Origin of the sequence: Plantactinospora sp. BC1 (assembly GCF_003030345.1) — a bacterium.
GTDB lineage: Bacteria > Actinomycetota > Actinomycetes > Mycobacteriales > Micromonosporaceae > Plantactinospora.
The window spans coordinates 4,937,989-5,168,674 of the sequence record NZ_CP028158.1; the positions used below are offsets into that span (position 1 = coordinate 4,937,989).

The 230,686-nt window shown below is 72.5% G+C and carries 187 protein-coding genes and 2 pseudogenes; 105 read left to right on the forward strand and 84 right to left on the reverse strand.

What is annotated here, in order from left to right; genetic code table 11:
• Nucleotides 1–684: 684 nt before the first annotated feature.
• The 4 genes from C6361_RS21620 to C6361_RS21630 all read left to right on the forward strand — a co-directional run bounded on the left by C6361_RS21620 (nt 685) and on the right by C6361_RS21630 (nt 2,631).
• Nucleotides 685–951 carry a hypothetical protein gene (locus tag C6361_RS21620; RefSeq protein WP_107268810.1) on the forward strand — a complete coding sequence of 89 codons (267 nt, stop codon included), beginning with the start codon at nt 685–687 and terminating at the stop codon, nt 949–951.
• Between the two features lie 96 nt (nt 952–1,047).
• Complete coding sequence (locus tag C6361_RS37105; protein WP_159079414.1) at nt 1,048–1,227, forward strand: hypothetical protein; 180 nt, start codon at nt 1,048–1,050, stop codon at nt 1,225–1,227.
• Between the two features lie 111 nt (nt 1,228–1,338).
• The gene (locus tag C6361_RS21625; RefSeq protein WP_107268811.1) at nt 1,339–2,196 is read left to right on the forward strand and encodes a rod shape-determining protein; all 858 of its coding nucleotides are present in this window, start codon (nt 1,339–1,341) and stop codon (nt 2,194–2,196) included.
• Nucleotides 2,197–2,310: 114 nt separating this feature from the next.
• On the forward strand, nt 2,311–2,631 hold the full coding sequence (locus tag C6361_RS21630; protein ID WP_107258859.1) for a TraR/DksA C4-type zinc finger protein: 321 nt from the start codon (nt 2,311–2,313) through the stop codon (nt 2,629–2,631).
• Between the two features lie 143 nt (nt 2,632–2,774).
• Here the strand turns inward: C6361_RS21630 and pfkB are convergent, their stop codons facing one another.
• Entirely contained in the window at nt 2,775–3,752 is a 978-nt protein-coding gene (gene pfkB, locus C6361_RS21635) for a 1-phosphofructokinase (protein WP_107268812.1), read from the reverse strand.
• Nucleotides 3,753–3,819: 67 nt separating this feature from the next.
• Entirely contained in the window at nt 3,820–5,208 is a 1,389-nt protein-coding gene (locus tag C6361_RS21640; RefSeq protein ID WP_199853038.1) for an L-fuculokinase, read from the reverse strand.
• A 144-nt stretch (nt 5,209–5,352) separates the two neighbouring features.
• On the opposite strand from C6361_RS21640, the gene C6361_RS21645 reads away from it, so the two are divergent.
• Nucleotides 5,353–6,183: a class II fructose-bisphosphate aldolase gene (locus C6361_RS21645; protein ID WP_107268813.1), complete on the forward strand. Its 831-nt coding sequence runs from the start codon at nt 5,353–5,355 to the stop codon at nt 6,181–6,183.
• Nucleotides 6,184–6,326: 143 nt separating this feature from the next.
• Here the strand turns inward: C6361_RS21645 and C6361_RS21650 are convergent, their stop codons facing one another.
• A complete protein-coding gene (locus C6361_RS21650) occupies nt 6,327–7,793 on the reverse strand; it encodes a beta-1,6-galactanase (RefSeq protein WP_107268814.1) in 1,467 nt (488 codons plus the stop codon).
• A 402-nt stretch (nt 7,794–8,195) separates the two neighbouring features.
• Between C6361_RS21650 and C6361_RS21655 the strand changes: the two genes are divergently transcribed.
• Nucleotides 8,196–9,446 (forward strand): CdaR family transcriptional regulator, encoded by a 1,251-nt coding sequence (locus tag C6361_RS21655; RefSeq protein ID WP_107268815.1) that lies wholly within the window; start codon nt 8,196–8,198, stop codon nt 9,444–9,446.
• A gap of 167 nt (nt 9,447–9,613) precedes the next feature.
• Here C6361_RS21655 and C6361_RS21660 read toward each other — a convergent pair whose 3' ends face one another.
• From C6361_RS21660 to C6361_RS37675, 3 genes are all read right to left on the reverse strand, one after another.
• On the reverse strand, nt 9,614–9,871 hold the full coding sequence (locus C6361_RS21660; RefSeq protein WP_107258864.1) for a DUF3040 domain-containing protein: 258 nt from the start codon (nt 9,869–9,871) through the stop codon (nt 9,614–9,616).
• A 120-nt stretch (nt 9,872–9,991) separates the two neighbouring features.
• Nucleotides 9,992–10,468 carry an STAS domain-containing protein gene (locus C6361_RS21665; protein WP_107268816.1) on the reverse strand — a complete coding sequence of 159 codons (477 nt, stop codon included), beginning with the start codon at nt 10,466–10,468 and terminating at the stop codon, nt 9,992–9,994.
• A gap of 342 nt (nt 10,469–10,810) precedes the next feature.
• Nucleotides 10,811–10,963 carry a hypothetical protein gene (locus tag C6361_RS37675; protein ID WP_199853039.1) on the reverse strand — a complete coding sequence of 51 codons (153 nt, stop codon included), beginning with the start codon at nt 10,961–10,963 and terminating at the stop codon, nt 10,811–10,813.
• Between the two features lie 67 nt (nt 10,964–11,030).
• Between C6361_RS37675 and C6361_RS21670 the strand changes: the two genes are divergently transcribed.
• The gene (locus tag C6361_RS21670) at nt 11,031–11,942 is read left to right on the forward strand and encodes an alpha/beta fold hydrolase (RefSeq protein WP_234358934.1); all 912 of its coding nucleotides are present in this window, start codon (nt 11,031–11,033) and stop codon (nt 11,940–11,942) included.
• Nucleotides 11,943–12,016: 74 nt separating this feature from the next.
• On the forward strand, nt 12,017–12,727 hold the full coding sequence (locus tag C6361_RS21675; RefSeq protein ID WP_107268817.1) for a DNA alkylation repair protein: 711 nt from the start codon (nt 12,017–12,019) through the stop codon (nt 12,725–12,727).
• On the opposite strand, the gene C6361_RS21680 is transcribed toward C6361_RS21675, so the two are convergent.
• On the reverse strand, nt 12,724–14,109 hold the full coding sequence (locus tag C6361_RS21680; protein ID WP_107268818.1) for an APC family permease: 1,386 nt from the start codon (nt 14,107–14,109) through the stop codon (nt 12,724–12,726). The genes C6361_RS21675 and C6361_RS21680 overlap by 4 nt on opposite strands.
• A 210-nt stretch (nt 14,110–14,319) precedes the next feature.
• Here C6361_RS21680 and C6361_RS21685 point away from each other — a divergent pair, with 210 nt between their 5' ends.
• Both C6361_RS21685 and C6361_RS21690 read left to right on the forward strand, forming a co-directional pair.
• Nucleotides 14,320–14,739, forward strand: a complete 420-nt coding sequence (locus C6361_RS21685; protein ID WP_107258868.1) for a universal stress protein — start codon at nt 14,320–14,322, stop codon at nt 14,737–14,739.
• Nucleotides 14,740–14,833: 94 nt separating this feature from the next.
• Entirely contained in the window at nt 14,834–15,613 is a 780-nt protein-coding gene (locus C6361_RS21690; RefSeq protein WP_234358935.1) for a protein phosphatase 2C domain-containing protein, read from the forward strand.
• Between the two features lie 67 nt (nt 15,614–15,680).
• Here C6361_RS21690 and C6361_RS21695 read toward each other — a convergent pair whose 3' ends face one another.
• Entirely contained in the window at nt 15,681–16,229 is a 549-nt protein-coding gene (locus C6361_RS21695; RefSeq protein ID WP_107268820.1) for a hypothetical protein, read from the reverse strand.
• A 200-nt stretch (nt 16,230–16,429) separates the two neighbouring features.
• Nucleotides 16,430–17,104 carry a TOPRIM nucleotidyl transferase/hydrolase domain-containing protein gene (locus C6361_RS21700; RefSeq protein WP_234358936.1) on the reverse strand — a complete coding sequence of 225 codons (675 nt, stop codon included), beginning with the start codon at nt 17,102–17,104 and terminating at the stop codon, nt 16,430–16,432.
• A 799-nt stretch (nt 17,105–17,903) separates the two neighbouring features.
• Here C6361_RS21700 and C6361_RS21705 point away from each other — a divergent pair.
• Together C6361_RS21705 and C6361_RS21710 are read left to right on the forward strand one after the other, a co-directional pair.
• Nucleotides 17,904–18,575 carry a YeeE/YedE family protein gene (locus C6361_RS21705; protein WP_107268821.1) on the forward strand — a complete coding sequence of 224 codons (672 nt, stop codon included), beginning with the start codon at nt 17,904–17,906 and terminating at the stop codon, nt 18,573–18,575.
• Entirely contained in the window at nt 18,575–18,991 is a 417-nt protein-coding gene (locus tag C6361_RS21710) for a YeeE/YedE thiosulfate transporter family protein (RefSeq protein ID WP_107258872.1), read from the forward strand. Before C6361_RS21705 ends, C6361_RS21710 begins: the two co-directional genes overlap by 1 nt.
• Nucleotides 18,992–19,015: 24 nt before the next feature.
• Here the strand turns inward: C6361_RS21710 and C6361_RS21715 are convergent, their stop codons facing one another.
• Complete coding sequence (locus C6361_RS21715) at nt 19,016–19,468, reverse strand: STAS domain-containing protein (RefSeq protein ID WP_159079415.1); 453 nt, start codon at nt 19,466–19,468, stop codon at nt 19,016–19,018.
• Nucleotides 19,469–19,674: 206 nt separating this feature from the next.
• On the opposite strand from C6361_RS21715, the gene C6361_RS21720 reads away from it, so the two are divergent.
• A complete protein-coding gene (locus C6361_RS21720) occupies nt 19,675–20,415 on the forward strand; it encodes an ATP-binding protein (RefSeq protein ID WP_107268823.1) in 741 nt (246 codons plus the stop codon).
• A gap of 146 nt (nt 20,416–20,561) precedes the next feature.
• Here the strand turns inward: C6361_RS21720 and C6361_RS21725 are convergent, their stop codons facing one another.
• Complete coding sequence (locus C6361_RS21725; RefSeq protein ID WP_107268824.1) at nt 20,562–22,277, reverse strand: cellulase family glycosylhydrolase; 1,716 nt, start codon at nt 22,275–22,277, stop codon at nt 20,562–20,564.
• An 84-nt stretch (nt 22,278–22,361) separates the two neighbouring features.
• Nucleotides 22,362–23,414, reverse strand: a complete 1,053-nt coding sequence (locus C6361_RS21730; protein WP_107268825.1) for a lytic polysaccharide monooxygenase — start codon at nt 23,412–23,414, stop codon at nt 22,362–22,364.
• Between the two features lie 466 nt (nt 23,415–23,880).
• Here C6361_RS21730 and C6361_RS21735 point away from each other — a divergent pair, with 466 nt between their 5' ends.
• The 5 genes from C6361_RS21735 to C6361_RS21755 all read left to right on the forward strand — a co-directional run bounded on the left by C6361_RS21735 (nt 23,881) and on the right by C6361_RS21755 (nt 27,344).
• Complete coding sequence (locus tag C6361_RS21735; protein ID WP_234358937.1) at nt 23,881–25,014, forward strand: LacI family DNA-binding transcriptional regulator; 1,134 nt, start codon at nt 23,881–23,883, stop codon at nt 25,012–25,014.
• A gap of 98 nt (nt 25,015–25,112) precedes the next feature.
• Nucleotides 25,113–25,295 carry a family 1 glycosylhydrolase gene (locus C6361_RS21740; protein WP_369931447.1) on the forward strand — a complete coding sequence of 61 codons (183 nt, stop codon included), beginning with the start codon at nt 25,113–25,115 and terminating at the stop codon, nt 25,293–25,295.
• Between the two features lie 111 nt (nt 25,296–25,406).
• A complete protein-coding gene (locus C6361_RS21745; protein WP_107268826.1) occupies nt 25,407–26,240 on the forward strand; it encodes an SDR family NAD(P)-dependent oxidoreductase in 834 nt (277 codons plus the stop codon).
• Between the two features lie 50 nt (nt 26,241–26,290).
• Nucleotides 26,291–26,725, forward strand: a complete 435-nt coding sequence (locus C6361_RS21750; protein WP_199853040.1) for a RidA family protein — start codon at nt 26,291–26,293, stop codon at nt 26,723–26,725.
• A 52-nt stretch (nt 26,726–26,777) separates the two neighbouring features.
• The gene (locus C6361_RS21755) at nt 26,778–27,344 is read left to right on the forward strand and encodes a hemerythrin domain-containing protein (protein WP_107258879.1); all 567 of its coding nucleotides are present in this window, start codon (nt 26,778–26,780) and stop codon (nt 27,342–27,344) included.
• A gap of 44 nt (nt 27,345–27,388) precedes the next feature.
• On the opposite strand, the gene rox is transcribed toward C6361_RS21755, so the two are convergent.
• Nucleotides 27,389–28,813, reverse strand: a complete 1,425-nt coding sequence (gene rox, locus C6361_RS21760; RefSeq protein ID WP_107268828.1) for a rifampin monooxygenase — start codon at nt 28,811–28,813, stop codon at nt 27,389–27,391.
• 603 nt (nt 28,814–29,416) lie between these two features.
• Between rox and C6361_RS21765 the strand changes: the two genes are divergently transcribed.
• Nucleotides 29,417–30,526 carry a cellulose binding domain-containing protein gene (locus C6361_RS21765; protein WP_107268829.1) on the forward strand — a complete coding sequence of 370 codons (1,110 nt, stop codon included), beginning with the start codon at nt 29,417–29,419 and terminating at the stop codon, nt 30,524–30,526.
• Between the two features lie 116 nt (nt 30,527–30,642).
• On the opposite strand, the gene C6361_RS21770 is transcribed toward C6361_RS21765, so the two are convergent.
• A complete protein-coding gene (locus tag C6361_RS21770; RefSeq protein ID WP_107258881.1) occupies nt 30,643–31,170 on the reverse strand; it encodes a DinB family protein in 528 nt (175 codons plus the stop codon).
• A 320-nt stretch (nt 31,171–31,490) separates the two neighbouring features.
• Here C6361_RS21770 and C6361_RS21775 point away from each other — a divergent pair, with 320 nt between their 5' ends.
• Nucleotides 31,491–32,072 (forward strand): dihydrofolate reductase family protein, encoded by a 582-nt coding sequence (locus tag C6361_RS21775; RefSeq protein WP_107268830.1) that lies wholly within the window; start codon nt 31,491–31,493, stop codon nt 32,070–32,072.
• Between the two features lie 200 nt (nt 32,073–32,272).
• The gene (locus C6361_RS21780) at nt 32,273–34,015 is read left to right on the forward strand and encodes a substrate-binding domain-containing protein (RefSeq protein ID WP_234358938.1); all 1,743 of its coding nucleotides are present in this window, start codon (nt 32,273–32,275) and stop codon (nt 34,013–34,015) included.
• Nucleotides 34,016–34,051: 36 nt separating this feature from the next.
• On the opposite strand, the gene cphA is transcribed toward C6361_RS21780, so the two are convergent.
• The 3 genes from cphA to C6361_RS21795 form a co-directional block, all read right to left on the reverse strand.
• Nucleotides 34,052–36,757: a cyanophycin synthetase gene (gene cphA / locus C6361_RS21785; RefSeq protein WP_234358939.1), complete on the reverse strand. Its 2,706-nt coding sequence runs from the start codon at nt 36,755–36,757 to the stop codon at nt 34,052–34,054.
• A gap of 24 nt (nt 36,758–36,781) precedes the next feature.
• Complete coding sequence (locus C6361_RS21790; protein ID WP_107268832.1) at nt 36,782–37,621, reverse strand: cyanophycinase; 840 nt, start codon at nt 37,619–37,621, stop codon at nt 36,782–36,784.
• Between the two features lie 279 nt (nt 37,622–37,900).
• Complete coding sequence (locus C6361_RS21795) at nt 37,901–38,521, reverse strand: ABATE domain-containing protein (RefSeq protein WP_159079416.1); 621 nt, start codon at nt 38,519–38,521, stop codon at nt 37,901–37,903.
• A 91-nt stretch (nt 38,522–38,612) separates the two neighbouring features.
• Between C6361_RS21795 and C6361_RS21800 the strand changes: the two genes are divergently transcribed.
• The 3 genes from C6361_RS21800 to C6361_RS21810 all read left to right on the forward strand — a co-directional run bounded on the left by C6361_RS21800 (nt 38,613) and on the right by C6361_RS21810 (nt 41,789).
• A complete protein-coding gene (locus tag C6361_RS21800; RefSeq protein WP_107268834.1) occupies nt 38,613–39,845 on the forward strand; it encodes an MFS transporter in 1,233 nt (410 codons plus the stop codon).
• A gap of 158 nt (nt 39,846–40,003) precedes the next feature.
• Complete coding sequence (locus C6361_RS21805; protein WP_107268835.1) at nt 40,004–41,116, forward strand: serine hydrolase; 1,113 nt, start codon at nt 40,004–40,006, stop codon at nt 41,114–41,116.
• A gap of 115 nt (nt 41,117–41,231) precedes the next feature.
• Nucleotides 41,232–41,789, forward strand: a complete 558-nt coding sequence (locus C6361_RS21810; protein ID WP_199853041.1) for an N-acetyltransferase — start codon at nt 41,232–41,234, stop codon at nt 41,787–41,789.
• Here the strand turns inward: C6361_RS21810 and C6361_RS38275 are convergent.
• Nucleotides 41,777–42,076, reverse strand: a pseudogene (locus C6361_RS38275) (DUF6010 family protein); the annotation flags it as partial. The gene C6361_RS21810 and the pseudogene C6361_RS38275 sit on opposite strands and share 13 nt — an antisense overlap.
• Before the next feature lie 83 nt (nt 42,077–42,159).
• Here C6361_RS38275 and C6361_RS21820 point away from each other — a divergent pair.
• On the forward strand, nt 42,160–43,113 hold the full coding sequence (locus tag C6361_RS21820; RefSeq protein ID WP_107268836.1) for a GlxA family transcriptional regulator: 954 nt from the start codon (nt 42,160–42,162) through the stop codon (nt 43,111–43,113).
• 33 nt (nt 43,114–43,146) lie between these two features.
• Here C6361_RS21820 and C6361_RS21825 read toward each other — a convergent pair whose 3' ends face one another.
• Nucleotides 43,147–44,376 (reverse strand): MFS transporter, encoded by a 1,230-nt coding sequence (locus tag C6361_RS21825; protein WP_107268837.1) that lies wholly within the window; start codon nt 44,374–44,376, stop codon nt 43,147–43,149.
• Between the two features lie 30 nt (nt 44,377–44,406).
• Between C6361_RS21825 and C6361_RS21830 the strand changes: the two genes are divergently transcribed.
• On the forward strand, nt 44,407–45,438 hold the full coding sequence (locus C6361_RS21830; RefSeq protein WP_199853042.1) for a LacI family DNA-binding transcriptional regulator: 1,032 nt from the start codon (nt 44,407–44,409) through the stop codon (nt 45,436–45,438).
• Nucleotides 45,439–45,460: 22 nt separating this feature from the next.
• On the opposite strand, the gene C6361_RS37110 is transcribed toward C6361_RS21830, so the two are convergent.
• Both C6361_RS37110 and C6361_RS21835 read right to left on the reverse strand, forming a co-directional pair.
• Nucleotides 45,461–45,631 (reverse strand): hypothetical protein, encoded by a 171-nt coding sequence (locus C6361_RS37110; protein ID WP_159079417.1) that lies wholly within the window; start codon nt 45,629–45,631, stop codon nt 45,461–45,463.
• A gap of 31 nt (nt 45,632–45,662) precedes the next feature.
• Nucleotides 45,663–45,896 (reverse strand): hypothetical protein, encoded by a 234-nt coding sequence (locus C6361_RS21835; protein ID WP_199853043.1) that lies wholly within the window; start codon nt 45,894–45,896, stop codon nt 45,663–45,665.
• Between the two features lie 167 nt (nt 45,897–46,063).
• On the opposite strand from C6361_RS21835, the gene C6361_RS21840 reads away from it, so the two are divergent.
• From C6361_RS21840 to C6361_RS21860, 5 genes are read left to right on the forward strand one after another with little or no spacing between them, the layout of a single operon-like run.
• Complete coding sequence (locus C6361_RS21840; RefSeq protein ID WP_107268838.1) at nt 46,064–47,335, forward strand: sensor histidine kinase; 1,272 nt, start codon at nt 46,064–46,066, stop codon at nt 47,333–47,335.
• On the forward strand, nt 47,323–47,976 hold the full coding sequence (locus tag C6361_RS21845) for a response regulator transcription factor (protein ID WP_107258892.1): 654 nt from the start codon (nt 47,323–47,325) through the stop codon (nt 47,974–47,976). Before C6361_RS21840 ends, C6361_RS21845 begins: the two co-directional genes overlap by 13 nt.
• Nucleotides 47,977–48,027: 51 nt before the next feature.
• Nucleotides 48,028–48,546, forward strand: a complete 519-nt coding sequence (locus C6361_RS21850) for a MarR family transcriptional regulator (RefSeq protein ID WP_199853044.1) — start codon at nt 48,028–48,030, stop codon at nt 48,544–48,546.
• Entirely contained in the window at nt 48,543–49,796 is a 1,254-nt protein-coding gene (locus C6361_RS21855; protein WP_107268839.1) for an MFS transporter, read from the forward strand. The genes C6361_RS21850 and C6361_RS21855 overlap by 4 nt, the downstream gene beginning before the upstream one ends.
• Nucleotides 49,797–49,836: 40 nt before the next feature.
• Complete coding sequence (locus C6361_RS21860) at nt 49,837–50,337, forward strand: hypothetical protein (RefSeq protein WP_159079418.1); 501 nt, start codon at nt 49,837–49,839, stop codon at nt 50,335–50,337.
• Nucleotides 50,338–50,362: 25 nt separating this feature from the next.
• On the opposite strand, the gene C6361_RS21865 is transcribed toward C6361_RS21860, so the two are convergent.
• From C6361_RS21865 to C6361_RS21885, 5 genes are all read right to left on the reverse strand, one after another.
• Complete coding sequence (locus tag C6361_RS21865) at nt 50,363–51,097, reverse strand: TetR/AcrR family transcriptional regulator (RefSeq protein WP_107268841.1); 735 nt, start codon at nt 51,095–51,097, stop codon at nt 50,363–50,365.
• 217 nt (nt 51,098–51,314) lie between these two features.
• A complete protein-coding gene (locus C6361_RS21870; RefSeq protein ID WP_107268842.1) occupies nt 51,315–55,391 on the reverse strand; it encodes a ThuA domain-containing protein in 4,077 nt (1,358 codons plus the stop codon).
• Between the two features lie 35 nt (nt 55,392–55,426).
• On the reverse strand, nt 55,427–56,662 hold the full coding sequence (locus C6361_RS21875) for a multicopper oxidase domain-containing protein (protein WP_199853045.1): 1,236 nt from the start codon (nt 56,660–56,662) through the stop codon (nt 55,427–55,429).
• A gap of 50 nt (nt 56,663–56,712) precedes the next feature.
• Nucleotides 56,713–59,763 (reverse strand): family 16 glycoside hydrolase, encoded by a 3,051-nt coding sequence (locus C6361_RS21880; RefSeq protein WP_159079419.1) that lies wholly within the window; start codon nt 59,761–59,763, stop codon nt 56,713–56,715.
• A 636-nt stretch (nt 59,764–60,399) separates the two neighbouring features.
• On the reverse strand, nt 60,400–61,086 hold the full coding sequence (locus tag C6361_RS21885; RefSeq protein WP_107268844.1) for an alpha/beta fold hydrolase: 687 nt from the start codon (nt 61,084–61,086) through the stop codon (nt 60,400–60,402).
• A 130-nt stretch (nt 61,087–61,216) separates the two neighbouring features.
• Between C6361_RS21885 and C6361_RS21890 the strand changes: the two genes are divergently transcribed.
• From C6361_RS21890 to C6361_RS21905, 4 genes are read left to right on the forward strand one after another with little or no spacing between them, the layout of a single operon-like run.
• Nucleotides 61,217–62,179, forward strand: coding sequence for a YafY family protein (locus C6361_RS21890; protein WP_107268845.1), 963 nt, complete (start codon nt 61,217–61,219; stop codon nt 62,177–62,179).
• A gap of 45 nt (nt 62,180–62,224) precedes the next feature.
• Nucleotides 62,225–62,665: a roadblock/LC7 domain-containing protein gene (locus tag C6361_RS21895; protein WP_369930291.1), complete on the forward strand. Its 441-nt coding sequence runs from the start codon at nt 62,225–62,227 to the stop codon at nt 62,663–62,665.
• On the forward strand, nt 62,655–63,017 hold the full coding sequence (locus tag C6361_RS21900; protein ID WP_107258900.1) for a DUF742 domain-containing protein: 363 nt from the start codon (nt 62,655–62,657) through the stop codon (nt 63,015–63,017). Before C6361_RS21895 ends, C6361_RS21900 begins: the two co-directional genes overlap by 11 nt.
• A gap of 18 nt (nt 63,018–63,035) precedes the next feature.
• The gene (locus C6361_RS21905) at nt 63,036–63,590 is read left to right on the forward strand and encodes an ATP/GTP-binding protein (RefSeq protein ID WP_107268846.1); all 555 of its coding nucleotides are present in this window, start codon (nt 63,036–63,038) and stop codon (nt 63,588–63,590) included.
• A gap of 60 nt (nt 63,591–63,650) precedes the next feature.
• Here the strand turns inward: C6361_RS21905 and C6361_RS21910 are convergent, their stop codons facing one another.
• Complete coding sequence (locus tag C6361_RS21910) at nt 63,651–65,222, reverse strand: polysaccharide lyase family 1 protein (protein WP_107258902.1); 1,572 nt, start codon at nt 65,220–65,222, stop codon at nt 63,651–63,653.
• 535 nt (nt 65,223–65,757) lie between these two features.
• Nucleotides 65,758–67,992 carry a penicillin acylase family protein gene (locus C6361_RS21915; protein ID WP_107271095.1) on the reverse strand — a complete coding sequence of 745 codons (2,235 nt, stop codon included), beginning with the start codon at nt 67,990–67,992 and terminating at the stop codon, nt 65,758–65,760.
• A 564-nt stretch (nt 67,993–68,556) separates the two neighbouring features.
• On the opposite strand from C6361_RS21915, the gene C6361_RS21920 reads away from it, so the two are divergent.
• On the forward strand, nt 68,557–69,468 hold the full coding sequence (locus C6361_RS21920) for a hypothetical protein (protein ID WP_107268847.1): 912 nt from the start codon (nt 68,557–68,559) through the stop codon (nt 69,466–69,468).
• 292 nt (nt 69,469–69,760) lie between these two features.
• The gene (locus C6361_RS21925; protein WP_234358940.1) at nt 69,761–70,579 is read left to right on the forward strand and encodes a CPBP family intramembrane glutamic endopeptidase; all 819 of its coding nucleotides are present in this window, start codon (nt 69,761–69,763) and stop codon (nt 70,577–70,579) included.
• A 79-nt stretch (nt 70,580–70,658) separates the two neighbouring features.
• On the opposite strand, the gene C6361_RS21930 is transcribed toward C6361_RS21925, so the two are convergent.
• Both C6361_RS21930 and C6361_RS21935 read right to left on the reverse strand, forming a co-directional pair.
• On the reverse strand, nt 70,659–71,969 hold the full coding sequence (locus C6361_RS21930; RefSeq protein ID WP_107268848.1) for a M20 family metallopeptidase: 1,311 nt from the start codon (nt 71,967–71,969) through the stop codon (nt 70,659–70,661).
• A 173-nt stretch (nt 71,970–72,142) separates the two neighbouring features.
• On the reverse strand, nt 72,143–73,177 hold the full coding sequence (locus C6361_RS21935) for a tetratricopeptide repeat protein (protein WP_159079420.1): 1,035 nt from the start codon (nt 73,175–73,177) through the stop codon (nt 72,143–72,145).
• Nucleotides 73,178–73,817: 640 nt separating this feature from the next.
• Here C6361_RS21935 and araA point away from each other — a divergent pair.
• The 10 genes from araA (at nt 73,818) to C6361_RS21985 (ending at nt 91,782) form a co-directional block, all read left to right on the forward strand.
• Nucleotides 73,818–75,320, forward strand: coding sequence for an L-arabinose isomerase (gene araA / locus C6361_RS21940; protein WP_107271097.1), 1,503 nt, complete (start codon nt 73,818–73,820; stop codon nt 75,318–75,320).
• A gap of 62 nt (nt 75,321–75,382) precedes the next feature.
• Nucleotides 75,383–76,684 carry a sugar ABC transporter substrate-binding protein gene (locus tag C6361_RS21945; protein ID WP_107268850.1) on the forward strand — a complete coding sequence of 434 codons (1,302 nt, stop codon included), beginning with the start codon at nt 75,383–75,385 and terminating at the stop codon, nt 76,682–76,684.
• A 118-nt stretch (nt 76,685–76,802) separates the two neighbouring features.
• Nucleotides 76,803–77,720 carry a carbohydrate ABC transporter permease gene (locus C6361_RS21950; RefSeq protein WP_107268851.1) on the forward strand — a complete coding sequence of 306 codons (918 nt, stop codon included), beginning with the start codon at nt 76,803–76,805 and terminating at the stop codon, nt 77,718–77,720.
• Nucleotides 77,721–77,724: 4 nt separating this feature from the next.
• Complete coding sequence (locus C6361_RS21955) at nt 77,725–78,639, forward strand: carbohydrate ABC transporter permease (RefSeq protein WP_107258908.1); 915 nt, start codon at nt 77,725–77,727, stop codon at nt 78,637–78,639.
• On the forward strand, nt 78,636–80,567 hold the full coding sequence (locus C6361_RS21960) for a glycoside hydrolase family 127 protein (protein WP_234358941.1): 1,932 nt from the start codon (nt 78,636–78,638) through the stop codon (nt 80,565–80,567). The genes C6361_RS21955 and C6361_RS21960 overlap by 4 nt, the downstream gene beginning before the upstream one ends.
• Before the next feature lie 28 nt (nt 80,568–80,595).
• On the forward strand, nt 80,596–85,335 hold the full coding sequence (locus C6361_RS21965) for an Ig-like domain-containing protein (RefSeq protein ID WP_234358942.1): 4,740 nt from the start codon (nt 80,596–80,598) through the stop codon (nt 85,333–85,335).
• A gap of 66 nt (nt 85,336–85,401) precedes the next feature.
• Nucleotides 85,402–88,587 carry a family 43 glycosylhydrolase gene (locus tag C6361_RS21970; protein ID WP_369930296.1) on the forward strand — a complete coding sequence of 1,062 codons (3,186 nt, stop codon included), beginning with the start codon at nt 85,402–85,404 and terminating at the stop codon, nt 88,585–88,587.
• Between the two features lie 42 nt (nt 88,588–88,629).
• Nucleotides 88,630–89,262: a hypothetical protein gene (locus C6361_RS21975; protein WP_107268853.1), complete on the forward strand. Its 633-nt coding sequence runs from the start codon at nt 88,630–88,632 to the stop codon at nt 89,260–89,262.
• A gap of 61 nt (nt 89,263–89,323) precedes the next feature.
• The gene (locus C6361_RS21980) at nt 89,324–90,385 is read left to right on the forward strand and encodes a hypothetical protein (RefSeq protein WP_107271100.1); all 1,062 of its coding nucleotides are present in this window, start codon (nt 89,324–89,326) and stop codon (nt 90,383–90,385) included.
• Between the two features lie 173 nt (nt 90,386–90,558).
• Nucleotides 90,559–91,782: a hypothetical protein gene (locus C6361_RS21985; protein ID WP_159079421.1), complete on the forward strand. Its 1,224-nt coding sequence runs from the start codon at nt 90,559–90,561 to the stop codon at nt 91,780–91,782.
• Between the two features lie 53 nt (nt 91,783–91,835).
• Here C6361_RS21985 and C6361_RS21990 read toward each other — a convergent pair whose 3' ends face one another.
• The 3 genes from C6361_RS21990 to C6361_RS22000 form a co-directional block, all read right to left on the reverse strand.
• A complete protein-coding gene (locus tag C6361_RS21990) occupies nt 91,836–93,944 on the reverse strand; it encodes a cellulase family glycosylhydrolase (protein ID WP_369930299.1) in 2,109 nt (702 codons plus the stop codon).
• A 332-nt stretch (nt 93,945–94,276) separates the two neighbouring features.
• Entirely contained in the window at nt 94,277–94,996 is a 720-nt protein-coding gene (locus C6361_RS21995; protein WP_159079422.1) for a fibronectin type III domain-containing protein, read from the reverse strand.
• A 167-nt stretch (nt 94,997–95,163) separates the two neighbouring features.
• On the reverse strand, nt 95,164–95,556 hold the full coding sequence (locus C6361_RS22000; RefSeq protein WP_159079423.1) for an STAS domain-containing protein: 393 nt from the start codon (nt 95,554–95,556) through the stop codon (nt 95,164–95,166).
• Between the two features lie 150 nt (nt 95,557–95,706).
• Between C6361_RS22000 and C6361_RS22005 the strand changes: the two genes are divergently transcribed.
• From C6361_RS22005 to C6361_RS22025, 5 genes are all read left to right on the forward strand, one after another.
• Nucleotides 95,707–97,389, forward strand: coding sequence for a PP2C family protein-serine/threonine phosphatase (locus tag C6361_RS22005; protein WP_107268856.1), 1,683 nt, complete (start codon nt 95,707–95,709; stop codon nt 97,387–97,389).
• Entirely contained in the window at nt 97,386–98,399 is a 1,014-nt protein-coding gene (locus tag C6361_RS22010) for a B12-binding domain-containing protein (RefSeq protein ID WP_107268857.1), read from the forward strand. The genes C6361_RS22005 and C6361_RS22010 overlap by 4 nt, the downstream gene beginning before the upstream one ends.
• 85 nt (nt 98,400–98,484) lie before the next feature.
• Nucleotides 98,485–99,027 (forward strand): helix-hairpin-helix domain-containing protein, encoded by a 543-nt coding sequence (locus C6361_RS22015; RefSeq protein WP_107268858.1) that lies wholly within the window; start codon nt 98,485–98,487, stop codon nt 99,025–99,027.
• Nucleotides 99,028–99,195: 168 nt separating this feature from the next.
• A complete protein-coding gene (locus C6361_RS22020) occupies nt 99,196–99,906 on the forward strand; it encodes a ThuA domain-containing protein (protein WP_107271102.1) in 711 nt (236 codons plus the stop codon).
• On the forward strand, nt 99,876–100,994 hold the full coding sequence (locus C6361_RS22025; protein ID WP_107258916.1) for a Gfo/Idh/MocA family protein: 1,119 nt from the start codon (nt 99,876–99,878) through the stop codon (nt 100,992–100,994). The genes C6361_RS22020 and C6361_RS22025 overlap by 31 nt, the downstream gene beginning before the upstream one ends.
• Nucleotides 100,995–101,014: 20 nt before the next feature.
• Here C6361_RS22025 and C6361_RS22030 read toward each other — a convergent pair whose 3' ends face one another.
• On the reverse strand, nt 101,015–102,151 hold the full coding sequence (locus C6361_RS22030) for a phosphatidylserine/phosphatidylglycerophosphate/cardiolipin synthase family protein (protein ID WP_107268859.1): 1,137 nt from the start codon (nt 102,149–102,151) through the stop codon (nt 101,015–101,017).
• 312 nt (nt 102,152–102,463) lie between these two features.
• Here C6361_RS22030 and C6361_RS22035 point away from each other — a divergent pair, with 312 nt between their 5' ends.
• Nucleotides 102,464–103,663 (forward strand): RNA ligase RtcB family protein, encoded by a 1,200-nt coding sequence (locus C6361_RS22035; protein ID WP_107268860.1) that lies wholly within the window; start codon nt 102,464–102,466, stop codon nt 103,661–103,663.
• Nucleotides 103,660–104,298 carry a peptide chain release factor H gene (prfH, locus tag C6361_RS22040; RefSeq protein ID WP_107268861.1) on the forward strand — a complete coding sequence of 213 codons (639 nt, stop codon included), beginning with the start codon at nt 103,660–103,662 and terminating at the stop codon, nt 104,296–104,298. Before C6361_RS22035 ends, prfH begins: the two co-directional genes overlap by 4 nt.
• 5 nt (nt 104,299–104,303) lie before the next feature.
• On the opposite strand, the gene C6361_RS22045 is transcribed toward prfH, so the two are convergent.
• Nucleotides 104,304–104,672, reverse strand: coding sequence for an MmcQ/YjbR family DNA-binding protein (locus C6361_RS22045; RefSeq protein WP_234358943.1), 369 nt, complete (start codon nt 104,670–104,672; stop codon nt 104,304–104,306).
• 181 nt (nt 104,673–104,853) lie between these two features.
• On the opposite strand from C6361_RS22045, the gene C6361_RS22050 reads away from it, so the two are divergent.
• The 5 genes from C6361_RS22050 (at nt 104,854) to C6361_RS22070 (ending at nt 110,155) form a co-directional block, all read left to right on the forward strand.
• On the forward strand, nt 104,854–105,708 hold the full coding sequence (locus C6361_RS22050; RefSeq protein WP_107258920.1) for a helix-turn-helix transcriptional regulator: 855 nt from the start codon (nt 104,854–104,856) through the stop codon (nt 105,706–105,708).
• 67 nt (nt 105,709–105,775) lie between these two features.
• Nucleotides 105,776–106,603: an SAM-dependent methyltransferase gene (locus C6361_RS22055; RefSeq protein ID WP_107271103.1), complete on the forward strand. Its 828-nt coding sequence runs from the start codon at nt 105,776–105,778 to the stop codon at nt 106,601–106,603.
• A 117-nt stretch (nt 106,604–106,720) separates the two neighbouring features.
• Nucleotides 106,721–107,923 carry an acyltransferase family protein gene (locus C6361_RS22060; RefSeq protein ID WP_107268863.1) on the forward strand — a complete coding sequence of 401 codons (1,203 nt, stop codon included), beginning with the start codon at nt 106,721–106,723 and terminating at the stop codon, nt 107,921–107,923.
• Nucleotides 107,920–109,062: an alanine racemase gene (gene alr / locus C6361_RS22065; protein ID WP_107271104.1), complete on the forward strand. Its 1,143-nt coding sequence runs from the start codon at nt 107,920–107,922 to the stop codon at nt 109,060–109,062. The genes C6361_RS22060 and alr overlap by 4 nt, the downstream gene beginning before the upstream one ends.
• Nucleotides 109,063–109,129: 67 nt before the next feature.
• Nucleotides 109,130–110,155: a D-alanine--D-alanine ligase family protein gene (locus C6361_RS22070; protein ID WP_107268864.1), complete on the forward strand. Its 1,026-nt coding sequence runs from the start codon at nt 109,130–109,132 to the stop codon at nt 110,153–110,155.
• A 30-nt stretch (nt 110,156–110,185) separates the two neighbouring features.
• On the opposite strand, the gene C6361_RS22075 is transcribed toward C6361_RS22070, so the two are convergent.
• The 6 genes from C6361_RS22075 to C6361_RS38280 form a co-directional block, all read right to left on the reverse strand.
• Nucleotides 110,186–110,779: a hypothetical protein gene (locus C6361_RS22075; RefSeq protein ID WP_107268865.1), complete on the reverse strand. Its 594-nt coding sequence runs from the start codon at nt 110,777–110,779 to the stop codon at nt 110,186–110,188.
• Nucleotides 110,776–112,257, reverse strand: a complete 1,482-nt coding sequence (locus C6361_RS22080; protein WP_234358944.1) for a HAMP domain-containing sensor histidine kinase — start codon at nt 112,255–112,257, stop codon at nt 110,776–110,778. Before C6361_RS22080 ends, C6361_RS22075 begins: the two co-directional genes overlap by 4 nt.
• A gap of 61 nt (nt 112,258–112,318) precedes the next feature.
• Nucleotides 112,319–113,011: a response regulator transcription factor gene (locus C6361_RS22085; RefSeq protein WP_107268867.1), complete on the reverse strand. Its 693-nt coding sequence runs from the start codon at nt 113,009–113,011 to the stop codon at nt 112,319–112,321.
• Nucleotides 113,012–113,019: 8 nt separating this feature from the next.
• Nucleotides 113,020–114,072: a phosphatase PAP2 family protein gene (locus C6361_RS22090; RefSeq protein ID WP_107268868.1), complete on the reverse strand. Its 1,053-nt coding sequence runs from the start codon at nt 114,070–114,072 to the stop codon at nt 113,020–113,022.
• Nucleotides 114,073–114,162: 90 nt separating this feature from the next.
• Nucleotides 114,163–114,678, reverse strand: a complete 516-nt coding sequence (locus C6361_RS22095) for a hypothetical protein (protein WP_107268869.1) — start codon at nt 114,676–114,678, stop codon at nt 114,163–114,165.
• Nucleotides 114,675–115,724 carry a helix-turn-helix transcriptional regulator gene (locus C6361_RS38280; RefSeq protein WP_234358945.1) on the reverse strand — a complete coding sequence of 350 codons (1,050 nt, stop codon included), beginning with the start codon at nt 115,722–115,724 and terminating at the stop codon, nt 114,675–114,677. The genes C6361_RS22095 and C6361_RS38280 overlap by 4 nt, the downstream gene beginning before the upstream one ends.
• A 230-nt stretch (nt 115,725–115,954) precedes the next feature.
• On the opposite strand from C6361_RS38280, the gene C6361_RS22105 reads away from it, so the two are divergent.
• Nucleotides 115,955–117,829, forward strand: a complete 1,875-nt coding sequence (locus C6361_RS22105) for a sulfatase (protein WP_234358946.1) — start codon at nt 115,955–115,957, stop codon at nt 117,827–117,829.
• Between the two features lie 12 nt (nt 117,830–117,841).
• On the opposite strand, the gene C6361_RS22110 is transcribed toward C6361_RS22105, so the two are convergent.
• The 4 genes from C6361_RS22110 to C6361_RS37115 form a co-directional block, all read right to left on the reverse strand.
• A complete protein-coding gene (locus tag C6361_RS22110) occupies nt 117,842–118,651 on the reverse strand; it encodes an SAM-dependent methyltransferase (RefSeq protein WP_107268870.1) in 810 nt (269 codons plus the stop codon).
• A 91-nt stretch (nt 118,652–118,742) separates the two neighbouring features.
• The gene (locus tag C6361_RS22115; RefSeq protein WP_107258929.1) at nt 118,743–120,068 is read right to left on the reverse strand and encodes a hemolysin family protein; all 1,326 of its coding nucleotides are present in this window, start codon (nt 120,066–120,068) and stop codon (nt 118,743–118,745) included.
• A 72-nt stretch (nt 120,069–120,140) separates the two neighbouring features.
• Complete coding sequence (locus C6361_RS22120) at nt 120,141–121,184, reverse strand: sodium:calcium antiporter (protein ID WP_107268871.1); 1,044 nt, start codon at nt 121,182–121,184, stop codon at nt 120,141–120,143.
• Nucleotides 121,185–121,318: 134 nt separating this feature from the next.
• Nucleotides 121,319–122,056, reverse strand: a complete 738-nt coding sequence (locus C6361_RS37115; RefSeq protein WP_159079424.1) for a TetR/AcrR family transcriptional regulator — start codon at nt 122,054–122,056, stop codon at nt 121,319–121,321.
• A 125-nt stretch (nt 122,057–122,181) separates the two neighbouring features.
• Here C6361_RS37115 and C6361_RS22135 point away from each other — a divergent pair, with 125 nt between their 5' ends.
• Complete coding sequence (locus C6361_RS22135) at nt 122,182–123,711, forward strand: MFS transporter (protein WP_107268873.1); 1,530 nt, start codon at nt 122,182–122,184, stop codon at nt 123,709–123,711.
• A 22-nt stretch (nt 123,712–123,733) separates the two neighbouring features.
• Here the strand turns inward: C6361_RS22135 and C6361_RS22140 are convergent, their stop codons facing one another.
• Entirely contained in the window at nt 123,734–124,852 is a 1,119-nt protein-coding gene (locus C6361_RS22140) for an NAD(P)-dependent alcohol dehydrogenase (protein WP_107258933.1), read from the reverse strand.
• 92 nt (nt 124,853–124,944) lie between these two features.
• On the reverse strand, nt 124,945–125,796 hold the full coding sequence (locus tag C6361_RS22145) for an N-formylglutamate amidohydrolase (RefSeq protein WP_107268874.1): 852 nt from the start codon (nt 125,794–125,796) through the stop codon (nt 124,945–124,947).
• A gap of 164 nt (nt 125,797–125,960) precedes the next feature.
• On the opposite strand from C6361_RS22145, the gene C6361_RS22150 reads away from it, so the two are divergent.
• On the forward strand, nt 125,961–127,853 hold the full coding sequence (locus C6361_RS22150) for a CocE/NonD family hydrolase (RefSeq protein ID WP_234358947.1): 1,893 nt from the start codon (nt 125,961–125,963) through the stop codon (nt 127,851–127,853).
• A gap of 179 nt (nt 127,854–128,032) precedes the next feature.
• Nucleotides 128,033–129,406 carry a hypothetical protein gene (locus C6361_RS22155; RefSeq protein ID WP_107258935.1) on the forward strand — a complete coding sequence of 458 codons (1,374 nt, stop codon included), beginning with the start codon at nt 128,033–128,035 and terminating at the stop codon, nt 129,404–129,406.
• Between the two features lie 52 nt (nt 129,407–129,458).
• On the opposite strand, the gene C6361_RS22160 is transcribed toward C6361_RS22155, so the two are convergent.
• Nucleotides 129,459–130,475, reverse strand: coding sequence for an NAD(+)/NADH kinase (locus C6361_RS22160; protein WP_107258936.1), 1,017 nt, complete (start codon nt 130,473–130,475; stop codon nt 129,459–129,461).
• A gap of 287 nt (nt 130,476–130,762) precedes the next feature.
• Between C6361_RS22160 and C6361_RS22165 the strand changes: the two genes are divergently transcribed.
• Nucleotides 130,763–131,332 carry an amphi-Trp domain-containing protein gene (locus C6361_RS22165; RefSeq protein ID WP_107268875.1) on the forward strand — a complete coding sequence of 190 codons (570 nt, stop codon included), beginning with the start codon at nt 130,763–130,765 and terminating at the stop codon, nt 131,330–131,332.
• 131 nt (nt 131,333–131,463) lie between these two features.
• A pseudogene (locus C6361_RS22170) lies at nt 131,464–132,695 on the forward strand (epoxide hydrolase family protein).
• 28 nt (nt 132,696–132,723) lie between these two features.
• Here the strand turns inward: C6361_RS22170 and C6361_RS22175 are convergent.
• The 7 genes from C6361_RS22175 to C6361_RS22205 all read right to left on the reverse strand — a co-directional run bounded on the left by C6361_RS22175 (nt 132,724) and on the right by C6361_RS22205 (nt 140,811).
• Complete coding sequence (locus C6361_RS22175; RefSeq protein WP_107268876.1) at nt 132,724–135,519, reverse strand: BTAD domain-containing putative transcriptional regulator; 2,796 nt, start codon at nt 135,517–135,519, stop codon at nt 132,724–132,726.
• A gap of 188 nt (nt 135,520–135,707) precedes the next feature.
• Nucleotides 135,708–136,385, reverse strand: coding sequence for an MBL fold metallo-hydrolase (locus C6361_RS22180; RefSeq protein ID WP_107268877.1), 678 nt, complete (start codon nt 136,383–136,385; stop codon nt 135,708–135,710).
• A gap of 83 nt (nt 136,386–136,468) precedes the next feature.
• Nucleotides 136,469–137,125, reverse strand: a complete 657-nt coding sequence (locus C6361_RS22185; RefSeq protein ID WP_107268878.1) for a response regulator transcription factor — start codon at nt 137,123–137,125, stop codon at nt 136,469–136,471.
• Nucleotides 137,122–138,279 carry a sensor histidine kinase gene (locus C6361_RS22190; protein WP_234358948.1) on the reverse strand — a complete coding sequence of 386 codons (1,158 nt, stop codon included), beginning with the start codon at nt 138,277–138,279 and terminating at the stop codon, nt 137,122–137,124. The genes C6361_RS22185 and C6361_RS22190 overlap by 4 nt, the downstream gene beginning before the upstream one ends.
• 69 nt (nt 138,280–138,348) lie before the next feature.
• On the reverse strand, nt 138,349–139,146 hold the full coding sequence (locus tag C6361_RS22195) for an SAM-dependent methyltransferase (protein ID WP_159079425.1): 798 nt from the start codon (nt 139,144–139,146) through the stop codon (nt 138,349–138,351).
• 118 nt (nt 139,147–139,264) lie between these two features.
• A complete protein-coding gene (gene yaaA, locus C6361_RS22200; protein ID WP_107271108.1) occupies nt 139,265–140,062 on the reverse strand; it encodes a peroxide stress protein YaaA in 798 nt (265 codons plus the stop codon).
• A gap of 89 nt (nt 140,063–140,151) precedes the next feature.
• The gene (locus C6361_RS22205) at nt 140,152–140,811 is read right to left on the reverse strand and encodes an FMN-dependent NADH-azoreductase (protein WP_107268880.1); all 660 of its coding nucleotides are present in this window, start codon (nt 140,809–140,811) and stop codon (nt 140,152–140,154) included.
• Nucleotides 140,812–140,964: 153 nt separating this feature from the next.
• On the opposite strand from C6361_RS22205, the gene C6361_RS22210 reads away from it, so the two are divergent.
• The 5 genes from C6361_RS22210 (at nt 140,965) to C6361_RS22230 (ending at nt 146,826) form a co-directional block, all read left to right on the forward strand.
• Complete coding sequence (locus C6361_RS22210) at nt 140,965–141,528, forward strand: MarR family winged helix-turn-helix transcriptional regulator (protein WP_234358949.1); 564 nt, start codon at nt 140,965–140,967, stop codon at nt 141,526–141,528.
• Nucleotides 141,529–141,662: 134 nt separating this feature from the next.
• Nucleotides 141,663–143,363, forward strand: coding sequence for a CocE/NonD family hydrolase (locus C6361_RS22215; RefSeq protein ID WP_107268881.1), 1,701 nt, complete (start codon nt 141,663–141,665; stop codon nt 143,361–143,363).
• A 198-nt stretch (nt 143,364–143,561) separates the two neighbouring features.
• Nucleotides 143,562–145,145: a phospholipase D-like domain-containing protein gene (locus C6361_RS22220; protein WP_107268882.1), complete on the forward strand. Its 1,584-nt coding sequence runs from the start codon at nt 143,562–143,564 to the stop codon at nt 145,143–145,145.
• Between the two features lie 29 nt (nt 145,146–145,174).
• On the forward strand, nt 145,175–146,221 hold the full coding sequence (locus tag C6361_RS22225) for a sigma-70 family RNA polymerase sigma factor (RefSeq protein ID WP_107268883.1): 1,047 nt from the start codon (nt 145,175–145,177) through the stop codon (nt 146,219–146,221).
• Between the two features lie 62 nt (nt 146,222–146,283).
• Nucleotides 146,284–146,826: a dihydrofolate reductase family protein gene (locus tag C6361_RS22230; RefSeq protein WP_107258946.1), complete on the forward strand. Its 543-nt coding sequence runs from the start codon at nt 146,284–146,286 to the stop codon at nt 146,824–146,826.
• Nucleotides 146,827–146,893: 67 nt separating this feature from the next.
• On the opposite strand, the gene C6361_RS22235 is transcribed toward C6361_RS22230, so the two are convergent.
• Together C6361_RS22235 and C6361_RS22240 are read right to left on the reverse strand one after the other, a co-directional pair.
• Complete coding sequence (locus tag C6361_RS22235; protein WP_107258947.1) at nt 146,894–148,591, reverse strand: heme peroxidase family protein; 1,698 nt, start codon at nt 148,589–148,591, stop codon at nt 146,894–146,896.
• A gap of 327 nt (nt 148,592–148,918) precedes the next feature.
• Nucleotides 148,919–150,316: a short-chain fatty acyl-CoA regulator family protein gene (locus C6361_RS22240; protein WP_107268884.1), complete on the reverse strand. Its 1,398-nt coding sequence runs from the start codon at nt 150,314–150,316 to the stop codon at nt 148,919–148,921.
• A 203-nt stretch (nt 150,317–150,519) separates the two neighbouring features.
• Between C6361_RS22240 and aceA the strand changes: the two genes are divergently transcribed.
• Both aceA and aceB read left to right on the forward strand, forming a co-directional pair.
• Complete coding sequence (gene aceA, locus C6361_RS22245; RefSeq protein ID WP_107258949.1) at nt 150,520–151,806, forward strand: isocitrate lyase; 1,287 nt, start codon at nt 150,520–150,522, stop codon at nt 151,804–151,806.
• On the forward strand, nt 151,803–153,434 hold the full coding sequence (gene aceB / locus C6361_RS22250; protein ID WP_107268885.1) for a malate synthase A: 1,632 nt from the start codon (nt 151,803–151,805) through the stop codon (nt 153,432–153,434). Before aceA ends, aceB begins: the two co-directional genes overlap by 4 nt.
• Nucleotides 153,435–153,545: 111 nt before the next feature.
• Here the strand turns inward: aceB and C6361_RS22255 are convergent, their stop codons facing one another.
• The 8 genes from C6361_RS22255 to C6361_RS22295 form a co-directional block, all read right to left on the reverse strand.
• A complete protein-coding gene (locus C6361_RS22255; RefSeq protein WP_159079426.1) occupies nt 153,546–154,082 on the reverse strand; it encodes a hypothetical protein in 537 nt (178 codons plus the stop codon).
• A 387-nt stretch (nt 154,083–154,469) separates the two neighbouring features.
• Nucleotides 154,470–156,197, reverse strand: coding sequence for a beta-N-acetylhexosaminidase (locus C6361_RS22265; protein WP_107268888.1), 1,728 nt, complete (start codon nt 156,195–156,197; stop codon nt 154,470–154,472).
• Entirely contained in the window at nt 156,197–157,030 is an 834-nt protein-coding gene (locus C6361_RS22270; RefSeq protein ID WP_107268889.1) for a carbohydrate ABC transporter permease, read from the reverse strand. Before C6361_RS22270 ends, C6361_RS22265 begins: the two co-directional genes overlap by 1 nt.
• A 59-nt stretch (nt 157,031–157,089) precedes the next feature.
• On the reverse strand, nt 157,090–157,989 hold the full coding sequence (locus C6361_RS22275; protein WP_234358950.1) for a carbohydrate ABC transporter permease: 900 nt from the start codon (nt 157,987–157,989) through the stop codon (nt 157,090–157,092).
• Nucleotides 157,990–157,995: 6 nt separating this feature from the next.
• Nucleotides 157,996–159,282: an extracellular solute-binding protein gene (locus tag C6361_RS22280; protein WP_107268890.1), complete on the reverse strand. Its 1,287-nt coding sequence runs from the start codon at nt 159,280–159,282 to the stop codon at nt 157,996–157,998.
• A 172-nt stretch (nt 159,283–159,454) separates the two neighbouring features.
• On the reverse strand, nt 159,455–159,835 hold the full coding sequence (locus tag C6361_RS22285) for a RidA family protein (RefSeq protein WP_107268891.1): 381 nt from the start codon (nt 159,833–159,835) through the stop codon (nt 159,455–159,457).
• 3 nt (nt 159,836–159,838) lie between these two features.
• The gene (locus C6361_RS22290) at nt 159,839–161,152 is read right to left on the reverse strand and encodes an amidohydrolase/deacetylase family metallohydrolase (protein WP_234358951.1); all 1,314 of its coding nucleotides are present in this window, start codon (nt 161,150–161,152) and stop codon (nt 159,839–159,841) included.
• Nucleotides 161,149–162,477: a helix-turn-helix domain-containing protein gene (locus tag C6361_RS22295; RefSeq protein WP_199853046.1), complete on the reverse strand. Its 1,329-nt coding sequence runs from the start codon at nt 162,475–162,477 to the stop codon at nt 161,149–161,151. The genes C6361_RS22290 and C6361_RS22295 overlap by 4 nt, the downstream gene beginning before the upstream one ends.
• A gap of 154 nt (nt 162,478–162,631) precedes the next feature.
• Between C6361_RS22295 and C6361_RS22300 the strand changes: the two genes are divergently transcribed.
• The 3 genes from C6361_RS22300 (at nt 162,632) to C6361_RS22310 (ending at nt 168,646) form a co-directional block, all read left to right on the forward strand.
• A complete protein-coding gene (locus tag C6361_RS22300; protein ID WP_234358952.1) occupies nt 162,632–163,870 on the forward strand; it encodes an alanine racemase in 1,239 nt (412 codons plus the stop codon).
• A gap of 295 nt (nt 163,871–164,165) precedes the next feature.
• Nucleotides 164,166–165,272, forward strand: a complete 1,107-nt coding sequence (locus C6361_RS22305) for a sugar phosphate isomerase/epimerase (protein ID WP_234358953.1) — start codon at nt 164,166–164,168, stop codon at nt 165,270–165,272.
• Nucleotides 165,273–165,316: 44 nt separating this feature from the next.
• A complete protein-coding gene (locus tag C6361_RS22310) occupies nt 165,317–168,646 on the forward strand; it encodes a ThuA domain-containing protein (protein WP_107268892.1) in 3,330 nt (1,109 codons plus the stop codon).
• Between the two features lie 62 nt (nt 168,647–168,708).
• Here C6361_RS22310 and C6361_RS22315 read toward each other — a convergent pair whose 3' ends face one another.
• A complete protein-coding gene (locus C6361_RS22315; RefSeq protein WP_107268893.1) occupies nt 168,709–169,725 on the reverse strand; it encodes an N-acetylglucosamine kinase in 1,017 nt (338 codons plus the stop codon).
• A gap of 100 nt (nt 169,726–169,825) precedes the next feature.
• On the opposite strand from C6361_RS22315, the gene C6361_RS22320 reads away from it, so the two are divergent.
• The 7 genes from C6361_RS22320 to C6361_RS22350 all read left to right on the forward strand — a co-directional run bounded on the left by C6361_RS22320 (nt 169,826) and on the right by C6361_RS22350 (nt 177,353).
• Entirely contained in the window at nt 169,826–170,749 is a 924-nt protein-coding gene (locus C6361_RS22320; protein WP_107258960.1) for a MurR/RpiR family transcriptional regulator, read from the forward strand.
• Nucleotides 170,746–171,504 (forward strand): sugar isomerase domain-containing protein, encoded by a 759-nt coding sequence (locus C6361_RS22325; protein ID WP_107268894.1) that lies wholly within the window; start codon nt 170,746–170,748, stop codon nt 171,502–171,504. Before C6361_RS22320 ends, C6361_RS22325 begins: the two co-directional genes overlap by 4 nt.
• Before the next feature lie 19 nt (nt 171,505–171,523).
• Complete coding sequence (ngcE, locus tag C6361_RS22330) at nt 171,524–172,960, forward strand: N-acetylglucosamine/diacetylchitobiose ABC transporter substrate-binding protein (protein WP_107268895.1); 1,437 nt, start codon at nt 171,524–171,526, stop codon at nt 172,958–172,960.
• 6 nt (nt 172,961–172,966) lie between these two features.
• The gene (locus tag C6361_RS22335; protein ID WP_331209224.1) at nt 172,967–173,893 is read left to right on the forward strand and encodes a sugar ABC transporter permease; all 927 of its coding nucleotides are present in this window, start codon (nt 172,967–172,969) and stop codon (nt 173,891–173,893) included.
• Nucleotides 173,890–174,786, forward strand: coding sequence for a carbohydrate ABC transporter permease (locus tag C6361_RS22340; RefSeq protein ID WP_107268896.1), 897 nt, complete (start codon nt 173,890–173,892; stop codon nt 174,784–174,786). Before C6361_RS22335 ends, C6361_RS22340 begins: the two co-directional genes overlap by 4 nt.
• A gap of 105 nt (nt 174,787–174,891) precedes the next feature.
• Nucleotides 174,892–176,076, forward strand: a complete 1,185-nt coding sequence (locus tag C6361_RS22345) for a carbohydrate-binding protein (RefSeq protein WP_234358955.1) — start codon at nt 174,892–174,894, stop codon at nt 176,074–176,076.
• 239 nt (nt 176,077–176,315) lie between these two features.
• Complete coding sequence (locus C6361_RS22350; protein ID WP_234358956.1) at nt 176,316–177,353, forward strand: polysaccharide lyase family 1 protein; 1,038 nt, start codon at nt 176,316–176,318, stop codon at nt 177,351–177,353.
• Between the two features lie 4 nt (nt 177,354–177,357).
• Here the strand turns inward: C6361_RS22350 and C6361_RS22355 are convergent, their stop codons facing one another.
• The 3 genes from C6361_RS22355 to C6361_RS22365 are packed head-to-tail and all read right to left on the reverse strand — an operon-like array spanning nt 177,358 to nt 180,458.
• Nucleotides 177,358–178,914 (reverse strand): tripartite tricarboxylate transporter permease, encoded by a 1,557-nt coding sequence (locus C6361_RS22355; protein ID WP_107268898.1) that lies wholly within the window; start codon nt 178,912–178,914, stop codon nt 177,358–177,360.
• Nucleotides 178,915–179,436 carry a tripartite tricarboxylate transporter TctB family protein gene (locus tag C6361_RS22360; protein ID WP_107258966.1) on the reverse strand — a complete coding sequence of 174 codons (522 nt, stop codon included), beginning with the start codon at nt 179,434–179,436 and terminating at the stop codon, nt 178,915–178,917.
• Nucleotides 179,433–180,458 (reverse strand): tripartite tricarboxylate transporter substrate binding protein, encoded by a 1,026-nt coding sequence (locus tag C6361_RS22365; protein WP_159079427.1) that lies wholly within the window; start codon nt 180,456–180,458, stop codon nt 179,433–179,435. The genes C6361_RS22360 and C6361_RS22365 overlap by 4 nt, the downstream gene beginning before the upstream one ends.
• 271 nt (nt 180,459–180,729) lie before the next feature.
• Here C6361_RS22365 and C6361_RS22370 point away from each other — a divergent pair, with 271 nt between their 5' ends.
• Complete coding sequence (locus C6361_RS22370) at nt 180,730–181,497, forward strand: hypothetical protein (RefSeq protein ID WP_107268900.1); 768 nt, start codon at nt 180,730–180,732, stop codon at nt 181,495–181,497.
• 18 nt (nt 181,498–181,515) lie between these two features.
• On the opposite strand, the gene C6361_RS22375 is transcribed toward C6361_RS22370, so the two are convergent.
• Nucleotides 181,516–182,400, reverse strand: a complete 885-nt coding sequence (locus C6361_RS22375; protein WP_107268901.1) for an ABC transporter substrate-binding protein — start codon at nt 182,398–182,400, stop codon at nt 181,516–181,518.
• Between the two features lie 60 nt (nt 182,401–182,460).
• Nucleotides 182,461–182,757: a hypothetical protein gene (locus C6361_RS22380; protein WP_107258970.1), complete on the reverse strand. Its 297-nt coding sequence runs from the start codon at nt 182,755–182,757 to the stop codon at nt 182,461–182,463.
• A gap of 228 nt (nt 182,758–182,985) precedes the next feature.
• Here C6361_RS22380 and C6361_RS22385 point away from each other — a divergent pair, with 228 nt between their 5' ends.
• Entirely contained in the window at nt 182,986–184,269 is a 1,284-nt protein-coding gene (locus C6361_RS22385) for an endo-1,4-beta-xylanase (RefSeq protein ID WP_107268902.1), read from the forward strand.
• A 93-nt stretch (nt 184,270–184,362) separates the two neighbouring features.
• On the opposite strand, the gene C6361_RS22390 is transcribed toward C6361_RS22385, so the two are convergent.
• Both C6361_RS22390 and C6361_RS22395 read right to left on the reverse strand, forming a co-directional pair.
• Nucleotides 184,363–185,880, reverse strand: coding sequence for a family 43 glycosylhydrolase (locus C6361_RS22390; RefSeq protein WP_234358957.1), 1,518 nt, complete (start codon nt 185,878–185,880; stop codon nt 184,363–184,365).
• 29 nt (nt 185,881–185,909) lie between these two features.
• Nucleotides 185,910–187,415 carry a family 43 glycosylhydrolase gene (locus C6361_RS22395; protein ID WP_199853047.1) on the reverse strand — a complete coding sequence of 502 codons (1,506 nt, stop codon included), beginning with the start codon at nt 187,413–187,415 and terminating at the stop codon, nt 185,910–185,912.
• 390 nt (nt 187,416–187,805) lie between these two features.
• Here C6361_RS22395 and C6361_RS22400 point away from each other — a divergent pair, with 390 nt between their 5' ends.
• Entirely contained in the window at nt 187,806–189,320 is a 1,515-nt protein-coding gene (locus C6361_RS22400) for a family 43 glycosylhydrolase (protein ID WP_107271115.1), read from the forward strand.
• A gap of 100 nt (nt 189,321–189,420) precedes the next feature.
• On the forward strand, nt 189,421–190,809 hold the full coding sequence (locus tag C6361_RS22405; RefSeq protein WP_107268903.1) for an NAD(P)/FAD-dependent oxidoreductase: 1,389 nt from the start codon (nt 189,421–189,423) through the stop codon (nt 190,807–190,809).
• Here C6361_RS22405 and C6361_RS22410 read toward each other — a convergent pair.
• Nucleotides 190,775–191,368: a TetR/AcrR family transcriptional regulator C-terminal domain-containing protein gene (locus C6361_RS22410; protein ID WP_107268904.1), complete on the reverse strand. Its 594-nt coding sequence runs from the start codon at nt 191,366–191,368 to the stop codon at nt 190,775–190,777. The two genes, C6361_RS22405 and C6361_RS22410, sit on opposite strands and share 35 nt — an antisense overlap.
• A gap of 69 nt (nt 191,369–191,437) precedes the next feature.
• Between C6361_RS22410 and C6361_RS22415 the strand changes: the two genes are divergently transcribed.
• Together C6361_RS22415 and C6361_RS22420 are read left to right on the forward strand one after the other, a co-directional pair.
• Entirely contained in the window at nt 191,438–192,673 is a 1,236-nt protein-coding gene (locus tag C6361_RS22415; RefSeq protein ID WP_107258974.1) for a beta-ketoacyl synthase, read from the forward strand.
• Between the two features lie 106 nt (nt 192,674–192,779).
• Nucleotides 192,780–195,326, forward strand: coding sequence for a polysaccharide lyase family 8 super-sandwich domain-containing protein (locus tag C6361_RS22420; RefSeq protein ID WP_107268905.1), 2,547 nt, complete (start codon nt 192,780–192,782; stop codon nt 195,324–195,326).
• Nucleotides 195,327–195,362: 36 nt separating this feature from the next.
• Here C6361_RS22420 and C6361_RS22425 read toward each other — a convergent pair whose 3' ends face one another.
• The 3 genes from C6361_RS22425 to C6361_RS22435 form a co-directional block, all read right to left on the reverse strand.
• Nucleotides 195,363–195,827 carry an SRPBCC family protein gene (locus C6361_RS22425; RefSeq protein WP_107258976.1) on the reverse strand — a complete coding sequence of 155 codons (465 nt, stop codon included), beginning with the start codon at nt 195,825–195,827 and terminating at the stop codon, nt 195,363–195,365.
• Between the two features lies 1 nt (nt 195,828).
• Nucleotides 195,829–196,167, reverse strand: coding sequence for a helix-turn-helix transcriptional regulator (locus C6361_RS22430; protein ID WP_107258977.1), 339 nt, complete (start codon nt 196,165–196,167; stop codon nt 195,829–195,831).
• Between the two features lie 124 nt (nt 196,168–196,291).
• A complete protein-coding gene (locus C6361_RS22435) occupies nt 196,292–197,221 on the reverse strand; it encodes an alpha/beta fold hydrolase (RefSeq protein ID WP_107268906.1) in 930 nt (309 codons plus the stop codon).
• A 172-nt stretch (nt 197,222–197,393) separates the two neighbouring features.
• On the opposite strand from C6361_RS22435, the gene C6361_RS22440 reads away from it, so the two are divergent.
• On the forward strand, nt 197,394–197,972 hold the full coding sequence (locus tag C6361_RS22440) for a TetR/AcrR family transcriptional regulator (protein ID WP_107271116.1): 579 nt from the start codon (nt 197,394–197,396) through the stop codon (nt 197,970–197,972).
• Nucleotides 197,973–198,001: 29 nt separating this feature from the next.
• Here C6361_RS22440 and C6361_RS22445 read toward each other — a convergent pair whose 3' ends face one another.
• Nucleotides 198,002–199,060: an SEC-C domain-containing protein gene (locus C6361_RS22445; RefSeq protein WP_107268907.1), complete on the reverse strand. Its 1,059-nt coding sequence runs from the start codon at nt 199,058–199,060 to the stop codon at nt 198,002–198,004.
• A 178-nt stretch (nt 199,061–199,238) separates the two neighbouring features.
• Here C6361_RS22445 and C6361_RS39030 point away from each other — a divergent pair, with 178 nt between their 5' ends.
• On the forward strand, nt 199,239–202,550 hold the full coding sequence (locus tag C6361_RS39030) for a family 78 glycoside hydrolase catalytic domain (protein ID WP_107268908.1): 3,312 nt from the start codon (nt 199,239–199,241) through the stop codon (nt 202,548–202,550).
• An 84-nt stretch (nt 202,551–202,634) separates the two neighbouring features.
• Complete coding sequence (locus C6361_RS22455; RefSeq protein WP_107268909.1) at nt 202,635–205,421, forward strand: family 78 glycoside hydrolase catalytic domain; 2,787 nt, start codon at nt 202,635–202,637, stop codon at nt 205,419–205,421.
• Nucleotides 205,422–205,524: 103 nt separating this feature from the next.
• On the opposite strand, the gene C6361_RS22460 is transcribed toward C6361_RS22455, so the two are convergent.
• Entirely contained in the window at nt 205,525–206,322 is a 798-nt protein-coding gene (locus tag C6361_RS22460) for an aminoglycoside N(3)-acetyltransferase (protein ID WP_107268910.1), read from the reverse strand.
• 125 nt (nt 206,323–206,447) lie between these two features.
• Here C6361_RS22460 and C6361_RS22465 point away from each other — a divergent pair, with 125 nt between their 5' ends.
• Nucleotides 206,448–207,935, forward strand: coding sequence for an MFS transporter (locus C6361_RS22465; protein WP_107264037.1), 1,488 nt, complete (start codon nt 206,448–206,450; stop codon nt 207,933–207,935).
• Nucleotides 207,936–208,008: 73 nt separating this feature from the next.
• Here the strand turns inward: C6361_RS22465 and C6361_RS22470 are convergent, their stop codons facing one another.
• Nucleotides 208,009–209,076 (reverse strand): TetR/AcrR family transcriptional regulator, encoded by a 1,068-nt coding sequence (locus C6361_RS22470; protein WP_107268911.1) that lies wholly within the window; start codon nt 209,074–209,076, stop codon nt 208,009–208,011.
• A 122-nt stretch (nt 209,077–209,198) separates the two neighbouring features.
• Here C6361_RS22470 and C6361_RS22475 point away from each other — a divergent pair, with 122 nt between their 5' ends.
• Together C6361_RS22475 and C6361_RS22480 are read left to right on the forward strand one after the other, a co-directional pair.
• A complete protein-coding gene (locus C6361_RS22475; protein ID WP_107271117.1) occupies nt 209,199–210,392 on the forward strand; it encodes a cytochrome P450 in 1,194 nt (397 codons plus the stop codon).
• Between the two features lie 168 nt (nt 210,393–210,560).
• Complete coding sequence (locus C6361_RS22480) at nt 210,561–215,255, forward strand: alpha-L-rhamnosidase (RefSeq protein WP_107268912.1); 4,695 nt, start codon at nt 210,561–210,563, stop codon at nt 215,253–215,255.
• Between the two features lie 94 nt (nt 215,256–215,349).
• Here the strand turns inward: C6361_RS22480 and C6361_RS22485 are convergent, their stop codons facing one another.
• Complete coding sequence (locus tag C6361_RS22485; protein WP_234358958.1) at nt 215,350–216,393, reverse strand: LacI family DNA-binding transcriptional regulator; 1,044 nt, start codon at nt 216,391–216,393, stop codon at nt 215,350–215,352.
• Nucleotides 216,394–216,690: 297 nt separating this feature from the next.
• Between C6361_RS22485 and C6361_RS22490 the strand changes: the two genes are divergently transcribed.
• From C6361_RS22490 to C6361_RS22510, 5 genes are all read left to right on the forward strand, one after another.
• Nucleotides 216,691–218,208 (forward strand): sugar ABC transporter ATP-binding protein, encoded by a 1,518-nt coding sequence (locus C6361_RS22490; RefSeq protein ID WP_107258986.1) that lies wholly within the window; start codon nt 216,691–216,693, stop codon nt 218,206–218,208.
• Between the two features lie 58 nt (nt 218,209–218,266).
• Nucleotides 218,267–219,328 carry an ABC transporter permease gene (locus C6361_RS22495; protein WP_234358959.1) on the forward strand — a complete coding sequence of 354 codons (1,062 nt, stop codon included), beginning with the start codon at nt 218,267–218,269 and terminating at the stop codon, nt 219,326–219,328.
• The gene (locus C6361_RS22500) at nt 219,318–220,346 is read left to right on the forward strand and encodes an ABC transporter permease (RefSeq protein ID WP_107258987.1); all 1,029 of its coding nucleotides are present in this window, start codon (nt 219,318–219,320) and stop codon (nt 220,344–220,346) included. The genes C6361_RS22495 and C6361_RS22500 overlap by 11 nt, the downstream gene beginning before the upstream one ends.
• Before the next feature lie 32 nt (nt 220,347–220,378).
• Nucleotides 220,379–221,440 (forward strand): rhamnose ABC transporter substrate-binding protein, encoded by a 1,062-nt coding sequence (rhaS, locus tag C6361_RS22505; protein WP_199853048.1) that lies wholly within the window; start codon nt 220,379–220,381, stop codon nt 221,438–221,440.
• A 198-nt stretch (nt 221,441–221,638) separates the two neighbouring features.
• On the forward strand, nt 221,639–221,854 hold the full coding sequence (locus tag C6361_RS22510) for a LuxR C-terminal-related transcriptional regulator (RefSeq protein WP_199853049.1): 216 nt from the start codon (nt 221,639–221,641) through the stop codon (nt 221,852–221,854).
• Between the two features lie 65 nt (nt 221,855–221,919).
• Here the strand turns inward: C6361_RS22510 and C6361_RS22515 are convergent, their stop codons facing one another.
• Nucleotides 221,920–223,215, reverse strand: a complete 1,296-nt coding sequence (locus C6361_RS22515) for an aldehyde dehydrogenase family protein (RefSeq protein WP_107271118.1) — start codon at nt 223,213–223,215, stop codon at nt 221,920–221,922.
• Nucleotides 223,216–223,426: 211 nt separating this feature from the next.
• Between C6361_RS22515 and C6361_RS22520 the strand changes: the two genes are divergently transcribed.
• From C6361_RS22520 to C6361_RS22530, 3 genes are all read left to right on the forward strand, one after another.
• The gene (locus C6361_RS22520; protein WP_107268913.1) at nt 223,427–224,266 is read left to right on the forward strand and encodes a hypothetical protein; all 840 of its coding nucleotides are present in this window, start codon (nt 223,427–223,429) and stop codon (nt 224,264–224,266) included.
• Nucleotides 224,267–224,313: 47 nt separating this feature from the next.
• A complete protein-coding gene (locus tag C6361_RS22525; RefSeq protein WP_107258989.1) occupies nt 224,314–224,862 on the forward strand; it encodes an RNA polymerase sigma factor in 549 nt (182 codons plus the stop codon).
• A 157-nt stretch (nt 224,863–225,019) separates the two neighbouring features.
• A complete protein-coding gene (locus C6361_RS22530; protein WP_107268914.1) occupies nt 225,020–225,529 on the forward strand; it encodes a hypothetical protein in 510 nt (169 codons plus the stop codon).
• A 123-nt stretch (nt 225,530–225,652) separates the two neighbouring features.
• Here C6361_RS22530 and C6361_RS22535 read toward each other — a convergent pair whose 3' ends face one another.
• Entirely contained in the window at nt 225,653–227,107 is a 1,455-nt protein-coding gene (locus C6361_RS22535; protein WP_107268915.1) for a serine/threonine-protein kinase, read from the reverse strand.
• A gap of 328 nt (nt 227,108–227,435) precedes the next feature.
• Nucleotides 227,436–228,101, reverse strand: coding sequence for a hypothetical protein (locus tag C6361_RS22545; RefSeq protein WP_107268916.1), 666 nt, complete (start codon nt 228,099–228,101; stop codon nt 227,436–227,438).
• A gap of 190 nt (nt 228,102–228,291) precedes the next feature.
• Here C6361_RS22545 and C6361_RS22550 point away from each other — a divergent pair, with 190 nt between their 5' ends.
• Genes C6361_RS22550 through C6361_RS22560 form a run of 3 tightly spaced genes read left to right on the forward strand, consistent with a single transcriptional unit; the run spans nt 228,292 to nt 230,640 of the window.
• Nucleotides 228,292–229,131, forward strand: a complete 840-nt coding sequence (locus C6361_RS22550; protein WP_107264043.1) for an ABC transporter ATP-binding protein — start codon at nt 228,292–228,294, stop codon at nt 229,129–229,131.
• Nucleotides 229,128–229,967 (forward strand): ABC transporter permease, encoded by an 840-nt coding sequence (locus C6361_RS22555; RefSeq protein WP_107268917.1) that lies wholly within the window; start codon nt 229,128–229,130, stop codon nt 229,965–229,967. Before C6361_RS22550 ends, C6361_RS22555 begins: the two co-directional genes overlap by 4 nt.
• 40 nt (nt 229,968–230,007) lie before the next feature.
• A complete protein-coding gene (locus C6361_RS22560; RefSeq protein WP_107268918.1) occupies nt 230,008–230,640 on the forward strand; it encodes a response regulator transcription factor in 633 nt (210 codons plus the stop codon).
• Nucleotides 230,641–230,686 lie beyond the last annotated feature (46 nt).

Consider the following 230,686-nt stretch of genomic DNA (forward strand, 5'->3'; position numbering starts at 1 on the left):
CACCGCCACCGCGAGTAGTAGCCAGCCGGAACGGCGGATCCGGGCGGATCGTGCCGCGCTGTGCGGATCCGACGGCCGACGGCCGGCCCGGCCGGTACGGGGTCGCTGACGATGGCTGTGCATGACTCCAGCGTCGCCGTGCGGCGGCCGTACGGCGAGGTGCGGCACCAGACGAGATCGGCCGTGCGTGATGCCGACCGTCGGCAAGCTGACCGGGCCCTCGGCGCGACGAACCCAGCGGCGGAGCGGCCGTCACCGTACGGTTCACCAGCCCAATTGCTGACGACCGGCAACGAACAGCGGAACTAGACTTCCGGCGCCGTCCGATGGTGCCGTCGGGGGGCCCGCTTAGGCTCGATCTGCGCCGGTAGAACGGGATTCGCCAGCGGTGCGATCGTGGTCGGCTCCGAGCCGCCCGAGACGCTCGCCGGGCCGCTGCCACTCTTCCCGCCCGACCAAGAGATCCGCGCCTGAAGCCGTTCCCGAACCAGCGCGTCGCCCGAGAGACCCGGTTGGACGTATTCCGCACGGGGAACCACCGCCACCGAGCACGATGCGGTCCGGTCCGCAGGTCCACCGCATCCGATCCTGAACAGGAGTGCCCATGACGATGGAACGCATTGGCCTGCCCGGCGTGGGGATCTCTCACGTGCTGACCACGTGGGAGGGTAACCGGTTGGCATCGTGACGCACCTCGACGGTCGACACGTCCTGGTCCTCTACGACCAGGCCGAGCCGGAGGCGGCGCTCGGCACCGTCGCGTTGCTGCCGGCCGAAGCCCGTTCGGTGGCGGATGTGCTGCACGCCACGGTCGCCATGGACCAACTGCCTGCCTGGGCCGTGATCGGCCGGGTGGCCTTCGCGGCGCTGCTGGTCGCCGTGACCCCGCCTTCTCTGTCAGCGGCCCCTGTTCCGGGTAGTCGAGGCTACCTTGCCGGCCGTCGGCAGTAAGAAGACGAAGACGTTACCGACAGCGACCGGTGTTCCGGCGGCACGAGCGGCGGATGCTCGAGGTTCTATCTGGTCGCGAACGTGCGAGGAGGTGTGATGACGACCGGCAGGGTCACCGATCATCTGGGCGTCGCCAACCTGCGCGCGCATGCCGTCGATGCGCCGGCCGACAGTGCACCGCTCGCGCCACCAGGTCTTGACGATCCGGCGCAGGCCAGGCCGGCGGCCCGAGTGCGTGTAGTGGCCCGCACCGCGCCCAGGGGCACCACCCGCTAAGCAACAGCGCCCTGACGCACCTGCCATGACCTGGCAGGCGACCGGCGCTACCCGCATTTTCCCCGGTCAACTCCGGCGACCGATCGCACTCGACGTGGAAGGGGCTTGACGATGAGCATCGTCGATCAACGCGGCGCCCTGGAATCGGCGTCCGACGCGGCCGCCTTCCGCACCGAGCCTTCGACCACCCTGGCGAGCACCGAGCCTTCGACCTCCAGCGCCACCCACACCGAGCCGGCCGCGGTCGGGATCGACCTGGGCAGCGGCTACACCCGGATCTGGGCCTCGGGACGTCCACTGGTCCAGTTGCCCAGCCTCAACGACAGCCTGAGCAACCCCAGACCCTTGATGCGGCGCGGTCGCATCGTCGACTCGACCGGCCTGCGGGCGCTGCTCGCGCGGATCCTCTCCCGCTACCAGCGACCGCTGCCCGCCGGCGCGGTCGTGGTCGCCTGCCGACCGGTCCTGAGCAAGGCGGCCGACGACGAGGCGATGCGGGAGCTGCTCAGTACGGTCTTCGACCCGTCCCGGCTGCTGGTCACGCCCACCATCCGGGCCGCCGCGATCGGGGCAGGCGCGGCACCGGGTCCACTGCTCATAGCGGACATCGGCGCGCAGCTCATCGAGGTCGCACTCCTGGCCGACGGTGGCCTGATAGCGGCGCGCCAGGCCAACATCGGGATCCGGGACCTCACCGGCCCCACCGCCGACGACATCATCGTGCACACCGTCACCGACCTGGTCCAGGACCTACGTCGCGACACACACGCGCGCGACGTCGACAGGGCCGCCGTACACCGTGGCCTGGTCCTTGTCGGCGGCGGCGCGATCGCGCCGGAACTGGTGGCCCGCACCACCGCCGCCCTGCGGCTACCGGTCCGGTCGGCCAGGCGGCCTCGCATCGCCGCCGTGCACGGCGCCGGTCTGTCCGCCCTCGCGGCGATACGCCGAGGGCCGCACCGACGCTGACCGGCCCGCACCCACGCTGACCGGCTCGCACCGACGTTGACCGGTCCGCCTCGACCCATCCACGCCGCACTCCGCGGCCCCACCAGCCTTGGTATTCCAGAGAAAGGGAGCGCCATGACCACCGTTGGCAACAGCCGTCTAGAGAACTTCCAGCAGGTCCTGCAAGCCCAGCTCGACCAGCAGACCGCGGAACTGACCAAGCTCAGGGCGCACCGTACGAACCCCGAGCAGATCGGCCTGGACCCGCAGACCGTCACCGCTCTGATCAACTCCACTCAGCGGGCCGTGGCCGACAGCACTGAAGCGTTGAAGCGGATGACCGACGGCAGCTACGGAACGTGCGAGCAGTGCCAGCGGGAGATCCCCACCGAGCGGCTGGAGATCCTGCCGCACGCCCGCTTCTGCATGCCGTGCCAGCAGGCCCGCAACAGCTGACCCGGTGTGCCCCGTGGCGCACCCCTCGGGCTGCGCGGCGCCGAACGAGCCGAGGCGTTCGGCGCCGCGCCCGTCCGGCACCGGGTCGCGACGACCGCACCCGACCGCCTGCGCGGCGCGGCGCCCGGTGCGGCCGGCACCGGTCAGGTCGGCCGGGTGACGGGTTCGGCCCGGTGCGGGACGACGTCGGGGTCCCGTAGCGGCCGGCTCGGGTCGACGTCGGTGCTGACCAGTACCGTCTGATCCGGGTCGGCGGCGGAGAAGAGCGTTCCCTCGTGCTGGACGGCCGCCGCGCCCCAGGCAACCGCGGTACGCAGTGCGGCCGTCCCGGCCCCGTCGCCGTGCAGGAAACCGGCCAGGGCGGCGTCACCGGCGCCGACGGCGCTGACCACCCGGCTCACCCGCGCCTCGGCGTGCCGTACCCCGGTGGCGTCGACCAGCAGCGCGCCGTCCGCGCCGAGGCTGGCCAGCACCGTGTCGGCGCCGAGCCGGCGCACCTGGAGCGCCGCGTCGACCACGTCGCCGAAGGTCCGCAGCGGTCGGCCGACCAGGTCGGCGAGTTCGGCGGAGTTCGGCTTGACCAGGTCGGGTCGGCCGGCGAGGCTGGCCCGCAGCGGTTCGCCGGAGGTGTCGACCGCGACCCGGACACCTCGGGACCGGGCCGCCTCGGCCAGCCCGGCGTACAGGTTCGGCGGTACGCCGTCGGGCAGGCTGCCGCAGCAGGCCAGCCAGGTGACGCCGGTGAGGTTGTCCAGCACGGCACGTACCAGCGCGGTGGTCTCCCCGGCGTCGAGTGCCGGACCGGGCTCGTTCACCTTGGTGACGGTGCCGTCCGGCTCGACCAGACTGATGTTGCTGCGGATCTCGCCCCGCACCGGTACCTCCCGGACGGGCAGCCCGGCCAGCCGGAGCATCCGGGAGAGCTGGGCGCCGACCGAACCGCCCACCGGCAGGACGGCGGTGGCCGACCGGCCGTGACGTTGCAGGGCCAGCGCCACGTTCACGCCCTTGCCGCTGGGTTCGCTCCAACCACGACGGCTGCGGATCACCGCCCCCCGGGGTAGCGCGTCGACGAAGACGGTGCGGTCGACACTCGGGTTGGGGGTCAGGGTGAGGATCACGGGTACTCCACTCGCGACGTCCGAGGGATGTGCTGACTGCGCTCGCCCGCGTACGGCGGTCGGCCCTTCACCACCGGCCCGCCACGGCGGTGTCACCGGAGTCGGCTCCCGCCGTGCTGCCAACGGCGTCCGGAAACTCGTGCACGCCGCCGTAGACCCCGGCCGCGAGCCCGGCGAGCAGAGCGGCGCCGCGCGCCCCGGCCTCGACGACCGGGGACCGGCGTACCGGGCCGAGCCGGCGGGCCTTCACCGCCATCAGCGTCTCGCTGCGCGACCAGCCGCCGACGGCGACGATCTCGCGGTGGTCGCCGCTGTACCCGGTCATCGCGTCGTGGATGGCGCCGATCTCGTCGGTGACCGTCTCCAGCGCCGCCCGCCAGATCTGCGCCGGCTCGACGGGCTGCCCCGCCGGTACGACCACCGACCGCCCCTCGTCGGTGATCCGCACCTCGACCCGGCCCGGCTCGACCCGCGCGGCGAGGGTGTCGAGCCGGGTCAGGTCGGCCCGGTCCAGGCCGAGCCCGGCGAGTACCCGTTGCAGCACGAGTCCTCCGGTGGTGGCGCCGAGCAGGCACCAGCGACCGGCCAGGGCGTGCCATCCGACGGTGACCCCGGCGGTGACCAGCCCGGCGACGGTCTCCGGGGGCAGGCCCGGCGGGACCGACCGGACCAGTGCCTCCGCCGTACCGCAGGAGTCCAGTTCGTCGCCGGGGCGCACCGCTCCGGCGCCGATCGCGGCCACCTGGTGGTCGTGGCCGCAGACGGTGAGGGTGGCTCCGGTGAGCCGGTCGGGTCCGGTGCCCGCCTCGACGGTGCCGAGCGCCGTTCCGGCGGTCACCACCTCGGGCATCAGCGAGGCGTGCGCCCCGGACCACTCCAGCGCCTCGGGCCACCAGTCCCGGCGGTCGAGCCGCAGCCAGCCGGTCCGGGAGGCGAGGGACTGTTCGGTGGCCTCCGCCCCGCCGAGCCTGCGTACCACCCACTCGGCGATGTTGAGCCGGCGTACGGCGTTCCGGGTCTCCGGGTGGTGGGTGCGCAGCCAGCGGTGCTTGGTGAGCGCCCACTGGTGCCGCAGCGGCAGCCCGGTGGTGCGGGCGAACGTCTCCGACCCGATCCGGGCGTGCAGGTCGGTCAGCTCCGTCCCGTCCCGGGTGTCGTGCCAGGCGACGACGGGGCCGACCGGCTCGCCGGAGCGATCCAGCAGTACCCCGGATTCGCCCATGCTGGCGACGCCGAGGCCGGCGACCGGGCCGGGCGGGGCGGCGGCCAGCGCCCCGGCCAGGGCCTCGACGGCGGCGCCGAACAGGGCGGTCGCGTCGAGTTCGGCGCCGGTGCGGGTGGTTGTCCAGGGCGTGGGCACCGAGGCCTGGGACAGCGGCTCGCCCGCCTCGGTGAAGACCACGGCCTTGCTGGCCGTGGTGCCGACGTCGAGGCCGACGAGCAGGGGAGCTGCCACCTGGTCACCCTCTTGTGCTGCGGTGCCACCCGCTTGTGCGGTGCTGCGGATACTTGCTTTTCGTCGCGGCGCTGTCAAGAGTCGGCACGTCGACCGCCCGGACGACAACCTTCGGACCGGGAGACCCCGGGAAACGGAGCACCGATGCCCCTCACCGCCACCGGCCAACTGGTCGACGGCGCGCGTGCCGCCGACACCGCGATCGTCGCCTTCAACGTGATCACCCTGGAGCACGCCGAGGCGATCGTCGCCGGGGCCGAGCAGGCCGGCCGGGCGGTGATCCTCCAGATCAGCGAGAACGCGGTCCGCTTCCACCACGGCCGGCTGGCCCCGATCGCCGCCGCGGTCACCGCGCTGGCCGAACTCGCCGCCGTGCCGGTCGCGGTCCACCTCGACCACGTGCAGAGCCCGGAGCTGCTGCACGCCGTCGAGGGCACCGGGATCAGCTCCGCGATGTTCGACGCGTCGACGCTCGACTACGCCGACAACGTCAGCGCCACCGCGCAGGCGGTCGACTGGGCGCACGCCCGCGGACTGTGGCTGGAGGCGGAGCTGGGGGAGGTCGGCGGCAAGGACGGGGCACACGCCCCGGGGGTACGCACCGATCCGGTCGAGGCGGCCGAGTTCGTCGCCGCGACCGGGGTCGACGCGCTGGCGGTGGCGGTGGGCAGCTCGCACGCGATGACCGACCGGACCGCCGCGCTCGACTTCGCGCTCATCGGCCGGCTCCGGGAGACGCTGCCGGTGCCGCTGGTGCTGCACGGCTCCTCGGGCGTCCCCGACGACGACCTGGTCCGGGCCGTGCGGGCCGGGATCGTGAAGATCAACGTCGGCACCATTCTGAACGTCGCCTTCACCGGGGCCGTCCGGGCCGAGCTGGCCGCCGCGCCGGTCGTCGATCCACGGAGGTACCTGGCGCCGGCGCGGGACGCGGTCGCCCGGACCGTCGCCCACCTGGTCACCACGATCTCCTAGCGGCCACCCGTGGCATGCTCCGCCCGGCGGGTGCCGGAACCGTTTGCTGCCGTGCACGCCCGCCCGTACGTCGTGCCGGCCCACCGCCGCCGGAAGTCGGCGCCGCGGATGCTCCATTCGCCGCCGACGGGCGGCGGCACGGGTCAGGGGCTCACCCCGTCGATCTCCAGAGTCTGCACGGAGGCGGCGGGGAAGGCGAGGCTGACCGACTTGCCGCTGAGCCGGACGTCGGTGCGACGGGTGTAGCGGTCGGCACCGGCCGGGACGGTGGTCCACCGGGTCACGCCGCCGGTGACCGTGCCGAAGGCGGAGAGGTCGAACGTGAGGGTCTGTGCGGCGCCGGTGTTGACCGCGACGACGACCAGTCGTCGGGCGGCCGCGTCGTACGCCGCCACCGCGCTGCCGTTGCCGGTGTTCAGGATCCGCATACCGGGGCGGATGTGCCGGGTGAACTGCGCCAGGACGTGGTACTTCGGCTGGACCGCTCCGGGGGTATGCGTGGTCGGGTCGTACGCGATGGCTGCCCATCCCGCGCTCGGGTCCATCACCTGCCAGTAGACCCAGGCGGTGGGGTGCAACCAGGTCCAGTCGAGGCAGAGGTTCTTGGCCATGGTGATGCCGGTGCCGTCGCTGTCGCCGGTCTCCGAGTTCCAGAGCACCTTGCCGGCCGCCCTGACGTCGTTGTAGAGCAGGTCCCGCCGGCCGCCGCTGCCCTGGTAGCCGTGCACGTTCACCTGGCGGACCACCGCCCTGGTGGCGGCGTCGAAGCTGTTCCAGGTGGTCCGGGCGAGGTCGTAGCTGGTCTCGTCGGAGGCCGAGATCGCGACGCCGGTGAGGCCCTGGTCGTCGAGGGCCGTCCGCAGGTGGGCCAGGACCGTCCGCTGAATGCTCGCGTCGATGTGGCACCCCTCCTGGGTGCCCGTCGCGGTCCACCAGCTCGACGACGGCTCGTTGAAGGGGTCGACCGTCCGGAAGGTCACCCCCCAGCTGTCCCGCGCACGGCGGGCGGTGACCGCCAGATGGTAGGCGTGCTGCGCGTAGTTCCAGGACTGGAGGTTGTTGCCGCCGCCCGCCGCGCCCGACGGGTTGTGGTTGAGGCACATCCACCACATGGGGGAGTTGGCGAAGAGTTCGCTGACCGCGCCCCGCTGGGTCGCCTTCGTCAGGGCGGCTCGCTGGTTGGCGTCGGCGTTCCAGTTCCAGGCCGAGGAGGCCGGGTCGGTGTTGCGCCAGTCCTGCCAGAAGCCCTCGATCTGCTTGAACGAGGGGATGTTGGGCGAGGCCACCATGCTCGCGTCGTCGACCGAGTTCCAACTGCACGCGCCCAGGTTGTAGCGGGCGATGGTGAGCCCGAGGCCGGGCAGCGTGACCCCGTTGTACGCCACCGACCTGGTGGTGAAGAAGATGTCGGCGAAGTCGTCCCGGTTGCCGAAGACGTTGGCCCACCAGGCGAGCGAGGTGCCCCAGCCCTCCCAGGCGCCGAAGTCGGCGCCGGGTGTGACGCTGATGGTGGCATCCGCCCGGGCGGTGCCCGCGCCGAGCAGGCCGCCCGTCGCGGCGGCGCCCGCCGCCGCGCCGGCCCCGCCGAGCACGGCTCTCCGTGTGACCATGACGCTCTCCCATCGATTCGCGGTCGGGCGTCGCAGGTGGGATGGGGACTCCGACTCGTGCCTTCGGTGCTAGCGAGCTTCGGTGCTGGCAAGCCAGCCTGCCATAGAGCAGGTTCGATGTCGAGAGGTTATGTGAAGGGTTATCCGAAGTCTGTTCGAAAGGATCACCGTGTTGTCGGATCCTCCTGGTGACCGTCCGAGGGTCGCTTCGGGGCCCGCCGTCGGGGAGCCGCACCCGGCACAGCGGCTCGGGCCGGGACGGTGTCGGGCGTAACCTGCCGACGCCCGGCAAAGTATGGTCGAACAGTCAGCTCATGAGCGCGACCGAAGGTGTTCCGTCCGGGTAGGCGGTCGCCCCGTTACGGGCGTCGACGCTTCGATGCCGGTGGAGGTGAGTCGGGCGTGACCGAACGCAGCAGGCAACGCCCTGGCAGACCTGCGGCGCCGTCCGCGTCGTCGGCCCGGGACGAGTGGCTGGTCGACGTGGCCAATGCCGCCGCCAGCGACGCCGGTGGCGTCCCGGTCGCCCTGCTCGGCGACTATCTCTCGCTGCTGGCCGACGCCGCGGTCAGTGGACGCCGCCCCAGACGTGCCGAGCTCGACGCGGTGGGCCGGCTCGGTCGGCAAGCCGCCGAGCAGGGGATCTCGGCCGGCCGGGTGGTGCAGTTGTACCTGTCGGCGGCGCGACGGCTCTGGACCGACCTGCCGATGGTCGTCCGGTCCCGGGACCGTGAGGCGGTACGGGCCGCTGCCGCGGCCGTACTCCAGGTCATCGACGAAGCGGTGGCGACGCTCGCCGAGGGCTACGCGGTGGCGCGGCGCGACCTGGTCCGGCGCGAGGAGACGCTGCGCCGGGAGCTGATCGACGACCTGCTGCGCGGCGACTCCGACCTCGGTGCCCTTGTCGAGCGCTCCGAGCCGTTCGGGCTCGACCTGGCGCGGGCGCACCAGGTGGCGCTCGCCGCGCCGAGCCGGCGCCTGCCCGACACCGAGGCCGCGATCAGCACCCTGGAAGCGGTGATCTTCGACCGGCTCGGCGACCGGGACGTCCTGGTGGCCACCAAGGACGGGCTGCTGGTCGTGCTCGCCCCGGCCGAGGCGGCCTCGGCCGGCCGGGCGGCCCCCGTCGACGATCCGCGCAACGATCTCGGGCGACTGATGCACGGCGAGCTGAACCGCCTTCGGCACGGCCGTCCCTGGCGGATCGCCGTCGGCCGGCCGCACCCCGGGCTCTACGGGATCGCCCGCTCGTACGAGGAGGCACGCGAGGCGTTGACCATGGCCGAGCGACTACACGTCACCAACCCGGTCGTCAACGCCCATGACCTCCTGGTGTACCGGGTGCTGCTCCGCGACCAGCCTGCCATCGTCGACCTCGTCTCCGCCGTCCTCAGCCCGCTGACCCTGGCCCGGGGTGGTGCCCAGCCGCTGCTGGACACCATGGACGCCTACTTCGGCACCGGCGCGGTGGCCACGGAGACGGCGAAACGGCTACACGTCTCGGTACGGACCGTGACCTACCGGCTGGAGCGGATCAAGAGGTTGATCGGCTACGACCCGACCGACCCGCAGCACCGGTTCACCCTGCACGCCGCGGTACTGGGCGCCCGGGCGCTCAACTGGCCGGCCAGCCCGCTGCCCACCGCCGGCTGAGCGTTCCGCGACGGATTCGCGCGAGCCGCGCCGCCGCCGTCGCGTCGACCTCCTGGAGCAGTGCGATCGCCACCCGGTGCTTGTCGGCACCACCGGCGGTCTGGTCGGTCCAGGGTCCCGCCTTTCTCGCGACGTCCCAGCCCAGCGCCGACGCGCCGTCAGGTGCATCATCGACGCCGGTACAGGCTCCAGAGTCGCACCGTGACGATCGCCGAGACGACGGCGCCGATCGCGCTCAGGATGTACAGGCCGGCGCCCGCCGCCGTCACCGCGACCAGGAACGCGATGATCGCGGTCAGTTCACGCCATCCATCCGTCTGCCGGCTCCGTGGCTCGGCGGTGAACCGGTAGACGAACTCCGGGTCGTCGAGCCGGAGCCCGGCCTCGATCGCGGCGAGGCGCCGCTGTTCCGCTTCGGAGAGCATGATTTCTCCTCACATCGATACGGCCCTGTCGGGACGGGACCCGGCGCGGGCACAGGAACCGTCGCCACCTCGGGTGCGGCGGGGCGCCCGGCGGATCCACGACGCCGACGGGGAGAGGGGTCATCGCCGCAGCCCCGGTACCTGCCGGGCCGTTCCTCGGCGGTGTGCCGCGGCGTGGGCGGTCTCGGCGCGCGACAACCGGGTGGACCCGACGAGACCGTGCGGCGTGGTGGTGATCGCCAATCGCGGTGGCTGACTCGGGGGACCGGTGCGCGGCGTCGGATCCGGGCTGTGGGCGAGGACCGGGAGCACGCCGGTGACCTCCAGGATCCGCCGTACCGGCCGCTGCGGGTTGGTCACCAGGTACCGCAGTCGCAGCCGGACGGCGGTGTTGTGGCCGGCGACCAGCGCGCCGATCCCCGTACAGTCGAGAAACGTCACGCCGTCGAGGTCGACCGTGACCCCGGCCGCGTGCGGCGTGCCGAGCGCGTCCTGGATCGCGGCGCGCAGCAGACCACTGGTACCGAGATCCACCTCGCCGGCCACCCCCAGGGTGACCGTCGTGTCGTGGCTGGTGCGGCTCAGTGCGAAACGCATCGTGGCCTCCGTGCCTGCGGTGGGTAGGGCTTCTGTCGGGTGCGGCGGGGGATCGGCGAGGGCTCCGGGGTCGCCGCCCGGTCGCCGAGGCGTCGACGGCGATGGCGGTGGCGGTCGCGAAAGGCCGGCCGGTACTGTCGCCTGTGCTCGGTGCCCTGGTGGCCGGCATCGGCCGCCCGCGTTCGGCTGCTCATCACGGCCCCCTCACGGATCCGGCGCAACCGCCGAGACTTAGCGTCTCTCCGCTGCGGCGCGGACGGCACGGGATGCCACCGGCCAACAACCGCAGTCGGTCATTGCCGACCAACAGCAACCATTTCGGCGTCACCGACGCCCGGGTGGTCACGAGACGACGTCGATCGACCGCGTCCCGTCCTCGATGGACAGCGCCACGGCACCCTCGATGGACAGCGCCACGGCACCCTCGGCGGCCGGTGACTCGTCCGGCGGCCCGCCGAACCCGTCCGCCGTCACCGCAGCGCGGGACCCGGGCACCGACCCTGCTATCGTCGTTTGCGAACAGCGTTCTCGAACGTATCCGGGGTGCGTCAGGGAGGTCGACGTGATCAGGACGCCGCGCAGCGCGCGCAACGGCGACGTGGTCCTCGCGGTCGACGAACTCGGCGGCGCCGGTGGTGAGCCGCTGCTGCTCGTCATGGGGCTCGGCGTCTCCCGGTACTGGTGGCCCGACGGACTGGTCGACGGACTGGTCGAGGCCGGGTTCCACGTGGCCGCCTTCGACGGCCGCGACGCCGGAGGCTCGACCCGCTTCGACGACGTCCCCGCCGACAACCCCCTCGCCGCGCTGCTGCGACGCCGGCCCCCCGCCTACACCGGCGAGGACATGGCCGACGACACCGTCGCCGTGCTCGACGCCCTCGGCTGGTCGAGCGCCCACCTCTTCGGCATCTCCCAGGGCGGTCTGGTGGCGCAGCGCACCGCGCTCCGGCATCCGCGGCGGGTACGCACGCTGACCTCCTACGCCGCCGTACCCAGCGACGCCCGAGGGGTGGCCGTGCTCAGGTATGTCCGGCTGCCCTTCCTGGCCCGCCTGACCCGCTTCCGCTTCCCCGCCGGCCGCGAGGGCGACGTGGCGGCGGGTCTGGCCCTGGCGCGGGCGATCGCCTCCCCGGGGTACGCCTTCGACGAACCGGAGGCCCGGACCCGGGTGGAGCGCGAACTCGACGCCGGGCTGCCCAGCGGGGTTCGCGACACCCGCGCCCAGGCACGGCAGACCGGCGCGTCCTGGCACGGCCCCCGACTGCGGGAGCTACGGGTACCCACCCTCGTGCTGCACGGCGAGCGGGACCCGCTGCTGCGCCCGTCCGCGGGTCGGCGCATCGCGGCGAAGGTGCCGGGCGCACGGTACGTGGAGCTGCCGGGCACCGGTCACGACCTGCCGCGCGCCGTGTGGCCGACGGTGGTACGGGAGATCCGCGCCCTGACGGAGACCGCCGTACGCCCGACAGGCTGATCCCGCATCCCCGGCCCGGCCCGGCGCCGAGGGCATCGGGGGAGGCGCCGGCGGTCGCGGTAGGTTGCACAATCATGGCCTCGACCGAGGATGTCCGGCACGACCTCGCCCGGCTCGCCGACCCGCTCCGGGCGGAGGGCGTCAGCCGCTTCCTCCAGATGGTCCCCGGCGGTTACGGCGAGGGCGACCGGGCCATCGGTGTCTCCGTCCCGGACCAGCGCCGGGTGGCCGGCAGGTACTGGCGCGATCTCTCCCTGGCCGAGACGGCGGAGCTGCTGGCGAGCGGCGTGCACGAGGAGCGACTGACCTCGCTCTTCGTCCTGGTCCGCAAGTTCGCCAAGGGGGACGAGGAGGAACGGGGCCGGATCTTCGACATCGTCCTGGCCAACACCGGCCGGATCAACAACTGGGACCTGGTGGACTCGTCCGCGCCGTACATCGTCGGCCCCTGGCTGATCGACAAGGACCGCAGCGTACTGGATCGGCTGGCCGGGTCGAGCCTGGTCTGGGACCGGCGGATCGCCGTCATGGCGACCTTCGCCTTCATCCGGGCCGGCGACTTCCGCTGGACGTTCCGGCTCGGTGAGCGGCTGCTGCACGACCCGCACGACCTCGTGCACAAGGCGGTGGGCTGGATGCTGCGCGAGGTGGGCAACCGGGACCGGGCGGCGGCGGAGGAGTTCCTGGCCCGACACTATCGGGTGATGCCCCGGGTGATGCTGCGGTACGCGATCGAGAAGTTCGAACCGCAGCGGCGTCGGGAGTACCTCTCCGGCCTGGTCTAGGCATCCGAGGTGGCGCGTCGGCGCAGCAGGAACCGGTTGGTCAGGTAGGTGACCGCCCACAGGACGACCCCGATGACGAGCAGTATCCCGGCCACCCGGTAGTCGTCGGCCGCCCGCCCGGAGAGCGGACTGGCCAGGTACGCGCAGGTGATCGCACCGGCCACCGGAATGAGGGTGGGCGCCCGGAAGTGCCGGTGCTCCACCGGGTCGCGCCGGAGCACCAGTACGGCGATGTTGACCACGGTGAAGACGGTGAGCAGCAGCAGCGACGTCGTACCGCCCAGCGCGGTCAGGTCGGCGAACCAGATCAGCCCGAAGGCGACCAGGGTGGTGAAGACGATGCCCACCCAGGGCGTACGCCTGGTGCGGTGGATCAGGCCGAGGACGCGCGGCAGTACCCCCTCGTGGGCCATGCCGTAGAGCAACCGGCTGGCCATCAGCATGTTGATCAGGGCGGAGTTCGCCACCGCGAACATCGTGATGAAGGCGAAGACGGTGAGCGGGAAGGCCGGCGCCCCGGCCGCGACGACCTTGAGCAGCGGGGCGTCGCCCTCGCTGAGATCCTCGGGGGAGACCAGGGCGACCGACGAGATCGACACCAGTACGTAGATCAGCCCGGTCACGCAGAGCCCGATCAGCATGATCTTCGGGAAGATCCGGACCGGGTCCTTGGTCTCCTCGGCCATGTTCACCGAGTCCTCGAATCCGACCATGGCGAAGAACGCCAGCGCGGTGGCCGCGGTGACCGAGAAGAACGCGTGCTCGCCCGGCGGCGACTCGAACTCCAGCAGCCGGGACATGTCGCCGTCGCCGCCGCCGAGCGCCCAGGCGCCGATGAAGATGACGATGAGCAGACCGGTCAGCTCGACGCAGGTCAGTACCACGTTCAGCTTGACGCTCTCGGCGACGCCCCGGAAGTTGACCAGGGCGATGAGCGTCATGAAGGCGACCGCGACCGCGGTGAGCCCGAGCCCCTCGCCGATCGACAGGTCGAAGGCCTCCGCGAAGTTGCCGGCGAAGGCCTTGGACGCGCTGGACGCGGAGGTGAGGCCCGAGCACATCACCGCGAAGGTGACGATGAAGGTGAGGAAGTGGATTCCGAACGCCTTGTGCGTGTAGAGCGCGGCACCCGCCGCCCTCGGGTACTTCGTCACCAGCTCCAGGTAGCTGAAGGCGGTCAGCATCGCCACCAGGAACGCCACCAGGAAGGGGAGCCACACCGCCCCGCCCACCTCGGCGGCGACCTTGCCGGTGAGCGCGTAGACGCCGGTGCCGAGAATGTCCCCGACCACGAAGAGCAGCAACAGGCCGGGGCCGATCACCCGCTTGAGGGTCGGCTCGTCACGCTCGATGCTGTCGCCGGGTGCCGGTGCGTCCGCCACAGCCCCTCCCCTCCATCTCCGCCTCCGAGGTGTGACTCGGCGCGAAGCGTGCTAAACCTCATCGATGTGCAGAGCCACACGGTATTCGATCCACCGCCCGGGCGCGCTCCGAGAGTGCCCTTGTTCCGGATACCCGACCCGGCCCAGCATTGACCCGGACGTCATGAGCGGGCGGAACCCCCGAAGCCGAGCCCGTGATCGGAGGACGACATGCACATCGTGCTAGCTGCCAACCCCGAGGCCGACCAGCCGTGGGTCGCGGACGCGGTCGCGGATCTCGTCCGGCAGAGCGGCGGGTCGGTCGCGGTGCTCGCCGTCGACGAGGTGGAACTCGAACGACTGGCCCCGGCGCCGCGCAGCGTCTTCACCGAGCGGGCGCAACAGGCCGCTTCGGCGGCGGTCCGGCGGTTGGCCGAGGCCGGGATCGAGGCGAGCGTGACGGTACGCTCCGGCCGTCCTCTGCAACAGATCCTGGAATTCGCCGACGAGCAGCGGGCCGACCTGATCGTGGTGGGGTCCAGCACCCGCCCGGCGGTGGCCGAACGCCTGCTCGGCAGCCTGCCGCTGGCACTGATCGGAAAGTCGCCCCGGCCGGTGCTGGTGGTCACCCATCCGCATCATTCCCGCTGACCGGGCGCCGTCGTCCGGGTGACCGCGCCCGGCCCACTGCTACGGTCGAGGCCCTGGGCGGCGGGAAGGACGGCGACGCGACATGCGGGTGGCGATGACGAGCGTCGCGGCGCCGGGCCACCCGAACGAGGACTTCACCGGCGCCGTACCCGACGCGGCCGTGCTGATCGACGGCGCCGGCATCCCCGGCGCGGAGTCGGTCTGCCGGCACGGCGTTGTCTGGTACGCCCACCGGCTGGGCGGCGCCCTGCTCAGCCGCCTGTCAGACGGGCGGGAGCAGAGCCTTGCGGCGCTGCTGGCCGACGCCATCGAGCAGGTGACGGATAGTCATCGGGGCAGCTGTGACGTCGCCGACCCGATAAGTCCGTCGGCGACCGTCGCCCTGCTGCGCTGCCGCGACGGTCTCGTCGAGCACCTGGTCCTCGGTGATTCGGTCGTCGTGCTCGACAGGGTGGCCGGTGCACCCCTGGTCTCCGCCGACCGCCGTGAGGTGATCATCAGCGGGGCGTACCAGTCCATTCTGGAGGGCATCACTCCGGGCAGCGACGAGTACCACCGGGTCCTCGCGGAACTGCGTGCCAACCGCAACCAGCCGGGCGGGTTCTGGCTCGCCAAGGACGACCCGCGCGCCGCGTACGAGGCGGTCACCGGAGGCCTGCCCGTAACCGAGCTGACCGGTGCCGTCCTGCTCAGCAACGGGGCCAGCCGCATCGTGGACCGGTTCGGGCTCACCGACTGGCCGGGACTGGTCGCCCTGCTGGGATCGAGCGGGGCCGCCGGAGTCATCCAGCGGGTCCGGCAGGCGGAGGCGCGCCACGAGGTGCCGGCGGACGATGCGACCATCACGTACTGTACCGAGCTCGACCGCTGCTGACCGTTGCCGACGAGCCCGCCGCTCTGTGCTTCGTCGCGGGTCTCCGGGGCGTCGTGACGCGTGGGAGTCAGTCGCCGCTCCAGCCGAAGAAGTAGATGCTCTCCGGGCGGTCACCGTCGTACCCGACCACGTACGCGCCATGCCACCGCTCGAATCCGCTCAGCCCCTCCCCGAGCGCGCGTTCGACGGCGGCGACGTCCGGGCGGCGGGTGCCGAACCACCTGTCGAGTTCGTCGTCGGGCAGCGGTGCCACCCGGCCGCCCTCGGGCCGGTCCGCCACCCCGGTCATGTCGATCACCGAGTGGGTGCCGGAGAACGGCTGCGACGCGAGGAGCGTGTCCGGATCGACGACGTCGATCTGCGCCGCATGCCATTCCTCGCGAGCCAGCCCGTCGTCCGGGTCGCCCGCGTCCTCGCCGAACGCGGCGAGGAATCCCTCCCGCATCTCGGCGACCGAGGCGGCGGCGTACTCCTGCTCGCTCATCTGCCGGGCGCGCAGGTTCGGCTCGGCGCGATAGCAGTCGCCCTCCTGGTACGCCTCCTCGCGGGCCTGCTGAAGCGCCGCCGCGATGTCCGCCTGGTATGGAACCTTGCGGCTCCACGACGATGCCCCCACGCTTCCCCCGATCTTGGTCGGGCGAGTGTATCGGCCCAGCCGGTCGCCGCTTCCGGGCGGCAGCCCCGACCCCCTCCCTCCCCAGCAGGACGGGATGCGCGGCGCGCAGCCGGCACGGCAACCGGCCGGTGCGGGTGGCGCGGCGGCGGGTCAACGCACCCTGCGCGGCGACAGGTCAGTGCATCCGGCGCGGCGACGGATCAGGGCACCCGAACGGCGGTGAGCAACGCGTCGAGCGGCCGTGGCAGGGCGTCCCGGCCGGCCGCCGCCTCGACGAGCAACCGGGCGTACCGCAGCTTTCGACGTGAGCCGCTGCCGAAGAAGCGTCGCAGCTGCGCCCCGGGTTCCCGGCCCCGCCAGGCGGGCTGGCTCTGCAACGAGCGGAACGACCCGAGGTCGCCCTGCGAGTCGAGCAGGGTTTCGACGCCTTCGGTGCCCAGGGCGCGGATCAACTCGTCCTCCAGGTCGTCCACGCAGACGAAGAACCCGAGATCCTCCAGTTCGGCGCGGGTACCGGGTGCGCCGACGTCGGCGGCGGCGAGCCCGCGCCGGAATACCTCCGCCTCGGCCAGGTCGCAGAGGCCGGCAAGTCGGGCCCGGATCCGCAGCGCCCGGAAGCTGGTCAGGGTACGGCCGATCGCGTGTGCACCGCCGATCGGCACGACCACCACCCGCTCCGCCCCGAGATCCCGGCCACGGCACACCGCGGCGGTCTCCACGGCGATCTGGTCGCTGATGCCCTCGACGAGTACCACGACCAGGGCGCTGCCGACCTTCGTCAGGGCGTGCGCCGTTGCCGAGGTGGGCGCGGTGGGGCCACTCAGATAGCCATCGAGCGCCCGGCGGGCAAGCTCGCGGCGCTGGGCGACATCCATGTCGTTCCCCGGTCCAGGTGGCTGTGCGGCGAGGTCACCCGACGTCGCGTCGGCCCCACCCCGGTCGTCGGTGCACCGGGGAGCCGCCGGCCCGTCGGGTGGTGGGCATGGGCGCCATCATCGTCCCGCCGTACGACGGCCGACAAGCGATTAACAGCGACCGGGTACGGCGGTCCGAAGCGGGTCGGAGAGGTCGGCACCGACGGGCGTACGGGGCCACCCCCTAATGCCACCCCCCACGATCCTCCATCGAATGTGATCACACTGTGGATGGTCTATGCTTGCCCGCGATCAGCAGACAGGGACCGCGCTCGACCGCCAGGTCCGCCGGGTGGCGCAGCGGGTGAGACTGGAGTGATATGGGCTGCCCACACAGTGAACGATGCCCGCTGTTTCCACTCCTCAACGCCAGTTTACGAAGCTGGCGGGACTACTACTGTGACACCGCGGACGGTTGGCAGGAGTGTGCCAGATACCGGCTGTCACTGACCGGCGCGGTCGTGCCGATCATATTGCTGCCGAACGGAGTCAACGCCCAGCACCTGAAGTCGGCCGCTGCGGGAGTCGACCGGGCCGGACCGGCCCAGCCGGCCCGGCCACACTGGTCCGGTCCTGATCCCCGACGCCCGGTGGAGCGGCCGACGGCCTTCTTCGAGCAGGCCGCGACGCGACCCCAACCGCCGACGCACCCGCTGTTTCCACACGTCGCACAGAGTCCACGGAACACCCCAGCGGGGCCGCCGCAACCCCGGCGCCGCCGTTGGTGGACCCGCCTTCTCGATTGGATCTCAGGCCCCGCATGAGCAACTACTGGCCCTGGTGGGCAGGCGCCGTCGGCCTTGCCGTCGTCACCATCAACTACACCGTCAGCACCGATCGGTCCTTCGGGGTCTCCTCGGCCTGGGAACGCGTCCTGCACTGGCGGGAGGAGCGCCGGGCCGAGCGGATGGAGGCCCAGTTCGCCGACGAGCGTGCGCTCACCGAGGCGCTCGCGGCAGCCACCGCCGCGCACTTCGGGACCCGGGCCGGGGCGCCCACGCCGCCGTACGCCGGGGGCGTCGAGCCGGAGACGGCCGCCCGGGGGGTCGAACCGACCACGGGTACGCCGAGCGCGACCGCGCCCGACGCGACCACCAGCCCGCGCCCGGCGCCGCTGGTCAGCCAGGCGGCCCTGCTCCTGTCGATCTTCGTCGGTGGCTGGGTGGCGGCGGTGACGGCGGGACGGTTCGAGTTCCGCCTCGACATGGGCGACGGCTTCCGCGAGATCGTCACCGGCTCTCCGCCGCAGATGATCGGGGTCCTCTTCGTCGGCGGCGTACTCGTCGGCTTCGGTACCCGTCTCGCCGGAGGCTGTTCCTCGGGTCACGGACTCAACGGCTGCGGACGGCTGCATCCGGACAGCATCGTCGCGACGGCCGTCTTCTTCGGTACCGCCGTCCTGGTCTCGTTCCTGCTCTGGAAGGTGGTGTGATGCGTACCCGGGGCGGACTTCTGATCGCCAACATCATCGCCGGGCTCGCCCTCGGTTTCACCGTCACCAACATCGGGTTCGGTGACTACGCCGAACTGAACCGCATGTTCACGTTCCAGGACCTGCGCATGCTCTTCGCCTTCGGTGGCGGTGTCGCGCTGATCGTCGCGGTCTTCGCCCTGCTCCGGGTCCGCCGCACACCGGGACGCATCCACCCGGGCGTGATACCCGGCGCGCTGCTCTTCGGCGGCGGCTGGGCGCTCTCCGGCGGATGCCCGGCGATCCCGATCATCCAGGTCGCCAGCGGATACCTGCCGGCCCTGGTCACCATCGTGGGCATCGTGGTCGGTACCCGGCTCTGTCGCTGGGTCAACGCCAGATACCTGCACCTCGACGTCGGATCCTGCGGTCGGTGACCACCGCGACCGACTCTGGCGGTTTCAGGTGTCGGTGGCCGGCGGGAGGCCGAACAGTTCGGCGACCCGGGTGACCTCGAAGATCAGCCGTACGAACGGACTGGGTGAGACGACCAGCAGCGTGCCGCCGAGCGCGTTGGTCCAGGCCCGGCATTCGAGCAGCGCCCTGATCCCGGCCGCGTCGCAGAAGGTCAACCGGGAGAGGTCGACGGTGAGGCTGGCGAGTTCTCGGTCGAGCAGTTGTCCGAAGACACGGCGCAGCGTCTCCACCGTGTCCATGTCCAGATATCCGTCCAGCCGGAGCGTCACGTCGCCGTCGGGACGAGGGTCGACGGCGACGTCGAGCGTCTGCTCCTCGCGGGTACCCGGGTCAGCGGAGAGCGGGTCCAGCCGAGGAACCGCTTCCGGGGTACCGGTCGGGGGTTGCCCCGTCGTCGAGCTGGCGGCCGGGTCGACGAAGGGTCGCTCGGTCGCCATCACGCCTCCCCGAGGATCGCGGCGATCGGTTCGGACGGCTCGGGGTCGGCACGACGAGTCCAATCTGCCCGGACCTGCCGGGGCGTTACCCTGCGGACAGGTAGCCAAACGTCGATGTCGCGGTGGCCGTGTCGGATCCGCGACCGGCGCACGGTTCCGCAACCCGGACAGGAGTGGACGGGCCCGCATCGGGGAATGATGCCGGGATGGCTCCAGTGATCCGGTGTGACGTCGAGGTAGCGGGCAGTTACCTGCTGGCTCGGCTCACGGGTGACCTCGCCCTGGTGACCACCGCGACGGTGCGGGCCGGCCTGTTGCAGTGTCTCGCCGAGCAGCCGGACGGGCTGCTGGTCGACCTCTCCGAGATGCTGGTCCGGGAAGCGACGGCGCTGTCGGTGTTCGGGACGGTGGCGCGGCAGGCGGCCCTGTGGCCCGGAACTCCGGTACTCCTCTGCGCCCCCGACCCGGGGACCGCGAGGTTGCTGGCCGGCGGCGCCTTCGGCCGGCTGGCGGTGTTCGGCTCCACCAGGGAGGCGGTGGCGGCCGAGCCGGGCCGGCGACTGCCCTCGGCCGGCGAACTGCTGCTGCCGCTCGCGGGTTCGGCGAGCCGGGCCCGCGACGTCGTGACGGAGGCCCTCACCCGATGGGAGCTGCCCAATCTGGTCGCCCCGGTCAGCATCGTGGCCACCGAGCTGGTGGCGAATGCGGTGCTGCACGCGCGGACGATGATGGACCTGCGGATCTCCCGGTGTCCTTCCCAGGTGATGCTCTCGGTCTGTGACGGCAGCACCGTCGGGCCCCGGCTCTGCCGCCCGTCGCCCGAGTCGGCGGCTGGTCGCGGGCTGATGCTCGTCGACGCGACGGCCCGGCGGTGGGGAAGCCTGCCCACCGACGGCGGCAAGGTGGTGTGGGCGGTCTTCCACACCGACGCCCGGTCGCCGTACTGAGCGGGCGCCCGTCGGGCCCACCTGTCCACCATGACGCGTGCTCGGGGCTACCCGGGATCGGGCGGCTCCGGGGCGCCGCCGGATCTGACCCGCCCTCGGCCGTCGACGGGGCCGCGGGCGTACCGATGCCGCGGCCCCGTCGACGTTCAGCTGGTGCTGCCGGTCAACGAGTCGCCGGATCTGGTCAGGTGGTACGTGATCCGGGTGCCGCTCCAGAAGTGGAACGTGAGGGTCACGGTGCCGTCGTCGACCTCGGCGAAGAACGCGGGTTTCAGGATGATGGTGTCGGCGTCGTAGTCCGGCTGGAAGTGCTGCCAGAACTCCTTGAACGAGGTCCAGTTCGCCGGTCCGGCGGGGGTTCCGTCGGCGTACCTGGCCTCCATGGTGGCGAGCTGGTCGCCGCGGAACCGGGTGGGGATGGCGAACGAGGCGGTGGTGCCGGTGGTGGCCGCCTGGGTCGGCGGGTCGGAGCTGATGATGCTGATCTGCCACGGCACGCCCTGGGAGAACCGGGCCTCGATGGTGGCGTTGACGCCGTAGGCGCGGTCGCCGGCCAGCCGGGTGAGGGCGGCCGGGGTGAGGGTGAGCGTGGTGCCGGAGACGGTGTAGTCGCTGCCCCGGGCGAGGCTGCGCCCGCCCTGCCACAGGCCCTGGAACGACGTGCCGTTGGGGTTCAGCGTGAGCGTCCTGCCGGTGATGGTGCCGCTGCGGGGCACGTACACCTGGTCGGAGGAGGCGGTGCCGGAGCGGGTGGTCCAGCCTGCCCTCATCATGGCGAAGACGCCCGGGTCACGCCAGCGCAGCTCGGTACGCTCCAGGAACTGGCCCGCGTCCCAGACCATGGTGGTGAGGTTGCGGATCCGGGCGTGGTAACCGACCGCCTCCAGGAACTTGAGGAACTCGCCCCGTTCGATGACGCCCGGCCGGTTGTGGTCCCAGTTGAGCAGGGCCCACTCGCCGATGATGACCGGGATGCCTCGGGCCACGAACGAGTCGCGGACCCGGTCGAACGTACCGGTCAGGTCCTGTTCGACGTTGGCGTCGTAGCGGGTACCGCCGGCGATGTTGACGCTGAACGGCCACCAGCCGTAGAAGTGGACGGTGGCGGCGAGGTGGGGGTCGCGGAGCTGGTCGAACGTGGCGTTCAACGCATCGAGCCGCCCCTGGTCGGCGTTGGTGAACAGGGTCGGCAGCACCAGCAGCCGGGTCGTGTTGTTACCGCCGGACCGGCGGACGATCCGCACGAACTCGGTGTTGAGTTCGTGCAGCAGGGCGTAGCTCTGCTCGTCGGTACTGTCGGCGAACTGCGGTTCGTTGATGCTCTCGAAGACGAGCCGGGGTGAGTGGTCGCGGAACGCGGCGCTGATCTGGGTCCAGAGCGCGTCGTACCGGGCGAGCACGCCGGCGCGGTCACCGGGGTAGGTGTTGATCCACTGCCAGGAGTCGTGGTGCAGGTTGATCATTACGTACAGGCCCTCGGCCAGTGACCAGTCGACGATCTGGCGGACCCGGTTCAGCCAGGCGGCGTCGATGGCGTATTCCGGTGCGGGGCCGTGATGGTTGCTCCAGGTGATCGGGAGCCGGATGCTGCGGTAACCCTGCGACCGCACGTGGCGCAGCAGGGTCCGGGTGGTGAGCGGGTTGCCCCAGGCGGTCTCGTCCGGGATGGCGTCCAACGTGTTTCCCAGGTTCCAGCCCGGCTGCATGGCGGCCACCGTCGCCATCGGGTTGCCCGGCGGGGGAGGGGTCGCCGCCGCCGGGGCGCCGACCGCCACCATCAGTCCGGCGACCAGCAGGGCGGCGGCGCCACCGGCGACCAGGCCGACTCGCAGCCGCGCCCGTCGTCTGTTCAGCAGATTCATCGGTACTCTTCCTTGCCGTAGTTTCGTCCTCGTCCGGGCGCGCCGGGTCGCCCCACCGCTGCGGGGCGGGCCCGACGCGGTGGGTCAACGGGTGGCCACGCAGCCGAGGCTGGGGGCCCGGTTCGCGCCGAGCCAGGCGCCGAGCACCCCGAAGGTGGTGCTGGCCCCGGCGGCGAGGTTGCCGTTCTGGGTGGTGTTGCCGGCGGTGACCGTCGAGCCGTTCGAGCTGACCGAGGCGTTCCACGACTGGCCGACCGTCTGCCCGTCCGGGAAGACCATGCTCACCGTCCAGCCCCGGATCGCGGCGCTGCCGGCGGTCACCTTCACCTCGGCCTGGAAGCCACCGTTCCACTGGCTCGTGACGGCGTACGTGGCCGTGCAGCCGTCGTTCCCCGGCGGCGGGGAGGGCGGCGGGGTGGTCGGGTCCGGCGTACCGCCGGGGAAGCGTACGTCCGAGCACATGTAGTAGTTCTGGTCGGCGTGCCCGGCCCGCCAGACCGCGTACACGATGTGCCGGCCGGTCCGCCCGGGTGCGCTGACCTGGAAGGAGTAGTCGACGCCGTTGAGCAGCGGGTCGTCCGGTCTGGTCGGCCATCCCGTGTCGGGGAACGGGCCGGTGTCCCTGACCAGTTCCAGGTCGCTCCAGCGCAGGCGTTGGGTGACGGGGTCGAAGCCCTGTCTGGTGACGTAGATGCGGATGTAGGCGGCGCCGTGCCGGGCCTGGTCGTGCATGGTCCAGGTGAACGTGTTGGGCACGACCTGGGCGCGCCACAGGCCGGGGTTGTCCAGCGCGGAGTACGTGGCGTCCCCGCCGCCGCAGAGCTGACCGTCCGGTACGCGTGCCCGGTGGTCGTTGTGCACGTTGTCCTGGATGAGGCCGTTCCAGGTCCACATCGCGGCCGGGTTCGCCTGGTACGCCTGCCAGCACATCGGGTCCTGGGTGCGCATGACGGGATTCAGCCAGTCCACCCAGCGGGTGGCGCAGCCGTAGTGGCGCGACGCCGGGTCGACGGCCGAGCCGTGCGCCTCGGCGGGTTGCGGGTCGACCAGGAAGACGGTGAGCATGAGCAGGGCCGTCGCGGCGACGGCGAGCGGGCGCGGCACCGACGGCCGGCGTGCCCGGGCGGACGAGGACATGGAGCCTCCAGCGCTCGTAGCGGGTGGATGATGCGCGGCGTTGCCGCGACGACCGATCGGGTCACCCGGCCTGCCCACGCGCGAGCGACGGATCGGAGTGCTCCGCGGAGGCTGCCCGATGCCTCCGCGAGACGCTGCCTGCTCCCACAGCGACGGAAACCTGCGGTACTCAACGCCGAAAGTTTCTGCCCGAAGACGCTACGCCTTTCTATGATAGGCGTCAATGTATGTGATAGAGCGCGGCCCGAGCCTGGCGCTTGCCGAGGTTGTCGCCGAGATCGGTAAGCGTCACTACGCTCCGCTTCGGAAACTATCGGGACCGCATCCAGAAAGTTTCTAGGCTCGGTGCTCGGCCCCGGGGCGCCGGGCGGGCTTGGCGGGGCATCGATCGGCACGCCGGTCCGGCTCCACATCGGACCGCTGCGCGGCCACGCCCGGACACGGCCGAACCGGCTATCCTTGCGCCGTGAACGGCGCCCGTGGCCGGCCGTACGGTCGGCGTGGCGGTGCCGCCAGCACGGGACGGGCGACGGAGGGGGCCACCTTGTCGAGCGCCGAGTCGGGCGGACCGGTCACCGACCGGGAGTACCCGCGGGGCGACCCGACCACGCCGGTGACGATCTCCTACATCGCCGAGTCGGCCGGCGTCTCGATCCCGACCGTGTCCAAGGTGATCAACGGTCGTTCCGGTGTCGCCGCGAACACCCGGGCCCGGGTCGAGGCCGTGATCCACCAGTACGGCTACCGCAAGCCGGCGCCGGTCAGCCGCAGCAACATGATGGAGCTGGTCTTCGACGAGCTGGAGCACCTGTGGGGGCTCGAAATCATCCGTGGGGTCGAGCGGGTGGCCCGCCGGCAGCGGGTGGGTGTGGTGCTCACGGAGTTCGGGCCGCAGCGCAACGCGATCCGGTACTGGATCGACGACACCCTCGCCCGCCGTCCGGCCTGCATCGTGACGGTCGCCCAACTGTCGCAGGAGCAACGCGACCAGCTCCGCGCCAGAGGCATCCCCTTCGTGGTCTTCGACCCCACCGCCGAGCTCCCCGACGACGTGCCGTTCGTCGGGGCCACGAACTGGGCCGGGGGCCGGTCGGCCACCCGCCACCTCGTCGAGCTGGGGCACCGGCGCATCGCGATGATCGGTGGACCGGACCAGATCCTCTGCTGCCGGGCCAGGCTGGACGGCTACCGCTCGGCGATGGAGGGGGCCGGGCTGGCGGTGGAGAGCGAGCTTCTCGTGCGTACCGCGCTGACCCAGCAGGGCGGCTACCAGGCCGCCGCCGACCTGCTGGCCCGCCCCCAGCGGCCCACGGCGATCTTCGCCTGCAACGACCTTCAGGCGCTCGGCGTCTACCAGGCCGCGCGCGCGGCCGGGCTCCGCATCCCCGCGGACCTGAGCGTGGTGGGCTTCGACGACCTGCCGGTCACCGCGCTGGTCGACCCGGCGCTGACCACCGTCCACCAGCCACTGATCGAGATGGCCATGGCCGCCACCGAACTGGCGCTCGCGCTCGGACGTGGCGAGAAGGCGCCGCAGGCCGGGCTCGAACTGGCGACGACGCTCACCGTCCGGCAGAGCACCGCACCACCGCCGTGCTGACGGCTGAGCGGCCCGGATAGCGTTACCCACGATCGTCGGCGGACCGTGCCGAGCCCGTCCCGGGCGGGGCGTCGGACGAGGCTGACGACCTCGGCGAGCTGATGCCGTACGTCTGCACCGTCGACGAGCCGCAGAGGGTGGCCCTGCACGGCTACCTGGAGGGGTACCACCCGCCCGGGATCACCGACCCGACCCTGTGGCAGCGGGTCGGTCGTACCCTGCTGGCCGCACACCACGCCGCGGTCCGCGCGGCCACCGGACGCCTGGCGGCGCCGGGCTAGGCAGTCCCGCCCGCGCGGGTCCGGAGGAATCTCGGTTCGGCGAGGTCACGAAGCGGTACGGTCGGCTTCGCGCATCGGCGCCAGCCGGTGCTGATCGGAGAATGATCGGCGATGACCGGCCAGACGTCCGGCACGGTGCTGCTCACCGGTGGGACCAGCGGGATCGGCGCGGCGGCGGCGCACCGCCTCGCCGGGTCGGCCCGGCGCCTGTTGCTGCACGGGCCGGAGCCGGAGTCGGCGGTACGGCCGTTGATCGAGCGGATCCGCTCGGCCGGCCGGGCCGAGGTCGACTACCTGCGGGCCGACTTCGACCGACTCGACGACGTCGTCGCGCTCGCCGGAGAGGTGGCGAACGCCACCGACCGGGTCGACGTGCTCGTCAACAACGCCGGCCGGCCGGGTGCGGATCGCCGCCGGTGCAGCGCGGACGGCTACGAGGCGACGTTGCAGACCAACTATCTGGCGGCCGTCCTGCTCACCGAACGGCTGGTGCCGCTGATGCCCGCCACCGGCCGGGTGGTGCACGTGTCGTCCGCGACCCACCTCTCCGCCCGCCTCGATCTCGACGACCTACAGTTCCAGCACGGCTACCAGCCCGCTGCGGCGTACGCGCGCTCCAAGCTCGCCCTGGTCGCCCACGCCGTACGCCAGGCCGGGCACTACCGGCCGGCGATCGTCAGCGTCCACCCGGGGGTCGTCGACACCCGCCTGCTGCACGCGATGTTCGCGGTCCGGGGCGAGAGCACGTCGTACGGGGCCGGGAACCTGATCCACGCCGCCTGCGACCCGGATGTGCCGAGCGGGGCGTACCTGGACGAGCGGCGGGTCGCCGAACCGGCCGGCCAGGTCCGCCTGGCGAGCTTCCGGGACGAGCTCCACCGGCGCACCATGGCGCTGCTCGCCCCCTGGCTCGACGGCTCCGCGATCCCGCCGGAGCCCCGGTAGGCGCTGACTCCGTCCGGCGCCGGCCCGAGCCTCTGCGATGCTCTTGTGCCGTGACTTCCTTTCGCCGCCTGGTGACATCAGGATCCCCGCTGGAACCGGAGATCGGCTTCTCCCGTGCCGTACGGATCGGGCCGTACGTCTGCGTGGCCGGCACCGCGCCGCTCACCGACGACGGCGCCACGGCCGCTCCGGGGGACGTCTACGCACAGTCCGTCCGTTGCCTCGACATCGCCGAGCAGGCGCTGCGCGCGGCCGGAGCGACGCTGGCGGACGTGATCAGGACCAGGGTGATGCTGGTCGACATCGCCCGTTGGCGAGAGGCGGCGCGCGCCCACGGCGAGCGCTTCTCCGGGGTACGCCCGGCGTGCACCTTCGTGCAGGTGTCGGGATTCATCGACCCGGAGTGGCTGGTGGAATTCGAGGTCGACGCGGTACTCGGCACCGAGCCGGGCTCGCCGGCACCGGGCGGGAACCCGGAGGAGTAGCCGGCCGTTTCCGGGGTACGGGTGGGGACACGGCCAGACAGACGGAGGAATCATGAGCAGTGACAAGTCCGGCGGCGACGTGATCGACATCCTGATCAGCGATCATCGGGACGTCACCGCTCTGATCGGGGAGATCTGGTCGGTCAAGGACCCGATGATCCGGCGTGATCTGACGGACACCGCCATCAGCGAGTTGGTCCGGCACGCCGTCGCCGAGGAGATGTACGTCTACCCGGCCATGCGCAAGTACCTCGCCGACGGTGACAAGGCCGTCGCACACGACGTGGAGGAGCACAAGCAGCTCGAGCGGGCCATGAAGGCACTGGAATCGGCCGACGTCTCCAGCGCCGAGTTCGACACCGCGCTGCGCGAACTGGAGACGTTGCTCGCCGACCACGTGCAGGACGAGGAATCCGAGCAGTTTCCCGAGCTGCGCCGTCGCATCCCGCCGGACGAGCTGGCGGCGTTGGGCGGCAAGGTGCAGACCGCGAAGAAGCTGGCTCCGACCCGGCCGCATCCCGGGGCGCCCAACAGCGAGTTGTTCCACAAGCTCGTCGGCCCGGGTGTCGGACTGGTCGACCGGCTCCGGGACAAGCTGACCGAGCGGGCCACCCGCTGAGCGTGCCGCCGCCGGTCCAGGTTGGACCGGCGGCGACACGGTGACTACCCGGCGGCGCCGAACCAGCGGGGCAGCGCCCGGTCCAGCTCCTGCTGATCCTCGCCGGCCCACGCCACGTGGCCGTCCGGGCGCAGCAGCACGGCGGGTACGTCCAGCTCCTCGCTGACGTCGACGACGTGGTCGACCCGGTCCGCCCAGCCCGCCACCGAGAGCCGGCCGGTCTGGTCGAGCAGCAGGCCACGGCCGCCGTGCATCAGCTCGTAGAGGCGCCGGTGCTTCAGCCGTACGTCCCGGATCCGCCGGCCGAGCAGCTCGTGCCCCGCGCCGAAGTCGTAGCGGACCGCGATCGCGGTGACCTTCTCGATCAGGTACCGGTTCACCTCCTCGAAGTCCATCAGCTCCGACAGCAACCCGCGTACCGCCTGCGGGCCCGGCTCGGTGCGGAGCAGCTGCATCTGGGCGCGGGTGTTCTGTAGGACGTCGGCCGCCACCGGGTGCCGCTCGGTGTGGTAGCTCTCCAGCAGCCCCTCCGGTGCCCAGCCGTGCACCTCGGCGGCGAGTTTCCAGCCGAGGTTGAAGGCGTCCTGGATGCCGAGGTTGAGCCCCTGCCCGCCCAACGGCGGGTGGATGTGCGCCGCGTCGCCGGCCAGCAGCACCCGGCCCACCCGGTAGCGCTCGGCCAGCCGGGTGGCGTCGCCGAAGCGGGAGAGCCAGCGCGGTGAGTGCACGCCGAAGTCGGTTCCGGCGGTGGCTCGCAGCTGTCGCCGGAAGTCGTCGAGGGTCGGCGGGATCGACCGGTCCTCGGCCACCGCCGCGGCGGGCACGACGACCCGGTACACCCCGTTCTCCAGCGGTCCGGCGCCGAACCGCAACTCGGTCCTGCGGACCTCGGCCACCACGGCGGCCACCGTCTCCGGCGGCGCGGTCACCTCCATCTCGCCGAGCAGCGTGTCGACCCGGGAAGGTTCGCCGGGGAAGCCGACGCCGAGCAGCTTGCGTACGGTGCTGCGGCCGCCGTCGCAGCCGACGAGGTACCGCGCGCGCAGCCGGCTGCCGTCGGCCAGCTCGGCGGTCACCCCGTCCGCGTCCTGGCTCAGCCCGACCAGTTCGCAGCCGCGCCGGATCTCGGCGCCGACCTCGGCGGCATGCTCGGCCAGCAGGCGATCGGTGATGGTCTGTGGGATACCGAGGACGTAGGGATGCGTGGTCTCCAGCCGCTCCGGCGAGGGCTTGGCGATCCCGGCGAAGAAGCCGCCGAGCGGGTGCTGCCGGCCGTGCGCGAGGAACCGGTCCAGCAGTCCGCGCTGGCCCAGCACCTCGATGCTGCGCACGTGCAGGCCGAGCGCCCGGACGTACCCGGCCGGTTCCGCCTCCTTCTCCAGCACGAGCGTCCGCACGCCGGGTAGCCGCAACTCGCTGGCCAGCATCATGCCGGTCGGACCACCGCCGGCAACGATCACGTCAATCATGAACCCCCCATTGTTCTTCGGTCGGTCCGCGCGGTCGGCGAAACGGTTCGGCGTCCGCGCGCCGTCGACAGAAGACATCTCCAGGCCGATTCCGCTGATTCTTCGCAGGATCGGGTTTCGGCTGAAGATTCTGCGGTACGACCCGGGTCTTGCCGCAAGGCCCCCGGTGCGGTATATGTTAGGAGTGGCAGGGAGTTGGGCTCCCTGCCTTTTGTGTTTCTCGGCCTTTTGTCGTTTCTCGGTCGCTGAAGAATCGCGTCGATCGCGGTGGTCCCGAAATGGTCGACCGTCGCGATGCGCTGACGAAAATGCGATGTGCTGCCGGAAACGGCGCCGGGCGGCGGGCCAACCCGTCACCCGTCCGGTCGGATGACGGTGCGCGGAATGAACCGGCCACCGCCGGGCTGGCTGGCCCGGCGGTGGCCGAACGGGTCCGGGAGCAGCTACCCGCGCGGCGGTCGCCCCTGCCTGGCCGGTCGCGGGAGACATCGACGACTGTCGTAATCGCGACCGGGGTGGCAGGATGAGTTAGTTGGGGTGTCCAACTAAAACTCGCGGTACGTGTCGCCGGTCCGGGCGACCCGGGACGACCAGGAGGTGCGTATGAGATCCACCCGCCTGCGCGGGAACCTGCGACGACGGCTGCGCGCCGGCCTCGCGGTGGCCGCCACCCTGCTGCTGGGCGTCGGCCTCACGGCGGTGCTGACCGCGCCGGCCAGTGCCGCCGTCGGCTGCCGGGTGAACTACACCGTCAACCAGTGGCAGGGCGGTTTCAGCGCCAACGTCGCCCTGACCAACCTCGGCGACCCGGTCAACGGGTGGACGCTGGCCTGGAGCTTCGCGAACGGCCAGACGGTCACCCAGGGCTGGGGCGGCCAGTTCAGCCAGAGCGGCGCCCGGGTGACGGTGACGAACACGTCGTGGAACGCCGAACTGGGCACCAACGCGACCGTCACGCCGGGCTTCAACGGCACCTGGAACGGAACGAACACCACGCCCACCTCGTTCACCCTCAACGGGGTGGCCTGCACCGGCTCGCCCGGCACCGGACAGCCGCCCACCAGCGCCGCCCCCACCCCCACCCCGACCCGCCCCGGGAGCGCCGCCTGGACGTCGTCCGACCAGTGGGGAACGTGGACCAACGGCGGGTACACGCTCTACAACAACATCTGGGGCAGCGGCGCCGGCACCCAGACCATCTGGGCGAACTCGTACAGCAACTGGGGCGTCACCGCCAACCACCCGAACACCGGCGGGGTGAAGTCCTACCCCAACGCCACCCGGAACGTGAACCGGAACCTCAGCGCGATCGGCAGCCTCACCAGCAGCTTCAACGTAACCGTGCCGAGCGGCGGGGCGTACGCGAGCACGTACGACATCTGGGCCAACAACCACGCGTACGAGATCATGCTGTGGATGAACAAGACCGGGCCGGTCGGTCCACTGGGGTCGCTCCAGACCACCGCCTCGGTCGGCGGACACACCTGGCAGATCTACCGAGGCTCCAACGGTGCCAACGAGGTCTTCTCGTTCATCCGCACCAGCAACACCAACTCGGGGACCGTCGACATCCGCGCCGTGCTCAACTGGATTCGCAACGCCGGCTGGTACGGCGACGTCCTGATCGGTGACGTCCAGTTCGGCTACGAGATCACCTCGTCGGCGGGCGGGCTGAACTTCACCACGAACAGTTTCTCGGTGTCGTACAGCTGATTCCGCCAGCCGGTCCGGCGCGCCGCCCGGGAGACGGGCGGCGCGCCACCCCCGGAGTTGTCCTGACGTGGACGGCCTCCGGGGAGCCGGGCGGCTGGCGGGCGGCCTCGGCCCGGTTAGCCCATCGACCTCGCCCCGTCGAGCGACTCCCGAATGATGTCGGCGTGGCCGGCGTGCTGTGCCGTCTCGGCGATGACGTGCTGGAGCACCCGACGGGCACTCCACCGGGCGCCCGGCTCGAACCAGGGCGCGGACGGCAGCTCGTGCGCCGCGTCGAGGTCGGGCAGGCTACGCGCCAGCTCGTCGGTGTGCCGGGCGACCTCCTCGTACTCGGCCAGCAGCCCGGCCAGGGTCTCCCCGGGCAGCATCCGGAACCCGGCGGCGTGCGCCTCGTAGGCGGCCGGATCGTCACCGGTCGGCATCGCCGAGCCACCCTCGACGATGAACCGGGCCCACTGCCGCTCCACCGCCGTGACGTGCTTGATCAGGCCGCCGACGCAGAGTTCGCTGGCCGTGCTGCGGGTGGCCGCCTGCTCGTCGGTGAGCTCGCGGGCGGTGAAGCGCAGGAAAAATCGCGCCTTGCCCAGCGACTCCAGCAGGTCGGCCCGCTCGCCGGTCACGCTCTTCTCCAACGTCGTCGTCATCTCGTCATCCCTCGTCTCGAAGTCGCCCTCGCCGTATTGGCACCCCTGACGTTACGGGCCATAGCGGCCAGTTTTTGACCGCTATTCGGGGCCGGGTCGGAAGTTCCTCCGCGTGGTCCGGTCGGTCGCGCGATCGCGGCGGCGACAGTCGCGCCCGGACGCGACGGGGACCCGGCGGCGGCGCGTACCCGGGTAGGGTCGGGTGCCGTGCGGCAGGTGGAGCACGCGCCCGGGCGCCGGGTCGGCGTCCCACCGCGGCCGGGTCGGTGACAGCACCGAAGACCGAGGACATCCACGCAGCGCAGAGACAGGACTCGAAGATGCGTACGTTGATCTACACCGCCTTCGTCTCGCTCGACGGCGTCGTCGACTCGCCCGGCGGCGGCAGCCAGCACGAGGCCCACCGCAGCGGGGGATGGACCTACCAGGACATCGAGTTCCGGCCCGAGGCGTACGAACTCAAGGGCCGGGAGACCGAGGAGGCGACCGCGCTGATGTTCGGCCGAGCCAGCTACCAGGCGTTCTCGCCGGTGTGGCCGGAGATGGAGGACTTCGCCGCCCTCAGGCAACTGCCGAAGTACGTCGTCTCGACCACGCTCGGCCAGGACGCCCTGGTCGACAACTGGGGCGACATCACGATCCTGCGCTCGCTGGCGGAGGTCGCGAAGGTGAAGGAGACCGAGGGCGGCCCGATCATCATCCACGGCAGTGCCACCCTCGCCCGCAACCTCTCCGACGCCGGCCTGATCGACCGCTATCACCTGCTGGTCTTCCCGGTGCTGCTCGGCGCCGGCAAGCGGATGTTCAGCGACACCGACAAGGAGAAGCAGATGCTGAAGCTGCTCGAGTCGGAGAGCTATGCCAACGGCATCACCAAGCTGGTTTACGACGTCCTGCACTGAGCCGGCCGCACACCGCGCGGGTCGAGACGGGAACCGCCGGCATGGGTACGGCCGGGCGCATCGGACCCCTTTTCGGTACGGTCCGAGGCCGCTTGGCGACACAGGGCGACGGAGCTATTTGAGATCGTATTTTTCCGGCGTTTGGACTGGCGCCACGGGGGCGGATTGTTCAGTATTGGCCAGTGTCTGGCCGCCATCGCATGCGTCGACGTTCTCCGAGGGTTGGTGCCATCGCGGTGGCGGTGGCGGTGGTAGCCGTGATGTCGGGGGTGTCGGTCGGATACCAGCAACTGGCCCGCTCCGGCTGCACCGGACAGGTCACGCTCACGGTCGCGGCCACCCCCGAGATCGCCGGGGCCGTGCGCTCCGCCGTCTCGGCCTGGGACCAGCGGGACACCGATGCCGGCGCCCCCTGCGTGAGGGTCGCGGTCAGCGAGGCCGAGCCGGCCGACGTGGCGGCGGCGCTCGCCGGGACGTACGGGGTCGGGCTGGCCGGGGTGGGCCAGAGCGGTGCCGTGACCGCCGTACCGGACGTCTGGGTGCCCGACTCCTCCACCTGGCTGCTGCGGCTGAGCAGCGCCGCCCCCGGCTTCAGGCCGACCGACGGCGCCTCGATCGCCCGCAGCCCGGTGGTCGTGGCGATGCCCGAGCCGGTCGCCTCGGGCCTTGGCTGGCCCCATGAAACGCCCACCCTGGCCGAGCTGGTGCAGCGGATCACGACCGGCGTCGGGCTGCGCTCCGGCATCGTCGAGCCCACCCGCGACGCCGCGGGACTGTCCGGGCTGATGGCGTTCGGCGCCACGGCGGGCACGGGTGGGGCCGCTGCCCGACGAGCGAGCACCGCGGTGGTGCGGTCGCTGGCGACCAGGCCCTCCGTGCTCCGCGACGACCTGCTGGCCCAGTTTCCCCGGTCGACCGTTGCCGGGGAGGTCAGCTCGGGGCTGAGCCTGGCGGTGCTCTCCGAGGAAGACGTGATCGCCTACAACGCGGACCGCCCGCCGGTGCCACTCGCCGCGCTCTACGTCGATCCGGCGCCGATGCCGCTCGACTACCCGTTCGCGGTGCTGGCCGGCACCGACCCGGCCAAGGCCGCCGCCGCCGACGGGCTCCGGCAGGCCCTGGCCACGGCCCGCTTTCGCAACGACCTCGCCCGCCAGGGCCTGCGCGCCGCCGACGGCACCTGGGGGGCGGGCTTTCCGGCACCGGCCGGCGCGCCGAGCCCGTCGGCCGCACCGGCGTCGGCCGCACCGGGCACCGGGGCGGCGCCGGGCGCCCCGGCCGATCCGGCGGTGGTCGACCGGGCGCTGGCAGCCTGGTCGGCGATCACCGCCCCGGGGCGGATGCTCGCCGCGATCGACGTCTCCGGTTCGATGCGCGATCCGGTGCCGACCGCCGGCGACATCTCCCGGATGCAGGTCACGCTGCTGGCCGCCGAGAACGGTCTGGCACTGTTCAACGACGACTGGGCCGTCGGCCTGTGGACCTTCTCCCGGCAACTGGACGGGGCCCGGGACTACCGCGAACTCGTACCCGTCGGGCCGCTCTCGGCGCAGCGCGGCGCGTTGCGCGACGCGCTGGCGGAGATCACGCCGAAGCGCAACGGCGGCACCGGCCTCTACGACACCGTCCTCGCCGCCTACCGGCAGATGCGAAACGGCTGGCAACCGGGCCGGGTCAACTCGGTGGTCATCCTCACCGACGGCGTCGGCAACGACGACCGGGACGGACTGTCGCTGGAGGCCCTGCTCGGTCAACTGGAGCGGCTCAAGGACGAGAACCGGCCGGTCCAGGTCATCGTCGTGGGCATCGGGGACGCGGTCGACCGGGCCTCGCTCGAACGGATCACCAAGACCACCGGCGGTGGGGTACTGGTCACCGAGGACCCGGCGAAGATCGGTGACGTCTTCCTCAAGGCGATCGCGCTGCGCTCGGCCCCGGGCTGACCCAGCCGCGCTGCGGCCGGCCGTGCCGTCCCGGCGTCAGGTGCCGGCGGTTCGACCCGCCACCGGCGTGAGTTCGGTGAGCCCGTCGGCGGTGACGTCGGGGTCGACCGCCAGCACCGGCGGCGCCGGTACGGCCCCCATCGACCGCAGCAGCGCGAGTACCGGTTCGAGCTTCTCGTAGACGACCAGCACCACGTCACCGGGACGGGCCAGGTCGACCGCCACCTGCAACGCCTCGGCGACGTCGCCCGCCTGCTCGCAGCGCACGCCCGGATTGCGCAGCACGAGTTCCCGGCAGAGCAGTCGCGAGACCTCGCCGGGCGCCCGCCCCCGCAGGTCGGCGTCGGGATAGACCACCACCCGGTCGTAGCCGTCCGCGACCACTCCGGCCGACTCGATCAGCAGGTCGTCGCGGCGGTCCCCGGGCAGGGTCAGCGCGGCGACGCACCGTCGGCGTCCCCACAGCCGGTGCAGGGTCCGGGTGACGGCGGCGATGGCGACCGGATTGTGCGCGTAGTCGACGAACAGGTGTACGTCGCCCAGCCGCAGCAGCAGGCCCCGGCCCGGGTTCACGGTCGCCGGATCGAGGGCGCGCAGTTGCCGGGCCAGTACGGTCGACGGCAGGTCGAGGGCCCGGACCGCCGCGCTCGCCGCCAGAGCGTTCGCGATCACGTGCTCGGCTGCCCCGTCGAACGCGCCGGGCAGGGCCGCGACCGGAATCAGCGGGAGCCGCCGGGCACCGGTCAGCTCGACCAGCCAGCCGTCGTCGGCGACGTAGGCGGTCCCGCCGGCCGCGACATGCCTGCGGACCAGTGGATTGTCGCGGCCCAGGCTGAACCAGAGCAGCCGCTTGTGCGGGGCGCGTACCCGGGCCCGCCCGAGCAGCCCGACCACGAGCGGGTCGTCGGCGTTGAGCACCAGTGCGCCGCCGTCGCGTACCCGCTCGGCGACCAGCGCCTTCACGTGCAGGATGTCCTCGACACTGGTCAGCCCGTCCTGCCCGAGGTGGTCGGCGGTGACGTTGGTGAGCACGCCGACGTCGGTCCAGTCGTACCCGAGGCCCTGCCGGAGGATGCCGCCCCGGGCCGTCTCCAGCACCGCCGCCTCCACCGTCGGGTCCCCGAGCACCGACTGTGCCGAACGCGGGCCGGAGGCGTCCGCGCGCTGCACCAGTCGACCGTCGAGATAGACGCCGTCGGTACAGGTCAGTCCCACCCGCAGCCCGGCACCGGCGAGCAGATGCGCGGCCAGCCGGCTGACCGTGGTCTTGCCGTTGGTGCCGGTGACCGCGATCGTCGGGATGCGTCCGTCGGACCCGTCGGGAAAGAGCGCGTCCACAATGGCCCCGCCGACGTCACGGGGCTGCCCCCGTACCGGTGCCAGGTGCATCCGCAGCCCCGGTACCGCGTTCACCTCGATCACCGCGCCGGTGCCGCCGTCGCCGAGCGGCGGTACCGGCGCCGAGATGTCCGCGAGCCGCAGGTCGACCCCGGCGATGTCGAGACCGACGATCGCCGCGACGCGTTCGCAGAGCCGGACCACGTCCGGATGCAGCCGATCGGTCACGTCGACGCTGCTGCCCCCGGTGGAGAGGTTCGCGGTCTGCCGCAGCCACACCCGGCGCCCGGCCTCCGGTACCGACTCCAGATGCCAGCCCTGCCGCTCCAGCAACCCGGTCACCAGGTCGTCGATCCGCAGCCGGGTCAGCACGTTGTTGTGGCCGTTGCCCCGGTCGGGGTGGGCGTTGCACAGGTCGATCAGTTCCCGCACGCTGTGCCGGCCGTCGCCGACGACGTGCGCCGGGACCCGTTCCGCCGCGGCGACGACCCGCCCGGCGACCACCAGCACCCGGTAGTCCTCCCCGTCGACCTGTCGCTCGACCACGACGTCGCCATCGGCGGCGGCGAAGGCCGCCCGCACGTCCTCGGGCGTCCAGAGTCCGAGGTGGACGTGCTCGCCCTGGTGGCCGTTTCGGGACTTCAGCACCACCGGACCGCCGAGATCGGCGAGGAGTTCCAGCGCCTCGTCCGGCGTGCTCGCCGCGCCGCCGGCCGGAACCGGGATGCCGGAGCGGGCCAGCAGACGTCGGCTCAGCTCCTTGTCACCGGCGATCTCGACACCGGTCGCGCTGGTCCGGTCGCTCATCGCCGCCCAGGCGTGCCTGCGGTGCCGGCCGTGTCCGAGTTGCAGCAGGCTGAGCCGGTCCACCCGCTCCACCGGGATGCCGCGCCGGACCGCCGCCGCGATGATCGACGCCGTACTCGGGCCCGGCATCTCGTCGGCGTGGCGGTCCCGCAGTGCGCTCAGCCGCCGCCCGGGGCGTACCGGCGACCCGGCCAGCAGCTCTTCGACCATGGTGGCGGCGAGTTCGACGAGTTCGCGGGGGACGGTGGAGTCGACCGGTTCGAAGGCGGGACACTCCGTCACGATGTCGTACTGCCCGGCGCTGCCGGCGTAGACGGTACGGCCGAACGGCGCCGACCGGCCGATCAGCTCGGAGAACTCGATCGCGACATGCTCGGTGACGTGACCGAAGTACGTCCCGTCCCGCAGCCGGTCGACGAAACCGCCCGGCGTGCCGGCCGCGCAGTGGTGTTCGGCCAGTCCCGGCAGGGCGTCGAGCAGCCGGTCGACGAAACCGGGGAACTCCCGGCTCTCCCGCTCGGTGAGCCGTCCGAGCCGTACCCGGGCGACCTGGACCGGCCGGTCCAGGTAGACGTTCGGTCCCCGCAAACGGCGCACGCTGACGATCTCCACCCTCGCCCCCTACCGTCCGTGGGCGCCGCCGGCCATGGCGACGATCTGCGGACGCCGGTCGACCAACTCGAACGTGTAGCCGGCCGGCAGTACGTGCAGGCGCGCGCCGGTGAGTGCGATCCGCCGGTCGGGTCCGGTCGGTACCCGGATGTCGTCGGCCGGTCCGGCGTCGATCACCGTCACCGAACCGGCACCGACGACCTCGAACCGGTTCCCCTCGACGATGATGGCGGTGTTCTCGTCGATGCCGAGGCCGAGTTCGTGCGGAAACTGCGCGACCGCGCTGAGCAGGCGGTTGAGTCGGCCGCGTTGCGCGAAGTGCATGTCGATGAGCACCCTGGGCAGGAACTCCATGCCGGGGCCGGTGCGGATGCTGTCGGTGCGGACCTCCACGCCGTCGCCGCCGAGCACCATCGTGCTGGACATCATCGCCGCTCCCGCACTGGTGCCGCCCAGCACCAGGCCGTCCTCGATCCGGGCGTGCAGCAGCGAATCGACGAGTGTTCCACCCAGCAGCGCGGCGATCCGCCACTGGTCGCCACCGGTGAAGAAGACACTCGTCGCGTCGGTGAGCAACTCCACGACCCGGCCGTCGTTGGCCTGTTCCCGGCTCTCCAGCCGGAGCCCGCGAACATCGTCGACGCCGAGGGTCTGGAAGATCTCGCCGTACTCCGCCTCCAGCGGCCCGCCCTCGGTGCTCGCCGTCGCGATCACCGCGATCCTGGCCCGGTCGCCTCCGGACATGTCGACGAAGCGCTCCAGGATGCCGCTGCCCGGCTCACCCGCGCGCTCCCCGCCACCGACGATGACCAGGCGCCGCTCCCGGTGCGCCGGCTCGCAGTCCCGCATCACCGCTCCCTCCGCCGAACGTGCCTACCCTGGTCCGGCTCGTGTCGCGCCCGCACGGGTTACCCGGGACGGCCACCAGGGGCGCCAGGAGGGACGACGGGCCCTCGGTCCGCGGTTACCCGCTGGCAGCAGCGGTAGTCGTGAGCGGGTTGCGGCCCCGGCCGTCCGGCGCTGACCCGGGTCCGGCGGTACGGTCTGGACAGGCGGGCGCATTCGGGACGGTCGTCACCGCGCCGGCCGCCGCGTCGTGGTGCCGGGCCCTCTGGTGCCGGTCGGCGCTCAGCGGGTCGCGCGGGTGCGTCGGGCGGTGACGTAGCGTCGGATCTTCTCGGCGGTTCCGCAGTCGTCCATGCTGCACCAGCGGCGGCTGCGGTTCTTGCTCTCGTCGGTGAAGAGGAAGCGACAGCCGCCGCATCCCTTGATCCGGTCCAGCGTTCCGGTGGTGAGGAGTTGGACCGCCGCGTGCACCACCGGCCGGAGGGGTCGGGCGAGGGTGTTGTCGTCCCGCCAGCTCCAGGTGTAACCGCTGGCGCGTTCGAGTCGTGCGTGGCCGAGCGCGTCCGCCTCGTCGTCGCGGAGCAGGGTCAGCGCGGAACTGCTCGGGCTCCGGTCGGCGGCCAGCGCCCGGAAGATCTCGTCGAGGCAACCGCGGCTGCGCAGTGCGCGCGTGTGGGCGGCCCGGGCGCCGTCCGGATCGGCGCGGGACAGCCGGCCCAGCGCTGCCGCCTCCGCCTCGGTGAGGGCGCCGGCGTACACGCCCCAGGCGACCAGCTCGGGATAGCCCGTGAGTACGTCGTCGTCCGGTGGTCCGTCGGGTGGCCCGGTGCGGGTGTTGACGAAGTCCAGGGCGAGGTTGCCGCCCACCAGGCGTACCCGCCTGACGTCCTCGACTGTTTCCATCGAAACCCACTTTACCAGTTGACCCACCCCGGGAGCGCCACTAGCCTGTTGCCATCGTAATCGATTTAGCTGGTAACAATCGGAGGGTCGGATGGGGAACGGGCGAGCGGTGGGGGCGCTGATCGGCATGTCCGGCGGGACGTTCCTCTACACCACGGCCGAGGCGCTGCCGATCGGGCTGCTCCTCCCGATGGCCGCCGACCTGGCGATCCCACCGGCGCGGGTGGGTGCGCTCGTCACCGCGTACGGCGCGGTGGTGATGGTCGCCTCGGTCCCGTTGACGGCGCTGGTCCGCAGGGTCCCACGCCGATGGCTGCTGTCGGCGCTGCTGGCCGGCTTCGTGGCCAGCAACGCGATCACCGTCTTCGCCGGCACGTTCGCGCTGCTGCTGACGGCCAGGATGGCGACCGCGCTCACCCATGCGCTGTTCTGGGCGGTGGTCGTGCCGGCCGCCGCCGAGCTGTTCCGACCCGGACTGCGCGGGCGGGTCGTCGCGGTCGTCTTTGCCGGCGGCACCGTCGCGCTGGTCCTGGGCGTACCCGCCGGCACCTGGCTGGGCGAACGCGCCGGCTGGCGGGCCTCGTTCCTGGCGGTGTCCGGACTCGGCGCGGTCGTGCTCGTCGTGGTCGCCGCGCTGCTCCCCTCGACGCCGCCCGAAGCGGGCCACGCCGCCCGTGGCGCGACACCCGACGCCCGCCGCTTCTGGCTGCTGGTGGCGGTGGCCGTCCTGGCGACCGCCGGTGCCATCGCCGGCTACACCTACGTCGCCCTCTTCGTCACCGAGGTCAGCGGGTTCTCCGCCTCGGCGGTCGGGGCAGTCCTGCTGGCGCGCGGCGTCGCCAGCGTCTTCGGCATCCTGGTTATCGGAGCGGTGGTGGACCACAGCCCGTGGCTCGCCCTGGTCGCCACCGTGGCGCTGCAATCGGTGGCACTGTTCGGGCTCCACACGTCCGGCCATCGCCCGACGGTCGCCGTCGGCCTGCTCGCGCTGGCCGGCCTCGCCTTCGCCGCCTTCACCGCGGCGCTCGGCGGCCTCGTCCTCCAGGTGGCACCCGGGCGCTCCGACCTCGCCGCCGCCACGGTCTCCGCCGCCGTCAACGTCGGCATCACCGGCGGTGCCTTCCTCGGCGGCCTCGTGCTGCCGAGCCACGGCGTGCGGAGCACCATGCTGCTCGGCGCCCTGCTCGGCGTCGTCGCCCTGCTGCTGGTGCTCGGCGAACGGCTCAGCCGGCCCGGGGCCGACCCCGGTCGCCCCGCGCCAGTGCCGCACCGGTCGCGGCCCGACCAGGCGCCCGCGTCGTCGATCGGCCGTCGCGCCTCCTGACGGCCGGTCCACGGGTGTTCGGCGCCGGGCGGGCCTCGTCCTGGCCGCGCCGCGCGGAGCGGTCACCCCGGCTCGGCTCCGGGGGAGAACCAGGGGCTTCCCGGATGTCTCCGGAGACCCCGCCTCGGCAGGCTCGTCGGTGACGAAGAGGGGGGCGGATGAGTCGAGTGCTTCGGTCGCTGGTGACCGCGACAACCGTACTGGTGGCGGTCGCGGTCGCGCCCGCCGCCACCGCCGCACCGGCGGCGGGGGAGCGCGGCGGGTTGCAGAGACGGCTGGACGACGTGGTGGCCGCGGGCGCGGTGGGCGCGCTGGCGGAGGTACGGGCCGGACACCGCGTGTGGCGGGGCGGCAGCGGCCTCGCCGCACTGGGTACGACCCGGACGGTCCCGGTCGACGGCCGGTTCCGGGCGGGCAGCATCACCAAGACCCTCCTCGCCACCGTCGTCCTGCAACTCGTCGACGAGGGTTGGCTGCGGCTGGACGACACGGTGCGGCAGTGGCTGCCCGGAGTCGTCCCGGAGGATCACGCCGGCACCGTGCGCCAGCTGCTCGACCACACCAGCGGGCTGTACGACTACCTGCGTACGCTGCCGTTGCCGCCGGACCCGGAGTTCGGGCAGAACCGGTGGCGGAGCTGGGATCCGGCCGAGCTCGTCGCCCGGGCGATGGTGCACCCGCCGACCTTCGAGCCGCCGGGTTCGGCTTTCGGATACTCGAACACCGGCTACCTCCTGCTCGGCCAGATCGTCGAGGCGGTGACCGGGCAGTCGTACGGTACGGAGATCGAACGCCGGATCATCGAACCGTTGCGGTTGCGCGGTACGGAGATGCCGGGGACGTCGCCGTGGATCCGCGGGCCGCACCCACGCGGTTACGTGCCGCTGGAGCGCGACGGGATCGAACTGCTCGACTACACCGAGATGAACCCGTCGGTGATGGGCGCCGGAGGCGAACTGATCTCCACGACCAGGGACCTCAACCGGTTCTTCGCCGCCCTGTTCGACGGTCGACTCCTGCCGGACCACCTGCTCGACGAGATGATGACCCCGGGTACCGACGGCAGGATGTACGGGCTCGGGCTGGCCTGGCGGGACACCTCCTGCGGGGTACGTGTCTACGGCAACGACGGCGACGCCCTGGCCTACCAGTCCTGGTCGTTCTCCACATTGGACCTGCGCCGTCAGGTCACGATCGCGCTGACGCCCGAGTTCCCCGGTGACGTCGACGACGCCGTCGACGCGTTCCTGGACCAGGCCGTCTGCGCCTGACCGGTCGGCGTCGGCCTCGGCGCGGCTACCCTGCCGTGCTGCCGTTGGGCCGGCTTCCCGGAAAGATCGGCTCGACACCGGATGCTCCGCTGCCAGGATGACGCAGGATGTGAGGATGACCCTGATCTCCGTCGGGCGCGACGACCCCGAGCTGGCGACGCTCCTCTCCGCCGAGCTGGAGGCGCTCAACCGGGCCGCCATCGTCTCGGACGACGAGCTGCCGTTCGCCGTCCGGCTCACCGACGACGCCGGTGCCCTGCTCGGCGGAATCACCGGCTGGACCTGGGGCGGCTGCGGCGGGATCACCTCGCTCTGGCTGGCGGTGGAAGAGCGCGGAAAGGGGCTCGGCGGACGACTGCTGGCCGCCGCCGAGGACGAGATCCGGCGGCGTGGCTGCGACCGCGTCGTGGTCGCCACCATGTCCTTCCAGGCACCCGACTTCTACCGCCGGCACGGCTACCGGGAGGTCGGCCGTACGCCGGAGATGCCGGACGGGACCGCGAAGCACCACTTTCACAAGCGGCTGGACGCCGACTCCCCGGATTCCCGCCGACCGGGCCGGAGCGTGCCGGAGAGCCACGCCCGGCCGTACCCCCAGAGGGAAGGGCCGCCCGCGAGGCACCAGATCGCGATCACCGGGTCGCAGATCGCACAGCCGAACGAGGAGTCGTGAGCCGACGGGATGATCGGCTCGCCGCGCAGGTGGTGCACGATGTCCCAGCCGGTGTGCAGTAGCCAGGCGGCGCCGATGAACCTCCACGACTCCAGCCCGCGATAGGCCAGGTAGGTGAGCACGGCGGTGAAGGCGAACTCCCCGATCCCCAGTCCGCCGCCGCTGAGGTAGGCCGCGCCCGCTCCGGCGACGACGACCGCGTTGAAACGGCGGCGCTGCGGCTCGGCGATCAGGGAGTTCAGCAGGACGTAGAGAACACCGATGCACAGCGGTACGACGACGGTCATGGGCACCGAACGTAGCCGGGCCGGTCGGCTGGCGGCAGTGGCTGCCGAGACAGCCACCGACGGGTTCGCGCCAGAATGGGCGGATGCATCGCGTCGTGATCCTCGCCTTCGACGGCGTGGTTCCGTTCGACCTCTCCGTGCCGATCGAGGTCTTCGGCCGGGCCCGGTTGGCCGACGGCGGCCCGGCGTACCAGGTGCGGGTCTGCGCGGACGCCGCCGAGGTCCGGGCCGGACCGGTCGCCATCCGCGTGCCGGACGGGTTGGCCGCGCTGGCCGAGGCCGACACGGTCGTCGTCCCCGGTGTCGCCGACGTGGACGCCCCGATCCCGCCCGGACTGGTCGCGGCGCTCACCGCCGCGACCGGCCGGGTGGTCTCGATCTGTACCGGCGCCTTCCTGCTGGCCGCCGCCGGCCTGCTCGACGGCCGTCGCGCCACCACGCACTGGGCCGCCGCCACCGAACTGGCTCGCCGGTACCCCGCCGTGGAGGTCGACCCGGAGGTGCTCTTCGTCGACGACGGGTCGGTGCTGACCTCGGCGGGTGCCGCCGCCGGACTGGACCTCTGCCTGCACCTGGTACGCCGGGATCACGGCGCCGCGGTGGCCGCGCAGACCGCCCGAAGCTCGGTCATGCCGCTCGAACGGGCCGGTGGCCAGGCGCAGTTCATCGCACACGAGCCACCCGCCCCGACCGGCATCTCCCTCCAGCCCCTGCTCGGCTGGCTGACCGACAACCTGCACGCCCCGCTGACCCTGGCCGCCATCGCCGAGCGGGCGTCGATGAGTACCCGCTCGTTGAGCCGGCACTTCCGCGACCAGACCGGCACCACCCCGATGCAGTGGCTCAACCGGCAGCGGGTCCGGCACGCGCAGCTTCTGCTGGAGACCGGCGACCAGCCGGTGGAACGGGTCGGCGAGCTGGCCGGGTTCGCCTCGGCGACGGCGTTCCGGGAACGGTTCCGGCAGGTCGTCGGGGTGAGTCCGGGCCAGTACCGCCGGTCGTTCACCTCGGCGGCGCGGCCCGCCGGCACGCCCTGACCGTGGCCGGGCGGCCCGGTGCCCTCCGGCGGATCACGGGGAGTGGGTCGACGGCACGGCGACGCTCTCGGCGTGCCGCACAGATGGCCGGGGCGTCACCGCGTAACGGCTCAGCGCCAGCAGCGGAAGGGTGAGTGCGGCCAGGGCGAGGCCGAGCGCCGCCACCGCCACCATGGCGCCGCGCAGGCCGGTCCCGGACGCCCACAGGCCGACGTAGACCGGCCCCAGTAGGAAGCCGAGGTAGGAGACGACCGTCACGATCGAGGTCGCGCGGCCGCGCGCGGATTCGACGACGTTGCGCGAGACGATGCTCAGCAGCGTCGGGAAGAGCGCGGCGGTCCCGGCGGCGGCGAGGACCAGCCCGGCCAGCGCGACGGGCACGGTCGGGGCGTGCGCGAGGAGTGCCGCGCCGCCGGCCGCGACGACGGCGCCGAGGACGAGGACCGGCCGGGCGTACGTCGGTGGCAGCGTGCTGACCGCGAAGCGGGTCGCCGCCACGACGGCGGCGAACGCGGCCGGGGCGGTCGCGCTCAGTCCGGGTCCGGCGGCCAGGACGTCGGCCATGAAGACCGCACCCCAGCTCTGGTGCGCGTTCTCGCTGGCGAAGGCGAGCGCGCCGAGCACGCCGACGAGGAGCAGCGGTACGACCGGCAGCCGGCTGCCGGTGCCACCGGCCGGCACGCCCGGCTCCGGGGCCGACACGTGGCGGGGCAGGGCGCGGTGGATGCCGGCGCCGGCCAGCACCGACAGCAGCAGTACGCCCGCGAAGGGGACCCAGGTGGGCGCCCCGTGGGCGAATGCCGCGCCGGTGCCGAGGCTGGATGCGACGACGGCGGTGGAGAAGACCGCGCCGGCCCGGGTGATGATCGGCCTCCCGGAGCGTTGCTCGGCGCGCCCGCCGACCGAGTTCATCGCCACGTCGGCCGCGCCGCTGGCGATGCCCACGGCGACGAGCCCGGCGCAGAGGCTCGGGAACCCGTGCGCGGTGACGCCGGCCGCGACTCCCGCCCCGCCCAGGGCGACGACCAGGAGGGCGGTGGGACGCAGCCCCCAGCGGTCCAGTGCCCGGCCGGTCAGCAGCATCGCGGGCAGCGCACCGGCGCTGATGAACAGCAGCGCGGTGCCGAGTTGGCCGGCGTCGAGGCCGGCCTGGTCGCGTACGCGTGGCACGGCCGAACCCCAGGTGCCCCAGAAGGCGCCGAAGGCGGTCGAGCTGAGGTAGGTGGCGGTGACGAGCTGCCGGTGGGGGGAGACGACAGGCATTGTGTAACGCTACACAGGTATCATTCGGGGGTGCAACCGCGCCAGCCCACCACCCGCCGGGTGACGATGACCGACGTGGCCCGGGCGGCAGGCGTGTCGCCGATGACGGTGTCGTACACCTACAACCGCCCCGAGCGGGTCTCCGAGGAGAGTCGGAGCAGGGTGCTGCGCACCGCCGCCGCCCTCGGGTACCCGGGACCGGACCCCAGCGCGCGGTCGCTGCGCTACGGCGTCACCCGTACCCTCGGCGTCGTGCTCGGCGAGCACCTCAGCTACGCCTTCGACGACCCGCAGGCGGTCGCCTTCCTCGCCGGCATCGCCGAGGTGTGCGCCGAGCGCGGCTACGGGCTGCTTATTGTGCCGACCGGAACGGGCGACGAGGACGCCGGCCGGGTGGTCGCCGCCCCGGTGGACGCCTACGTCGTCTGGACGACCACCGACGACGACCCGGCGCTCGCCGCCGCGTGCGGCACCCGCCGCCCGGTCGTCGTGCACGGCGGTCCCCGGCGGGACGGCACGACGCTGGTGGGCATCGACAACCGCGGCGCCGCCCGTGCGGTGGGTGCCGAGGTGTTCGCGACCGCCCGACGGCCGGCCGTGCTGAGTTTCCCGGTCGACCGGCAGCGCGACACCTTCGTCCGCCGTGGCGTCGAGCCGGACACCGTCGGATACCCGGTCACCCGCGACCGGCTGGCCGGATACCGTGACGCCGCCGAGGAACTCGGCATCGACTGGTCGGAGGTGCCGGTCGGCGTGTGTCGCACCAACGACGAGGCCGAAGCCCGGTCGGTGATGCGCCACCTGCTCGCGGCCGCGCCCGACCTCGACGCCGTCGCCGCGATGAGCGACCGGCTGGCGCTCGCCGCGCTGCGCGAGGCGGCCGACCCGGTCCGGATCAGCGGCTGGGACGACTCGGCCGTGGCCCGGGAACACGGGCTCACCACGGTGGCCCAGTCGTTGCGCGCGCAGGGGACCGCCTGTGCCACCGCCGCGCTCGGCGACCCGGCACCGGATCACCGCGACGACTGGCGGCTGGTCCGGCGGGCATCCACCGGCGGCTGACCGGTGCGACGACCCGCTCGGTTCAGTCCCGTGGCCTGCGCCAGGTCTGGATGTCGGTCGGCGGAAGGTGCTCGGCGAAACGGTCGTCCGGTGCCGCCTCCCGGAGCAGGGCGCGCAGGTCCCGCGCGAAGTCCCGCAGCCGCTCGCCGAAGAGGTGCGGGGCGGAACCGGACCGGGAGAACGTCCACGCCACGACTGCGGGGGTCCGAGCGGTGACGTGCCGGTCAGCGGCGGTGTCGGTAGTGGTGCACGACCAGGGCGGCGACGCAGCCGAGGGTGACGACGCCGAAGCCGATCCCCACGAGCGCGGGTAGACCGGTGATCGAGGAGACCCCGTTGGCGGCGGCGCTGACGATCAGCACCGTCCAGAGCAGTGGGCGGAGCACCCTCCGGCCGGCGGCGTGGTCGGGCTGGACGGTCGGGTCGGGCGTCTGCGGGATTCGGTACGGGTCGGCCATCGGGTACCTCCGGTGCGGTCGGTTCGGCGGTACGTCCCACGCTAGGAACACCGCCGGCCGCCGACGATCCCGCCAGCGCGTCGACCGGAGTACAGCAGGCTGTACTTCCCGGCTCGGCACCTCGCGGCGACGACCTCGGGTGTCCTAGGGTCTGGCCGGGAGGTGGGATGAGGACGACCGACGACCCGGCCGGCGCCCGGTGGCGCTCCGCCCGGCGCTATCTGCGGGACCGGGCACGGGACTCGGTCGACGCCCTGGAGCACCTGGTCGGCGGGCTCGGCACGGCGTTGCTGGCGCTGGGCGGGTTGAGCTACCTGGTCGCGGTCGTGCTGGCCGTTCCGGTCGGCGTCGGACTGCTGCTGGTGCCGTCGGCCCTGCGCGTGGTGCGGGCGGTGGCCGATCGGGAGCGGGCCCGGCTGTCCCGGTGGGGCCCCGAGATCATCGGTCCGGGGCCGGTACCGGCCGGAGCGCGGGCCGCCCTGCGGGATGGCGCCGTACGGCGTGATCTCGCCTGGCTGCTGGTGCACGCCACCGGCGGGTTCGTGATCGGTCTGGTCGGCCTGGGCCTGCCGCTGTACGCGGTGCAGAGCCTGACCTTCCCGTTGTGGTTCTGGCTGCTGCCGGCCGAGGCCGGTGGCCCCGGGCTGGTGTACTGGCGGATCGAGGGGCTGCTGGACGCGCTGGCCGTCGGGTTGACCGGGGTCGGCTGGCTGGCCGTCGTCGTCGGCCTCGGCCCCGGTATGGCGCGGCTCCAGGCGTGGCCCGGACGTCGCCTGCTGGCGCCGCCCGCCGACACCGACCTGTCGCTGCGGGTGGCGGAGTTGACCGCGACCCGCGCGGCGGCGCTGGACGCGCACGCGGTCGAGCTGCGCCGGATCGAGCGGTCGCTGCACGACGGTGCGCAGAACCGGCTGGTCGCGGTCACCGTCCTGCTGGGTGCCGCCCGGCGGGCGGTGGCCCGGGATCCGGTCTTCGCCGGTGACGTGCTGGAGCGGGCGCAGGACGCCGCCGAGCAGGCACTGGCCGAGTTGCGTGGCGTGGTGCGCGGCATCCTCCCGCCGGTCCTGGCCGATCGCGGGCTGGCCGGTGCCCTCGGTGGACTCGCCGCGAGCTGCGGGGTGCCCTGCCGGGTCGACGTCGAGGTGCCCGGCCGCTGTGCCGCCTCGGTCGAGGCCACCGCCTACTTCGTGGTGGCCGAGGCGCTGACCAACGTGACCCGGCACAGCGGAGCGGCCAGCGCCACCGTCACGGTGCGTCGGGCCGGCGCCCGGCTGCTGCTGCGGGTGGCGGACGACGGCCACGGCGGTGCCGAGGAGCGCGACGGGTCCGGCCTCGTCGGCATCCGTCGGCGGGTGGAGGCGTACGACGGGCGGTTCCGGCTCACCAGCCCGGTCGGTGGGCCCACGACGATGGAGGTGGAGCTGCCGTGCGGATCGTGATCGCCGAGGACGACCCCCTGCTGCGGGAGGGTCTGGCGCTGCTGCTGCGGGCGGAGTCGCTCGACGTGGTCGCGACCACCGACACGCCGGGCGCGTTCCTGGCGGCCGTCGACGCGTACGCCCCGGACGTCGCCATCGTCGACGTCCGGATGCCGCCGACGCACACCGACGAGGGGATCGTCGCCGCGGTCGAGGCCCGTCGCCGTCAGCCGGGTCTCGCCGTGCTGGTCCTGTCGGCGTACGTCGAGCAGACCTTCGCCACCGAGTTGCTCGCCGGGGGCACGGTGCGGTTGGGGTACCTGTTGAAGGAACGCGTCGGCCGGGTCGACGAGTTCCTGGCCGCGCTGCACCGGGTCGCCGACGGCGGTACGGCGGTCGACCCGGAGGTGGTCGGCCAGTTGCTGGCGCGCAGCCGTCCCGACAGCACGCTGAGCCGGCTGAGCCTGCGCGAGCGTGACGTGCTCGGGTTGATGGCCGAGGGGCTGGGCAACGGCGCCATCGCCGAGCGCCTGTTCGTCACCGAGGGTGCCGTGCACAAGCACATCCGCAGCATTTTCGCCAAGCTGGACCTGCCGCCGGACGACCGGGCGGACCGGCGGGTGACCGCGGTCCTGCGCTATCTGGAGGACACCCAGCGATGAGCGCCGCAATTGGTTTGACAGCACTTATATAAGTGCTGTTACGTTGGCTGCGTGACCGAAGCCGAGAAGAGGGAAGAGAGCCGGGACCTGCTCGACAGCAGCCACTGGCGCCCGCTGTGGCAGATGCTGAACGCGATGGACCAGGAGATCGCCTCGCTCTACGACGAGGCGGGGATATCCGGGCTGCGCACCCGGTTCGTCGGTCCCCTGATCCAGTTGTCCCGGCACGAGTCGATGACGATCCAGGAACTGGCCACCGCCGTCGAGGTGACCCACTCGGCGATGAGCCAGACCGCCGCCGCGATGCGCGCGGCGGGGTTCGTCGACAGCGCGGAGGGCGGTGACGGTCGGACCCGCCGGATCCGGCTGAGCAGCCGGGGCCGGGAGGTGCTGCCGCTGCTGGAGGCGGAGTGGCGGGCGACCGAGGCCACGGTGCGGGAACTGGAGGCGGAACTGCCGTATCCGCTGAGTCGGGTCGTCGAGGACATCAACGCCGCGCTGGCGACCCGCTCGTTCCGCCAGCGCCTCGCCGACAACCTCGCCCAGGCCCTCGACGGGCGTCTGCGATGAGCCTTCCCGGCGCACTGGTCGACACCGGCCCGCTGCGCGAGTACCCCACCTTCCGTCGTCTCTGGCTGGGCACCACAGCCTCCGGACTCGGCGGCCAGCTGGGGGTCTTCGCCGTCACCTTCTATGTCTGGGAGCACACCCGCAACCCGGTGACGGTCGGGCTGATCGGCCTCTTCACCGCCGCTCCGCTCATCGTCTTCGCCCTGCTCGGCAGCGCCTTCGTCGACCACGTCGACCGGCGGCGGCTGGCCCTGGCCACCACCTGGGGCCAGATCGTGACCAGCCTCCTGATGGCGGCCGTGGCCGCCGGGCCGGCCGACGGGACCTGGGCCATGCTGGTACTGGTTGCCGTCGCGGCGGCCTTCTCCGCACTGGGAACCCCGGCCCGCCGTACCTTCGTCGCACGGCTGCTCCCCGCCGACCGGCTGGCCGCCGGACTGGCCCTCAACCACCTCTCCTTCCAGTTGGCGGTGCTCCTCGGCCCGGCCCTGGCGGGTCTGCTCACCGCCCGGTGGGGGACGACGGTCTGCTTCGTGATCAACGGGATCGCCGCCGTCGCCGCCCTGATCGGGATCACCGGGCTGCCTGCGACCGCCCCGACCGAGGGGACCGGGCGGGCCGGTGCCGCCGCCGTCTGGGAGGGGATCCGCTACGCCGCCCGCACTCCGGTGGTCCGGGCCGCCTTCCTCGTCGACCTCGCCGCGACGGTACTGGCCATGCCGATGGCCCTCTTCCCGGTCATCAACCAGGAGAAGTTCGGCGGGTCGCCGGAGGTGCTCGGCCTGCTCACCTCGGCGGTGGCGGTCGGCGGCGTACTCGCCTCCGCGCTCTCCGGAACGATCACCCGGCGGGACCGCCCCGGCCTCGTGCTGCTGTGCTGCGCCGGGGTGTGGGGGGCGGCACTGGCCGGTGTCGGTCTGAGCGGTCAGCTTCCGGTGGTGCTCGCCCTGCTGGCGCTGGCCGGTGCCGCCGACACCTGGTCCGTCGTGTCACGCGGAACGATCGTGCAGTCGGGTACGCCGGAGTCCCACCGTGGCCGGGTCGCCGCGCTGGAACACATCGTCGGCACGGCCGGACCACACCTCGGCGGCCTCCGCGCGGGGCTGGTCGCGGCCGGGAGCACGGCCGGCACCGCCCTGGTGGTCGGCGGGCTCACCTGTCTGGCCGGACTGGGCCTGATCAGCGCCCTCGTCCCGCAACTCCAGCGGTTGCGCAGCACCCGGGAATCTCCCGCCCCCGCACACACCTGAGGGACACCCCTCGACGGGGATGATCACTACCCTGGTCGCCGTGACGGAATTCGACTGGGCCGGGTTGTCGGCGGCGAGGAACGCGACGCAGGAAGCGGTCCCGGAGATGGTCAACCGTGCGCTCCGGGTCCTGGAGGACCTGCTGGAGGAGACCGACCACGCCTGCACGTTCACCCTGGTGGACGGCCCGCTGACCGGCGACGACGTGGGCGCGGCGGTGGACGCGCTGCTACCGGCGAACTGCCGGGTCTCGGGCCTGGAGCCGGTGGACTCCTGGTCCGCGACGGCCCGGGCGGCACTTCCCGGAATGTTCGTCCCGGGGCGCCAGCCGCACGCCTGGGCCGAGCAGGGGGCCGCGCGGATGCTGGCCGAAGCGCTCGCGGACTGGGCCGTGGCCCTGATGGGGCGGCTCTGGCCCGCCTCCGCCGAGTCCTGGACCCTCACCGTGCACGCCCGGGACTGGTACGAGGGGGCCTACGTCGACCTCGTGGTCCGGGTGCGCGACCGGGTGTGGCTGCTGCACCTCGGAGTCAGCGACTGAGCGGCCCGAGTGGACGGCGCGACGGCTACCGGCCGGCGTCCGCCGACGGGGCGGGAGTCGCCGGCCCGAGGATGCCGGCCATGGTGCGCGAGACGATGAGGTCGAACGGATCCTCCTCGGCCGTGGCCTCGGTCGATCCCCGCGCGATGGCCTCGGCAAGACGCGGATGCCGACCCTGCGCGGCGACGTGGCGCAGGTAGGCCGCCTGTGCCTGCTGCCACTGCTCGGTGCTCCGGCCCCCGCGTTGACGGGCGCCGGCCAGTTCCGCCTGCACGAAGAGTGCGACGATGCCGTTGAGCATGGCGAAGGCCTGCAACTTGACGCCGACGGCGGCGGGGTGGTCGGCGAGTACGGCGAGGACGTGTTCGACCAGGTCGAGGCCGTTCGGGCCGATGCCCGGCTGACCGGTCACCAGGGGTGCCAGCCACGGATGACGGCGCATGATCGTACGGGTCTGCCGGGCGAACTCGACGAGATCGGCGAGCCAGTCGTCGCCGGGCGGGGCGAGGTCGTACTCCGCGGCCACGGCGTCCACCATCAGGTCGACGAGTTCGTCCCGGGCGGCCACGTAGCGGTAGAGCGACGCGGGGCCGGTCCCGAGGCTCGCGGCCACCCGGCGCATGGTGACCGCCTCCAGCCCGTCCCGGTCGGCGAGGGCGATCGCCGCCGAGGTGACCTCGGCGCGGCTGCGTTCCGCCGGACGACCCGCCGGCAGCGACTCCGGCCGCAGCCAGATCGGCTGGTCCGCTCGGCTCACCATCGCGGCAGTACCCCCTCCCGCTGTCGAACGACGCCTCCGGCCGCTGCCAATGTAGTTCGCGACCGTCGTTCGCCAACCGCGACCCGCGACGGGGAGCCGGCCGTACGCGCTGCCGCCGGCCGGGGCGACGCCGGGCCGCCGGCAGCTCGCACCTGCTCGGCTGGAAAGACAGCGGTGCCGGATACGGGCCGCTCGACCCGTATCCGGCACCGTTCGCTCAGAGCTGCCGCACCCGGATGTTGCGGAACTCGATCACGTCGTTGTTGCCGTGGTTCTGCAATCCGACGAAGCCGCTGAGGAACTGCCGCAGGTCGGTCGGCGGGTCGCCCTGGCGGGACGACTGCTTGCCGGGGGCGTTCTCGAACTCACTGATCACCACACCGTTGCGGACGATCGTGTAGTGCTGGCCGGTCACCCGGACCTCGTAGTCGTTCCACTGGTTCTTCGGGGTCGCACCGGCCCGGTCCAGGGTGTTCGGCGCGAAGTTGTAGACCGAGCCGGTCTTCTGCGGCTCGCCGGTCTCGCCGTCGTAGATCTGGATCTCGTGGCCGCAGTAGATGGCGACCCATGCCTGGGAGGTACGGGCCGACCCGACGGTGCCACAACTGCCCGCCGGCCGCTGCTCCAGCGGAGTCCTCGGATCCGGGAACCGGACGAAGATGCCGCTGTTGGCCCGGACGTTCTCCGGGGAGATGTCGCGGAACTGCACCCTGATCGAATAGTCCGCGAGCTGCTGGTCGGCGTACCAGAGCATGCCGAGGCCACCGGAGCTGCGGATCGACCCGTCGGGGCGCAGCGAGAACGACCCGCCGGGTGCCTGGCGCCAGCCGGCCAGCGACTTCGCCGAACCGTCGAAGATCGGCTGGTAGCCGTCGGTGGCACCGATCGGGGACTGGGTACCGGCCCGGCGCAGCGCCCTGGACTCGCGGTTGTCGATGACGTGCGCGGCGGTCAGTTCGGCGAGCACGGCGTCGAGGTGGGTGACGAACGAGGCCCGGTTCGGCCAGGTGGTCTCGTCGTCGATCAGGTCGTTGATCGTGCAGCCGCCGCCGACCTTCCGGTTCTCCACCCCGGTGTCGGTGTCCAGCATCCAGACCGTCGGCCGGGCGTCGGCGGCGGCGCAGCCGGCGTTCACGTCGATCTTCCCGGTGACCACCTCACCGTCGGCGTAGGTCACCTTCAGCGTCGCGGTGAAGGTCCCGTACCGCTTGTAGGTGTGCGTCGGGTGGGCCTGGTGCGACGGCTTGCTGCCGTCGCCGAAGTCCCACTCCCAGGCCACCCCGCCGGCCCGCGCGGCGGAGAACCCGATGGTCCGGGGCTGGCTCGGCGTCACCGACCGGGCCGTGGCCAGGCTCGGGTTCGGGGTGGCCTGGCCACCCTGGTAGGTGATCCGGACCAGCTTCTGGTTCGGGTGCAGGCTGAAGAAGCCCCGGCCGTAGTCGAGCATGTAGAGCGCGCCGTCGGGCCCGAACTTCGCGTCCATCCAGGAGTCGAGCTGGTTCGGGCCGGTGCCACCCTGGATGATGCTGCGCAGGTCCTCGGCGAAGGCCGGCGCCCCGGCGTGCGCGACCGTCTCCGGGTCGACGGTGACGGCGATCCGGTTGTTGGCGTTGGACTGGTCACCGATGAACCACTTGTCGTCCCAGTACTCCGGCCAGGCGACGCCGCTGTTCACGTCGACCTTTTCGCGCTGGTAGGTCGGGCCGTCCATGATGGCCTGACCGCCGCCGCTCAGGTACGGCTGGGTGTAGGTGGCGTCCTCGGCCTTGTACGTCGGCAGCCCGCTGCCGTCGGTGCGCTTCGGGAAGACCGGGCCACCACCCTGCGGCGAGTACCAGATCATGTTGTCCCGTACCGGCGGGAGGTTGACCAGACCGGTGTTGCGCGGCGACTCGTTCTTCGGGTTGTCGCAGTCGTACCAGCCGGTCAGCACGGTGGCGTCGGTGTTGCTGCGGTCCCGGTACGGCTGCCGGTTGCCCATGCAGTACGGCCAGCCGTGGTTGCCCGCCGAGGTGATGATGGTGGCGGTCTCGTACTTCGCCGGGCCGAGTTCCGGGCTCGGGGCACCGGCGTCCGGGCCGACCCACGCGGCGGTGAGCCAGTCGTTGACCGGGTCCCAGGCGATCCGGGCGATGTTGCGGACACCCATCACGTAGATCTCCGGTCGGGTCTTGCCGCCGCCCTGCTCCTGGCCGGTGAAGAGGTTGCCGTCCGGGATCGTGTAGGTGCCGTCCGGCTCCGGGTGGATGCGCAGGATCTTGCCGTTCAGGTCGTTGGTGTTCCCGGAGGTACGCCGGGCGTCCTGGAACGAGATCCCGGCGTACTCCTGGGTCCAGTTGTTTCCGGAGTAGCCGTTCGACCCGCCGGAGGAGTTGCTGTCGCCGCTGCCGATGTAGAGGTTGCCGGACTCGTCGAAGGTCATCCCGCCACCGGCGTGGCAGCAGCTGTGGATCTGGGTGTCCCAGTGCAGCAGGTCCTTGCGGGTGCCCTGGTCGACCGACTGCTCTGCGTGGTCGTAGGTGAACCGGGAGACCGTACGCTGGCCGACCCGGCGCTCCCGGTCGATCGACTCGTGCGGCATCCAGTAGACGTAGAACCAGCCGTTCTCGGCGAACTTCGGGTCGAGGGTGATGCCGACCAGGCCCTCCTCGTTCTTCACCAGCTCGCTGCCGCTGCCCCGGTTGCCCATCACCTCCAGCGTGGTCAGCAGCTTGACCTGCTTGCTCTTCGGGTCCCACTGGTGGATGGTGCCGCAGCCCAGCCCGACGTCCGGGTTGGCCCAGTCGGCGATCGGCCCGCTCGGGCAGGCGGCCTTGCCGATGTAGAAGACCTTGCCGTCGGGGGCGATGGTCAGGCCGTGCGGCTCACCGATCTGGTCGAGCTGGCCGGACTGGTTGGCGGCGGTCAGCCGCTCGATCCTGTAGTTCGCCCCGATGGTCGCCTGGCAGTCGCCCCGGACCAGACCGGTCGTCCACTGCAACGCGCCGAGCAGGTGGCTGCGGAATTTCGTGTCGGTGGTGTAGCTCGCCTCGGTGCGCCCCATCCCGGTGTAGAACGACCGGCCGCCGTCGTAGTCCCGGCACCAGGAGATCGGGTGGAAGGCGCCGTTGCCGCCCAGCCCCGGCTGGTAGCTGCGCTCCCGGACCTGGGCGACGGTGTGCACCCGACCCACCGGGCTGGGGTCCCAGTTCATCCACTGGTCGGCGCGGGTCCAGTTGAGCGGCAGGCCCTTGTTCGCCGGGTGCTGCCGGTCGACCACCTCGACCACGGCCTCCTGCACCCGGGACTCCGGCGCCGGTCCGGCGTCCGGGCCGATCAGCCACAGCTCGGCGAGCTGGATCAGCGGCTCACCGCTGTTCGCGGTGATGTTCAGCCGGTAGTACTGGTACGGCTGGGTGTTGGTGAACGTGTACTGCTTGGTCTGGAACCGCCCCGAGAAGGTCTCCCCGGTCCGGCGGTCCAGGTCCGTCCAGGTCTCGCCGTCGGCCGACCCCTGTAGGGTCCAGTCCCTCGGGTCCCGGCCGGTGAAGTCGTTCGCCGAGGTGAGTGCGTAGTGCGCGATCGCCTTCGGCGCGCCGAGCTTGGCGACGACCCAGCCGGTCGGGGTACGCGTCAGCCACTTCGTACCGGTCGATCCGTCGATCAGGTTCTCGACGATCTCGTTCGGCGGGTTGTTGCCGCTGGCCGTGACGCTCTCGATCTTCTCCGCGTTGGGCAGGCTCGCCGCCGGGCGGGTACCGATCAGACCGGTGAACCACTCCGAGCCGGGCTGCGCGCGGGCGGCGTCGTGGATGCCGACGAAGCCGCCACCACCCTTGACGTACGCCTGGAACGCCGCCTCCTGGGCGTCGTTCAGCGTCACCCCGTTCGCCGACAGGAAGACGACGCTGCGGTAGCGGTCCAGGTTGTCCGCGGTGAAGACCGCCGGGTCGGCGGAGGCGTGCACGGTGAAGCCGTTCTCGGTGCCGAGCTTGCGGATCGTGCTGACGGCCCGGGCGACCGGGTCGTCCTGGGACGCCGCCGGCCCGTGGAAGACCAGTACGTTCACCGCCTGGCCGCTCCAGGCCGGCGCGACCCCGCCGACGCTCCCGTCCGGGGCGGCGGTGGCCGGCGCCCCCAGCAGGCCGAGCGTGAGCACGGCGGCCGAGGCCAGGGCGACCGCCCGGCGCAGCGGTCCGGCGCCACGCCACCGGGCCCGGAAAACCGGGTCGAGCGCGGCGGGCGGCGGGTCGACGGGGCCGGGGCGGTGTCGCCCGACCGATCGGGACAGCCGGAAATGGCGGTGGTGAGCCATTTCTCCTCCTCCAGAGGGGGTACGAAGAGTTCTACTCATCGGTGGTTCCCGTGCGCGCCGGCCGGTGCGGCGGCGCCCTGTGCCGGCGCGGCCGGCCGGTGGCCACCGGCGTGCGGCGGCATCTGTCCGTTCTCGTCGAGCACGTGCAGCGTCGTCGACATGCCCAGGTCGGAGTGGAACTGCATGTGGCAGTGCAGCATCCAGTGCCCCGGTCCCACGGAGTCGCCCGCGACGATCTGCACGCCGAAGGTGTCACCGGGGCCGAGGGTCTTGTTGTCGATCACCGGGATCGAGTCGATGAGCGCCTTGTTGCCGCCGGGGACCAGGCCGGTCCGGGTGTCCGCCCAGGAGTGTCCGTGCACGTGGAAGGTGTGCATGTCGTCGCCGATGCCGATCACGATGAACTCGACCCGTTCGCCGAGCTTGGCGACCAGGCAGGTCGGGCCCGGCTGCGGGTTCACCGGGTCGCAGGTGTCGGCCTCCGCGCTGCGCCGCAGGTTGATGGTCTGCCGGTCGCCGAAGGCCGTCACGTAGGTCCGGTCCGGCCTCGGGTCGCCCTGCCGGCGTACCACCAGGCCGCCGAAGAGCCCGGAGCGGAGGCCCTGGGTGCCGTGCGGCCCGCCGACCACGTGGTCGTGGTACCACCAGTAGCCGGCGGTGCCCTGCGAGGTCGCGGTGCGCGGCTTGGCGTACCAGATGTAGGTCCGCGACCCGCCCGGCGGCACGAAGGAGTTGCTGTGCACCGTGCCGTCGGACATCTGGGTGTACTTGACCCCGTGCACGTGCAGCGAGACGCCGACCGGGTGCGCCGGGTCGGTGCGCAACTGCTCCAGGGTGGCGGCCGGCACCTGGTTGTGCAGGGTGATCGCCAGGCATTCCCCCTCGATCATCTCCATCGTCGGCCCCGGGTAGGAGGCCGTCTGCGGGGTGAGGCCGTAGCCGAGCCGGACCTGGTTGGTCACCGGGTCCTTGGGCAGCTCGACCGCGTACATCTGTAGCCGGCGGTCCGGGGTGACACAGCCGGCCGGCCGTTCCGCCGAGGCCGCGGCGGCCTCGACCGCCCGCTCGGCCGGCGGGGCGGCCGTGGTGGCGCCGCCGGCCACGGCCAGCCCGCCCGCGCCGACGAGCGTCACCAGCATGATGGCCGCCACCATCAGGGCCCGGCCGCCGCTCGTGCCGAGCAGCCGGACCGGCGACGCCGGCTGCGACGCCGGCCCGGCGGCGGGCGCCGAGAGTACGACCTCGCCGATGTCCTTCGTTTCCTTGTCCAACGTTTCGATCCAATCGCTCGGCTAGGCGGGGGAGAGGACGGCGTGCGACGTCACGGGGTCAGCGGGGCGATCCTGACGTTGCGGAAGGTGACGATGTCGCCGGCCCCGTGGTTCTGTAGGCCGATGTAGCCGGTCGCGTTCTGCCGGCCGGCGCCGCCGGGATCGTCCGCCCGGGGCGGGCTGAAGACGGCGTCGGGGACGTTCAGGTACTCGTTGATCAACTCGCCGTTCCGGAACACCGAGTAGTGCTGGCCGACGACGCGGATCTCGTAGTCGTTCCAGGTGCCCTTCGGGGTGACCCGGGCGCCGTCGAGGTCGACCCGGTCGAAGCCGTACACCGAGCCGCTCTTGTACTGGTCGCCGTCGGTCCGGTCGAAGATCTGCAACTCGTGGCCGTACTTGATGGCCACCCACTCGGGGCGGGACTCCTGCGGGTGCTGGTGCACCTGCGGGAAGCGGACGAAGACCGCGCTGTTGGCCCGGCCGTCACCGGGGGCGTCGTCGCGCCACTGGAGCTTGAGCGAGAAGTCGCCGTAGCTGCGGACCGGGAACCAGAGCATGCCGAGACCGTCGACCGCCCTACTGGTGATCGACCCGTCGGCGTTGCGCGTGAAGCCGCCGGCGCCGACCTGCTCCCAGAGCTTGAACGAGGCGGCGGTGCGGTCCAGCAGCGGCTGGTAGCCCTGCTTCGCCTCGGACCGGCCGACCTCGGAGTCGCGGGCCGTGCGTACCAGCGCGTTCTGCTCCCTCAGCAGGATCCTGCCCCGGTGGTGCAGGTGCTCGGCGACCGCCCTGACGTGCTCGACGAACTCGGCGTGGCTGGGCCAGGCCCGCTCGTCGAAGATCAGGTCGTTGATCGAGCAGCGCCCCTCGACCACCCGGTTCGGCACACCGCTGTTCGAGGTGCCGAGCCAGACCGTCGGCCGGGTGTCGGTCACCCGGCAGCTCGGTGCCGGCGGTGCGCTCGGCACCACCGTGAAGGTGGCCGACGCGGTCCCCGAGACGTTGCCGGCCCGGTCGGTGGCCCGGTAGCTGACCGTGTGCGCGCCCGGGGTGTTCACGGTGAGCGGGCCGGAGTAGACGACGTAGCCCCGGCCGTCGAGGGCGTACTCGACCCGGTGGACCCCGGACCCGGTGTCGGCGGCGGTGAGCACGATGGTGGCGCTGCCGACGTACGCCCAGCTGCCGTCCTGCTGACCGGTGATCGCGGCGGTCACCGTGGGGGCGGTGTTGTCGGGGTCGGGCGGGGCGACCACGGTGAACGAGACCGATCCGGGCGTGGAGGTGTTGCCGGCCACGTCGGTGGCCCGGTACGAGACGGTGTGCTGGCCGGGCTGGTTGACGGTGACCGGGGCGGTGTACTCGGCGTACGGCTGCCCGTCGAGCGAGTACTCGATCCGGTCCACCCCCGATCCGGCGTCGGTGGCCGAGACGGTCACGGTGGCCGCGCCGACGTACGCCCCGGTGCCGTCCCGGTTGCCGGCGACGGTGGCGGTCGCGGTCGGCGGGGTGGAGTCGTCCGGCAGCTCGACCACCGTGAACGTGACGGACTGCGCCGCCGAGGTGTTGCCCGCCCTGTCGGTGGCCCGGTACGAGACGGTGTGCTCGCCGGGCGTGTTGACGGTGACCGGGGCGGTGTACGCCGCGTACGGCTGCCCGTCGACCGCGTACTCGATCCGGTCCACGCCCGACTCGGTGTCGGTGGCCGTGACGGTCACCGTGGCGGCACCGAGGTAGCCGCCCTCGTCGTCGCGGTCCCCGGTGACCCCGCCGGTGACGGTCGGCGGCGTGGTGTCCGGAGTGGACGTGTCGGCCACCTCGAAGGTGACGGACTGGGCTGCGGAGGTGTTGCCCGCCCTGTCGGTGGCCCGGTAGCTGACGGTGTGTCGGCCCGGCTGGTGCACCATCACCGGGGCGGTGTAGGCGGCGTAGCTGCCGCCGTCGAGGGAGTACTCGGTGCGTTCGACGCCGGATTCGGTGTCGGTGGCGGTGAGGGTGACGGTGGCCATGCCGATGTAGGCGCCCTCGTCGTCTTGTTCGCCGGTGACGGCGGCGGTGACGGTGGGTGCGGTGGTGTCGGGGTCGGCCGGTTCGACGACCTGGAAGGTGGTCGACTGTACGGCGGAGGTGTTGCCGGCGACGTCGGTGGCCCGGTAGGTCACCGTGTGCTGCCCGGGAGTGTTCACCGTGACCGGGGCGGTGTAGGCGGTGTAGCTGCCGCCGTCGAGGGAGTATTCGGTGCGTTCGACGCCGGATTCGGTGTCGGTGGCGGTGAGGGTGACGGTGGCCGTGCCGATGTAGGCGCCCTCGTCGTCTTGTTCGCCGGTGACGGCGGCGGTGACGGTGGGTGCGGTGGTGTCGGGGTCGGCCGGTTCGACGACCTGGAAGGTGGTCGACTGTACGGCGGAGGTGTTGCCGGCGACGTCGGTGGCCCGGTAGGTCACCGTGTGCTGCCCGGGGGCGTTCACCGTGACCGGGCTGGAGTAGGTGCCGTACGCGCCACCGTCCAACGAGTACTCCACCCGCCCGACGCCGGATCCGGTGTCGGTGGCGGAGAGGGTGACCGTGGCGGCGCCGACGTACCCGCCGTTCTCGTCCCGTTCCCCGGTGACCTCGGCGGTCACCGTCGGCGGGGTCGTGTCCGCGCCGCCGCCGGTGACGACGAGCAGCCCGGTCATCGCGCCGTGCCCGGGGATCGCGCAGAAGTAGCGGTAGGTGCCCTCCGTGAGCACCACGTCGACGGTCCACCGGCCCTGGTTGGCGTCGAACGGGTCGGCCAGGATGTTCACGTCGACATCGCGGTTGTACTCGGGATTCCCGGTGTCGAAGGTGAGGGTGTGCTGCATCCCGCTGGTGTTGCCGGTCGCGACGCTGTTCTCGAAGACCAGGGTGGCCGGTCCGGCGACGGCGGTGGTGGGTGCGGAGACGTACGCCTCGGTGCTGTTGCCGCCCGTCCAGGTGAGCACCTGGGCCTGTAGCTCGCCGGCCGAGGTGGGATCGCTGGCTCTGCTCCGCTCGGTGTCCACCGGGCGGGCGCTGGCCGGGACGGCGAGGAGCGCCGAGCCGGTGATCAGGACGACTATCGCCGCGAGCATCCTCATCGGTCGTCCGGAGCGGCCGGTGCCGAGCCGGGGGAGCGGCCGCGAACGCCTCGGCGGGCCGCATCGCACAGGGAAGGCTGGCATGTCGAACACACCTTTCGCGAGTCTTGGGGCAACGTCGACGACCCGTCGGGGCTTCGCGTGGATCGACGGACGACATGGCGGCAGACCGCACACCGCTGGATCCGCGACGGTGGGTCCGGCGCTGCGGCTGCCGGCCTGTCACGGCTGGTGTGGACGGAGTGTCTCGGTGGGGGAGGGTGGACTAGGGCGAGGTCGGACCGGTGGGCCAGGTGACGCGGGCCGTGTTGCCGAGCCGACGCGGAGCGACGCCGTTCCGGGCATGGCGCGACGGCCGCGCCGGGTCTGCGGGCACGGTGACCTGGAGAGTTGGCGCCCCCGGTCGAGCCGTGACTCTCAGACGACGAGCTGACCGCGCCGCCGGTTAGCTCGTTTAAATATGTTGATGTTGTCCGACACTAAGTTCTTGCCGTCGAGATGTCCAGATCTTTCGGCAGGATCGTCTCCACTTTTGTCCGTGGTGACAAAAGAGTGTGGACGGTGAACGTCCGGCGGTGCTGGGGCGGGTGACGGGTGGCGAGCCCGCCCCGACCGGCGAGGCGGGCCCACCGTCGGTCAGGAGCCGTCGGCGACCGAGGCGAGCAGCCGGGCGAACTCGGCCGGCTTGCTGATCATCGGCCAGTGACCCGAATCGATGTCGACCAGGTCGAGACGCGTGACCCGGGCGAGTTCGGGTCCCTCCCCGGCGGCGATCCACTGCTGCGCCTGATCCGGCGTGAACTCCGGGCAGACGAGGACCACCGGGACGTCGAACCGTCGCTCGTCCACCAGCCGTACCACCCCCCGGGCCACCCCCTCCGGGACCGGGATCGCGCCGGCCGCGAAGGACCGCCGGGCCTCCTCGTCGAGGTCGGCGGAGTCCGGGCCATCGAAGGGCTCCCAGCCGGGGAAGGGCATCAGGCCCTCCCTCAGCTCGAAGAACTCGGCGTAGGAACCGCCGTCCGCGACGGGAAAGCCGCCGACGAGGACGACCTTGGCCACCTTCTCCGGGCGGGCGTCGGCGGCCAACCAGGCCAGCGTGCAGGCGGCGGAGTGCCCGACCACCATCGGCTTCCCCGGCGCCGCGTCCACGGCGGCGAGCACCGTCGCCACCTGGTCGTCGAGGGTGGCGGAGGTGGATCCGTCACCCTGTCCGGGAAGGGTGATCGGTACGGGTCGGTGGCCGAATGCCCGGAGTGCGGGCACGACGTCGTCCCAGGCGGATCCGTCGAGCCAGAGGCCGGCGATGAGCAGTACGTCCATGATCAGTCTTCCTCTCTGCGCGGTCAGGTCGCGTCCGGCCCTGGAACCGGTGCGCCCCGGGGCACGACGCTAGGCCCTGATCCGGACGATCTACTTCCGGTACGTCTCGGCTGGCGTCTAGGCTGCTCGGGTGCCGACCGAAACGAGCCCCACCGCACGCGCCCTCCGTACCCTGGAGATCCTCCAGGCCCGTCCCGGCACGACGGCCGGTGAACTCGCCGGTCGGCTGGGCGTCACCGAGCGGGCCGCGCGGCGGTACGTCGGAATCCTCCGTGAGGCCGGCATCCCCGTCGAGTCGATCCGGGGCCCGTACGGCGGGTACCGGCTGCGCCGCGGGACGAGGCTGCCTCCGGTCGTCTTCACCGAGGCGGAGGCGCTCGGTCTGGTCATGGCGGTGCTCGACGGTCAGCCGGCAGCCGCCGAGGCCGACGCCGACGACCTGGTCGGCTCCGCCCTGGGCAAGGTCATCCAGGTACTCCCCGAGAGCGTCGGCCGGCAGGCGGCGGCGCTGCGCCGGCACGCCTCGGCCGCGCCGGACCGGCATTCGTCCCGCCCCGATCCCGCCACCACCAGTGCGCTGGTCACCGCCGTCGCGGCCCGACGCCGGGTGCTGGTCACCTACCGGACGGAGTCCGGCAACGAGTGGGACGCCGAGGTGGACCCCTGGGCGGTCGTGGTCCGGTACGGCCGCTGGTATCTGCTCTGCCACTCGCACCGCGCGGACGCCGTCCGCACCTACCGGCTCGACCGGGTCAGCGCGGTCCGACAGACCGGGTACCCGTTCGAGCCGCCCGACGGCCTCGACCCGGTCGCGGCGCTGGAGGAGAACCTGGGAACCGGGTGGGAGTTCCGCACCCGGGTCGCCTTCGACGCCCCGGCGGCCGAGGTGGCCCCGTGGATCAGGCCCCCGATGGGACGGCTCGAACCCGCCGGTGCCGGCTGCGTGCTGGTCGGCAGCACCAGCAACCCCGCGATGTACGCCGAGGAGTGGCTGCCGAGCGTACCGTTCGCCTTCCGGGTCGAGGGTGGGCCGGAACTGCGAGCGGCGGTCGCGGCCGTCGCGGCCCGACTCGGCGCCGCCGTCACCCCCTGAGCCGGTGGCGCCGTCCCCCGTACCCGGGACTTCTACAATGGACTGGTGCAGACCAACTCGACCTCGGGTAACGACCTCACCTGGATGCTGGACCAGTTGGTGGAGGTTCCCGACGTCGTCCACGCCGTCGTCCTGTCGACCGACGGGCTGATCGTCCAGAAGTCCACCGGGCTGGCCCAGGACGCGGCGGAGCTCCTGGCCGCCGGCGCCTCCTCCCTGCACAGCGTCGCCGCCGGCACGGGCCGACGGTTCGACAGCGGGCAGGTGCAGCAGGTCATCGTCGAGTACGACGGTCACACCCTGTTCGTCGCCGCCGCGGGCCGCAACGCCCGGCTGGCCGTACTCTGTGAGCAGACCGTCGACATGGGAACGGTCGCGTACGAGATGAGCCGGCTGGTGATCCGGATCGGTGAGCACCTCGGCGCCGAGGTACGCCGGACCGCGACGGTCGCCAACGGCCAGCAGGGCAGGGGTTATGGCGTATGACGTGTGGGACGGCGACGACGCGGCGCAGGCCGGGTTGGTGCCGTTGTACATCCTCGTCAAGGGGCGGACGAGTCCGCGCAACAGCAACCTCGACCTGGCCACCCAGGTCATCGCCCTGCCGGTCGACCCGGGTCGGCTGGAGCTGGAGTACCGCGAGATCGTCGACCGCTGCACCCGCTGGGTGTCGATCGCCGAGATCGGCGCCTACCTGCACCGCCCGCTCACCATCACCAAGGTCATGGTGGACGTGCTGATCGAGCAGGGATACCTCCGCGTCGGCGCACCGGCACAGCAGAAGATCGCCGATCGGCGGCTTCTGGAAACGGTCCTCGCCGGGCTGGAAAGACTCTAGGCAAGAAGGAAATCGAACGTGGATCGCAGGTCGGTCAAGGTCGTCGTGGCGGGCGGCTTCGGTACGGGCAAGACCACCCTGGTCGGCTCGGTCAGCGAGATTCCGCCGCTGACCACCGAGGAGGTGCTGACCGAGGCCGGCGTCGGCGTCGACGACCTCATGGGGGTCGAGGGCAAGACCCGGACCACCGTCGCACTCGACTTCGGGCGGATCACCATCGGCCCGGACGTGGTGCTCTATCTCTTCGGTACGCCCGGCCAGGACCGGTTCTGGTTCATCTGGGACGAACTCGCACAGGGCGCGGTCGGCGCGGTCGTGCTGATCGACACCCGCCGGCTGGACACGAGTTTTCCCGCCGTCGACTATTTCGAGAGGCGCGGAATTCCCTTCGTCGCCGCCGTGAACCGGTTCTTCGGCGAGTGCCTGTACACCGAGGCGGAGATCCGGTCGGCGCTGAAGCTCGACGATTCGGTGCCGCTCCTCTGGTGCGATGCCCGGGAGCGGGAGTCCAGCAAGCGGGCGCTGATCGGACTGGTCCGGCACGCGTTGGCCCGTATGCCGGTCGCCGGCTGACGTCACCGGCCACCCTCGGGGTCCGGGAAGCCGGACCCCGAGGGTGGCGGGACCGCGCCGCTACCCGGCGTAGGTCTCGAATTCGGCGACTCTCGGCGTGCTGGTCGAACTGGTGATGTCAAAAGTGATCTTGCGTAGTGAGGTCGCGGGGAAGGTGATGACGCCCGCTCCGCTGCCGGAGGTCAGGACCGCACCGGTGTCGTGGTTGACCACCCGCCAGGACCCGATGTTGCCGACGGCGCCCGACGCCTCGCGGATGTTGATCCTGGAGACGGTGGTGGCGGAACCCCACTTGATCGAGATGGACCCGGTCGAGCCGGCCGGCGACCAGTAGGTGTTCATGTCACCGTCCCGCACGTTGCCGTAGCCCGTGCCGTCGGCCTTGCTGGAGCCGTCCGAGCCGGCCCCGATGCTGAGGTTGGTCCCGCTGGGCGGCTGGGTCGGGGTCGGCGTGGGGGTCGTCGGCGTGGGTGTGGGCCGCGTCGGCGTCGGCGTGGGGCGGGTCGGGGTCGGCGTCGGTCCCTGCGGCGAGCAGCTGCCGTCCGAGACCCGCAGGCCCGTGTTCGCGCCCGCCGTCTGCCGGACGACGTCCGGCACGCAGCCGGCCCCGTCGAGGCGGTAGGAGTACGGGATGCTGACGGTGGTGTTGGACTGCGGGTTGGGGCCGGCCGGGTTGGTGTCGCTGCCCGGGCTGGACCAGGTCACGTTGTCGAAGACGTTGCCGCTGACCTGCCAGTAGCCGGCCTCGCTGGTGTAGAAGGTGCCCAGCACGTCCTTCGAGTTCCTGAAGTAGTTGTTCTCCACCTTGGCCCGGGCTCCGGCCCGGGAGTTGATGCCGGACTCGTGCAGGCTCACGTAGTGGTTGTTGTAGATGTGTGCGATGCCGCCACGGAGCAGCGGCGTACGGGAGTCGATGTTCTCGTACAGGTTGTGGTGGTACGTGATGAAGCCGTTCGAGCGGTCGCTCTCGCTGGATCCGACCAGGCCACCACGGCCGGAGTTGCGCAGGATGCTGTACGAGAGGGTGACGTACTGGGTGTTGTCCTTCATGTCGAAGAGGCCGTCGAAGCCCTCCGACTCCCCGCCCGAGGCCTCCAGGGTGACGTGATCGACCCAGACGTTGCGGACGGTGCTCTCCATCCCGATCGCGTCGCCGCCGTTGGAGGTCGGCGATCCCGACTTCTTGACGTTCCGGATGGTCACGTTCTGGATGATGATGTTGCTGGAGTCGCGGATGTGGATGCCGAGCTGGTCGAAGACGGCTCCGCCGACCCCGATGATCGTGACGTTGCTGATCTCCTTGAGCTCGATCTTGTCGGCGGCGGTGTTGCAGCTGTCGCCGGAGACCTTGCTGGTGTTGCCGTGGTTGATGGTCCCGGAGACCTCGATGGTGATCGGGGTACTGCTACTGGCCCGGTTGCAGAGGGCCGTGTGGATAGCGGTCCCGGTGCTGGCCCGGACCGTCTGTCCGCCCGCACCGCCGGTGGTTCCACCGTTCTGCGTCGCATAGCCGGTGGCGCTGCCGACCGCGGCCGACGCCTGGGGCATCGGTAGCGCGACACCGACCGCGACCGCGACGGCCGCCGTTGCCAGCGCCGCCTGAAGCCGCAATGCGGTTGGTCGTCGTCTCATCTTCGCCTCACCTTCGTCTCCGGAGTGCTGGTGTGCCGGTACCTGCCGCGCTCATGTCGGCGGGTCGCCGAGGCTGCCGATCCGGCCCCCGGCGCCGGTGCGCTCGCACCGCTGGTGCACAGGGCTGGACCCGCCCTTCCGCGCGTGGATCGGGTCGCGGCTCCGCCGTGGCCCGGCCCGCACCGAGGTCCGCGAGATCGCTGGCGCTGGTCGATTGGCAGCCAGCGTCAGAGCGGAAGGGAAAGCGCTTTCTCCAGCGAGGATAGGGAAGTGTCTATAGAGAAGGCAAGATCGTGCCCGGAATGCGGGTGGATGATCAGGTTCGGGAACTCTGAGTTCTTCGACCCGTAGCGCCGCCGGAGCGGGCGCGGCTGTGGCCCGGAACGCGGCAGGCGCGGCTGCGGCCCGGAACGCGGGCGCGGAGAGGTGGTCGCCGCCGTCCGGTGTGGTCCCCTGGTGTCGTGCTGCCGGGTGTGGTGGGGGTCAGCGCTGCCCGGCAGGGCCCGGCGTGACGGAGCACGCCGGGCCCGGTCCGTCAGGTGCCCGGCCGGTAGCGCCGCTCGACATGGCCCTCAAGGTCCTCCGGATAGAAGTAGACGGGCCGGAGGTTGCCGCTCGCGTAGCGCTCGGCCTGGTCGTTGAAGTGCGGCGAGTCGGGATGCCCGCTGGCGCCGCCGGCCGTCACCGCCCAGGCCCGCAGCCTCGGCCCGAACTCCACCACCGCCACGAAGCTGTTGCCGCTGGTGCCGTAGTAGCGCTTCGTGCCGGGCCAGCGCCGTGCGCCGAACGAGGCGAGCGAACCCCACTGCGCGGAGGTGAAGGGTACCGGGATGCTCGGCTTGGCATCGTCGAAGGTCTGGGTGATCGCACCGTCGTTGCGCTGGAAGCGGTTGATCTCGCCCCAGGGCACCTGCCAACTGCCGAAGTCCTGGGTCAACCGCTGGGTCGCCGCGTCGAGCGCCTCAAGTCGTTGCGCGTCGGTGGCCCGCTCGGCCAGATAGTCCCACATGGACATTCCCGCGTCCCGGGCCGCCTGCGCCAGCGGTGCCCAGAGCGCCTCGCCCCAGAACACCGCCAGGGACGTCGCGGTCGATTCGGCGCCCCAGCGGTAGTCCCACCCGCGCAGCAGGTCGACCTGGCCGGCGAGGCCCGCCTTTCGCGGGTCGCCCTCGGGCAGCCGGTCCCACGCCGCCACCAGCCCCGGTACCAGCCGGGCGAAGGCGGTGAGGTAGCGGTCGAAGGCGGCCTGGATCAGGGTCTGCGGGGTGAACTTGCGGCGTGCGGTCAATACCCGGATCGCCTGCGGCCCACGCGGGTTCTCCCCGGCCTGATCGAAGTAGCGCGGATAGTCGGCGGCGTCCGGGCTGTCCGGGCCGGCCGCGGTCCAGGGCCAGTTGTTGGTGTTGAACGCCCAGCCGTTCCTCGGGTTCACCGCCTGCGGAAGGCTCCGGAGACTGTGCAGCCCCCGCCAGTCGGTCGCCGGGTCGCTGCCGTCGACGGGCCTGCGGTAGTCGAAGCGATCGTCGCGGATCGGCATGAACTGCGGCACCAGGAAGGCGATCTCGCCCTTCGAGTCCGCGAAGAGCGTGTTGTTCGAGCTGTTGGCCTTGAGCCCCGCCACCCGGATGAAGTCCGAGTAGTCACGCGTCTTGGTGCGCAGGAAACTCTGCTGGAGCGCCTCGACCGGCCGGTTCATCAGCGCGAACGCGATCCACTTGCCGTCGGCCTCGCGTACGACCGGGCCGTGGTGGGTGGCGAAGGTGGTGAAGGTGCGCTCTGCCCGCCCACCGTCCGCCGTACGGTAGGAGAGCGTGATCGTCTTCGTCGCCACCCGCCGCAGCGCGTCCCCGTAGCGGTAGTAGCGCTGACCGTCCGCCCTGGTCACGATCGTCTCGGCGAACTCGTCGACGTTGTCGACGCCGCTGGAGGTGTGCATCCAGCCGGTCTTCGCGTTGAAGCCCTGGTAGATGAAGAACTGGCCCCAGGTGGCCGCGCCGTACGCGTTCAGTCCCTCGCCGCTCGTCACGTGCTGCTCCGAGCGGAAGAAGAAGCTGGTGTGCGGGTTGATCAGCAGCAGTGCGTTGCCGTCCCTGGTGTGGCTCGGCGCGATCGCGATGCCGTTCGAGCCGCTCGGCTCCCGGAACAGCAGTCCGCGTTCCTCGTCCGTCATCGGCAGCGTCCTGCCGCCGTAGAAGGCTTCGAGCTGGCTCAGGGGCACCCGCTCGATGTCACCGCCGATGCTGCCCTCGGAGAAGCTCAGCGGCATCCACGGCTCGAACCGGTCCAGCACGCGCGGGCGTACCTCCGGATGGGTGGCGAGGTAGTAGTTGAGCCCGTCCGCCCAGGCCCGCATCAGCTCGCGCAACCAGCCGGGTGTCTTCGCGTACTCCCGCTTCAGGGCCTCGGGGTCGACGAAGAGCCGCTGGCGCAGATCCTGCCAGATCGCGGTCTCGCCCTCGGCCTCGGCGAGGCGGCCGAGACTGACCAGATAGTTCCGCTCGATCCGGTTGAAGTCGTCCTCGGCCTGCGCGTACATCATGCCGAACACCGCATCGGCGTCGGTGTGACCGCGTACGTGTGGAATGCCCCAGTCGTCGCGGACGATCGTCACCCGGGTCGCCTGCTTGCGCCAGCGGGCGAGATCGGGCCCGGCCTGCGTCGGAGCGGCGGCCGCGGCACCGGACGGAAGCCCCGCCGCGACGGCCGCGGCTCCGGCGGCCAGTCCGACCGCCTCACCGAGAACTCGGCGCCTGCTCAGCCCTTGGTTCATGAGTCGTCCACCCTTCTCGAAGGCCCAGGGATCGCCTGGTTCGGTGGCGGGATCCGCGTGCCGGCGGACACGGTCGTCCCGGCCGGGCATTGGCGGTGGTCATCGCCGGCCCCGGGGCTGTCCGGCCGGTCCAGCCGGGGTGAACAGCCGGAGCGTCATGATCATCACCATAGGTCAAACCGGCCCGATCCGGAACCGCGTCGACCGCGCCGATTTCGACCGGTACCTATGCGTGCCAACTCGCCGGGCACGATTCCCGGCACGCCCAGGCGCCGGAACGGCTCGGCTGGCCGTCACCGCGCGGGGCGCGTCCCGGGGTGCCAGCACACCACCGTTAGCCTGTGCGGACCGGCGGCCGAGCGGATCCGGCGGCCGCTGTCGCAGGCGTCTTCGGCACGGCCGGTTCGTCCGTGCCTGCGCGAGCAGGGGCCGGGCGTCGGCCCGGGCCTCGGCTTCGGCGCCCTGCTCGGCAGCGGTTGCGGTCGGGCCGGTGGCGGTGCTCGCGGCGGCCGGCGCGGACGGGCGGCCGGTGAACCGTCGAGTCGGTCGAAAGGGGGCGGTGGTGTGACGGGACGGTTCGGTCGGCTCACCGACGCGGTGCTGGGCGGCGTACGGGCAGCCCGGGCCAGGGTGCGTGAGCTGCGTGAGGAGCTCCGTACCAGCGACGAGCCCGAACGGCTCCTCGTCGCCCCGCTGCTCCCCGGCGAGCGGCTCCGCTACGTCGGGCTCGCCTCCCTTCGTACCTCGCAGACGCACCGCGCCGGCAGCCAGCTCGCGGAGCTGATGGCCGACGAGATCGCCGAGGCGCTCGATCCCCGGGCGCTCTTCGGCCTGCTGCACATCGTCAACCCGGGTGCCTGGCTGGACGCGGTGATGACACCGGTGCGGTTCGCCTCGGGTGTGCTGCTGCACCCGGCCAAGGCCGCCGCGGTTGCCGCCGGCCTGGCGGAGCAGGCGGCGCCGGAGCAGGCGGCGCCGGAATCCGCGCCGGGGCACCGGCCGGCGCACCGGGAGCCGCTGCCGCTGACCGAGGAGCAGGAGGCGTTCCGGACCCTGTTCCGGTTGAGCCGGTACCGCCCGCTGGCCGACCAGCTCGCCGAGATCGCCTACCGGCGTCGGTACGTCTTCAGCGGTGATCTCGCCACTCTCGCCGGCAGCCTGCTGCTCTTCCTCGACCGCTACACCGGTACGCCGCTGGCGGTGACCGACTCGCACCTGCACCTGCTGCGGATGGGTCGCCGGCCCGACGAGGGCCGGCCGGACCGGCGCCAGCCGAGACTGCTCTGGAGCGTGCCTCGTGACCGGGTGGCCCGGATCGACTCCGAGGGCGGCCCCACCCGACTGCTGCGGTTCCCGTCCACCGTCGTCTTCGACGACGGCTCGTGGATTCGGATCGTCAACCCGACGACCCACGACGACCAGTCCCGGTTTCTCGCGGCGGTCGAGGGCATCCCGGGACAGCGCCCCGCGCCCTGAGCCGTCGGTCGGTGGACGGTCGGCGGCCGGCGGATCGACGGGTCGTGCCGTGCACCTCGCTCCGGTAGTGTTGCGGTCGCAAGGGGAGTAGCTCCCAACGCGATGGTCGACATGCTGACCTGCCCGAGCGGGTCCGGCCATCCGACCTCCGCCTGTCGGAGGTGAGCGAGACCTTCGACTTCGGCACCCTGGTGCCGGGTGGAGGTGCTCGCCTGACTCTCCACCCGGTGCGGCTGTCCCGGGAGGACTCTGTGCGTGATTCTTCGGCGGCTCTGCCGCTACGCCGTGCGCCGTGGACCGTACCGCCGCCTTCGGCGGGTGCGGCTCCGGCACCGACCGGCGAGCCCCGGGGGTGTACCCGGGCATGCTGACCGACCTCCTCGGCTATCTGCTGCGGATAGCACCCGGCCTCACGCTGGTCACCGGCTGCCTGCTGCTGACCCGCCGGCAACGTGATCCACTGCTGTCGATCGTCCTGCTCATCCTCGGTTTCGTCCTGATCCGCGACGCCATGACACCCCTCGGGCTGTGGCGGCTCGGCACCGTCGGCGGCCTGGCGCCCTGGCTGCGGTTCAGCACCGACACCGCACTGCTGGCCGCGCTCGGCGTCGCCACCCTGGCCCTCACCGCGACGGTGCTGGCCGGCGACCGACGGCTCCGCGCGCTCGTCCCTCGACAACGCCCCGACCTCGCCGGGGTCGGTCTGGGCATCGCCGGGGCCGCCCTGGCCGCGGGCCCGGTTCTGGCCATCGCCAGCCGCTGGCCACCGGTGGAGCGGGGCGGCACCGTCGCGCTCTCCGCGATCCCGGTGATCCTGTTCTTCTGCCTCGCCGGCAACCTCTTCGAGGAGGTGCTCTTCCGGGGCCTGTTGCAGTCCCGGCTGGCCCAGCTGACCAGCCCGGTACGCGCCGCGTTGCTGTCCGGGCTCTTCTTCGGGGCCTGCCACAGCTTCCTCGCCTCCACCGTCACCGACCTCGGCTGGCCGCTCCTGGCGTTCACCGCGTGGGAGGGGCTCGTCTGCGCCTTCCTGCGCCTGCGTCACGGCCTCACTCCGGCCGTGCTGGCGCATGGCCTCGCCATCGCGGCCCTGGCGACCGGTCTGCCGTGGTGACGCCGCCCGCCGGGGTCGACCGGTGGGCGGCGCGGAGCCGTCGACCCGGCCCGTACCCGACGGGACGGGGTGGGGTGCGCTAACCGTGGGTACGCCGGGCCAGCCAGCCGGCCATCGCGCGGACGCCGTACCCGATGGCCCGCTCGTCCGGGTCGAAGGTGCCGAAGTGTGGAGCGCTGGTCTCGATGCCGGCCCCCGGGGCGCGGACGCCGAGGAAGGTGTAGGTGCCGGGCAGCCGGTCGAGGAAGAGGGCGAAGTCCTCGCCGTTGAACGGCACCGGGGCGTGCAGCCTCGCCACCCGGGCAGCGCCGAGGTTCTGCCGCAGATGGCGCTGCAGGGCCAGGCCCTCCCGCTCCGGGCAGAGCATGGCCGGGAACGGGGTGTCCCGGAAGCTCACCGACGCCCCGCCGGACGAGTTCGCGAGTCGGCGGATCTCCTCGCGGATCCCGGTGTACCGCTGTTCCGGCCAGCAGCGGTAGGAGATCCGGACCTCCGGCGGGCCGGCGGCGTCCGGTGCCTCCGCCCGCATGAAGACGAACTCGGCCAACGGCCCGTCCGGGGTCTGGATGTCCGTGACCAGCCGTTCGAGGTCCGCGGGCGTGGCGGGCGGGGAGACGGTGCCGAGGGCGTTGATCGCGGCGGCGAGCTGCTGCGCCCGGGCGGTCGCGTCCGGACCCGTCAGGGTCACCACGCCCCGGTCCTGGCCGGGGAGCCCGGACCCGGGCGTGACGACGAACTGGCCGACCGGGAAGGGACCGCAGTGCAGGGCGTGGATCTCCGCCGGCCGGGCCCGGCCGAACAGGTCGTCGTCGAGCATCGCGGCGGCACCGGCGAGCGCCTCCTCGGCGGGCTGGAAGACGAACACCACCGAGCCGGTGAGCCGGTCGCGCAGCAGTGCCAGTACCTGTGCCACCCCCACCCCCACGGCGGTGTGCAGGTCGTGCCCGCACAGGTGGGCCGGTCGCGTGCCGCCGCCGAACTGGTCGCCCGGCGGCACCGCGTCCATGTCGGCCCGGTAGGCGACCGTCCGGCCGGGCCGGGCGCCGGTGAGGACCGCGACGACCCCGTGACCGCCGACCCCCGTCCTGACCTCCAGGCCGGCCGCGCGAAGTCGCCGCGCCACCACGGCGGAGGTGCGCCGCTCCTCGCCCGCCGTCTCGGGGTGCCGGTGGAGGTCGCGGCGCAGCTCGACGAGGTCGCGGTCCAGCCGGGACGCCACGGCGTGCACCGCCCGCCCGTCGACCGGCCCGGATGCCGGAGCACCGGGGCGGGGCGGCGCACCGGCGGCCGGTGCGCCCACCGCGGCCGTCAGCCCGCCGCCGAGTACGGCGACGGCGGCGCCACCGAGCAGCGTGCGCCGGCTGACGACCGGGCTGTCCGAGTGCGACATGCTTCCTCCCGTGAGACTGCGACTGCCGTCCGAGCAAGTCGGTGGACCGAGTCTGTGGCACGGGACCGGGGGAGCGCATTGCAGCTGCCCCCTCCATTCGACCGAGGGCTACCCCTACCACCCGCCTCGGCGTCCATCCAGGACGGTCGGATCCGACCCGGGCGACGATCCGGCTAGCCGGTCGGCAGGTCCTCGACGGCACGGGTCGCCTCGTCGAGCAGTCGGCGCGCCTCGGCCGAGTCCGGGGCGACCCGTACGGCGGTGCGGGCGGCGCTCAGTGCCTCGGCGGCCCGGCCGAGCCGGAGCGCGTAGTAGGCGTAGCCGGTGAGCGCCGACTCCTGCTCGGGGTTGTCGCGGTGTACCGCCTCCAGCAGCCTCCAGGCGGTGTCGCGGGCGCCGCGCTCCCAGAGCCGGTCGACGTAGTGCAGCCGGTGGTCGATGGTGTGCGGGTCGGTGGGGTCGACGGTGCCGGGGTCGCCGACGGCCGTACGTAGCCGGGTGTACAACTCGACGAACGGCTCCGGTACGCCGTGGCTCTCCAGCAACCGGAAGATGTTGGCGATCGACGTCGCGTCCGGTGACAGTGCGGCGGCCCGTTGGAAGGTGCCGAGCGCCTCGTCCAGCCCGCCGCGTTCCAGTTGGATCATCCCGAGCGCGTTGTGGTAGGCCACGTGGTCGGGGTCCAGGGCGAGCGCCCTGGCCATCGACCGTTCCGCCCGGTCGAGGTCGCCGTGGTTGAACTCCGTCATCGACAGCACGGAGTGCGCCCGTGGCCATTCCGGGGCGTGCCGTACCGCTTCGCGCGCCGCGTGCAGCGCCTCCTCGCCGTGTTCCGCACCGAGTTTGCCCAGTACGGTGGCCAGGGCGAGCCAGCCCGCCGCGTTCTCCGGGTCGAGTTGCACCACCCGGCGGGCGTACGGTTCGGCCTCGGCCGGTTCGTTCCGCTGGCAGAGCAGGTCGCTCAGCCCGGTGAGCGCGGTCGGCCAGTCCGGCTCGACCGCCACCAGCCGGCGGGCGACCTCGTACGCCTCGTCCTGGCGGCCGGTGTTGCGCAGGATCCACGCCAGGTCGGCCAGTGCGGTCGGATGGTCCGGGCGGGTGGCGAGCACCGGGCGGAGCAGCGCCTCGGCCTGCGCCCAGCGGCCCAACTGGATCAGCGCGTCCGAGCGGCTGACCGCTGCCGCGTGCGGATCCGGTTCTCCGGCCACCACCCTCCTCGACGTGCGCTCTGCGCCGGAGGCAACGGCGTGGCGCCACGGCGGACTTCCGGTAGGCCCGGGGGGAACGGGCGTCGGCCCAGAGGATACCGACGAGGGGAGCCGGCGTCGGCGGACCCTCGGCGGCCGCCAGGCGAGTGCCCAGATCGGTGCCGAAAAGGCTTTCAACCCCGGACCGCGCCGGGGGTGGCCTGCGGACGGCTCCGGCAGCGGCTCGTCGCGGCGGTGTCGGCCGGTTGGGCCGGAGCCGGGTCACGCACCGGCCGGGAGCGCGGCGCACGGCTCGGCGGAGCTGCTCTGCGGGGTCGGCCGGTCGTCCCGAAAGCATTTCGGCGGGTACCGGCGGCCGGGCGGGGCGCTGTCGATCCTGGTCGATGATCCGCAGGCAGGCGTCGAAATCCACTGTTGACATGACCGTAACCGGGCCACCAGAATCCTCCGAAAAGGTTTTCGGCGCAGTGAGGGGGCCGGTGACCGTGACGACCACTCGGCGCCTCGGCGCGCTCCGGCGCGGAGCACCGCGCCCGGTTGACCCGCGGCTGTGGCTGGCCGCCAGCGACCTTGACCGGAACCGTCGCCGCTTTCGATGCGGATCCGGCCGGTCGGGTGGAACGGAGTGACGCAGGTGGGCATGGCGAACGAGCCGGCGGAGATCTGGTTCCTGACGGGAAGCCAGTCGCTCTACGGCGAAGAGGTGCTCGAACAGGTCGCCGCACAGTCCCGCGAGGTGTGCCAGCGGCTCGCCGACGGTCTGCGGGCGCAGCCTCGCCTCGTCTGGAAGCCGGTGCTGACCACCGCCGACGCGATCCGCCGGACGTGTCTGGACGCCACCGCCGAAGACCGGGTGGTCGGCGTCGTCGCCTGGATGCACACGTTCTCACCGGCGAAGATGTGGATCGCCGGCCTCTCCGCGCTCGGCAAGCCGCTGCTGCACCTGCACACCCAGGCCAACCGGTCGCTGCCCTGGACCGAGCTGGACATGGACTTCATGAACCTCAACCAGGCGGCACACGGCGACCGCGAGTTCGGGTACGTCCAGTCGCGGTTGGGGGTGGCCCGCAAGACCGTCGCGGGCTTCGCCGGCGATCCGGCGGTACACGAACGGGTCAGCGACTGGGCCCGCGCCGCGACCGGCGCCCGCGCCGCGCGGTCGCTGCGGATGGCCCGCTTCGGCGACAACATGCGGGACGTCGCCGTCACCGACGGCGACAAGGTCGGCGCCCAGGCGACGCTGGGGATCTCGGTCAACGCCTACGGGGTCAACGCACTCGTCGCGGCGGTCGACGAGGTCGCCGACGCGGACGTCACCCGGCTGGTCGCCGACTACCAGGAGCGCTACGACGTCGTACCGGAACTGCGGCGCGGCGGCGAGCGGCACGCCGCCCTGCGCTACGGCGCCCGGATCGAACTCGGGCTCCGCCAGTTTCTCGTCGACGGCGGTTTCGACGCCTTCACCACCAACTTCGAGGACCTGGGCGGCCTGCGGCAACTTCCCGGCCTGGCCGTGCAGAACCTGATGGCCGACGGCTACGGCTTCGGCGGGGAGGGCGACTGGAAGACCGCCGCCCTGCTGCGCATCCTCAAGGTGGTCGCCGGGGACCGGCCGGGCGGGACCTCCTTCATGGAGGACTACACCTACCACTGGGGTCCGGGCGAGCCGAAGATCCTCGGCGCGCACATGCTGGAGGTCTGCCCCAGCATCGCCGCCACCCGACCGAGCCTGGAGATCCACCCGCTGTCGATCGGTGACCGGGAGGACCCGGTGCGGCTGGTCTTCACCGCCGCACCCGGCCCGGGACTCGTCGTCGGCCTCGCCGACCTGGGCGGGCGGCTGCGGCTGACCGCCAACGAGATCGACCTGGTCGAGCCGGACGAGCCGCTGCCCCGGCTGCCGGTCGCCCGCGCGGTCTGGATCCCGCGTCCCGACCTCGCCACCTCCGCCGAGTGCTGGCTCCTCGCCGGCGGCCCGCACCACACCGTACTCAGTACGGCGGTCGGTGCGGGGGCGCTCGTCGACTTCGCCGACATGTCCGGCGTCGAACTGCTCATGATCGACGCCCGGACCGACCACCGCTCGTTCGCCAACCACCTGCGCTGGAACAGCGGCTACCACCGCCTGGCGCAGCGGCTCTAGCCGCACCTCTACCGCACCAACAAGGAGAACGGCGCACATCCCACACGAATCCGAGGAGAATCATGAAAAGAAGATCGGGCGGGCGGACCGTCCGGCGGTCCCTGGCCGGAGTCCTCGCGGCGACGCTGATCCTCAGCGCGACGGCGTGCGGTGACGACGGCCCGGGCGACCAGGGCGGCGTGGCCGAGGCCGGTCCCACCGGCGTCGACGACGGCAGCGAACTGACGCTCTGGACCCGGGCACCGCTGGAGAAGCAGGCGAAGCTGCTCGTCGAGGCGTACAACGCCGGTCACCAGAACAAGGTCAAGCTGACCGTCGTCCCGAACGACGACTACGTCGCGAAGGTGGGCGCGGCGGCCGGCTCCGGCGGGCTGCCGGACCTCTTCGCCGCCGACATCGTCTACGTGCCGAACTGGGTCAACCAGGGACTCTTCCAGGATCTCAGCAGCAACATCGACGGTCTCGGCTTCAAGGACGCCATCAACAAGGGCCACCTCTCGGCCGGTACCCAGGACGGCAAGGCGCACGTGCTGCCCTTCGTACTCGACCTGTCGATGCTGTTCTGGAACAAGCAGCTCTTCAAGGACGCCGGGCTGGACCCGGAGAAGGCCCCGGCGAACCTGGCGGAGTACGCCGCCGCCGCGAAGGCCGTCCAGGCCACCAGGAAGGCCGGCGTCTACGGCACGGCGGCCGGGCTGAACTGCGGCGGCTGCCTCGTCTTCACCTGGTTCCCGTCCATCTGGGCCAGCGGCGGCGAGGTGCTCAGCGAGGACGGCACCGAGGCGAGGCTGGCCGACCCGACCGCGCAGAAGGTGTACAGCACCTGGGCCGACCTGTGGAAGTCCGGCGCGGTCCTGCCCGCCTCGGCCGGCGAGACCGGGCCGACCTGGACGGCGGCGTTCACCGAGGGCAAGGTCGGGCTGATGTTCTACCCGGCGACGCTGCTGTCGTCGACGCCGTTCGACGTCGGTGTCGCCGGCATCCCGGGCCCGGACGGCGGCGCCTCGACCTTCGTCGGCGGGGACGGCATCGGCGTCTCCAAGGACTCGAAGAAGGCCGCGCAGGCCTGGAACTTCCTGAGCTGGATGATGTCCGAGGAAGCCCAGGTGGAGGTGCTGGCCAAGAACAAGGACGTGGTGTCCCGCTCCGACCTGGCGAACAACAGGTACGCCGCCCAGGACCCCCGCCTCGTCACCATCAACGAGGTCGCCGGCAAGGGCGACACCCCGGTCGCACTCAACTTCCAGCAGGCGTTCAACGCACCGGGCAGCCCCTGGCTGACCCTGGTCCGCAACCAGGTGCTCAACGGCAGCGGGGACCTGGCGAAGGACAACAAGGAAATCACGGCGGTACTCCAGCAGTAGGCGGCGTCGCCGCGGGCGTGTGCCGGTCCGCCGCTGTGCGGACCCGGCATACGTCGGCCGCGCCGCACTCGCCAACCGTCGCCGGTCCGGCCCGTCGCCGATCGAACGAGGAGTTGTGATGAACGTCAGCGCACCGGCCCGGCCACCCAGTGCGGCGAGGCCGGGCCCGGTCCGGCCCAGCCGACGGCAGGCCCTGCTCGGCTGGATCTACGCCACGCCGACCGCGGCATTCGTGGTGGCGCTGTTCGTGGTGCCACTGCTGCTCGTGATCAAGATGTCGCTGTCCCGCTGGCCGTTGCTCAGCGGCGACCAGGGGATCAACGCGCCGGAGAACTTCACCAAGGCGGTCAACCACCGCTTCTTCACCGACTCGGTGGTCTTCACCCTCAAGTACACGGTGATCGCGACCGTACTGCTGCTCGCGCTCGGCCTGGGGATGGCCCTGCTGGTGCAGGAGTCCAGCCGGTGGAACAACCTGCTCCGGGCGTCCTTCCTGGTACCGAGCGCGCTCGGGCTGGCGTCGGCGTCCCTGCTGTTCTACGTGCTCTACTCGCCGTACGCGAGCCCGCTGGCGCCGGTGGTGGAGCGGCTCGGCATCACGTTCCTGGGCTCGCCGAACGCGGCGCTCTTCTCCACGGTGTTCCTCATCGTCTGGCGCTACGCCGGCTTCTACATGGTGCTGATGCTGGTCGGGTTGCAGAGCATCCCGGCGGACGTCTTCGAGGCGGCGCGGTCGGACGGGGCGACCCGCTGGCAGACGTTCCGGAGCGTCACCCTGCCGCTGCTCCGCCCGACGCTGGCGCTGACCACCGTGCTCTGCGTGACCGGCTCGCTGCTCGCCTTCGAGCAGTTCTACATCCTCACCAAGGGTGGCCCGGACAACAGCACCATCACGGTGGTCCAGCTCATCTACATGATCGCGTTCCAGGGGCAGAACGACCTCGGCGTCGCGGCGGCGCTCTCGGTCGTCGTGCTGGCGGCCCTGGTCCTCATCAACGCGCTGCAACTGCGCGCCTTCCGGTCCGAGGAGAACTGACGCCATGACCGTCGATTCCAGGCCCACCCGGGCCGCGGTGGCGGGGCCGCCCCGGCCGCCGGAGCGGGTGCCGAGCAGGCCGAGGCCGCGCGGCCTCACCATCGCCGGTGTCGCCTTCCGGACGCCCTACTGGGTCTTCACCGGAGCGGTGGCGGTGATCTTCCTCTTTCCGCTGGTCTGGACCGCCGTCGCCTCGGTCTCCCCGCAGGCGGGCACCAACCAGGTGACCGGATGGGGCTTCGGCAACTACACGACCCTCGCCGACTACCAGGCCGGGGTGTGGCGCTACCTCGCCAACTCGGCGTTCGTCTCGCTGCTGACGGTCGCGCTCACGCTGCTGGTCTCACTGCTCGGCGGGTACGCCTTCGCCCGGTTCCGCTTCCCCGGCCGGAACCTCCTCTTCCTGCTCACCCTGGCCATCCTGATGGTGCCGTACGCGACCCTGCTCATCCCGCTCTACGTCCTGCTCAACGAGGTCGGGCTGGCGAACTCGCTGGTCGGTGTCGCCCTGGTGCTCACCATGTTCCAGTTGCCGTTCTCCACCTTCCTGATGCGCATCTCCTTCGAGGCGGTGCCGCGCGAACTCGACGAGGCGGCGAAGGTCGACGGCTGCTCGTCGTTCAGCGCGCTGTGGCGGGTACTGATCCCGGCGGTCAAGCCGGGCCTGATCACCGTGGGACTCTTCGCGTTCCTCGCCGCCTGGAACGACTTCATGGCGCCGCTGATCCTGATCAACGACTCCGAGCGGATGACGCTGCCGCTCGCCGTCTCCAACCTTCGCGGCCAGGTGCAGGGCGTCGTCGACTACGGCGCGACGGAAGCCGGCGTCGTCGTGCTGGCGCTTCCGTGCGTCGTGCTGTTCCTGCTGCTCCAACGACACTACGTGCGCGGATTCATGTCCGGCGCACTGAAGGGATGACCATGGCACCCAGCGCCTCCACGGCGGCCCCCGTCCTGCCGAGCCGAGGGCGGCTCCGGCCGCTCGGACTGGACGAGGTCCGCATCACCGGCGGCTTCTGGGCCGAACGTCAGTCCGTCAACGCGGCGGCCAGTCTCGACCACATCGGGCACTGGCTCGAACGGGAGGGCTGGATCCGCAACTTCGACCTGGTGGCCGACGGCGGCGACCTGGCCGGGGGGCGCCGGGGGCGGGAGTTCTCCGACTCGGAGGTCTACAAGTTCCTGGAGGCGATGGCCTGGGAGATCGGTCGCAGCGACGACCCGGGACTGGAGGCGAGGTTCCGCGCCGTGGTGCGCCGGGTGGGTCGGGCCCAGGACGCCGACGGCTACCTGAACACCAAGTTCGGTCACCCCGGCCAGCCGCCGCGCTGGTCGGACCTGCGCTGGGGCCACGAGCTCTACTGCGTCGGCCACCTGCTCCAGGCCGCCGTCGCGCGGGCGCGTACCCGCCCGGACGCGGACGACGGGCTGGTGGCGATCGCCCGGCGGGCCGCCGACAACGTCTGCCGGACCTTCGGGCCGGACGGCATCGACGGCCTCTGCGGGCACCCGGAGATCGAGCCCGCGCTGGCGGAGTTCGGCCGGGTCACCGGGGACGACCGCTACCTCGACCAGGCGGCGCTCTTCGTCGAGCGGCGCGGCCACGGCCGGCTCGGCGACGTGGAGTGGCGCCGGGAGTACTTCCAGGACGAGACCCCGGTACGCCAGGCGACGGCGCTGCGCGGGCATGCGGTCCGGGCGAACTACCTCGCCGCCGGTGCGGTCGACGTCGCCACCGAGACCGACGACCCCGGCCTGCTCAAGGCGGTACGCGACCAGTGGCGGACTGCGGTGGCCCGGCGCACGTACGTCACCGGTGGACAGGGCTCCCGGCACCAGGACGAGGCGTTCGGTGAGGACTGGGTGCTGCCACCCGACCGCGCCTACTCGGAGACCTGTGCCGGGGTCGGGTCGGTGATGCTGGCCTGGCGGCTGCTGCTCGCCTGCGGCGACTCCGGGTACGCCGACCTGATCGAGCGGACGCTCTTCAACGTGGTGTCGACGTCACCGGCGGCCGACGGGCGGAGCTTCTTCTACACCAACACGCTGCACCGGCGGGAGCCCGGGACGGTCCCGGACGACGACCGGCCGAGCATCCGGGCCGCCGCCGCGCAGCGGGCCCCCTGGTACGAGGTGTCGTGCTGCCCGACGAACGTGGCCCGCACCCTGGCCAGCCTGGCGGCGTACGTCGCGACCACCGACGACGAGGGCCTCCAACTGCACCAGTACGCCTCCGGTACGGTCGTGCACCGCCCGGTGGACGGGGCGGAGCGGCGGATCACCGTCAGCACCGGTTACCCGGCGGACGGGGAGATCCGGGTGCGGGTCGACGACGGTGGCGACGGCCGTCCGTGGACGCTGGCGCTGCGGGTGCCGGGCTGGGCGGAGCAGGGCGCGACGCTGACCATCGACGGCGAGACCCGGCCGGTACGCCCCGGCTACGCCACCGAGCGGCGGGTCTGGCGGGCCGGCGACGAGGTGGTGTTGCGGCTGCCCATGGCGCCCCGGTTCAGCCACCCGGACCCGCGCATCGACGCGGTCCGGGGCTGCGTCGCCGTGGAACGCGGCCCGCTGGTGTACGCGGTGGAGTCGGTGGACCTGCCGGGGGGCGGGAGCGTCGACGAACTCCGGGTCGACCTGAGCCGGCCACCCGGCATGGCGGGCAGCCGGGTGGTGGTGAACTGCCGGCGCCTCGACCCGCCCGACCGGGACTGGCCCTACGGCGGCGTCGGGGCCGGGCCGGTGCACGGGGCGGCGGGGAACCTCGTCGAGGTTCCGCTGGTCCCGTACCACGCCTGGGCCAACCGTGGACCGTCCACCATGCGGGTCTGGATCCCGACGAGCTGACCGCGCCAACCCCCACCAGGAGGACGAGATGAGCAACAGACGTACCAGGAGGGCGCCCACCTGGGCCGCGCTCGCCGCGCTCGTCGTGGCGGGGGTGGTCGGCCCGCCCTCGCCCGCGCACGCCGCACCCCCGGTCCTGCCGGGCAACGAGGGCGACGTGGGTGTCTACACCGACGGGCAGCACCACGCGATGGAGATCGGTGACCCCGTCTACACGAACGTCGCGGAGGTGGCCGAGCAGCTCAAGCCGGGCGTGCCGTTCACCGCGTCCAGCATGTACCAGTCGATCTTCGACAGGGATCTCGCGGCCGGCGGCACGGACTACTACCTCGACCGGGTGCTGGGGGTGCGCGGCACGCTCGGCTCGGCGGTGTTGATGACCCGGGGCCGTTCGCTCTACCTGCGCGGGGCCAGCAACAGCAACTTCTCCGTGATGGGCTTCGCCGGCAACACCTTCGTCGGCGGCCCCAACAACCTCGGCAACCTCTACACCGTCACCGTGCCGGGGCAGACGGTCACCGAGGTCGGCGCCGACCGGTTCAACGCGCCCAGCCACGCCAGGGGTCGCTACACGATCGGCAGCACCGGGGTCACCGCCGAGCTGACCAAGTTCATCACCTACGACAACGTCGCGGTCACCGCGATCAACCTCGGCAACCCGGGTGCGGAGGCGGCGACCTTCACCGTCCGCGCCGCGTCGCCGCTGGCCACCCAGGCCGGCGAGGGGGCCGCCGAACTCACCGGCACCCGCACCATCACCAGCGGCGCCAACAACGGCCTCGTCGACACCGCCTGGAACACCGTCCGGGTCGACCTCACCGGCGCCGGCTTCACCCGCAGCGGCAGCAACCTGGACCGGGAGGTCACCGTGCCGGCCGGCGGCACGGTCTCGCTCTCCGTCGTCGGCGCCGTCTCCTCGGCGACCCTGCCGGAGACGGTGCCGAGCTACCGGCGGTACGCCGCGATGCCCGCGGGCGAGGCGGTCCGGACCGGGATCACCGACTTCAACCGCCGCTGGGCGCAGGACGTGCCGTACGTCGACGTCCCCGACCCGGCCCTGGAAAAGGCGATCGTCTACCGGTGGTGGGGCGAGCGCTACAACAGCCTGGACGCGAACGCGCCCGGCCACGTCTACCAGTACCCGACGACGATCGAGGGGGTGAACCTCTACCAGAACTCGGTGGCGCTGACCCAGCCGATGCACCTCCAGGACACCAAGTGGCTGCGTACCCCCTACCTGCCGTACGGGCAGATCCTCAACATCGGTGAACTCTCCGGCTCCTCGGCGTTCCTGGACAGCCCCGGGCACACGAGCTGGAACAACCACTACTCGCAGTACCTCGGCACCGCCGGGCTGGAGGCGTACAACGTGCACGGCGGCGGGGCGGAGATCGCCCGGAAGTTCGCCGGCTACTTCGAGGGCGACGGTGTCGGGCAGCTCGAACACTACGACGGCAACGACGACAAGCTGATCGCCTACGACACCAACTACATGCCGGGCAACGACGCCGACGCGATCTCGTTCGGCTTCCCGAAGGCGAACGCCGGGGCACCCGGAGCGCGGACGATCGAGCGCCCGGAGTCGGCGTACGTCTGGGGTGCCTTCGACGCGGCCCGGCAACTGCACCAGATCGCCGGCAGCGACCAGGCCAAGGTCGACCAGATGGCGGCCAGCGCCAACGCGATCCGGGACGCGATCCTCGGCCGACTGTGGAGCCCGGACATGCGGATGTTCCTGGCCGGCACGTCGCACGGCGCCACCAGCGCGGCCAGCTCCAACGGCCGGCCGAACCCGTTGCCGGAGTCGGCCCGCACGCTGATCCCGGCGAAGGAGTCGAACCTCTACGACGTCTACGCCGAGAACCTGATCCCGTTCGACCAGTGGCAGTCCTACGTCGACGGGTTCCGCTTCCTCACCTACGGCGACAACTTCCCGATCTTCCCGTTCTACACCGCCAACCAGTACGACCGGGCGGCGTACGGGATCGGCGGTTCCAACAACTTCTCGAACATCAACTTCACGGTGCAGTATCGCGGGGTCCGCTCGGCGCTACGGCACTACGACCCGGAGCAGAAGTACATCACCCCGGAGTACGCCAAGCGGCTGCTGGACTGGATGGCCTGGAGCATCTACCCGAACGCGGACGTGCGGGCGCCGAACCAGGCCGAGTACTACTCCAACTGGAACCCGACGACGAAGACCTACAACCGGAACAACCCCAACCACGTGATGCTCGGCAACATGAGCTACATCTTCGTCGAGGACATGGCGGGGCTCCAGCCGCGCTCCGACGACAAGATCGAGCTGTGGCCGATCAACTTCGGCTACGACCACTTCATGGTCAACAACCTGCGCTACCACGGGCAGGACGTCACCGTCGTCTGGGACCCGGACGGCACGAAGTACGGCCTCGGCGCCGGCTACAGCCTCTTCCTCAACGGCGAGCGGAAGGTCAGCACCGACCGGCTCGGCAAGCTCAGCTACGACCCGAACACCAACCAGGTGCAGGCCGAGCCGGGCGTGACCGTCACCTTCACCGCCGCCACCGGGACCGACTTCCCGAGCGCGGTGGAGACCCCGGTGCAGGACGACCGCGTCGTCGGATATCTCAAGACGGCCGGCATCGACCTCACCGAGGACGCGCCGAATCTGGCGACCGGTGCCGAGCTGCGCTCCTCCTACACCCAGCAGGGCGTCCGGCCGACGCCGTGGCGGCAGTTCCACACGCCCGGCTGGAGCAGCACCTCGATGAACCACACACCGGGTGCGATCAAGGAGACCGAGCGGCCGGTCTCGCTGGCCGCGGTGACCGACGGCGTCACCGCGAACGAACCGTACTGGGGCAACTACGGCACCACCGACCGGAACGGCTACGTCGAACTCGACCTCGGGGCGGCGAGGTCCTTCGACAACGTGAAGGTCTTCTTCGTCAGTGACCGGCAGGCCGGCGGCTATCGCGAGCCGGCACGCTGGTGGATCCAGGTGCCCGACGGCGACGGCGGCTGGCGGGAGGTGCCGGGCCAGTTCAAGAACCCGACCGTACCGTCGGCGAAGTTCAACGAGGCGCTCTTCGAGACCGTGACGACGCAGCGGGTACGGATCGCCTTCACCAACAACCCGACCTTCTTCACCGCGATCTCCGAGATCCAGGTCTTCGACTCCGGCCGGGACGTGCCGGACGTGGCCAACCAGGCCCCGACGGTCACCGCCGTCCGGGACGGTTCGGCGGACGGAAACCTCTCCACCCGGCTGGTCGGCACCGCCGCCGACGACGGCGTCCCGTACGACAAGGAGCTGCGCTTCGGCTGGGAGACCGTCTCGAAGCCGGCCGGCGCGGGCGTCATCTTCGCCGACCCGTCGGCGACGGCGACCCGGGTGACCGGCACGGTCGCCGGGGAGTACGTCTTCCGGTTCTTCGCCGACGACGGCGAGAAGCGGTCGGAGGCGACCGTGCCGGTGACCCTCGCCGAGCGGGAGGTGGTGGCGGAGTTCGGTGCCACGGCGGCGATCACCACCAGCGGCACCGCCTCCTGGGAGAACCACCAGCGGGTCAACGAGGCGAGCACGCCGGCCAACTCGAACCCGGGCGCCGGAAACGGCTGGGGCAACTGGAACCTGCCGCAGAACGGCACCAGCCCGGAGCGGGAGGCGTGGCTCGAATACCGCTGGACCTCGCCGGTGCGGCTCTCGTCGACCGACATCTACTGGTACGACGACAACGGCGGGACCCGTCGGCCGACGGCCACCACGTACGCCGTCGAGTCCTCCACCGACGGCACCACCTGGACCCCGGTCACCCTGACCAACGGGTCCGCGTACGCCGACGCGCTCGCCACCAACACCTACAACCACCTCGACTTCACCCCGATCACCACCAGCCGGCTGCGGATCCGGATCTGGGGTGTGCAGGGCAGCGGGGCGGGTACCGGCGTGCTGCGCTGGCGCGCCAACGGCGAGACCGTCGAGTCGGTGCGGTCCCCGGTGCTGATCCGGACCACCGTGGGCCAGGTGCCGACCCTGCCGGCCGAACTCGACGGGATCTACGCCAGCGGTGCCCGGGGCAGGGTCGGGTTCGACTGGCAGGAGATCACCCCGGAGATGGTCGCGGAGACAAACGTCGAGCCGTTCGTGGTCTACGGCACGAACGACGCGTACGGGCTGATCGCCGAGGCCCGGGTCTACGTGCGGCCGGAGACCGCCCCGGGCGGCATCTCGATCCAGGGTGCCGAGACGTTCCAGCAGGACGTCGAGGTCGGCGAGCTGCCGTACCTGCCGGAGCGGGTGGAGGTCTCCTACAACGACGGGTCCCGGGACAACCAGGCGATCGGGGTCGACTGGGACTTCGACGAGAGCGTCGTCGACACCCCCGGCCGGTACACCGTGATCGGCAACCTGGTCCTGCCCGACTACGTCAGCGAGGCGGGTACCACCCGGACCACCCTGACCCTGACCGTGGGCGACCCGCCGGAGGAGCCGGCCTGGGACGTCCGGGTGCAGACCCGCACCCAGTGCATCGGCGGCAACGCCTACGTCTCGGTGAACGCGGTCAACGCCGAGGCGGTGCCGCTGGCGATCGAGCTGGTCACGCCGTACGGGACGCGTACGGTCGCGGCGGTGGCTCCGGGGAAGGCCGCCTACCAGGCGTTCAACGCCCGTACCAGCGCGGTGCCGGCCGGTAGCGCGACGGTGAAGGCCACCGGAACCGTCGACGGCCAGCCGGTGACGGCGCAGCTCGGCACCCCCTACGGCGCACTCGACTGCGGCTGACCCCCCGGGGTGGCGGCGCCGCACCGGCGCCGCCACCCCGCCCGCGACAGCGAGGAGATCGACACCGTGAACAGCACCGTGCGGCGCGGCGCCGCTGCGGCACCCCACCGGCCGGCGCGCCGGCTTCCCGGCCGGGCCGCCACCGTGCTGGTCGCCGGGCTCCTCGCCGGCGGCCTGGTCGCGGCCGGCACGCCGGCCCGGGCCGCCGAGCCCCCGGACTCCCACACCTTCACCAACACCGTCAACCCGATCCTCGGCGACGGCAGCTACTACTCGGCCGACCCGGCCCCGCTGGTGGTGCCGGCCGGTGCCCCCGGCAACTCCAGCGGCCGGGACGAGCTGTACATCTACACCGGACACGACGAGGCCGGACCCTCCACGAACGACTTCGTCATGAACGAGTGGGGCGCGTTCCGGACCACCGACGTCGAGGCGGGCCGGTGGACCCACTACCCGTCGCTGATGCGGCCGGAGCAGGTCTTCGGCTGGGCCACACCGGGCCGGGCGTACGCCGGCCAGGTGGTCCGGGGCGTCGACGGCCGCTACTACTGGTACGTCCCGATCCACGAGCGGGACAGCCCGGCCGCCGACAAGTTCGCCATCGGCGTCGCCGTCTCGACGAGCCCGACCGGCCCGTGGACCGACCACGCGGGCGGCCCGATCATCTCCCAGCGGGTGCCCACGGCGAACACCATCCACAACATCGACCCGACGGTCCTGATCGACGGCCAGGCCCCCGACCAGCGGGTGTACGTCTACTGGGGCTCGTTCGGCCAGCTCCGGACGCTGGAACTCCAGCCGGACATGAAGACCCCGGTCGGCACCCCGCGTGCCGTCACCGGGCTGACCGGCTTCTTCGAGGCGCCCTGGATCTTCCGGCGCGGCGACACCTACTACTTCGCGTACGCCGGGAACAACGCCGGCCCGACCTCGCCGTGCACCCCGGCGAACTACCACGCCTGCATCGGCTACGCGACGGCGTCGTCGCCGGCCGGACCGTGGACCTATCGGGGCACGATCCTCCGCCCGGTCTCCTCGACGACGAGTCACCCGGGCATCGTGGAGTTCGACGGCCGGTGGTATCTGGCGTACCACACCGCCGACGCGACCGGCGGCGGCCACTTCCGCCGATCGGTGGCGATCGACCCGCTGGAGTGGGACGACACCCAGAGCCCGCCCCGGATGAGGCCGGTGACGCCGACCCCGGTCCGGGGACGCGACCTGACGCCCCGGGCGAACATCGCCCAGGAGGCGACGGTCGGCGTCTCCAACGAGCCGGTGCCCACCCAGTACTGGGTGAAGGCGCTCAACGACGAGATCGTCCGGTCGAACCCGCTGCCGCCGGACATGTGGGGGACCTGGACCGGCAACAACCCGGCCCAGCAGTGGGTGCAGTACACCTGGGACCAGCCGATGCGGATCGCCGGTTCGCAGATCGACTTCTGGAACGACCAGCCGCAGGGCAGCGGGGTGGGCGTCGCCGCGCCGGCCCGCTGGCGGATCGAGTACTGGGACCTCGACGCCGGGCAGTGGGTCGAGGTGCCGAACCCGAGCGGCTATCCGACCGGCACCCAGGGCTTCCAGCACACCACCTTCGACCCGGTGACCAGCACGCAGCTCCGGGCGACCTTCGACGCCTCGACCAACGGCAGCAGCTACTCGGCGGTGGCGGTCGAGGAGTGGAAGGTCCTCGCCGCGCAGCCGGAGACCGTCACCGCGCCACCGATCACGGTCGAGGTCGGCGAGACGGAGCTGCCCGGCACGCTGCCGGTGTCGTTCGGCGCCGAGACGCTGCGGGTGCCGGTCTTCTGGGACCCGGTCGGCCCGGAGCAGGTCGCCCGGCCCGGCACGTTCGACACCCGGGGCACCGTGCTCGGCTACGCCGCCGGGCGGGTCGCCGCGCGGGTCACCGTCATCTCACCGGACGACACCGAGGGGGACGAGACCGCCCCGACGGTGACGCTCACCCCGAGCGGCAGCGCCGGCACCGCCGGCTGGTACCGCTCGGCGGTGCGGGTCCGGGCCGCCGGGGTCGACGACCGGGGCGGCCGGCTGACCATCGCCGCCCGGGTCGACGACGCCGAGCCGAGCGTCGCCACCGGGGTACGCCAGCTCGACGTCACCGTCGCAGGCGACGGCGAGCACACCGTCACCGCGACCGCGACCGACCGGGCCGGCAACGTCTCCACCCGGGCGGACCTCGCCGTACGCATCGACGCGACGCCGCCGGCCAGCACCGCCACAGTGGACGGAGGCACCCGGCGGGTCACGCTGGGCGCGAGCGACGCCACCTCCGGGGTCGCCCGGATCGAGTACGCCGTCGACACCGGCGCCTGGACCCCATACACCGGCCCGATCGCGGCTCCGGACCCGAACCGGCACACCGTCTCGTTCCGGGCCCTCGACGCGGCCGGAAACCTGGAGACCGCCCGGACCGTCACCATCCCGGCCGACCTCTCCGGCCCGCTCACCGGCAACATCGGCCCGGTCGGCACCCCGACCGCCTCCTACACCGCCGGCTGGAACAGCGTCGCCGCGCTCAACGACGGTGCCGACCCGCCGAACCCGGCCCAGGCACAGCTCTGGGGCACCTGGTCCGGCAGCCGTCCGGCGACCCAGTGGGTCCAGTACGACTGGGCCCGCCCCATCCGGATCACCGGTACCGAGCTGAAGTTCTGGCGGGACGCCGACCAGGGCACCGGGGACGGCGTCGCCGAGCCCGACGGCTGGGTGTTGCAGTACTGGGACGAGTCGACCTCGGCCTGGCGGGACGTCACCGGCGCCTCCGGGTACGGCACCAGCAGCACCGCCTTCAACACCGTCACCTTCGACCCGGTCAGCACGCCCCGGGTCCGGGCCACGATCCGGGCCAACGGCAACGGCAGCACCTACTCGGCGGTCGCGATCACCGAGTGGCGGGTGAACGCCGACGACCCGGGCGTACGGGCCGAGCTGCCGGCCACCGTCACCGCCGTGCCGCGCTGCCTCGCCGGCCGGGCGTACCTCGCCGTGCAGGCCCGCAACGACCACGACGCACCGGTCCGGATCGTGCTGGAGACCGCGTACGGCGAGCGCTCCGTGCCGGCGGTCGCGCCCGGGGCCAACGCCTACCAGTCGTTCGCCACCCGGGCGGCCTCGGTGCCGGCGGGCGGGCTGACCTGGGTGACGGTGCGGGTCACCGGGACGGTGCGCGGCGAAGAGGTGACCACCGTGCACTCCGCCGGACACCCCGCCGTCGGCTGCACCGACTGATCTCCGCCATCCCCACCAACCACGAAGACAACGGAGAATCGAATGAGGACATCGAATCGCGGTCGGCTGGTCGCGGCCGGCGCGGCCAGTGTGGTATTGGCCGGCACCATGGCGTTGCCGGCACCGGCGGCGGCCGAGCCGGGCGACAGCGCCGACGTCGAGGTGACGGTCGAAATCGAGCCGATCGAGGAACCGGGGGTACTCGCCCTGTCGATCGCCGCCGACTCGGTCGCGCTCGCCGAGGACGGCTCGACCCTGCTGGTCCGGCAGTTCGTCGGTACCCTGCCGACGGTGACGGTCTCCGACACCCGTACCCCGGCGGAGGTGCCCGAGGGCGCCGCCTGGGCGGTACTCGGCAGCGCCACCGACTTCGTCGGCAGCGCCGGCCAGGCACCGATCGGCGCCGACCACCTCGGCTGGAAGCCGCGGCTGCTCGACGGCGGCGACACCGGCCAGGTGAGCGAGGGCGAGGAGGTGGTGACCGTCCTCGACGAGCCGACCCAGCCGGGCAACAACGTCGGCCTGGTCGACCAGGAGCTGCTGGTCTCCACCTTCGACTCCGGTGCGGTCGCCGGTGACTCGTACTCGGTCGACGCCGACCTCTACCTGCGTACCCCGGTGGATGTCGCGGCCGGCGAGTACGCCTCGACGTTGACGCTGTCCCTGTTCGAGTGAGGCGCGGTGGGGGCCGCGTCCCGGCGGCTCCCACCACATCCCCGCGGTGGAGGATCCCGTGATGGTCCGTGCGTTGCCTCGGCTGCTCGCCGTACTGGCCGTGCTGCTCGGCACCGTGCCGTTCGCCCCGGCCGCCGCCGGGGCGGAGCCGGGCGGGCCGGCGCTCACCTGGGCGGTGCAGCCCGCCGACCGGCACGGTCCGGACGGCCGGCGGTGGATCGAGCACACGCTCGACCCCGGCGAGGTGCTGACCGAGCACCTGGCGGTACGGAACTTCAGCGACGCCGCCGTGGTCTTCTCGCTGAAGGCGGCCGACGGCTACCTCACCGACCGGGGGCGCTTCAACATGCTCCCCTCCGACCGCCCGTCGGTGGACGGCGGCACCTGGATCGGCGTACAGCCGCAGGTGAGGGTCGGGGCCGGGGCGACGAAGGTGGTGCCGTTCACCGTCACCGTGCCGCGCGACGCCACGCCCGGCGACCATCCGGCCGGGATCGCGGCGACGGTCACCAGCGCCGGGGGCACGGTGGCGGTGGAGAGCCGGGTCGGGTTCCGGGTGATGACCCGGGTCAGCGGCACGGTCGCGGCGAGCCTGGCGGTCGACGGCCTCACCGTCGGCTACCGGTACTCCTGGAATCCCTTCGCGGCCGGGACCGTCCGGGTCAGGTACACCGGCACGAACGACGGCAACGTCGCGGTGACCGGCACCGGCACGGTGGCCACCGCCGGACTGTTCGGCCTGGGCGAGCGGGCTGCCCGGGCCGATGCCGGCGAGCTGCTGCCCGGCGGCGGCCGGGAGGTCGAGGTCCGGGTCGGCGGAGTCTGGGCGCTCGGACCACTGCGCACGAGCGTCCGGCTGACCCCGGCCGTGCTCGGCGGCGACCCGGCCGGTGCCGAGATCCGGCCCGGCTCGGCTACCGTGACGGCCTGGGCCCTGCCCTGGCCGCAACTGGCCCTCGCCGCCCTCCTCGCGGCCGTGCTCCTCGCCTTCCGGACCCTGCTCCGGCGGCGTCGGCGGCGGCTGGCGGAGCTGCTCGACCGGGCCCGGGCGGAGGGCCGGGCATCCGCCCTGGTCGGCGGCTCCGGCGCGGCGACCGGAAAGGGTGCCTCGGCCGCCGGCTGACCGCCGCCGCCTGCACGCCCGCCGGCGAGCCCGGAGTCCGGCATCGGCACCGGTGAGCGTGTCCAACCCTGTCCAACGCTGTCCAGCCGGACCCCTCGGCGGGTGGTCCGCGGCCCTACCGTGACCGATCGAGGTTGCCGCATGTGCCGCACCCAGTCAGGGAGGATCCGACGATGACATCGAGAGCCGGGATGGCAGTGGTCGCCGCGGTGGTGCTCGGGTTGGTCTCGACGTCCGGGCAACCGGTGCCGGCCTTCGCCCTGCCCGGCACCGCTTCGGTGGAGCCGGTCGGGCCGACCCGGCAGACCGAGGCCCAGGCGCTGGCGGCCGACCTGGCGACGCTGGCGAAGGAACAGGGCTGGACGCTGGCCCAGGCGCGCGCCCGGCACGAGCTGGCCGAGCGGGTACGCCCACTGCACCGGGCGCTCGCGGCGCGGCTGCCCGACACGTACGTCGGTGCGGTCCTCTCCGAGACCCCGGGGGAGGCGCCCACGTTCCTGGTCAAGGGCGCGGCGCCGGAGTTCGTCCGTACGATGGTGGCCGCCTCCGGAGTCCCGATCCGGATCGTGGACGGCCAGCCGTACTCGGCCGGGGAGTTGGCCGACCGGTCCAGGGCGGTGCACCGGCACCTCAAGGCGATGGGGTACACCTCGATCACCACGGCCGCCGACATCACCGCCGGGCAGGTGCGGGCGACGGTCACCGCCGAGCCGGGCAACGGGCTGCGGGCCGCCACGGTCGCCACGGCGCTGCCTGCGGCACTGCGGCCCGGGCTCGACCTCGACGTCGTCGAGGGCCCGGCCAACATCCGGCACACCAGCCTGTTCGGCGGGATGCCCACCACCCGGCCCGGTGCGGGACTGCTCTGCACCACCGGATTCTCGGTGAGTCCCGGCGGATTCGTCGGCGTGACGACCGCCGCGCACTGCAACAACAGCCAGGCCGCGCACAACGGTGCCCGCCACCCGCTCGATCTCTTCGACGAGCATCTCGGAGACTTCGGCGACGTCGAATGGTCGACGACCTCCGGGGTACCCGTGACCGACGACTTCGTCGCCGGCTCGACCGAGATTCGGAACGTGACCGGCGTCCGGGCCCTGGCCGACATGATGATCGGGGACCAGGCGTGCGTCTTCGGCCAGAGCACCGGCCTGCGCCGCTGTTCGTTCATCGCCGACCTGGACGTCTCGATCACCGATCAGCGGGGCACCTCGCACCGGCAGGTGGCGGTACGGGACAACATCACCCAGGTCGGTGACAGCGGCGGCCCCTGGTTCGTCGGCACCGTGGCGTACGGCACGCACGTGGGCAACGCCCAGGTGAACCGGGCGACGGTCTCCGCCTTCAGCGTCGCCGATCTCTTCGACGAGGCCCTCGGTGTGCGGGTGATGCGGTAGGGGGCAGTGCGAACCGGGGTGCCGGGGCCGGAGCCCCGGCACCCCGGCGTGGTTCACGACGTCGTACCGGTGACGTTCCCGCCGGACTCGGTGACGTAGTAGGTGACGGTGGTGCCGCTCCAGAAGTGGAAGGTGAGGGTGACCCGCTGCCCGTCGTTCACCTCGGCGAAGAACTCCGGCTTCAGCGTGATGGAGTTCGCGCTGTAGTTCGGGGCGAAGGCGACGTCGAACTCCTTGAACGAGGTCCAGTTGTGCGGGCCCGCGTTGCTGCCGTCGGCGTACTTCGCCTCCATGGTGGCGAGTTGGTCACCCCGGAACTGGGTGGGTATCGCGAACGAGGCGGCCGGTCCGGTCGCGTTCGTCAGCACCGGCGGGTCGTACGTGATGATGCTGATCCGCCAGGGCACGCCCTGGGAGAACCGCGCCTGGATGTTCGCGTTGACGCCGTACGCCCGGGAGCCGACCAGCCGGGTGACGGCGGCGGCGGTGAGCGTGAGGGTGTTGCCGGAGACCGTGTAGTCGGTGCCGTTGACCAGGTCGGTGTTGCCCTGGCGCAGGCCGGCGAAGGTGGTGCCGTTCAGGTTCAGCGTCAGGCTCTTGCTGGTGATCGCGCCGGTCCTCGGCACGTACACCTGGTCGCTGGACGCGGTGCCGGAACGGGTGGTCCAGCTCGACCTGATCTGCGCGAAGAGTTCCGGGTCGCTCCACTGGAACGAGGTACGGCCGAAGTGCTGCCCGTTGTCCCACAGCTGGGTGGTGATCCGGCGGTTGCGGGCGTAGTAGCCGAGGTACTCGAAGAACTTCAGTTTCTCGCCCTGCTCGACCGTGCCGGTGTGCCGGTCGAAGCCGAGCAGCCCGTACTCGCCGATGATGACCGGGATGTTGCGGGCGACGAAGGCGTTGTAGACGCGGTCGAAGACGCCGGTCAGGTCCTGCTGCACGGTGGCGTCGAAGCGGGTGCCACCGGCGACGTTCACGCTGAACGGCCAGTACCCGTAGAAGTGGACGGTGGCGATCAGGTTGGGGTCGTTCAGCGTGTTGAAGGTGCTGACCAGCTCGTCGACCCGGGGCTGGTCGGCCGAGGTGTGCAGGGTGGGCAGCACCAGCAGCCGGGTGGCGTTGCCGCCGCCGGACTGCCGGACGATGCGGTGGAACGACGTGTTCAGCTCGTGCAGCAGGGTCGCGTTCTGGGCGTCGCCGGAGCTGCCGGTGAACTGCGGCTCGTTGACGCTCTCGAAGGTCAGCCGGGGTGAGGCGTCCCGGAACGCGGCGGCGATCTGGGTCCAGAGCGCGTTGTAGCGGTTGAGGACGTTCGTACGGTCGGTCGGCATCGTGTTGATCCACTGCCACGAGTCGTGGTGGATGTTGATCATCACGTAGAAGCCGTCGGCGAGCGCCCAGTTGACCACCTCGCGTACCCGGTTGAGCCAGGCCGCGTCGATCGTGTAACTCGGCGCCGCGCCGTGGTGGTTGCTCCAGGTGACCGGGATCCGGATGCTGTTGAACCCCTGCGCCCGGATGTTGTCCAGCAGCGCCTCCGTCACCCGGGGGTTGCCCCAGGCGGTCTCGTCGGCGCCGACCGCGTCGAACGAGTTGCCGAGGTTCCAGCCCGGCTGCATCGCGGCGACCGCCGCCATCGCGTTGCCGGCCGGGGGCGGGGTGGTCGGCGGCCGGGTCGTCGGCGGCGCGCTGGTCGGCGGCCGGGTGCTCGGCTGGCCCGTCGGCCCGCCGACCTCGCCGGTGCAGGCGACACCGTTGAGCGCGAACGACGTCGGCACGGTGTTCGTACCGGTCCAGGAGCCGTTGAAGCCGAACGACACCGTCGCGTTGGTCGCGATCGCGCCGTTGTGGCTGACGTTGGTCGCGGTCACCTGGCTGCCCGAGGAGGTGACGTTCGCGTTCCACGCCTGGGTGACCCGCTGACCGGACGGGAACGTCCAGACCAGGCTCCAACCGCTGACCGGGTCACCGAGGTTGGTGATGCCGACGTTGGCGGTGAAGCCGCCCGACCACTGCGCCGAGGTCGAGTACGCCACCCGGCAGCCCGCGGCCGCCTGGGCGCTGACCGCCACCGTCACCCCCGAGACCAGCAGTACGGCGGCGCTCGCCGCGACCAGACCGACCCGCCATCGGGCTCTTCGCACCGTGCTCTGCAGACTCACAATGGGACTCCTTGCCTGGGTTCCGGCGCCGGAAGGTGATGGGGCACGCCGCAGGGGAGGGCGTCGCGGTGCCCCCGGAGAGCCGAGATTAAGTTTGGTTACCAAACTTTGTCAATCGGCGTCCGGCTATGCCTCGATCACCCGGCCCAGGTGCGTCGGCGCCTCCCGCTCGCGGGGCGTCGGCGTCGCCAACTGGGCGACGCGGCCGCTGCCGGGCAACCGGGAAGACCGCGGGCCTCCGGCGCCCGCTCCCGACTCCGGCCGCGGATCGCCGGCCCACCGGCGGCAGGTGGACCCGGCGGCAGCGTCGACCGGTCGCGGATGCCGGCGGGTTACGGCGCCGGAGTCGTCGGCGGGGTCGGCGGCGGTGGGTCGACGGCGATCCCGATCCGCGCCGGGGCGGAGTAGTTGCCCGAGCTGTCGAAGGCCCGCACCTCGAACAGGTACTCGCCGAACCCGCGCGAGACGCCGTAGGCGAAGGTGTCGCCGACCAGGGTGGTCGCGGTGGCGGTGCCGGTCTGCCGCACCTGGTAACCCGCGATGAAGGCGTTGTCCCGGGAGGGGTCCCAGCTGAGCCGGTAGTAGCCGTCGCGCGGGCCGGTGAGCCGCAGGTTGGCCGGGGCATCCGGGGGAACGCTGTCCGGCAGCGAGCCCAGCTTGATGATGGCGAACGGCGACGAGTTGCCGGCGGCGTCGAGCGCCCGGATGCCGAAGGTGAAGAGCATCGGCGGCGGGACCGGCATGCTGAGGCTGGTCCCGGTGGTGGTGGCGAACCTTCTGCCGTTGGAGAAGAGCTCGTAGCCGGTGACGCCCCGGTCGTCGGAGGAGGCGTCCCAGAGCAGCGTCAGGGTGTAGCCCTCGAACAGCGTCCGGGGGTTGGCCGGGACGAGCGGCGGGCTGACGTCCGGCCCGCTGCCCTGCCCCGGGGTGCCCGCCACGGCCGACCCGCCCGACTGGGCGGCGACGGGCAGCGGCACTGCCGTCGCGCCGCCGAGGATCAGGGCCGCGGAAAGGGCCGCCGTCATTGCCCGGTGGCGCGTCGGGACCGTCATGGTGATCAGATTAATCACCTTCGATGTGTCTGGGCAATCGTCCGGCGCCGCTCCCGCCGTACCTGCCGAATCCGGCGTATCTGGTCCGGGCGGCCGTCTGCGGGCGAACCGGCCCGGTAGCCGACATCGGGGGGCGTCGCGCGGCGGTGTCGACCGGCGGGCGGTGCTCAGGCGGTGGCCGCCTCCGCCGAGGGCCCCGGGCTTTCCGTCGCGCGGTCCAGCAGCTCGGTGAGGCCGGTGATCTCCAGGGTCGCCGAGAGGAACGGCGGGATCGGGCGTACCGTGACCGGAATGCCCGACTCGCGGCCGCGACTCCAGGCGTAAACCAGGACGGCCAGGCCGGTGCTGTCGACGAAGGTCAGCCGTTCGAGGTCGACGGTCAGCGCCCGCGGCGCGGAGTCCAGCGCGGAGGCCAGTGCCGTCCGCAGCAGCTCGGCGCAGGGGAAGTCGAGGTCGCCGCTGACCGTGACGACGGTGTGCTCGCCCTGGCGGACGTCGATGGTCAGCGGTATCGGTGTCGGTATCGCCTGATCCAACCGGTCACCTCCGAGCTCTTCCACGCCGTTCAACTCTAGGGCACCGGCACCCGTGCTGCCCGACGGGACGACGGCGGCGATCGCCGAGGTCAGGGCCGCCGTCGCCGATACATGCCGGGTGACAAGTAACCGCGTAGGGTGGGGCGCAGGCATGAGGACAGGAGTACGACTCGCGTGAACACCGCCAATCTCGCCGGCTGGGAGTCGGGCCGTCGCCCGGTTCCCAGGGCGGCGTCGAACGGCGCGAGTGCGGTCGAGTCGTCGACACCTTCCGTGATCAGCCCATCAACACTTGGTGACGAGGTCGTCGACAACTTCCGCGAGGGTGTGGTGGTGTGCGACTCCTCCGGAACCGTCCTCGGGTTCAGCCAGCCCGCCGGTCACCTGCTGCCCGGGCTTGCCGTCGGCCGGACCCTCGCCGGCTCCGGCGTGCCTGCGCTCGTCCCGGGCGAACTGACCCTGGCCGACCGCCGGGTGCGGTGCCGCCAGGTGAACCTGAGCATCGGCGGCGTGGCCAGCACCGTCTGGTACGTCGAGGACGTGACCGACGCGATCGCCCGCTCCGACGCGCTGCTCGCCGAACGGGGGCGGGCGCGGTTCCTGGAGACCGCGAGCCAACTGCTGGGCAACCCGCTGCACGAGGACCGGACGGCCCGGGCCGCCGCCCGGCTCGCCGTACCCAGGCTCGGCGACGTCGCCGTGATCGTGCTGATGCCGCGTCGCGGCCGGGTCCGGTGGTGGCGGGCGTCGCTGGACGACGGCGAACGGCACGTGGTCGACGGCGGCCTGCTGACCGCCGACCAGGTACCGCCGGCGGTGGTCGAGGCGTGGCAGGGCGGCGAGCCGTCCGAGGTCGACTGGCTGGCCGACCAGTGCGCCGACGTCGGCTGGCTCGACGGCCGCGACGCCGCCTCGGTCTCGGTACGGGTGGTCCCGCTGCCGGGCCGGGCCGCACCGACCGGCGCACTGCTGGTGGTACGCGAGGGCGGCGAACTCGACGGGGACGACCTGGAGCTGCTGCGCGGCTACGCGGCGCGGGCCGGTGGGGCGCTCGACGCGGCGGTGCTCTACCGCGACCAGGCCGAGGTCGCCGACACCCTCCAGGCCAGCCTCGCGCCGACGGACCCGCCGCCCGTCCCGGGCGTGCAGTGGGGCGCCGCCTACCGGCCCGCGCAGAGTTCGCTGCGGATCGGCGGAGACTTCTACGGCGCGCACGCGCAGCCCGACGGCAGCACGCTCTTCTTCCTGGGTGACGTCTCCGGCAAGGGGGTCGACGCGGCGGTGTTCACCGGCCAGATCCGCCAGGGCATCCAGGCGCTGCGCCGCATCGAGTCCGATCCCGCTCGGCTGATCTCGCTGCTCAACGGCTCGCTGCTGGAGACCACCCGGGCGCACGGGCACGGCCGCTTCGCCACCATGGTGCTCGGCCGGGCGCATCCGGCACCGTCCGGCGGGCTGTCGCTGACGCTGGCCAGCGGCGGGCACCTGCCGCCGCTGGTGCTGCGCGCCGACGGCGGGGTCGAGTCGGTCGAGCTGCGCGGCATGCTCGTCGGAGTGGTGCCCGACCCCCGGATCGCCTCGGTCACCGTGCAACTCGGCCAGGGCGAGACGTGCCTGTTGTTCAGCGACGGGGTGACCGAGGCGCGCGGCGGGATCCGCGGCGAGCAGTTCGGCACCACCCGACTGGTCGAGGCGCTGCAAGGCTGTGCCCGCATGCCGGCGCCCGCGCTGGCCGAGCGGGTCGAGCAGGTCTGCGGCGACTGGCTCGGCGGGCGCGACCACGACGACATCGCCGTCTTCGCGATCCGGGCCGTACCGCCCGGCGCGGCGGCGCGGCACCTGCGGGTGGTCTCGTGACCGCCGTGCTGAGCGGGGCGGTGCAGGAGGCCTATCCCGACTATCTGCGCCGGCTGGACGAGGCCGACGAGAGCGGGGCGATCGACCTGGCGCTGGAGCTGCTGGAGCGCGGCGTCGCCCCGGAGGACGTACTCCTTTCCCTGGTCGCACCGGCGCAGGCGCAGGTCGGCGAGTGGTGGCAGCGCAACGAGTGGAGCGTGGCCCAGGAACACGCCGCGACCCACGTCAGCGAGCGGGTGGTCGCGGCGGTCGCCTCCGCCGTACGCCCACGGCCGTACCGGGACCGGGTGGTGGTCGCCTGCATGGACGGCGAGTGGCACGCGCTGCCGGCCCGGCTCGTCGCCGAGGTGCTCCGGCTGGACGGCTGGGACGTGACCTTCCTCGGCGCGAGCGTGCCGGCCGCCCATCTCGTCTCCTACCTGCACCGACACGATCCCCGGGCGGTGGCGCTCGGCTGCTCGCTGCCGATGCGGCTGCCGCACGCGGCCCGGTTCGTCGAGGCGTGCCGGCGTAGCGACGTGCCGGTGCTGGTCGGCGGCCGGGGGTTCGGGCCGGACGGCCGGTGGGCGGCGCGGCTCGGCGTACCGTGGGTCCCGGACGCCCGGGCCGCCTCCACGGCGTTGACCGGGATGTCCCTGCCGGCCTGGCACACGTCCGCCGCCGTCGACGTGGACGACGCAGAGTACGCCGGCCTGGTCGCCGCCCGGGTCGAGCTGATCGACCTCTGCGTGGCCCGGATCCCCGACGTCGCGCGGTACACCCCGGCGCAGCTCGACGCCACCGTCGCCGATCTCGGTCACATCGTCGACACGCTCGCCGCCGCGGTCTACGTGGACGACGGCACCCTCTTCGCCGACTTCGCCGTCTGGCTCGGTGAGGTGCTCGCCAGTCGGAAGGTGCCGCTGCGTACCGTGGACAACGCCTTCGACCTGATGGCGGAGCGGCTGCGCGACTTCCCGCGCGCCCTGCACTTCCTGCGTTCCACCCGGCTGACCCCGGGCGGCTCCTGACCCGGGCGGGCAGCCGGTCGACGCCGGGAGTCGGGCGTCCCGGGCCGGCGGGCCACCGGACCGGTCGGCGTGCGAGGGTGAACCGATGACGACCATGGCGCAGCTTCGCAGGACGGCGCTCTCGCTGCCCGAAACCGTCGAGCGGGGCACCCGGGCCGGCACGGTCGAGTTCACCGTGCACGACAGGTGGTTCGCCTCGACGGACGGCGACGACCACGTCCGGCTCCACCTGCCCGGTCCGGAGGTGGACGAACTCCTCGCGGCCCATCCGACCGGTACCCGGCTGACCCGTGGCGGGACGCAGGTCGGCGTACGCCTGCCGCTGCGGGACGTCGACGGTCAGCAGCTCAACCACTGGGTACGCCGGGCCTGGCTCGCCCGGGCACCGAAGCGGCTCGCCGCACGGGCGGCCGCCGCGCAGATCGCCGTCCCGGGTGAGGTCGGTGACCTGCCGAGGGGCATCGGACGACCGGCCACCCAGGCACTGCTCGACGCCGGCATCCGCACCCTCGACCAGGTCGCCCGACTGACCGAGGCCGAACTGCTGGCGATGCACGGGATCGGACCGAAGGCGGTGCGGATCCTCGGCGAGGCGCTGGCCGGCTCCGGACGCTCCGGCAGGACCTGACCCACCGCGAACCCCGACAGCGGGACGTCGACAAAGGGCGTAGATCACCGTGACCGCCGCAGGCTGGGCGGCTACGGTTTCAGTGATCGACAAGCCTGGGCGTCGGCGGCACACCGCCGCGCCGGCGGCGCGAGCCTGCCCGGACGACGGGCGGAAGAGGGAGTGAGCGTGGCGCAGCGCAGGGCACTGGTGGTTCGCGGCGGATGGGAGGGACACCAGCCGGTCAGGGCGACCGAGTTGTTCATTCCGTTCCTCGAACGTAACGACTACGCCGTACGGGTCGAGGAGTCGACGGAGGTCTACGCCGACGCCGCCGAACTGGCCGACACCGACCTCGTCGTGCAGTGCGTGACGATGTCGCAGATCACCCCGGAGCAGTTGGCGGGCCTCTCCGCCGCCGTCGTCGCCGGCACCGGCTTCACCGGCTGGCACGGCGGTATCGCGGACTCGTTCCGGGCCTCCTCCGACTATCTGCACCTGGTGGGCGGTCAGTTCGCCACCCATCCGGGCAAGGAGCCGTGCGAGCGGCACGGCGGCGAGCAGGACAACTTCCTGCCGCACACGGTGAACATCACCGAGCTGGGCCGGGAGCATCCGATCACCGCGGGGATCGAGGACTTCGACCTGGTCACCGAGCAGTACTGGGTGCTGCACGACGACCTGATCGACGTGCTGGCCACCACGACGCACCCGACGCGGCAGTGGCACCCGTGGCACCGGCCGGTCACCTCGCCGGCGATCTGGACCCGGCAGTGGGGTGCCGGGCGGATCGTCGTGACCACCCCGGGACACAGCCTCGACGTGCTGGAGCACCCGAGCGTGCGTACCGTCATCGAGAGGGGGATGGTGTGGGCGACCCGCACGGCGTCGGCATCGTAGGTCTCGGGGTCATCTCCCGGGCGTACCTGGAGACGCTGGCGGACCACGCCGAGTTGCGCATCGCGGCGGTGGCGGACCTCGACGCCGCCCGGTCGGCGGCGGTCGCCGCCGACCTGCCCGGCACCGAGGCGTGCGGCGTCGAGCGCCTGCTCGACCACCCCGACGTGCGGACCGTGCTCAACCTGACGATCCCGGCCGCGCACGCCGAACTCTCGCTCGCCGCGATCGACGCGGGCAAGAACGTCTACGTCGAGAAGCCGCTCGCCGTCACGTTCCCGGACGGCCGCGCGATCGTCGAGCGGGCCACGTCGGCCGGTGTCCGGCTGGGCTGCGCCCCGGACACCGTCCTCGGCACGGGTACCCAGACCGCCCGGGCGGCCATCGACGGCGGCCTCATCGGGCGCCCCTTCTCCGCCTCGGCCGTGATGGTCACCCCCGGGCACGAGCGGTGGCACCCCCACCCCGACTTCTACTACGCCCCGGGCGGCGGCCCGCTGCTGGACATGGGGCCGTACTACATCTCGGCCCTGGTTCACCTGCTCGGGCCGGTACGCGCGGTGGTCGGTGCCGGCAGCCGGCTGCGTACCGAGCGGGTGATCGGTTCCGGCCCGCGTACCGGAGAGCGGGTCCCGGTCGAGGTGGACAGTCACGTGACCGGGGTGCTCGAACACGCCGACGGTGCCCTCTCCACCATCACGACGAGCTTCGACGGCGTGGCGACGACGGCCGCACCGATCGAGGTGCACGGCGAGACGGGCAGCCTCGCCGTACCCGACCCGAACCGCTTCGACGGCGAGGTCCGGCTCTTCCCGCTCGGCGGTACCGGCTGGCGGGCGCTGGAACCACGGGCGGGCTACGCCCACGGCTCCCGGGGGCTGGGCCTGATCGACCTGGTCCGGGCGGACGGCCGACGACCGCCCCGGGCCGGCGGCGGGTTCGCCCTGCATGTGCTGGAGACGATGACCGCGCTGCTCCGGTCGGCCGCCGAGGGCCGGCGGATCGAGCTGACGACCGTGGCGGAGCGGCCGGTGCCGGTCCCGCACACCCCGGCCGAGGAGTGGCGGGGAGGCCCGGCGGCCACAAGCTGAGCCCTGCCGCGTCGGTAAGGTCAGGAGGCCGCCGCGCGCAGGGCCCAGAAGTTCGACCGGTACTGGTCGTGGATCGTCGCGGACTCGATCCGGAGCAGCGCCTCGTCGTTCTCCCGCAGCGCCGCGTTCGTGTAGTTGTGGCTGCCGGTCATCACCCACTTGCTGTTCCGGGTACCGGCATAGGTGCCCTCGATCAGCATGTACTTGGAGTGCACGATGTAGTCGCCACTGATCCGGTAGAGGACGATCCGGGAGTGGCCGCTCAGGATGCGGAGCACGTCGGCGTCCATGCTGGTGTAGACGACCTCGATCCAGCACTTCCGGTCGGCCAGCGAGCGGAGTTCCTCGGCGATGCCGTTCCGGCTGAAATACCACATCCCGATCCGGATGATCGTCCGACCGGTCTCGGTACCGACCGTGGTGTTGCCCTCGCAGGTCACGTTCTCGTTGAGCATGTTGTAGATGGTGTCGGTGGTCCGGTCCGACCCCGCCCGAGGGAAGAAGTACGCCTTGGCGTTGCCGCTGCCGACCGTGCGGTAGTAGTCGCTGTTCTTGGCCTTCGCCGCCAGGTCGCCGAAGTAGTCGAGGTAGGCGTCGTAGAGGCCGGCGTTTCCGACCAGGGTCACGGCGTTGTTCCAGTACGCCGTGGCGTTGCTGACCGTCAGGTTCGCCGAACTCTGCACCAGTACGTTGTTCGAGCCGGAGGTGCTGGAGAAGAGGAAGAACTTGTTGTGCATGATCGGCGAGCCGGAGTTGCCGATGCACGCCGCGCCCTGGGTGCAGAAGACCAGCCACGACCGGTTGGCCCGGTTGCTGCCCAGCGTCGCCCGCATGGTGTCCACCGCCGGGTACTGCTCCGACAGGTAGTCCAGGACGAGCCGTACGTTCACCCCGCGGTTGTGGGCCGCCACGATGTCGTCGGCGACCGAGGTGGAGGTCCAGTGGTACATCGCGATGGAGATGGTCGAACCCGCCGGGGCGCCCTGCACCAGCCCTCGGATGTGGTCGACGATCCGGTACTGCTCGGCGGTCGCGGTCGGGTTGTTGAAGATCGCGCCGCTGGCCACGGCGCCCACCGCCGGGGTGGACGGCAGCACCGTCCCGGCGACCACCAGGGCGGCCGCCACCAGCGCTGCGACCGTACGACGTAGGGACATGCTCGCCTCCGGACAGCCCGTCACACCGACGTGAACAATCGACGATCATGCCAGGCCGGTCCGCCACGCGGGGGGTCGACGGCGATCGGCGCACCGGACGGAGCGGTCGGAACCGGAGCCCGGGACCGCCCCGGCTCCGGGCGCCGGGCGCCGAAAACCGGTTGCTCGACCGGCCGGGTCCGACCAGGGTGGGGGCATGACGTTCTGACGGGCCCTACCCAGGTGAGCCGAAGCCCCGTGCCGCGCCGTCGCGCGCGCCCGGGGTGCGCCGTAGCGCCGTCCGTCCCCACCCTTCTTTGGAAGAGAGCGTCCTTGTCGCTGCAGAAGTCCCGGCCGGAGTCCGCTCCGGGCGCCGGGTCCGCCACCGTCACCGTCTTCGCCTCGGCCCGCAGTTGGATCGAGTCCGACGCCGTCGACCAGTGCCACCAGGTGGCCGCCCTCGACGGCATGCTCTCCGTCGCCGGCATGCCCGACCTGCACCCCGGCAAGGGTGCCCCGATCGGCGCCGCCATGACCTCGACCGTGCTGTACCCGTTCCTGGTCGGCTCCGACATCGGCTGCGGCATCGCCGTCTTCCCGGTCGACCTGAAGCGGGTCGTACCCGAGCAGATCGCCCGCCGGTTCCCCGACCTCGACGTCGCCCTGGACCCGGAGCGGGACGCCGACGACCCGGCCTGGGCCGCCGTGGACGCCGAGATCCCGGCCGGTCACCTGGAGGGCCTGGGTACGGTGGGCCGGGGCAACCACTTCGTGGAACTGGCGCGGATCCAGACCGTCCTCGACCCGGGTCACGTGGCCCGGCTCGGGCTCGCCGTCGACGACCTCGTGCTCATCGTGCACAGCGGTTCCCGGGGGCTGGGCGAGCGCATCCTGCGGGCACACACCGAGCGGCACGGCGCGGGCCCCGCCGCCGATCCGGCCGGCTACCTCGCACTGCACGACGCCGCCGTACGCTGGGGCTCGGTCAACCGCCGGCTGCTCGCCGCCCGGGTCCTGCACGCCCTCGGCGCCGAGCCGACCGAGCCGATCGTGGACGAGTGCCACAACCTGGTCGAGGTCCGCGACGGGACGTACCTGCACCGCAAGGGAGCCGCACCGGGCGACGGCCGGGACGTGCTGATCGCCGGTACCCGGGGCACCTGCTCCTATCTGGTCGCCGCCCATGCGGGGGCGCACGCCAACTTCTCGGTGGCGCACGGCGCCGGCCGGAAGATGTCCCGGGCCGACGCGATGCGCCGGGGCCGGGTCAAGCACACCGTCGAGGAACTCCGGCGTACCCCGGTGGGATCACTGGTGGTCTGCGGCGACCGGCAACTGCTCTTCGAGGAGGCGCCGACGGCGTACAAGCGGATCGAGCAGGTGATCGCGGACCTGGTCGAGCACGGCCTCGCCACCCCGGCGGCGACGACGGTGCCGCTGGTCACGTACAAGACGATCGACCGGGGTGGCAACACCCGGCCGGCCGGGCGACGGGACCGGTCGGAGCACCGCCGCGGCCGGGGCCGGTCGTGACCGCGGCGCCGGCCCCGCAACATCTGCTGATCTCGGCCGGGCGCGGCCCGCAGGAGTGCGCCTGGGCCGTCGCCCAGCTCGTACGCCGGCTGGAGGCGAAGGCCCTGCGGCGGGGCCTGAGCACGTCCCGGGCCGAGACCGTTCCCGGCGACCGGCCCGGCACCTACCGGTCGGTCCTGGTGCGGATCTCCGGAGCGGGCGCCGAGGAGTTCGCGGCCTCGTGGACCGGCACCCTCTGCTGGCAGGCGCCGAGCCCCTACCGGGCGCGCGCCGGCCGGAAGAACTGGTACGTCGTCGCCGGCCCCTGCCAGCTCGACGCCCCGCAGACGTCGTTCGCCGAGGCGGACGTCGAGATCGTCGGCTGCCGCACCGGCGGCCCGGGCGGACAGCACCGGAACAAGGCCAGCACCGCCGTGCGGGCCACCCACCGTCCCTCCGGGATCGTGGTGGTGGTCGACACCGAGCGGCAGTTCAGCCAGAACCGCCGCATCGCCCTGGAGCTGATCCGGCGGCGCATCGCGGACGGCGACCGGGCGGCGGGCCGGGCCGTCGCCACCGCCCGCTGGCGCATCCACGACGACCTCGTGCGCGGCGACCCGGTCCGGGTCGAACGACCGGACCCCCGGGGGCCGTGAGCCGGCTACCGACCCGGTGCGGGTGACGGGGCCGGGACGAGCGGGTGTCCGTCGACGAGGTCTCCGGGCGCGGAGAGGGACCAGGCCTCGTAGACCAGTTCGGCCAGCTCGTCGGCGTCGATCCTGGGCAGGTGGACGACGACCCAGCCGAAGCCGCCGGAGGTGAACTGCACCTCGAAGACGTCCGGCCGCTCGGCGACCAGCGCCGCCTGCTCGGACAGGGTCTGCTTCAGCCCCACCGTCCTGGTGCGTGGCCAGTGGTAGCCGAAGCGCGTGCCCCGGACACTGAACGAGGTGTAGTCCCGCGCCTGGGCCCGCTCGACCTCGGCGAGCGTCTCCACCATCCGTAGGAACTGCGCATCCGGTACCGCCACGTCGACCATTCTGGCGTACCCGCCGTCCGGTGTTGACCCGGCTACCGTCCGTTTGATGATCGCAAACCGTGGCCGATCGGTAGCTCTGGCCGACTCTCGATGGCATGCTTGGCGTCGGGAAGCAACCCGGAGGTGTGGGGTGAGCGGATCAGCACAGCCGGACGGACCCGGCGACGGCGCGATGGCCGTACGGATCCTGGTCGGGGCCCAACTACGACGACTGCGCGAGGAGCGGGGACTGACCAGGGCGGAAGCGGCGGAGCCGATCCGCGCCTCCGAGTCGAAGATCAGCCGGATGGAGCTGGGCCGGGTCGGCTTCAAGGAGCGCGACGTACTCGACCTGCTCTCGCTCTACGGCGTGCACGACGAGCAGGAGCGGGCCACGCTGCTGGCCCGGGTACGCGAGGCGAACACGTCGAGCTGGTGGCACCCGTACAGCGACGTCACGCCGAACTGGTTCCAGCGCTACCTGGGGCTGGAGGCGACGGCGACACTGATCCGCAGCTACGAGGTCCAGTTCGTCCCGGGGCTGCTCCAGACCGAGGAGTACGCCCGGGCGGTGGTGCGCCTCGGCCACGGCGCGGCCCGGGAGGACGAACTCGCCCGCCGGGTGCGGCTGCGGATGGAGCGGCAGCAGGTGCTGACCCGTCCGGATCCGCCGATGTTCTGGGCGGTGGTGGACGAGGCCGCGCTGCGCCGCCCGGTCGGCGGGCCGCAGGTGATGCGCGACCAGCTCGAGGCGCTGATCAGCATCGTCACGAAGATGCCGAACGTGAAGCTACAGGTGATCCCGCTCGCCGCCGGTGGGCACGCCGCGGCCGGCGGCGCCTTCACCATCCTGCGTTTCCCGCAGCAGGAACTGGCCGACCTGGTCTACATCGAACAGTTGACCAGCGCGCTCTATCTCGACAAGCGGGAGGACGTCGACTGCTACTTCGAGGCGGTGAACCGGCTCTTCGTCGAGGCCGCGCCGCTCAAGGACACCTTCCAGATCCTGGACCGGATCATCCGCGACCTCGACGAGGCGCCGCGATGACGGTGGATATCCTTGACCTCCGCCAGATCGATCGACCGACCGGAGGGTTCTGCCCGTGACCCAGGAGATTTCCACGTCCGGCGAGGAAGGCAGCTCCGGCGCGGCGGAGTCGTCCAGGCCGAAGATCGACTCCGAGGTTCCGCAGACGGCCCGGGTCTGGAACTACTGGCTCGGCGGCAAGGACAACTACCCCGTCGACCGGGCGCTCGGCGACGAGATCGCCGAGGCGTTCCCGATCATCGTCGAGATCGCGCGTGCCGACCGCGCCGTGCTGAACCGGGTGGTCCGCTACCTCGCCGGTGAGGCCGGGGTCCGGCAGTTCCTGGACGTCGGCACCGGTCTGCCCACCGCCAACAACACGCACGAGGTGGCCCAGGCGGTGGCCCCGCAGGCCCGGATCGTCTACGTCGACTACGACCCGCTCGTGCTCGTGCACGCCCGGGCCCTGCTGACCAGCGGGCCGGAGGGCGCCACGGACTACATCGACGCCGACATCCGGGACACCGAGACGATCCTGCGGGAGGCGGGTCGCACCCTCGACCTCAGCCAGCCGGTCGCGGTCATCCTCTCCGGGATCCTGGCCCACCTGCCCAGCGTCGAGGAGGCGCGTGCGGTCGTACGCCGGCTGATGGACGCCCTGCCCGCCGGGAGCTATCTGGTGGCCGTGGACGGTGCCGACACCAACCCGGAACTCAACGACGTGATGAATATCTGGAACCAGTCGGCCAACCCGCCCTACGCGATGCGTACCCCGGAGGAGATCGCCAGCTACTTCGAGGGGCTGGAGCTGGTCGAGCCGGGGCTGGTCGACGTCACCCGGTGGCGGCCCGAGCCCAGCCCGGCCGGCCCACCGCGCCCGCTGGACAACCTCGTCGGGGTCGGCCGCAAGCCCTGACCGTCCGTCGGCCGCAGGCTATGACCGCCCGTCCCGACCCGGAGAGCCGGACGGCTATTACCCGGTCGTGACAATGCGCGGACCGGCTCCGGACATGGCGATGGCACCTTCGCTCGGGTGAGTTCCGAGCCCTACCCGCCAGCCGCCCGTCCGGGCGCCGTCCCGTCGCGGCCCCGGCAGCGCTGGGCCGACGTCGCCAAGGGCGCCTGCATCGCCCTCGTGGTGCTCTGGCACGTCATCGTCAAGCACTACCTGCGGATCGAGTGGCATCTCGGCGTACCGCTGCCCGGGGTGTGGGGGACGCTGGGCGAGCAGTTGCTGCCGTTGCGGATGCCGCTCTTCTTCACCATCTCCGGACTCTTCGCGGCGAACGCCGTCGACCGGCCGTGGCGCCGGGTCGGCCGGTCCCGGATCGCCCGGTTCCTCTACCTGTACGCCGGATGGCTGCTGATCCACACCCTGCTGCTCGCCGCCGCGCCGGACTTCCCGACCGACCGGGCCGGCTCGGTCACCGGCCTGCTGGCGCAACTCACCGTCAGCCCGTCCAACCTCTGGTACCTCTACGCCCTCGCGCTCTACTTCGCGGTTGCCAAGCTGGCCCGCCGGGTCCCCGTGCCGGTGCTGCTGGCGGCCGCCGCCGGCCTCTCCGCCGCCAGTACGGCGGGACTGCTCGCCACCGCCGGCAACCGGGGCGGCGTCTACCAGAACCTGGTCTTCTTCCTCGGCGGGCTGCACCTGCGGCCGTACCTGTCACGCTGGGTGGCGACCGCGACCCGGCGCCGCCTGCTGCTCACCGCTGCCGGCTACCTGGCCGCACTGGCCGGGATGGCCTGGACCGGCGCGCAGGGCTGGCCGGGGGTGTGGCTGCTGGTCTCGGTCGCGGCGGTGGCCTTCGGCCTCACCGCCGCCGCCCGGCTGGCCCGGTGGCGCCGGCTCGGCGACCCGCTCGCCGCCCTCGGCCGGCGGACCCTCCCGGTGTACGTCCTGCACCTGCCGCTGCTGGCGCTCGCCGACCGGGTACTGCACGGCCCGCTCTCCGGGCTGGGACGGTCCGGACAGTTCGCGCTGGCGCTCGGCTATCCGATCCTGCTCACCTCGGCCCTGCTCGCCCTGACCCTGGCACTGCACCGGGGACTGCTGCTCCTGCGGGCCGGCTGGATGTTCGACCTGCCGGCGCCCCGCCCCGCCGGCCGTCGGCGTCGCCCCCGGTCACTGTGGCGGGACGGCGAGGTGCCGCGCGATCGCAGCGGCCCCGACGGTGGCCAGGTGGAGCCGGAGAGGCGGCTCGCGGACGCCGTACCGCCGGGGTGGCGCGGATGAGCGCGCTGGCCGAGGCCGAGGTCGACCTCGCGGCCGTCGCGGCCAACCTGGGTACGGTCGCGGCGCACGCCGGTACCGCGCTGATGGCGGTGGTCAAGGCCGACGGGTTCGGGCACGGTGCCGTACCGGTGGCCCGGGCCGCGCTGGCGGCCGGCGCGAGCTGGCTCGGGGTGACCTCGGCCGGCGAGGCGCTGGCGCTGCGCGCGGCGGGTCTCACCGCGCCCGTGCTGAGCTGGCTGCACCGTCCGGACGACGACTTCGGCCGGCTGATCGGCGCCGACGTCGACCTCGGGGTCTCGACCGTGCCGCACCTGCACTCGATCGCCGAGGCGGCGCGCCGGTCGGGCCGGCCCGCGACGGTCCAGCTCAAGGCCGACACCGGACTGTCCCGCAACGGCGCCAACCGCGACGACTGGCCGGAGCTGGTCGACTGGGCCCGCAAGTACGAGGTCGAGGGGACCGTCCGGGTCCGGGGGGTCTGGTCGCACCTGGCCGGCGCGGAGACGCCGGAGGGTCGGGGCGTCGGCCGGCAGGTGGCGGCCTTCGAGGAGGCACTGCGGATCGCCCGGGCGGCGGGACTGCGACCGGATCTGGCCCACCTGGCGAACTCGGCGGCGGCGCTGGCCGCCCCGGCGACCCGGTACGACCTCTGCCGGATCGGACTGGCGCTCTACGGCGTCGACCCGTTCGGCGCCCCCGGCGCCGGGGTGTACCGGCTGCGGGCCGCGATGACCCTGCGTTCCACGGTGGTGAACGTCAAGCGGGTGCCGGCCGGTACCGGCGTCTCCTACGGGCCGGACCGGGTGACCGAGCGGGCGACGACGCTGGCGCTGCTGCCGCTCGGCTACGCGGACGGGCTGCCCCGGACCGCCGAGGGGCGTGCCGAGGTGTGGCTGGCCGGCACCCGGCGACCGATCGTCGGGCGGATCGCGATGGACCAGTGCGTGGTCGACGCCGGGGAGCTGCCGGTGGCGCTCGGCGACCCGGTGGTGCTCTTCGGCCCGGCCCGGGCGGGCTTCGGCTGGCCGACGGCGGCCGAGTGGGCGGGGTGGGCCCGGACCAGCCCGCACGAGATCCTGACCGGCATCGGCGCCCGGGTCGCCCGCCGGTACCGACCGGCGAGGCCGGCAGCGGAATGAGGGTACGGACCAGCGGGCGCGGTGCCCGCCTGCCGCGTGGCGGCCGGAGTGCAGGGGAGTGTCGAGGATGAGTATCCGGCTGGCGGTGCTGTACGGCGGGCGCAGCGGCGAGCACGAGGTGTCCCGCCGTTCGGCGGCGAGCATCCTCGCCCACCTCGACCGGGACGCCTACCGGGTGACCCGGGTACTCGTCGAGCGGGACGGCCGGTGGCAGGTCGACGGCGTACCCGTCACGCTGTCGGCGGCGCTGCGGGTGCTCACCGCCCAGGACGTGGTCTTCCCGGCCATGCACGGCCCGTACGGCGAGGACGGCAACGTCCAGTCGATGCTGGACTGGCTCGGTGTGCCGTACGTCGGTAACGGAGTCTTCGCCAGCGCGGCCGGAATGGACAAGGCGGTGACCAAGAAGCTGCTCGGTGCCGAGGGGCTGCGGGTCACCACCGGCGTGACGCTGCGGGACGGCGAGTACCTGTCGCAGGCCGAACAGCAGCGGCTGGGCCTGCCGGTCTTCGTCAAGCCGGCCCGGGCGGGCTCCAGCCTCGGCGTGTCCCGGGTCGACCAGTGGTGGCAACTGCCGGCCGCGCTCCGGCTGGCCCGCGAGGCCGATCCGAAGGTGCTGGTCGAGCGGGCCGTACCCGGCCGGGAGATCGACGTCGGCGTACTCCAGTACCCGGACGGACGGGTCGAGGCGGGGCCGCCGCTGGAGATCGGCGTGCCGCCGAGCGTCGCCTTCTTCGACCACGCCGCGAAGTACGACGGTGGGGCCGTCTTCCAGATTCCGGCCCCGCTCGACGCCGCCACCACCCGGCTGTTGCAGGACCGGGCGCTCCGGGCCTTCCACGCGCTCGGCTGCCGGGGGCTGCTCCGGGTCGACTTCTTCCTGCCCGCCGACGACCTGCCCACCGACGACCTGGCCGACGACGACCTGGCCGACGGCGGCTCGGCGGAGCCGGTGGTCAACGAGGTGAACACCTTCCCCGGCTTCACCGACGCGTCGCAGTACCCGCGGATCTGGGCCCGGGCCGGGATCGCCTTCCCGAGGCTGCTCGACATCCTGATCGACGGCGCCCGGAACGCCACGGCCGCCCGATGAGGCGCCCGGTGAAGCGCCGGGCGAGGCGGCTCAGGAGCCGGGGGCGGCGGTCCGGGCCGGGGCGGGCCCGGGGTCGGCCGGCAGGCACCGGTCGGCGCCGGGGGAGTCCTCCGCCCCGTCCGGCGCGGCCGGGCATTCCGGCGGGTCGCAGCCGTACGGCCCCCGGCTCCCGTCCGGGCCGGTCAGCGTGACCATGGAGCGCTCCGCCGGCCGGTCGGCCGGCAGGGCGTACCGGACGGTGCAGACGAGCTGGTCGACCGCCCGCGCCGACAGGGACGTCACGTCGGTGCCGAGGCTCACCGTCGTACCCGACCGGTCGGACGTCGTCACCGCCGGCCCGGCACCCGCCGGGATCTCGCTGCGGTAGCCCCGCTGCCGCTCGCGCGGGTCCGGACCGGCCAGCAGCAGTGCCAGCGCGGCGTCGACCGAACCCGGCGGTGTGGACGGACGCAGCACCAGCGTCACCCGCTGCTCCGCGACGAAGTACAGGCCCACCCCCTGCACCCGTCCCACCGGGGCGGGACCGCCGGTGATGACCACGGACGGCCGCACGCCGCATCCGGCGGCGAGCACCGCCAGCAGCGCGACGGCGGCGAGTGCCACCCGGCGCCGGAGGCCGGTCACGGACGCCCCCCGTCGGAACCGGTCCGGTCGGCGACGGCCGGCGCCGGATCGGTGCAGCGGCGCGGCAGGCGGAGCGTGAACACCGCGCCGCCGGCCGGATCGTTCCCGGCCACCAGGCTGCCCCGCTCGGCGCCGGTCCGGTGCAGCCGGGCGTTCTCCCAGGCGATGGCGAGACCGAGACCACTGCCCTCGGAGCGGCTCCGGGCGCTGTCCGCCTTGTAGAAGCGGTCGAAGACGTGCGGCAGCACCAGCGGGTCCAGCCCCGGGCCACGGTCGCCGACCGTCAGGACGATCCAGTCCGGCTCGGCGCGCAGCCGTACCGTCACCGGCGGGGCGCCGTGCCGCAGCGCGTTGCCGACCAGGTTCGCCAGGATCACGTCCAGCCGGCGGGGGTCGAGCCGGGCCCGGGTGTCCGGCGGCAGGTCGGCCACCACCCGCTCGGTCCAGCCCCGGGCGCGCAGTGTCGCGCGTACCGCCGACGGCACGTCGACGTCGTCGAGGGCGAGTGCGGCGGTGCCGCTGTCGAACCTGCTCACCTCGATCAGGTCGTCGACCAGCCGGGTCAGGCTCTGCGTCTCCTGGCTGACCAGCCGGGCGGCCCGGCCCGCGTCGCCGGGCAGCCGGGGTGCCTCCTCGTCGAGTACGTCGGTGACCGCGGTCATCGCGGCCAGCGGGGTACGCAGTTCGTGCGAGACGTCGGCGACGAAGCGCCGGGCGTCCGCCTCCATCCGGCGCAACTCGCCGACCTGCCGTTCCAGCCGCTGGGCGGTGTGGTTGAAGGTGTCCGCGACGCGGGCCAGTTCGTCGGAGCCGCGTACGGCCAGCCGGGTGCTCAGGTCGCCGTCGCCGAGCCGGCGGGCGGCCCGGTCGAGTTCCCGGACCGGCCGCAGTACGCCCCGGGCGGCGAGCAGCGCCAGCACGACGGCGAGCGCCAGCGACAGCGCGCCGGTCGACCAGGCCGACGCGGCGAGCCGGTCGATGCTGCGCTGCTCGGCCTCCAGGCTGTGCAGGCGGTATATCTCCAGCCCGGACGGTCGTGCTGTTCCGTCCGGCAGGCTGAGCATGACCTGGGTCCCGATCACCAGGTACGGGAAGCCCTGCGCGGTCTGCCGCTGCCAGACGACCCGGCCGCTGCCGACCGCGCTGCGCAACTCCGGCGGAAGTACCGCGGAGACCTGGTCGGGCGCGGAACTGCGCCCCTGGTACGCGGCGATCGCGGTGTCGTCGCGGCCGGAGAGTTCCGCCGCGATGGCGTCGAGATCGGCCTGGCTCGGTGGCAGGGTCCGGATCGGGGCGAGCTGGGTGATCTGCTCCTTCAACGTGACGACGGCCGCGTCCTGGGCCGTTTGCAGGATGACGTTACGGGCCCGGACGTAGCCGGCGCCGGCCACCACCGCCGTGGTGGTCAGGCCGAGCGAGACGAAGGCGAGCAGCAGCCGGACCCGCAGGCCCGGCGGCCACCGCAGCGGGCTCAGCACGGGGCCCGGCCACGTCGCGCAGCCCCGTGCGGCGAGTGCCGGCCGTGCGGTCGGGCGCGGTTCACAACGGGCCGAACCGGTATCCGAAGCCGCGGACGGTCTGCACGTAGACCGGGGCGGCGGAGTCGTCCTCGATCTTCGCCCGCAACCGTTGCACACAGGCGTCGACCAGTCGGGAGTCGCCGAGGTAGCCGTGCTCCCAGACCGCCTCCAGCAGTTGCTGCCGGCTGAGCACCCGGCCCGGCGTGCCGGAGAGTTCGAGCAGCAGCCGCAGTTCGGTCGGGGCGAGGCCGATCGGCACCCCGGCCTTGCTGATTACCAGCGCCGACCGGTCGATGGTCAGCGCGCCGTACCGCTGCACCGTCGGCTCCGGGCCCGGGCGCCGGGGTTCGCCGCCGGTCCGCCGCAGCACCGCGCGGATCCGCGCCTCGAGTACCCGGGCCTGCACCGGCTTGACCACGTAGTCGTCGGCACCGGCCTCCAGCCCGGCCACCACGTCGATGTCGTCGTTGCGGGCGGTGAGCATGATGATCGGCAGGTCGCCGGCCGACCGGATCCGGCGGCACACCTCGAAGCCGTCCATCCCGGGCAGCATGAGGTCCAGGACGACGACGTCGGCGGTGTCCGTACCCAGCCGGGCCAGCCCCTGCTCGCCGGTGGCCACGGCGTCCACGGTGTGCCCCTGCCGGGTCAGGGCCAACTGGAGGCCGTCGCGCACCGTCTGATGGTCCTCGATCAACAGCACCCGAGACATGTCACCAACTATTGCATTCCCGTCGAAGTTGCCTTGTCGATCATGATTTGTGGCACGGATCGGACCCCCGCTGCCGAACTGTCCGATTCCGCGCCCGGTCCGGGCTCGCGACCGGGGGCGGGGCCGCGACCGGGGGCGGGGCGGGCGAAATCCACCGGGCGCAGCAGGACCAGCACGGTGGCGACGACCAGGGCGACGAATCCGCTTCCGGCCACGATCGCGACGAAGAGCCCGCCGGCACCGCCGGTCACGGTGTCGGCGGGGTACGCCGGCACGCCGGCCAGCAGCGCCAGCAGCGCCAGCAGTGGCACCCCGCCGAGCAGCCCGAAGGACCCGACCTCGACGGCGGCCGAAGCGGCACCGGTGTCCCGGCGCGGCCGGGCCAGCACGGCGGCGGCCAGGCAGAACAGCGCCGCCGCCAGCAGCACCCCGCCGAGGACGTCACTGAACCGGTGCCACCCCGCGATCATGGTGCAGGCGGCGACCGTGCAGACGCCCACCGCCCCCGGGGCGGCACACCATCCCCGGGCCGGCGCGGGAAGCACCAGCAGCACCGCCAGGAGCAGCGCCATCGCCGCCGCGACGTGACCGCTGGGGAAACTGTTGTGCGTCGTCGAGTCGGCCACCCCGAGTTCCGGCCGCAGGATCACCTGCTTGGCGACGCCCGCGGCGACCACCGAGGCGCCGACCAGGCCCACGCCGACCACCCCGGCCCAGGGCCGCCGACCGAGCAGACCGAGCAGCAGTACGGCGACGAGCAGCAGGCCCAGCACCGCCGGGTCGCCGAACCAGGCCAGTACGGCCCGTGCCGGCTCGACCAGCTCGGTCGGCTGCTCGTACCCGCCGCCCCGCTCGGCCCGGGGCAGCAGCGTGCCGTCGAGCAACTGCCCCGCACCGGTGCCGACGAACCCGACGGCGGTCAGCACGAACGCGAGCAGGTACCCGAGGGCGGCGCGGCGCAGCCGGCGGGCCGGCTCCCGGGCGGCGGGCGCCGGCCGGCGGTCGGACCGGGCCGGAGGTCCCGGCGGTGTCGTTGACGGGTACGGCGATACCGGATGCACCAGCCAAGGATGCGGTGCCCGGGTCCGGGGAGCGTGCGGGTCATGTCATGGTTCTGTCACAGCCGCCGGCCGGCCGGGGTGACCGGACCGCTACCAGCAGCTCCCGCAGACCGGCCGGGGTCCCCAGTCCGGCGAGACGAGTCGGACCATGCGATTGACCAGCGGATCGGTGGTCTCCAGCGGGCGCGCCTGGATCTCGTGGTCCAGCAGGTCCCACACCACCCGGACACACTCGACCCGGACCAGGTAGTCGGTGACCACGCAGATCGCGAAGTCCACCCGCCCGGTCGGCACCCGCTTCCGGTCGGCGAACGGGCTGGCCCCGGCCGGCGCGTACGGCCGCAGGTGCGACCCGTACACGAGGCCCTCGGCGCGACCGGGCTCGTAGATGCCGTACCCGAAGGCGGCGGCCGTCTTCTCCTCGGCGCAGTCGAGCTGACCCGCGAGGGTGAGGAACACCCCGTCCTTGGTCTCGTCCGTCGCCGCGACCTCGATCGCGCCGGAGGTGCAGGGGATCCGCTCCCACACCGGCTCGGCAGCCGTCGCCGGCCCGGCGGTGAGCGAGGTGATCAGGGCGGCGGCCACCGCCGCGAACAGGTGTCTCATCGGTCTTCTCCCTCCACGGGCGGTCTGTTCCTCGGTGGGCTCGCCGCCTGCATCGCGCCGAGGGCGAGGCCGAGCTGAAAGCGGTTCTCCACCCCGAGCCGGTCCATCAGGGACCGCAGCGCGTAGGTGACCGAGCGGGTGGACATGCCGAGTTCCTTCGCGGCACTGCTGTCGGTATGCCCCTCGGCGAGCAGTGCGACGAGCGCCTTCTCCCGTGGTGTGAGCACGACCTCCGGTACTCCGTTCCGGCGTGGATCTGTCGCCTCCGTCCAGTACCGGACGAAGAGCGAGACGAACGACTCGACCGCCGCGGGTTCGACGACCTCCCACGTGCCGTGGTGCAGCCCGTACGGGTCGACGGCGACCAGCGCGACGCGGCGGTCGAAGATCATCAACTTGTGCGGCAGCCGGGAGGTTTCCCGGTACTCCCCGCCCAGCCGGGCGAACTCCGTCGCGTGCCGCGACGACCGGTCGCCGTCGGCGGGCGCCCGGCCCAGCGAACGCAGCCGGATCCGGCGCCGCAGCAGCGCGATGTCCAACGGGGCGCCGATCGCCAGCGCCTCGGTGTCGAAGATCTCCTCCGGATTCATCGCCAGGTGCTCGACCCGCTCCAGCGCCACCAGTTCGGCGATGCGCCGACGGGTCGCCTCGCGATCCGGCAGCCGCCGGGCCGGAAACGGCCGGACCATACCCGGTCGCAGCAGGCCGGCCGGGCCCTCGACCGGCGGGGCGGCCCGCCGGAGGGCGCGGCGTCGCAGCGTCGCCACCGCCAGCTCCGCCGCCACGGCCCGCCAGGTCACCGCGTCGGCCCCGGAGCCGGACGGCGCGGCGCTCGGCGCGACCAGGTCGGCCTCGGCCAACTCGTCCAGCGCCTCGCGGACCCGGCGCGCGGCGAGTCCGAGACTGGCGGCGATGTCGCCGGTGCTGCGGGAACCGAAGGTGACCAGGCAGCGATAGACCAGGTCGGCATCGGCGGAGACCCCCCAGCGGACCAGTAGCGGCACCGCCCGCCCGACGGCCAGCGCCCCCGTGCCCCTGCCCGTCATGACAACTCCCTCCCCCCGGGAATCGGTACGCCGCGATACAAACACAGGACGGCACCGATGTCTCGGGCCGACAAGATCACCCGGTCGATTCGTTGCGCGATCACGCAACGGTGCTGCCCGGCGCGGCGTCCGCGTTGAACCGTAGGCGCGGGAATCCCGTTCTAGCTCACGGGCGGCCACACGCGCCTGGCCCGCCCCGCCAACACGGCCTCCAGGAGAGGATCTTCGGGTTGTCACTCTTCACGCGCTTCCGTCAGGCACAGGACCAGGCACCGACGACCACGGCGGACGGTCCGCTGCCGGACGGTCCGCTGCCGGACGGGCACTCCGAGGACGACCCCACCGCTGCCGAGGGTGACGGCGAGACCGCGGGCGGCGACGACGGTGCCGGCCCCGCTGCCGACGGAGCGGCGGCCGATGGCGGAGCGGAGGCGGCCGGCGGGGAGGCGGCCGACGGGGAGGCGGCAGAACGGCCCCGTTCGCTCGTGCGGCGGATCGCGGCGCAGGTGACGACCGCGCTCGCGGTGCTGCTCGTACTGTTCGCCCTCACCGTGGGCAACCGACCCGAGCAGTTCACCCCCGGCACGCTGGCGCGCATTCCGGTGGAGGCACTCCTCGGCCTCCTGCTCCTGCTCGCCCTGCGGCCGGGGGCGCGCCGGGTGGCGGCCGTACTCGGTGGCGTCACCCTCGGCCTGCTGGGCCTGTTGAAGCTCGTCGACGTCGGCTTCTACGCCGTACTCGCCCGGCAGTTCGACCCGGTCCTCGACTGGGTACTGCTGGACGACGCGATCTCGTTCCTCACCGACTCCTTCGGCCGGGCCGGCGCGGTCGGCGCGGCGATCGTGGCCGTACTGCTGGTGGTCGCGGTACTCGTGCTCATGACGCTGGCGGTGCTCCGCCTGACCCACCTGGTGACCCGGCACAGCGTCGCCGCGACCCGTACCCTCGTGGTGCTCGGCGCGGCCTGGCTCGCCTGTGCGGTGCTCGGGGTGCAGATCGTTCCCGGCGTACCCGTGGCGGCCCGGAACACGGCGGGCCTGGCACACGCCCGGGCGCACCAGGTCCGCGACGGCCTGCGCAGCCAGCAGGAGTTCACCCGGCAGGCCGCCGTGGACGCCTTCCGTGACGTCCCCGGTGACCGGCTGCTCACCGGCCTGCGCGGCAAGGACGTGCTGCTGGTCTTCGTGGAGAGCTACGGGCGCAGCGCCGTCGAGGATCCGGCGATCGCGCCGCCGGTCAACGCGGCGCTCGACGCCGGCACCCGGCGGCTGGCCGCCGCCGGCTTCGGCTCGCGCAGCGCCTTCCTCACCTCACCGACGGCGGGCAGCGGCAGCTGGCTGGCCCACTCCACCTTCCTGTCCGGTCTCTGGATCGACAACCAGCAGCGGTACCGCAACATCGTCACCACCGACCGGCTCACCCTCACCGGGGCCTTCCGCCGGGCGGACTGGCGCACCGTCGGCATCATGCCGGGCGTCACCCGGGCCTGGCCCGAGGGGGAGCTGTACGACTACCAGAAGGTCTACGACTCGCGGCAGCTCGGCTACCACGGCCCGAAGTTCAGCTGGGCCACCATGCCGGACCAGTTCGTCCTGGCCGCCTTCGAACGGTACGAGCACGGTACGCCGGAGCGGGCTCCGCTGATGGCGGGGATAACCCTGGTGTCGAGCCACGCGCCCTGGACGCCCCTTCCGCAGTTCGTGGAGTGGGACGACCTCGGCGACGGGTCGGTCTTCGCGCCGATGGCGAGCCAGGGGGAGCCGAAGAGCGCGCTCTGGGGCGACCGGAGGAAGGTGCGGGCCGAGTACGGGCGGTCCATCGCGTACTCGCTGAACAGCCTCGTCTCCTATGTGGAGCGGTACGGCGACGACGACACCGTGGTCGTCTTCCTCGGTGACCACCAGCCCTCGCCGGTGGTCACCGGTACCGGTGCCAGCCGGGACGTGCCGATCACCATCGTGGCGCACGACCCGGCCGTGCTGGGGCGGATCTCCCGGTGGGGCTGGCAGGACGGCCTGAAGCCCGGTCGGCAGGCCCCGGTCTGGCGGATGGACGCGTTCCGGGACCGCTTCCTGACCGCGTTCGGGCCCCGGACCGCCTCCTGACCCGGACCGACGTCAGGGCTTGCGACCGACCCCGCCGTACCCGTCGACCGGCTCCGCGTCGGCACTCTCCGGGCGCCACTGCGAGATGGAGACGATCCCCGGCTCCAGCAGGGTCAGGCCGTCGAAGCAGCGTTCGATCTGCTCCGGGCTGCGCAGCACGTACGGCACCGCGCCGGTGTCGTCGTAGCCCTGCTGCGCCTCGTCGAACCCCTCGGTGGTGTTGGTGCTGTCCCACAGCACCAGGTAGCTGCCGCTGGGTACGGCCGCCATCACCCGGGCCACGATGGAGCGTGCCTCCTCGTGGTCGGCGACGTGCCCGAGTACGCCCATGAACATGACCGCGATCGGCTGGGTGAAGTTGAGGATGTTCCGGGCGTCGGCGATGATCTGGTCGGGATCGTGGAAGTCCGCGTCGACGTAGTCGGTGACCCCCTCCGGGGTGGTGTTGCTGAGCAGCGCGCGGGCGTGCGTCAGCACGAGCGGGTCGTTGTCGACGTAGACGATCCGGGACTCCGGGGCGACGCGCTGGGCCACCTGGTGGGTGTTGTCCAGAGTGGGCAGTCCGGTGCCGATGTCGAGGAAGTTGCGGATGCCCGCCTCGGCCGCCAGGTGGTGCACGGCACGGATCAGGAAGCGCCGGGACTGCTTGGCCAGCGGGACGATCCCGGGGAACTGCTGCCGGTAGGCGTCACCGGCCTCGCGGTCGGCGGCGAAGTTGTCCTTGCCGCCCATCCAGTAGTTCCAGATCCGGGCGGAGTGTGGCACGCCGGTGTCGAGCCCGTCCGGCCGTGCGTGCTCTGCTGGCGGCGCTTCCTTCGTCACGTGGCTTCCCCAGGATTGCGTAGCGGACACGACCGCTCCACCGTAGATCGTCGATGCCTCGTACGCACCCTCCGATCGACCCCGGCGTTCGTCAGCCGCGTCCGGCGACCGTACCGGCCTCGTCGTCGGCTGCCTCGTCGCCGTTCGCCTCGGTCGGTCGCGGACGGAGCCGTACCCTGGTGATGGCGTGCCGGTCGATCTCGGCGACCTGCGCGGTGAAGGCCGGCAGCTCGACGGTCTCGCCGGGCGCGGTCGGGATGTGACCGAGCCGGGCGAGGATCAGGCCGGCGACCGTGGTGTAGTCGCCGTCGTCGGGCTCGTCGAGGTCGAGGCCGATGTCGGGCAGGTCGTGGATCGGGAACGTGCCGGCGACCAGGAGCGTCCCGTCGGGCTGCCGGACCACGGCCTGGACGTCACGGTCCGTCTCGTCGTAGATCTCGCCGACGATCTCCTCGATCAGGTCCTCCATCGTCACGATGCCGTCGTTGGCGCCCCGCTCGTCCACCACCACGGCGAACTGCTGGCGCTGCTGGCGCATCTGCCGCAGCGCGTCGGTGACGCCGAGGGTCTCCGGCAGGAAGAGCGCCGGGGCGACGTGCCCGGCGACCGTACCGCCGTCGTCGAGCAGGTCCCGCAGGTGCACGACGCCGAGTACGTCGTCGAGGCCGCCCCGGGTGACGACCGGGGCGCGGCTGTGCCCGGACTCGGCGAGCTGCCGCCGGGCCGCCGAGGTGGGCAGGTCGGCGCGCAGGGTGACGACCTGCCCGCGCGGTACCAGGATCTCCCGCAGGATCCGGTCGGCGATCTCGAAGGCGCCGCTGATGATGGTGCGGTGCTCGGCGGAGAGTCCGCGTTGCGCCGTGACCATCTCACGCAGCTCCTCGGCGCTGACCTCTTCCGGGCCGCCCTCCGGGTCGGCCCCGGTGAGCCGGACCACCAGGTTGGTGGACTTGCTGAGCAGCCAGACCGCCGGCCGGGAGAACGCGGCGAGCACGTCGAGCGGGCGGGCCACCACCAGCGACCAGCCCTCGGCCCGCTGCATCGCGATCCGCTTCGGCGCCAGTTCGCCGAGGACCAGGCTGACGAAGGTCAACAGGATCGTCACCAGGATGACGGAGGCGGGCTCCGCGGCCGAACCGAGGAAGCCGAGCAGCGGCACCAGGGGTGCGGCCAGCGAGACGGCGGCGGCGGCCGAGGCGAGGAAGTTGGCCAGCGTGATGAAGATCTGGATGGTGGCGAGGAACCGGTTCGGGTCCCGGGCCAGCTTCGCCAGCACCCGGCCGCCGCGCGACTGCCGCTCCAGCCGCTGGATCTGGCTCTCCCGGAGCGACACCAGCGCCATCTCGCTGCCGGAGAAGGCCGCGTTGACCAGTACCAGGAACAGAACCAGTGCCACCTGTAGCCCGTAGCCGTCCACCGGAAGTCCGGCCTCCTCGTCCCGCTTGGTGTGGCCACCAAACCTAGCCGGTCGGCGGCGGTCCGGTACGGGTCAGGTGGCGAGGATGATCGTCATCGCGAGGTACGTGCCCAGCAGGAGTACGCCCTCGAAGCCGAGTCGCCCCCAGCCGCAGGTCTGCCGGACGAGCAGCCCGGCGAGCAGGATCGCGGTCATGAAGAGCCCGGTGGTGGTGATGAAGAGGTCGTCGTTGCCGGCGGCGTGGTAGATGGAGCCCTGCCGGTACGCGATGTCGCCGACCACCAGGGTGATCACGTCGAGGATGTTCCCGCCGAGGACGGCCGCGACGGCCAGGGTGACCGCACCCCGGCGTACGGCGGCGATCGCGGTGACCGTCTCCGGCAGCCCGTTCACGATGCCGAGCAGGACCCCGCCGGTGAAGCCGGCGGTGAGGCCGGTGGTCTCGACGACGCTCTCGGCGGCCAGTGACACCGCCCAGCCGCTCGCCGCGACGAGCGCCCCGACCAGCACGAACCGCCCCCAGAGCGTGCCCGCGCGGTGCCGGTCGAGGGCACCGTGGTCCTGCGGTACGTCGGGTTGGGTCTCCTTGGTGCCGACCGCCTGCCACATCGGTCTGGTGCCGGCGGTCCGGATCAGCCGGAGCCCGCCGAGGTAGCACGCGACGATCACGGCCGAGATCGGGTGGATGCCGCCGACGGTGACGTTCGGGCTGTAACTGCCGAGCAGCGCGAGGCTGAGCAGGGCGATCAGCAGGCAGCCGAAGAGCAGGTTCGCGGAGGAGGCGGCGGCGTGTTCGAGGTTGACCCGGCGGTAGAAGGCGTCCGCGACCGCGACCGCGGTGGTCTGGGCGGCGATGCCGCCGACCGCGTTGCTGTAGCCGAGCTGGGGATGGTCGCCCGCCGCGGTGACCGCCGTCATCACGATCCCGGAGAGCCCGGTGGCGACGCCGAAGAAGACCACGCCGAAGACGGCCTCGCCCCAACCGGTCCGGTCCGCGAGGGCGTCGCCCAGGGCGACGAGCCGGATGCTGCCGAGGATCGTGACCAGACCGGCGACGGCGAAGACGCCGACGCTGGGGCCGAGTGCCCAGGGCGTGGCGGGTAGAAAGCCCAGCATCGGGCGGTTATTCCCGAGTTGCCGGCTCCGAAGCATGCCGCCGGCATCGGCAGGTCCGCCCGCGCCGGCCGGGCCGGGGACCGCTCCCGGCGGTCGACCGGGGAGGCGCGCTCCCGGCGGTCAGCCGGCGGCGGTCACCGGTCCGGCCGGTCCAGCCACGATTCCAGCCCGTCGAGCAGCCGGTCCAGCCCGAAGGTGAAGCTCTCGTCCCAGATCCGCTCCGGGACGTACGCGGTCGCCCCGACCTCCTGCCGCCACCTGTCGTACTGCGGATGGTCCTTGGCTATCCGTCCGAGCTGGGGTTCCAGTTTCGCCACGATCTCCGTGATCGACATGCCGGACTGCCGCATGCTGGTGACCATCGCCGAGATGGTGGTCGCCGAACCGATCGCGTACGAGGTCAGCAGCGCACTGGCGTGGGACAGCTCCAGCCCGGCGAAGCCGGCGGCGGAGAGCAGCGCCACGGTACGCTCGCCGATCCGCATCGCGTTCGGGCCGAGGTTCGGGCGTACCCCGAGCAGGCCGATCACCCACGGGTGGCGGAGCAGCATCTCCCGGGTGCCGGCGGTCAGCACCGACGCGCCGACCCGCCAGCTCGTGTCGCCGACCTCGGGGACGTAGACCTCGCCCATCACCTCGTCGACCGCGAGTTCGAGCAGTTCGTCCTTGTTCGTCACGTACCAGTACACCGAGGTGGCGCCCGAACCCAGCCGGGTGCCGAGCCGGCGCATGCTCAGCCCGGCCAGTCCCTCGGCGTCCAGCAGCTCGATCGCGGCCCGGACGATCTGCTCACGGCTCAGCGTGGGTTGTTCGCCCCGGCCCCGGGGCGGGCGCAGCCACACCGAGTCGGTGAACGGGTCGGACTTCGGCATCCCCGATCCTTTCGACCCGGCCATCCTACCGGGTCTCGTACAGCGTTCGAGATTTCTGGTACGCCGTTCTAATTTGCTGGTACGGTGTGCGAGATTCCTCGAACGCTGTACGAGCGGAGGTCCTGGTGTCCACATCTCATCCGCGTCGCTGGTGGATCCTCGGCGTGCTCTGTCTGAGCCTGCTGGTGGCCGTCATCGACAACATGGTGCTCAACATCGCCATCCCGGCGCTGATCCGCGACCTCGGGGCGAGCGCCTCGGAGATCCAGTGGATCCTCGACTCGTACATCCTGGTCTTCGCCGGCCTGCTGCTCACCGCCGGCAGCCTCTCCGACCGGCACGGCCGGCGACGCGCCCTGGTGACCGGGCTGGTCGTGTTCGGCGGCGCCTCGGTACTGGCCACACTCTGCCAGACCCCCGGTCAGCTCATCGCGGCCCGGGCCCTGATGGGGGTCGGCGCCGCCTTCCTGATGCCCAGCACGCTCTCGATCCTCACCACCGTCTTCGACTCCTCCGAACGGAAGAAGGCCATCGCGATCTGGAGCTCCGTGCTGGTACTCGGCGCGCTCGGCGGCCCGACCCTCGGCGGGCTGCTGTTGCAGCACTTCTGGTGGGGGTCGGTCTTCCTGCTCAACGTCCCGATCGCCGTCCTCGGCATCGTCGCGGCGCTCCTGATCATCCCCGAGGCGCGCGGTCCGGCCAGCCGACCCGACGTGGTCGGTGCGCTGCTCTCCACCGCCGGCATGGCGGCGCTGGTCTGGGCGGTCATCTCGTCGGCCAAGGAGGGCTGGTCCTCCCCGCCGACCGTCGCCGGGCTGGTCGGCGCGGCCGTACTGCTCAGCGCGTTCGCGCTCTGGGAGCGCCGGGTCGCCGAGCCGATGCTGCCGATGTCGCTCTTCCGGGACCGGAACTTCGGCGGGGCCAGCCTCTCCATCGTGCTGCTCTCGCTCTCGGCCGGCGGCGTGCTGCTCGCCCTGACCCAGTACCTCCAGTTCGTCCTCGGGTACGGGCCCATGCGGGCCGGCCTGGCGTTCGTCCCGATGCTGGTCACCGTGATGGCCTGCAACGGCCTCGGCGTACTGGTCGACCGGCGGTTCGGTGCCCGGGTCGCGATCGCCACCGGGCTGTCGCTGATGGCCGTCGGCTTCGGGGTGCTCGCCTCGATCGGGCCCGCCGACGGCTACCCGACGCTGGCCGTCGCGCTGGTCCTGATCGGGGCGGGCAGCGGCGTCACCGGACCGCCGGCCGTCGGCACCCTGCTCGCCGCGCTGCCGCCGGAACGTGCCGGCGTCGGCTCGGCGGTCAACGACACCGTGCAGCAGATCGGCACGGCGCTCAGCGTCGCGGTGCTGGGCAGCGTACTGGCCGCCGCCTACCGGGGCGCGATGCCGGCCGAGGTCACCGGTCCGGCCCGGGAATCCATCGGCGACGCCCTGCGGATCGCCACCGCCACCGGGGACGGCAACCTGGCCCGGCTGGCCCGGGACGCCTTCGTCGAGGCGATGTCCGCCACCGCGATCGTCGGGGTGGTCGGTGGCGTCGCCGCCGCCGTCGTCGCGGCGCTGACAATCCGGCCGAAGTCGACCCCGACCCCGACCCCGCCGCCGACCGCCGTACCGGTGGAAGCGGCCGGAGACGAGGTCGCCGCGCGGTAGCCGTGGCCGGGGCGTTCGGCGGCTACTCGTCGGCGAAGCGCAACACCGGCTTGATCGTACGGCCGGCATGGACGTCGTCGGCGGCGCGCTGGATCTGCCCGAAGTCGTACCCGGTGACCAGCCGGTCCACCGGTAGCCGGCCCTGCCGGTGCAGCCGGATCAGGGTCGGGATCAGCGACTGTGTCTCCGCGCCGCCGATGGTCACCCCGACCGCCGACCGGCCGGGCAGCATGGCGTTGACGTCCACCGGGACGGTGGTGCCGAACGGCGGCACGCCGACGAACGCGAAGATCCCGCCGACCGCGAGGCTGGCCAGACCGGCCGAGATGACCGCCGGCACGCCGGTGGCGTCGAGGATCCGGTCGACGCCATGCCCGTCGGTCAGCCGGGCGAGGGCCTCGGCCAGGTCGTCCGAGCCGGTGTCGACGGTGTCGGTGGCGCCGAGTTCGCGGGCCAGCCGGAGCCGGTCCGGCACCCGGTCCACCGCGATGATCTGTGTGGCGGGGCTCAACGCGGCGGCCATCACCGCGCTCAGCCCGACGGCGCCGGTGCCGAGGACCGCGATGCTGGCGCCGGGGTACGGGCGCAGCACGTTGAAGACGGTGCCGACGCCGGTCGCCACGCCGCAGCCGAGCGGGGCCAGCACCTCGAGCGGCGCCTCCGGGTCGACCCGGACGACGCTGCGCTCGTCGGCGAGGGCCAGCGCGGAGAAGGACGACTGCCCGAAGAAGTGGCCGTGCAGCTCGCCGCCGTCCGCCCCGGCCAGCGGGGCGGTGCCGTCCGGGCGGGCGCCGCGGAGCAGGTTGCGGGGCAGCCAGGTGTGACAGAGCGAGGGCTCGCCGCGGTGGCAGGACCGGCAGCTTCCGCAGGAGGAGAAGGAGAGCAGCACCCGGTCGCCCGGTGCCACCGAGGTGACGGCCGAGCCGACCGCCTGCACCACGCCGGCACCCTCGTGGCCGAGTACCCCGGGCAGCGGAAACGGGGCGAAGCCGGCCTGCACGGTCAGGTCGGTGTGGCACATGCCGGCGGCGACCATCCGGACCAGGACCTCGTGCTCGGCCGGGCCGTTCAGCACGATCTGCTCGACGACGAAGGGCTTGCCGGCGCCGCGGACGACCGCCGCGGTGGTGGGGAGCGGCATCTGGTCTCCTGCTGGTCGGTCTACCACCCGGATCGGTCGGTCAGACATCGACGATGCTGACTGCATGTTTCTAGCGCCCGGAGCACCGGGCGTCAAACCCGGTGGTGACGGTCGGTGCCGGCGTCCACCGCGTCGACCAGGGTGGCCAGGGCGCCGGCCAGCGCGGCCAGGCCGTCGGTGGGCGGGCCGCCGGGTTCGACCAGGTAGCCGTCCCGCCGGATCTCCACCATCAGGGCGGTCACCCGGCGGTCCCGGCCGTAGTAGCGCAACGGCACGTAGCAACCCGCGAACGGGGTGTCGACGCCGGTGTCGCCGAAGCCGGCGAAGGCCGCCCGGCCGGCCGCCAGCAGCCAGCCCGGGGTGTGCGCCGGATCGGTGCCGAGGCAGACCGCCGGCCGCTCGGTGCCGCCGATCTCGTACGGCAGCCGCCGGCTCGGATAGGAGTGCACGTCCAGCAGGGTCACCCGACCCCGGGCCGCCAACCGGGCCGCCACCAGCTCGGTGACCGCGCGGGCGTAGGGGCGGTACCAGCGGTCGAGCAGCCGCTCCTCGGCGACCGGGTCGTCGGCGCGCAGCCGGGAACCGTCGCTGGTCCGGGTGTAGACGGCGGCCATCCCGACCGCCCGCATCGACTCCCGCTCGTCCGGGAAGCGCTCCGGGTCGACGACCAGCCGGGAGAGCAGGTTGACGAACGTCCACGGGGTACGCCGGGCGGAGCCGGCGGCCCGGGCCGCGATCAGGTCGGTGTGCGCATCGGTCATCCGGGCCAGTTCGGCCGCCAGGGCGGCGTCGTCGAGCAGCAGCTCGGCGCGTACCTCCGGCGGGATCAGCCGACCGGCGTGCGGAACGTGCAGGACCACCTCGCTGTCGGCGGCGCCCGGCACGACCCGGAAGCCCGCCGACCCCTCCGAGCCACCGTGCCGCACCAACCACCACCGTCGCATCGACCCATCCCGGCGGACGCCGACCCGGCGACGGACCGGCCACCGCAGGTCCTTGCGCGTGCCGTCGAACCCGGGCGGGTCAGCTTCCGACAGATGTACGTTGTTCGATCACCATTTCCGCCCGTAGCCTACCCACGCCCCTGACCGGCGAAAAAGGAGTGTGTATGGGTCGGATCAGTAGGATCTGGCGGGTCGGACTCGCGGTGCTGCCGATGGCGGCGGTGGCCGTGCTGGGCGCCACGCCACCGGCGTTCGCCCAGGCCGGGCCGTCCATCGTGGTGGGTGACGGGGTCACCCAACCGGTGTTCGGGTACGCCGACGCGATCCGGGAGCGGCTCTTCGTCGACTCGACGTTCGACAGCGACAACGACGGCCTGCGCGACATCATCGCGTTCGACGTCATGCGCCCCAAGGCCACCGCCGACGGGCTCAAGGTGCCGGTCATCATGGACGCCAGCCCGTACTACTCGACTGTCTGCCGGGGCAACGAGTCCGAGTGCAAGGTCGACATGGACGGTGACGGCCTGCTCGACAAGTGGCCGCTCTTCTACGACAACTACTTCGTGCCGCGCGGGTACGCGGTGATCCTGCTGGACATGGTCGGCACCAACAACTCCACCGGCTGCCCGACCACCAACGGCGACCCGGACAACCTGAGCGCCAAGCAGGCGATCAACTGGTTGAACGGTCGGGCCACCGCGCGGAACGCGGCCGGGCAGGTGGTCAGGGCCGACTGGCACAACGGCCGTACCGGCATGATCGGCAAGTCGTACGACGGCTCGCTGGCGATGGCGACGGCGGTGACCGGCGTCAAGGGGCTGACCACCATCGTGCCGATCAGCGGCCCGGCGGAGTACTACGACTACACCCGCAGCAACGGGGTGATCACCCGAGGCAACAGCTACGTCGCGTCGCTGGCCAACACGGTGACCAACCCGGACCGCCGGGACTACTGCAAACCGGTCCGGGACGCGATGGCCGCCGCCGACGGTGACGAGACCGGCGACTACTCGGCCTTCTGGACCGAGCGCAGCTACGTCCGGAACGTCGACAAGATCAAGGCCAGTGTGCTGCTCTACCACGGGCTCAACGACGACAACGTCCGCCCGGACCACTTCAGCAAGTTCTGGTACGCGCTGGCCGCGCACGACGTGCCGCGCAAACTGTGGCTCTCCCAGGAGGGGCACGTCGACCCGTTCGACTCCCGCCGGACGGTCTGGGTGAACACCCTGCACCGCTGGTTCGACTACTGGCTGCACCAGGTACCGAACGGGATCATGGACGAGCCCCGGGTCGACCTGGAGCGCTCCGCCGACGTCTGGGAGACGCACGCCGACTGGCCCGTCCCGGGGACGACCGAGACCGAGGTCTTCCTCCAGCCGGGTGCCGGCGGCGCCGGTGGTCTCAAGTTGGTGCCGACGCGGAAGCCGGCCACCGAGACCTTCGCCGACGACCCGGCGCAGCGCCAGGACGCGATGATCAACAACCCGGACACCGTCACGCCGAACCGGCTGGCGTACCTGTCGGAGCCGCTGCGGGCCCCGCTGCACGTCTCCGGTACGCCCGTGGTGCGGCTGCGGGCCGGCGCGAACGCCACCGACACCAACTTCGGGGCGATCCTGGTCGACTACGGCACCGCCGAACGGGTGGCACACCGGGCCTCCGGGGAGGGCATCATCACCCTGGAGACCCAGGACTGCTGGGGCGAGACCAGCCCCACCGACGACGGCTGCTACAAGCAGACCCAGAAGCGGGTCGCCACCGCCGACCTCGAACTGGTCACCAAGGGCATCCTGGACGCCCAGAACCGCCAGTCGATCCGCAAGGCCACCCCGCTGGTCCCGGGCAAGCTCTACAACTTCGATTTCCCGCTGCTGCCGGAGGACTACGTCTTCCAGCCGGGCCACCGGATCGGCGTGATCGTCGTCGGGAGCTACCCGCAGTACTCCAGCCAGGCCGACCCTAACCGGGCCACCATCGACGTGGCGCTGAAGACCAGCCGGATCGTACTGCCGATCGTCGGCGGTACGCCCGCCGCACACGCCGCCGGGCTGTGACCGTACGCCCCGCCGGCCGTCACCCCGACGGCCGGCGGGGCGGCACCGGTCCGGGTACGGATAGCCCGGGCCACCCCGTCGGGCCGCCGCCAGGTGTATGATCCGCCGGTTGAGCCCTACCCCTGCGGCGTGTGCCCCGGACGCCGGCACCGGGCTCGCGACCGTATGGAGGATGGCGCATGTCCCAAGGCCAGGAGCTGTTCGACCTGCACGAGGACAAGACTTCGCGGCCCAGTTTCGAGACCACGCTGCGCGGTTACGACAAGCGGCAGGTCGAGCAGTACGTGGCGCAGACCGCCAACGAACTCTCGAAGCTGGTCTCCGAACGCGAGCAGGCGTTCAGCCACATCCAGGGGCTGACCGTCCATCTCCAGCAGGTGCAGGCCGAGCTGACCGAGCTGCGGGACCGCCCGCCGCAGGTGGACCGGGCGTCGTTCCGCGACCTGGGCCCGATGGTCGACCAGATCATGGCACTGGCCGAGAAGCAGGCCGGGGTGATCGTCGACGCCGCCGCCCAGCGGGCCACCGAGCACCAGAACGAGGCGGAACGGGTCCTCGCGGACGCCCGCGAGCAGGCCGAGAAGCTGGTCGCCGAGGGCGAGGCCAGCCGGGAGCGCGCCGAGCAGGAGGCGCAGCGGGTCAGCGAGCGGAGTGCCCAGCAGGCCGAGCGGGCGCAGGCCCAGGCCGAGTCGATGCTGGAGGCGGCGCGCAACCAGATCCAGCAGGAGATCGAGGCGGCCCGGACGCGTACCCAGCAGGAACTCGGCCAGTGGCAGGCCAACGTGGAGCGGGAGCTGACCGAGCTGCGCAACAGCACCGAGGCGGAGCTGACCCGGGTGCAGAAGCAGGTCGAGGAGGAGAACGCCAACCTCCGGTCGGAGGCACAGCAGTACGCCTCCGACCTGCGCCGACGGGCGGACGAGCAGGCCACGGCGCACCAGCAGCAGCTCGCGGCGCTCCAGGAGGAGATCGAGACGCGGCAGCAGTCGCTCGGCCAGTTGCAGGCGGCCCAGGAGAGCGCGCAGCAGAAACTGGCGCAGTCCCGCCAGGAGGGTGCCACGGCGGAGCAGGAGTTCGCCCAGTTGCAGCAGCGGCTCGGTGAGGTCCGGCAGGACCTGACCGCCGAACTCAACCGGCTGGACGAGGCCCGCCGGGCGGCCGAGCAGGCCGAGCGGCAGGCGGCCGAGGTGCGGGCCCGGACCCAGCGCGAGGCGAAGCGGCTGGCCGACAGGGCCGCCGCCGCGGTGCTGGCGGCCGCCGCGATCACCGGGGAGACCGGCGAATACCAGATGGTCGCGGTGCGCCAGGAGGCCAACCGGGCCATGGCCGAGCAGGCGGCGGAGCCGGTCGAGCAGCCCGACCTGCCGGAGCAGCGCGAGCCGGTCGAGCAGCCGGAACCGGCGGTGAACATGTTCGAGCCGGTCGAGCAGCCCGAGCCGGCGGTGAACATGTTCGAGCCGCAGCAGCACCCGCACCAGCCACAGCACCACGGGCACCCACACTCGCAGCCGCCCGTCTACACCCCGAACGGCGCCGACCCCGGCCGGTACTAGTCACCCCCGTGGCCCGGTCGCCGGTTCGTCGCGGTCCGTCGTCCGGTTGCGCTCAGCCGTCGGCCTGGTCGGGCCGCCGGCTGTCCGCCACCGCCGCGGGCGCGTCGGCGAGGGAGAACCGCTCCCGCAACCGTGAGTAGAACCGGGAGGGGCGCAGCCGTACCAGCCGGGCCGGCTCGCGCGCCGGCAGCACCGTCACCCAGTCGCCGGGATCGAGTACCCCGCGAAGCTGCCCGTCCACGCTGACCGCGACCTGCCCCGACTGGTCGAGCACGCGTACCGTCACCGCCTCCTCGGCGGCCATCACCAGGCTGCGGTTGAAGACCATGTGCGGGGCGACCGGGGTGAGGACCAGCGCGCCGAGCCGGGGGGAGAGGATCGGGCCACCGGCGGCGAAGTTGTAGGCGGTGGAGCCGGTCGGACTGCCCACCACGAGGGCGTCGGCCGAGTAGGACGCGAAGAGGGTCTCGTCCAGGTACACCCCGAGACTCGCCTGACGGTCCCGGGCCAGCTTCTCGAAGACGATGTCGTTGAGCGCGGTGACGTCCAGCGCCACGCCGGGCTGGTCGACCGGTTCGGCGGTACGGGGCAGTGGCGGGGGCGGTGGCAGCAGCGGCCCGCGTCCGTAGCGCAGCAGCGCCTCCATCCCGCCGGGGATCTCCAGCGGCCGGGAGGCGCAGAGCGTCAGCATCAGCCGCTCGTCGAGCTGTACCCGGCCGGAGAAGAACGCCTCCAACGCCGTGTCGATCTCGGTGGGCTCGATCTCGGTCAGGAAACCCACCCGGCCGACGTTGACGCCGAGCACCGGTACCCCGTCCTTGGCGGCGATCCGCGCGCCCCGCAGGAACGTCCCGTCCCCGCCGATCGTCACCACCAGCGCCGGGTGCCCGGCGGCCTCGGCCTCGTCACCCGCGTTGCGCCGTTGCCGGTGTTCCCAGGACGGCTCCCAGACGTCGATGTCGCTGATCCCGATCGAATGGTCGGCCGCCCAGCCGCGGACGGTCCGGGCCGCCGCCACCGCCGCCGCCCGGCCCTCGTGCACCACCAAGCCGATCCGCTGACCCGTCATGCTCTCTCTCGTCTCTGCTGCCTGGCGCCCGCGTCACCGGCCCTCGGGCGGTGAACGATCCGGTCGCGGTCCTGGGCACTGCCTACCACGAACCTGGTCGACCAGCCCGGACCGACCCGGGCCGGTCCCGTGCCCCGGCGGTGTGGGTGGCGGTACCCCCGTCCGGCGACGATCTCGGCGTGCCGGTGGCGGGGTGTAGGCCGGGATCGTCGGCCTCCGCATCGGGGCGGCACCGTGGCGTTGCCCAACCGGACCCAGGCGCGGCCGGTCCTGTGTGGAGTGCGAGCATGGCGGCCATGGAAATCTACGAGGACGAGCGTACGGTGTCGCGGGCGGACCTGGCGGGCTGGCTGCGCCAGCTGGCCCACCAGCTCGATTCGGAGGGGAAGATCTTCTACGGCGCGGCCGGTGCGGTCGCCGTCACCGACCAGGTCGAATGTGAGCTGGAAATCGAGCGCGACGGCGCCGAGATCTCCGTGGAGATCGAGTTCTCCTGGACGGATCCCGCGGCCGCCACCAGCGCCGCCGAGGACGAAGAAGACGAAGAAGACGAAGAAGACGGGGACGAAGAAGACGGAGACGAGGAAGGCGAGGGCGAGGAAGGCGAGGGCAAGGGGGACGAGGGCGAGGAGGGCGACGGCGGAGCGGACGAGGAGTCGACCAAGCCGGCGGCCGCCGAGGCGGCGCTGACCAGCGGACCGGCCGGCCCGAGCACCACCGCGAGCACCGAGGCTGAGTCATCCAGCCCGGCCGGCCCGAGCACCACCGCGAGCACCGGAGCCGAGTCGTCCAGCCCGACCCAGGCGTCCGGGACCGCCGAGCCGGCGGGTGAGGGCCGGCCGGCCGGAGCGGCCTGACCTCCGGTCGGGACGGCCGCCGGGTGGGCACCCGGATCTCCGACCGGCCTACCCGGCGGCCCCGCAATTCCGGCCAGGAGCTGACCGGAGTACGGCCTAGCGTGACCGCCATGACCAACCCCGAACCCCTGATCCGTCCCTTCCGCATCAACATTCCCCAGGCCCAGCTCGACGACCTGCACGCGAGGCTGGCGAACACGCGCTGGCCGGACGAGCTTCCCGGCGTCGGCTGGAGCCGTGGCGTACCGCTGGGATATCTGCGGGAACTCGCCGAGTACTGGCGGACGAAGTACGACTGGCGGGTGCACGAGGCGGCGCTGAACGAGTACCCCCAGTTCGTCACCACCGTCGACGGGCAGAACCTGCACTTCCTGCACGTACGCTCGACCGAGCCGGCCGCCACCCCGCTGCTCCTGCTGCACGGCTGGCCGGGTGGCGTGGTCGACTTCCTCGACGTGATCGGGCCGCTGACCCAGCCGGGCGCGTACGGCGCCGACCCGGCCGACGCGTTCCACCTGGTCATCCCGTCGCTGCCCGGGTTCGGCTTCTCGACCCCGCTGGCCGGCTGGGGATGGGGCCGGCCCGGATGGCGGCGGTACTCGGCGAGCTGATGTCCCGGCTCGGCTACCAGAGGTACGGCGTACAGGGTTACGACACCGGCGCCTGGGTGGGCCCGGAGCTGGCCCGGCGCCATCCGGACCGGGTGGTCGGGCTGCACCTCAACGCCCTGCTCACCTTCCCGACCGGCGTCGACGGCGAACTGGACGGGCTGACCGAGGTCGAGCAGCGTCGCTGGCAGGCGATGCAGGACTTCAACGACGGCTACCTCCAGTGCAACTCCAAGCGGCCGCAGACGGTGGCGTACGCGCTGCACGACTCGCCGGTCGGCCAGCTCGGCTGGATCGTGGAGAAGTTCAAGGAACTCACCGATCCCGAGGAGGGCCTGCCGGAGCAGAGCGTCGACCGGGACCGGATGCTGACCGACGTCACCCTCTACTGGTTCACCGGCACCGCCGGCTCGGCCGCGCAGATCTACTACGAGTCGATGTCGGCGACCGACTGGGCCGGGGACTGGGACGGAGGCGGCAGCGACGACGGAGGCGGCAGCGACGGCGGGGACGGCAGCGACGGCGGGAGCGCCGGGGCGGAAGCCGGAGCCGGGGAGTGGGCGGCGGCGTCGCGCGGCACCGTACCGACCGGGGTGCTGGTCTCCACCCACGACGTGACGATCCGGCGCTGGGCGGAGCGGGACCATCACGTCGTACGGTGGACCGAACTCGACCGGGGCGGGCACTTCCTCGCGATGGAGGCCCCGGAGCTGCTGGTCGGCGACGTCCGGGAGTTCTTCCGGCAACTGCGCTGAGGCGCACGCGACCGGCTCGGCGCGGTGCTCACTCCCGGAGCTTGCGGCGCAGGGCTGCCGCGTCCGGCGCGCCGAGTTCCTCGTAGACGGCGAGGGCCTGCCGCCAGACCACCCGGCCGTCCTGGCGGCGCCCGGCCGTCCGCAGTGCGTCGCCGAGCCGGTGCAGGCTGGCCGCGTGGTACCAGCGGTCGTCGAGGTCCCGGTAGATCTCGGCGGCCCGCCGGTACTGGGCGATCGCCGCGCCGTGCCGGCCCAGTTGGCTGTGCGCGGTCGCGGCGGCCTGCAAGGCCCGGGCCTCGCCCCGGCGGTGCCCCATCGACCGGAAGATCTCCAGGGACTCCGTGATCACTGGTACCGCCTCGGCGGGCCGGCCGGCGACGGTCAGGGTCAGCGCGATCTGGTAGAGCGAGATCGACATGTTTCCGGTCTCGCCGTGCGCCCGTTCCAGCGCGTACGCCTGCCGGCTGCACCGCAGCGAGCGCAGGTGCTCACCGGCGTCCCGGTACGCGGCGCCGAGGTTGCTCAGCACCGTCGCGATGCCTGCCGGGTCGTCCACCTCCCGGAAGATCTCCAGGGCCCGCTGGTGCGTCCGCACCGCCAGCCCGGTCTGCCGGGTCGACCGGTAGGCGGTGCCGATGCCGCTGAGCATGTGTGCCTGGCCGATCCGGTCACCGGTCCGCTCGGCGGCGCGGAGTCCGGCCCGGTGGGTGCGGATCAGCTCCGCCCAGGCCCGGGTCAGGTGCAGGTGGACCCAGGTGGCGTAGGCGAGGCGCCAGCAGAGGTCGTCGAAGCCGCGCGCCTGCGCGAGTTCCACGGCGGCGATCAGGTTGTGCCGCTCGGTCCCGTACCACTCCCGCGCCTGCCGCTCGGCGGAGAAGGTCAGCGGTGCGACGTCCGGCGGTACTCCCGGCACCGGCACCGTCACCTCGGACTCGCTCGGCTGGAGCAGCGGCCGGGCGTTCAGGGCGCTGCGGGTCAGCCATTCGACCAGCCGGCGTTGACTGGCGTCGCGCAGTGCGGGCGGGTCCTGCTCGGCGGTGAGTTCGGCGGCGTACGCGTAGAGCAGGTCGTGCACCACGAACCGGTCCGGGGCGTGCTCGCTGACCAGGTGCGCGGCGGCGAGTTCGTCGAGCGGCGGCCGGCTGCGCGGCTCGTCGACCCCGGCCAGGGTGGCGGCGGCCGGTGCGGAGAGCTCCGGGGTGGGGTGCAGGCCGAGCCGCCGGAACAGCCGGGCGGCCGGCGTGCCGAGGGTCCGGTGCGACCACGAGAAGACCGCGCGTACGTCCACCGCCGTGTCCGGGCTGGCGAACCTGTCCAGCCCGTCCCCGGCCTCGGCCAGTTGCCGGTGCAGCGCCGCCAGCGGGAAGTCGGGGCGGGCGACGGCCCGGGCGGCGACGATGGCCAGGGCCAGCGGCAGCCGGCCGCACGCCTCGACGATCCGGTCCACCGCCTCGGGTTCGGCGTCGATCCGTTGCCGGCCGAGCCGGGCGGCGAGCATCTGCCGGGCCTGGCACGTGGTGAACGGGTCCAGCCGGACCGACCGGGCCCCCTCGGTCACCACCAGCGCGGATAGTTCGTTGCGGCTGGTGATCAGCACGAAGGATCCGGTGCCGCCGGGCAGCAGCGGCCGGACCTGCTCGGCGTCGCCCGCGTTGTCCAGCACGATCAGCATCCGGCGGCCGTCCATCAGGGACCGGTACAGCCCGGTCTGCCCGTCGAGGTCGGCGGGGATCTGCGCGGTGGGCAGCCCGAGCGCACGCAGGAAGAGCGTCAGCGCGTGCTCGGGGGTCACCGTGGCCCGGTCGTCGTAGCCGCGCAGGTTGACCCAGAGCTGCCCGTCGGGGAAGGACTCCGCGACCCGCCGGGACCAGTGCAGCGCCAGCGCGGTCTTGCCGACCCCGGCCGTACCGTTCAGGACCAGGATGCCGGGGGCGCCACCGGGGCGGAGGTCGCGGGTGTGCAGCAGGGTGTGCAGCCGGTCCACCTCGGCGCTCCGGCCGGCGAAGCCGGAGACGTCCGGCGGCAGCTGCCGGGGTACCGGCGGCAGCCCCACCGCCTCGGCGGGTGCCGTCGGGGTGCCGGCGAGCACCTGGGCGTGCAGTCGCTGGAACTCCTCGCCGGGGTCGAGCCCCAGCTCCTCGGCCAGGTGCCGGCAACCCTGGTGGTAGGCGTCCAGCGCCTCGGCCCGGCGCCCGCTGCGGTGCAGTGCGGTGACCAGTTGCAGCCACAGCCGTTCCCGCAGCCGGTCCCGGGCGGTCAGCCCGCGCAACTCCTCGACGAGTTCGGCGTACCGGCCGAGCCGCAGGTCCACGTCGATCCGCCGCTCCAGCGTACGGAGTCGCTGTTCCCGCAGGCCGGGGACGCTCTCCCGATGCAGCAGTTCGGACGGTACGTCGCAGAGCGGATCGCCGCGCCACTGCCGCAGCGCGGCGCGCAGCGCCGTCGACTCGCCGTCCGGATCGCAGCGCCGGGCCGCCCGGTCGGCCGCCAGCAGCCAGTGCCGGAACCGCCCCAGGTCGACGAGATCGTCGCCGGCCTCGATCAGATAGCCGTCGGAACCGGTGCTGATCAGTGGTGGCGAGCCCGCCTCTTCGAGCAGTGCCCGCAGCCGGGTGACGTACAACTGCGCCGCCCGGCGAGGATTGTCCGGCTGCCGGTCGTCCCAGATCGCCTCGGTCAGCCGTCCGACCGAGACGAGCCGGCCCGGCTCCAGCAGCAGTGTCGCCAGCAGTGTCCGGCACTTCGGCGACCGGATCGGCACCGGCCGGCCGTCCACCCGCACGTCGATGGGCCCGAGCAGCCCGAATTCCACCCCGTTGACCATCGCCCTCTCCGCCCCCGCGTCTTCGACAGGCTGACACAACAGCGGGCAATCGGAAATACGCAGCCTGACGTACACATACAGGGTCGCGGGAACAGACAATATCGGTTTACCGACGCGACGGAGATCAATTCCTGAATCGGTTGCGCAATTCCGCAATGCAATGGCGAATCGCCCGGGGCACGGCGGCGTCAAGGGGGGCCGGGCCGCCCGACGGTGATGCCGGCGCCCGGTTCGGTCAGGGCGTGGAAGACGACGCCGAGCCGCTCGACGTACCGGCGGTAGGTGTCGTAGCGCTGCTGAAGGAAGAAGTCCCGGGCGTGACCGTCATGGACCGGCAGCACCGCACCGGGTTGGAGTTGGGCGACGAATCCGGCCACCGCGCGTTCGGTCAGGAAGGGCGCCGTCACGGGTACCGCCGCCACCGCGACACCCCGGTGGGCCAGCAGCCCGGGGTGCAGCGAGTCGCCGCAGTGCAGCAGTACTCCGCCGACCAGGTAGGCGGTGTTGGCCGGGGTGTGGTCGTCGAGGATCGGCTCGTGGTCGGCGGGAACGGCGTCGAGCCGGAGTGCCCCGATCCGGTACTCGCCCGCCTCCACCACCGTCACGTCGAGTCCGTACCCGCGCAGCGCCTGCGCGGTTTCCCGGTTGCCGAGCAGTCGCGCACCGGTCCGGTGCACGATCTCGACCAGCGCCGCCGGGTCGGCGTGGTCCGGGTGGTGGTGGGTGAGGGCGACGGCGTCGAGCCGGCCGAAGTCCTCCGGGCGTACCCGGCCCTCGGCAAAGCTGAACCGGCCGGGATCGATCAGCAGCCGCACCCCGGCCTCCTCGACGAGCAGGCACGAGTGCAGGTACTTCGCGACCCTCAACCGCCGGCTCCGTTCCCCGGGTGTCCCGGCGGGCTACCCCCGGAACTCGGCGGGCAAACCCGGAATCGGCTGGGCCGAATGCCTCAACCGAGCCCGACGACGTGGTTCTCCCAGGCCCAGGCCGCGATCTCGACCCGGTTGCGCAGCCCCAGCTTGGACTGGATGCCGGAGAGGTGACTCTTGACCGTGCTGATCGAGATGAACAGCTCGGCGGCGATCTCGGCGTTGGTACGCCCCCGGGCGATGGCCCGGACCACCTGGAGCTCCCGTTCGGAGAGGGCCCGGGCGGCCCGCCCGCTGCCGGGTGCCCCGATGCTGCGCAGGTGGCGCAGGAGTCGCACGGTGACCGAGGGCGAGACCAGGGCGTCACCGGCGTGCGCGGCCCGGACCGCCTCGACCAGCAGCGCCGGGCCGGCGTCCTTGAGTACGAAGCCGACGGCTCCGCCGCGCAGTGCGCCGTAGAGGTACTCGTCGAGGTCGAAGGTGGTGACCACGACCACCCGGAGTGGATCGGGGACGTCGGGGCCGGCCAGCGCGCGGGTCACCTCGATGCCGTCGAGCCGCGGCATCCTGATGTCGACGAGGCTGACGTCCGGGCGCAGCCGTCGGGCGAGCGCGACCGCCTGCCCGCCGTCCGAGGCCTCGGCGACCACGTCGATGTCGGGCTGGTCCTCGAGGATGAGCCGCAGGCCGCTGCGTACCATCGCCTGGTCGTCGGCGAGCAGCACCCGGATGGTCATCGACGGCTCCCGGCCGGTACGGGCACGGTGGCGCGTACCGCCCAGCCGACGTCGGGACCCGGCCCGGCCCGAAAGGTGCCGCCGAGCGCTTCGAGACGCTCCCGCATACCGATCAGCCCGTAGCCGGCACGGTGCGGGTAGCGGGTCGCGGCCGGCGGGGCGTCGTCGACGACTTCGACGGTGACGGCTGTCCGGTCCCGGTCGACGGTCACCGTGACCGAGCGGGCGTGTGGGGCGTGCCGGGCGACGTTGGTCAGCGACTCCCGTACCACCCGGTGCACCGTAGTGGTCACCTCGGGCGGCCACGTCGAGGTCTCCTCGCCGTCCGGCAGCCGCAGCCGTACCGCCGGCCCGTGGCCCTCGAAGCGCCGGACCAGCTCGCCGAGGTGTTCGGGATTGGGGCTGGTCGGGGCGGCGTCGTCGGTGTCGCGCAGCAGTCCGACCACCCGGCGCATCGCGGCCAGCGCGTCCGACCCGGCCGACTCGATGCCGGCCAGGGCCGCGCCGGCCCGCTCGGGATGCCGGCGGGCGACGATCTGCGCCGCCTGGGCCTGCACCACGATGCCGGTGATGTGGTGGGCGACGACGTCGTGCAGTTCCCTGGCCAGTTCCAGCCGCTCGTCCCGGCGTACCCGATCGGCCACGGCCCGGCGGCGGGCGGCCAGCAGCCGTAGACCCGGCCCGACCGTCAGCGCGGCGAGCCAGCCCAGGGCGTTCAGCCCGGGGACGCCGCCGACGACGGTGCCGGAGGGTGGGAAGGCGAGATGGGCCCCGACCACGATGCCCAGTCCGGCGACCGCGATCGCGCCGGCCGACCGTACCGGGAGTCTCCGGACCGCCGAACCCACCAGCACGGAGAGGGCGAGGGCCGAGGCGGGGCCGGGCTCGGCGGGCAGTCCGGCGGCCCGGGCGACCACGATGGCGACGGCCGCGACGGCGAGGCCGGCGACCGCGGCCCCGAGCCGGTGCCGCCGCCGCGTCAGGGCGAGGCCGCAGACGACCGCTCCGGCGGCGCAGCCGAAGAGCCAGTAGTGGCCACCCCAGCTCGCGGCGAGCGCGGTCGCCGTGCTCAGCAGGGCGGCGCCGAAGAGGATGCCGAGCCCGGCGTCGGCGGCGACCCGGGCCCGACCGGCCAGCCGGTTCGCGACGTTCACGCCGGTCAGGCTACGGAATTGAGCCGGGGCGCCGAACCGGCCGAAAGTACGGTCGCGGGTGCGGCCGGGCTAGAGCTTCCGGCCGACCCCGGCGGCGACCTTGAGCATGGTCGGCGCGGCATTCTCGTCCGGCCACCACTGTTGCAGGTCGACGACGCCGGGCGAGAGCAGCTCGAAGCCGTCGAAGAACCGTTCGATCTCTTCCCGGCGCCGGAACGTCATCGGCGCGGGGGAGTTGGCCGAAATCTCCTCCAGTTTCGCCTTGGCCGCCGGGTCGCTGCCGTCGGTGCAGAACTGCGAGATGCAGACGTAGCTGCCGGGAGCCAACCGCTCGCGGAACCGCGCGACCAGCGCCGCCGGGTCCTCGGCGTCGGTGACCAGGTGGAACAGGCCGATGAAGAGCAGCAGTACCGGCTCGTCGAAGTTGATCAGCCGCTGCACCTGCGGGTCGTCGAGGAGTTCGTCCGGTTGGCGTACGTCGGCCTGGATCGAGGCCACGTTCTCGTCGGTGGCCAGCAGGGCCCGGTTGTGGATGAAGACGATCGGGTCGTTGTCCACGTAGACCACCCGGGCGTCCGGGGTGATGGCCCGGGCGGTCTCGTGCACGTTGGGCGCGGTGGGGATGCCGGCGCCCACGTCGAGGAACTGCTTGATGCCGGCGTCGGCGCACATCTGGGTGACCCGGAGCAGGAACCTCCGCTGCGCCCTGCCGAGAGCGGGCAGGTCCGGGGCGAGCGCGATGACCTGCTTGGCGGCCTCCCGGTCCACCGCGAAGTTGTCCTTGCCGCCGAGCACGTAGTCGTAGGCGCGGGCGTGGCTCATCTGCGTGGTGTCGATACCGGACGGCACGGAGTCCTGGTTGGTCACGAGCACTCCCGGAAGTGGGGTCGAGGGCTGCGGACGGCGCGCTGATCTTAGCCCGCCCGGGACCGGAAACACGCTCAGGGGCGGCGGGAAAGGGGTTCCCCGGCCGGTCCGGGTGAGGTCACAGTTCGGTGACCACCAGGTCGAGCTGACGCGGGCGGCCGGCGACCGCCGGCTGCTCCTCGACGGTGTACTTCAGGTCGCGCAGCGCCTCGACCAGCCGGCCGGTCGACCGGGGTGCCGCGCCGGCCAGCAGTAGGTCGCGGACCAGCCGACCCTTGCTGGCCTTGTTGAAGTGGCTCACCACCGAGCGTCGGAGCTCACCGGCGACCACCTGCTCGTGCAGCACCCGGACCGTCACGGTGCGCTCGGCCAGCCGGCCGGTGGGCCGCCACATCGGCGCGTACCCGCTGGAGCGGAGGTCGAGCACGGGCCCGCCGCCGGCCGCCTCGGTGAGCACCGGGTCGAGCAGCCCGCGCCAGTACGCCGCGAGCCCGCCCAGCCCGGGCAGGTTCACCCCGATCGCGCAGCGGTACGCCGGGATCCGGTCGTCCATCCGGAGCGCGCCCCAGAGCCCGGAGAAGACGAGTACGGAGCGTCGGGCCCGCGCCCGGGCCGGACCGGGCAGGGTGCCGAAGCCGAGCGCGTCGTAGAGCACCCCGGTGTAGACCTTGGCCGCCGGCTGCGCCGCAGCGGTGCGCAGCCGGGCGTTGCGGTCCAGTTCCTCGTCCTGCCCCGGGCTGAGTCCGAGCACCTCCCTGGCCCGGTCCCGGTCCGGTCCGGCGCAGAGCGCGACGAGCGCGTCGAGGACGCGTTCCCGGCCGGGGTTGAGCGCCGGCAGGCTGAGCGTGTCCGGGTTCACCGGCCGGCCGGAGCGGGGCGCGGTCTTCCCCTCCGACGGGGGCAGCAGGATCAGCACGACCAGCAAGCCTACGCAGGTGGCCGGCGGTCGCGTACGGGGTGTGCCGGGCGGCGGAGCCCCGTACGCGTACCGGTCGGAGCGGCCGGTCAGGCCACCTTGCCGAGCGCGTGCTGGGCGAGCAGTTCGCCGTGCTTGCCGGCCGAGGTGTGCCCGGCTTCGAGGTTCTGTCGGGCCAGGTCCCGCAGCGGCTCCATCGCCGGGGTGACCTCGGCCAGGGTCAACTCGACCTCGCTGACGTGCAGGTCCAGTTCGAGTATGTCCCCGAAGAAGCGGCGGTAGTACGGCGTGGCGTGGTCCCAGCCCTCCCGTGGGGTACCCGGACCGTAGCCGCCGCCCCGGGTGACGATCAGCGCCGCCGGCCGGCCGCGCAGCGGCGACGCCTGGCCGGGCGCCAGTCGGGGGTCGGTGAGCAGGATGTCGATCCAGGATTTGACGTGCTGGGACACGCCGTAGTTGTAGAGCGGCACGGCGAGCAGGTAGGCGTCGGCGGCGACGAGTTCGTCGACGTAGCTGGCGGCGAGGGCGGCGGCCCGGAGTTGCGCCTCGCCGCGCTGGTCGGCCGGGACGAATCCGGCGCTGACCGCCGTGGTCCAGGCGTCGACCGGTACCGGTGAGGCGGCCAGGTCGCGGCGGATGACCGACCCGGACGGGTGGGTACGGGTCCAGGCCGCCTCGGCGGTGTCGGCGACGGCCCGGCTGACGGACTGCTCGCCGCGGATGCTGGCGTCGAGTCGGAACAGGCTCACTCTTACCTCCAGGATGTTCTGTGGTCCCGACCAAGTTAGCCGCAGATAAGTTGTAATGCAGCACAACTGTGATCCAGATTATCTTTGCGCAAACACTTCTGCTTCACAGAACATCTATCGGGCGATGATCTTCTTGACGGGTATGCTGGTCACGTGTCCGACGCCGCAGCTCCCGCGCCTTCCGCCGCACGTCCCGAGGACGGCGGCGGTCGGATCGCGGCGGAGTTGCTCAAGGACGACTTCGCCTGGGCGCTCGGCGTGATCATGAGGCGCTACCTCCGCGCGGCGGAGGAGATCGTCAAGGACGTGCCCGGTGGCCCCCGGGGCTACCAGGTCGTCGCCTCGGCGAGCCAGAACCTGGCGACCAACCAGGGTGCGATGGCCGCCCAGCTCGGCATCGACCGGACGGTCCTCACCTACCTGATCGACGACCTGGAGACCGCCGGACTGGTCTCCCGGCAACCCGACCCGGCCGACCGGCGCAGCCGCCGGGTCGTCGCCACCGAGGCCGGCAGGGCGCTCTGGCAGGACCGGCAGGCCGCGCTGGCCGGTGCCGAGGCCGAGATCCTCGGCGTACTCGGCCGGGACGAGTCGGCCTTCAAGGAGCTGCTGCAACGCGTGGCGATCCACGCCGACCGGCTCGACCCGATGCACAACGCCTGCCAGGTGGTCGAGGAGCTGCACGAGCAGGAGAACCGGAGCCGCCGCCGGCGCTGACCGCGCCCTCTCGGCCTCGCGCGGCCCTGTTCGCCTTCCCCACATCGACTTCCGTCAGATCGTGCTGAGTCGATATGGTGGCGCCACGTGTCCGGTACGGGGGAGGGACCATGCGCCATCGCGTTGGCACAGCCATGTCCAGATCGTTCGCCGCCGCCCTGGCGGCCGGGGTGCTGACGGCGGGAGGCGTGCTGGTCGGCACGGCGCCGGCCGTCGCCGCGCCACCCGGCCGGCGGGTCGAGAACGGCGCCACCCAGCCCGTCTTCGCCAGGGACGCGGCGATCCAGGAGACCGTCTACGTCAACTCCGGAATGGACAGTGACGGGGACGGTGCGACGGACCGGATCGCCGTGCAGGTGATCCGGCCCGAGGAGACCGAGGCCGGGCTCCAGGTCGCCACCGTGATGCACGCCAGCCCGTACTTCGGGGACGGCACCGCGCCGCGCGGCGACCTGATCGTCCCGGCGCACTTCACCGCCTGGTACGACGACTATTTCGTGCCGCGCGGCTACGCCGTCGTCGAGGTCGACATGCAGGGGACCGCCGGGTCGGACGGCTGCGCCACCATCGGCGGCCCGGAGGACGTCCGCAGTGCGAGCGCCGCCATCGACTGGCTGAACGGCCGCGCCACCGCGAGCTACTCCGACGGTACGCCCGCGGTCGCCGACTGGAGCACCGGTGCGGTCGGCATGATCGGTGTCTCGTACGCCGGCACCCTGCCGATCGCCGTCGCCGAGACCGGCATCGAGGGGTTGGAGACGATCGTCCCGATCGCCAGCATCTCCGCCTGGTACGACTACGCCCGCGCCCAGGGCATCGCGTACGGCGGCTTCGGCAGCCGCTACCCGGAGTCCCTGGCCCGGTACGTCTCCTCGCCCGCGCACGACGCCGAGTGCGACGCCCGGTACACCGCGCTCGGCAACTCGGCCGACGACGCCACCGCCGACATGAACGCCTTCTGGCAGCAGCGCGACTACCGGGACGGGGCGGCCTCGGTGGACGCCTCGGTCTTCCTGGTGCACGGCCAGCAGGACAACAACACCAAGACCACCCACTTCGGCCGGTACTGGGATGCCATCGCCGCCCAGGGCGTGCCGCGCAAGTTGTGGCTGCACGACGGCGGGCACGTCGACCCGTTCGGCAGCGACCTGGTGGGGCGGGACACCGTGGGCCGCTGGATGGACCACTGGCTCTACGACATCGCCAACGGGATCATGAACGAGCCGCAGGCCACCATCAAGCGGCCCGGCGGCACGACGAGCACCTATCCGAGCTGGCCGGGGACGGTCACCTCGACCAACTACCACCTCGGCGGGCCGGGCGGTGGCGCCGCCGGGACCCTGCTCACCGCGCCCGGCCCGGCGGTCAGCCAGTCGTTCACCGACAGTCGGGGCCAGCTCGAGTACGCGATGACCAGCCAGCCGGAGACGGCCAAGCCGAACCGGCTGGTCTATCTCGCCCCGGCGTCGACCACCGCCCGGCGCCTCGCCGGGGCCGGCACGGTCGAGGTGCGGTTCAGCGCGACCTCGACGAGTACCCCGTTGACCGCCGTGCTGGTGCACTACACCGACGGGGTACCGACCCGGGTGGTGAGCCGGGGCGCCATCGACACCAAGAACCGCAGCTCGCTGACGACCGGTACCCCGCTGACGCCGGGTACCGCCTACACGGTGACGATCCGGCTGGAGCCGAAGGACTACGTCTTCCCGGTCGGCAGCCGGATCGGGCTGGTGCTCGTCGCCAACCACGGTGAATACCTGACCACCGACTCGCTGGCGGCCGGGGTCACCGTGCAGCTCTCGCCGAGCCGGCTCACCCTGCCGCTGACGAACTGAGGGAGCTTCGCGGGCCGGCCGGCGGCGTGGATGTGTCTGAGCGTGGTGACACCCTGGCACCATGGTGCCACGGTGTCACCACGCTCGAGCAGGATGTCGGGCTCGCCGCCGTCCCGGGCCATCCGACACCGGGGGTACGGGATGCAGAGCGGCGGCGCCCGTCCTACCGTGGGGTGATCGCCTACCGGAAGGTGCCGCGTGCCTGTTCAGGAGTGGTTTCTCAGCGCGGCGGAGCGGGACAACCCCGACTCCGCCCTCCCCGCCTGGACCGACGGCAACCTGGCCGAGCCGCTGATCCACGGCGCCACCTACTTCGACCGGCTCGCCACCGAGGTCGAGGCACTCGAAGCGGGTGACTACGTCTTCTTCACCGACTGGCGCGGCGACCCGGACGAGCGGCTGCGCGACGACGGCCCCACCATCGTCGAGCTGCTCTCCGACGCCGCCCGGCGCGGCGTGGTCGTCAAGGGCCTGATCTGGCGCTCCCACCTCGACCGGTTCGCCTACAGCGAGGAGGAGAACCGGCACCTCGGCGAGGAGGTCGAGGCGGCCGGCGGCGAGGTACTGCTCGACCAGCGGGTCCGGCGCGGCGGCTCGCACCACCAGAAGCTGGTCGTACTCCGGCATCCCGGCCGGCCGGAGCGGGACATCGCGTTCGCCGGCGGCATCGACCTGTGCCACAGCCGGCGCGACGACGCCGACCATCGGGGCGACCCGCAGGCCGTGCGGATGGCCAGGGCGTACGGCGACCGCCCGCCCTGGCACGACGTGCAGCTCGCGCTCCGCGGCCCGGTCGTCGGCGCGCTCGACCTCACCTTCCGGGAGCGCTGGACCGACCCGGCGCCGCTGGACCAGCACGGGCCGATCAGCACCGTACGCGACAAGCTCGACGGCGCCGACCTGCACGCCGACCGGCTACCGCCGCAGCCGCCCGACCCGCCGGCCTGCGGACCGCACCGGATCCAGGTGCTCCGGACCTATCCGGCGATGCGTCCGGCCTACGGCTTCGCGAAGCTCGGCGAGCAGACGATCGCCCGTGGCTACACCAAGGCGATCAAGCGGGCCCGCCGGCTGGTCTACCTGGAGGACCAGTATCTCTGGTCCCGGGAGGTGGCGAAGCTCTTCGCCGACGCGCTACGCGAGAACCCCGACCTGCACCTGGTCGCCGTCGTGCCCCGGCATCCGGACGTGGACGGCCGGTTCGCACTGCCACCCAACCAGGTAGGCCGGGAGCAGGCCATCGCACTCTGCCGGGAGGCCGCCGCCGACCGGGTGCACGTGTACGACGTGGAGAACCACGCCGGCACCCCCGTCTACGTGCACGCGAAGGTCTGCGTGGTGGACGACGTCTGGTGCAGCATCGGCAGCGACAACTTCAACCGGCGCTCCTGGACCCACGACAGCGAACTCTCCTGCGCCGTCCTGGACGACACCCGCGACGAGCGGGAGCCGCGCGACCCGGCCGGCCTCGGCGACGGCGCCCGCCGGTTCCCCCGTGACCTGCGGCTGGCCCTGCTCCGCGAGCACCTGGACCGGGCGCCCGGCGACGACGACGACCTTCTCGACCCGGACTCGGCGGTCGACGCCGTCGAATCCGCCGCGAACGCGCTGCGGGACTGGCACGCGGGCGGCCGGCGGGGTCCCCGGCCACCGGGACGGCTGGTCCCGCACGAGACGAGCCGCCTGCCGTGGCACCAGCGGCTCTGGGCGGTCCCGACGTACCGGCTGGTCTACGATCCGGACGGTCGGACCTGGCGGGACCGGCGCGCCGGCAACTGGTAGACCGGGACGGGGCGGACGGAGGTCGGCAGGTGGGGACCGGGCACGACGACCTGCTCGTCGCGGCGGCGCGGGACGGCGACGAGTCCGCGTTCACGACCCTGGTGGAGCGGCACCGGCGGGAGCTGCGGGTGCACTGCTACCGGATGCTCGGCTCCTACCACGACGCCGAAGACCTGGTGCAGGAGACGTTCCTGCGCGCGTGGAAGAACATCGCCGGCTTCCAGGGCCGCGCCACGATCCGGGCCTGGCTCTACCGGATCGCCACCAACGCCTGCCTGGACGCGCTCGACGGCCGGACCCGTCGGATGCTCCCGCACCACCTGAGCGGCCCGTCGAACCCGGACGACGACCTGGCGCCGCCCACCGACATCCACTGGCTCCAGCCGTTCCCGGACCGGCTGTGGGAGCCGGCCGCGCCGAGCGAGACCGAACCGGACGCCGTGGCGGTCACCCGGGAGACGATCGAGCTGGCGTTCCTGGCCGCGATCCAGCACCTGCCGCCGCGACAGCGGGCCGTACTGATCCTGCGGGACGTGCTCGGCTGGCCGGCCAGCCAGACCGCGACCCTGCTCGACAACTCCGTGGCGTCGGTGAACAGCGCCCTGCAACGGGCCAGGGCCACGATTCGGGAGCACCTGCCGGAGCGCCGCCTCGACTGGGCGCCCACGGCGGCACCCAGCGAGGAGGAGCGGGCGGTGCTGCGCCGCTACGTCGACGCGCTGGAGCGTGCCGACCTGGCCACGGTGGCCGAGCTGCTGGCCGAGGACGTCCGGACGACGATGCCGCCGTACCCGACCTGGTTCCGGGGGCGGGAGTCGGTGCTGCGGGCGCTGGCGACGAGCTGGGATCCGGCACTGCCGGGGTACGTCGGCCGGTTCCGGACCCTGCCGACCCGGGCGAACGGGCGCCCCGCGGTGGCCACGTACGTCCGGCGGCCCGGAGAACCCGACCACCGGCCGTTCGCGATCTCCGTGTTCTGGTTCGGGGGCGGTCAGATCACCGAGATCGTCGCGTTCCACGACCCCGGGCTGTTTCCGGCGTTCGCGCTGCCTCCGTCGCTGCCAGGCCACCGATGAGTTTCCGGCCGGCCGGCCGTCGCAACGGGGAGAGTGAGAGCCAAGCGATCCGGAGGTAACCCGTGGCCACGTTCCTTTACTCGGCGAGCATGTCCCTGGACGGCTTCATCGCCGGCCCCGGAGGTGACATGTCCTGGTTGACCAGGCACCTCGGGCCGAACCCGACGATCGACGACCTGATCGGCAGGGTGGGCGCCATCCTCGCCGGCAACCGCAGCTACGGCGGCGACGACCCGTACCGGGACACGCCGCAGCAGGGCGAGGCGTTCGGCGGCGGGTGGAGCGGGCCGCAGTTCGTGCTGACCCACCGCCCGCCGGAGCGACCGGTCCCGGGGGTCACCTTCGTCGGTGACCTGGCGAGCGCGGTCGCCGCCGCCGGTGCCGCCGCCGGGAACGGGTACGTCAACGTCCTCGGCGCCGACGTCGCCCGGCAGTGCCTCGCCGCCGGGGTACTGGACGAGGTCCTGGTCTGTGTCGTGCCGGTCCTGCTCGGCGACGGTACCCGGCTCTTCGCCGAGCCGGGCGGCGCCGACGTCCGGCTCGAACGGATCGGCGTGACCGAGGCGGCGTTGGTCACCAACCTCTGGTACCGGGTCGCCCGCTGAGCCGACCCGCCCGGATGTGCCCGGCACACTCGCCGGGCACACCGGGCGGGTCGGGGTACGGCTCGGTTCAGCCGACCGGGTTGAGCAGTTCGGCGCTGCCCTCGAAGGCGTACAGCAGCAGGTCGACCATCCGGAACGTCTCGTCGTCCGGTCCGAGCGTCGGCCGCCAGGTCGGGTCACGCAGGATCGAGATCCGGCTCCCCTCGATGGCCCGGTGGAACACCTCGGCGACGATCCGCGCACCGACACCGTCGAGCCGGCCGCCGTTGAACTCCGCCTCGCGCAGGATGTAGAACCACAGCGGCGTGTTGGTGGTCAGCTCGGCCTTCTGCTCGTCGCTCAGCCCGTCCAGGACGGCCCCGTCCAGCCCGCTCAGGATCTCGTCGCCCTTGAGCGGTACCAGGTCGAAGAGCTGCGCCATCTGCTGACCGCTGGCCAGCCGCACCATCACGGCCCGGGTGAGGTTGCGGAAGGCGAGGTTCAACTCGATCGGCGGCGGCGCCTCCTGGCCGCCGAACGATCCGAGCGGCAGGTTGCGCAGCGGGTCCACCAGTCGGGTGTCGATCCGCTGGGTCAGGTTGAGCTGCCGCTGCCCGGGATCGTTCTCGTCCCGCCGGACGACCGCGACCAGGTCGTCCCGGCCCGCCTCGGTGAAGTCGTACAGCCGGCGGAAGTCGGCGATCCAGTTGGTGGGCAGCCGCTCGAACGACCCCGACTCCGGATCGGCGACGGTACCGTCCGGCGAGAGGATGCCGCTGGTGCCGGAGAACTGGAAGAGCAGTTCCAGGGTGCCCGGCGCCAGCACGCCCGGCAGGCCGGAGGTGTTGAAGACGCGGTTCCAGTCGTACACGGCACGGATCATGCTGTGTCCGAGCCGGTAGGCCGCGACGGAGAACTCGATCGGCATCGTCGGCCGGTCGCCCGGCTGCACGGCCCGGTCCCGTCGCCGGGAGCCGTAGCCGGGGGAGACCTCGAAGAACCTGCGGCCCCGGCTGAACACGTCGTCGACGACGTCCGGCGAGACGATCCGGGGCAGGAAGTCGTGCACCAGCAGCCACTGGTAGTGCTTCACCACCACCGAGCGGGCCGCCCGGAACAGCGCCGGTCCGGCGAGTCCGCCCTCGGCCAACTGGTCGACCACCCGGTTGTGGAACCGGATGAACGCCAGGTGGGTCTGTGCGACGACCAGGTTCTCGTCGTTGCGGGCGTCCGGGATCAGCGCCGCCCGCCGCTCCCGCTTGCTCGACCCGAGCCCGGACCGGGGCAGGTCGAAACCGTCCCGGTCCTGGTTGACCACCGGGTCGTCGCCGGCGACCGCCGCCGTGGTGCCGGTCTTGAGGTGTACGCCGTCAGCCGCGTAGAAGACCCGGTCGTGCTTGTCCCCGGGCCCACGGCCGTAGAGCGAGTCCAGGTCCAGCGCCGGGGAGCGGCCCTGGAGCAGCTCGTCGACGGAGACGTCCTCGCCCAGCGCGGCGGCGGTGTTGTCCATGGTCAGGTCGTGGTCCACGAACTGGCCGAGGTACGTGTACCCGGCCGGAACGGCCGGGTCGGCCGAGTCGGCGTTCGCACCGGCGACCATCGCCTCGGCGACGGCGGTGCGGGTCGGCTCGGAGAGTGCCCGACCCTCCGGGCCGAGCCGGGAGAACCGGAACTTGCGCAGTTCGGCGGTTGTCGACGGGCGGCGGGTGCTCGGTTCGTGATTGTCGTCGAAAAGGAGCAGGCCCTCGCCCTCGACGAGGTAGTCCTCCCGCATGTGCCGTTTCATTCGTCGTTCCTCCCTCGTGGTGACCGGCATCCGGACCCGGTTCGGCTGACGGGGGAGGGATGTGCACGACAGGCACGTACGCACGACGACGGAACGCGTCCGCTCGGCCTGGACCCCCGTGAACGTCCGCGATCGGCGCGGACCAGCCGACCCGGCCCGGTGCCCCATGCCGGTCTCAGTCGACTTAGGGCCAAGAGTCCGCAGCGTCACCGGGGTCGTCCACATAGTGTCGAGCATGCGACGTAAGTCGGGCCGTACTGTCACGCAGAGCCAACAGACCCGTTACGGTAAGCGATTTCTTCGCTCCCGCTGAATGTCCCCTGTGGACTAGCTGTCCCGCTCCCGCAACGGGTACGGGATGAAGGTGCTGCGGTTCTCGTCGAGGTCGAGTTGCCGACCGATGGGTTGGGCGGCCCGCTGCGGGCAGGTCATCCGCTCGCAGGTCCGGCAACCCGGCCCGATCGGGGTGGCCGCCTCGGTGGCGTGCAGGTCCATCCCGGCGGAGTAGACGAGCCGGCCGGCGTGCCGGGTCTCGCAACCCAGCCCGATCGCGAAGGTCTTGCCGGGCTGGCCGTACCCGCCGTGGTGCCGGGTGACCGTGCGGGCGATCCAGAGATAGCGCTGGCCGTCGGGCATCGCCGCCACCTGGGTCATCACCCGGCCCGGCGCGCCGAACGCCTCGTACACGTTCCAGAGTGGACACGTCCCGCCCGAGCGGGAGAACGGGAAGCCGGTCGCCGACTGGCGCTTGGACATGTTGCCGGCCCGGTCCACCCGGACGAACGAGAACGGCACCCCGCGCGCCCTCGGGCGTTGCAGCGTGCTCAGCCGGTGGCAGACGCTCTCCCAGCCCATCGCGAAGTGGTCGGTCAGCAGTTCGATGTCATAGCGCATCGTCTCGGCCGCGGTGAGGAACTCCCGGTACGGCAGCACGAGCGCGGCGGCGAAATAGTTCGCCAATCCGACCCGCATCAGGATCTGCGTCTGAAGGTCGGCGACGTTTTCCGCCTCGATGATTTCGTCGATGACGTCGGCGAATTCCAGAAGTGCGATCTGGGCGCCCATCCGGATCGCCCGCTGGCCCGAGCGCAGCGACGTCGACAGGTGCAGGGTGCGGGTCTCCGGCCGGTAGCGGTGCAGGTCGCCGGCGAGCGAGTCGGGGTCCTGCCGGACTATCCGGACGCCGTGCCGGCCGGCCAGCCGGTCGCTCAGCGCGGCCCGGGTCTCGCCCCGGCGGATCCCGATCTGCGCCGCCAGCGCCTCGGCCGCCTCGTCCAGCTCCGGGACGTAGTTCTGTCGCCGGTAGAAGAAGTCGCTGACCTGGTCGTGCGGGCTGCGACCCGGCACCAGCTCGCGGTCGCCGAGCACCTCGGCGAGCTGGTCGTCGACCTGCCGGTAGCGCCGGTAGAGGTCGATCACCGCCTCGGCCACCTCGGGCAGCTTGCCGGCGAGTTCCGTGAGGTCGGGCAGGCTGGCCCGGGTCGGCAGCGCCTCGCGCAGCTCGGCGACCAGCCGGGGCGTGTCGTGCGGCGCGAAGTAGGCGGTGTCGACGCCGAAGACCTCGGTGATCCGGATCAGCACCGGGACGGTCAGCGGGCGGGAGTCGTGCTCGATCTGGTTGAGATAGCTGGGCGAGATGGCGAGCTGCCGGGCCAGCTCGATCTGGTTGATGCCGTGCTCCTCGCGCAGCCGGCGCAGCCGCGCACCCGCGAACGTCTTGGCCACGGCGCCTCCCTCCGCCCGGATCCCGTCACATTAACACAACTGTAAAGAAGCACATTCACAACTTCGCAGAATGGGGATCCGACTTTTCAATAGTTGGCTGTTTCCGTGTCTCGACCCGTCGGCGGAGAGCGTGCCACAGTTTCGCCAAGTCCTGATTGGCGGCGAGTTGCCGACCGTCGACCCCAACCTCGGAGGAGACTTCCATGAGCACGCCGGCAGAGCGGTTGCGTACCGAATGGGCCACCGACCCGCGTTGGCGGGGCGTCGAGCGGGCCTACGACGCGGACGAGGTCGTCCGGCTGCGTGGCGTCGTACAGGAGCAGCACACCCTCGCCGACCGGGGGGCGCGGCGGCTGTGGGAGCTGCTGCACCGGGAGGACTTCGTGCCGGCGCTCGGCGCGCTCACCGGCAACCAGGCGGTGCAGATGGTCCGGGCCGGGCTGAAGTCGATCTACCTCTCCGGCTGGCAGGTCGCCGCCGACGCCAACCTCTCCGGGCACACCTACCCGGACCAGAGCCTCTACCCGGCCAACTCCGTCCCGGCGGTGGTGCGCCGGATCAACAACGCGCTGCTGCGCGCCGGTCAGATCGAGACCGCCGAGGGTCGCCGTACCGAGGGCGACGACGCCGGGATCGACTGGCTCGCCCCGATCGTCGCCGACGCCGAGGCCGGGTTCGGCGGGCCGCTGAACGCGTACGAGCTGATGACCGCGATGATCGTGGCCGGCGCCGCCGGGGTGCACTGGGAGGACCAGCTCGCCTCGGAGAAGAAGTGCGGGCACCTCGGCGGCAAGGTGCTGGTACCGACCGGGCAGCACATCCGGACCCTCAACGCCGCCCGGCTCGCCGCCGACGTGGCCGGCGTCCCCTCGGTGATCATCGCGCGTACCGACGCGCAGGCGGCGACGCTGCTCACCACCGACGTCGACGAGCGGGACCGGCCCTTCGTCACCGGCGAGCGGACCGCTGAGGGCTTCTACCGGGTGCGCAACGGCTTCGACGCCTGTGTGGCCCGGGGACTCGCCTACGCCCCGCACGCCGACCTGCTCTGGATGGAGACCAGCACCCCGGACCTGGAGCTGGCCCGCCGGTTCGCCGAGGAGATCAAGGCCGTCTACCCGGACCAGATGCTGGCCTACAACTGCTCGCCGTCGTTCAACTGGCGCCGGCACCTCGACGACGCCACCATCGCCAAGTTCCAACGGGAACTCGGGCACATGGGCTACCGCTTCCAGTTCATCACCCTGGCCGGGTTCCACGCGCTCAACTACTCGATGTTCGACCTGGCCCGGGGCTACGCCACCGAGGGCATGCCGGCGTACGTGTCGTTGCAGGAGCGGGAGTTCGCCGCCGAGGCGTACGGCTACACGGCGGTCAAGCACCAGCGCGAGGTCGGCACCGGCTACTTCGACCTGGTCAGTACGGTGCTGAACCCGGCCGCCGAGACCACCGCGCTGCGCGGTTCGACCGAGGAGGAACAGTTCGCATGAGAATCCACGTCACCGGGCCGCTGTGGGAGCGCTACGAGGAGATCCTCAGCCCCAAGGCGCTGGACTTCCTGGTCGCGCTCGACAGCGAGTTCGCGGCCCGCCGGGTGGCCCTGCTGGACACCCGGCGGGCCCGCCGGGCCCGCTACGCCGAGGGTCAGCTCCCCGGCTTCCTGCCCGAGACCGAGGCGATCCGGGCCGACCCGAGCTGGCGGGTGGCGCCGCCGGCACCGGGCCTGCACGACCGGCGGGTCGAGATCACCGGCCCGACCGACCGGAAGATGACGGTCAACGCCCTCAACTCCGGTGCGAAGGTCTGGCTGGCCGACTTCGAGGACGCGCTCGCGCCGACCTGGGACAACGTGATCGGCGGCCAGCTCAACCTGGTCGACGCGATCGACCGGCGGATCGACTTCACCGCGCCCGGCGGCAAGCGCTACGTCCTCGGCGACGACCTCGCCACCATCGTCGTCCGGCCGCGCGGCTGGCACCTGGTGGAGAAGCACATCGTGGTCGACGGGCGGGCGATCTCGGCCAGCCTGGTCGACTTCGGGCTCTACCTCTTCCACTGCGCCGGGCGGCAGCTCGACGCCGGCAGCGGCCCGTACTTCTACCTGCCGAAGCTGGAGAGCCACCGTGAGGCACGGCTCTGGAACGACGTCTTCCGGTTCGCGCAGAACTGGCTCGGCATCCCGCAGGGGACCATCCGGGCAACCGTGCTGATCGAGACCGTCACCGCCGCGTTCGAGATGGACGAGATCCTGTACGAACTCCGCGAGCACTGCGCGGGGCTGAACGCCGGACGGTGGGACTACATCTTCAGCATCGTCAAGAACTTCGGCTGGCGCGACGACTTCGTACTCCCGGACCGGGGCGACGTGACGATGACGGTGCCGTTCATGCGGGCGTACACCGAACTGCTGGTCCAGACCTGTCACCGGCGCGGCGCGCACGCGATCGGCGGGATGGCCGCCTTCATCCCGAGCCGCGACCCGGCGGTGAACGCGGTCGCCCTCGGCAAGGTCCGGGGCGACAAGGAGCGTGAGGCCGCCGACGGGTTCGACGGCTCCTGGGTGGCCCACCCCGGCCTCGTCCCGGTCTGCCGGGACGCCTTCGACGCGGTGCTCGGCGACCGGCCGCACCAGCTCGACCGGCGCCGCCCCGAGGTCACTGTCGGCGCGGACGACCTGCTGTCGGTGGACCGGACGCCGGGCCGGGTGACCGGCGTGGGGCTGCGCGGCAACGTGGCGGTGGCGCTGCGCTACTTCGACGCCTGGCTCGGCGGCACCGGCGCGGCGGCCATCTTCGACCTGATGGAGGACGCCGCCACCGCCGAGATCGCCCGCTGTCAGGTGTGGCAGTGGCTGCACCACGCGACGCCGCTGGCCGAGGGCGGCCGGGTCACCGAGGAACTGGTCCGGTCGATCCTGGTCGAGGAGGTGACGCGGCTGAACGCGGAACGGTCGGTGTCGGAACGGGACCGGCTGACCCGGGCGGCGGAGATCTTCGTCCGGGTCGCGCTCGGCGAGGAGTTGCCGGCCTTCTTCACCACCGAGGCGTACGCCCGGCACCTGGTGACGGCGCAGCAGTCGCGCGGTACCGCCCGGACGGGCGTGGCGATGGCGGCATAGCGGACCGGTGCTCCCGGGCCCGGGTCGGGGCCGCGCGTGCCACGGTGGCGCGCGCGGCCCGCCGGCGTCCCGGGGCAGCCCCGTTCGCTGCCTGCCACCGCCCCTGTCGGGCTACCGTTGCCGGATCAGTCCGCCGGTGTTGTCCCATCCGGTCGCCGCGACGAGTCGTCCGCCGCTGACCATGCTGGCGGGGACGTTGAAGCCGTAACGCTGCTGGGCGACGCGGCCGCCGGGCCGGCGGTCGAACGCCTGGCAGCCGACCATCGAGGTGGCGGCGGCGTCGGCGACGTAGAAACCGTCGGCGGTGTCGGCGGTGCCCTGCACGTCGTACATGGCGGCGGTGTCGGCGACACAGCCGACGAAGGTGTTCCGGTCCCACTCGACGTACCAGCCGTGCAGCCTGGTGTCCTGGGACTCGCAGCCGACGAACTTGTTCCGGTTGGCCCTGACGTGCCAACCGTAGCCCCGGGTGTACCAGGACTTGCACACCTGGAAGAAGTTGTTCGCCGCGTTGGCGCCGACGTAGAAGCCGGCGTTCGCCCCGGTGGAGTCGCGGGTGGTCGCCTCGCAGGCGTGCCACCAGTTGTCCGGTGCGTCGATCATGAACCCGTACTGACCGGCGCCGCGTACCCGGAGCCGGCTCGTCACCGTGGCCTGGGTGTCCGTACCCCGGCAGGCCACACCGGCGCGGCGATGGTGTACCTACCGGCGCCGAGCTGGACAGCGGTGGCGCCCGCGCTGATCGCCGCCTGGATGGAGCCGCCCGGAGCGACGTACTCCCACGGTCCGACAGCGGCGGCCGACGCGGGTTCCGGGTCGAACATGCCGGCACCGGTCACGCCTGCCAGCCCGGCCACGGCGAGGCCGCCGCCACGGATCATCGCGCGTCGGGAACTCCTGCCCGGCATCGGTTCTGGATCTGTACCGTCCACGGGTTTCGGTGTCGACAAGGGGTTCAGCCTCTCTGCTGGTACGCCAGGGCGCCGGATCAGGCGAGCATTGTTCCAGAGAGGACAGTCGAGGCGCTGCCCCGGATCATGAACTCGACGGGGCGGCCGGACGGCCGGGACCGGGCGGAGTCGTCCCGGCGTCGGAACCGGGTTCGGCCCGGCGGGGCCGCAGCACGTTGCCGGTGAGTCGGATTAGCTCGGCGTCCCGGTCGGCCCGCTGGCGCGGCCAGCCCGCCGCGTCCGGCCGACGGTGCCAGGGCAGCGGTCCGGCCGGCGGGCGATACTCCACGCCGAACGCGTCCAGCCGGGCCAGGTGCTCGCGCAGCCGGTCGTCGAAACCCTCCGCCGACCCCGGCGCCGACCAGACCGCCTCGGCGAACGCGGAGAGCCGGGGGAAGGCCAGGTAGTCGACGGTACGCGGGCTGTCGGCGTGCTCGGTCCAGAGGTTGCACTGCGCGCCGACGATCCGGTGCCGCAGCTCGGCCGGCAGTTCGGCGGGTACCGGTTCGAAGGCCCGGACGTCCGCGACGGTGAGTACGGTGCCGACCGGGATCGGCTCGTCCGGCCGGTCCGACTGCCGGTAGTCCAGGTAGGCGGAGGTGTCCCAGCAGGAGACGACGTCGTGCCCGGCCCGGGCCGCCGCGACCGCCAGCGCCGGCCCCCGCCACGCCGCGACGGTGGCCGGGTCGGGCAGGCCGCCCTCCAGCACCTCGTCCCAGCCGAACAGCGTCCGGCCGCGGGCCGCCAGATGCCGCTGGAGCTGCCGGACGAACCAGCTCTGCAACTCGTCCTCGTCGCGCAGCCCCAACTCGCGCCGGCGCCGCTGGGCGGCCGGGCTGGCCCGCCACTCGGACTTGTCGCACTCGTCGCCGCCGATCCCGACGTGCCGGCTGGGAAAGAGTTCCAGCACCTCGTCGAGCACGTTCCGGACGAAGTCGAGGGTCCCGTCGGAGACGTTCAGCACCCGCCGGGAGATCCCCCACCGGGTCGAGACCGCCACCGGTTCGCCGGGGTCGTTGCCGAGTTCCGGGTACGCGGCGATCGCCGCCTGGGTGTGCCCGGGCAGGTCGATCTCGGGTACGACGGTGACGAAGCGCTCCGCCGCGTACCCGACAATCTCCCGAAGGTCGTCCTGGCTGTAGTAGCCGCCGTGCGGCCGGCCGTCGAAGCGCTCGTGCTGGCGGGAGCCGACCATCGACTCGTGCCGCCAGGCGCCCACCTCGGTCAACCGGGGGTACCGCCGGATCTGCACCCGCCAACCCTGGTCGTCGGTGAGGTGCAGGTGCAGCACGTTCAGCTTGTGCGCGGCGAGCAGGTCGACGAAGCGGAGTACCCCGGCCACCGGCATGAAGTGCCGGGCCACGTCGAGCATGCAGCCGCGCCAGCCGAACCGGGGCGCGTCGGAGATCTCGACGGCCGGCACCGTCCACGGGCCGGCCGCCACCCGGGCCCGGCGGTGCACGGCCGGCGGCAGCAACTGGAGCAGCGTCTGCGTACCGTAGAAGACGCCGGCCGGCGCGCCGCCGGTGATGGCGACGCCGTCGGGGCGTACCCGCAGGTGGTAGCCCTCGGCGGGCAGTGCCGGGTCGACGGCGAGCGCGATGTCGCCTCCCCCGGCGACGGCACCACCCCCGTTGCGGGCGCCGTCGCCGGGGGAGGAGTCCGGCAGGGGCAGGCCGGTGGAGCGCGACAGCGTCTCCCGGAGCAGCCGGGCCACCCCGGCACAGTCGGCGTCGGCGCGCAGCGTCGTCGCCGGGCCGAGGACGACCGCCCCCGACCCCGGGCGGGTGGTGAGCGGACGGGGCAGCGGCATCAGTCCTTCACCGCCCCACCCAGCCCGGAGACCAGCCGGCGCCGGACGAAGACGAAGAAGACGAGTACCGGCACGGTCATCAGGGTGGAGGCGGCCATGATGCCGCCCCAGTCGTTCTCGTCCGGCTTGAAGAAGACCAGCAGCGCGGCGGGGAGGGTCTGGTTCTCGGTGGCGCTGATGATGAAGGTCTTGGCGAAGAGGAAGTCGTTCCAGGCGGTGATGAAGGAGAAGACGCTGGTGGCGGCGAGGCCGGGCGCGATCAGCGGGAAGAGGATCCGCCACAGGATGGTGAACCGGGAGGCCCCGTCCATGGTGGCCGCCTCCTCCACCTCCGGCGGCACCGCCGCGACGAAGCCGCGCAGCATCCAGATCGCGAACGGCAGGCTGAACGCCAACTGCACCAGTACCAGCGAGCCGAGGGTGTTCAGCCCGACCCCGGGTACGGTCCGGCCGAGGTCGCGGATCTGGAAGAAGAGCGGGATGCTCAGCGCCTCGACCGGCACCATCTGGGCGATCAGGAACATCACCAGGACGGTGCTGCGGGTCCGGAACCGGTAGCGGGTCAGCGCCACCGCGGCCAGGAAGGCGACCAGCGCGCTCAGCGCGACCACGGCCAGCGCCACCACCAGGCTGTTCAGGAAGTACCGGCCGAAGCCGCTCACCCCGAGCGCCGAGCGGAAGTGGTCCAGCGTCGGGTGCAGCGTCCACGGGCGCGGGTCGCCCGAGAGGATCTCGCCGGTCGGCTTCAGCGCCGACAGCACCATCCAGTAGATCGGGAAGACGGTGACCAGCGCGACCAGGATCGCCACCCCGTCGGCGACACGACGACGCATTACGGTGCCGCCTTTCGTTCGTGACTGCGGGGCTCGCAGACCCGGCTCACTCCTCGCACTCACAGCACCTCCCCGGTGCGGCGCAGCGCCCGCAGGTAGAGCAGGGTGACCGCCAGCAGGATCAGGGTCATCACGATGCCGATCGCCGAGCCGAGGCCGTACTGCGACGAGGCGAAGGCCTTCTGGTACGCGTACACGTTGAGCACCATGTTCTGGCCGGCGATGCCGCCGCCCCGGGTCATCACGTAGATCTGGGTGAAGACCTTGAAGTCCCAGATGATCGACTGGATCACCACGATCGCGATCAGCGGCCGCAGCATCGGCACCGTGATCCGGCGGAACACGGTCGCCGCACCCGCACCGTCCAGCGCCGCCGCCTCCAGCACCGACGGCGGGACGGCCTGGATCCCCGCGTACAGGGTGATCATCACGAACGGGAAGGAGTGCCAGACCACCACCGCGCCGACCAGGGCGAAGGCCACGGTCCGGTCGTAGAGCCAGTTGTAGCCGTCCAGCCCCAGCACCTCGTTGACCAGCCCGAGGTTGCTGTCGAAGAGGAAGATCCAGACCACCGAGCCGGTCATCGCCGGTGCCGCCCAGGCGGTGAGCGCGGCGTACGAGAGCAGGGTCCGGGCCAGCCTGCCGATCCGGGTCATCAGCACCGCCAGCGCGGCACCCAGGGCGAGGGTCACCAGCACGCAGCCGGCGGCGAAGACCACCGTCTGGCCGAGCACGGTCCAGAACGCCGGATCACCGAAGAGGGTACGGAAGTTGCCCGCCCCCACGAACCGGGCCGGCTCGCCGCCGGAGACCTGCGGCTGCCCGTAGTCGAAGAGGGAGAGCAGGCCGAGCTGGTAGAGCGGGTACGCGAACATCGGCACCAGCACGGCGAGCGCCGGCAGCAGCAGCCAGAGCGGCATCAGCCGCTGCTGCCGGCGGATCGTTGCGGACGAGGGCACCGGTGGCTACTTCCCGAACGCCGCGGTGATCTGGGTGTTCGCCTCGGCGGCCGCGGCGTCGACGGTGGCCCGGCCGGTGATCACCTTTTGCAGCATGTTCGGCAGGATCTTCTCGGCGTCGATGGTGGTCCACGCCTTGTCCACCGGGACGAACCTCGTGCCCGCCTCCATCGTCTCGACGAACGGCTTCAGGAACGGCTCCTTGGCGATCACCTCGGTCCGGCCGGACTTCATCGCCGGCACGAAGCCCATCGCGTCGTAGAGCTTGAGGGTGTATTTCTTGCTGGCCAGCAGTTGCATGAACTCGACGGCCAGGCTGCGGTGCGTGGTGGAGCGGAACACCCCGAGGCTGCTGCCGCCGGCGAAGGCGGGCGCGATCGAGCCGGGCTTGGCGCCGGGCAGCGGCACCACGCCGTACTTCCCCTTCACCGCGCCGGCCTCCACCGCCGAGCGGTTGAAGTTGCCGAGGATTCCCATCCCGGCCCGGCCGGCCGCGAACGCCTCGACGGTGCCGCCGCCGGTCAGGTCGACGCACTGCTGCGCCGGGCAGATCTCCGGACTGAACAGGTCGGTGTACGCCTTGATCCCCGCCTTCGACCCGGGCGAGTCGATGGCTGCGGTGTACTTCCCACCGGAGTTGGTCGCGATGTCGCCACCGGCGTCCCAGACGAACGGCAGCGCGCCGAAGGTGTAGAGCCCGCCGACGGCGATCCCGAGCATGTCCTTGCGTTCGGCCCGGATCTTCTTGGCGGCGGTGACCAGTTCGGCGTACGAGGTCGGGGGCGTGAGCCCGAGTTCGGCGAAGACGTCGGTGCGGTAGTAGAGGGCCCGGACGCCGATCCACCACGGCACCCCGTACGCCTTGTCGGCCACGGTCACCGTCTGGACCAGGTCGGCCGGCAGGTCGGCGACCTCGGCCCACTTCTTGTTCTCCTCGGTGACGTCGGCCATCCCGCCCGAGGCGACGAAGTTGGCCAGGTCGGTGTTGCCGACCTCGGTGACGTCCGGGGCGCTCGCCGGGTCGTTCAGCGCGCCCTTGTACTTCTCCGCCCGGGTGTCGGTGGCCAGGTAGCTGACGTCGACCTTCACGTCGGCGTTCTTCGCGGTGAACTCGGCGATCGCCTCGTTGACCACCGCCTCCTTGGCGGCCCGGTTGGCCTCGTCGAAGAGCCAGACCCGCAGGGTGCCGGTCCGGCTGTCGGTGCTGTCGGTTGGCGCGTCGGTGGAGGGCGCGCAGGCGCCGGCGCCGAGCGCCAGCGCGAGCAGCGCGGGAAGTGCCAGGAGTTTCCGCACGGGCTTCCTCCTCGAATAACGAGCTAGGTTCGTAATTAGGTCGATATGGATGTCATCCAGGCTGGGGTTCGCCCCGGCTACCCGTCAAGTAACAATTTCCCTGCTCAGAGCCGTTGCCAGGACAGCGCGGAACCGCCGTCCGGCCCGACCGGACGGCACTGCCCGGGGCGGCTCAGTCGCCCAGGTAGAGCACCGCGTCGATCTCGATGTCGAAGCCCTCCAGCGCCACCGGCAGGGTGGTCCGGGCCGGCAGGCTCTCGGTGCCGAAGAACTCCCGGTAGATCTCGTTCATCGCCGGGAAGTCGGCGAAGTCGCGCAGGTAGACGCCGACCCGTACCGCCCGGTCGAGGTCACCGCCGGCCGCCTCGGCCACCTTCGCCAGGTTGGCGAAGGCCGCCCGGGCCTGCTCGGCGAAGTCGCCCTGCACCCAGGTACCGTCCGGGCGCACCGGGCAGGCCCCGGAGAGGTACGCGAAGTCCCCGGCGACCACCGCGTGCGAGTACGGCCCGCCGGGCGGTGCGGCCCGGTCGGCCACGACGATCTGCTTGGGCATGGGTCAACCTCCGTGTCGGGGAAACTGTTCGGCGAGCCCGTCCGGGCCCACCAGGGGTGGGGTGAGAAGTCGACGTACCGCCCGGTCCCGGTCGGCGAGTGCGGCGCGCTGCGCCCCGGTGAGCGGAATCCACGGCGGCACGGGTTCGGGCTGCCGGGGTGGCAGCAGCCGGCCCGCCCGGTAGGTCGCCTCGTTGACCAGCCGCAGCGGTGCGTACCGGCGCTGCCCGTGCACGTCGACCAGCTCGTGCCGGCCGAGGTCGGTCGAGAAGACCGCGAGATCGGCCGGGGCGCCGACCGCGAGCGTGCCGGTCCCGTCCGGCAGGCCGAGCGCCCGGGCCGGTCCGACGGTCGCCGCCGCCACCACCTGCGGCAGGCTCATCCCGACCGCCAGCATCTTGGCCATCGTGGTCGGCAGGTCGAAGACCGGGCCGTGCAGCGACCGGCTGTGCAGGTCGGTGGAGACGGCGTGCGGCGGCATCCCGGCGGCCAACTGCGCCTCCAGTACGTCGAAGGCGAAGCCGCCGGAGCCGTGCCCGAGGTCGAAGCGCACCCCCGCCTGGTACGCCTCCTTCGCCGCCGGGTCGAAGCCGTCCGGTCCGGCCGCGATGCCGCTGGCGCAGTGCGTGATCAGGTCACCGGGGCGCAGCAGCGGCAGCATCTGCGCCACCGTCGGCGGTCCGGCCCCGATGTGCACCATCACCGGCAGCCCGCACTCCCCGGCCACCTCGACCGCCCGGCGCAACGGGGCCAGGCCGTGCGTACCGACGTTGTGCCGGTCCATCCGCACCTTGATCCCGACGATGCGCTCCCGGTGCGCCCGTACGGTCGACACCGCCAGCTCCACGTCGCAGTTGGCCAGTTCCCGGGACTCGCCGACCGGGGCGACCAGCCCCACCGCCGAGATGTTCAGCAGCGCGGGCACCCGGACGGTGTACCGGGCCGAGGCGGCCGCGAAGGCCGCAAACCCGTACGCCCCGGCGGAGCCGGCGTCCACCCAGGTGGTCACGCCGGAGCGCCAGGCCACCGGATCGGGGTCGATGCCCCAGTACGTCGCACCGGCGTACACGTGCGTGTGCAGGTCGACCAGGCCGGGCGTGACCAGCCTGCCGGCCAGTTCGACCCGCTCGGCGGCCCGGTCCCGGGGCAGTACGGGTGCGACCGCCGCGACCCGGCCGTCGCGGACGGCGACGTCGTGCCGCCCCGTCCGGCCGGTACCCGGGTCGAGCAGCTCGGCGCCGGTGAAGAGCAGGTCCCAGCCCTCCGGACCGGGCGCGACGGCGGACTCGACGGCGGGCTCGACCTCGGGCGCGGTCACCGGGCCGCCTCGGCCGGGGTGGCCGCCGGTCCTGTCCCGCCGGCGGCGCCGATGCGCAGCCGGTAGAGCCGGGCCGGGCGGCCCTTGCGGTGCACCTGGGTGCTCCCCTCCACCTCGACCAGTCCGGAGTCGCTCAGCTTGCGGATCAGCCGCCGGCCGCTCGGGTCGGTGATGCCGAGCTGCTGGGCCAGGTCGGCGGGGGAGATGGCCCGGCCCTCCAGCGACCGTTCGATCGCCGCGAGCCGGGAGAGCGTCGCGGCGCTCAGCCCCACCTCACCGGCGAGCCGTTCGAGTTCGGCGCCGTGTTCCCGGTAGGTGAAGGCGAGCGCGGCCCCGGCCGGGCTCATCGGGCCGATGATGACGCCACCGTCCTCGACCAGGTACGCGCTCGGCGACTCCTCCTGCTCGGCCCGGGCGACGGCCCGTTCGGCGAGGTGCAGGCAGCTCCGGGCCGAGGCGCCGACCCCGAACCCGGCGGCCACCCGGATGCCGAGGGTCTCCTGCGCCTGACCGAGCGCGGGCAGCGACACCCAGCTGTTGGTCGCCTGTTCGAAGAGGGCCTGGTGGGCGAAGACCACCACGCCGCGCCGGCCCCGGTTCTCGATCCAGGCGTCCCCGAACTCCGGCGTGTTGAGCAGCAGGTTCATCAGCCCCACCCGGGCCCGGTCGAGGTCGAGCTGCGGCCCGGCCCGACCGACCAGGAAGATGCCGGCGGCGAAGCGCAGCGCACTGGCCTGTTTGGACTGGATCTGGAGGGCCAGCTCGTGCAGTTGGGCCCGCAGGGTGGCCGGCCCGGGTAGGCCGCCGAGGACCCGGGTGCTCTCCGGCAGCTGGGCGGCGACCGCCGTACGCAGGCTGATCACGTAGTCGGCGCCGGTCCGGGCCAGTGCCGACCGGTGGAACGCGACGATCTCGGCCACGCTCTGCTCCGGGTCGTACGGCAGGCAGCTGATCTGCGCCCGGTCCAGTTCCAGGGCCCGGGCCACCTCGTCGACGGTCTGGATGTCGTAGGTGTCGATGCTCACCGGGGTGGGTCGCCAGCCCCGGGAGAGCGCCTTGAACAGCGCCAGCGACAGGTCCAGCCCGGCCGAGCGCAGGATCGCCACCGGCAGGTCCGCCGGGAGCAGGTCCCGGCACTTCGCGTACGGGACCGGGCCGAGCAGCAGGCCGTCGACGCGTTGCCGGGCGAGCAGGCCGTCGACGAGTCCCCGGACCGCGTCCTCGTGCTCGTAGACGACCCACTCCAGCGTCACCCCGGCCAGCGTGCGCGCGGCGTCCTCGAAGACGGCGCGGTGGCTGGCGTGGATGACGAGACCGATCACCATCCGGCTCCCCAGGTTCGAAAATGGTCCGTTAACGGTGGCGCGGATAGCCTCGGCCCTGCCGGCCGTCCTCGTCAAGTCGTTGACGAATCAGCTTCGCGTCGGGCAGGCTGGGCAGCCGACAGCGAGCCATATCCGAACCTGTCCGGGGAGAGCCGTGCGCCACCAACTCGACGAGCCCGCGCTCGACTGGCGCGCCAAGGGGTTCTGGCAGCCCGACGGGCCGGTCCCGGACGCGGCGTTCGGCGCCGCCGGGCACTCGCTCTTCGGCGGCGCCGTCACCTGGCCGGTACTGGCGGTCCGGCGGTCCGCCGTCGCGCACAACGTCGCCACGATGGCCGAGTTCTGTGCCCGGCACGGCTTCTCGTTCGCCCCGCACGGCAAGACCAGCATGGCTCCGTCGCTGCTCGACGCCCAGTTGTCCGCCGGTGCCTGGGCGATCACCGTGGCCACCGCCAACCAGGCGCTCGCCTGCCGTGCCCTCGGGGTACCCCGGGTGCTGCTCGCCAACGAGCTGCTCGACCCGGAGCCGCTGCGCTGGCTGGCCCGGGAGGTCGACCGGGGCTTCGAGGCACTCTTCTTCGTGGACTCGGTCGCCGGGGTCGAGGCGATCGGCGCGGCGCTCGCCGACCGGCCGGCCGGTGCGCCGCTGCGGGTCCTGGTCGAACTCGGCTTCCCCGGCGGGCGGACCGGCTGCCGCACCGTCGAACAGGTGGTCGAGGTCGCCGAGGCGCTCGCCGCGACCCGGGTACGCCTCGACGGCGTCGCCGGCTACGAGGGCGGGTTGCCGGACGGCGCGGCGGTGTCGGCGTACCTGCGGCGGCTCCGTACGGCGGCGACCGAGCTGGCCCGCCGGGGGCTGGTCGGCCCGGAGGTGATCGTCAGCGCCGGTGGCAGTGCCTGGTTCGACCTGGTGGCCGAGGAGCTCGGCGGTGCCTGGCTGACCGGTCACGACCTGCGGGTGGTGCTGCGCAGCGGCGCGTACGTCACCCACGACCACGGCTTCTACGCCGCGCACACGCCGTTCCGGCGGATCCCGGGTCAGGGGCGGCTCGACGCCGCACTGGAACTCTGGGCGCAGGTCACCTCCACTCCGGAGCCGGGGCTGGCGATCGTCGGGATGGGCAAGCGGGACGCCCCGTACGACGAGGGCCTGCCGGTGCCGCTGCGGATCCGGCGTCGCTCCGGTGTGGAGCACGCCGTCACCGGGATGTCGGTGAGCCGGCTCAACGACCACCACGGCTATCTCTCGGTGCCGCCGGACGTCGAGCTGTACCCCGGTGACCTGGTCTGCTTCGGCATCTCGCACCCGTGCACCGCCTTCGACAAGTGGCGGGTGCTGCCGGTGGTCGATGACGACCACACCATCGTGGACCTGCTGCGCACCTACTTCTGACGGAAACTTTTCGCTCGGTACGGCGAACTTTTGTAGATCGCGACCAAAGTTGCCGAGCTCTGCTCTTTTCTTCTCGCTGCGCAGCCTCTAGCGTGTGTCTATTCGTAACAGAGACGACCGCTGATCGTCATATCTCGCGTCCGGCCCGCCACGGCCGCGACGTACGTTCCGCGCGCCACGAGTGGCACGTGAGCGCGCCCGTACTCCTCGACTCTCTTCGCGCGGGCACCCACCGGAGCATCGGGACTGTCCAGCGAGGACTCCTTGAATCGATCCAATCGGGAAGGTGCAGGACATGGGGAAGACGCAGCGCGAACCGATGGACCCGGCCGAGCGGCGCCGGCTCACCCGGCGGAGCATCCTGGCCGCCTCGGCCGGCGCGGCCGCCGCGCTCAGCGCGGTCGGCGCCAACGTGGTCCGGACCGAGACCCCCGCCGTCGCGCACGGGCAGTTGCGGGCCGAGCCGCTGATCCCGGGCCGCAACCGGGGCATCATCCTCTACAGCGTCCGGGACCGGATCTCCGCGGCACCGGACGACAGCGGTGTGCCGTACGGCTTCGAGCGGGTGCTGGCCCGGATCGCCGAGCTGGGCTACCAGGAGGTGGAGTTCGCCGGCTACACCCAGAGCCCGGAGATCCTGGGCCGGCAGATCACCCCGGCCGAGATCCGCAAGATCCTCGACGACAACGGGCTGGTCGCCAACGGCACCCACGCCTCGATCAACCCGGCCACCTTCGAGCAGCAGATGGACATCGCCGAAACGCTCGGCATGAAGAACATCGGCACCGGCAGTGACCCGACGAACTCGGCGTACACCTCGGACTGGGACGCGGCGGCGGACGTCTGGAACGAGCTGGGCCGGCAGGCCCGCCGACGCGGGCTGCGGCTCTACACGCACAACCACGACGCCGCGTACTCCTTCCTGCTCGACGCCGGGCCGCTGGACGCGAACGGCCGACCGACCCGCTCCTCCGGCACCCGCCGGCTGGAGTACTTCTTCCGGAAGACCGACCCGAGGTACGTCTTCTTCGAACTGGACATCTACTGGGCCTACGTCGCCCGCTTCAAGCACCAGAAGTACGTCGACCGGTGGGGCCGGGAGAAGACCGACCTCTTCGACCCGATCCTCAACGTCGTCTCGCAGAGCAAGCGGTTCCCGCTCTTCCACGCCAAGGACGGCAACCGGAACAGCGCGCTGGCCAACGGCTACGAGATGACCCCGCTCGGCGAGGGCGACATCAACTTCCAGCAGTTTTTCCAGACCATCGGCGACCCGGACTTCCGGCACGCCAACTGGGAGCAGGACACCGCCCCCGGCGGCGCGGCCAACCCCGGCCAGTCGCTCGACTTCGCGGCGCTCAGCTACACGAACATGTCGGAGCTGACCATCTACCGCCGGTGACCGCCCACCTTCCGTAACCCCTACGGCGTGCAGACGGAGGAGAGATGACGACAAGGATGCGGCGCTGGCTGACCGTGCTGGCGGCGACCGCGACGATCGTCCCGTTGACGGTCCAGGCCCCGGCGGCGGCGGTACCGGACCCGGGACCGGGTTCCGGCGGCGTACCCGCCGAGCAGCTGGTGGCCGAGGAGAACGGTCCGGCGGCGCTCCGCTCGGACGCCCGGGCCCCACGCGACTACGGCGTACTGGTCTTCACCAAGACGGCGGGGGCGCGGCGGGCGTCCATTCCGGACGGGGTGAAGGCGATCCGTGACCTCGGCCGGGAACACGGGTTCCGGGTCACCGTCACCCAGGACGCGGCGGCGTTCACCGAGCAGAACCTCGGCACGTACCGGGCGGTGGTCTTCCTCAACACCACCGGCGACATCCTCAACGCCACCCAGGAGGCGGCGTTCGAGAAGTACGTCAAGGCCGGCGGCGGGTTCGCCGGGGTGCATGCGGCGGCCGAGACCGAGCCGGACTGGGCCTTCTACCAGAGCCTGCTCGGCGCGAAGGCCACCGGCGTCTCCCCGGTCGAGCCGGGCAACATCGACGTCGCCGACCGGGCGCACCCGTCGACCGAGACGGTGCCGCGCACCCTCACCCTGACCGAGGAGTGGTACAACTTCTCCGCCAACGTCCGGGGCGTCTCGCACGTGCTCGCCACCGCCGACGAGCGCAGCTTCGCCGGTGGCGGGATGGGCTTCGACCACCCGATCGCCTGGTGCAAGGACTACCAGGGCGGCCGCTCCTGGTACACCGGGCTCGGCCACTCCATCGAGACCTATCGCTCCAAGCCGTTCACCCGGCACCTCCTCGGCGGCATCCAGTGGGCGGCCGGCGTGGTCGAGGGCGACTGCGGCGCGACCGTGACCGGCAACTACGAGAAGGTCACCCTCAACGACGAGCCGGGCGAGCCGATGTCGCTGGCCGTGCTGCCGGACGGCCGGGTCCTGCACAACACCCGGGGCGGCCAGGTCCGGCTCTACGACCCGGCCAGCGGCGCCAGCCCGGTGATCAACACGATCCCGGTCTACAGCCACGACGAGGACGGGCTGCAGACCGTCTCGATCGACCCCGACTTCGCCACCAACAGGTGGGTCTACCTCTACTACTCGCCGCCGCTGAACACCCCGGTCGACAACCCGGCCACCCCGGGGGTCAACGAGGGTGACGCGCCGGCCACCAGCGCCGACCCGACCGTCTGGGACAAGTTCAAGGGCTACAACCAGCTCTCCCGGGTCAAGTTCGTCGACGGCGAGAACCCGCACCTGGACATGAGCACCGAACAGCAGATCCTGCGGGTCGACGTGGACCGGGGCATCTGCTGTCACGTCGCCGGCAAGGTGAAGTTCGACGGGAAGGGCAACCTCTATCTGATCACCGGCGACGACACCAACGCCGGTGGCTCGGACGGCTTCACCCCGATCAACGAGTCGCCGACCCAGGGGCCGGGCTACGACGCCCAGCGCTCCGCCGGCAACACCAACGACCTGCGCGGCAAGCTGCTCCAGATCAGGGTACGGCCGAACGGCACCTACACGATCCCGGCCGGGAACCTCTTCCCGGAGGCGCAGGACCACGACGACAAGACCCGTCCGGAGATCTTCCTGATGGGGCTGCGCAACCCGTTCCGGTTCGACGTTGACGCCTCGGGCCGGGTCTACGTCGCCGACTACTCGCCGGACAGCCGGACCGCCAACCCGGCCCGGGGACCGGAGGGGACCGGTCGGTGGTTCGCCACCGACAAGGCCGGCAACTACGGCTGGCCGTACTGCTACTCGCCGGCCCTGCCGTACGTCGACTACGACTTCGCCACCCGCACCTCCGGGAAGCCGTTCAACTGCGGTGCCCCGGTGAACGACTCGCCCCGGAACACCGGCCGGACGGTGCTGCCGCCGGTGCAGGACCCGCAGTTCTGGTACACCTACGAGGCGCGTACCCCGTGCCCCGGGGCGTACCTGGAGACGCCGCCGACGAGCTGCGACTTCAAGTGGCCGGTGATCGGGACCGGCGGGGTCGGCCCGCACGGTGGACCGATCTACTCCTACGACCCGGAGTCGACCTCGGAGACGAAGTTCCCGGAGTACTACGACAACGCGGTGGTCTTCGGCGAGTTCACCCGGGACAAGATCTTCATGATGCGGACCGACGGCAAGGGCAACCTGGCCGGCGTCGAGCAACTGCTGCCCGGCTTCGTCTTCGACAACCCGATGGAGATGGAGTTCGGCCCGGACGGCAGCCTCTATCTGCTGGAGTACGGCGACGGCTTCTTCACCGCCAACCCGGACGCCCAGCTCTCGGTGATCCGCTACGTCAAGGGCAAGCGGTCGCCGGTCGCGGTGCTGAACGCGAGCCCGACCTCCGGGCAGGCGCCGCTGACGGTGAACTTCTCGGCGGTCGGCTCGCACGATCCCGACCCGGGGGAGTCGATCTCCTACGCCTGGGACTTCACCAGCGACGGTACGGTCGACTCGGCCGATCCGACCACGTCGTTCACCTACACCGCGAACGGGACGTACACGGCGCGGTTGACGGTGACCGACTCCAGTGGCCGGACGGGGGTGCTGACCCGGACCATCACGGTCGGCAACACCGCCCCGACGGTGACGGTGACCAGCCCGGTTCCGGGGTCCTTCTTCAACTGGGGTGACCCGGTGCCGTACACGGTGACGGTCACCGACCCGGAGGACGGCACCATCGACTGTTCCCGGGTGACGGTCAGCTTCGTACTCGGGCACGACACCCACGGCCACGAGCACGGCTCGACCACCGGCTGCACCGGGGTGCTCCAGTCCCCGGCCGACGGCGCCGACCACGCCGGCGGCTACCTGTACGGCGGGATCAGCGCCTCCTACACCGACCTCGGCGGTGGCGGCCAGCCGGGGTTGACCACGGTGAACCAGGTCGTGATCCAGACGCCCCGGCAGCAGGCCGAGTTCGCCCAGGTCAAGCAGAACGTGACGATCGCCAACAGCAGCGACACCGGTGGCGGTCAGCACGTCAACGGGATCGACGCGGGTGACGCGATCGCGTTCGACCCGATCAACCTTGGTGATGCCAGCGCGGTCACCTTCCGGGTCTCGGGCGGCTCGGCGGCCACCGCCGGTACGCCCCGGGCCACCGTCGAGCTGCGGCTCGACTCGCCGACCGGCCCGCTGGTCGGTACCGCCACGCTGAACGCCACGACCGGCAACAACGACTGGTCCAGCCAGACCCTGGCGGTCGACCAGCCGGCCGGTGGTCACCGGCTCTACCTGGTCTTCCAGCCGGTCACCGGTGGTCCGACCACCGGCCTGGTGAACCTCAACTGGGTGGAGTTCACCCCCAGGTAGTCCCGATGTCTCCATCGAGCGAGGTGCCAGGAAGTCACCATGGTGACTTCCTGGCACCTCCGTCAGTGGGACTGTAGGCCCTCCGTCCGCCCCGGACGGGCGCTGCCGGGGCGGGCGGTGTCGGGGCGGGCGGCGTCGGGCGGGGCGGCCAGGAGCCGGGCGTGCAGCGCCGGATCGGCGTACCCGAGGAGACGCAGGGCGACCCAGGCGGCGCCGGCGGCGGCGTCCCCGGCCGGCATGCCGGGCCGGCCCAGTCGGGCGGCGAGCCGCTGCTGCACGGCGGCGCGGATCTCCGGTACCCCGGCCAGGACACCGCCGGCCAGCACCACCGGGCCGGGCGCCGGATGCAGCGACAGCAGGGTGCCGGCGAGCCGCTCGGCGGCGCTCTCCAGGATGGCCGTCGCGTCCGGGTCGCCGTCCCGGGCCGCCGTGCTGACCAGCGGGGCGAGCCCGGCCAGCCGGTCGCGGCCGAGCTGGTAGACCCGGGTCACGAAGGCGTCCGGATCGGTACTGCCGAGTTCCCCGGCCACGGCTCGGGTCAGCGGACCGGTCGGCGGGCCCCGGTAGAGTGCCCGGGCCGTCGACCGCGCCGCGGCCAGGCCGAGCCAGAACCCCGAGCCCTCGTCGCCGAGCAGCCAGCCGAGGCCGTCCGCGGTCCGGCCGACGGCGTCGTCCTGCACCTCGGCGGCGACCGCGCCGGTGCCGGCGATCAGCACGGTGCCGCGGTGCGCCGCCGTGCCGGCCGCGAACGCCACCACGGCGTCGCCGACGGTACGCATCGGGCAGGTCAGCCCGAGCCGTGTCCACTGCGCGGCGTACCGGGCGGAAACCTCCGGCTCGGCGAGCCGGGACACTCCGGCGAGTCCGACCACGGCGCCGACCACCCGGGCCGGGTCGTGTCCGTGCAGCGCCGCCCCGGCGGCCTCGCCGAGCGCGGCGGCGGTCACGGCCGGATCTGCGGCGACCGGGTTGCCGGCCCGGGCCCGGCCACGGCCGACGAGCTGACCGCCCACTGTGGCCAGCACCGCCCGGGTGGCGGTGCCGCCGCAGTCGACGCCGAGCACGAGCGCATCGGTCACCCTGCCGATGGTGCGGTGTACCGATAGAAAATGTCAAACCTATTGACGTGACCGGCTCGATGGTCATAACTTTTTTCATCACTTGGCAGTCGTGAAAGGAATGTTGATGGAGGAGAGCGGGCTGCTGGGCCGGCTGCGCACCGAGCTGGCCACGCTGCCGGTCGCCCTACAGCGGGTCGCCGAGCAGATCCTGATCGCGCCGGAGGAGACCGCCCGGGCCACGATCATCGACCTGGCCGAGCGGGCCGGCACCTCCACCGCGACCGTGACCCGGTTCTGCCGGGTCTTCGGCTACCGGGGATACGCGCAGCTCCGGGTGGCCGTCGCCACCGAGATCGGCCGAGCCGCCCAGGCGCGCTGGGACACCGACATCGACCGGGAGATCGGGCCGGACGACCCGCTCGACCACCTGCTCGGGGTGGTGGCCAGCGCCGACGCCCGGGCGATCCAGGACACCGCCGGCCAGGTCGACCTCTCCGCCGTCGACCGGGTCGCCGAGGCCGTCGCGCGGGCCAACCGGGTCGACCTGTTCGGGCTGGGCAGCTCCGGCAACGCCGCCCGGGAGATGGCGTTCCGGCTGGAACGGATCCGGATCCCGGTCTGGCACCGGGCCGACCCGCACACCGCGCTGACCAACGCCGCGCTGCTCGGCCCCGGCGACGTGGCGATCGGGCTGTCGCACAGCGGGCGTACCCGGGAGGTGATCGAGGTGCTGGCCGAGGCGGCCGACCACGGCGCGCTGACCGTCGCGGTCACCTCGTTCCGGCGGTCGCCGCTGGCCGAGGTCGCCGACGTGGTGCTGACCACCGCCGTGCAGGAGACGACGTTCCGGCTGGCGGCGCTCTCCGCGCTCCACTCCCAACTGCTGGTGCTCGACCTGATCTACGTCGCCGTGGCCCAGCGGACCTACCAGCGCACCACCGAGGCGTTCGAGGTGACCGCCCGGGCCGTCGACGCGCACCGGGTGCCGGACGACTCGCCGCGGGCCGCCCGTCGACAGCTCAAAGTTACGGAGGGCCAATGACCAACGAGATCGGCGCACCCGCCTACCTCACCGCCGTCACCGCCGCGATCGACCGGGTCGCCCGGACCCAGACCGAGGGCGTACGCCGGGCCGCGGAGCTGATCACCGCCGCGCTGGACCGGGGCGGCGTGGTGCAGGCGTTCGGCTGCGGGCACTCCGAGGCGCTCTCGATGGAGATCGCCGGCCGGGCCGGCGGACTGGTCCCCAGCAACCGGATCGCCCTGCGCGACCTCGTGCTCTACGGCGGCGCCGACCGGTCGATACTCGAAGACCCGCTGCTGGAACGCGACCCGACCGTGGCGCACCGGCTCTACGAACTGGCCCCGGTCAAGCCCGACGACGTCTTCGTGCTCACCTCCAACTCCGGCGTCAACGGGGTGATCGTCGAGTTCGCCCTGCTGGTCAAGGAGCACGGCCACCCGCTGATCGGGATCACCTCGCTCGACCACACCGCCCGGGTCACCCCGGGACACCCGTCGGGGCGGCGGCTCGCCGACCTCGCGGACGTCGTACTCGACAACGGGGCGCCGTACGGCGACGCCGCCCTGCCCCTGCCCGACGGCGGTGCCGTCGGGGCGATCTCCTCGATCACCGGCGCGTTGCTCGCCCAACAGGTCGTCGCGGAGGTCGTCGCCCGGCTGCTCGACGCCGGTACCCGGCCACCGGTCTACCTGTCCGCGAACGTACCCGGCGGTCGGGAGCGCAACAGCGAGCTAGAGGCGCGGTACGCCGGACGCATCCGGCGCACCGCCTGAGCAGAGAAGGCGAGGCGCCATGAAGTCTTTCCGTCCGGCCCGCTCCGGGCCGGCACCGACCACCGGCCCGAGACGACGCGCCCTGCTGCGGGCCGCCGCCGTCGGGCTGGCCGCCCCGGCGCTGGCCGGCTGCGTCACCAGCGGCGGTGACGACGGCCAGCCAGCCGCCGCCAAGGGTGAGACCAGCGCCGAGAACCCGCTCGGGGTGCCCGCCTCGACCCCGCTGGAGGTGGTCATCTTCGACGGCGGCTACGGCGACGAGTACGCGGTCAACGCCGAGAACATCTACAAGGGACGGTTCCCCGGCGCGACCGTCGAGCACAAGGCGATCCAGAAGGTCGGCGAGGCGCTGCAACCCCGGTTCGTCGCCGACACCCCGCCGGACGTGGTCGACAACACCGGCGCCGGCCGGCTCGACCTGGCCACCCTGGTCGGCGCCGGCAAGCTGACCGACCTCACCGAACTGCTCGACGCGCCCTCGCTGGACGACCCCGGCACGAAGGTCCGGGACACCCTGCTGCCCGGGGTGGTGGCCGACGGCACGCTCGACGGCAGGGTCTACACGCTCAACTTCACCTACACCGTCTGGGGACTCTGGTATTCCAAGCCGCTCTTCGACCGGCACGGCTGGGCGTACCCGACGAGCTGGGACGCGATGCTGGCGCTCTGCGCCGAGATCAAGAAGGCCGGCATCGCACCCTGGACCTACCAGGGCAAGTACCCGGAGTACCTGAACGACCCGTTGCTGGCGATGGCGGCCAAGGCCGGCGGACCGGAGCTGGTGAAGGCGGTCGACAACCTCCAGCCGGGCGCCTGGAAACAGCAGCCGTTGCTGGACGCGGCGACCGCGATCGCCGAACTCGCCGGCCGGGGCTACCTGCTGCCCGGTTCGGAGGCGCTGTCGCACACCGAGGCCCAGGCCGCCTGGTCGCAGGGGAAGGCCGCCATCATCCCGTGCGGCTCCTGGCTGGAGGCCGAGCAGAAGGGTGTCACCCCGGCCGGCTTCGACATGGTGATGGGCGCGGTCCCGTCGCTCGGCGCCGCCGACAAGCTGCCGTACGGGACGGTCCAGGCCGCCAGCAGCGAATCGTTCCTGGTCCCGGCCCGGGCGAAGAACCCGCGCGGCGGGCTGGAGTTCCTCCGGGTGCTCTTCTCCTCCGGCAGCGCGCGGCGGTTCGCCGAGTTGAACAGCACCCTGCCCAGCGTCGCCGGAGCCACCGACGGGCTGACCCTCAGCACCGGGCTCGGCTCGGTCCGCGCCGCCGTGCAGGCGGCCGGGGCGAACACCGTCAGCTACCGGTTCCGCACCTGGTACGCCCCACTGGCCAAGGCGGTCGACGACGCCACCGGTGAACTCGCCACCCGCCGGATCACCCCGGCACAGTGGGCCGACCGGATCCAGAAGGCCGCCGACGCGATCGCCGCCGACTCCGCCGTCACCAAGTACACCCGGTAGCCCTCGATGGCGGCCCTGCGGCACGGCAAGTACCGCTTCCTCGCCGGGGCGATCCTGCCCGGACTGCTGCTCTACGCGGTCTTCGTGCTCTCCCCGTACGCGCAGGCGTTCTATCTGGCGTTGACCGACTGGACCGGCGTCTCCGGGCAGGTGGAGATCGTCGGGCTGGAGAACTTCCGGCGGCTCGTCGACGATCCGCTCTTCCTGGCGGCGCTGCGCAACAACGGGCTGCTGCTGCTCGTCGTCCCGGCGGTCACCATCGGGCTCGGGCTGCTGCTCGCCGCGCTGGTCAACTTCGGCGGCCGGCGGGGGAGCACGATGGTCGGCGGGGTCCGGGGCGGCGAGTTCTACAAGGTCGCCTACTTCTTCCCGCAACTGCTCTCGCTGCCGATCATCGCGGTGCTCTGGCAGTTCGTCTACCACCCGAACGAGGGCGTGCTCAACGGCGCACTCCGGGCCGTCGGGCTGGACTTCCTGGCCCGGACCTGGCTCGGTGACCCGCACCTGGCGCTCTGGGCCGTCGCCGGAGTACTCGTCTGGTCGTCGGTCGGCTTCTACATGGTGCTCTTCTCCGCCGCGATGGAGTCGGTCCCGCGCGACGTGTTGGAGGCGGCGGTGCTGGACGGCGCCGGCCGGCTCGCCGTACTCCGCCGGGTGGTGCTGCCGCTGGTACGCGAGAACGTGCAGGTCGCCTTCGTCTACCTCGGGGTACTCGCGCTGGACGGCTTCGCGGTCGTCCAGGTGATGACGGTCGGGCCCGGCGGGCCGGACGGGTCGACCGAGGTCATCGGGCTCGGCCTCTACCGCAACGCCTTCACCTACGGCCGGTTCGGCTACGCCGCCGCCATGGGAGTGGCACTCTTCTTCCTCACCCTCGCGCTCGCCGTCGTGGCGCTGCGGGCCGGCCGCCGGGAGCGGGTGGAACTCTCATGACGACCCTGGTCGACCGTCCCGCCCGCCGGCAGCCGGCCGCCGTCCCGGCCCGTACCCCGGCCCGCCGCACCGGGCGGTTCGGCGACGCGGCGGCGCACCTCTTCCTGGTCGGCTGGGCCGCGCTGGTCACCGTGCCGCTGCTCTGGGCGGTACTCAGCTCGCTCAAGACCGACCGGGAGATCCTGACCAGCCCGTGGACGGTGCCGGCGACACCCCGGTTCGACAACTGGGCCCGGGCCTGGGGCGAGGCGTCGATCGGTCGCTACTTCCTGAACAGCGCGATCGTGGTGGGCATCGCACTGGTGCTGACCATGCTGCTCGGCGCGCTGGTCGCGTACGCCCTGGCCCGGTATTCGTTCCCGGGCAACCGGCTGCTCTACCACCTCTTCGTCGCCGGGCTGCTCTTCCCGGTCTTCCTCGCCCTGGTGCCGCTCTTCTTCGTGGTACGCCAACTCGGGCTGCTCGGCACCTATCCCGGGCTGATCCTGGTCTACACCGCGTACGCCCTGCCGTTCACCGTCTTCTTCCTGCACGGCTTCTTCCGGTCGCTCCCCACGGCGCTGGCCGAGGCGGCGTTCCTGGACGGCTGTTCGCACTGGGGCGTGCTCTTCCGGGTGATGCTGCCGCTGGCCCGGCCGGGGCTGGTCAGCATCGCGATCTTCAACTTCCTCGGCCTGTGGAACCAGTACCTGCTGCCGCTGGTGCTCAACCCCGACCCCGAGCGGTACGTGCTGGCCCAGGGGCTGGCCGCGCTCTCGGTGAGCCAGGGCTACCGCAGTGACTGGAGCGGCCTCTTCGCCGGCCTCACCATCGCGATGTTGCCGGTGCTGGCCGCGTACGTGCTCTTCCAACGCCAGATCCGGACCGGCCTGACCGCCGGTGCGGTCCGCTAGACCCCCGTAGCACCGCACCTCTCCTGGGTCACCATCCGGGTGCCGGCCACCGTCGGCCGGCGCGCGGCAACCCCCTTGTCACCCCCACCGGGAGGAGAAACCCCCGTGTCAGCCAGACCCAGCGCGCGAAGCCTCGCCGCCGGTACGGCGGCCCTGCTGGCCGCCGGCACTCTCGCCGGCATCACCGCGACCACCGCCGGTGCCCAACCGGCCACCGCCCCCGCCGCCGCAGCCGCCTGCGGCGTCCTCTTCGACGACTTCGGCTACTCGTCGCCGTCCGATCCCGCCATCGCCGCCCGGGGCTGGACGGTGCGGACCAACTCCGGCGGCCCGGGCGTGCCCGGTGCCTCCTGGCCGGCGTCGAACGTCAGCTTCCCCACCGACGGCGGGCAGAAGGTGCTCCAGTTGACCGCCCGCACCGACGGCACGGCCGGCGGCACCAGTCACGCCGAGTTCTTCCACCAGCGGAAGTTCTTCGAGGGCACCTACGCCAGCCGGGTGCGCTTCACCGACGCGCCGCAGTCCGGGCCGGACGGTGACCACCTGGTGGAGACCTTCTTCACCATCACCCCGCTGGACCGGCCGCTCGACCCCAACTACGGCGAGATCGACTTCGAGTACCTGCCGAACGGCGGGTGGGGCGAGCAGGGGCCGATCTTCTACCAGACGACCTGGGAGACGTACCAGAACGAGCCGTGGCAGGCCGACAACACCCACACCGCGCAGCGGAGCAGCTTCGCCGGCTGGCACGACCTGGTCTTCACCGTCTCCGACGGCCGGGTCAAGTACTACGTGGACGGTCAGCAGGTGGCCGACCACGGCGACCGGTACTACCCGGAAACCCCGATGTCGATCAACTTCAACCTCTGGTTCATCGACCTGACCGGGCGGACCGGCACCGGGCTGGCCAACTACATCCAGCAGGTCGACTACCTCTACTACGCCGACCGCGAGGTGATCAGCACCGCCGAGGCGAAGAACCGGGTGGCCGCGTACCGGTCGGCCGGCACCGGCCACGTCGACACCGTGGGCAGCGGCGGTGCCTGCCCGACGACGCCCCCGACCACCCGGCCGCCGACGACGCCGCCCACCACCCGGCCGCCGACGACCCCGCCGACCACCACACCGCCGCCGGCCAACTGCGCCGGCGCCCCCGCCTGGGACTGGGGGACCGTCTATCTGGAGGGTGCCCGGGTGCGGCACAACGGCCGGCTCTGGCAGGCGAACTGGTGGACCCAGGGCTCCGAGCCGGGCCTGACCGCGCAGTGGCGTGACCTCGGCCGCTGCTGAACGAGCGCCGGCTCTCCCGCCTCCGATTTCGCGGGCGGGAGAGCCGGCTTCGTCGGGGCGGGAGAGCCGGGGTGGGCGAGACATTGACGAAGCTGAATCGGGTCATTACCATCCTGTTTCAGGAAAGCGCTTTCCTGCTCCTCGTCCACCCAATCCCGCAACCGCACAGGGAGGCACCCATGGGTGTCCGTGCTTCAGCCCGCCCGAAAGCCCGGCTCGGCCGGTCAATGGTCGGCGGCGTGGTCACGCTGCTGGCCGCCGCCGCGGTCGTCTCCGCGGCTCCTGCCAGCGCCGCCGCAGTCTCCGCCGAGGGCCTGGTCGGCTTCGCCACCCTTTCCGGGTACGGCCGGACCGGCACCAACGGCGGGACCGGCGGCCCGACGGTGACGGTCGGCAACTACGCCCAGTTGGCGGCGGCCGTCGCCGACGACCTGCCGAGGATCGTCCGGGTCTCCGGCACCATCACCGGCAACGGCGACGACATGCTGGACGTCGGCTCCAACAAGACCATCATCGGCGTCGGGTCGTCCGCGACGATCAGCGGCTTCGGCCTGGACGTCAACGGCTGGGGGCCGGCGGAGGTGGACTGGGGCGGCGACACCTGCGACCCCGCCGAGCGGGACCGCTTCACCCACGTGCAGAACGTCATCATCCGCAACCTGTCGTTCCGGAACTCGCCGGACGACTCGATCAACGTGCAGTGCTACTCGCACCACGTCTGGATCGACCACAACACCTTCTACCCGGCCTCCGACGGCTCGGTGGACATCAAGCGCGGCTCGGATCTGGCGACGGTCTCCTACAACCGGTTCGCCGGCACCGACAAGTCGATGCTGCTCGGGCACAGCGACAACAACGCCGCCCAGGACACCGGCTACCTGCGCGTGACGTACCACCACAACTGGTTCGACGGGTCGAACACCCGCCACCCCCGGGTGCGGTTCGGCTACGCCCACGTCTACGCCAACTACGTCAGCGTCGACGACTACTTCATCGGGCTCGGGGTCGAGGGCCGGATCTACGCCGAGAGCAACTACGTCCGGGGTGCCAAGACCATCACCCAGGACTTCGGCAACGCCCGGCTGACCTGGACCAACAGCAACTTCTACGACATCGCCACCATCACCCGGGCGAACGACAGCGGCAAGACCAAGGACGACTGGCTGCGGGCCGACGGCAGCGTCGGGCCACCGCCGTACGGCTACTCGGCCGGGTCGGCCAGCAGCAGCCCGCCGTCCGCGGGTGCCGGGGTCAGCGGCGCGGACATCGTCCCGTAGCCCGTCACCGCAGCTCCTCGTCGGCCTCCCGGTCAGCGGCCGCACCCTCCCGCTGACCGGGTACCGCCGGTGCGGCCGCCCGGCGCCGCCGGAGCAGGCGTACGCCGACCGGCACGAGCAGGGCCAGCACGGTGACCACGAAGAGGGTGCCGGAGATCGGCCGGGTCACGAACCCGCTCGGGTCGCCGTCGAAGATCCGCATCGACTGCCGGAACGCCGTCTCCAGCACGCTGCCGAGCACGAACGCCAGGACCAGTGGGCCGGGCTCGAAGCCGGTCTTCTTCATCAGGTACCCGACGACACCGAAGAGGATCACCAGCAGCATGTCGAAGGTGCTGTTGTTGACGGTGTAGACGCCGAGCATCGTCACGGTCACCACGACCGGCGCGAGGATGCTGTCCCGGACCGAGACCAGCCGGACGAAGACGCCGACCAGCGGGACACTCAGGATCAGCAGGAAGATGTTGCCGACGTACATCGAGTCGACGACGCCCCAGAAGACCTCGGGGTTCTCGTTGATCAGGCGGGGACCGGGCGGGATGCCCTGGAGCAGCAGCGCGCCGAAGATCAGCGCCATCACCGGGTTGGTCGGGATGCCCAGGGTCAGCAGCGGGATGAACGACGAGGTCGCCGCCGCGTTGTTCGCGGTCTCCGGCGCCGCCACCCCCTCGATGGCGCCCCGACCGAACCGCTCCGGCGTCCTGCTCCGCCGCTTCTCCAGGGCGTACGCGGCCATCGACGACAGCACCCCGCCGCCACCGGGCAGCAGTCCGATGAAGAACCCGACCACCGAGCCGCGCCCCACCGCACCCCGGGACTGCCGCCAGTCCTCCCGGGACGGCCAGGCGTTGCTGATCCGGGGCTTCGGCAGCCGGTTCCGGGCCCGGTGTTCGAGCAGGTAGAGGATCTCGCCGAGCCCGAACAGCCCCATCGCGAGGGCGACGAAGTCGACGCCGTCGGCCAGGTTGATGTTGCCGAAGGTGAACCGGGGCGAGGCGAAGAGCGGATCCGGCCCGGCGGCGGCGAGCAGCAGGCCGAGTCCCGCCGCGACCAGGCTCTTCGCGGTCGAGACCGTACCGAGGCTGGCGACCAGCAGGATCCCCATCGCGGCCAGTACGGCGTTCTCCGGCGGCCCGAAGCCGAGCGAGAACCTGGCCAGTACCGGTGCGACCAGGGTCAGCCCGACGATGCTGACCGTGCCGCCGATGAACGACCCGATCGCGGCGATCCCCAGGGCCGAGCCGGCCCGCCCCTGCCGGGCCATCTGGTAGCCGTCGATGGTGGTGATGACCGTGGCCGCCTCGCCGGGCAGCCGCAGCAGTACCGAGGTGATCGTGCCGCCGTACATGGCGCCGTAGTAGATGCCGGCGAGCATGATGATCGCCGACTCGGCCGGGATCTCGTAGGTGATCGGCAGCAGCAGGGCGATCGTCGCGACCGGGCCGAGGCCGGGGAGTACCCCGATGACCATGCCGATCACCACGCCGGCCAGCACGTAGAGCAGGTTCACCGGCGTGAAGACCACCCCGAAACCGGCCAGGACGGGGTCGAGGAAGTCCACTCAGAAGGCCAATCTCGGGAGCTTCACGTCCAGCAGGGTGATGAAGAGCAGGTAGAGCGCGGCCGTGGTGGCGACGCTGACCACGGCGGTGGCGAGCCAGGACTCCCGGCCCAGCACCCTGAGCCAGAAGGCCAGCACCAGCAGGGTGGGGATCTCGAAACCGATCCGGCTGATCAGCAGTACGAAGACGAGCAGGCTGACCACGCCGAGGGCGATCCCGATCCCGCCCCGGCTGAACCGTTCGACCGCCGCCGCCTTCCGCTCGAAGAGCAGCGACCAGAGGCCGGCGCCGAGCAGGAGCAGGCTGGCCAGTGCCGGCCAGAGCCCGGGCCCGGCCTCGGCGGGCGTACCGAGGGAGAGCGAGACCGAGTACGCGAGTCCGGCCAGGCCGAGCGCGACCGGTACCACGCCGGCGACGAGCTGCCCGGTCCGGCCGGCCGGCGGGATGTCGTCGGAGGGCAGGCCGCCGGGCTCCCCCTCCCCGGCCGGGGTGGCCGCCTCGTCGAGGCCGGACGGGTTCACTTCGGCCCCAGCCCGAACCGGTCGATCAGCGCCCTGTACCGGTCGAAGTCACCCTTGATCTTGTTCGCCACCTCGGTACCGTCGACCTCGAACCGGTCGATGTAGTTCTTCTTCAGGAAGTCGTCGTACTCCGGTGCCTTGACCGCCTCCCGGAACGCCTCCTGGAGCGCGGTCACCGCCTCGTCCGGCATCGACTTCGGTCCGGCGATGAACCGGGCCTGGTCGACGGTCAGGTCGAAGCCCTTCTCCACGGCGGTCGGCAGGTCCGGCAGCGAGGGGCTGCGCTGCTGGCTGAAGACCCCGAGCCAGCGCAGCTCGCCGGACTGCACCAGCCGCATCGACTCCGCCGGTTGGGAGGCGCCGATGTCGACCTGCCTGCCGAGCACCGCCGTGACGGCCGGACCGCCGCCGCCGAACGGCACGTCGGTGGCGTTGATCCCGGCGAGCTTGTAGAACGCGGTCTGCGCGAAGTACGCCCCGGTGCCCACCCCGGAGTGCCCGTACGTGATCCGCCGGCCGCTGCCCTTGAGCGCGATGACGTCGTCGATGGTCTTGAACGGGGAGTCCCGGTGCGCGACGAGCACGATGTTCTCCACGGTCAGCCCGATCACCACCCGCAGCTCGTCGAGGGAGACGGTGGCGGCACCCTTGCCCAGTTGCGGGGTGAGGGTGAAGAGCGAACTGGGCGGGAAGCCGATCTTGTAGCCGTCGCCCTCGGCCGAGGCCACCTCCCTGGTGCCGACGGCGGCGGCCGCGCCGTCCCGGTTGACGATCACCATCGACTGGCCGAGCGGCTTCTCGATCGCCTTGCCGAGGGTCCGGGCGATCAGGTCCGTGCTGCCGCCCGGCGCGAACGGCACGACCAGCTCGACCGAGCGTTCCGGATATCCCGAGCCGTCTCCGTCGCCGCCGCCGCCGGTCTGCACGCTGCAACCGGCGAGGAAGGCTCCCGCGCCGAGCCCCGCGCCGAGGCGCAGCACGGCACGCCGGTCCATCGGGTGCCGCAGATTCGATTCGGTCACTGGTCCCTCCCTGGTGGCTCAGGTTGGAGATCTTGGACTTCGAAGAGTGTCACCTTGATACCTGCCGATCTAGGGACTGTCAATCAAACCGGTGGCAGCAGTACGAAGGGGACGGAAGCGCCAGCAGCCCTGCGAATCCTCCCAGGACGTACGGAGGGTACGGAGCTGCCGCGCGGGCCGGGCCGGGCGGCGTACGGCCGGCGGTGCGAGTCCGCGAACCGGGTTCGGATATCCGGCTGCCCGGGTCGGTTCGGCGGCCTACGGTTGCCCGGTGGGTACCGCTCTGGCCGAGGCGATCGACCGGCTCCACGTGGTGTTCGGCGGAGTTCCCCGGCCGAGCGCCATCGACTCCTGTCCGTGCTGCTTCACCCCTGACGACGAGCGGAAACTGCTCGCCCCCGTACCCTTGGCCGAGCTGACCGCCGACGACCTGGGCGACTACGCCGCGGTCGTACTCTTCACCGTCGGCGGCGTCGCCGACTACCGCTACTTCCTGCCCCGGATGCTGGAGATCGGCTGCACCGAGGGTTTCCTCTGGCCGGACCTGGAGCCGCTGCTCGGCCGGCTGCGTCACGCGGGCTGGCGGAGCTGGCCGGCCGGGGAACGCCACGCCGTCCGGGAGCTGCTCGCGGCGCTCTGGGCCGAGGTGTTGGCCGACGACCCGGCGGCGGTGCACGACGTCGACACCGTGCTCTGCGCGGTCGGCAACGTCGAGGACGACCTCACGCCCTATCTGGCGGAGTGGGCGCGGCAGCTCGCCCGGCCGACGGCCGCGGCAGCCCTGTTCGACCTGCTCGCACACCACTGCCGCCCCGCCGGCACCACCTGGCGGCTCGGCAACGCCTTCTGGGCGGAGCGGGGGAGCCAGGCCGCCCAGGTGAGCGCCTGGCTCGCCGGCGCCGACCTGCGTCGGGCGGTCACCGCCGCGCTCGGGGCCGTGCTGGAGACCGCCGAGACCGACGGGCACGCCGAGTCCACCTGGCGGATCCTCACCGAACTCGACGACCTGCTCGGCCGGGTGGTCGCGGCGCGGCCCTGACCGCCGGTCGGGCGGCGGTCAGGCGATCCGGGCGACGGCTCCGTCGGGCGGCTCGGGCACGGCCCCCGGGTGCAGGATCGCGGCGATCGCCTCGACCCCGTCCACCAGGCGCGGGCCGGGGCGGACGACCAGGCCGTCCGCGTCGACCGCCCAGACCGCGACCCCCGGCAGCCGGCCGGCGACGACCTCGGCCTGCCGGGCCGCGCCCTCCAGGTGGAAGCCGCACGGTGTGACGAGCACGATCTCCGGCGCCGCGTCGGCGAACTCCCGCCAGGTCGTCTCCACGGACCGCGCCCCGGGCCGGGCGGCCACCGGCTCGCCGCCGGCCGCGCGTACCAGATCGGGCACCCAGTGTCCGGCCGTGAAGGGTGGCTCGACCCACTCCACCACCGCGACCCGGGGCCGCCGCCGACCCCGGACCGCCGAGGCCACCGCCGCGAGCCGGTCCCGCAACGCGCCGACCAGGGCCTCGGCCCGATCGGGTACGCCGGTCCGCTCGCCCACCGCCAGGATCGTCCCGAAGACCTCCTCCAGGGTGTACGGGTCCAGCGACAGCACGTCGGCCCGGCAGCCGAGATGGTCGAGGGCGTCCTCGACGTGCCCGGAGGGGAGGGCGCAGACCCGGCAGAGGTCCTGGGTGAGGATGAGTTCCGGGTCCAGCCCGGCGAGCGCGTCGGCGTGCAGGGTGTAGAGGTCGGCGCCGGCCGACATCTGGCCCTTCACGTAGTCGTCGATCTGGGCCGGCGTCATCCCCCGGGTGTCCCGGCCACCGACCACGACCGTCTTGTCGGTCCGGGCCGACGGCGGCTCGTCGCACTCGAAGGTCACGCCGACGAGGTCGTCGCCGAGACCGAGGGCGTAGACGATCTCGGTCGCGGAGGGGAGCAGGGAGACCAGGCGCATGGCTCCATAGTGCCCGCCTCCGGCGTACCCCGATCAGGGCCGGTCGGTGGACGACCGGGCTCAGCCGTCGGTGCCGGGCGGCGGTGCCGGTACCCCGGACTCCCCACCCGGGTCAGTGCCGGCCCCGCCGGAGTGCCGCTCCGGCCCGGGGGTGAGGTAGCGGCGCACGATCTCCCCGGCCAGCGTGACGGCGGCGGTGCCGGCCATCACGGCCAGGGCGGTCTGCTCCAGCACGGCGGCGCAGACCGAGAGGACGATCAGCAGCGCCTCGACCCCGAGCAGGACGACGGCTACCGACGCCGGAGGCCCGTCCTGCCTGGCCGGCCCGGTCGGCTGCCGCGTCCGCGTCCCGGTCAACGGGATCCCTCCATCGACATCAGGCAATTCTGCCGACCGGCCGGGCTACTCGCAAGTGCAGATGCACGTGCATTTGCACTTGCTTTCCGGAACGTCGAATCGCTGGGCGCGATCCGGCTGCCGTTCGGCGCCCAGGCCGGCACGACGACGGTGAGCGCGACGGCTCGACGGGTGCCGGGGCGTACGGTGAGCCATCCGCGCCGTCACCCCACCGATGGAGGATGCTGGATGTCGTCCGACTCCCTGATCCGGCAGTACCGCACCGCCACCGCCACCCTGACGGTGACGACCAGCGACGGCAGCCCGCTGGTCGACCAGGAGGTGGTAGTGGCGCAGCGCGACCACGCGTTCCTGTTCGGCTGCACCGGATTCGAGTTCATCCCGCTGGCCAACGGCGAGCTGACCGCGACCGCCGGGGCCGGACCGGGCGGCGGCACCGGCTCGCTGGGCGAGGCCGACGCCTCCGGGGTCGAGCGGCTGGCCGAACTCTGGCTCGACCTGTTCAACTTCGCCACCCTGCCGTTCTACTGGGGACGCTTCGAGCCGGAGCGCGGCCGGCCGGACACCCGGCGCCTCCAGGCGACGGCGCGCTGGTTCACCGAGCGGGGCTGCCTGGTCAAGGGGCACCCGCTGGCCTGGCACACGGTGAGCGCGGAGTGGCTGACCGAGCTGACCAATCCGGAGATCACCCGGGTGCAGCTGGAGCGGATCCGCCGGGAGGTGACCGACTTCGCCGGCCTGATCGACAGCTGGGACGTGATCAACGAGGTGGTGATCATGCCCATCTTCGACAAGTACGACAACGGCCTCACCCGGATCTGCCGGGAGCTGGGGCGGATCCCGCTGGTCCGGATGGTCTTCGACGCGGCCCGCGAGGCGAATCCGGGCGCCACCCTGCTGCTCAACGACTTCGACATGTCCGCCGCCTACGAGTGCCTGATCGAGGGGGTGCTGGAGGCGGGGATCCGGATCGACGCGCTCGGGTTGCAGAGCCACATGCACCAGGGCTACTGGGGCGAGGAGAAGACGCTCGGCATCATCGACCGGTTCGCCCGGTACGGCCTGCCGATCCACTTCACCGAGACGACCCTGCTCTCCGGGCACCTGATGCCGGCCGAGATCGTCGATCTGAACGACTACCAGATCGCCGACTGGCCCAGTACGCCGGAGGGGGAGGAGCGGCAGGCCGACGAGATCGTCCGGCACTACAGGACGCTGCTGTCGCACCCGTCGGTGCGGGCCAGCACCTACTGGGGAATGGTCGACGGCGGCTGGCTCGGCGCGCCCGGCGGCTTCGTCCGGGCCGACGGTACGCCGAAGCCCTCCTACGAGGCGCTGCGCGCACTGGTCCGCGACGAGTGGTGGCTCGCGCCGACCCGACTCGGCACCGACGAGCAGGGCCGGGTCGGCTTCACCGGCTTCCTCGGCGAGTACGAGGTGTCGGCCGGCGGGCGTACGGCGACCTTCCGGCTCGACGAGCCGGGGGCGACATCGGTCGAGGTGGCGCTCTGACTCCTCTCGTCGAGCCCGGCTGACCGGCCGGGCCGGCGGCGAGACCCGCCCGGGGAACCGGCGAGGATCGGTCCCCCGGGCGGACCCGCCCGGCTACTCGCCCGATGGTGCGGTGAGCGGCACGCCGAGCCGTACCGGGGTGCCGAAGTTCGGGGTGCCGTCGCTGTTCCAGGTGAACTTCTGGGCCCGGGTCGAGCGGTTCATGTCGCAGCCGCCGCTGGCCGAGTCGTTGCCGTGGTAGACGATCCAGTCCTCGGTCCCGTCCGGTGACTTGAAGAAGCCGTTGTGGCCGGGCGCGAAGACGCCGTTGGCGTCGCTGCGCTGGAAGACCGGGTTCGGGCTCTTGGTCCAGGAGGACGCGCTGAGCGGGTTGCTGCCGGTCAGGGTGAGCAGGCCGAGCTTGTAGTCCGGTCCCCAGCAGGCGCTGGCGGAATAGACGATCATCGTCCGGCCGTTCCGGTAGAGCGGCTCGGGACCCTCCGTCACCGGGTGGGTCTGCCGCTCCCAGTTCAGCGTCGGCGAGGTGAGCCGGACCCGTGACCCGCTGATCGTCCACGGGTTGCTCAGCGGGGTGATGAAGAGGCTCTGCCCGTAGCTGCCGCCGGCGTTGTAGGTGCCGAGCAGGTAAAGGCTGTTGTTCACCCGCAGCACGCTGGCGTCGAGCTGCCAGTCACCGCCCAGGTCGGCCTTGAAGGTGTACGGCCCCATCGGGTCGGTGCCGGCGCTCTCCAGTACGTGCAGCCGCTGGGTCGGGTTGAAGTCGCTGACGTTCTGCCCGGCCACGTAGTACAGGTACCAGCGGTTGCCGTTCGGCCCGTTGATCAGGTGGAACTCCGGCGCCCACATGTTGCAGCAGCCGTTCGGCCGACCGGAGAGGTTGAAGACCACCTGGTCGGCCGCGCTGGCCAGCCCGCCGAGGGTGGCGGACCGGCGCATCGTGATCGTCGAGTTCCAGGTGGTGGTGGCGAGGTAGTAGTAGCCGTTGTGGTACTGGAGCCAGGGGTCCGGCCCGTTCCGCTTGATCGGGTTGGTGAAGGTGCCCGGCGTCGGGTTCCCGCCGCCGACCGATCCGACGTTGACCATCTGCCACTGCTGGTTGGCGCCGTCCAGGTCCTGGTACTGCGAGACCATCGCGCCGTCCGCGGTGGACCACTCCCAGACGTCCAGCGCCTTGCCGCTGGCCCGGTTGACCAGGCGGACGTAGCCGCCGGCCGAGTCGGCGAGCCGGAACTGCTGCCGGCTGTTGCCGCTGTCGGCGTTCTGCACCAACTGCACGCCGTCGTCGGAGTTCGGCAGCTCCAGCACCTTGCCGCTGTGCCGGGACTGCACCCTGTAGTAGCCGCCACCGGCGTCGAGGAACCGCCACTGCTGCCAGTTGCCGTCGTTGCGGGCGTACTGGTTGATCGGGGCGCCGTCGGTGGTGGCCAGGTTGTAGACGTCGAGGGCCTTGCCGCTGTTCCGGTTGACGAGTACGTAGTAGACGTTCGGGTCGGCGGTGGCCGCCGTGGCCGGTGCGGCGGCGACGAGTACGCCGGTGCCGGTGACCAGCGCGGTGACGCCGACGGCGAGCGCGGCCCGCCAGTGGACCCGGCGCGGATGCGGGGGTGTCACGGGTTGCTCCCTACGGTCGATGGGGACGGTCAGTAGACGTACGGCCAGCCTGCGGAGTCGTAGCCGATCCGGTTGATGCCGAGCAGCGAGGCGCCGTTGTTGGCGTAGTAGTGGTAGACGAGGAAGTCGCCGCCGCTGTCGGAGAGCACCGTCTGGTGGCCCGGCCCGTGGATGTCGCCGTGCGAGGCGAGCACCTGGGTGCCGCCGCCGGAGGTGAGCGCGGTGCCGTTCCGGTCGACGAAGGGTCCGGTGACGCTGGTCGAGCGCCCCACCATCACCCGGTAGGTGCTGGAGGCGCCCTGGCAGCAGCGGTCGAAGGAGACGTACAGGTAGTAGTAGCTGCCCCGCTTGACCAGCGTCGGCGCCTCGATCGCGCCGCCGTTACGGCCGGCGATGGCCCGGATCGTGCTGTCCGAGCGCTTGCCGGTGGCCGGATCCAGCGCGACCAGCTTGAGCCCGGACCAGAACGAGCCGAAGGCGAGCCACCAGCGGCCCTGGTCGTCCACGATCAGGTTCGGGTCGATCGCGTTGAAGTTGTCCGAGGTGCGCGACTCGATCACCAGGCCCCGGTCGGTCCAGCTCCCGGAGTTGCCGGTCGGGCTGGTGGCCAGGAAGATCGCCGACCGGTTCGAGCCGAAGGTGGAGGCGGAGTAGTACAGGTAGTACTGGTTGTTCCGGTAGGAGATGTCCGGCGCCCAGAGGTTACGGCTGCCCCCGGTGTAGCTGGTGGTCCACGGCGCACCGCCCGGGAAGGCCGAACCGGCGTTGCGGAAGGCGACCCGGTCGGTCGAGGTCTTCAGCGAGATGTCGTTGCCGGTGTGCGCCACCAGGTAGTCGCCGCCGGGCCGGCGCACCACGGTCGGGTCGTGCACCCCGATGTCCCCGGTCACCCGCATCGGCGCCGGGTAGGCGGCCGGTGGCGTGCCCGGGTTACCGGTGGGGGTCGGGTTCGGGGTGCCGCCCGAGTCGACCCGGACCAGTTGCCACTGCTGGTTGGTGCCGCCCTGGTCGGCGTACTGGCTGATCCGGCCGCCGTCGGCGGTGGACCACTCCCAGACGTCGAGGGCCTTGTTGCTGTTCCGGTTGATCAGCCGGACGTACCCGCCGTCCGAGTCGGCCAGCCGGAACTGCTGGTCGGTGCTGCCCTGGTCGGCCCACTGGATCACCTCCGCGCCGTCGGCGGTGGAGGAGTCCCGGATGTCGAGGACCTTGCCGCTGTGCCGGGAGCGGAGCCGGTGGTAGCCGGAGCCCGAGTCGACGAACTGCCACTGTTGCCAGGCGCCGTCGTTGCGGGCCCACTGCACGATCGCGCCACCGTCGGCGGTGGACCGGTCGTAGACGTCGAGGGCCTTGCCGCTGTGCCGGGACACCAGGACGTACCAGGCGTTCGGGTCGACGGTCGCGGCCGAGGCCGACCGGACCGGTACGGTGATCGCGGCGCCGACGAGCATGGCGGCGGCCACGAGTACGGTGGCGGTGCGCAGCAGCCGGGTCCGGCCCGGCGCCGTCGAGGGTGGGGAAGCGGGAGCTTCCATGGTCTTCCTTCCGTCGGTCCGTCAGTGGACGGTGCCGGCCCGCGGGTGCGGTGGGACGACGTTCCCCGCGGGATGACAGGGTGGTCGAAGCGGTGGATCGCCCTGCGCTGTGGATAGCGCGCTCCGAGGTGGCTCGCCGGTGGTGCTTCGGCGGACGCCGCCGCAGGGCCGGTGCGCAGCCGGACGGCGCGGCGGTGTCGTCTGGCCCGGACGTATCGATGATGTTCGCGCTAACATCTTTTGATGTCAAGGTTTCGCATCCTTGCCTCGCCAAGGCCGCAGAATTCTTGACTGCCATCGATGTTAGCGATAACACTGTCTGCGTAACACCGAGGTAACCGACCGGACACCCCCGCAGGGATCGACGAGAGGCCGCTGGTCATGATGTGGATGCCGCGCAGCAGGTCACCCCGGCCGCTCCCGGCCGTTGCCACCGCGACCGGTGCGACCGCGCACCGGCCCGGCCGGCGGCTCGGCACGCCACTGATCGGCGCGCTGGCCACGGTGCTGGCGCTGCTGGCCGGTCTGCTCCCGGGAGTGCCGGCCGGCGCCGCCCCGGCGGTGAACTACACCAACCCGCTGGTCAACCAGCGGGCCGACCCGCACATCGTCAAGCACACCGACGGCTACTACTACATGACCGCGACCGTGCCGCAGTACGACCGGATCGTGCTCCGCCGCGCGACCACCCTGCAGGGGCTGTCCAGCGCCGCCGAGACGACGATCTGGCGCCGGCACACCAGCGGCGAGATGGGGGCGCACATCTGGGCGCCCGAGATCCACTTCATCAACAACCGCTGGTACGTCTACTTCGCCGCCGGCCGCACCGACGACGTCTGGCGGATCCGGATGTACGTGCTGGAGAACTCCAGCGCCAACCCGCTGACCGGCTCGTGGACCGAACGCGGCCGGATCAGCACCCCGTGGGACACCTTCGCGCTGGACGCCTCGACCTTCGTGGCGAACGGCGTCCGCTATCTGGTCTGGGCGCAGTCCGAACCGGGGATCTCGACCAACTCCAACCTCTACCTGGCCCGGATGGGTGCCAACCCGTGGCAGATCACCGGCACGGTGACCCGGCTGACCGTGCCGACGTACGACTGGGAGACCCGGGGTTACCGGGTGGCCGAGGGGCCGGCGGTGATCCAGCGCAACGGTCGGATCTTCCTGACCTACTCGGCCAGCGCCACCGACGCCAACTACTGCCTCGGCATGCTCACCGCCTCGGCGACGGCGAACCTGCTCTCCGCCTCGTCGTGGAGCAAGAGCCCGAACCCGGTCTTCACCAGCAACGCCGCGACCGGCCAGTACGGGCCCGGGCACAACTCGTTCACCGTCTCCGAGGACGGCCAGAGCGACATCCTGGTCTACCACGACCGCAACTACCGGGACATCAACGGTGACCCGCTGAACGACCCCAACCGGCGTACCCGGATCCAGAAGCTCTACTGGAACGCCGACGGCACCCCGAACCTCGGCATCCCGGTGCCGGACGGCGCGACCCCGGTCCGGCTGCGCCCGCACGACCTCGCCGGCAGCTACCTGCGGCACTACGACTACCGGGGCCGGGTCGAGGCGAACGTGACGCCGCTGGCCGACTCGCAGTTCCGGATCGTGACCGGCCTGGCCGGCTCCGGCACCGTCTCGCTGGAGTCGACGAACTTCCCCGGCTACTACCTGCGGCACCGCGACTACGCGGTCTACGTGGAGCGGGACGACGGCTCGGCGCAGTTCCGCGCCGACGCCAGCTTCCTGCGCCGGGCCGGCCTGGCCAGCTCCGCCGCCATCTCGCTGGAGGCGCAGAACGCCGCCGGGCGGTACCTGCGCCACCGGGCCGGGCTGCTCTACGTCGAGCCGGTGACCTCCAGTGCCGAGCAGGCCTCCGCCACCCTCCACCTGGAGTAGGTCGCCGCACCGACCCGCCGGAGAGTCGTGATGCTGACTCTCCGGCAGGTTGCCGAACCGGTTTCGCCTGGTGAGCGCCGGTGTCGGTAAGGATGGAGGCATGCCTTCGCCACTGTCCAAGCCCCGCCATGCCGTGGTCATCGGCGGGAGCTTCGCCGGCCTCTGTGTCGCGCGCACCCTCGCCGACTTCGTCGAGCGGGTCACCGTACTCGACCGGGACCGCTTTCCGGACGGACCGAGGCTGCGTACGGGCATCCCGCAGGCGCGTCACCTGCACGTCCTGGTCACCTCCGGACAGCGGGCGCTCGACCGGCTCTTTCCCGGCCTGATGGCCGAGCTGTACGACCGGGGCGCCGTCCCGGTCGCCGCGCCGACCGACCTGCTGTCGCTGAGCCCGAACGGGTGGCGGGAGCGTTTCCCGGCCACCCACACCCTGGTCGGGGCGAGTCGGGAACTGCTGGACTGGACCATCCGGCAGCGGCTCGCCGCCGACGGGCGGATCCGGTTCGAGACCGCCCGCGAGGTGGTCGGACTCCTGCCCGGTCCGGACGGCGCCTCGGTCACCGGGGTGCTGTTGCGGGTCCGCAACGGCGGCGCCGAGATCCACCGCTGCGAGGCCGACCTGGTCGTCGACGCGAGCGGGCGCGGCTCGCGTACCCCGCAGTGGCTGGCCGCGCTCGGTTACGGCCGGCCGGAGGAGACCCGGATCGACGCCGGCCTGGGCTATGCGAGCCGGCGCTACCGGCTGGCGCCGGGCGTCGCCGACGGCTGGAAGAACATCATGCTGATGCCGAAACCGCCGCAGGTCTCCCGGGCCGGGGTGCTCTATCCGATCGAGAACGGCCGGTGGATGGTCACCGTCGGCGGGTTCGGCGACGAGATCCCGCCCACCGACGAGACGGGCTTCCTGGAGTTCACCCGCAACCTGCGCAGTCCGCTGATCTACGAGGCGATCCGGGACGCCGAGCCGGACGGGCCGATCCACGGGTTCCGGCGGACCGGGAACCACCGCCGGCACTACGAGACGATGCCGCGCTGGCCGGAGGGGTTCCTGGTGGTCGGGGACGCCGCCTGCGCCTTCAACCCCGTCTACGGGCAGGGGATGAGCGTCGCCGCGCAGACCGCGGTGGTGCTCGGCGAGCACCTTCGGGCACACCGGCGGTTCGGGCGGGCCGCCCAGGCAGCGGTGGCCGGGTGCAGCGCCACCGCCTGGACCATCGCCACCGGTACCGACCTGCGGTTCGCCGCCGGCGCGGTCCGGCCGGGACGGCGTGGCCGGCTCTCGTACTGGTATCTGGACCGGGCCTCCGACGTGGCCGACCGGGACCCGTACGTGCTGCGGGTGCTGACCGACGTGCAGCACCTGGTCCGGCCGCCGACCGCGCTGGCGCACCCGAGGGTGGCGCTGCGGGTGCTGCGCGGCCCGACCCGGCCGCCGCTGAGCACCCCGCCGGTCACGGTGCCGGGTCGGCCGGCGCCCGGACGGTGAGCACCCCGGCCAGGTCGATGTCGTCGGCGCGGCCGTCGAAACCGGACTCCGAGATCAGCCGGGCGCCGAGGACGGTGCTCCAGAAGGTCCGCGCCTCGACGTCGGCGGGACGGTCGATCACCCAGCCGTGCCGGTCCAGGATCGCGGCGAGATAGCTCTGCGCCCTGCGGAACAGCACGGCGAGACCCTGCTCGGCCACCGGTCGCAGCTCCGGCCGGCGCCGGGTGATCGACATCGCCTGCACCGCGATCGGCACCGCGGGCAGGGTCAGCGCGCTGCGGGCCAACGCCGTACGGAACGCGGCGGGGGTACGCCGGCGTCGGCCGACCGGCTCCAGCCGCTCGGCGTCGCGCAGCAGCAGCATGAACGCGGCGTGCACGAAGAGCCCGTCCTTGGAGCCGAAGTAGTAGGTGATCTGGTTCGGGTGGGCCGAGGCGGCGGTGGCGATCTCGGCCACGCTGACCGCGTCGAAGCCGCGCTCGGCGAAGAGTGTCGCGGCGTGCTCGAGGATCTGCGCCCGGGTGCGCCGGCCTCGGGCCCGGGGCGGCTCGGTGGACATGCCATAGTTGTATGCGATACAACTAACGGAGGACAAGCCGGCACACCGCGAAGACGACGAGGAGACAGCATGAGCGGCCGGGACGTTGTCGTCACCGGACTCGGCGCGACCACCCCGCTCGGCGGGGACGTCGACTCCCTCTGGCAGGGCATGCTCGCCGGGCACTCCGGGGTACGCCGGATCGACGACCTCGTGGCCTCCTTCGCGCACACCGACGACCTGCCGACCAGGATCGCCGCGCCGATGGCCGTCTCGCCGGACTCGGCGCTGACCCGGGTGCAGGCCCGCCGGATGGACCGCTGCCAGCAGGCCGCGCTGGTCGCCGCCCGGCAGGCCTGGGCCGACGCCGGCAGTCCCGAGGTCGACCCGCTCCGCCTGGCGGTGGTGGTCGGCACCGGGATCGGCGGCGTCAACACCCTGCTGGCCCAGGACGACCTGCTGGAGCAGAAGGGTCCGGCCCGGATCTCCCCGCTCACCGTGCCGATGCTGATGCCGAACGGTCCGGCGGCCTGGGTCAGCCTGGAGTTCGACGCCCGGGCCGGCGTCTACACCACCGTCTCCGCCTGCGCCTCCGGTGCCGAGGCCCTCGCGCTCGGCGCCCGGCTGATCCGCTCCGGCGAGGCCGACGTGGTGATCGCCGGTGGTGCCGAGGCCGCCATCGCACCGCTGACCATCGCCGGCTTCGCCCAGGCGCGTACCCTCTCCAAGCGCAACGACGAGCCGGAGCGGGCCTCCCGACCGTTCGACGTGGACCGCGACGGGTTCGTGCTCGGCGAGGGTGCCGGGATGATGATCCTGGAACGGGCGGACTTCGCGGCGGGCCGGGGTGCCCGGGTGCTCGGCCGGCTCGCCGGCTACGGGATCACCGCCGACGCGCACCACATCACCGGTCCGGACCCGACCGGTGCCGGGCAGGTCCGGGCGATCCGCAACGCCGTGGCCGACGCCGGGCTGGGACCGGGCGACGTCGGGCACGTCAACTGTCACGCCACCTCCACCGTGGTCGGTGACGTCGGCGAGGCGAACGCGATCCAGCAGGCGCTCGGCGACGACGTCGTGCTCACCGCGCCGAAGTCGAGCCTCGGGCACCTGGTCGGCGCGGCCGGCGCGGTGGAGGGGATCCTCACCCTGCTGTCGGTCGCCAACGACGTCATCCCGCCGACGCTCAACCTGGACCGCAAGGACCCCGAGGTCCGGTTGGAGGTGGCCGCCGACGGGCCGCGCGAGCAGCGGCTCGACGCCGCCGTCTGCAACTCCTTCGGGTTCGGCGGGCAGAACGTCTCGCTGCTCTTCGCCGCCGCCTGACGACGGCCCCGCCCGGCGCCGGGTCGGAGGGGACGGGAGGTTGAAAAGTTTCACCGTGGTTGGTTGAATTCGGCAATCACCTACGGTCGATCTTGGAGCGTCCGCCGTGTCCGTCTCCCGCCGCGCCATCCTGTCGACGATCCCCGCCGCCGGCCTGCTGGCGCTGGCCGGACAGGCGCGGGCCAGCGCCGCGACCCCGGCGGACCGGGCGAGCACCGCCCCCGCCGAGCACGCCGTACTGCGCGACAACACGGTCGCGATCCTCGCCGGTACCGCCGAGTCGAACGCCCGGCCCGAGGTCGCGGCCAAACTCGCGGCGATCGACGCCACGGCCCGGGCCCGACTCGACGCGCTGGCCGGGGCCGGACCGGGCGAGCTGTTCCGGGGCGTACCGCTGGGCAGCAGCGACCCCAACCTGACCACGTCGTTCCAGTACCTCTACGAGATCGCCCTGGCCAGCCGGGTCCCCGGCGGCGCCCTCGACGGCGACCTCGCACTGCGCCGCCGGGTGCTCGACGGGCTCGGCTGGCTGCACGAGCGCTACTACGGCGACCAGTCGACCGGCTACTACGGCAACTGGCACAACTGGGAGATCGGCATCTCCCACCACGTCAGCCGGATCCTGGTGCTGCTCGCCGACGACGTGGCGGCGTACCGGCCGGAGCTGGTCGCCGGCTATGTGGCCTCGATGGACGCCTACCTGCGCAACGGCAAGGACGGCGACGTCGACCTCGACTCGCGGTTCCACACCGGCGCCAACCTCGCCGACATCGCGACGAACCGGATCCTCCAGGGCGCCGTACTCGGCGACGACGCCCGGATCCGTAAGGCCCTCGCCGACCAGCTCACCGTCTTCGCCACCGTCGACCCGTACGCGCTGGTGCACGGCGTCACCGACGGCTACTACGCCGACGGGTCGTTCATCCAGCACGCCTCGGTCGCCTACACCGGCTCGTACGGCCGGAACCTGCTGACCCGGGTGGTGCAGACCATCAAGATCCTCGAAGGTACCGGCTACGTCCCCGGCGCCGACCTGGTCGACGTGGTCCGGGGCTGGGTGGTCGACGGGTTCGCCCCGCTGATCTTCGAGGGCTGGATGATGGAGATCGTCAAGGGTCGGGCGGTCTCCCGGACCAGCACCGGCTACGCCGACGTGGCGGGCGTGCTGGAGGCGGTCGTCGACCTCTCCGGCCACGCCACCGGCGCCGACGCCCGGGCGCTGGCCGGCTACGTCAAGTTCGTCCGGCAGACCTCCCGGGCCACGCTCAACCCGAGCAGCTTCGTCTCGCCGGTCAGCATCGCCCGGTACGCCGACATCCTGGCCGACGCCTCGATACCGGCGGCCGACCTGAACCCGCCGCGGCGCAGCGTCGCGTTCAACGCGATGGACCGGACCGTGCACCGCCGCCCCGGCTACGCCTTCGCGCTCGCCCGCAGCTCGGAGCGGATCAGCAAGTACGAGTACATGAACGGCGAGAACCTGACGCCCTGGTTCCAGGGGGACGGGGCGTACTACCTCTACCTCGCCGGGCAGGACCAGACCCAGGCGTACGGGGTGGACTACTTCACGACCGTCTCGCCGTACCGGCTGGCCGGGGTCACCGCGCCGGTCGAGCACCGGCACACCGTCCCCGAGTTGTACGGCACCGCCTGGTACGACAACCCGGCGCTCGGCTTCACCTCGTCGTCGGAGTCGCAGAACACCTACGTCTACTTCCCGCGCGGCACCAACGGGTTCTCCGGCGGCGCCACCCTGGACGCCTACGGGGTGGCCGGGCTGGTCCAGTCCGACGACGCCGCGTACGCCGCCAAGCGGGCCGGTCGGCTGCCGGACGACTTCGTCGCGTACCGGAACGCGGTGGCGACCAAGTCGTGGTTCCTCTTCGACGACGAGATCGTGGTGCTCGCCGCCGGGGTCGGCGACCTGGCCGGCCGGGCGGTCAGCACGACGGTCGACAGCCGGATCGCCGAGGAGTCCGACCCGGTGACGGTGACCGGGCGACTCCGCAACGGCCGGAGCTTCACCGGCACCGGCACCGCCCCGCTGGCCTGGCTGCGCTACGCCAACGCCGCCGCGCAGACCTCGGTCGGCTACGCCTTCCTGGCCGGGCCGGCCCCGACGGTCGGCTCCGAGCTGGTGACCCGGAGCCGCCGGGTGGTCCGGACCGCCAACCCGGACACGATGGTGCGGAAGCGGGTCTTCTCCGTCTCGGTCGAGCAGGCCGCCGGTGCCCCGCTCGGCTCGCTGGCGTACGTCCTGCTGCCGAACGCCTCGGAGCAGCGGCTGCGGGCGTACCCGAACGGGCCGGTCGCGGTGCTGGCCAACAGCACCCGGTTCCAGGCCGTCCGGCACGCCGGGCTGGGGCTGGTCGCCGCGAACGCCTTCGCGCCCGGCCGACACACCGCCGGCCGGCTGGTGGTGGACGGCCCGGCCTCGGTGCTGCTGCGTCAGGCCCGCGACGGCGGCGTCGCGGTCGCGCTCGCCGACCCGACGATGGACCGCGACACCGTCTCGGTGACGCTGCGCGGCCGGCGGTGCCGGGTGGTCTCGGCCGACGACGGGATCCGGGTCCGCCGGATCCCCGGCGGCACCCGGATCGAGGCCGTCACCCGGCAGGTGTACGGCCGCAGCCTCCGGGTCACCCTGCGCTGACCCGAGCCGCACCCTGCCGACGCGCGGCTTCCGCCGCTAGGAGAGCTTCGGCAGGTACGCGGCCAGGGCCTCGTACGACTCGCGGGCGCCCTCGGCCATCCCGGAGGCGGCCATCGCGTCGCGCTCCTCCTTGGTGTCGAACCGGGTCACGCTGGTGACCGTCGTCCTGCCGTCGGACTCGGTCAGCTCCAGCGTCTCCACGCAGACGTGCCCGGGCATGCCCTCGAACTCGAAGGTCTGCACGATCCGCTCCGGCGCCCGGATCTCCCGGTATTCGCCCCGGAACGCGTACTCGCCGTCCGGGGCGTGCTCGACAAAGCGGTAGCTGCCGCCGGGCCGGAAGTCCATCTCGCAGTCGAGCGGGTTGCCCCGGCCCCACCAGTGCTTGACGTGCTCGCACTTCGCGTGCGCCTCGAAGACCAGCGCGCGCGGCGCCTCGAAGACGCGCACCATCTTGATCTCCAGGTCGGTGGGCAGGGTCACGGTCAGGTTCTCGCTCATCTCATTCCTCCGGTCGGGTGTCGTCTCGCTGTAGCTGTCGCAGGTAATCGCCGAGCTGGTCGTAGCGCTGCTCCCAGAACCGCTGGTAGCCGGCGATCCAGTCGGCCACCTCGCGCAGCGGCTCCGCGTCGAGCCGGCACGGCCGCCACTGCGCCTCCCGGCCCCGGGTGATCAGCCCGGCCCGCTCCAGCACCTTCAGGTGCTTGGAGACGGCCTGGAGGCTGATCGGGAACGGCTCGGCGATCTGGTTGACCGTCGCCTCGCCCTCGGCCAGCCGGGCCAGGATGGCCCGCCGGGTCGGGTCGGCGAGGGCGCCGAACACCTCGCTCAGCCGGTCCACTGGCTCCGCCCTTCTCAACCGCGCGGTTAATCAACTGATAGGTTGAATATGCCGCCTGCGGCGGCCGGTGTCAACCCCCCGAAGGCTGCCCGCCCCGAGGGACGGGCAGCCTTCGGCCGGAGGGTCACCTGGTTTCGACCCGGCCCAGCGGGTCGGTGCCCTCCGCCAGTGCGGCGCTCGCCACGGCCCAGCAGGTGTCCGTCGGGTAGAGCGCGCTGCGGAGGAAGGCCGAGCTGAGCCGCTGGACCAGGGCGACCCGTTCCGGACTCCCGTCCGTCGTCTCGGTGGAGTCGTACCCGGAGATCCCGCCCAGCGAGTGTTCCGCGCCGAAGAGGGTGAGCAGGCTCCTGGCCCCCGGGCTCTGGAAGTACGCGTCCGTGAACCACTCCGGCCCCCGGGCGGTCAGGGCGGACTGGTCCCTGTCGCCCGCCACCACCAGAGCCGGTGTGGTCATCCCGGTGAAGTCCGGGTTCATGAAGGAGAAGTGCTCGGCGGCGAACGGCGTCAGGTCGGCGCCGCCGGTGCCCGCCAGGGCAAGCAGTACCCCGGCCCCGATCCTCGGGTCGGAGAGGTCGTCGCCCGGCACACCCTGGGCGTCGAGGACCCGCGCGCCCAACAACATGCTGGCGGTCTGGGCTCCCCAGGAGTGGCCGGCGACAGCGATGCGGCCGCGGTCGAGACGCCCGGCGAGGCCGGGTACGGCGGCTTCGATCCGGTCCAACTCGTCGAGGACACGGGTCAGGTCCTCGACCCGGAAGCGCCAGATCTTCGGGTAACGCGGGTCGTCGGGCGTCACGTCCAGGGTCCGCGAGTCGAGGTGGGTGGGTTGAAGGACCGCGAAACCGTGCGCGGTCCAGAAGTCGACCAGCGGGGCGTAGCTGTCCAGCGACCCGCCGAAGCCGTGCGAGAAGACGATGACGGGCAGTTCGTCGCCGGTCACCGGTGCCGAGACCCGCACCTGGAGATCCTCGTCGCGGCCCGGGGCCGGCAGCAGCACCGGGCGTACCGAGACGACGGGAACGGGCGTACCGAGGGATTCGTCGGAGTGACGCATGAGCTTCTCCTTGAGTGACGTGCGGGGGAGTGGTGTGCGGGGCGGGGCGCGGCCTGGTCACCGGGCGCCGGCTCTGGCACCATGAGTACCGGATCCTTGTTCCGTTTCAACCATACGGAACGCTGTTCCGGTTAGCAAGGCGAGTGACGGAGGCAACGGCACAGTGACCGAGATCGGCAGCGGGGCGGCATCGTCGCCCCGACGGAAGCGGGCCGACGCCCGGCGTAACGAGGAGAGCCTGCTCGATGCGGCCGCCGCGGCCTTCGTCGCCTCCGGCGTCGACGCGCCGGTGCGGGACATCGCCGCCAAGGCCGGCGTCGGGGTCGCGACGATCTACCGCCACTTCCCGACCCGGGCCGATCTCGTCGTCGCCGTCTACCGGCACCAGGTCGAGGCGTGCGTCGAGGCGGGGCAGGCGCTGCTGGCGAGCGGCGACTCAGCGCACGACGCCCTGACCCGGTGGATCGATCTCTTCGTCGACTTCCTGGTCACCAAGCACGGCCTCGCCGAGGCGCTGCAATCCGACGACGCGACCTTCGCGACCCTGCACGACTACTTCCTCGACCGACTCGTGCCGGTCTGCGCCGAACTGCTCGACGCCGCGGCCAGGGCGGGCGAGATCCGCCCCGACATCGGGGCGCTCGAACTGATGCGGGGCGTCGGCAACCTCTGCATCGGTGCGGACCGGGACCCCCGGTACGACGCCCGTCGGATGGTGGAGGTGCTCCTCGCCGGGCTACGCCTGCGCTGATCGACCGAGCCGACCCACCGGCGGGAGAGCTAGCCTCGGGTACGCGGCAGGCAGCACTTCTTGTACTTGCTGCCCGAACCGCACCAGCACGCTTCGTTCCGCTCCGGCGGCCAGGGAAGCTGGGCGCCCCGCTCGGCCAGCTCCGCCGCGTAGCCGGCCCGGGCCGACTCGTCGGTCGGCTCCACTCCGGTGCGCGCGGCGTACCCGGCCAGCCCGTCGGTCGAGCCGCGCAGCGGGCCGAGCCCGACCCGACCCGAGTCGGTCAACCGGACCAGTTCCCGCTGGATCCCGGCCCGGTGCTCGGCCCAGTCCGCGCCGACCGCCCCGGCCAGGTCGGGCCAGCGCGACAGCAGCGCGTCGAACTCGCCCTCCGGCAGGAAGAGCCGTGCCTCCGGCCCCGGCTCGGCCGCCGTCGTGGTCGCGCTGCGGAACAGTTCGTTCTCCAGCCGGTCGGCCAGGTTGTCGTTCTGGTCGTGCGGCAGGTCGAGTTCGCGGCGTACCCGGTGCCGCTGTTGCAGCAGGAAGAAGAGGAGTCCGGAGGCTTCCTGGGCGGTCGGTTCGGCGGTCGCCGTGGCGTCGGCGGTCGCCGTGGCGTCCGCCTCGGCACCCTGCGCCGGGGTGGCCCGGTTGCGCAGCGCGGTCTCCACCGCCTCGGTCAACCACTGCTCGGCCAGGTCGGTCCGGCCCCCGACGTCCAGTGCCGCGCTGAGATAGGCGGCGGCATCCGGCTGCGAGTCGAGGAGTGGACGCAGCGCGGTGAGTTCGGCCAGCGCCTCGTCGGCCCGGCCGGCCCGGAACAGGATCCGGGCGTGCAACGCCCTGGCGAACCCGGCGTCCGGCTCGGTGCTGTCCCGGTACGCCCCGACGGCGCGGTCCGCGTACCGCTGGGCGGCGTCGAGTTTCGCCCTGGACTCGGCGATCTCGGCGGCCAGCGTCAGCGCCCGGCCGGCGTCGGCCGGATCGGCGAGCCGCTCCTGCTCGACCGCCTCGGCCAGCTCCGCGGCGATGCCCAGCGGGTCGGCCGCGCCGAGCGCGGACTGTCGCAGCTCGGTCAGGTCTGCGCTGGTGAGAACGTCTTTGGTCGGCACGGCTTCACCGTACTGCGGTGGCCGACCCGAACCCGCCCGGTCGGGGTGTAACCCGCCACACGTGGCCGCACGGGTGGAGTGGCGGGGGAGGGGTGGCCGGATCCGGCCAACCGTCGCGTCTTCCGGCGGACCGGCCGGCGGCGTTAACCTGCCTGAAACGATTCAGGCAGGAGGCAGGGTGAGCCAGCCCAGCGCCGAGCACACCGCCGACCAGACCACCGACCCGGTCCCCGGGCTCTCCCGCCGGGGCCTGCTCGGCACCGGAGGCGCCCTCGCCCTCGGCGCCACCGCCACTGCCACCGCGTCCGGAGCCACCCTCGGCGCGCTCGGCGACGCCGCCGGCACCGCAGCCGCCTCGGCGGCCGGCAGGCCGACCGGAACCCCGGCCCCGACCGGACTGCTCACCTCCCTGTTGGACGATCCACTCGGGATCGCCGCCGAGCGCCCCCGGCTGAGCTGGATCGTGCCGGCCCTGGGCCGGGCGCCCCGGCAGTACGCCTACCAGGTGCAGGTCGCGCACACCGCCACCGAACTGTCCCGCCGGGGCGGTGTGGTCTGGGACAGTCACCGGGTCGTGTCGGCCGACTCCACCGCCGTGCCGTACGCCGGTCCGCCGCTGCGGGCCGGCTCGGTCTACCACTGGCGGGTGCGTACCTGGGCCGACCCGAAGCGGGTCTCGTCCTGGTCCGCGCCGCAGCGGGTGGTCACCGCCGCCGGGGACACCTGGGTGGCCGAACCGATCTGGGCACCCGACGGCACGGTCCGGCTCGGCGACGGCAGCTTCGAGGTCTCGGTCACCATCACCTCGGTCGCCGCCAGCCTCTGGTTCCGGGCGCAGGACAGCGCCAACAACTACCTGTGGCAGCTCCGGGCCGGCAGCCCCGGGGTGCTGCGTACGCACGTGCAGCGCAACGGCAGCTACACCGTACTGGCCGACCGGCCGCTCACCGAGCCGGTACCGCTGGGCACCCCGCTGCGGCTGCGGGTCGAACTCGCCGGCCCGACCATCCGGACCTACCTCGGTGACGTACTGCTGGACACCACTGTGGACGGGACGTACGCCGCCGGGAGCATCGGGTTCCGCAACGGGAGTACCGAGGCGCAGCGCTTCCACTCCGCCAGCTTCACCGACCCGACCGGCAGCGTACTGGTCGACGAGGACTTCTCGGCCGGTCCGGGAGTCTTCGGCCCGACCGGCACGGTCGACGGCGGTGACCTGGTCGTGGACCGGGGCCAGTCGGTGCTGGCGACGCTCGGCGAGAGCAACGACTGGGCGCTGCTGCGCACCGAGGTGGTGCTGCCGGCCAGGCCGATCGCCGCCGGCTACCTCTACGCGACCGGCCAGTCGCCCGAGCCGGCCCGGCAGTACGTCTACCAGCTCCGGGTCAACGACGAGATCGCCGGGGTCGGCCCGGTCCGGGCGATGGCCGGCGAGGCCCGCTACGCCACCCACGACGTCACCGACCTGCTGCGGCCCGGCCGCAACGCGCTCGCCGCGCTCTGCCACTCCGCCCGGGAACGCAGCTTCCTGGCCCAGCTCGTCGTGGTCTTTGCCGACGGCACCCGGCAGGTCTTCGGCACCGGTCCCGACTGGCGGGCCCGCCGGGCCGGGGCGTGGCGGCCACCGGCCGGCTCCACCGGCGGCGACTACTACCAGGCGCCGCAGGAATATCTGGACGCCCGTCGCGAGCCGGTCGGCTGGACCCGCGCCGGGTTCGACGACTCCGGCTGGCAGCCGGCGGTCCGCACCCCGCTGACCCGGCCGCTGGCGCCGGCCTGGGTCGGCAACATGGAGTACCACTACCTGCGGCCGGTCGCGGTGCACCGGCTCGAATCGGGGCGCTGGCTCTTCGACCTGGGGCGGGAGGTGGTCGGCGGAGTCCGGCTCTCGGTGCGCGGGGTCGACGGGCAGACCGTCGAGGTCCGGCTCGGCGAGGAGCGCACCGAGACCGGTGCCCGGTACAACCTGCGGGCCGGGCAGACCTATCGCGAGGTCTGGACGCTGCGGGACGGCTGGCAGCGGCTCGAACACTGGGGCTACCGGGGCTTCCGCTGGATCGAGCTGGTCGCCGATCCCGCACTGGACCTCTCCCGGGCGGTCGAGGCGGCGGTGCTGAAACTGCCCTGGCGGGAGGGGGACGCGGCGTTCGCCAGTTCCGACCCGGATCTGGACCGGGTCTGGGCGATGTGCCGGTACTCGATCGAGGCGACCCGGCAGGACCTCTACCAGGACACCCCAACCCGGGAACGCGGCCCGTACGAGGGCGACGCCATCATCAACCAGCTCTCCGAGTACGCCACCCAGCGGTCGTACGCGCTGGCCCGGTACTCCACCTCCTACCTGGCCCGGCGGCCGACCTGGCCGGCCGAGTACCGGTTGCAGACCGTACTCACCGCCTGGCAGGACTACCTGGCCACCGGTGACCCGTCGAACCTGGCCGCCGACTACGACCTCTTCGTCGACCGGCAGCTCGACGAGGCGCTGAACGCCAGTGGCCTGGTGGAGAAGAATCCGGGCAGCTCCAGCCAGGCCAACGCCGACCTGGTCGACTGGCCGGCGAGCAACCGGGACGGGTACGTCTTCACCCGGGTCAACACCGTGATCAACGCCTGGCAGTACGCCGCCTTCGACGCGCTGTCCCGGATCGCCGGGGTGCTGGACCGCCCCGCCGACCAGCAGCGGTACGCCGAACTGGCCGGCCGGCTGCGGGCCGCGCTCAACGCCGAGCTGCTCGACCCGGTCGCCGGCGCCTACCGCGACGGGGTCGGCACGGACCACCGGGCACAGCACGCGACGGCGTTCCCGCTGGCCCTCGGGGTGCCGCAGGAGCAGCACGTCCGGGCCCTCGGGGAGTGGCTGGCCGGCGGCGGGATGCGGGTCAGCGTCTACGGCGCGCAGTTCCTGCTGGAGGCGCTCTACCGGGCCGGGCTGGCCGACGCCGCGCACCGGCTGCTGACCAGCCGCGAGCAGTTCTCCTGGCTGCACATGATGGACGATCTCGGCGCCACCATCGTGATGGAGGCGTGGGACCCGTCGATCAAGCCGAACACCACCTTCTCGCACGCCTGGGGCTCCGCGCCGGCCAACATCGTGCCCCGGTTCGTCGCCGGGGTCCGCCCGCTCGCCCCGGGTGCCCGGGAGGTGCTGGTCGCACCGCAACCCGGCCCGCTCCAGTGGCTGCGGGCGACCGTCCCGACGGTACGCGGCCCGGTGCAGGTCCGGCTCGACCGGCGCTCCGGAGCGCACCCGCACCGAGGGGCGGGACCGCAGCCGCACCGAGGGTCCGGACCGCACCTCTCCGTCACGCTGCCGCCGAACGTCACCGGCCGGATCGAGCTGGACCTCGTCCGGTTCGGTGTCGCCGAGGCCCGCCGGGTGCGGGTCCGCTCCGACGGGCGGGCGCCGGAGCGCGCGGTGGCCGGCGGCCGGCTCGTGCTGACCCGGGTCGAGCCGGGCACGACCCAGCTCACCTGGCCGGACCGGCACTGAACGCACCGGTCGGCCGGGCGCGCGGAGCCCCGACCGTCCACAGCAGAATCCGCTCGCGGCAGAACCCCGAAAGAGGAGCGCCACATGTCACGACGCCGACGATCCGCCCGGCTGAGGACCGCACTGGTCGTCACCGCCGTACTCGTGCCGGGGAGTGTGCTCGCGGCCGCCCCGCCGGCACTGGCGACCCGGGGGCACGCGCCGGGCACCCCTATCGGCCTGACCGTCGACGACCGGGTACGCCCGCAGAACGTCGAGGGCACGCCCCGGTTCGGCTGGCTGCCCCGGGACAACGACCCGGGCGAGACGCAGACCGCGTACCGGTTGACGGTCTCGACGGCCGGCGGCGACCTGCTCTGGGACTCCGGCAGGGTCCGCTCGGCGCAGCAGTCCTACGTGCCGTACGCCGGACCCGCGCTGGCGCCCGGCGCGGCGTACCGGTGGACGGTGCGGACCTGGGACCGGACCGGCCGCAGCTCGCCGGCCGGCAGCGGCAGCTTCGAGACCGGCATCTCCGACGACCAGTGGGAGGGGGCGAACTGGATCCGCCGGGTCACCGGGGACGCCGACGACTACACGCTGGCCCGGACCGAGGTGTCGATCGGCCGCAGCCGGGTGGTCCGGGCCCGCGCCTACACCGCCGCCGACCACACCTACGAGCTGTACCTGAACGGCCGGCGGGCCGACCGGGGCACCTCGTTCGGCTACCCCGGCGAGGACTACTACCAGGCCGCCGACGTCACCGACCTGGTCAGGGCGGGCAAGCCGCTCGCGGTCGGGCTCCGCTACCACTGGTACGGCAGCGGCCAGGGCCGCCCCGCCGGGGCTCCCGGGGTGCTGCTGAAGCTGGTCGTCGAGCACGCCGACGGTACCCGGCGGGTGATCGTCACCGACGGGTCGTGGCGGGTGGCCCGGGACGGGCTCTTCCCGGCCGGCTCCGCCCGGCGCAACGGCGAGGGGGACCGGATCGAGCGGCAGGACGCCCGCGCCGAGATCGTCGGCTGGACCGCACCCGGTTACGACGACTCCGCCGCGCCCTGGGCGCCGGCCGTGGTCGTCGGGGCGCACCCGACGGCGGAGTACCCGCACCTGATCGGCCAGGAGACCCGGCTCGCCGAGCGGACCGTCCGGCCGGTCGCGCTGACCACCGCCGCCGACGGCACGGTGGTCGCGGACTTCGGCGTGGTCGTCCCGGCCCGCCCGGCGGTACGGTTCGACGCCGGGGTCGCCGGCCGGACCGTGCCGATCCGGGCCGGCTACAACCTGAACCCCGACACCGGCCGGGTCGAGACCTCCACCCTGCTCTCCCAGGGCACCGACATGAGCTTCCCCTACGTGCAGAAGGACGGGAAGCAGGAGTTCCGGGCCTTCACCCACCTCGGCTTCCGCTATCTGGAGATCCCGGACGCGGGCGAGCGGATCGACCGGGACGACGTCTCGGCGGTGCTGGTGCACACCGACACCCCGGCCGGCCGGGAGGCGAGCTTCCGCAGCTCCGACCGCACCCTGAACGAGGTGTGGGAGATGCTGAAGCGCTCGGCGATCTATTCGGTGCAGGAGGCGTTCGTCGACACCCCGACCCGGGAGAAGGGGCAGTTCCTCGGCGACGCGGCCGACATCTCGTACGCCACCATGGGCGCCTTCGGCGAGCGGGACGCCACCCAGCAGGCGATCCGGGAGTTCCTGCACTCCGCCACGCGCTTCTGGAACAGCGGCGACGACCTGGGGCGCTACAACGCGGTCTATCCGAACGGGGACGGCAAGCGGGACATCCCCGACTACTCGCTGATGTTCGTCGACTGGGTCTGGCGCTACTACACCGAGACCGGAGACGCGAGACTGCTCGCCGAGGCGTACCCGGCGATCCGGAACACCGCCGACTACGTGCTCCGGCACATCCCGGCCGACGGGCCGACCGCCGGCCTGGTCACCCGGCTCTCCGGCGGCAGCGGGGCCTACCAGTACGGCATCGTCGACTGGCCCGAGCCGGGGCGGTTCGGCTACGACATGAGCGCCGCCGCCCGGACCACCATCAACGCCCAGGGCGTGGAGGTGCTGCGTACGGTCGCGCTGGCGGCCGAGGCGCTGGGCCGGCCGGCCGGGGAGGCGGCCGGTTACCAGGCCCGGGCCGACGCGCTGGCCGAGACGATGAACGCCAAGCTGCGCCGCCCCGACGGGGTCTACGTCGACGGCCTCGCCGCCACCGGTGAGCAGAGCCCGCACGCCGGCCAGCACAGCACCTCGTACGCGATCGCGCACGGGGTGGCGCCGGAGGCGGACCGGCCGGCGCTGGCCGGGTACCTGGCGTCGCTGGGCATGAAGCAGGGGCCGATGACGGCGCACTGGCTGCTCGCCGCGCTCGGCGAGGCGGGCCGGGCGGACGCCGTACTCGACCTGCTGACCAACCCGGACGACCTCGGCTGGGCGAACATCCTCGCCCAGGGCGGCACCTTCACCTGGGAGGCGTGGACCCTCGACCCGGGCACCAACTTCAGTCAGTCGCACGGCTGGGGGGCCCAGGCCGTGGTCGACGTCCAGGAGACCCTGCTCGGGGTGCGTACCGCGACTCCCGGCGCCGGCCGGGTCGACATCGTGCCCCCGGCGACCGGTCTCGGGTACGCCAGCGGCACGGTGCACACCCAGCGCGGGCCGGTGAGCGTGGACTGGCGTCGTACCGGTGCCGGGCTGCGGGTCGAGTTGGACGTGCCGGTCAACGTGACCGCCCGGGTGGCGCTGCCGGTGCTGCCGGGCCGGTCCTACCGGGCGGCCGGGCCGAGCCGGGCGACCTTCGTCGGGGTCTCCGATGGCCGGGCCGTCTTCGAGGTCGGCTCCGGCCGCTCCGTCTTCCAGCCGGCCGGCCGCTCGCACTGACGTCGTCCGCCGCCGTGGCCCGGCCGACCCGGGCGGGCCACGGCGGTGCCACCAGCCGGAGGTCCGGCCGACGGGCCGGGATCCGGTGGGTCCGATCTCCGGATCATGGCGTCCCGGGCCGGTGGGTGGCGAGCCACCCGGTGGCGAAGTCGACCAGGTGACGCTGCGGGATCAGCCGCGCGGTGGCGCTGCCGACCGCACCGACGCGCGCGGCGCCGGTCGCCTCGTAGTCCGCCCCGAGCCGGGTGAAGTCACTCTCGTCGGTGACCACGTCGATCCAGCTGGTCCAGCGGCTGCTTCCGTCGGCCTGCCGGACGGAGGAGCCGGTCGCGCCGCGCGGCGGCGACGGCTGCCGGTACTCCGCCAGATGCAGTGACGTGTTCGACTCGTGCCCGCAGCCCAGCAGCAGCACCCTGCCGTCGAGCCGGTGCACGGCGCCGAGCGGGGAGTTCTCGCCGAGCGCGTCGTCGAGTCGGTGGTCCCGCACGATCTCCGGCGCCCGGGCGCCCAGCGCGGCGAAGGAGACCTGCGGGTGGTGGCTGCGCAGCGCCCCGGGCCAGGTGCGGACCGCCTCGGCGACCACGCCCATCCACCGGCTCGGGGTGCGGGCCGGATCGAAGCCGGGGGTCTGGTCACGGATCGTCCGCCACCAGGTCTCCGGTACGGGCGGGTGCCGCCAGCCGGCCGGATCGGTGTTGTCGGGCGTGTGGGTCGGTACGACCAGAGTGCCGGCGCTGCCGAGTACGTCCAGCAGCGCCTGGACGATCGCCTGGGTGCCTCCGGCGACGAATCCGATGCTCCGCCTCGCGCAGTGCAGCAGCACCACGTCACCCGCGGTCAGACCGAGCGCGCGCAGGTCCGCCGCGAGGGAGCCGGTGGTGTGCGGGGCTGCCTGGTCCACCCGGCCGAGCCTAGGGGGCCGGGCCCCGGACCGACCACGTGTGCTCGGCACCCCGTCCGGGACGTTCGGCCCGGGTTCGGAAACGCCTCGACATCAACCTTGATTGAGGTCATAGGGTCATGGGCATGAGCGTGATCCGGGGGGATCGGAAGACCTTCTACCAGTTACTGGTCAACACCCTGTTGGTGTCGGTCATCAACTTCACCGCGTGGTTCGCGATCACCTTCTACGTCTACCTCCAGACGCGGTCGGTCTTCGCCACCGGCGTGGTCTCGGGGATCTTCCTGGTGCTGACGGCGCTGACCGGCATCTGGTTCGGCAGCCTCGTGGACCACCACTCCAAGAAGACGATGATGCAGGCGTCGGCGCTGGTGTCGCTGGTGCTCTACGCGCTGGCCTTCGCCGTCTACCAGGCGACGCCGAAGGAGTCGTTCGCCGACCCGGCCAGCGTTCCACTGTGGGTGATGATCGTACTGCTGATGTTCGGGGTCATCGCGGGGAACATCCGGACTATCGCGTTGCCGACCCTGGTGACGGTGCTCATCGAGGAGGAGACCCGGGACCGGGCCAACGGGCTGGTCGGCACGGTCTCCGGGGTCACCTTCCTGGTGACGTCGGTGATCAGCGGCATCCTCGTGGCGATCGGCGGGATGTTCTGGGTGCTGGTCCTGGCCCTGGCGGTGCTGGCGGTCGCGCTGGTGCACCTGGCCCTCGTGCCGGTACCGCACCGCCCGGCGGCACCGGCCGGCACCGTCGCACCGGCGCCGCCGGTCGAGCCGCCGCTCGCCAGCACCGCACCGCCGGGCGCCACCACCAGTGCGGCGCCGGTCGCCACCGCCGCGCCACCGCCGGCCGAGCCGCCGGTCGCGGAGAAGCGCAGGGTGGACCTGCGCGGCACCATCCGGGTGGTCGGCGAGGTGCCGGGGCTGACCGCGCTGATCCTCTTCTCGGCGTTCAACAACTTCCTCGGCGGCGTCTTCATGGCGCTGATGGACGCGTACGGGCTGTCGCTGGTGTCGGTGCAGACCTGGGGACTGCTCTGGGGGCTGTTGAGCACCGGCTTCATCGTCGGCGGGCTGCTCATCGCGCGTACCGGGCTGAGCCGCAACCCCGTCCGGCTGCTGCTCCTGGTCAACCTGCTGCTCTGGACGGTCACCCTGCTCTTCCCGCTCCGCGCGTCGATCGTCCTGCTCACCGTCGGGCTCTACGTCTACATGCTGGTCGTGCCCTACGCCGAGGCCGCCGAGCAGACGGTGTTGCAGAAGGTGGTGCCGTACGAGCGGCAGGGCCGGGTCTTCGGCTTCGCGCAGAGCGTCGAGCAGGCCGCCTCGCCGCTGACCGCGTTCCTGATCGCACCGGTCGCGCAGTTCGTCTTCATCCCGTTCATGACCGACGGGGCGGGTGCCCGGACGATCGGCGGCTGGTTCGGCACCGGCGCCGACCGTGGACTCGCCCTGGTCTTCGTGCTGACCGGGATCGTCGGGCTGATCGCGACCGGGCTGGCGCTGCGCAGCCGGCCGTACCGGCGACTGAGCCGGCGGTTCATGACCGGGTCGGCGGCCGGGACGGAGCCGAACGAGCCGGAGCTGAGCCGCTCCGCCGCCACCCCGTAGCGGGCGCCGCCCGCCGGTCGGTGCGATCCGGCCGGCGATTCGTTCTGCGCCGTCAGCCGTCAGCCGTCAGCCGTCAGCCGTCGGCCACGGCGTGGCAGGCGCCGTAGCCGTCGGCGCGGGCGACGATCCGGCCGGCTTCGACGCGTACCGCGCTCTCGGTGGCGTCGCTGCACGCCGCCACGCCGGCCGCGGCGGCGAGCGCGCCCGTCTCGTCGTGCACGAGCTGGAGCCGGGACCGGGCCGCCGCCGGGACCGCCGCGCGGAGACAGCCGCGCAGCTCGGTAACGGTGAGCCGGGCCAGCGGGCCCAGCTCGCCGGGGTTGCCGGTGACCAGCACGACGGTCACCTCGGCATCGGCCGGGGCGGCGCGGCGGGCCTCCTCGACGGCGGTCAGCCGGTGCAGCCCGAGGACCGCCACCACGCCGTCCCCGGTCAGCCGGGCCGGCTCGTCGCGCAGCGCGTCGATCGCGGCCGGCGGGTTCCACGGCTGGTCGACGGGACGGGCCGGGGAGACGTACGGCAGGTGCGGCGGCCCCCACTCGTCGTCGAGGTCCAGTTCGGCGAGCTGTTCGCAGGCGCGGACGACGGTGAACGGTTCGCCGAAGCCGGGCGCGGCGGCGGCGAGCTGACCGGCGCCGTGCAGGGTGGTCAACGCGGTCTCCGCGACCCGGACCATCCGGGCCGGAGCCCGCCCGGACCCGAGCCGCTCCAGGGCCAGGCCGAGCACGATCGCGCTCAGCCCGGTCAGTTGGGCGAACGGCAGGCTGGTCCGTTCGTCGGCGAGGATCTCGGGGACGAGGTCGCGGCCGAGCCGGGACGCGCTGTGCCGGTCCTCGGTGGCCAGGGGGAGCCGGGCCAGCCAGGCCCGGGCGAAGTCGGCCAGCGCCGCGCCGGCCGTCCGGGCCGTCGGCCGGTACTCCGGCTCGTCCGCCGCCTCGGCCGCCTCGGCCAGTACGGCGAAGTAGAGCGCCCGCTTGCTGGGGAAGTTGGAGTAGACGGCGCCCCGGGTCAGGTCGGCCCGCTCGGCGATCTGATCGATCTTGGCGTCCCGGAAGCCGCGCTCGGTGAACTCGTCGCGCGCGGCGGCCAGCACCTTGGCGCGGTTGTGTTCCTGCATCTCGATCCTGTTGCGCCGGACCATCGTCCCCTCGTCTGTGCCGCACGGTCGCTCCACGGCCGTTGCCCGTCGAGTGTCAGTAGGATACCGTCGCCATCCGAATGACGTGAACATCTGACAGGAACATCTGAATGGAGGAGCGTGGCATGGCGGAGATCCCGGAGATCAAACTTGCCGACCCGGCGACCCTGGCCGACCCGTTCGGGGCGTACGCCCGAGCCCGCGAACTCGGCCCGCTCGCCCGGCTGGTCACGCCCGGGTTCGGCACCATCTGGGCGGTCACCCGGTACGCGGAGACGAAGGCGATGCTCACCGATCCCCGGTTCGAGCTGAACGCCTCCACCTACCAGCGACTCGACGTCCCGGAGCACTGCCGCAAATACCTGCGGACCATGCAGGAGATGGAGGGGGACGAGCACGCCCGGCTGCGCCGGCTGGTCTCACCCGCCTTCACCGCGCGCCGGGCCGCCGAGTTCCGGCCGAGGATCGTCGCGATCGTCGAGAAGCTCCTCGACGAACTGGCCGACCGGACCGACGACGGCGTCGTCGACCTGCTCGCCGGCTTCGCCGGGCCGCTGCCGATGGACGTGATCTGTGAACTGGTCGGCATCCCGGAGGCCGCCCGGCAGAGCTGGCGCGAGTACGGCGCCGCGATCGCCGCCGGGCACGGGCCGGCGTTCGTCGCCGCCGTACCGGCGATCATGCGGGACGCCGCGAACGCCGTCGTCGGGCGTACCGGCGGGTCCGGCGTCGACCTGCTCGCCGAGCTGGTCGGCGTGCACGCCGAGGACTCCGACCGGCTCAGCGAGACCGAGCTGGTCACCCTGGTCTGGCATCTCGTACTGGCCGGACAGACCCCGACCAACGCGCTGGCCAACGCCGTCGAGGCGCTGTTCCGGCACCCCGACCAGCTCGCGGCGCTGCGCGCCGACGAGGGGCTGCTGCCCGGCGCGGTCGAGGAGCTGACCCGCTGGTGCGGCCCGCAGCTGCTGAGCCTGCCCCGCTACGCCCGGGAGGACGTCGAGATCGCCGGTGTGCCGATCGGCAAGGGCGAGCCGGTCAGCGCCGCACTGGCCGGCGCCAACCGGGATCCCCGGGTGTTCGCCGATCCGGACCGGCTCGACCTGCGCCGCCCCGTCGGCGGACCCGCACACCTCGGGTACGGGTACGGACCGCACTTCTGCCTGGGTGCGGCACTGGCCCGGGTGCAGCTCGAGGTCGCGCTCGGCGCCCTGCTCCGCCGGTTCCCGGAACTCGCACCGGTCGAGGACGGGGCACGCCGGGTACCCGATCCCGGAACCTGGCGGCTGACCGAGCTGCGGGTGGCACTGCGCCCCTAGCCGATCCGTCCTCGCCCCCGTCCGGCCGGTGTGTCGGCGGTGCCGGCGGAGGCTGGCCGGATGTGGCCACCGCCAGCCATTGAGTCCGGGCGGGGCGGCTGGTCAGGATCGTCTCAGTGTCCGTCCACTGAGACGCGTCACCAGCCGTACGGAAGTGGGGAGTCGGCGATGTTGCCCACCAGGTTGCCCCGGTCGGGACTTTCGGCGGCGCTGGCGCTGCTGCTGGCACTGCCGCTGGCGGCGGTCGCCGGGCCGGCACCCGCCGCCGCGAGGACCTCGGGCCCGGCGGTGACGGTGGCCGGGCTGACCACCGAGCGGGCGACGAACCCGATCGGGCTGGACACCGAACGCCCCCGGCTGGGCTGGACGATCGACTCCACCCGGCGAGGGGTGCTCCAGCACTCCTACCAGGTCCGGGTGGCGAGTAGCCCCAGCCGGCTCGACCGGCCGGACGTCTGGGACAGCGGCCGGGTCACCTCCCGGAACAGCACCCTCGTCCCGTACGCCGGCCCGGCGCCGAAGCCGCGCACCCGGTACGCCTGGCAGGTGCGGATCTGGGACGAGACCGGCCGCGTCTCCGGCTGGAGCGAGCCGGCGTACTGGGAGACCGGGGTCGGCGGGCCGGACGGCTGGCAGGGCGACTGGATCGGGCTGGCACCGCCGACCGAGTCCTGGGTGGACTACACGGTGCAGACCACCGTCCGGGTGGAACGGGACGCGGCCGGGATCTTCCTCCGGGCCAGCGGGGCGGGCAACGCCTACATGTGGCAGTTCTCCACCACCGACGGGAGCGCCACGTTGCGCCCGCACGTCCGGGTGAACGGGGCGTGGACGGTGCTCAAGGAGGTGTCGCTGGCTGCGGTCGTACCCCCGGAGAAGCTGACCGCGCCGCACACGCTGCGGATCGCCGCGGCGGGTGACACCTTCACCACCTGGGTCGACGGGGTCCAGGTCGACGTCACCCGGCACGCCGCGCACCGCTCCGGCTCGGTCGGGCTGCGCACCTCCACCCAGGAGTCGGCGGTCTTCGCCGACTTCTCGGTGACCGACGGCGACCGGACCCTCTACGCCGCACCGCTGACCGACGGCGAGAACCCGTTCGGCGCCGGTACCCCGACCGCCGACGGCCTGCGGGTCAGCGGCGACACCGAGACGATGCTCGCCGCCCTGGACGCGAACCCGCTGCTGCGGCGCGGCTTCCGGGTGGCCGGCGAGGTGGCCCGGGCCCGGGTCTACGCCAGCGGGCTCGGCGTCTACCAGCTCTCGCTCAACGGCGAACGGGTCGGCGACCACGAGCTGGCCCCCGGCTGGACCGACTACGCCAAGCGGGTGCAATACCAGAGCTACGACGTGACCGGGCAGCTCCGGCCCGGCGACAACGCGTTCGGGGCGATGCTCGGCGACGGCTGGTACTCCGGCAGCATCGCCTGGTTCGGCACCGACAACTACGGTCCCCGGCCGCTGCTCAGCGCCGCCCTGGTGATCGACTACGCGGACGGCCGCACCGAGACGGTCCGCACCGACGGCTCCTGGCGGGCCACCCCCGGACCGTTCCTGCTGACCGACCTGATCCACGGCGAGACCTACGACGCCCGGCGGCTGCCGGCCGGCTGGGACCGGCCCGGCTTCGACGACTCCGGCTGGTCGGCGGCGACGGTCGGCGGCGACGGCGGGGCGACCGCCCGGCTGGTGGCCCAGGTCGACCCGCCGGTCCGGGTGACCCAGGAACTGAAGGCGACGGCGCTGACCCAGCCCACCCCGGGAACCTGGATCTTCGACCTCGGGCAGAACATGGTGGGCAAGGTCCGGCTGAAGGTGGCCGGCCCGGCGGGTACGACGGTACGGATCCGGCACGCCGAGGTGCTCAACCCGGACGGTACGGCGTACACCGCGAACCTGCGTACGGCCAGGGCCACCGACCTCTACCGGCTGCGCGGCGGCGGCCCGGAGGTGTACGAGCCGACCTTCACCTTCCACGGCTTCCGCTACGTCGAGCTGACCGGCTTCCCCGGCACCCCCGACCTGGGCACCGTCACCGGTCTGGTGATGCACACCGACGGCGAGCGAACCAGCACCTTCGCCACCTCGAACCCGATGGTGAACCAGTTGCACAGCAACATCACCTGGGGACAGCGCGGCAACTTCCTCTCCATCCCGACCGACACCCCGGCCCGGGACGAGCGGCTCGGCTGGACCGGCGACATCAACGTCTTCGCCGAGACCGCGACGTTCAACATGGAGAGCCTGACCTTCCTGACCAAGTGGCTGGCGGACCTGCGGGACGCGCAGTCGGGCAACGGCGCCTATCCGGACGTCGCGCCGAGGGCCTGCTGCGGCGACGGCGCCACCGGCTGGGCCGACGCCGGCATCACCGTCCCGCACGCGCTCTGGCAGCGCTACGGCGACACCCGGGTGATCGAGGAGCACTACGACTCGATGGTCCGCTACGCGGCCTGGCTGGAGAGCACCAGTTCGGGACACCGGCGGACCAACGCCGGCCCGTACCTGGACTGGCTGAACCTGGACGACCCGACCCCGGCCGGGGTGATCGGCACCGCGTACTACGCGTACAGCATCCGGCTGCTCGGCGAGATGGCCGGCGCGATCGGCCGGACCGCCGACGCGGAACGCTACGCCGCGCTCTCGGCCCGGATCGCCGAGGCGTTCACCACGGCGTACGTCGCCGCCGACGGCACCGTGCAGGGCGACAGCCAGACCGGGTACGTGCTGGCGATCGGGATGGACCTGCTCCCCGACGCGCTGCGCGGCAGGGCCGCCGACCGGCTGGTCGCCAACCTGGAACGGCACGACTGGCACCTGGCGACCGGCTTCCTCGGCACCCCGGACCTGTTGCCGGCGCTGGCCGACACCGGACACCTCGACGTGGCCTACCGGCTGCTGCTCAACGACACCTACCCGTCCTGGGGCTACGAGATCGGCAAGGGTGCCACCACGATCTGGGAACGGTGGAACTCGATCATGCCGGACGGCAGCTTCGGCGACGTCTCGATGAACTCCTTCAACCACTACGCCTACGGCGCGGTCGGGGACTGGATGTACCGCACCGTCGCCGGCATCCAGCCGGACCCGGCGCATCCGGGCTACGCACACCTGACCATCGCGCCGCGCCCCGGCGGGGACATCCGGTCGGCGAAGGCGTCGTACCGGTCGATCCGTGGAACCGTCGGCACCGACTGGCGACTGGACGACCGGGGACAGCTCCGGCTGGCGGTCACGGTGCCGGGCAACACCACCGCCACGGTACGCATCCCGGCGGCGAGCCGGCACGCGGTCACCGAGGGCGGCCGGCCGGCGGAGCGGGCCGAGGGGGTACGGTTCGTCCGGCTCGACGGCGGCGACGCGGTCTTCGAGGTCGGCTCCGGCAGATACGCCTTCGCCGTGGACCGGGTGCTCGGCGACCTCGGCGAGGCGGCCGACGCGGTCACCGAGGCGGCAACCGTGGCCGACCAGGTCGCCGGTGAGCTGCACTGGCCGCCGGCGATCGGGTTGCGGGTCCGGCTCGCCCGGCTGACCGTCGACGCGGCGGCCGCCCGGCTGGCGTACCGGTACGGCGAGGGTGACGCCCGGGCCACCGGCGCCGCCGTGCACCGGGCGCTGGCCACCGGCTCCGATCTGGACCGCTGGCTGGAGACCCAGGTGCGGGCCGGGCGGATGCCGAGGGCGGTCGCGGACCGGTTCGCCGCCCCGCTGACCCGGCTCGACCAGCGGCTCTCCGCCGCCTCGTCGGCCCTGGTCGGCGCGGTGGCCCGACTCGACCTGCCGGTCGGCGAGGTGCTGCCCGGTGGCGTGCTCCGGGCGGCGGTGCTGGTGCAGAACGGCGGGACGGAAACCGTCACCGGACTGGTGTCCACGGTGGACGCGGGTGCCGGCGTGACGGTCCGCCCGGTGGGCAGCCGGCCGGGCAGCGTCGCGCCGGGCCGGACGGTGCGGCACGAGTACGAGCTGCGTATTCCGCCCGGCCAACCCGTCGGTACCCTGCCGCTGACCGCTTCGGCCGGCTACCGCTACCGGTCCGGCACCGCGACGCTGCCGCTGGCGGGTTCGCTGCCGGTGGCGCCGGCCGTCACCGTCGTCTCTACCACCGCCGAGCCGGCCTCGGTGGCGCCGGGCGGCACCGCCACCCTGCATACCGTGCTCCGCAACCGGTCCACGGTGCCGGTGCGGGGCGAGTTGACCGGCAGCGCACCGGACGGCTGGCGGATCGAGCCCGGCAGCCGGCCGTTCGCGCTGGCCCCGGGCGCCGAGGTCACCCTGGAGGGCACCGTCACCGCGCCGCTGGCGACGACCGAGGGCGCGGTCGGGATCACCGTCGCCACCGGGCCGACCGAGGCGGAACGCCGCAGGGTCGACCTGCCGGTCCGGTTCGACAACCCGCCGGGTACGGAGCTGGACCACGTCGACCTCGGCGCGACCGCCTCCGAGCAGGCGCACCGGCTGCTCGCCTCGGAACACTCCGACAGCAGTGTGGAGGCCGGGCTGACCCGCCGCTACACCAACGTCACCCATCCGGGCGGCTGGTTCGAGTTCGACCTCGCCGTCCCGGCGGGCCGGCCGTTCCTGCTCCGGGTCGTCGAGACGTACGACAGCGCGCAGTCGAAGGACTACGACGTACTTGTCGACGGGGCGCGGGTGCACGCGCGGGCGTACCAGCGTACGGCCGGCGGGGCTGGCACGGTGAGCTACCAGTTCGTGGTGGACCGGCCGGAGTCGACGGCCGACGGGACGGTCCGGGTGCGCTTCCAGGACACCGGCGAGGGTTACGACCCGTCCATCGCCGACGTCTGGTCGGTGCCGCTGCCGGCCGCTCCGGCTCCACCGCCGGCCTCCCCGGCCGGCCGCTGACGCCTGGCCCGGTCGCTCCTGCGGGCCGGTTCTCGGCGACGGCGGCGACCGGGACGGCAAGGCGACGGAGAGGCCGGGTGCCCGCTCCGGCCGGCTACCCGGTGGGCTGGCCGGCGGGGCGGCGGCGGCTGGATTCCCGGACGACGAGTTCCGGCTCGAAGACGACCTGCTGGTGCCGGTGTCCGGCCGGCTCGTTGACCTCGCCGAGCAGCAGTTCGGCGGCGGTCTGGCCGAGCCGCTGCCGGGGCTGGCGCACCGAGGTGAGCGGCACGGCCGCCGCGGCCGCGAAGTCGATGTCGTCGTAGCCGACCAGGGCGACGTCCTCGGGTACCCGGATCCGCTGCCGGGTCAGCTCCTGGAGCACACCGAGCGCCACCAGGTCGTTGGCGCAGAAGACGGCGGTGGCCCGGCTCTCCCGGGGCGCGCCGAGCAGCCGGGCCGCGGCGTCCCGGCCGGCGGCCACGGTCATCGCCGGGGTGTCGAGCCGGGGCAGATCGCTCTCGCCCAGCCCGGCCCCGGCCATCGCCTGCACCGCGCCGGCATGCCGGTCGCGTACCTGTTCCAGCCGGGACGCGCCGACGAAGGCGATCCGCCGGTGCCCCGCCTCCAGCAGGTGACGTACCGCCAGTTCGCCGCCGAGCCGGTCGTCCACCGAGACCGAGCAGAGGTCGGCGTGCCGGGAGCGCCGGTCGAGCAGTACGACGTGGATGCCCCGGTCGCGCAGCCGGAGCAGCCGGGCGCTGGCGTCGTCGACCGGGGTGATGAGTACGCCCTGCACCCGCTGCTCCTTGAGCAGGTCCAGATAGGCGTCCTCCCTGGCCTGGTCACCGTCGCTGTTGCAGAAGATCACCGCCATGCCGGCGGTGCCGGTGGTGTCCTCGACGCCCTTGGCGAGGTCGGTGAAGAACGGGTTGGCCACGTCCAGCACGACGAGGCCGAGGGTGCGGCTGCGGCCCCGCCGCAGTTGCCGGGCGGCGTGGTTCGGCACGAAGCCGAGTTCCTCGATCGCGGCGAGGACCCGGGCCCGGGTGGCGCTCGAAACCAGGTCGGGCTGGTTGAGCACGTTGGAGACGGTGCCCATCGAGACTCCCGCGTGACTGGCGACGTCGCGGATGCTCACCACGGAGGTCTCCCGCACGCTCTCCTCCTCCGCGTCGGCCGGCAACTGAATCGTGTCAAGGATGCCTGGCGGCCCCGGCGGCGGGGGGTACCTGACCGGATGTGGCCAGCGCGGCGGCGGTTGTCGATGCCGAGGGGCCAGACGTTGGCGATGATCATGGCATCAGCCCTGCCCAGGGCGGGGATCGACGGCGAGGAAAGGGCTTACCTACGAGTAACGATTCGGTAACCGCCTCGAAATGCTTGACCGGCCGGGAAGGCGGCCTCTAGCGTCTTCATCACATTGGGCTGAAACGTTTCATGGCTGGAGGGCCGGATGCCCGAGCGTGCAGACCCGGGTGCGGCGCGGCTGGCCCTGTCCGGCGTACGGAAGTCGTTCGGCGCGGTGCACGCGCTCGCCGACGTACGCCTCGAACTGCGGGCCGGCGAGGTGCACGCGCTGGTCGGGGAGAACGGTGCCGGCAAGTCGACCCTGGTGAAGGTCCTGGCCGGGGTGCACGCCCCGGACGCCGGAGAGTTGACGATGGACGGCGCACCGCTGACCCTGACCGGTCCGGCCGACGCCCGGGCGGCCGGGATCGCGGTGATCTATCAGGAGCCGACGCTCTTCCCCGACCTCTCCGTGGCGGAGAACATCTTCATGGGCCGGCAACCGCTGCGCGGCCTGCGCCGGATCGACACCGCGACGATGCGTCGACGCGCGACGGAACTCTTCGCCCGACTCGGCGTACCGCTGGATCCGGACCGGCCGGCGCGCGGGCTCTCCATTGCCGACCAACAGCTCGTGGAGATCGCCAAGGCACTCTCCTTCGAGGCCCGGGTGCTGGTGATGGACGAACCGACGGCGGCGCTCTCCGGAGTCGAGGTGGAACGCCTCTTCGCGGTCGTCCGCTCGCTGCGCGAGGCCGGCGCGGCGATCCTGTTCATCTCGCACCGCTTCGACGAGGTCTTCGCGCTCAGCCAGCGGATCACCGTGATGCGGGACGGACGGTGGGTCTCCACCGACCCGGCCGAGGACCTCGACGTCGCGCAGGTGGTCCGCCGGATGGTCGGCCGGGAGGTCTCCCAGCTCTACCCGAAGGAGCAGACCGAAGCCGGCGAGGTCATCCTCCAGGTGCGCGGCCTGACCCGGCGCGGCGTCTTCGCCGACGTCGGCTTCGAGGTACGCCGGGGCGAGATCGTGGCGCTCGCCGGCCTGGTCGGAGCGGGCCGCAGCGAGGTGGTCCGGGCCGTCTTCGGCGTCGACCCGTACGACGCGGGCGAGGTGCTGGTCGACGGCGTACGGCTGCCCCGGAACCGGCCGGCGGCGGCGATGGCCGCCGGACTGGCGCTGGTGCCGGAGGACCGCCGGCAGCAGGGGCTGGTGATGGAGCTGTCGATCGAACGCAACGCCACGCTGACCCGGCGCTGGCCGCTGGCCCGGTTCGGCCTGCTCGGGCGGGGCGCGGAACGGGCCGCCGCGCAGACCTGGACCCAGCGGTTGCGGGTGAAGGCGGGACGCCTCGACGACCCGGTCTCCACGCTCTCCGGCGGCAACCAGCAGAAGGTGGTACTGGCGAAGTGGCTCTCCACCACCCCGAAGGTGCTGATCGTCGACGAGCCGACCCGGGGGATCGACGTCGGCACCAAGGCCGAGGTGCACCGGTTGATGTCGCAGCTCGCCGGTGAGGGGGTCGCGGTGCTGATGGTCTCCAGCGAACTGCCCGAGGTGCTGGGCATGGCCGACCGGGTGCTGGTGATGCACGAGGGCCGGCTGGTCAGCGAGATAACCCGGGACGCGGCGAGCGAGGAGTCGGTGATGCTGGCCGCCACCGGGCAGGGAGGTAACGCGTGACCGGGCAGCGACGGACGGCGGCCGGACGGCGAGCGGTGGCCGATCGGGGAGGTGACGCGTGACGACCACGACCCGACCGGAGCCGGCACCGGAGGCCGCGACGGCCCGGGCCCGCAACGGCGCGGCCGGCGTCCGGCTCGGCCAGCGGCTCTTCCTGGCCCGCGAGGTCGGCATCGGACTCGCGCTGGTCCTGCTGATCGCGGTGACCACGGCGGTGAACCCGAGGTTCCTCTCCGGACAGGGCCGGCGGGACCTGATGCTCGGCGCGACCATCCTGGTGGTACTCGCGGTCGGGCAGGCGATCGTCATCATCACCCGCAACGTCGACCTCTCGGTCGGCTCGGTGCTCGGCCTGGCCGCCTTCGCGACCGGAAAGCTGTTCCTGGCGATGCCGGACGCGCCGATCGTGCTCGCCCTGCTGGTCGGGGTCGGGATCGGCGTGCTCTGCGGCGTGCTGAACGGTGCGCTGATCGCGGTGGCCCGGGTACCCGCCCTGGTGGTCACCCTCGGCACCCTCTACGTCTTCCGGGGCATCGACTACTCGTGGGCGGCGGGACAGCAGATCAACGCCGCCGACATGCCGGCCGGGTTCAAGAGCATGGGTACCGCCGACCTGCTCGGCATCCCCCTGCTCGCCCTCTTCGCGGTGGCGGTACTCGTGGTCGCCGGCTTCTACCTGAAGTCCTACCGGGGCGGACGGGAGCTGTACGCGATCGGCTCCGACCCGGCGGCGGCCCGGCTGCACGGCATCCCGGTCGGCCGGCGGGTGTTCGGGGCACTGGTCGTCAGTGGCGGCCTGGCCGGCCTGGCCGGGGTGCTCTACGCGGCCCGGTTCGGCACCCTCGACGCGGCGGCCGGCAGCGGGATCGAGTTGAACGTCGTCGCGGCGGTGGTGGTCGGCGGAGTGGCGATCTTCGGCGGCAGCGGCTCGGTGTACGGGGCCGCGCTCGGCGCCGTACTGCTGAGCACCATCGGCAGCGCCCTGCCGGTGCTGAAGGTGAACCCGTTCTGGCAGCAGGCGGTGGTCGGGGCACTGATCCTGGCCGCGATCGGATTGGACCGGGCGCTCGCCGCGCGGGTGGCCCACCGGCTTCGAGGAAGGAAGGCCCGTGGCGCCTGACAGGACGGGCCGGCCGGCCCGCTGGATATCCACCCTCGGCACCTGGGACGTGCTCGTCATCGTCGTCCTGGCCGTGGTGGTGGTCGGCGCGTCGGTACTGGTCGAGGGCTTTGCCACCGCCCGCTTCTGGGGCTTCCTGCTGCTGGACATCGTCCCGATCGCGCTGATCGCGTTGCCGATGACGCTGATCGTGATCACCGGTGAGATCGACCTCTCGGTGGCCAGCATGCTCGGACTGGCCAGCGCGGTACTCGGCCAGCTCTGGGTGACCGGCCTGCCGCTGACCCTGGCCGTACCCCTGGTGGTGCTGCTCGGCGCGCTGCTGGGCGCCGTCAACGGGCTCTTCATCGCCGGGTTCGGCCTGCCCTCCCTGGCGGTGACGATCGGCACCCTCGCGCTGTACCGGGGACTGGCGTACGTGGTGCTCGGCGACCGGGCCGTCGCGGACTTCCCGATCGGCTGGACCGGCAACTCGATCGAGGCGCTGCCCGGCACGACGGTGCCGTGGGTGGTGCTGCCGCTCGCCGTCCTCGCGATCGGCTTCGGGGTGCTGCTGCACGCCACCCCGATCGGTCGCGGCCTCTACGCGATGGGCAACAACGACCAGGCCGCCACCTTCGCCGGCATCGCGGTGGTCCGGACCAAGTTCTGGCTCTACGTGGTCACCGGCGCGGTGGCCGCGCTCGCCGGAGTCTTCTGGACCATGCGGTACGCCAGCGCCCGCGCCGACAACGGGGCCGGGCTCGAACTGTCGGTGGTGGCGGCGGTACTGCTCGGCGGTGTCTCCATCTTCGGCGGCCGGGGCACCCTGCTCGGCGTGCTGGCCGGCGTACTGCTGCTGATGACCCTGCGCAACGCACTCCAACTCGCCGACGTGCCGGCCGACACCCTGACCGTGGTCACCGGCACCCTGCTCATCATCTCCGTCGTCGGGCCGAACGCGGCCGGCATGCTCCGGGCGCGGATGCGACGGCGACGACCCGCCGCACCGCCGGTGGCCGGCGCCGAGAGCGCCTGACCACCGAACCTTTCATGTCAAGGAGGACCGGTATGACCGTCATGCGATCCAGAGGCGTACGGCTCGGCGCCGCCGCCACGGCCCTGGCGGCGTTGCTGCTCAGCGCCGGCTGCGCGAGCGACGACGAGGGCACCCCGTCGGGCGGTTCCTCCGCCGGTGGCGGCGGCTCGATCAAGGAGGGGCTGAGCGTCGCCTTCCTGCCCAAGCAGGTGAACAACCCGTACTTCACCGTGTCGGACAACGGCGGCAAGGCGGCGGTGGAGGAGTTCAAGGGCGAGTACAAGGAGGTCGGTCCCTCCGAGGCGAGCGCCTCCTCGCAGGTCAGCTACCTCAACACGCTGACCCAGCAGGGCAGTGACGTGATCGTGGTCTCGGCCAACGACCCGAACGCGATCTGCGGGGCCGTCAACCAGGCCCGGCAGGGTGGCGCCAAGGTGGTGACCTTCGACTCCGACACCAACCCCGACTGCCGGGACCTCTTCGTCAACCAGGTCACCGGGCAGGGGATCGCGGAGAACCAGGTGAAGCTGATCTCGGACGCGATCGGCGGTCAGGGCAAGATCGCGATCCTGTCGGCGACCGCGAACGCGACCAACCAGAACGCCTGGATCGAGCTGATGAAGACCGAGCTGAAGAAGCCGGAGTACAGCGGGATCCAGCTCGTCACCACGGTCTACGGCGACGACAAGGACGAGAAGTCGTTCCAGGAGACCCAGGGGCTGCTCTCCGCCCACCCCGACCTGAAGGGCATCATCTCGCCGACCACCGTCGGCGTCGCGGCGGCCGCCCGCTACCTCTCCGGGTCGCAGTACAAGGGCAAGGTGGCGCTGACCGGACTGGGCACCCCGAACCAGATGCGCGAGTTCGTCAAGAACGGCACGGTGAAGAGCTTCGCGCTCTGGAACCCGGCGGACCTCGGCTACCTGGCCGCGTACGCCGGTGCCGCCCTCGCCTCCGGAATGATCACCGGCAAGGAGGGGGACAAGTTCACCGCCGGCAAGCTGGGTGAGTACACCGTCGGCGCCCAGGGTGTCGTGGTGCTCGGCCCGCCGACCGTCTTCGACGCCGCCAACATCGACCAGTTCAACTTCTAGGCGCAGCCGACCCGGCGCCGCCGTCGGCCACCGACGGGCCCACCGTCGCGCGGCTCCGACGGCGGTGCCGGGCGTTCGACCCCGGGACCCGGGCGGGGATGCCGGGCGGCACGACGGCTCCGGCCGGAGCGGCGTCCGGCCGGAGCGTGGATTGGAGCAGGAACGAGCAACACCGCGCGGTGAGGAGGGAGTGGCGCCGTGACCGTACCGATCGTGCAACGCCATCCACTGGACGACGAGGAACTGGCCCTGCTGCGACTGCTCGCCCAGGGACTTCCGGTCGACGCGGTCGCCCGCCGGCTGGAGATGTCGGAGCGGACGGTCCGGCGACGTACCCGGGCCATCTGCGACCGTCTCGGCGTGCCGGCGCCGATCTCCGCGGTGGTCTGGGCGGTCCGGCACGGACTGCTCTGACGGATCGGACTGCTCCGACGGGCCGGACTGCTCCGACGGACCGGCCCGATGCGTGCGTCGGCGGGTCAGCCGGGGAGGCCGGGGGCGTCCTCCGGGACGACCACGTACTGCCGCAGGTAGAGATCCTGGAAGGTGACCGGGCCGCGCGGGCCCGGCACGTGGTCCACGTTGATCCCGGTCTCCGGCACCCCGTGCAGCTTGAAGCCGTCCAGCAGCCGGGTCGAGGCGTTCCAGAAGACCCCGGTGCCGATCGCGGTGGCGATGAACCGCTCGGCGGCGGCCGGATCCTCGGTCACGATCGTCGCGGCGAGCCCCGAGGTCTCGGTGTTGGCGATCGTCACCGCCTCGGCCAGATCGGCCACCTCGGCGATCGTCACCGTCGCCTCCCGGCCGCTGTCCAACGCCCACTCGTAGCCGACCGGGTGGTCGTAGGGCGGCAGCGAGACGCGTACGCCCAGCTCCGTCAGGGCCGCCTCGAAGCGGGGCAGCGCCGCCCCGGCGACGTCCCGGTGCACCAGCAGCAGGTTGACCCGGTTGCAGACGCCCAGCCGGTCCAGGCCGGCGACCAGCAGTCCGGTCGCCCGGTCCAGGTCGGCGGCCGCGTCGACGTAGAACACCCCGCCGCCGTCGGCGTGTGCCAGGGTACGGACGCCGTGCCGGGCCGCCTCGGCACCGAGCGAGCGGGTGGCGTCGCCACTGCCCCGGAGGATCACCAGCGGAATCAGGTCGGTCTGCCGGACCAGCGCGACCGCGCTCGCCCGGCTCGCGTCCGGCAGCAGCTGGATCGCGTCCGGATCGAGGCCGACGTCGCGCAGCCCGGGGGCGATGACCTGCTGGTGGAGCGCGTTCGCCGAGGTCAGCGCGGCGGACCCGGTGCGCAGCACGCCCGCGTTGCGGGACTTCACGAGCTGGGAGGCGACGTCGACGGTCACGTTGGGCCGGGCCTCGAAGTTCGCCCCGATCACCCCGACCGGCCGGCGGCGCTCGGAGAGCCGCAACCCGCCCGGCAGCGACCGCAGCGGCGTCTCCCGGGCCGGGAAGGGCGCCTCGGCGAGCAGCCGCAGCTGGTCGGCCATCCCCTTCAGCCGGGCCGTGTCGAGCCGGAGCCGGTCCTGTAGCGCCGGGCTCATCCCGGCGGCCCTGGCCGCCTCCACGTCCTGCTGGTTGGCGGCGAGGATCTCGCTCTCGGCGGAGACCAGCCGGTCGGCCATTGCCGTCAGCGCGGAGTCGATCACCGAATCCGGTGCCTCGGTCAACCCGGCCGCCCCGGCCCGGGCCCGCCGGCCGCACTCGGCGACCAGGGCGTGCACGCGGTCGTCCGCTCCGCCCGGGGCTCCGTCGGTCGCCTCGATCGAAACCATCTGCCGGTCTCCTTCGCCGTCCTCGTCCGCCGCCATGCTATGCCGCCCCCTGGTGGCAGCCACCGAGTCTGGCACGTTTGTTCAACGAGGGAGCAATGGTGTCCGCTATTCAGGACCACCCGGCCCCGTACCCACCGCCGCGCCGCCACCGGCATCAGCCCGCCGAGGGCCTCCGGTCGCGCGTGATCGGGGTACGGATAGGGTCCCCGCCATGTCGAAAAAGCTGGTGCGGGTCGCCTTTCTCGACGCCGACACCGGGGCGCAGATCGGTCGGAGCGAGCTGCCGCTCGGCCAACTGCCGGAGAGCTTCCAGCCGGCGACCACGCTGGAGCTGGCCGGCGCCGTCTGGTCGGTCGAACGCGCCGAACCGCCGACGGCGGCACAGTTCGGCACGACCGGCACCCTCACCCTGACCCTGCGCCGGATGGAGTCGGTCCCACCCGGCGACATCCTCTACTCACTGCCGACGCTCTGTGCCGCCGTGCCGGCGGTCGCCGCCGCACCCGCCGGTGCCGACCGCCTCGAACTGCACGAGGACGACTGGCGGCAGGTGGAGCTGGTTAGCGCCGATCTCGGCGACGAGGTGCAGGCCGAGCTGCGGGCGGTACGCCGCAGCTTCGAGCAGCACGCCCGCCGGGACGAGCAGGGGCGGGTCTACGGCTTCCAGGGCATCCACATCCGCAGCCAGCCCGTCCGGCCGCTCTCCGGACCGGTCTCCCGGAACCGCCTGCTGAACCTGCTGCCGCCCGACGCCCGGAACAGGGGCGGGATCGGCTTCCGCGCCCAGCCGGGAATCGTGCCCAGCTCGTTCGCGCTCTCCGTCGGGCGGGTACTGCTCTACGGGCTCGCCGACGGCGACTCGCTCGCCGTACTGGCCGTGCACACCGAGCCGGGACCGGCGGCGGAACCACAGCAGGAGTTCGCCGCCGCCCTGGAGCGGGTGATGCGCGAGGCGGACCTACTGCTCGTCGACTGGTGCCGGGTCGCCGTCGTCGCACCGGCCTCGGTCGGCGACTACCTGACCGCCACCGGGGCGATCGGCCGAAGCTGACCGCGACGCACCGCTACCGGCTGGACACGGCTGCCTAGACTCGGCCCGTGCCCTCCGGCGTTGTCGACCTCGAAGGGCTGGCCCGGGCCGCCGCGATCGGCGACCGGGACGCCCTGGACCGCCTCCTCGTCGCGGTGCGCCCCGACGTGCTGCGGATGTCCGCGCGCTTCCTGCCCAACCGGGAGGACGCCGAGGAGGCATGCCAGGACACCCTGCTGGCGGTGGCCCGGGGAATCGCCGGGTTCGACGGCCGGTCGGCGTTCCGGACCTGGCTGCACCGGGTCGCGGCGAACCGGGCCCGGTCGACGTACGCGGCACTGCGCCGACGGTTCGAGGCGGAGGCGTCCGGTGGGCCGATGCCGGAACCACCCGACCCGCGCCGTACCAGCGTGGTCGCCGGAACCCGGTTGGACCTGCTCGACGCGCTGGACGCGATCGGCCCCGAACTCGCCGAACCGGTGGCGCTGCGGGACGTCCTCGGCCTGCCGTACCGGGAGATCTCCGGGCTGCTCGGGGTGCCGGAGGGCACGGTCAAGTCCCGGATCCACCAGGGGCGGCGGCGGTTGCGGGACCTGCTCACCGACGCCGGGGTCTGATCCGGTGCGCCGCAGGCGGTCTCCGCCCGCCGCCCCCGCCGGGCGGTCCGGCTCGGTGGGCGCCGGAGCCCACCGGTCCGGCGGAGCAGGGCGGAACGCCCCGGGCGTAGCACGCCCCGTCCCGGCCGGTCACCGCCGCTGGCAGCTGGTCCTGGGAGTGCTCCTCGCCGCGGTACCGGTGGCCGGATGCGGCTCGGCGCCGGTCGCACCGCTGCCCGGACAGTGGCCCACCCCGGCACCGTCCGGCACCGCCACCGCAGGCGCGACCTCCGGCATACCGTCCCGACCGGCGGCCACCCCGCACACCCCGGCCACCCCGGCCGCCGTCTCCACCCCGGCCGGTACGCCCCGACGCACCCCTACCCGTACCCCGCCCAGGGTCTCGCCGACCGTCGACCTCTCCCCGGCCTGCCTCCCGGCGGTCATCTACACCGTGGACGGCTCGGATCCGGCGGCGATGCCCGAGGCGCTCTGCCTGACGGTGGCCGCGATCCTGCGGATCCAGAACGTCGGTCCGGGGACCGTCACGACGAACCCGGAGGAGCACGTCGCCCGGCACTGGGAGGGTGGCGTGGTGGACTGCCGGATGCTGCGCCCCGGCACCGTCACGGTCCAGATCGCGGCCGAGACCGGCAGCCACACCATCACCGTGCTGGTGGTCGAGTGACCGGCGAAGCCGGGCGAGGCGGAGTTCGGCTGAAGCGCAGTTCGGGGCGAGGTGGAGTTCGGGGCGAGGCGCATTTCGGCCGGGGCGGAGTTCCGGGGCCGGCGAGTCGGCCGGTGTGGTGGATCAGCGGCGTATGCGGATTCCGGCCAGCAGCGTGTCCACGAAGTCGGCCGAGGCGTCGGCCGGGGGCGCGATCTGTGCGTAGACCAGGCCGGTCTGCCGCGGGGCGAGCCCGGCCGCCTCGACGATGGCCGGCTTGCCGCTGCGGCAGGCGGTGAACGCGGCGACGTACCAGTCGACGTCGCCGCGCCGGACGGTGCGGGCCGGCGTCGCGACGCACTCGGCGTGCGGGTGCTCGGCGACGTACCCGGCCGGGTCGTGTCGCTGCGCGAGGCTGCGGGAGAGCCCGACGAACGCCCCCGGCACGGCCCGATCGGTCGGCCAGCGTTCCGGATCCGGTGACATCACCAGCGCCGGTTCCAGTTCGCCGTCCGGCCCGCGCTGGCCGATCCAGCCCGAACCCGTCGCCTGCCAGCCCTCCGGCAGGGCGACCGTGATCCGGCCGGTCGAGTCCGTACCGATCCGGTTGTCGCCGTCCGGCCAACCCGGGCCGAGCGTGCCGAACGCGGTCGCCGCCAGCGCGGCGGTGCCGAGCAGCGCGGCGGTCCGCCGCCGCCGGGACCGGGCCCGGGGTGGCCGTCTGGTCTCGGCGGTCGGTCCGGCGCCGACGGCCAGGTCGAGCGCGGTGCCGAAGGCGGCCGCGTCCGGATAGCGCTCGGCCGGCGTCCGTGCGGTCGCCCGGCGGAGCACGGCCGCCACCCCAGGGGGTACTCCGGCACGCAGCGCCGGGACCTCCGCCGGGTCGTCGTCGGGGCCGGAGGTGCCCAGCAGCGTCACGCCGAGGCGGCCGAGCCCGAAGACGTCGGCCCGGGCGTCGACCAGCGCCGACGGGGAGTCCTGCTCCGGAGCCATGTATCCGGGCGTGCCGGCCCGGGCGGTCAGCCCGGAGGCGACGGCGAGCGCCTTGGCGAGCCCGAGGTCGGCGATCAGCACCGAGTCGGCGGACCCGTCCCGATCCGGCCCGCCGTCCACTGTGGCACCGTTGGCGTTGGCGTCGGCGTCGGCGTTGGCGTCGGCGGCGGGAGGCTGTGGCTGGAACAGCACGTTGCCGGGGGTCAGGTCCCGGTGCACGATGTCGTGCGCGTGCAGGACGGCCACCCCGGCGGCGATCTCGCGCAGCACCCGCAGTGCCGACCCGACCGGCATCGGCCCGGCGGCGAGGCGGTCCCGCAGGCTGCCGCCCGCCGCCCAGGCCATCACCAGGTACGGCCGTCCGTCCGGCAACTCGCCGACCGAGTAGACCCGGACGAGCCGCTCGTGGTCCAGCCGCCACAGCAGGCGGGCCTCGTCCAGGAAGCGTTCCCGGACCCGCAGGTCGTGGCACCAGTTCTCGGCCAGTACCTTGATCGCCACCCGGGCGTCGAGAGCCGGGTCGTGGCCCAGCCAGACGGTGGCGAACGAACCGAAGCCCAACAACCGCTCGACGCGGTAGGGGCCGATCCGCCGAGGCGGGTTCACGGGGGTGGCTGGAGACGCTCGCGGGTCGCCGGACCGTTCGTGCCACCGAGCGCCACCAGGCGAGAACCGCTGGTCACCCGGTCAGGATAACCTCCGGTGACCAGGCCGCCACCGGCTCGGAGGAGCGCCGGACCCGGCCTGCCGGGGCCGCCCCGCCGACCGGACCCGCCCCGCCGAGCGGACCCGCCCCGCCGAGCGGACCCGCCCCGCCGACCGGACCCGCCCGCCCGGCCCTGGTCGACCGGTGGCGGCGGCGGTGACCGCCGTACCGGGCGGGGCCGGGGCGAGCGGGTCCGCGGTCAGCGGGTCCGTGGTCAGCGGGTGGAGGTCAGCACTGGTCGTCTCCGCCGACGAAGGAGGCGAGCACCCGGTCGCGCTCGCCGCTGGCCAGCCGGTAGACGTACGGGGTGTAGGGGTCCTCGAAGAAGGCGAGAATCCGGTCGCCGCTCGGCACGACGTACGCCCGCAGCGTCCACTTGCCGTACTCGACCGCGCCGCGCGGGCCGTACCGCTGCTCCAGTTCGGCCAACGTCAGCCCGACCCGGCCACCGGCCCAGGTCCGGATCGTCGGATCGGTGGTGGAGATCAGGACCAGTCGTTCGCCCTGGAACCTGAAGAACAGCCGCCCGGCGTACCGCCCGGTGGCCTCGGCGGAGTAGAAGCCGTTGCAGATCTGCTCCTCCGCGACCCCGGTCAGCAGGCCGGCGGCGAGCAGTCCGCTCCGGGTGGAGACGCCGATCCGGTACGGGCCGATGCCGTCGGCGGTGAGGATGCCGCGGGTCGCCTGCCGTCCGGCGCGGACCAGGGCGGCGGCCCCGGAGCCGCCGGCTCCGTCCCGGGGAGCCGAGGCGACCGCCGGGGGCGCGGCGGCGGCCACGACCGGTCGGGCGGCCGGGGTGCCGGCCGCCGCCGGGGCGGCGCCGACGGGGACGACGAGGAGGCCGGCGAGCAGGATGCCGAGGCCGGCGACGTGGTGTCGTGCTGGTCTGTACATGGTGGACCCTCCGGTCTGACTGGGTTGTCATCCGGTTAGTCCCGGCCCGGGGCTGATTTGTTCGGGCCACCACTGCCGGAAACCCGACACCGCCCGGGAGAGGGGCCGTCGGTTGTCCACCGGTCGGTGGACAGCCGGATTCCGTCCTGTGGTCGTCCCCGGCCGGTTCGCCGGGCGGAAGCATCGAGGCATGACAGTCATCAGTGCGTACGGGCTGCGCAAGACGTACGGCGGCCGGGTGGCGGTGGACGGGATCGACCTGACCGTGGACCGTGGTGAGGTCTTCGCGCTGCTGGGGCCGAACGGTGCGGGCAAGACGTCCACGATCGAGATCCTGGAGGGGTACCGGCGCCGGGACGGCGGCACGGTCTCGGTGCTCGGCGAGGATCCCGGCACCGCCGGCCGACGCTGGCGGGCCCGGATCGGCATCGTGTTGCAGACCGCCACCGACGCCGCCGAGCTGACCGTCCGGGAGACCGTGCGACACCTCGCCGGGTACTACCCGGAGCCGCGCGACCCGGACGAGGTGATCGAGGTGTGTGGGCTGGCCGGAAAGGCCGGTGCCCGGATCCGTACCCTCTCCGGCGGCCAGCGGCGCCGCCTCGACGTGGCCCTCGGCATCGTCGGCCGGCCGGAGCTGCTCTTCCTGGACGAACCGACCACCGGTTTCGACCCGGAGGCCCGCCGGCAGTTCTGGACGCTGATCCGCCGCCTCGCCGACGAGGGCGGCACGATCCTGCTCACCACCCACTACCTGGACGAGGCCGAGGCGCTGGCCGGCCGGCTCGCGGTGCTCGCCGGTGGCCGGATCATCGCCGAGGGCACCCCGGGGACCATCGGTGGCCGGGCGACCGCGACGGCGACCGTCACCTGGCGGGACGCCGACGGCGAACACCGCGAGCGGACCGCCGACCCGGCCGCCCTGGTGGCCCGGCTGACCGCCCGGGCCGGCGGGACGTTGACGGACCTGCGGGTGCACCGGCCGAGCCTCGAAGACGTCTACCTCGACCTGATCGGAGAACGCCGATGACCGCCACCACCGGCACGTCGACCCCGGCGGTACGGCTGCCGTCCACCCTCCGGATCGGCCTGGCCCGGGGAGCCGTCGAGCTGAAGCAGTTCTTCCGGCAACGGGACGCCGTGGTCTTCACCTTCGCCTTCCCGGCCTTCATCGCGCTGATGCTCGGGCTGATCTTCGACGAACCGGCGTACGGCGTGCCGGAGGTCGCCATCAGTCAGGTCTTCGTGGTCGGCATGATCGCGTACGGGATCGTCTCCACCGCCTTCATCAGCGTCGGGGTGGGGATCGCGCTCGACCGCGAGGACGGCACGCTGAAGCGGCTGCGCGGGACGCCGGCCAGCGCGGTCGCGTACTTCCTCGGCAAGATCTGCCTGGTCGCGGTCTCCACGGCCGGCGGGATCGCCCTGCTGCTGGCGGTCGGGGTCGTCCTGTTCGACCTGCGGCTGCCGACCGACCCCGGCCGGTGGCTCACCTTCGGCTGGTTGCTGGCGCTCTCCGTCGTCGCCTGCACCCTGCTCGGCATCGCGGCGAGTTCGCTGGCCCGCTCGGCGAAGAGCGCCCCGGCGGTGCTCAACCTGCCGGCCATCGCGCTCCAGTTCGTCTCCGGGATCTTCGTGCTGAACGACGCGCTGCCGGACGGGATGGTGCGGGTGGCATCGTTCTTTCCGGTGAAGTGGATGGGGCAGGGCTTCCGGTCGGTCTTCCTGCCGGACAGCATGATGGTGCAGGAGGCGGCGGGTTCGTGGGAGCACGGCAGGACGGCGCTGGTGCTCGGCGCCTGGTGCGTGGGCGGTCTGCTGCTCTGCCTGCTGACGTTCCGCTGGACCGGGCGGGAGAGCCGCTGACCAGGCGGTCGGCGGGGCGGGCGACGTGGGAGGTCGACGGGTGATCAGGGTGCTGCTGGTCGACGACCATCCGGTGGTCCGGGCCGGGTTGCGCGGCATGTTGCAGACCGAAGCCGACCTGGAGGTGGTCGGCGAGGCCGGATCCGGCCCGGAGGCCGTCGCGATGGCCCGCGCGCACCGGCCGGACGTGGTCCTGATGGACCTGCGGATGCCGGGCATGGACGGGGTGCACGCCACCGGGGCGATCCTGCGCGAGTCGCGGACCAGCCGGGTGCTGGTGCTGACCACCTACGAGAGCGACGCCGACATCCTGCGCGCGGTGGAGGCCGGTGCCATCGGCTACCTGCTGAAGGACGCGACCAGGACGGAACTCACGGCCGCGATCCGGGCCGCGTCCCGGGGCGAGATGACACTCGCGCCGTCGGTCGCCGGCCGGCTGGTCCGGCAGGTACGGGGGCCGGCGACCCCGGCGCTCTCCGCCCGGGAGGTGCAGGTGCTCGGCCTGGTCGCCGAGGGGCGGACGAACGCCGAGATCGGCCGGGCCCTGCACATCAGCGAGGCGACGGTCAAGACGCACCTGCTGCGTACGTTCAGCAAGCTCGACGTCTCCGACCGGACCGCCGCGGTGACCACCGCGATGGCCCGGGGACTGCTCGGCACCTCGGCGGAGTAGCGGTTCCCAAGATTCTTGGCGATCTGTGGTTCGCCCTGGACCATAG

Excerpts from the sequence above, each read along its gene's own strand:
- C6361_RS37105 (WP_159079414.1), top strand. The coding sequence starts at position 1,048 with ATGACGACCGGCAGGGTCACCGATCATCTGGGCGTCGCCAACCTGCGC.
- C6361_RS21625 (WP_107268811.1), top strand. The coding sequence starts at position 1,339 with ATGAGCATCGTCGATCAACGCGGCGCCCTGGAATCGGCGTCCGACGCG.
- C6361_RS21630 (WP_107258859.1), top strand. The coding sequence starts at position 2,311 with ATGACCACCGTTGGCAACAGCCGTCTAGAGAACTTCCAGCAGGTCCTG.
- C6361_RS21645 (WP_107268813.1), top strand. The coding sequence starts at position 5,353 with ATGCCCCTCACCGCCACCGGCCAACTGGTCGACGGCGCGCGTGCCGCC.
- C6361_RS21650 (WP_107268814.1), bottom strand. The coding sequence starts at position 7,793 with ATGGTCACACGGAGAGCCGTGCTCGGCGGGGCCGGCGCGGCGGCGGGC.
- C6361_RS21660 (WP_107258864.1), bottom strand. The coding sequence starts at position 9,871 with ATGCTCTCCGAAGCGGAACAGCGGCGCCTCGCCGCGATCGAGGCCGGG.
- C6361_RS21665 (WP_107268816.1), bottom strand. The coding sequence starts at position 10,468 with ATGCGTTTCGCACTGAGCCGCACCAGCCACGACACGACGGTCACCCTG.
- C6361_RS21675 (WP_107268817.1), top strand. The coding sequence starts at position 12,017 with ATGGCCTCGACCGAGGATGTCCGGCACGACCTCGCCCGGCTCGCCGAC.
- C6361_RS21685 (WP_107258868.1), top strand. The coding sequence starts at position 14,320 with ATGCACATCGTGCTAGCTGCCAACCCCGAGGCCGACCAGCCGTGGGTC.
- C6361_RS21690 (WP_234358935.1), top strand. The coding sequence starts at position 14,834 with ATGACGAGCGTCGCGGCGCCGGGCCACCCGAACGAGGACTTCACCGGC.
- C6361_RS21700 (WP_234358936.1), bottom strand. The coding sequence starts at position 17,104 with ATGGATGTCGCCCAGCGCCGCGAGCTTGCCCGCCGGGCGCTCGATGGC.
- C6361_RS21705 (WP_107268821.1), top strand. The coding sequence starts at position 17,904 with ATGAGCAACTACTGGCCCTGGTGGGCAGGCGCCGTCGGCCTTGCCGTC.
- C6361_RS21710 (WP_107258872.1), top strand. The coding sequence starts at position 18,575 with ATGCGTACCCGGGGCGGACTTCTGATCGCCAACATCATCGCCGGGCTC.
- C6361_RS21715 (WP_159079415.1), bottom strand. The coding sequence starts at position 19,468 with ATGGCGACCGAGCGACCCTTCGTCGACCCGGCCGCCAGCTCGACGACG.
- C6361_RS21720 (WP_107268823.1), top strand. The coding sequence starts at position 19,675 with ATGGCTCCAGTGATCCGGTGTGACGTCGAGGTAGCGGGCAGTTACCTG.
- C6361_RS21725 (WP_107268824.1), bottom strand. The coding sequence starts at position 22,277 with ATGAATCTGCTGAACAGACGACGGGCGCGGCTGCGAGTCGGCCTGGTC.
- C6361_RS21730 (WP_107268825.1), bottom strand. The coding sequence starts at position 23,414 with ATGTCCTCGTCCGCCCGGGCACGCCGGCCGTCGGTGCCGCGCCCGCTC.
- C6361_RS21745 (WP_107268826.1), top strand. The coding sequence starts at position 25,407 with ATGACCGGCCAGACGTCCGGCACGGTGCTGCTCACCGGTGGGACCAGC.
- C6361_RS21755 (WP_107258879.1), top strand. The coding sequence starts at position 26,778 with ATGAGCAGTGACAAGTCCGGCGGCGACGTGATCGACATCCTGATCAGC.
- rox (WP_107268828.1), bottom strand. The coding sequence starts at position 28,813 with ATGATTGACGTGATCGTTGCCGGCGGTGGTCCGACCGGCATGATGCTG.
- C6361_RS21765 (WP_107268829.1), top strand. The coding sequence starts at position 29,417 with ATGAGATCCACCCGCCTGCGCGGGAACCTGCGACGACGGCTGCGCGCC.
- C6361_RS21770 (WP_107258881.1), bottom strand. The coding sequence starts at position 31,170 with ATGACGACGACGTTGGAGAAGAGCGTGACCGGCGAGCGGGCCGACCTG.
- C6361_RS21775 (WP_107268830.1), top strand. The coding sequence starts at position 31,491 with ATGCGTACGTTGATCTACACCGCCTTCGTCTCGCTCGACGGCGTCGTC.
- C6361_RS21780 (WP_234358938.1), top strand. The coding sequence starts at position 32,273 with ATGCGTCGACGTTCTCCGAGGGTTGGTGCCATCGCGGTGGCGGTGGCG.
- C6361_RS21790 (WP_107268832.1), bottom strand. The coding sequence starts at position 37,621 with ATGCGGGACTGCGAGCCGGCGCACCGGGAGCGGCGCCTGGTCATCGTC.
- C6361_RS21795 (WP_159079416.1), bottom strand. The coding sequence starts at position 38,521 with ATGGAAACAGTCGAGGACGTCAGGCGGGTACGCCTGGTGGGCGGCAAC.
- C6361_RS21800 (WP_107268834.1), top strand. The coding sequence starts at position 38,613 with ATGGGGAACGGGCGAGCGGTGGGGGCGCTGATCGGCATGTCCGGCGGG.
- C6361_RS21805 (WP_107268835.1), top strand. The coding sequence starts at position 40,004 with ATGAGTCGAGTGCTTCGGTCGCTGGTGACCGCGACAACCGTACTGGTG.
- C6361_RS21810 (WP_199853041.1), top strand. The coding sequence starts at position 41,232 with ATGACCCTGATCTCCGTCGGGCGCGACGACCCCGAGCTGGCGACGCTC.
- C6361_RS21820 (WP_107268836.1), top strand. The coding sequence starts at position 42,160 with ATGCATCGCGTCGTGATCCTCGCCTTCGACGGCGTGGTTCCGTTCGAC.
- C6361_RS21825 (WP_107268837.1), bottom strand. The coding sequence starts at position 44,376 with ATGCCTGTCGTCTCCCCCCACCGGCAGCTCGTCACCGCCACCTACCTC.
- C6361_RS21835 (WP_199853043.1), bottom strand. The coding sequence starts at position 45,896 with ATGGCCGACCCGTACCGAATCCCGCAGACGCCCGACCCGACCGTCCAG.
- C6361_RS21840 (WP_107268838.1), top strand. The coding sequence starts at position 46,064 with ATGAGGACGACCGACGACCCGGCCGGCGCCCGGTGGCGCTCCGCCCGG.
- C6361_RS21855 (WP_107268839.1), top strand. The coding sequence starts at position 48,543 with ATGAGCCTTCCCGGCGCACTGGTCGACACCGGCCCGCTGCGCGAGTAC.
- C6361_RS21865 (WP_107268841.1), bottom strand. The coding sequence starts at position 51,097 with ATGGTGAGCCGAGCGGACCAGCCGATCTGGCTGCGGCCGGAGTCGCTG.
- C6361_RS21870 (WP_107268842.1), bottom strand. The coding sequence starts at position 55,391 with ATGGCTCACCACCGCCATTTCCGGCTGTCCCGATCGGTCGGGCGACAC.
- C6361_RS21880 (WP_159079419.1), bottom strand. The coding sequence starts at position 59,763 with ATGAGGATGCTCGCGGCGATAGTCGTCCTGATCACCGGCTCGGCGCTC.
- C6361_RS21885 (WP_107268844.1), bottom strand. The coding sequence starts at position 61,086 with ATGGACGTACTGCTCATCGCCGGCCTCTGGCTCGACGGATCCGCCTGG.
- C6361_RS21900 (WP_107258900.1), top strand. The coding sequence starts at position 62,655 with ATGGCGTATGACGTGTGGGACGGCGACGACGCGGCGCAGGCCGGGTTG.
- C6361_RS21910 (WP_107258902.1), bottom strand. The coding sequence starts at position 65,222 with ATGAGACGACGACCAACCGCATTGCGGCTTCAGGCGGCGCTGGCAACG.
- C6361_RS21915 (WP_107271095.1), bottom strand. The coding sequence starts at position 67,992 with ATGAACCAAGGGCTGAGCAGGCGCCGAGTTCTCGGTGAGGCGGTCGGA.
- C6361_RS21930 (WP_107268848.1), bottom strand. The coding sequence starts at position 71,969 with ATGTCGCACTCGGACAGCCCGGTCGTCAGCCGGCGCACGCTGCTCGGT.
- araA (WP_107271097.1), top strand. The coding sequence starts at position 73,818 with ATGGCGAACGAGCCGGCGGAGATCTGGTTCCTGACGGGAAGCCAGTCG.
- C6361_RS21945 (WP_107268850.1), top strand. The coding sequence starts at position 75,383 with ATGAAAAGAAGATCGGGCGGGCGGACCGTCCGGCGGTCCCTGGCCGGA.
- C6361_RS21950 (WP_107268851.1), top strand. The coding sequence starts at position 76,803 with ATGAACGTCAGCGCACCGGCCCGGCCACCCAGTGCGGCGAGGCCGGGC.
- C6361_RS21955 (WP_107258908.1), top strand. The coding sequence starts at position 77,725 with ATGACCGTCGATTCCAGGCCCACCCGGGCCGCGGTGGCGGGGCCGCCC.
- C6361_RS21960 (WP_234358941.1), top strand. The coding sequence starts at position 78,636 with ATGACCATGGCACCCAGCGCCTCCACGGCGGCCCCCGTCCTGCCGAGC.
- C6361_RS21965 (WP_234358942.1), top strand. The coding sequence starts at position 80,596 with ATGAGCAACAGACGTACCAGGAGGGCGCCCACCTGGGCCGCGCTCGCC.
- C6361_RS21975 (WP_107268853.1), top strand. The coding sequence starts at position 88,630 with ATGAGGACATCGAATCGCGGTCGGCTGGTCGCGGCCGGCGCGGCCAGT.
- C6361_RS21980 (WP_107271100.1), top strand. The coding sequence starts at position 89,324 with ATGGTCCGTGCGTTGCCTCGGCTGCTCGCCGTACTGGCCGTGCTGCTC.
- C6361_RS21985 (WP_159079421.1), top strand. The coding sequence starts at position 90,559 with ATGACATCGAGAGCCGGGATGGCAGTGGTCGCCGCGGTGGTGCTCGGG.
- C6361_RS21995 (WP_159079422.1), bottom strand. The coding sequence starts at position 94,996 with ATGACGGTCCCGACGCGCCACCGGGCAATGACGGCGGCCCTTTCCGCG.
- C6361_RS22015 (WP_107268858.1), top strand. The coding sequence starts at position 98,485 with ATGACGACCATGGCGCAGCTTCGCAGGACGGCGCTCTCGCTGCCCGAA.
- C6361_RS22030 (WP_107268859.1), bottom strand. The coding sequence starts at position 102,151 with ATGTCCCTACGTCGTACGGTCGCAGCGCTGGTGGCGGCCGCCCTGGTG.
- C6361_RS22050 (WP_107258920.1), top strand. The coding sequence starts at position 104,854 with ATGGCCGTACGGATCCTGGTCGGGGCCCAACTACGACGACTGCGCGAG.
- alr (WP_107271104.1), top strand. The coding sequence starts at position 107,920 with ATGAGCGCGCTGGCCGAGGCCGAGGTCGACCTCGCGGCCGTCGCGGCC.
- C6361_RS22070 (WP_107268864.1), top strand. The coding sequence starts at position 109,130 with ATGAGTATCCGGCTGGCGGTGCTGTACGGCGGGCGCAGCGGCGAGCAC.
- C6361_RS22085 (WP_107268867.1), bottom strand. The coding sequence starts at position 113,011 with ATGTCTCGGGTGCTGTTGATCGAGGACCATCAGACGGTGCGCGACGGC.
- C6361_RS22095 (WP_107268869.1), bottom strand. The coding sequence starts at position 114,678 with ATGAGACACCTGTTCGCGGCGGTGGCCGCCGCCCTGATCACCTCGCTC.
- C6361_RS38280 (WP_234358945.1), bottom strand. The coding sequence starts at position 115,724 with ATGACGGGCAGGGGCACGGGGGCGCTGGCCGTCGGGCGGGCGGTGCCG.
- C6361_RS22120 (WP_107268871.1), bottom strand. The coding sequence starts at position 121,184 with ATGCTGGGCTTTCTACCCGCCACGCCCTGGGCACTCGGCCCCAGCGTC.
- C6361_RS37115 (WP_159079424.1), bottom strand. The coding sequence starts at position 122,056 with ATGCCGAAGTCCGACCCGTTCACCGACTCGGTGTGGCTGCGCCCGCCC.
- C6361_RS22140 (WP_107258933.1), bottom strand. The coding sequence starts at position 124,852 with ATGCCGCTCCCCACCACCGCGGCGGTCGTCCGCGGCGCCGGCAAGCCC.
- C6361_RS22145 (WP_107268874.1), bottom strand. The coding sequence starts at position 125,796 with ATGCGACGGTGGTGGTTGGTGCGGCACGGTGGCTCGGAGGGGTCGGCG.
- C6361_RS22150 (WP_234358947.1), top strand. The coding sequence starts at position 125,961 with ATGGGTCGGATCAGTAGGATCTGGCGGGTCGGACTCGCGGTGCTGCCG.
- C6361_RS22155 (WP_107258935.1), top strand. The coding sequence starts at position 128,033 with ATGTCCCAAGGCCAGGAGCTGTTCGACCTGCACGAGGACAAGACTTCG.
- C6361_RS22160 (WP_107258936.1), bottom strand. The coding sequence starts at position 130,475 with ATGACGGGTCAGCGGATCGGCTTGGTGGTGCACGAGGGCCGGGCGGCG.
- C6361_RS22165 (WP_107268875.1), top strand. The coding sequence starts at position 130,763 with ATGGCGGCCATGGAAATCTACGAGGACGAGCGTACGGTGTCGCGGGCG.
- C6361_RS22175 (WP_107268876.1), bottom strand. The coding sequence starts at position 135,519 with ATGGTCAACGGGGTGGAATTCGGGCTGCTCGGGCCCATCGACGTGCGG.
- C6361_RS22185 (WP_107268878.1), bottom strand. The coding sequence starts at position 137,125 with ATGACCATCCGGGTGCTGCTCGCCGACGACCAGGCGATGGTACGCAGC.
- C6361_RS22215 (WP_107268881.1), top strand. The coding sequence starts at position 141,663 with ATGTCCAGATCGTTCGCCGCCGCCCTGGCGGCCGGGGTGCTGACGGCG.
- C6361_RS22235 (WP_107258947.1), bottom strand. The coding sequence starts at position 148,591 with ATGAAACGGCACATGCGGGAGGACTACCTCGTCGAGGGCGAGGGCCTG.
- aceA (WP_107258949.1), top strand. The coding sequence starts at position 150,520 with ATGAGCACGCCGGCAGAGCGGTTGCGTACCGAATGGGCCACCGACCCG.
- aceB (WP_107268885.1), top strand. The coding sequence starts at position 151,803 with ATGAGAATCCACGTCACCGGGCCGCTGTGGGAGCGCTACGAGGAGATC.
- C6361_RS22265 (WP_107268888.1), bottom strand. The coding sequence starts at position 156,197 with ATGCCGCTGCCCCGTCCGCTCACCACCCGCCCGGGGTCGGGGGCGGTC.
- C6361_RS22270 (WP_107268889.1), bottom strand. The coding sequence starts at position 157,030 with ATGCGTCGTCGTGTCGCCGACGGGGTGGCGATCCTGGTCGCGCTGGTC.
- C6361_RS22285 (WP_107268891.1), bottom strand. The coding sequence starts at position 159,835 with ATGCCCAAGCAGATCGTCGTGGCCGACCGGGCCGCACCGCCCGGCGGG.
- C6361_RS22295 (WP_199853046.1), bottom strand. The coding sequence starts at position 162,477 with ATGGTGATCGGTCTCGTCATCCACGCCAGCCACCGCGCCGTCTTCGAG.
- C6361_RS22305 (WP_234358953.1), top strand. The coding sequence starts at position 164,166 with ATGGGGAAGACGCAGCGCGAACCGATGGACCCGGCCGAGCGGCGCCGG.
- C6361_RS22310 (WP_107268892.1), top strand. The coding sequence starts at position 165,317 with ATGACGACAAGGATGCGGCGCTGGCTGACCGTGCTGGCGGCGACCGCG.
- C6361_RS22320 (WP_107258960.1), top strand. The coding sequence starts at position 169,826 with ATGTTGATGGAGGAGAGCGGGCTGCTGGGCCGGCTGCGCACCGAGCTG.
- C6361_RS22325 (WP_107268894.1), top strand. The coding sequence starts at position 170,746 with ATGACCAACGAGATCGGCGCACCCGCCTACCTCACCGCCGTCACCGCC.
- ngcE (WP_107268895.1), top strand. The coding sequence starts at position 171,524 with ATGAAGTCTTTCCGTCCGGCCCGCTCCGGGCCGGCACCGACCACCGGC.
- C6361_RS22335 (WP_331209224.1), top strand. The coding sequence starts at position 172,967 with ATGGCGGCCCTGCGGCACGGCAAGTACCGCTTCCTCGCCGGGGCGATC.
- C6361_RS22340 (WP_107268896.1), top strand. The coding sequence starts at position 173,890 with ATGACGACCCTGGTCGACCGTCCCGCCCGCCGGCAGCCGGCCGCCGTC.
- C6361_RS22375 (WP_107268901.1), bottom strand. The coding sequence starts at position 182,400 with ATGCGCCTGGTCTCCCTGCTCCCCTCCGCGACCGAGATCGTCTACGCC.
- C6361_RS22385 (WP_107268902.1), top strand. The coding sequence starts at position 182,986 with ATGTCGTCCGACTCCCTGATCCGGCAGTACCGCACCGCCACCGCCACC.
- C6361_RS22395 (WP_199853047.1), bottom strand. The coding sequence starts at position 187,415 with ATGGAAGCTCCCGCTTCCCCACCCTCGACGGCGCCGGGCCGGACCCGG.
- C6361_RS22400 (WP_107271115.1), top strand. The coding sequence starts at position 187,806 with ATGCCGCGCAGCAGGTCACCCCGGCCGCTCCCGGCCGTTGCCACCGCG.
- C6361_RS22405 (WP_107268903.1), top strand. The coding sequence starts at position 189,421 with ATGCCTTCGCCACTGTCCAAGCCCCGCCATGCCGTGGTCATCGGCGGG.
- C6361_RS22410 (WP_107268904.1), bottom strand. The coding sequence starts at position 191,368 with ATGTCCACCGAGCCGCCCCGGGCCCGAGGCCGGCGCACCCGGGCGCAG.
- C6361_RS22415 (WP_107258974.1), top strand. The coding sequence starts at position 191,438 with ATGAGCGGCCGGGACGTTGTCGTCACCGGACTCGGCGCGACCACCCCG.
- C6361_RS22425 (WP_107258976.1), bottom strand. The coding sequence starts at position 195,827 with ATGAGCGAGAACCTGACCGTGACCCTGCCCACCGACCTGGAGATCAAG.
- C6361_RS22435 (WP_107268906.1), bottom strand. The coding sequence starts at position 197,221 with ATGCGTCACTCCGACGAATCCCTCGGTACGCCCGTTCCCGTCGTCTCG.
- C6361_RS22455 (WP_107268909.1), top strand. The coding sequence starts at position 202,635 with ATGTCACGACGCCGACGATCCGCCCGGCTGAGGACCGCACTGGTCGTC.
- C6361_RS22465 (WP_107264037.1), top strand. The coding sequence starts at position 206,448 with ATGAGCGTGATCCGGGGGGATCGGAAGACCTTCTACCAGTTACTGGTC.
- C6361_RS22470 (WP_107268911.1), bottom strand. The coding sequence starts at position 209,076 with ATGGTCCGGCGCAACAGGATCGAGATGCAGGAACACAACCGCGCCAAG.
- C6361_RS22475 (WP_107271117.1), top strand. The coding sequence starts at position 209,199 with ATGGCGGAGATCCCGGAGATCAAACTTGCCGACCCGGCGACCCTGGCC.
- C6361_RS22480 (WP_107268912.1), top strand. The coding sequence starts at position 210,561 with ATGTTGCCCACCAGGTTGCCCCGGTCGGGACTTTCGGCGGCGCTGGCG.
- C6361_RS22490 (WP_107258986.1), top strand. The coding sequence starts at position 216,691 with ATGCCCGAGCGTGCAGACCCGGGTGCGGCGCGGCTGGCCCTGTCCGGC.
- rhaS (WP_199853048.1), top strand. The coding sequence starts at position 220,379 with ATGACCGTCATGCGATCCAGAGGCGTACGGCTCGGCGCCGCCGCCACG.
- C6361_RS22515 (WP_107271118.1), bottom strand. The coding sequence starts at position 223,215 with ATGGTTTCGATCGAGGCGACCGACGGAGCCCCGGGCGGAGCGGACGAC.
- C6361_RS22520 (WP_107268913.1), top strand. The coding sequence starts at position 223,427 with ATGTCGAAAAAGCTGGTGCGGGTCGCCTTTCTCGACGCCGACACCGGG.
- C6361_RS22545 (WP_107268916.1), bottom strand. The coding sequence starts at position 228,101 with ATGTACAGACCAGCACGACACCACGTCGCCGGCCTCGGCATCCTGCTC.
- C6361_RS22550 (WP_107264043.1), top strand. The coding sequence starts at position 228,292 with ATGACAGTCATCAGTGCGTACGGGCTGCGCAAGACGTACGGCGGCCGG.
- C6361_RS22555 (WP_107268917.1), top strand. The coding sequence starts at position 229,128 with ATGACCGCCACCACCGGCACGTCGACCCCGGCGGTACGGCTGCCGTCC.